General features: G+C 33.7%; 186 protein-coding genes, 2 tRNA genes, 6 pseudogenes, 1 riboswitch and 1 other annotated feature. Of the genes and pseudogenes, 134 read left to right on the plus strand and 60 right to left on the minus strand.

The features are described 5' to 3' along the window. Positions 1 to 80 precede the first annotated feature (80 nt). The 9 genes from JG553_RS10860 to rpmH all read right to left on the minus strand — a co-directional run bounded on the left by JG553_RS10860 (position 81) and on the right by rpmH (position 7,854). The gene (locus JG553_RS10860) at positions 81 to 650 is read right to left on the minus strand and encodes a helix-turn-helix domain-containing protein (protein WP_001054117.1); all 570 of its coding nucleotides are present in this window, start codon (positions 648 to 650) and stop codon (positions 81 to 83) included. Between the two features lie 259 nt (positions 651 to 909). Next, the gene (locus tag JG553_RS10865) at positions 910 to 1,305 is read right to left on the minus strand and encodes a DUF3147 family protein (protein WP_000779136.1); all 396 of its coding nucleotides are present in this window, start codon (positions 1,303 to 1,305) and stop codon (positions 910 to 912) included. A 67-nt stretch (positions 1,306 to 1,372) separates the two neighbouring features. Further along, entirely contained in the window at positions 1,373 to 1,726 is a 354-nt protein-coding gene (locus JG553_RS10870; protein ID WP_000491382.1) for a DUF3147 family protein, read from the minus strand. Positions 1,727 to 2,179: 453 nt separating this feature from the next. Beyond that, complete coding sequence (gene noc, locus JG553_RS10875; protein ID WP_000742837.1) at positions 2,180 to 3,019, minus strand: nucleoid occlusion protein; 840 nt, start codon at positions 3,017 to 3,019, stop codon at positions 2,180 to 2,182. A gap of 42 nt (positions 3,020 to 3,061) precedes the next feature. Further along, a complete protein-coding gene (gene rsmG, locus JG553_RS10880) occupies positions 3,062 to 3,781 on the minus strand; it encodes a 16S rRNA (guanine(527)-N(7))-methyltransferase RsmG (protein ID WP_000215595.1) in 720 nt (239 codons plus the stop codon). Next, positions 3,781 to 5,658 (minus strand): tRNA uridine-5-carboxymethylaminomethyl(34) synthesis enzyme MnmG, encoded by a 1,878-nt coding sequence (mnmG, locus tag JG553_RS10885; RefSeq protein ID WP_000249662.1) that lies wholly within the window; start codon positions 5,656 to 5,658, stop codon positions 3,781 to 3,783. Before mnmG ends, rsmG begins: the two co-directional genes overlap by 1 nt. 66 nt (positions 5,659 to 5,724) lie before the next feature. Then, a complete protein-coding gene (mnmE, locus tag JG553_RS10890) occupies positions 5,725 to 7,104 on the minus strand; it encodes a tRNA uridine-5-carboxymethylaminomethyl(34) synthesis GTPase MnmE (RefSeq protein WP_000362509.1) in 1,380 nt (459 codons plus the stop codon). Between the two features lie 138 nt (positions 7,105 to 7,242). Then, positions 7,243 to 7,596, minus strand: a complete 354-nt coding sequence (rnpA, locus tag JG553_RS10895; protein ID WP_001789343.1) for a ribonuclease P protein component — start codon at positions 7,594 to 7,596, stop codon at positions 7,243 to 7,245. A gap of 120 nt (positions 7,597 to 7,716) precedes the next feature. Beyond that, the gene (gene rpmH / locus JG553_RS10900) at positions 7,717 to 7,854 is read right to left on the minus strand and encodes a 50S ribosomal protein L34 (RefSeq protein ID WP_000240855.1); all 138 of its coding nucleotides are present in this window, start codon (positions 7,852 to 7,854) and stop codon (positions 7,717 to 7,719) included. Between the two features lie 730 nt (positions 7,855 to 8,584). Between rpmH and dnaA the strand changes: the two genes are divergently transcribed. The 6 genes from dnaA to gyrA all read left to right on the plus strand — a co-directional run bounded on the left by dnaA (position 8,585) and on the right by gyrA (position 17,736). After that, positions 8,585 to 9,946, plus strand: a complete 1,362-nt coding sequence (dnaA, locus tag JG553_RS10905) for a chromosomal replication initiator protein DnaA (protein WP_001290433.1) — start codon at positions 8,585 to 8,587, stop codon at positions 9,944 to 9,946. Between the two features lie 277 nt (positions 9,947 to 10,223). Next, a complete protein-coding gene (gene dnaN, locus JG553_RS10910; protein WP_000969811.1) occupies positions 10,224 to 11,357 on the plus strand; it encodes a DNA polymerase III subunit beta in 1,134 nt (377 codons plus the stop codon). Positions 11,358 to 11,737: 380 nt separating this feature from the next. After that, positions 11,738 to 11,983 carry a S4 domain-containing protein YaaA gene (gene yaaA, locus JG553_RS10915; protein WP_001789359.1) on the plus strand — a complete coding sequence of 82 codons (246 nt, stop codon included), beginning with the start codon at positions 11,738 to 11,740 and terminating at the stop codon, positions 11,981 to 11,983. After that, on the plus strand, positions 11,980 to 13,092 hold the full coding sequence (gene recF / locus JG553_RS10920; RefSeq protein WP_000775113.1) for a DNA replication/repair protein RecF: 1,113 nt from the start codon (positions 11,980 to 11,982) through the stop codon (positions 13,090 to 13,092). The genes yaaA and recF overlap by 4 nt, the downstream gene beginning before the upstream one ends. 9 nt (positions 13,093 to 13,101) lie before the next feature. Further along, positions 13,102 to 15,036 carry a DNA topoisomerase (ATP-hydrolyzing) subunit B gene (gene gyrB, locus JG553_RS10925; RefSeq protein ID WP_000255586.1) on the plus strand — a complete coding sequence of 645 codons (1,935 nt, stop codon included), beginning with the start codon at positions 13,102 to 13,104 and terminating at the stop codon, positions 15,034 to 15,036. Between the two features lie 36 nt (positions 15,037 to 15,072). Further along, on the plus strand, positions 15,073 to 17,736 hold the full coding sequence (gyrA, locus tag JG553_RS10930) for a DNA gyrase subunit A (protein ID WP_000819084.1): 2,664 nt from the start codon (positions 15,073 to 15,075) through the stop codon (positions 17,734 to 17,736). An 86-nt stretch (positions 17,737 to 17,822) separates the two neighbouring features. Here gyrA and JG553_RS10935 read toward each other — a convergent pair whose 3' ends face one another. Beyond that, a complete protein-coding gene (locus JG553_RS10935; RefSeq protein WP_000449218.1) occupies positions 17,823 to 18,635 on the minus strand; it encodes an NAD(P)H-hydrate dehydratase in 813 nt (270 codons plus the stop codon). Between the two features lie 325 nt (positions 18,636 to 18,960). Between JG553_RS10935 and hutH the strand changes: the two genes are divergently transcribed. The 19 genes from hutH (at position 18,961) to rlmH (ending at position 42,238) form a co-directional block, all read left to right on the plus strand. After that, positions 18,961 to 20,475 (plus strand): histidine ammonia-lyase, encoded by a 1,515-nt coding sequence (gene hutH / locus JG553_RS10940; RefSeq protein ID WP_000177464.1) that lies wholly within the window; start codon positions 18,961 to 18,963, stop codon positions 20,473 to 20,475. A gap of 79 nt (positions 20,476 to 20,554) precedes the next feature. Continuing rightward, positions 20,555 to 20,764: a binding site (T-box leader), on the plus strand. Between the two features lie 89 nt (positions 20,765 to 20,853). Then, on the plus strand, positions 20,854 to 22,140 hold the full coding sequence (gene serS, locus JG553_RS10945; protein ID WP_000884334.1) for a serine--tRNA ligase: 1,287 nt from the start codon (positions 20,854 to 20,856) through the stop codon (positions 22,138 to 22,140). A gap of 649 nt (positions 22,141 to 22,789) precedes the next feature. Next, positions 22,790 to 23,485: an AzlC family ABC transporter permease gene (locus JG553_RS10950; RefSeq protein ID WP_000207105.1), complete on the plus strand. Its 696-nt coding sequence runs from the start codon at positions 22,790 to 22,792 to the stop codon at positions 23,483 to 23,485. Then, entirely contained in the window at positions 23,482 to 23,811 is a 330-nt protein-coding gene (locus JG553_RS10955) for an AzlD domain-containing protein (protein WP_000628050.1), read from the plus strand. The genes JG553_RS10950 and JG553_RS10955 overlap by 4 nt, the downstream gene beginning before the upstream one ends. Positions 23,812 to 24,015: 204 nt before the next feature. After that, positions 24,016 to 24,114: riboswitch (SAM riboswitch) on the plus strand. A 59-nt stretch (positions 24,115 to 24,173) separates the two neighbouring features. Then, complete coding sequence (metX, locus tag JG553_RS10960; protein WP_000186481.1) at positions 24,174 to 25,142, plus strand: homoserine O-acetyltransferase MetX; 969 nt, start codon at positions 24,174 to 24,176, stop codon at positions 25,140 to 25,142. Positions 25,143 to 25,432: 290 nt separating this feature from the next. Next, a complete protein-coding gene (locus JG553_RS10965; RefSeq protein WP_001791710.1) occupies positions 25,433 to 26,371 on the plus strand; it encodes a YybS family protein in 939 nt (312 codons plus the stop codon). 14 nt (positions 26,372 to 26,385) lie between these two features. After that, positions 26,386 to 28,353 (plus strand): cyclic-di-AMP phosphodiesterase GdpP, encoded by a 1,968-nt coding sequence (gene gdpP, locus JG553_RS10970; RefSeq protein WP_001081634.1) that lies wholly within the window; start codon positions 26,386 to 26,388, stop codon positions 28,351 to 28,353. Further along, positions 28,350 to 28,802 carry a 50S ribosomal protein L9 gene (gene rplI, locus JG553_RS10975; protein WP_000864297.1) on the plus strand — a complete coding sequence of 151 codons (453 nt, stop codon included), beginning with the start codon at positions 28,350 to 28,352 and terminating at the stop codon, positions 28,800 to 28,802. The genes gdpP and rplI overlap by 4 nt, the downstream gene beginning before the upstream one ends. A gap of 31 nt (positions 28,803 to 28,833) precedes the next feature. Continuing rightward, positions 28,834 to 30,234 carry a replicative DNA helicase gene (dnaB, locus tag JG553_RS10980; RefSeq protein ID WP_000375651.1) on the plus strand — a complete coding sequence of 467 codons (1,401 nt, stop codon included), beginning with the start codon at positions 28,834 to 28,836 and terminating at the stop codon, positions 30,232 to 30,234. Between the two features lie 277 nt (positions 30,235 to 30,511). Beyond that, complete coding sequence (locus JG553_RS10985; protein WP_000095327.1) at positions 30,512 to 31,795, plus strand: adenylosuccinate synthase; 1,284 nt, start codon at positions 30,512 to 30,514, stop codon at positions 31,793 to 31,795. A gap of 429 nt (positions 31,796 to 32,224) precedes the next feature. Next, positions 32,225 to 32,299: transfer RNA gene (locus JG553_RS10990), tRNA-Glu, on the plus strand. A gap of 7 nt (positions 32,300 to 32,306) precedes the next feature. After that, positions 32,307 to 32,379 (plus strand) — tRNA-Asp (locus tag JG553_RS10995). A 619-nt stretch (positions 32,380 to 32,998) separates the two neighbouring features. Then, on the plus strand, positions 32,999 to 33,700 hold the full coding sequence (gene yycF / locus JG553_RS11000) for a response regulator YycF (protein ID WP_000101976.1): 702 nt from the start codon (positions 32,999 to 33,001) through the stop codon (positions 33,698 to 33,700). Positions 33,701 to 33,712: 12 nt separating this feature from the next. Beyond that, complete coding sequence (walK, locus tag JG553_RS11005; protein ID WP_000871607.1) at positions 33,713 to 35,539, plus strand: cell wall metabolism sensor histidine kinase WalK; 1,827 nt, start codon at positions 33,713 to 33,715, stop codon at positions 35,537 to 35,539. Then, complete coding sequence (gene yycH / locus JG553_RS11010; protein WP_001060131.1) at positions 35,532 to 36,866, plus strand: two-component system activity regulator YycH; 1,335 nt, start codon at positions 35,532 to 35,534, stop codon at positions 36,864 to 36,866. Before walK ends, yycH begins: the two co-directional genes overlap by 8 nt. Continuing rightward, the gene (locus tag JG553_RS11015) at positions 36,867 to 37,655 is read left to right on the plus strand and encodes a two-component system regulatory protein YycI (RefSeq protein ID WP_001104172.1); all 789 of its coding nucleotides are present in this window, start codon (positions 36,867 to 36,869) and stop codon (positions 37,653 to 37,655) included. It begins immediately after the preceding gene. A gap of 389 nt (positions 37,656 to 38,044) precedes the next feature. Then, positions 38,045 to 38,845 carry an MBL fold metallo-hydrolase gene (locus JG553_RS11020; RefSeq protein ID WP_000088648.1) on the plus strand — a complete coding sequence of 267 codons (801 nt, stop codon included), beginning with the start codon at positions 38,045 to 38,047 and terminating at the stop codon, positions 38,843 to 38,845. A 227-nt stretch (positions 38,846 to 39,072) separates the two neighbouring features. Beyond that, on the plus strand, positions 39,073 to 41,391 hold the full coding sequence (gene adsA / locus JG553_RS11025) for an LPXTG-anchored adenosine synthase AdsA (protein WP_000645780.1): 2,319 nt from the start codon (positions 39,073 to 39,075) through the stop codon (positions 41,389 to 41,391). 367 nt (positions 41,392 to 41,758) lie between these two features. After that, on the plus strand, positions 41,759 to 42,238 hold the full coding sequence (rlmH, locus tag JG553_RS11030; protein WP_000704776.1) for a 23S rRNA (pseudouridine(1915)-N(3))-methyltransferase RlmH: 480 nt from the start codon (positions 41,759 to 41,761) through the stop codon (positions 42,236 to 42,238). A gap of 204 nt (positions 42,239 to 42,442) precedes the next feature. On the opposite strand, the gene JG553_RS11035 is transcribed toward rlmH, so the two are convergent. Next, positions 42,443 to 42,577 carry a hypothetical protein gene (locus JG553_RS11035; RefSeq protein WP_001790628.1) on the minus strand — a complete coding sequence of 45 codons (135 nt, stop codon included), beginning with the start codon at positions 42,575 to 42,577 and terminating at the stop codon, positions 42,443 to 42,445. On the opposite strand from JG553_RS11035, the gene JG553_RS11040 reads away from it, so the two are divergent. Together JG553_RS11040 and JG553_RS11045 are read left to right on the plus strand one after the other, a co-directional pair. Beyond that, positions 42,541 to 42,633 carry a hypothetical protein gene (locus JG553_RS11040; protein WP_001790000.1) on the plus strand — a complete coding sequence of 31 codons (93 nt, stop codon included), beginning with the start codon at positions 42,541 to 42,543 and terminating at the stop codon, positions 42,631 to 42,633. The genes JG553_RS11035 and JG553_RS11040 overlap by 37 nt on opposite strands. Before the next feature lie 146 nt (positions 42,634 to 42,779). Further along, positions 42,780 to 44,525, plus strand: coding sequence for a DUF6119 family protein (locus JG553_RS11045; RefSeq protein ID WP_000700190.1), 1,746 nt, complete (start codon positions 42,780 to 42,782; stop codon positions 44,523 to 44,525). Positions 44,526 to 44,618: 93 nt separating this feature from the next. On the opposite strand, the pseudogene JG553_RS11050 reads toward JG553_RS11045, so the two are convergent. From JG553_RS11050 to cstR, 4 genes and pseudogenes are all read right to left on the minus strand, one after another. After that, positions 44,619 to 45,077, minus strand: a pseudogene (locus JG553_RS11050) (tRNA-dihydrouridine synthase); the annotation flags it as partial. Positions 45,078 to 45,086: 9 nt separating this feature from the next. After that, a complete protein-coding gene (locus JG553_RS11055; protein WP_001791873.1) occupies positions 45,087 to 45,188 on the minus strand; it encodes a hypothetical protein in 102 nt (33 codons plus the stop codon). 97 nt (positions 45,189 to 45,285) lie between these two features. Continuing rightward, complete coding sequence (locus JG553_RS11060) at positions 45,286 to 46,041, minus strand: sulfite exporter TauE/SafE family protein (RefSeq protein WP_000355845.1); 756 nt, start codon at positions 46,039 to 46,041, stop codon at positions 45,286 to 45,288. Next, positions 46,041 to 46,301: a persulfide-sensing transcriptional repressor CstR gene (gene cstR / locus JG553_RS11065; protein WP_001105087.1), complete on the minus strand. Its 261-nt coding sequence runs from the start codon at positions 46,299 to 46,301 to the stop codon at positions 46,041 to 46,043. Before cstR ends, JG553_RS11060 begins: the two co-directional genes overlap by 1 nt. A gap of 136 nt (positions 46,302 to 46,437) precedes the next feature. Between cstR and cstA the strand changes: the two genes are divergently transcribed. From cstA to sqr, 3 genes are read left to right on the plus strand one after another with little or no spacing between them, the layout of a single operon-like run. After that, on the plus strand, positions 46,438 to 47,505 hold the full coding sequence (gene cstA, locus JG553_RS11070) for a persulfide response sulfurtransferase CstA (protein ID WP_000816129.1): 1,068 nt from the start codon (positions 46,438 to 46,440) through the stop codon (positions 47,503 to 47,505). A gap of 30 nt (positions 47,506 to 47,535) precedes the next feature. Continuing rightward, positions 47,536 to 48,870, plus strand: a complete 1,335-nt coding sequence (cstB, locus tag JG553_RS11075; RefSeq protein WP_000465474.1) for a persulfide dioxygenase-sulfurtransferase CstB — start codon at positions 47,536 to 47,538, stop codon at positions 48,868 to 48,870. Between the two features lie 18 nt (positions 48,871 to 48,888). Further along, on the plus strand, positions 48,889 to 50,082 hold the full coding sequence (gene sqr, locus JG553_RS11080; RefSeq protein ID WP_001033018.1) for a type II sulfide:quinone oxidoreductase Sqr: 1,194 nt from the start codon (positions 48,889 to 48,891) through the stop codon (positions 50,080 to 50,082). Positions 50,083 to 50,348: 266 nt separating this feature from the next. Here the strand turns inward: sqr and JG553_RS13410 are convergent. Together JG553_RS13410 and JG553_RS11085 are read right to left on the minus strand one after the other, a co-directional pair. Next, positions 50,349 to 50,563 (minus strand): annotated as a pseudogene (locus tag JG553_RS13410) (universal stress protein); the annotation flags it as partial. Positions 50,564 to 50,748: 185 nt separating this feature from the next. Then, a complete protein-coding gene (locus JG553_RS11085; RefSeq protein ID WP_000662031.1) occupies positions 50,749 to 51,735 on the minus strand; it encodes a tRNA dihydrouridine synthase in 987 nt (328 codons plus the stop codon). A 308-nt stretch (positions 51,736 to 52,043) separates the two neighbouring features. Between JG553_RS11085 and JG553_RS11090 the strand changes: the two genes are divergently transcribed. Beyond that, positions 52,044 to 52,247, plus strand: coding sequence for a DUF6007 family protein (locus JG553_RS11090; protein WP_000398679.1), 204 nt, complete (start codon positions 52,044 to 52,046; stop codon positions 52,245 to 52,247). A 48-nt stretch (positions 52,248 to 52,295) separates the two neighbouring features. After that, positions 52,296 to 52,592, plus strand: a complete 297-nt coding sequence (locus tag JG553_RS11095) for a TfoX/Sxy family protein (RefSeq protein ID WP_000201640.1) — start codon at positions 52,296 to 52,298, stop codon at positions 52,590 to 52,592. A 71-nt stretch (positions 52,593 to 52,663) separates the two neighbouring features. Here the strand turns inward: JG553_RS11095 and JG553_RS11100 are convergent, their stop codons facing one another. Then, positions 52,664 to 53,884 (minus strand): MFS transporter, encoded by a 1,221-nt coding sequence (locus JG553_RS11100; RefSeq protein ID WP_000130764.1) that lies wholly within the window; start codon positions 53,882 to 53,884, stop codon positions 52,664 to 52,666. Then, positions 53,877 to 54,428 carry a flavodoxin family protein gene (locus tag JG553_RS11105; protein WP_000627024.1) on the minus strand — a complete coding sequence of 184 codons (552 nt, stop codon included), beginning with the start codon at positions 54,426 to 54,428 and terminating at the stop codon, positions 53,877 to 53,879. Before JG553_RS11105 ends, JG553_RS11100 begins: the two co-directional genes overlap by 8 nt. 112 nt (positions 54,429 to 54,540) lie before the next feature. Between JG553_RS11105 and JG553_RS11110 the strand changes: the two genes are divergently transcribed. Beyond that, positions 54,541 to 55,401 (plus strand): LysR family transcriptional regulator, encoded by an 861-nt coding sequence (locus tag JG553_RS11110; protein ID WP_001052510.1) that lies wholly within the window; start codon positions 54,541 to 54,543, stop codon positions 55,399 to 55,401. A gap of 354 nt (positions 55,402 to 55,755) precedes the next feature. On the opposite strand, the gene JG553_RS11115 is transcribed toward JG553_RS11110, so the two are convergent. After that, positions 55,756 to 56,289: a DUF4865 family protein gene (locus JG553_RS11115; protein ID WP_000543163.1), complete on the minus strand. Its 534-nt coding sequence runs from the start codon at positions 56,287 to 56,289 to the stop codon at positions 55,756 to 55,758. A 90-nt stretch (positions 56,290 to 56,379) separates the two neighbouring features. Between JG553_RS11115 and JG553_RS11120 the strand changes: the two genes are divergently transcribed. The 12 genes from JG553_RS11120 (at position 56,380) to norC (ending at position 71,839) form a co-directional block, all read left to right on the plus strand. Further along, complete coding sequence (locus tag JG553_RS11120) at positions 56,380 to 57,123, plus strand: LysR family transcriptional regulator (protein ID WP_001793250.1); 744 nt, start codon at positions 56,380 to 56,382, stop codon at positions 57,121 to 57,123. Positions 57,124 to 57,556: 433 nt separating this feature from the next. Then, complete coding sequence (locus JG553_RS11125) at positions 57,557 to 58,159, plus strand: hypothetical protein (RefSeq protein WP_000908952.1); 603 nt, start codon at positions 57,557 to 57,559, stop codon at positions 58,157 to 58,159. Between the two features lie 266 nt (positions 58,160 to 58,425). Continuing rightward, positions 58,426 to 61,578 carry a DEAD/DEAH box helicase gene (locus JG553_RS11130; protein WP_000080559.1) on the plus strand — a complete coding sequence of 1,051 codons (3,153 nt, stop codon included), beginning with the start codon at positions 58,426 to 58,428 and terminating at the stop codon, positions 61,576 to 61,578. 56 nt (positions 61,579 to 61,634) lie between these two features. Further along, positions 61,635 to 62,117 carry a hypothetical protein gene (locus tag JG553_RS11135; protein WP_000410568.1) on the plus strand — a complete coding sequence of 161 codons (483 nt, stop codon included), beginning with the start codon at positions 61,635 to 61,637 and terminating at the stop codon, positions 62,115 to 62,117. A gap of 204 nt (positions 62,118 to 62,321) precedes the next feature. Next, positions 62,322 to 63,308, plus strand: coding sequence for a phosphatidylinositol-specific phospholipase C (locus tag JG553_RS11140; protein WP_000710576.1), 987 nt, complete (start codon positions 62,322 to 62,324; stop codon positions 63,306 to 63,308). A 220-nt stretch (positions 63,309 to 63,528) separates the two neighbouring features. Beyond that, complete coding sequence (locus JG553_RS11145; protein ID WP_000977774.1) at positions 63,529 to 64,299, plus strand: tandem-type lipoprotein; 771 nt, start codon at positions 63,529 to 63,531, stop codon at positions 64,297 to 64,299. Positions 64,300 to 64,350: 51 nt separating this feature from the next. After that, complete coding sequence (locus tag JG553_RS11150) at positions 64,351 to 65,121, plus strand: tandem-type lipoprotein (protein ID WP_000597212.1); 771 nt, start codon at positions 64,351 to 64,353, stop codon at positions 65,119 to 65,121. Positions 65,122 to 65,184: 63 nt separating this feature from the next. Beyond that, positions 65,185 to 65,955, plus strand: a complete 771-nt coding sequence (locus tag JG553_RS11155; protein WP_000977781.1) for a tandem-type lipoprotein — start codon at positions 65,185 to 65,187, stop codon at positions 65,953 to 65,955. 63 nt (positions 65,956 to 66,018) lie between these two features. Continuing rightward, positions 66,019 to 66,789: a tandem-type lipoprotein gene (locus JG553_RS11160; RefSeq protein WP_031857449.1), complete on the plus strand. Its 771-nt coding sequence runs from the start codon at positions 66,019 to 66,021 to the stop codon at positions 66,787 to 66,789. Positions 66,790 to 66,882: 93 nt separating this feature from the next. Further along, positions 66,883 to 69,120, plus strand: a complete 2,238-nt coding sequence (gene aryK / locus JG553_RS11165; protein ID WP_001188495.1) for a transcriptional regulator AryK — start codon at positions 66,883 to 66,885, stop codon at positions 69,118 to 69,120. A 150-nt stretch (positions 69,121 to 69,270) separates the two neighbouring features. Continuing rightward, the gene (locus JG553_RS11170) at positions 69,271 to 70,449 is read left to right on the plus strand and encodes a M20 family metallopeptidase (protein ID WP_001075826.1); all 1,179 of its coding nucleotides are present in this window, start codon (positions 69,271 to 69,273) and stop codon (positions 70,447 to 70,449) included. A gap of 1 nt (position 70,450) precedes the next feature. After that, entirely contained in the window at positions 70,451 to 71,839 is a 1,389-nt protein-coding gene (gene norC / locus JG553_RS11175; RefSeq protein WP_001006444.1) for a multidrug efflux MFS transporter NorC, read from the plus strand. 492 nt (positions 71,840 to 72,331) lie between these two features. Here norC and JG553_RS11180 read toward each other — a convergent pair whose 3' ends face one another. The 3 genes from JG553_RS11180 to JG553_RS11190 all read right to left on the minus strand — a co-directional run bounded on the left by JG553_RS11180 (position 72,332) and on the right by JG553_RS11190 (position 77,140). Then, entirely contained in the window at positions 72,332 to 73,993 is a 1,662-nt protein-coding gene (locus tag JG553_RS11180) for a Na/Pi cotransporter family protein (protein WP_001791835.1), read from the minus strand. Positions 73,994 to 74,318: 325 nt separating this feature from the next. After that, positions 74,319 to 76,094, minus strand: a complete 1,776-nt coding sequence (locus tag JG553_RS11185) for an oleate hydratase (RefSeq protein ID WP_000291842.1) — start codon at positions 76,092 to 76,094, stop codon at positions 74,319 to 74,321. A gap of 173 nt (positions 76,095 to 76,267) precedes the next feature. Beyond that, the gene (locus JG553_RS11190; protein WP_001038103.1) at positions 76,268 to 77,140 is read right to left on the minus strand and encodes a DMT family transporter; all 873 of its coding nucleotides are present in this window, start codon (positions 77,138 to 77,140) and stop codon (positions 76,268 to 76,270) included. Positions 77,141 to 77,252: 112 nt separating this feature from the next. On the opposite strand from JG553_RS11190, the gene JG553_RS11195 reads away from it, so the two are divergent. The 3 genes from JG553_RS11195 (at position 77,253) to JG553_RS11205 (ending at position 81,167) form a co-directional block, all read left to right on the plus strand. Beyond that, positions 77,253 to 78,650: an aminotransferase-like domain-containing protein gene (locus JG553_RS11195; protein ID WP_001151814.1), complete on the plus strand. Its 1,398-nt coding sequence runs from the start codon at positions 77,253 to 77,255 to the stop codon at positions 78,648 to 78,650. A 189-nt stretch (positions 78,651 to 78,839) separates the two neighbouring features. Continuing rightward, complete coding sequence (locus tag JG553_RS11200) at positions 78,840 to 79,313, plus strand: DUF1648 domain-containing protein (protein ID WP_000036327.1); 474 nt, start codon at positions 78,840 to 78,842, stop codon at positions 79,311 to 79,313. A gap of 261 nt (positions 79,314 to 79,574) precedes the next feature. Beyond that, entirely contained in the window at positions 79,575 to 81,167 is a 1,593-nt protein-coding gene (locus JG553_RS11205) for an L-lactate permease (RefSeq protein WP_000173902.1), read from the plus strand. Between the two features lie 328 nt (positions 81,168 to 81,495). Here the strand turns inward: JG553_RS11205 and spa are convergent, their stop codons facing one another. From spa to sirA, 5 genes are all read right to left on the minus strand, one after another. Further along, the gene (gene spa / locus JG553_RS11210; RefSeq protein WP_000728764.1) at positions 81,496 to 83,046 is read right to left on the minus strand and encodes a staphylococcal protein A; all 1,551 of its coding nucleotides are present in this window, start codon (positions 83,044 to 83,046) and stop codon (positions 81,496 to 81,498) included. Between the two features lie 420 nt (positions 83,047 to 83,466). After that, positions 83,467 to 84,219, minus strand: coding sequence for an HTH-type transcriptional regulator SarS (gene sarS / locus JG553_RS11215; protein WP_000876756.1), 753 nt, complete (start codon positions 84,217 to 84,219; stop codon positions 83,467 to 83,469). Between the two features lie 368 nt (positions 84,220 to 84,587). Continuing rightward, a complete protein-coding gene (sirC, locus tag JG553_RS11220; RefSeq protein WP_000136636.1) occupies positions 84,588 to 85,586 on the minus strand; it encodes a staphyloferrin B ABC transporter permease subunit SirC in 999 nt (332 codons plus the stop codon). Further along, positions 85,583 to 86,578, minus strand: coding sequence for a staphyloferrin B ABC transporter permease subunit SirB (gene sirB / locus JG553_RS11225; RefSeq protein WP_000924997.1), 996 nt, complete (start codon positions 86,576 to 86,578; stop codon positions 85,583 to 85,585). The genes sirC and sirB overlap by 4 nt, the downstream gene beginning before the upstream one ends. A gap of 15 nt (positions 86,579 to 86,593) precedes the next feature. Next, positions 86,594 to 87,586, minus strand: coding sequence for a staphyloferrin B ABC transporter substrate-binding protein SirA (sirA, locus tag JG553_RS11230; protein ID WP_001045119.1), 993 nt, complete (start codon positions 87,584 to 87,586; stop codon positions 86,594 to 86,596). A 230-nt stretch (positions 87,587 to 87,816) separates the two neighbouring features. On the opposite strand from sirA, the gene sbnA reads away from it, so the two are divergent. From sbnA to JG553_RS13360, 21 genes are all read left to right on the plus strand, one after another. Continuing rightward, on the plus strand, positions 87,817 to 88,797 hold the full coding sequence (gene sbnA, locus JG553_RS11235; protein ID WP_000570808.1) for a 2,3-diaminopropionate biosynthesis protein SbnA: 981 nt from the start codon (positions 87,817 to 87,819) through the stop codon (positions 88,795 to 88,797). Further along, positions 88,794 to 89,804 carry an N-[(2S)-2-amino-2-carboxyethyl]-L-glutamate dehydrogenase SbnB gene (sbnB, locus tag JG553_RS11240; protein WP_001078456.1) on the plus strand — a complete coding sequence of 337 codons (1,011 nt, stop codon included), beginning with the start codon at positions 88,794 to 88,796 and terminating at the stop codon, positions 89,802 to 89,804. Before sbnA ends, sbnB begins: the two co-directional genes overlap by 4 nt. Before the next feature lie 20 nt (positions 89,805 to 89,824). Continuing rightward, a complete protein-coding gene (gene sbnC / locus JG553_RS11245) occupies positions 89,825 to 91,579 on the plus strand; it encodes a staphyloferrin B biosynthesis protein SbnC (protein WP_001179384.1) in 1,755 nt (584 codons plus the stop codon). After that, positions 91,572 to 92,828, plus strand: coding sequence for a staphyloferrin B export MFS transporter (gene sbnD / locus JG553_RS11250; RefSeq protein ID WP_000610051.1), 1,257 nt, complete (start codon positions 91,572 to 91,574; stop codon positions 92,826 to 92,828). The genes sbnC and sbnD overlap by 8 nt, the downstream gene beginning before the upstream one ends. After that, positions 92,818 to 94,554: an L-2,3-diaminopropanoate--citrate ligase SbnE gene (sbnE, locus tag JG553_RS11255; protein ID WP_001179888.1), complete on the plus strand. Its 1,737-nt coding sequence runs from the start codon at positions 92,818 to 92,820 to the stop codon at positions 94,552 to 94,554. Before sbnD ends, sbnE begins: the two co-directional genes overlap by 11 nt. Beyond that, a complete protein-coding gene (sbnF, locus tag JG553_RS11260; RefSeq protein ID WP_001795559.1) occupies positions 94,463 to 96,313 on the plus strand; it encodes a 3-(L-alanin-3-ylcarbamoyl)-2-[(2-aminoethylcarbamoyl)methyl]-2-hydroxypropanoate synthase SbnF in 1,851 nt (616 codons plus the stop codon). Before sbnE ends, sbnF begins: the two co-directional genes overlap by 92 nt. Next, positions 96,288 to 97,064 (plus strand): staphyloferrin B biosynthesis citrate synthase SbnG, encoded by a 777-nt coding sequence (gene sbnG, locus JG553_RS11265; RefSeq protein ID WP_001186806.1) that lies wholly within the window; start codon positions 96,288 to 96,290, stop codon positions 97,062 to 97,064. Before sbnF ends, sbnG begins: the two co-directional genes overlap by 26 nt. Further along, a complete protein-coding gene (gene sbnH / locus JG553_RS11270; RefSeq protein WP_001223700.1) occupies positions 97,064 to 98,266 on the plus strand; it encodes a staphyloferrin B biosynthesis decarboxylase SbnH in 1,203 nt (400 codons plus the stop codon). The genes sbnG and sbnH overlap by 1 nt, the downstream gene beginning before the upstream one ends. Positions 98,267 to 98,269: 3 nt before the next feature. Further along, positions 98,270 to 99,034: a bifunctional transcriptional regulator/O-phospho-L-serine synthase SbnI gene (gene sbnI / locus JG553_RS11275; protein ID WP_001015549.1), complete on the plus strand. Its 765-nt coding sequence runs from the start codon at positions 98,270 to 98,272 to the stop codon at positions 99,032 to 99,034. A 195-nt stretch (positions 99,035 to 99,229) separates the two neighbouring features. Continuing rightward, complete coding sequence (locus JG553_RS11280) at positions 99,230 to 99,637, plus strand: hypothetical protein (protein WP_000094899.1); 408 nt, start codon at positions 99,230 to 99,232, stop codon at positions 99,635 to 99,637. Positions 99,638 to 99,686: 49 nt separating this feature from the next. Then, positions 99,687 to 100,313, plus strand: coding sequence for an MFS transporter (locus JG553_RS11285; RefSeq protein WP_000414628.1), 627 nt, complete (start codon positions 99,687 to 99,689; stop codon positions 100,311 to 100,313). A 211-nt stretch (positions 100,314 to 100,524) separates the two neighbouring features. After that, complete coding sequence (locus tag JG553_RS11290; protein ID WP_000183771.1) at positions 100,525 to 101,301, plus strand: (S)-acetoin forming diacetyl reductase; 777 nt, start codon at positions 100,525 to 100,527, stop codon at positions 101,299 to 101,301. A gap of 143 nt (positions 101,302 to 101,444) precedes the next feature. Next, positions 101,445 to 101,567, plus strand: a complete 123-nt coding sequence (locus JG553_RS11295) for a hypothetical protein (protein ID WP_001789407.1) — start codon at positions 101,445 to 101,447, stop codon at positions 101,565 to 101,567. A gap of 69 nt (positions 101,568 to 101,636) precedes the next feature. Further along, positions 101,637 to 102,617: an NAD-dependent epimerase/dehydratase family protein gene (locus JG553_RS11300; protein ID WP_001789408.1), complete on the plus strand. Its 981-nt coding sequence runs from the start codon at positions 101,637 to 101,639 to the stop codon at positions 102,615 to 102,617. Beyond that, on the plus strand, positions 102,580 to 103,272 hold the full coding sequence (locus JG553_RS11305; RefSeq protein WP_000736084.1) for a sugar transferase: 693 nt from the start codon (positions 102,580 to 102,582) through the stop codon (positions 103,270 to 103,272). The genes JG553_RS11300 and JG553_RS11305 overlap by 38 nt, the downstream gene beginning before the upstream one ends. Positions 103,273 to 103,481: 209 nt before the next feature. Next, positions 103,482 to 104,648, plus strand: a complete 1,167-nt coding sequence (locus JG553_RS11310) for a glycosyltransferase family 4 protein (RefSeq protein ID WP_000692514.1) — start codon at positions 103,482 to 103,484, stop codon at positions 104,646 to 104,648. Further along, positions 104,629 to 105,867: an O-antigen ligase family protein gene (locus tag JG553_RS11315; RefSeq protein WP_000431234.1), complete on the plus strand. Its 1,239-nt coding sequence runs from the start codon at positions 104,629 to 104,631 to the stop codon at positions 105,865 to 105,867. The genes JG553_RS11310 and JG553_RS11315 overlap by 20 nt, the downstream gene beginning before the upstream one ends. Next, positions 105,857 to 107,287, plus strand: a complete 1,431-nt coding sequence (locus tag JG553_RS11320; RefSeq protein ID WP_000834084.1) for an oligosaccharide flippase family protein — start codon at positions 105,857 to 105,859, stop codon at positions 107,285 to 107,287. The genes JG553_RS11315 and JG553_RS11320 overlap by 11 nt, the downstream gene beginning before the upstream one ends. A 267-nt stretch (positions 107,288 to 107,554) precedes the next feature. Then, positions 107,555 to 108,154: a superoxide dismutase gene (locus tag JG553_RS11325; RefSeq protein ID WP_000874681.1), complete on the plus strand. Its 600-nt coding sequence runs from the start codon at positions 107,555 to 107,557 to the stop codon at positions 108,152 to 108,154. A gap of 367 nt (positions 108,155 to 108,521) precedes the next feature. After that, a complete protein-coding gene (locus JG553_RS11330) occupies positions 108,522 to 109,121 on the plus strand; it encodes a hypothetical protein (RefSeq protein ID WP_001804439.1) in 600 nt (199 codons plus the stop codon). Continuing rightward, positions 109,108 to 109,245 (plus strand): LPXTG cell wall anchor domain-containing protein, encoded by a 138-nt coding sequence (locus JG553_RS13360; RefSeq protein ID WP_223181133.1) that lies wholly within the window; start codon positions 109,108 to 109,110, stop codon positions 109,243 to 109,245. The genes JG553_RS11330 and JG553_RS13360 overlap by 14 nt, the downstream gene beginning before the upstream one ends. A gap of 191 nt (positions 109,246 to 109,436) precedes the next feature. Here JG553_RS13360 and JG553_RS11335 read toward each other — a convergent pair whose 3' ends face one another. Further along, the gene (locus JG553_RS11335) at positions 109,437 to 110,192 is read right to left on the minus strand and encodes a GntR family transcriptional regulator (protein WP_001789411.1); all 756 of its coding nucleotides are present in this window, start codon (positions 110,190 to 110,192) and stop codon (positions 109,437 to 109,439) included. Between the two features lie 235 nt (positions 110,193 to 110,427). Between JG553_RS11335 and deoD the strand changes: the two genes are divergently transcribed. The 4 genes from deoD (at position 110,428) to deoB (ending at position 114,443) form a co-directional block, all read left to right on the plus strand. Beyond that, the gene (deoD, locus tag JG553_RS11340; RefSeq protein WP_000843292.1) at positions 110,428 to 111,135 is read left to right on the plus strand and encodes a purine-nucleoside phosphorylase; all 708 of its coding nucleotides are present in this window, start codon (positions 110,428 to 110,430) and stop codon (positions 111,133 to 111,135) included. Positions 111,136 to 111,141: 6 nt separating this feature from the next. Further along, positions 111,142 to 112,494: a tetracycline efflux MFS transporter Tet(38) gene (tet(38), locus tag JG553_RS11345; RefSeq protein WP_001100300.1), complete on the plus strand. Its 1,353-nt coding sequence runs from the start codon at positions 111,142 to 111,144 to the stop codon at positions 112,492 to 112,494. 80 nt (positions 112,495 to 112,574) lie between these two features. Continuing rightward, positions 112,575 to 113,237 carry a deoxyribose-phosphate aldolase gene (deoC, locus tag JG553_RS11350; protein ID WP_000667269.1) on the plus strand — a complete coding sequence of 221 codons (663 nt, stop codon included), beginning with the start codon at positions 112,575 to 112,577 and terminating at the stop codon, positions 113,235 to 113,237. 27 nt (positions 113,238 to 113,264) lie between these two features. Continuing rightward, positions 113,265 to 114,443, plus strand: a complete 1,179-nt coding sequence (gene deoB / locus JG553_RS11355) for a phosphopentomutase (RefSeq protein ID WP_000197806.1) — start codon at positions 113,265 to 113,267, stop codon at positions 114,441 to 114,443. A gap of 130 nt (positions 114,444 to 114,573) precedes the next feature. Here deoB and phnE (JG553_RS11360) read toward each other — a convergent pair whose 3' ends face one another. The 4 genes from phnE (JG553_RS11360) to JG553_RS11375 form a co-directional block, all read right to left on the minus strand. Next, complete coding sequence (phnE, locus tag JG553_RS11360; RefSeq protein WP_000191092.1) at positions 114,574 to 115,389, minus strand: phosphonate ABC transporter, permease protein PhnE; 816 nt, start codon at positions 115,387 to 115,389, stop codon at positions 114,574 to 114,576. Beyond that, positions 115,386 to 116,186: a phosphonate ABC transporter, permease protein PhnE gene (gene phnE / locus JG553_RS11365; protein ID WP_001127689.1), complete on the minus strand. Its 801-nt coding sequence runs from the start codon at positions 116,184 to 116,186 to the stop codon at positions 115,386 to 115,388. The genes phnE (JG553_RS11360) and phnE (JG553_RS11365) overlap by 4 nt, the downstream gene beginning before the upstream one ends. A gap of 1 nt (position 116,187) precedes the next feature. Further along, complete coding sequence (phnC, locus tag JG553_RS11370) at positions 116,188 to 116,961, minus strand: phosphonate ABC transporter ATP-binding protein (protein WP_000078092.1); 774 nt, start codon at positions 116,959 to 116,961, stop codon at positions 116,188 to 116,190. Between the two features lie 213 nt (positions 116,962 to 117,174). Further along, positions 117,175 to 118,131 (minus strand): phosphate/phosphite/phosphonate ABC transporter substrate-binding protein, encoded by a 957-nt coding sequence (locus JG553_RS11375; protein ID WP_000787670.1) that lies wholly within the window; start codon positions 118,129 to 118,131, stop codon positions 117,175 to 117,177. Between the two features lie 228 nt (positions 118,132 to 118,359). Here JG553_RS11375 and JG553_RS11380 point away from each other — a divergent pair, with 228 nt between their 5' ends. The 23 genes and pseudogenes from JG553_RS11380 to cap8P all read left to right on the plus strand — a co-directional run bounded on the left by JG553_RS11380 (position 118,360) and on the right by cap8P (position 144,127). Next, entirely contained in the window at positions 118,360 to 119,904 is a 1,545-nt protein-coding gene (locus JG553_RS11380) for a hypothetical protein (RefSeq protein WP_000725596.1), read from the plus strand. 50 nt (positions 119,905 to 119,954) lie between these two features. Next, positions 119,955 to 121,490 (plus strand): bifunctional metallophosphatase/5'-nucleotidase, encoded by a 1,536-nt coding sequence (locus tag JG553_RS11385; protein ID WP_000065035.1) that lies wholly within the window; start codon positions 119,955 to 119,957, stop codon positions 121,488 to 121,490. A 74-nt stretch (positions 121,491 to 121,564) separates the two neighbouring features. Next, positions 121,565 to 121,777: pseudogene (locus tag JG553_RS11390) on the plus strand (zinc peptidase); the annotation flags it as partial. A gap of 243 nt (positions 121,778 to 122,020) precedes the next feature. After that, positions 122,021 to 122,910: pseudogene (locus JG553_RS11395) on the plus strand (replication initiation factor domain-containing protein). Between the two features lie 83 nt (positions 122,911 to 122,993). Next, a complete protein-coding gene (locus JG553_RS11400) occupies positions 122,994 to 123,281 on the plus strand; it encodes a hypothetical protein (RefSeq protein WP_000469917.1) in 288 nt (95 codons plus the stop codon). Between the two features lie 443 nt (positions 123,282 to 123,724). After that, positions 123,725 to 124,155: pseudogene (gene tnpA / locus JG553_RS11405) on the plus strand (IS200/IS605 family transposase). 449 nt (positions 124,156 to 124,604) lie between these two features. Further along, on the plus strand, positions 124,605 to 127,214 hold the full coding sequence (adhE, locus tag JG553_RS11410) for a bifunctional acetaldehyde-CoA/alcohol dehydrogenase (protein ID WP_000955777.1): 2,610 nt from the start codon (positions 124,605 to 124,607) through the stop codon (positions 127,212 to 127,214). A 344-nt stretch (positions 127,215 to 127,558) separates the two neighbouring features. Beyond that, positions 127,559 to 128,227 (plus strand): capsular polysaccharide type 5/8 biosynthesis protein CapA, encoded by a 669-nt coding sequence (gene capA, locus JG553_RS11415; RefSeq protein WP_000446299.1) that lies wholly within the window; start codon positions 127,559 to 127,561, stop codon positions 128,225 to 128,227. A gap of 15 nt (positions 128,228 to 128,242) precedes the next feature. Beyond that, positions 128,243 to 128,929, plus strand: a complete 687-nt coding sequence (cap8B, locus tag JG553_RS11420; RefSeq protein WP_000037332.1) for a type 8 capsular polysaccharide synthesis protein Cap8B — start codon at positions 128,243 to 128,245, stop codon at positions 128,927 to 128,929. A 2-nt stretch (positions 128,930 to 128,931) separates the two neighbouring features. Beyond that, entirely contained in the window at positions 128,932 to 129,696 is a 765-nt protein-coding gene (gene cap8C, locus JG553_RS11425) for a type 8 capsular polysaccharide synthesis protein Cap8C (RefSeq protein WP_000565302.1), read from the plus strand. Positions 129,697 to 129,715: 19 nt separating this feature from the next. After that, positions 129,716 to 131,539, plus strand: a complete 1,824-nt coding sequence (gene cap8D / locus JG553_RS11430; protein WP_000940792.1) for a type 8 capsular polysaccharide synthesis protein Cap8D — start codon at positions 129,716 to 129,718, stop codon at positions 131,537 to 131,539. Continuing rightward, the gene (cap8E, locus tag JG553_RS11435; protein ID WP_000459055.1) at positions 131,529 to 132,557 is read left to right on the plus strand and encodes a type 8 capsular polysaccharide synthesis protein Cap8E; all 1,029 of its coding nucleotides are present in this window, start codon (positions 131,529 to 131,531) and stop codon (positions 132,555 to 132,557) included. Before cap8D ends, cap8E begins: the two co-directional genes overlap by 11 nt. 12 nt (positions 132,558 to 132,569) lie before the next feature. Then, positions 132,570 to 133,679: a type 8 capsular polysaccharide synthesis protein Cap8F gene (gene cap8F, locus JG553_RS11440; RefSeq protein ID WP_001028293.1), complete on the plus strand. Its 1,110-nt coding sequence runs from the start codon at positions 132,570 to 132,572 to the stop codon at positions 133,677 to 133,679. A 3-nt stretch (positions 133,680 to 133,682) separates the two neighbouring features. Continuing rightward, on the plus strand, positions 133,683 to 134,807 hold the full coding sequence (gene cap8G, locus JG553_RS11445; protein ID WP_000413171.1) for a type 8 capsular polysaccharide synthesis protein Cap8G: 1,125 nt from the start codon (positions 133,683 to 133,685) through the stop codon (positions 134,805 to 134,807). Positions 134,808 to 134,809: 2 nt separating this feature from the next. Next, positions 134,810 to 135,436 carry a CatB-related O-acetyltransferase gene (locus tag JG553_RS11450; RefSeq protein ID WP_001216898.1) on the plus strand — a complete coding sequence of 209 codons (627 nt, stop codon included), beginning with the start codon at positions 134,810 to 134,812 and terminating at the stop codon, positions 135,434 to 135,436. A 4-nt stretch (positions 135,437 to 135,440) separates the two neighbouring features. Beyond that, positions 135,441 to 136,550: a glycosyltransferase gene (locus tag JG553_RS11455; protein WP_001221639.1), complete on the plus strand. Its 1,110-nt coding sequence runs from the start codon at positions 135,441 to 135,443 to the stop codon at positions 136,548 to 136,550. 13 nt (positions 136,551 to 136,563) lie between these two features. Then, a complete protein-coding gene (locus JG553_RS11460) occupies positions 136,564 to 137,730 on the plus strand; it encodes an O-antigen ligase family protein (protein ID WP_000668180.1) in 1,167 nt (388 codons plus the stop codon). Further along, on the plus strand, positions 137,723 to 138,928 hold the full coding sequence (locus tag JG553_RS11465) for a capsular polysaccharide biosynthesis protein (RefSeq protein WP_001085819.1): 1,206 nt from the start codon (positions 137,723 to 137,725) through the stop codon (positions 138,926 to 138,928). The genes JG553_RS11460 and JG553_RS11465 overlap by 8 nt, the downstream gene beginning before the upstream one ends. Beyond that, positions 138,929 to 140,134, plus strand: coding sequence for a type 8 capsular polysaccharide synthesis protein Cap8L (gene cap8L, locus JG553_RS11470; protein WP_001291022.1), 1,206 nt, complete (start codon positions 138,929 to 138,931; stop codon positions 140,132 to 140,134). Between the two features lie 10 nt (positions 140,135 to 140,144). Then, positions 140,145 to 140,702 (plus strand): type 8 capsular polysaccharide synthesis protein Cap8M, encoded by a 558-nt coding sequence (cap8M, locus tag JG553_RS11475; protein WP_000825098.1) that lies wholly within the window; start codon positions 140,145 to 140,147, stop codon positions 140,700 to 140,702. Beyond that, positions 140,702 to 141,589 carry a capsular polysaccharide type 5/8 biosynthesis epimerase CapN gene (gene capN / locus JG553_RS11480; RefSeq protein ID WP_001230670.1) on the plus strand — a complete coding sequence of 296 codons (888 nt, stop codon included), beginning with the start codon at positions 140,702 to 140,704 and terminating at the stop codon, positions 141,587 to 141,589. The genes cap8M and capN overlap by 1 nt, the downstream gene beginning before the upstream one ends. A gap of 53 nt (positions 141,590 to 141,642) precedes the next feature. Beyond that, positions 141,643 to 142,905, plus strand: a complete 1,263-nt coding sequence (cap8O, locus tag JG553_RS11485; RefSeq protein ID WP_000779497.1) for a type 8 capsular polysaccharide synthesis protein Cap8O — start codon at positions 141,643 to 141,645, stop codon at positions 142,903 to 142,905. A gap of 76 nt (positions 142,906 to 142,981) precedes the next feature. Next, complete coding sequence (gene cap8P, locus JG553_RS11490) at positions 142,982 to 144,127, plus strand: type 8 capsular polysaccharide synthesis protein Cap8P (protein WP_000723453.1); 1,146 nt, start codon at positions 142,982 to 142,984, stop codon at positions 144,125 to 144,127. A 64-nt stretch (positions 144,128 to 144,191) separates the two neighbouring features. Here the strand turns inward: cap8P and isdI are convergent, their stop codons facing one another. Together isdI and JG553_RS11500 are read right to left on the minus strand one after the other, a co-directional pair. Next, the gene (gene isdI / locus JG553_RS11495) at positions 144,192 to 144,518 is read right to left on the minus strand and encodes a staphylobilin-forming heme oxygenase IsdI (RefSeq protein ID WP_000480603.1); all 327 of its coding nucleotides are present in this window, start codon (positions 144,516 to 144,518) and stop codon (positions 144,192 to 144,194) included. A 6-nt stretch (positions 144,519 to 144,524) separates the two neighbouring features. After that, on the minus strand, positions 144,525 to 144,908 hold the full coding sequence (locus tag JG553_RS11500) for a YbaN family protein (RefSeq protein WP_001237004.1): 384 nt from the start codon (positions 144,906 to 144,908) through the stop codon (positions 144,525 to 144,527). Positions 144,909 to 145,334: 426 nt separating this feature from the next. On the opposite strand from JG553_RS11500, the gene JG553_RS11505 reads away from it, so the two are divergent. Together JG553_RS11505 and JG553_RS11510 are read left to right on the plus strand one after the other, a co-directional pair. Then, positions 145,335 to 146,822: an aldehyde dehydrogenase family protein gene (locus tag JG553_RS11505; protein ID WP_000290399.1), complete on the plus strand. Its 1,488-nt coding sequence runs from the start codon at positions 145,335 to 145,337 to the stop codon at positions 146,820 to 146,822. A 645-nt stretch (positions 146,823 to 147,467) separates the two neighbouring features. Then, complete coding sequence (locus JG553_RS11510; RefSeq protein WP_001013484.1) at positions 147,468 to 148,427, plus strand: cation diffusion facilitator family transporter; 960 nt, start codon at positions 147,468 to 147,470, stop codon at positions 148,425 to 148,427. Positions 148,428 to 148,488: 61 nt separating this feature from the next. On the opposite strand, the gene JG553_RS11515 is transcribed toward JG553_RS11510, so the two are convergent. Then, complete coding sequence (locus JG553_RS11515) at positions 148,489 to 148,692, minus strand: hypothetical protein (protein ID WP_000356963.1); 204 nt, start codon at positions 148,690 to 148,692, stop codon at positions 148,489 to 148,491. 178 nt (positions 148,693 to 148,870) lie between these two features. On the opposite strand from JG553_RS11515, the gene JG553_RS11520 reads away from it, so the two are divergent. The 10 genes from JG553_RS11520 to ausB all read left to right on the plus strand — a co-directional run bounded on the left by JG553_RS11520 (position 148,871) and on the right by ausB (position 164,944). After that, positions 148,871 to 149,383 carry a DUF4242 domain-containing protein gene (locus tag JG553_RS11520; RefSeq protein ID WP_000171919.1) on the plus strand — a complete coding sequence of 171 codons (513 nt, stop codon included), beginning with the start codon at positions 148,871 to 148,873 and terminating at the stop codon, positions 149,381 to 149,383. Positions 149,384 to 149,724: 341 nt separating this feature from the next. Next, the gene (locus tag JG553_RS11525; RefSeq protein ID WP_000590848.1) at positions 149,725 to 150,465 is read left to right on the plus strand and encodes an ABC transporter ATP-binding protein; all 741 of its coding nucleotides are present in this window, start codon (positions 149,725 to 149,727) and stop codon (positions 150,463 to 150,465) included. 13 nt (positions 150,466 to 150,478) lie between these two features. Then, positions 150,479 to 151,453: an ABC transporter substrate-binding protein gene (locus JG553_RS11530; protein ID WP_000826685.1), complete on the plus strand. Its 975-nt coding sequence runs from the start codon at positions 150,479 to 150,481 to the stop codon at positions 151,451 to 151,453. After that, entirely contained in the window at positions 151,450 to 152,211 is a 762-nt protein-coding gene (locus JG553_RS11535; RefSeq protein WP_000197958.1) for an ABC transporter permease, read from the plus strand. Before JG553_RS11530 ends, JG553_RS11535 begins: the two co-directional genes overlap by 4 nt. Positions 152,212 to 152,223: 12 nt before the next feature. After that, positions 152,224 to 153,255, plus strand: coding sequence for an acyl-CoA/acyl-ACP dehydrogenase (locus tag JG553_RS11540; RefSeq protein WP_000171648.1), 1,032 nt, complete (start codon positions 152,224 to 152,226; stop codon positions 153,253 to 153,255). A gap of 216 nt (positions 153,256 to 153,471) precedes the next feature. Then, positions 153,472 to 153,831 (plus strand): Na-translocating system protein MpsC family protein, encoded by a 360-nt coding sequence (locus JG553_RS11545; RefSeq protein WP_001092004.1) that lies wholly within the window; start codon positions 153,472 to 153,474, stop codon positions 153,829 to 153,831. 172 nt (positions 153,832 to 154,003) lie between these two features. Next, positions 154,004 to 155,029, plus strand: coding sequence for an NAD-dependent formate dehydrogenase (locus JG553_RS11550; RefSeq protein ID WP_000706137.1), 1,026 nt, complete (start codon positions 154,004 to 154,006; stop codon positions 155,027 to 155,029). A gap of 385 nt (positions 155,030 to 155,414) precedes the next feature. Continuing rightward, positions 155,415 to 156,665: an MDR family MFS transporter gene (locus JG553_RS11555; RefSeq protein ID WP_000826862.1), complete on the plus strand. Its 1,251-nt coding sequence runs from the start codon at positions 155,415 to 155,417 to the stop codon at positions 156,663 to 156,665. A 446-nt stretch (positions 156,666 to 157,111) separates the two neighbouring features. Further along, a complete protein-coding gene (gene ausA / locus JG553_RS11560) occupies positions 157,112 to 164,287 on the plus strand; it encodes an aureusimine non-ribosomal peptide synthetase AusA (protein ID WP_000605282.1) in 7,176 nt (2,391 codons plus the stop codon). A 12-nt stretch (positions 164,288 to 164,299) separates the two neighbouring features. Continuing rightward, positions 164,300 to 164,944: an aureusimine biosynthesis 4'-phosphopantetheinyl transferase AusB gene (gene ausB / locus JG553_RS11565; protein WP_000215724.1), complete on the plus strand. Its 645-nt coding sequence runs from the start codon at positions 164,300 to 164,302 to the stop codon at positions 164,942 to 164,944. 327 nt (positions 164,945 to 165,271) lie between these two features. Here ausB and JG553_RS11570 read toward each other — a convergent pair whose 3' ends face one another. The 8 genes from JG553_RS11570 to JG553_RS11605 all read right to left on the minus strand — a co-directional run bounded on the left by JG553_RS11570 (position 165,272) and on the right by JG553_RS11605 (position 174,456). Beyond that, positions 165,272 to 165,751, minus strand: a complete 480-nt coding sequence (locus JG553_RS11570) for a YagU family protein (RefSeq protein ID WP_001802886.1) — start codon at positions 165,749 to 165,751, stop codon at positions 165,272 to 165,274. 269 nt (positions 165,752 to 166,020) lie between these two features. Beyond that, a complete protein-coding gene (gene argB, locus JG553_RS11575) occupies positions 166,021 to 166,785 on the minus strand; it encodes an acetylglutamate kinase (RefSeq protein WP_000668894.1) in 765 nt (254 codons plus the stop codon). Between the two features lie 15 nt (positions 166,786 to 166,800). Next, on the minus strand, positions 166,801 to 168,042 hold the full coding sequence (argJ, locus tag JG553_RS11580) for a bifunctional glutamate N-acetyltransferase/amino-acid acetyltransferase ArgJ (RefSeq protein ID WP_000682611.1): 1,242 nt from the start codon (positions 168,040 to 168,042) through the stop codon (positions 166,801 to 166,803). An 11-nt stretch (positions 168,043 to 168,053) separates the two neighbouring features. Further along, positions 168,054 to 169,085 carry an N-acetyl-gamma-glutamyl-phosphate reductase gene (gene argC / locus JG553_RS11585; protein WP_000598483.1) on the minus strand — a complete coding sequence of 344 codons (1,032 nt, stop codon included), beginning with the start codon at positions 169,083 to 169,085 and terminating at the stop codon, positions 168,054 to 168,056. Positions 169,086 to 169,123: 38 nt separating this feature from the next. Further along, positions 169,124 to 170,308, minus strand: a complete 1,185-nt coding sequence (gene rocD / locus JG553_RS11590) for an ornithine--oxo-acid transaminase (RefSeq protein WP_001084436.1) — start codon at positions 170,306 to 170,308, stop codon at positions 169,124 to 169,126. A 252-nt stretch (positions 170,309 to 170,560) separates the two neighbouring features. Beyond that, a complete protein-coding gene (brnQ1, locus tag JG553_RS11595) occupies positions 170,561 to 171,916 on the minus strand; it encodes a branched-chain amino acid transport system II carrier protein BrnQ1 (RefSeq protein ID WP_000728173.1) in 1,356 nt (451 codons plus the stop codon). A gap of 275 nt (positions 171,917 to 172,191) precedes the next feature. After that, entirely contained in the window at positions 172,192 to 172,749 is a 558-nt protein-coding gene (locus tag JG553_RS11600; RefSeq protein ID WP_001804441.1) for an isochorismatase family protein, read from the minus strand. A 66-nt stretch (positions 172,750 to 172,815) separates the two neighbouring features. Then, the gene (locus JG553_RS11605; protein ID WP_000813555.1) at positions 172,816 to 174,456 is read right to left on the minus strand and encodes an alpha-keto acid decarboxylase family protein; all 1,641 of its coding nucleotides are present in this window, start codon (positions 174,454 to 174,456) and stop codon (positions 172,816 to 172,818) included. Between the two features lie 193 nt (positions 174,457 to 174,649). Here JG553_RS11605 and JG553_RS11610 point away from each other — a divergent pair, with 193 nt between their 5' ends. Continuing rightward, positions 174,650 to 174,751, plus strand: coding sequence for a hypothetical protein (locus tag JG553_RS11610; protein WP_000979526.1), 102 nt, complete (start codon positions 174,650 to 174,652; stop codon positions 174,749 to 174,751). Here the strand turns inward: JG553_RS11610 and ptsG are convergent. After that, the gene (ptsG, locus tag JG553_RS11615; protein WP_001227724.1) at positions 174,730 to 176,775 is read right to left on the minus strand and encodes a glucose-specific PTS transporter subunit IIBC; all 2,046 of its coding nucleotides are present in this window, start codon (positions 176,773 to 176,775) and stop codon (positions 174,730 to 174,732) included. The two genes, JG553_RS11610 and ptsG, sit on opposite strands and share 22 nt — an antisense overlap. A gap of 585 nt (positions 176,776 to 177,360) precedes the next feature. Between ptsG and mupG the strand changes: the two genes are divergently transcribed. From mupG to rpiRb, 4 genes are read left to right on the plus strand one after another with little or no spacing between them, the layout of a single operon-like run. Then, positions 177,361 to 178,416 (plus strand): 6-phospho-N-acetylmuramidase, encoded by a 1,056-nt coding sequence (gene mupG, locus JG553_RS11620; protein ID WP_000145555.1) that lies wholly within the window; start codon positions 177,361 to 177,363, stop codon positions 178,414 to 178,416. Then, positions 178,416 to 179,312 (plus strand): N-acetylmuramic acid 6-phosphate etherase, encoded by an 897-nt coding sequence (murQ, locus tag JG553_RS11625; protein WP_000432017.1) that lies wholly within the window; start codon positions 178,416 to 178,418, stop codon positions 179,310 to 179,312. Before mupG ends, murQ begins: the two co-directional genes overlap by 1 nt. 11 nt (positions 179,313 to 179,323) lie before the next feature. Then, positions 179,324 to 180,778: a PTS transporter subunit EIIC gene (locus JG553_RS11630; RefSeq protein ID WP_000159750.1), complete on the plus strand. Its 1,455-nt coding sequence runs from the start codon at positions 179,324 to 179,326 to the stop codon at positions 180,776 to 180,778. A gap of 2 nt (positions 180,779 to 180,780) precedes the next feature. Continuing rightward, a complete protein-coding gene (gene rpiRb / locus JG553_RS11635) occupies positions 180,781 to 181,656 on the plus strand; it encodes a pentose phosphate pathway transcriptional regulator RpiRB (protein ID WP_000181832.1) in 876 nt (291 codons plus the stop codon). A 193-nt stretch (positions 181,657 to 181,849) separates the two neighbouring features. Here the strand turns inward: rpiRb and JG553_RS11640 are convergent, their stop codons facing one another. Then, complete coding sequence (locus JG553_RS11640; RefSeq protein WP_001550030.1) at positions 181,850 to 182,131, minus strand: hypothetical protein; 282 nt, start codon at positions 182,129 to 182,131, stop codon at positions 181,850 to 181,852. Positions 182,132 to 182,343: 212 nt separating this feature from the next. Between JG553_RS11640 and JG553_RS11645 the strand changes: the two are divergent. From JG553_RS11645 to JG553_RS11660, 4 genes and pseudogenes are all read left to right on the plus strand, one after another. Next, positions 182,344 to 185,133, plus strand: a pseudogene (locus JG553_RS11645) (type I restriction endonuclease subunit R). Positions 185,134 to 185,337: 204 nt separating this feature from the next. Beyond that, positions 185,338 to 186,180, plus strand: a complete 843-nt coding sequence (locus tag JG553_RS11650; protein WP_000370334.1) for a sce7726 family protein — start codon at positions 185,338 to 185,340, stop codon at positions 186,178 to 186,180. Between the two features lies 1 nt (position 186,181). Beyond that, on the plus strand, positions 186,182 to 187,105 hold the full coding sequence (locus JG553_RS11655) for a sce7725 family protein (protein ID WP_000291761.1): 924 nt from the start codon (positions 186,182 to 186,184) through the stop codon (positions 187,103 to 187,105). After that, complete coding sequence (locus tag JG553_RS11660) at positions 187,092 to 188,204, plus strand: RES family NAD+ phosphorylase (protein ID WP_000686456.1); 1,113 nt, start codon at positions 187,092 to 187,094, stop codon at positions 188,202 to 188,204. The genes JG553_RS11655 and JG553_RS11660 overlap by 14 nt, the downstream gene beginning before the upstream one ends. A 264-nt stretch (positions 188,205 to 188,468) precedes the next feature. Here the strand turns inward: JG553_RS11660 and JG553_RS11665 are convergent, their stop codons facing one another. Beyond that, the gene (locus JG553_RS11665) at positions 188,469 to 190,061 is read right to left on the minus strand and encodes an ABC transporter ATP-binding protein (protein WP_000067349.1); all 1,593 of its coding nucleotides are present in this window, start codon (positions 190,059 to 190,061) and stop codon (positions 188,469 to 188,471) included. Here JG553_RS11665 and JG553_RS11670 point away from each other — a divergent pair. The 4 genes from JG553_RS11670 to ggt are packed head-to-tail and all read left to right on the plus strand — an operon-like array spanning position 190,018 to position 196,501. Continuing rightward, a complete protein-coding gene (locus JG553_RS11670; RefSeq protein WP_001797475.1) occupies positions 190,018 to 191,496 on the plus strand; it encodes an ABC transporter permease in 1,479 nt (492 codons plus the stop codon). The genes JG553_RS11665 and JG553_RS11670 overlap by 44 nt on opposite strands. 5 nt (positions 191,497 to 191,501) lie before the next feature. Continuing rightward, positions 191,502 to 192,665, plus strand: a complete 1,164-nt coding sequence (locus JG553_RS11675; protein WP_000057899.1) for an ABC transporter permease — start codon at positions 191,502 to 191,504, stop codon at positions 192,663 to 192,665. 16 nt (positions 192,666 to 192,681) lie between these two features. Continuing rightward, positions 192,682 to 194,457 carry an ABC transporter substrate-binding protein gene (locus tag JG553_RS11680; RefSeq protein ID WP_000720804.1) on the plus strand — a complete coding sequence of 592 codons (1,776 nt, stop codon included), beginning with the start codon at positions 192,682 to 192,684 and terminating at the stop codon, positions 194,455 to 194,457. Positions 194,458 to 194,494: 37 nt separating this feature from the next. After that, positions 194,495 to 196,501: a gamma-glutamyltransferase gene (ggt, locus tag JG553_RS11685; RefSeq protein WP_000236428.1), complete on the plus strand. Its 2,007-nt coding sequence runs from the start codon at positions 194,495 to 194,497 to the stop codon at positions 196,499 to 196,501. Positions 196,502 to 196,798: 297 nt separating this feature from the next. Here ggt and JG553_RS11690 read toward each other — a convergent pair whose 3' ends face one another. Further along, positions 196,799 to 197,572, minus strand: coding sequence for a tandem-type lipoprotein (locus JG553_RS11690; RefSeq protein WP_000643616.1), 774 nt, complete (start codon positions 197,570 to 197,572; stop codon positions 196,799 to 196,801). Between the two features lie 189 nt (positions 197,573 to 197,761). After that, entirely contained in the window at positions 197,762 to 198,388 is a 627-nt protein-coding gene (locus tag JG553_RS11695; RefSeq protein ID WP_001151451.1) for an FMN-dependent NADH-azoreductase, read from the minus strand. A gap of 208 nt (positions 198,389 to 198,596) precedes the next feature. Here JG553_RS11695 and JG553_RS11700 point away from each other — a divergent pair, with 208 nt between their 5' ends. The 8 genes from JG553_RS11700 (at position 198,597) to JG553_RS11735 (ending at position 207,289) form a co-directional block, all read left to right on the plus strand. Next, on the plus strand, positions 198,597 to 199,175 hold the full coding sequence (locus JG553_RS11700) for a M23 family metallopeptidase (protein ID WP_000166917.1): 579 nt from the start codon (positions 198,597 to 198,599) through the stop codon (positions 199,173 to 199,175). 382 nt (positions 199,176 to 199,557) lie between these two features. Beyond that, positions 199,558 to 200,655 (plus strand): ABC transporter ATP-binding protein, encoded by a 1,098-nt coding sequence (locus tag JG553_RS11705; protein ID WP_000818914.1) that lies wholly within the window; start codon positions 199,558 to 199,560, stop codon positions 200,653 to 200,655. A 12-nt stretch (positions 200,656 to 200,667) separates the two neighbouring features. Then, positions 200,668 to 201,939 carry a maltodextrin ABC transporter substrate-binding protein gene (locus tag JG553_RS11710; protein WP_000034961.1) on the plus strand — a complete coding sequence of 424 codons (1,272 nt, stop codon included), beginning with the start codon at positions 200,668 to 200,670 and terminating at the stop codon, positions 201,937 to 201,939. A gap of 2 nt (positions 201,940 to 201,941) precedes the next feature. Beyond that, entirely contained in the window at positions 201,942 to 203,210 is a 1,269-nt protein-coding gene (locus JG553_RS11715) for a sugar ABC transporter permease (RefSeq protein ID WP_000166888.1), read from the plus strand. 1 nt (position 203,211) lies between these two features. Next, positions 203,212 to 204,051, plus strand: a complete 840-nt coding sequence (locus tag JG553_RS11720) for a sugar ABC transporter permease (RefSeq protein WP_000162661.1) — start codon at positions 203,212 to 203,214, stop codon at positions 204,049 to 204,051. 73 nt (positions 204,052 to 204,124) lie between these two features. Further along, positions 204,125 to 205,201: a Gfo/Idh/MocA family protein gene (locus JG553_RS11725; RefSeq protein ID WP_000153466.1), complete on the plus strand. Its 1,077-nt coding sequence runs from the start codon at positions 204,125 to 204,127 to the stop codon at positions 205,199 to 205,201. Positions 205,202 to 205,225: 24 nt separating this feature from the next. Further along, positions 205,226 to 206,266, plus strand: coding sequence for a Gfo/Idh/MocA family protein (locus tag JG553_RS11730; protein WP_000163809.1), 1,041 nt, complete (start codon positions 205,226 to 205,228; stop codon positions 206,264 to 206,266). Positions 206,267 to 206,320: 54 nt separating this feature from the next. Then, positions 206,321 to 207,289 carry a sugar phosphate isomerase/epimerase family protein gene (locus tag JG553_RS11735; RefSeq protein WP_000690419.1) on the plus strand — a complete coding sequence of 323 codons (969 nt, stop codon included), beginning with the start codon at positions 206,321 to 206,323 and terminating at the stop codon, positions 207,287 to 207,289. A gap of 360 nt (positions 207,290 to 207,649) precedes the next feature. Here the strand turns inward: JG553_RS11735 and JG553_RS11740 are convergent, their stop codons facing one another. Beyond that, entirely contained in the window at positions 207,650 to 208,144 is a 495-nt protein-coding gene (locus JG553_RS11740; protein ID WP_000603755.1) for an isoprenylcysteine carboxyl methyltransferase family protein, read from the minus strand. A gap of 232 nt (positions 208,145 to 208,376) precedes the next feature. Between JG553_RS11740 and uhpT the strand changes: the two genes are divergently transcribed. After that, on the plus strand, positions 208,377 to 209,756 hold the full coding sequence (gene uhpT, locus JG553_RS11745) for a hexose-6-phosphate:phosphate antiporter (RefSeq protein ID WP_001008722.1): 1,380 nt from the start codon (positions 208,377 to 208,379) through the stop codon (positions 209,754 to 209,756). A gap of 358 nt (positions 209,757 to 210,114) precedes the next feature. Here uhpT and JG553_RS11750 read toward each other — a convergent pair whose 3' ends face one another. The 3 genes from JG553_RS11750 to JG553_RS11760 are packed head-to-tail and all read right to left on the minus strand — an operon-like array spanning position 210,115 to position 213,387. Further along, a complete protein-coding gene (locus tag JG553_RS11750; RefSeq protein WP_000477521.1) occupies positions 210,115 to 210,873 on the minus strand; it encodes a response regulator transcription factor in 759 nt (252 codons plus the stop codon). Next, positions 210,866 to 212,422, minus strand: coding sequence for a sensor histidine kinase (locus tag JG553_RS11755; protein WP_000127982.1), 1,557 nt, complete (start codon positions 212,420 to 212,422; stop codon positions 210,866 to 210,868). Before JG553_RS11755 ends, JG553_RS11750 begins: the two co-directional genes overlap by 8 nt. After that, complete coding sequence (locus tag JG553_RS11760) at positions 212,419 to 213,387, minus strand: ABC transporter substrate-binding protein (RefSeq protein ID WP_000837105.1); 969 nt, start codon at positions 213,385 to 213,387, stop codon at positions 212,419 to 212,421. Before JG553_RS11760 ends, JG553_RS11755 begins: the two co-directional genes overlap by 4 nt. Positions 213,388 to 213,974: 587 nt before the next feature. On the opposite strand from JG553_RS11760, the gene pflB reads away from it, so the two are divergent. The 3 genes from pflB to JG553_RS11775 all read left to right on the plus strand — a co-directional run bounded on the left by pflB (position 213,975) and on the right by JG553_RS11775 (position 219,101). After that, positions 213,975 to 216,224: a formate C-acetyltransferase gene (gene pflB, locus JG553_RS11765; RefSeq protein ID WP_000894660.1), complete on the plus strand. Its 2,250-nt coding sequence runs from the start codon at positions 213,975 to 213,977 to the stop codon at positions 216,222 to 216,224. A 22-nt stretch (positions 216,225 to 216,246) separates the two neighbouring features. Next, entirely contained in the window at positions 216,247 to 217,002 is a 756-nt protein-coding gene (pflA, locus tag JG553_RS11770) for a pyruvate formate-lyase-activating protein (RefSeq protein ID WP_000911657.1), read from the plus strand. Positions 217,003 to 217,337: 335 nt separating this feature from the next. After that, complete coding sequence (locus JG553_RS11775; protein WP_000822608.1) at positions 217,338 to 219,101, plus strand: glycerophosphoryl diester phosphodiesterase membrane domain-containing protein; 1,764 nt, start codon at positions 217,338 to 217,340, stop codon at positions 219,099 to 219,101. Positions 219,102 to 219,264: 163 nt separating this feature from the next. Here JG553_RS11775 and JG553_RS11780 read toward each other — a convergent pair whose 3' ends face one another. Beyond that, positions 219,265 to 219,609: a complement inhibitor SCIN family protein gene (locus JG553_RS11780; protein ID WP_000211597.1), complete on the minus strand. Its 345-nt coding sequence runs from the start codon at positions 219,607 to 219,609 to the stop codon at positions 219,265 to 219,267. A 189-nt stretch (positions 219,610 to 219,798) separates the two neighbouring features. On the opposite strand from JG553_RS11780, the gene coa reads away from it, so the two are divergent. Continuing rightward, complete coding sequence (gene coa, locus JG553_RS11785) at positions 219,799 to 221,709, plus strand: staphylocoagulase (protein ID WP_000744074.1); 1,911 nt, start codon at positions 219,799 to 219,801, stop codon at positions 221,707 to 221,709. 181 nt (positions 221,710 to 221,890) lie between these two features. Here coa and JG553_RS11790 read toward each other — a convergent pair whose 3' ends face one another. The 6 genes from JG553_RS11790 to fadX form a co-directional block, all read right to left on the minus strand. After that, a complete protein-coding gene (locus tag JG553_RS11790) occupies positions 221,891 to 221,998 on the minus strand; it encodes a hypothetical protein (RefSeq protein ID WP_001790533.1) in 108 nt (35 codons plus the stop codon). Positions 221,999 to 222,312: 314 nt separating this feature from the next. Then, positions 222,313 to 223,497, minus strand: coding sequence for a thiolase family protein (locus tag JG553_RS11795; RefSeq protein WP_001154617.1), 1,185 nt, complete (start codon positions 223,495 to 223,497; stop codon positions 222,313 to 222,315). 29 nt (positions 223,498 to 223,526) lie between these two features. Continuing rightward, positions 223,527 to 225,788, minus strand: coding sequence for a 3-hydroxyacyl-CoA dehydrogenase/crotonase FadB (gene fadB, locus JG553_RS11800; protein WP_000154514.1), 2,262 nt, complete (start codon positions 225,786 to 225,788; stop codon positions 223,527 to 223,529). A gap of 185 nt (positions 225,789 to 225,973) precedes the next feature. After that, positions 225,974 to 227,185 carry an acyl-CoA dehydrogenase FadE gene (gene fadE, locus JG553_RS11805; RefSeq protein ID WP_000142189.1) on the minus strand — a complete coding sequence of 404 codons (1,212 nt, stop codon included), beginning with the start codon at positions 227,183 to 227,185 and terminating at the stop codon, positions 225,974 to 225,976. Between the two features lie 111 nt (positions 227,186 to 227,296). Next, positions 227,297 to 228,802 carry a long-chain-fatty-acid--CoA ligase FadD gene (gene fadD / locus JG553_RS11810; RefSeq protein WP_001008401.1) on the minus strand — a complete coding sequence of 502 codons (1,506 nt, stop codon included), beginning with the start codon at positions 228,800 to 228,802 and terminating at the stop codon, positions 227,297 to 227,299. A gap of 25 nt (positions 228,803 to 228,827) precedes the next feature. Next, on the minus strand, positions 228,828 to 230,390 hold the full coding sequence (gene fadX, locus JG553_RS11815; protein WP_000810038.1) for a fatty acid degradation protein FadX: 1,563 nt from the start codon (positions 230,388 to 230,390) through the stop codon (positions 228,828 to 228,830). Positions 230,391 to 230,686 lie beyond the last annotated feature (296 nt).

Here is a 230,686-nt window from a genome sequence, read left to right on the forward strand (position 1 = left end):
CAACAAGGTTCTAAATCTTGTTGGTATTTTTTTATGCTATTTTGGATAATATAAATAATATGAGACGATACCACGATGATTTATAAAAACTTATTTGCCAAATACACACTAAGGAAAATTATGAGGCTGAGTATACCAATTACTGATATAATAGAAAGCGCATTTGTCATCGTATTTCTAGCTTTAGTCGTTTGTACTTCACTAAGATCTTTTCCATTCATAAAAGCAACAATTCGATCGTAGTTGTCCATTTTATGCACTTTTTTTAAATCTTCTATTTTCATAGATGCATAAAAACCTATTCCCAAAATGATTGCCACCGTTACACCCCAAGTCCAATTCCAATAAACAACTAAAGGTCCCATTAAAATTGCAGCTAATGTCATGAAAATAAGCATCACATATGTCCATAAGTTAAGACTTCGTTGCGCTTTAATATCAGGTACAAATGGAATGGTCCCTTTTACTAAATCATCTAAAGTTACATTGAACAATTCACACATCATTAATAAGTTATGTATGTCTGGTAAGCTTTTGTCATTTTCCCAATTAGAAATACTCTGCCTAGATACATATAACTTTTCAGCAAGATATTCTTGTGAATAACCATCTCGTTCCCTATACTTTTTAATTTGTTTACTCAGATTCAATTACATACGCCTCCAGTCAATTAGTACAATCATTACAATCAGACTATCAGATAAAGTTAAATCAAGTCACCTTTATGATTGACTAAATGTTTTGACATACGACAACATCGGGGTTCGAAGACTCCCTTAAGACAGACCTGTATGATTACGCGCTTGTAATTTTCTCAATGCCAACTTGAATTTCACTTATTAATGATGCAACTTTTCCATGCTATTCAATGCTTGCAAAGTTAGTCCTAGTTAAGAGATTACGTTCACACTATTTACTATTCGATTTTCCAGCTTTCCAACTATGCTTTTCTAATCTTTTTTGTGCTATAAATTCTACCGCTTCAAAAATACATACTGCACTGATGAACCAGCTTAGGAAACCAACAACAATGCTAATCAACCACATGTGCGTCATATGTAACATCATCCATGTAACTAAAATACAAACTAATACCCCTGTCATACCAAACACTGCGCCACGACTTACATGCACAGCGACTTTATCACCATATTGCATACCTGTAATAAACATAGACACTAAAAATACTGCCGGAAACGTTGCAAATATACCGCCAAATTCTTTCCAAGGTAGTGTTACAGATACAATATAACTTAATAATACTGCAAATCCCCCCACAAAAAATTTCATTAATGTTAATTTCATGATGTTCTGCCTCCAATAATTTATTACTTAATAACTGAATACAACTAATTATCACGCATTTTCCAAACTATAAATGTCTAATACTGAATATTGCGAGGGAAATGACAAACCAACAAACAACTGTGAATATTGCGCCTTTCCGATAACCTTTATGCTTAATGTAGAGAGATGTCAAAAATACAGTTAATATACAAGACAGAATACCGACAATTGCTCCAGTACTAAGATTCATCGACATCTCCACTAATTGCGTACCACGATGATCTAAAGCTAATGCGATAATAGCCGCAAGAAAGACTGCCGGCATAGTAGCTATAATACCTCCTAACTTACCACCTACCTTATCAGCAATAATTGAAGCTAATGCAACAGCGATACCACCAATGACAAAATGAAGAATTGCACTTCCAATTGAAAACATCTTCAACGTACCTTTCTATAATTAATTCAATACAAAACGTATCATTCACACAAAGTGTAAAACTTAAATTTTCTACTGTAAAGGCAACTCAAGCGATGTTCATAAAGCTTTCATGATACTTTCATAAACTAGCAATAAAGGGTTCAAATGAAAGTATATCCAGCTCAAATTAGGGAGTGGGACAGAAATGATATTTTCGCAAAATTTATTTCGTCGTCCCACCCCAGCAAGGTTGACTAGAATTGAAAAAAGCTTGTTACAAGCGCATTTTCGTTCAGTCAACTACTGCCAATATAACTTCGTAGAGCATAGAACATTGATTTATGTACCAGCCTGATCAACATATAAATATAAATTTTTATGTTTCACGTAAAACAAAAAAAAAAGACAAAGCTGTTATGATCTTAGCTTTGTCTTTTATGTGTTAGTCATCATGTATACGACATCCTACTACTAACGTTTATATATTCGAATTTTTATTTCATAATAATCTTCATGATCTTTGTCTTTATGCTCAACATGTAATCCTGTTTGTTGAATCGCTTGGATACTTTTGCCTACCTCATCTCGTGCTTGAGTGACATCTTGTGCAAAGCGAAGGTTTTGTGCTTTGACTTTTTCGGGCCCCGTTTTTTGGCGTACTCTATCTTCAGTCTGTTTCACATTTAGCTTTTGTGCAATGACTTGCTCAATCAACGCTTCTTGTTCGCTATCAGACAATGATAATACCGCTCTCGCATGACGTTCAGTAATTTTACCTTCTCTTAAGCGAAGTAGTACTTTCGGCGCCAACTTCAATAAACGCAACTTATTTGCAATAAAGCTTTGACTTTTACCTAAACTTTTTGCCAATTCACTTTGCGTTGTATCACCAATTTCCAATAATTTCTTATAGGCTTCCGCTTCTTCAACAACAGACAAATTTTCTCTTTGAATATTCTCAATTAATGCAACAACAGCCGTCTCTTCATCATCCATATCACGAATAATAACGTCTGCTTGAGGTAAATTTAGTGATTGTATTGCTCTAAATCGGCGCTCTCCAGCAATAATTTCAAACATATCTTCTTCAATCGGTCTTACAACAATAGGTTGTAGTAAACCATGTTCATGTATTGATTCAGCAAGTTCTTTAATTTTATTTGGTTCAAACACCTGTCTTGGTTGATAACGGTTGGGAACGATACGTTCAATTTGAATGGATTCAACATTACTATTGCGATCTTCTTCAATATGTCCAATGATGTCATCTTTGTTTTTCAAACCAAATAATTTTGAAAAAGGTTTTTTCATTATCCATTCGCTCCTTTTATGTTAGTTGTAAAGGATTATGCATTATTTTTCAAGTAAAGGAGTCTTATTAGGCGTCCCTGGTTTTCTTGGATACTTTTTCGGCGTCTGTCTTTTTTTATCAATAATGAACATCTGGCGCTCTCCAGCATCTTCTGGCAATTCAAAGGTATGTGTTTCTGTAACATTACCACCTAACACACTAATTGCAAATTTTGCTTCTTCTAATTCTTCTTCACCTTTTGAAGATTTTAATGCAACAAACTGTCCACCTTTTTTAACTAGCGGTAAACACAATTCACTTAACACGGATAATCTAGCTACTGCTCTTGCAGTAACAACATCATAAGACTCCCTGTAGACACCCTTACCAAATGTTTCTGCTCTATCGTGTATAAAGCTGACATCCTGTAATTGTAATTCTGACGCTAAATGGTTTAAAAATTGAATACGCTTATTTAATGAATCAACAATCGTCACTTTTAACTGCGGAAACATTATTTTTAACGGAATACTTGGAAAACCAGCTCCAGCGCCTACATCACATATACTTATAGGCTGATTAAAATCAAAATAAAAACTAGGTGCAATGGAATCATAAAAATGTTTCAAATATACATCGTGTTCATCTGTAATACTTGTCAAATTCATCTTTTCATTCCATTCAACAAGTAAACGATAATATGTTTGAAACTGTTGTTTTTGAGTCTCAGTTAATTGAATATTATGTTCTTTTAATTGTTCTGCTAACCATTCTACAGTCATTAGTCACTCACCCTTTGGAGTTTACCTTGTTCTAAGTAAATCAATAATATAGATATGTCTGCTGGATTTACCCCTGATATTCTAGAAGCTTGTGCAATATTTAAAGGTTTTACTTCTGATAATTTTTCTCGCGCTTCAGTCGCCAAACTATCAATCTTACTATAATCTAAGTCTTCTGGAATTTTCTTCTCTTCCATACGCTTAACTTTCTCAACTTGTTGTAGTGATTTATTGATATAACCTTCATATTTTGTTTGTATTTCTACTTGTTCTTCAACATCTGCATTCAATTGATGTTCTTCTTCTAAAAGTTCTAAAATTATATCGTAAGTCATTTCAGGTCTGCGTAATAAATCGATAGCTAAAATACCATCTTTTAAGCGAGAACCACCATGTTGTTCAATAATCGCTTGCGTATGTTCGTTTGGTTTAATACGAATATCTGATAAACGCTTAATTTCCGCATCAATTTGCTGACGTTTTTCATTAAAACGTGCATATCTTTCTTCAGAAATCATACCAAGTTCATATCCCATATCCGTCAATCTCAAATCAGCATTATCATGACGTAGTAACAAACGATATTCTGCACGTGATGTTAGTAAACGATAAGGTTCATTAGTACCTTTAGTTACAAGATCATCGATTAAGACACCAATATATGCATCTGAACGACTTAATATCTTTTCGCCTGTGTTTAACACTTTACCTGCAGCGTTAATACCTGCCATCAATCCTTGTCCTGCTGCTTCTTCATAACCAGATGTACCATTAATTTGACCTGCAGTATATAAGTTTTTAATCATTTTCGTTTCAAGTGTAGGCCATAACTGCGTTGGCACAATCGCATCATATTCAATTGCGTAGCCGGCACGCATCATATCTGCTTTTTCAAGACCTGGTATCGTCTCTAACATTTGACGTTGCACATGTTCAGGAAGACTTGTAGACAATCCTTGCACATATACTTCATTTGTATTACGACCTTCAGGCTCTAAGAAAAGTTGATGTCGCGGCTTATCATTAAATCGAACAAATTTATCTTCAATTGAAGGGCAATAACGTGGCCCGGTTCCTTTAATCATCCCTGAATACATTGCAGATAGATGTAAATTATCATCGATAACTTTGTGTGTTTCAGCATTAGTATACGTTAGCCAACATGGCAATTGATCTAATATATATTCTGTTGTTTCAAAGCTGAATGCACGACCTACATCGTCACCTGGTTGTATTTCAGTCTTCGAATAGTCAATTGTTTTTGAATTTACACGCGGTGGTGTACCTGTTTTAAAACGAACAATATCAAAACCAAGTTCTCTTAAATTGTCTGATAATGTGATTGATGGTAATTGGTGATTTGGTCCACTTGAATACTTCATATTACCTAAAATGATTTCACCACGTAAAAATGTTCCCGTTGTAATAATTACTGCTTTAGATAAATACTCTGTACCAATATTTGTACGTACACCTTTAACTTCATTATCTTCTATAATAAGTTCGTCTACCATACCTTGCATTATATGCAAATTTTCTTCATCTTCAATCACGCGTTTCATTTCTTGTTGATAAAGTACTTTATCTGCTTGCGCTCTTAGTGCTCTTACAGCAGGTCCTTTACCTGTATTTAACATTCTCATTTGAATGTGTGTTTTATCGATTGTTTTTGCCATTTGTCCACCTAAAGCATCAATTTCACGAACAACGATACCTTTAGCTGGTCCACCTACAGATGGGTTACATGGCATAAATGCAATATTATCTAAATTTATTGTTAGCATTAATGTTTTAGCACCACGTCTTGCAGATGCTAAACCTGCTTCTACACCTGCATGTCCCGCACCTATAACGATTACATCATATTCTTGAACCACAATATAAACCTCCTTATTTGATATCTTACTAGCCTTCTTAAGACGGTATTCCGTCTATTTCAATTACTATTTACCTAAGCAGAATTGACTGAATAACTGATCGATGAGTTCATCACTTGCAGTCTCACCAATAATTTCTCCTAATATTTCCCAAGTTCTAGTTAAATCAATTTGTACCATATCCATAGGCACACCAGATTCTGCTGCATCAATCGCATCTTGTATCGTTTGTCTTGCTTGTTTTAATAATGAAATATGTCTTGAATTAGAAACATAAGTCATATCTTGATTTTGTACTTCTCCACCAAAGAACAAATCTCGAATTTGTATTTCTAATTCATCAATACCTTCTTGTTTTAACATTGAAGTTTGAATTAATGGCGTATCACCTATCATATCTTTAACTTCATTAATATCTATGTTTTGCTCTAAATCCATTTTATTAACAATTACGATTACATCTTCATTTTTAACCACTTCATATAATGTGTAATCTTCTTGAGTCAATGCTTCGTTATTGTTTAATACAAATAAAATTAAGTCTGCTTGGCTAAGAGCCTTTCTAGAGCGTTCAACACCAATCTTCTCTACTATATCTTCTGTCTCACGTATACCAGCAGTATCAACTAATCTTAATGGCACGCCACGAACATTGACGTACTCTTCTAAGACATCTCTAGTAGTACCTGCTACCTCAGTTACAATCGCTTTATTATCTTGTATTAAATTATTTAACATCGATGATTTACCTACGTTTGGTTTACCAACAATAACTGTAGATAAACCTTCACGCATAATTTTACCCTGCGCACCGGTATCTAATAAACGATTAATTTCCTGTTTGATTTCTTTAGACTGCTCTAAAAGAAATTCAGTAGTCGCATCTTCAACATCATCGTATTCAGGATAATCAATATTCACTTCCACTTGAGCGAGTATCTCTAATATAGATTGACGTTGTTTTTTGATTAAGTCACTTAGACGACCTTCAATTTGATTCATCGCAACTTTAGAAGCTCTATCTGTCTTCGAGCGAATAAAGTCCATAACTGCTTCAGCTTGAGATAAATCAATACGACCATTTAAAAAGGCACGTTTTGTAAATTCACCTGGCTCAGCCATTCTAGCGCCATATGTCATAGTAAGTTCCAGCACTCTATTAATCGTTAAAATACCACCATGACAATTAATTTCTATAATATCTTCGCGTGTAAATGTTTTTGGCGCTCTTAACACAGACACCATAACTTCTTCAACCACTTCTTTAGACTCTGGATCAATAATATGACCGTAATTAATCGTATGTGATGGAACATCATTTAAAAGATGTTTTCCTTTATATAATTTGTCAGCAATTTCAACGGCTTGCGGTCCAGACAATCGAACAATTCCAATTGCCCCTTCACCCATTGGTGTTGAAATACTCGTAATTGTATCTAAATCCATATTGCTACTCGCCTCCTTCAACGATGTGAATACATTTTAAAGTAAGTTATTATAACCCTAAGGTCAGTCTTACGTTTGTCTGAGGTAAGACTTCGGGATGTGTTGAGTGGTTAATGTTTTCCTTCCCCTACCCTATCCTTACTTAATCTTTTTATTAAAAACTTTGGCAATTTTAAGTACGTGCTCAAGACTATTCTGTATTTGTAAAGTCGTCATATCTTTAGCTGGCTGTCTTGCTATTACAATAATATCTTTGGCCAATATATGCGACTTATGTACTTTGAAATTTTCACGTATTGCTCTTTTAATCTTGTTTCTTAACACTGCATTACCTAGTTTTTTAGAAACACTAATACCTAAGCGAAAATGGTCTATTTCTTTATTATTACAAGTGTATACAACAAATTGTCTGTTGGCTACAGAATGACCTTTTTTATATATTCTCTGAAAATCTGCATTCTTTTTAATTCGGTAAGCTTTTTCCAATAACATCACTCGCTTATTTATCGTTTTTATTTGAAGCTATATTTAAACTTCTATTGAGCTTATAACATAAATTTCTATTTATTCTTAATTTAAACGAAAAAAAAGATCACTGATGAGTCAGTGATCTTATGCAGATAAAACTTTACGGCCTTTACGACGACGGCGCGCTAAAACTTTACGGCCATTTTTTGTGCTCATGCGTTTTCTGAAACCATGAACTTTACTATGTTTACGTTTATTTGGTTGATAAGTACGTTTTACCATGCAAAACACCTCCATCTTTATACAGTTATCTAATATACCAGATTATGCAGACTCTGATCACTTTAATAGATAAGATTTTGCGTTTCTTAGATTAAAATTCTCGTATTAGCTCATTGATTATCTAGTCATAATTCAAGCAACTACTACAATATAACAAAATCCTATTTATAACGCAAGTTCATTTTATACTACTGCTCAATTTTTTTACTTTTATCGATTAAAGATAGAAATACACGATGCGAGCAATCAAATTTCATAACATCACCATGAGTTTGGTCCGAAGCATGAGTGTTTACAATGTTCGAACACCTTATACAGTTCTTATACATACTTTATAAATTATTTCCCAAACTGTTTTGATACACTCACTAACAGATACTCTATAGAAGGAAAAGTTATCCACTTATGCACATTTATAGTTTTCAGAATTGTGGATAATTAGAAATTACACACAAAGTTATACTATTTTTAGCAACATATTCACAGGTATTTGACATATAGAGAACTGAAAAAGTATAATTGTGTGGATAAGTCGTCCAACTCATGATTTTATAAGGATTTATTTATTGATTTTTACATAAAAATACTGTGCATAACTAATAAGCAAGATAAAGTTATCCACCGATTGTTATTAACTTGTGGATAATTATTAACATGGTGTGTTTAGAAGTTATCCACGGCTGTTATTTTTGTGTATAACTTAAAAATTTAAGAAAGATGGAGTAAATTTATGTCGGAAAAAGAAATTTGGGAAAAAGTGCTTGAAATTGCTCAAGAAAAATTATCAGCTGTAAGTTACTCAACTTTCCTAAAAGATACTGAGCTTTACACGATTAAAGATGGTGAAGCTATCGTATTATCGAGTATTCCTTTTAATGCAAATTGGTTAAATCAACAATATGCTGAAATTATCCAAGCAATCTTATTTGATGTTGTAGGCTATGAAGTTAAACCTCACTTTATTACTACTGAAGAATTAGCAAATTATAGTAATAATGAAACTGCTACTCCAAAAGAAACAACAAAACCTTCTACTGAAACAACTGAGGATAATCATGTGCTTGGTAGAGAGCAATTCAATGCCCATAACACATTTGACACTTTTGTAATCGGACCCGGTAACCGCTTTCCACATGCAGCGAGTTTAGCTGTGGCCGAAGCACCAGCCAAAGCGTACAATCCATTATTTATCTATGGAGGTGTTGGTTTAGGAAAAACCCATTTAATGCATGCCATTGGTCATCATGTTTTAGATAATAATCCAGATGCCAAAGTGATTTACACATCAAGTGAAAAATTCACAAATGAATTTATTAAATCAATTCGTGATAACGAAGGTGAAGCTTTCAGAGAAAGATATCGTAATATCGACGTCTTATTAATCGATGATATTCAGTTCATACAAAACAAGGTACAAACACAAGAAGAATTTTTCTATACTTTTAATGAATTGCATCAGAATAACAAGCAAATAGTTATTTCGAGTGATCGACCACCAAAGGAAATTGCACAATTAGAAGACCGATTACGTTCACGCTTTGAATGGGGGCTAATTGTTGATATTACGCCACCAGATTATGAAACTCGAATGGCAATTTTGCAGAAGAAAATTGAAGAAGAAAAATTAGATATTCCACCAGAAGCTTTAAATTATATAGCAAATCAAATTCAATCTAATATTCGTGAATTAGAAGGTGCATTAACACGTTTACTTGCATATTCACAATTATTAGGAAAACCAATTACAACTGAATTAACTGCTGAAGCTTTAAAAGATATCATTCAAGCACCAAAATCTAAAAAGATTACCATCCAAGATATTCAAAAAATTGTAGGCCAGTACTATAATGTTAGAATTGAAGATTTCAGTGCAAAAAAACGTACAAAGTCAATTGCATATCCGCGTCAAATAGCTATGTACTTGTCTAGAGAGCTTACAGATTTCTCATTACCTAAAATTGGTGAAGAATTTGGTGGGCGTGATCATACGACCGTCATTCATGCTCATGAAAAAATATCTAAAGATTTAAAAGAAGATCCTATTTTTAAACAAGAAGTAGAGAATCTTGAAAAAGAAATAAGAAATGTATAAGTAGGAAACTTTGGGAAATGTAATCTGTTATATAACAGCACTAATGATAACAATCATTTTTTACATTTCTATATGCTAATGTGGCAAGATGAGCAAAACTCATTTTGTGGATAATGTTTAAAAGTCATACACACCATACACAAGTTATCAACATGTGTATAACTTCGCCAAATCTATGTTTTTAAGACTTATCCACCAATCCACAGCACCTACTACTATTACTAAGAACTTAAAACCTATATAATTATATATAAACGACTGGAAGGAGTTTTAATTAATGATGGAATTCACTATTAAAAGAGATTATTTTATTACACAATTAAATGACACATTAAAAGCTATTTCACCAAGAACAACATTACCTATATTAACTGGTATCAAAATCGATGCGAAAGAACATGAAGTTATATTAACTGGTTCAGACTCTGAAATTTCAATAGAAATCACTATTCCTAAAACTGTAGATGGCGAAGATATTGTCAATATTTCAGAAACAGGCTCAGTAGTACTTCCTGGACGATTCTTTGTTGATATTATAAAAAAATTACCTGGTAAAGATGTTAAATTATCTACAAATGAACAATTCCAGACATTAATTACATCAGGTCATTCTGAATTTAATTTAAGTGGCTTAGATCCAGATCAATATCCTTTATTACCTCAAGTTTCTAGAGATGACGCAATTCAATTGTCGGTAAAAGTGCTTAAAAACGTGATTGCACAAACAAATTTTGCAGTGTCCACCTCAGAAACACGCCCAGTACTAACTGGTGTGAACTGGCTTATACAAGAAAATGAATTAATATGCACAGCGACTGACTCACACCGCTTGGCTGTAAGAAAGTTGCAGTTAGAAGATGTTTCTGAAAACAAAAATGTCATCATTCCAGGTAAGGCTTTAGCTGAATTAAATAAAATTATGTCTGACAATGAAGAAGACATTGATATCTTCTTTGCTTCAAACCAAGTTTTATTTAAAGTTGGAAATGTGAACTTTATTTCTCGATTATTAGAAGGACATTATCCTGATACAACACGTTTATTCCCTGAAAACTATGAAATTAAATTAAGTATAGACAATGGGGAGTTTTATCATGCGATTGATCGTGCCTCTTTATTAGCGCGTGAAGGTGGTAATAACGTTATTAAATTAAGTACAGGTGATGACGTTGTTGAATTGTCTTCTACATCACCAGAAATTGGTACTGTAAAAGAAGAAGTTGATGCAAACGATGTTGAAGGTGGTAGCCTGAAAATTTCATTCAACTCTAAATATATGATGGATGCTTTAAAAGCAATCGATAATGATGAGGTTGAAGTTGAATTCTTCGGTACAATGAAACCATTTATTCTAAAACCAAAAGGTGACGACTCGGTAACGCAATTAATTTTACCAATCAGAACTTACTAAAAATAAATATAAATAAAGGATGACGTGATTAATTAAAACGTCATCCTTTATTTTTTGGCAAAAATAATTCTAGGTGCGTATGTAAAATAAATTTGGCAGCATTTTAAACAGCAAATAAAAGACGCCAATTAAATTTATGACAAATGTATCCAAAATTTAATAAGTGTGCTTATATGCCCTTTAAATTTAAAATTTTAATAGTCAATAACAAGTTGAATATAAAAGTTAAACGCCGTTAAATAGCGTTAAAAAATTGAAAATGACAGTATTGCCAAAAAATAAGAATTAATTATTTATATGTAAACGGTTTCTACCTCTATTTTAAATGAAATTTGTGACAAAAAAAGGTATAATATATTAATGACATACAAAGAAATGGAGTGATTATTTTGGTTCAAGAAGTTGTAGTAGAAGGAGACATTAATTTAGGTCAATTTCTAAAAACAGAAGGGATTATTGAATCTGGTGGTCAAGCAAAATGGTTCTTGCAAGACGTTGAAGTATTAATTAATGGAGTGCGTGAAACACGTCGCGGTAAAAAGTTAGAACATCAAGATCGTATAGATATCCCAGAATTACCTGAAGATGCTGGTTCTTTCTTAATCATTCATCAAGGTGAACAATGAAGTTAAATACACTCCAATTAGAAAATTATCGTAACTATGATGAGGTTACGTTGAAATGTCATCCTGACGTGAATATCCTCATTGGAGAAAATGCACAAGGAAAGACAAATTTACTTGAATCAATTTATACCTTAGCTTTAGCAAAAAGTCATAGAACGAGTAATGATAAGGAACTCATACGTTTTAATGCTGATTATGCTAAAATAGAAGGTGAGCTTAGTTATAGACACGGCACGATGCCATTAACAATGTTTATAACTAAAAAAGGTAAACAAGTCAAAGTGAATCACTTAGAGCAAAGTCGTCTAACTCAATATATTGGACACCTCAATGTGGTTCTATTTGCGCCAGAAGATTTGAATATTGTAAAAGGCTCTCCTCAAATAAGACGACGCTTTATAGATATGGAGTTGGGCCAAATTTCTGCTGTTTACTTAAATGATTTAGCTCAATACCAACGTATTTTAAAGCAAAAGAATAATTACTTAAAGCAGTTACAATTAGGCCAAAAAAAGGACTTAACAATGTTGGAAGTATTAAATCAGCAGTTTGCTGAATATGCAATGAAAGTAACTGATAAACGTGCACATTTTATTCAAGAGCTAGAGTCGTTAGCTAAACCGATTCATGCTGGTATCACAAATGATAAAGAAGCGTTGTCGCTGAATTATTTACCTAGTCTTAAATTTGATTATGCTCAAAATGAAGCGGCACGACTTGAAGAAATTATGTCTATTCTTAGCGATAATATGCAAAGAGAAAAAGAACGAGGCATTAGCTTATTCGGACCACATCGAGATGATATAAGTTTTGATGTGAATGGCATGGATGCTCAAACATATGGTTCTCAAGGACAGCAACGTACAACGGCTTTGTCCATTAAATTAGCTGAAATTGAGTTAATGAATATCGAAGTTGGGGAATATCCCATCTTATTATTAGACGATGTACTCAGTGAATTAGATGATTCGCGTCAAACGCATTTATTAAGTACGATTCAGCATAAAGTACAAACATTTGTCACTACGACATCTGTAGATGGTATTGATCATGAAATCATGAATAACGCTAAATTGTATCGTATTAATCAAGGTGAAATTATAAAGTAACAGAAAGCGATGGTGACTGCATTGTCAGATGTAAACAACACGGATAATTATGGTGCTGGGCAAATACAAGTATTAGAAGGTTTAGAAGCAGTACGTAAAAGACCAGGTATGTATATAGGATCGACTTCAGAGAGAGGTTTGCACCATTTAGTGTGGGAAATTGTCGATAATAGTATCGATGAAGCATTAGCTGGTTATGCAAATCAAATTGAAGTTGTTATTGAAAAAGATAACTGGATTAAAGTAACGGATAACGGACGTGGTATCCCAGTTGATATTCAAGAAAAAATGGGACGTCCAGCTGTCGAAGTTATTTTAACTGTTTTACATGCTGGTGGTAAATTTGGCGGTGGCGGATACAAAGTATCTGGTGGTTTACATGGTGTTGGTTCATCAGTTGTAAACGCATTGTCACAAGACTTAGAAGTATATGTACACAGAAATGAGACTATATATCATCAAGCATATAAAAAAGGTGTACCTCAATTTGACTTAAAAGAAGTTGGCACAACTGATAAGACAGGTACTGTCATTCGTTTTAAAGCAGATGGAGAAATCTTCACAGAGACAACTGTATACAACTATGAAACATTACAGCAGCGTATTAGAGAGCTTGCTTTCTTAAACAAAGGAATTCAAATCACATTAAGAGATGAACGTGATGAAGAAAACGTTAGAGAAGACTCCTATCACTATGAGGGCGGTATTAAATCGTACGTTGAGTTATTGAACGAAAATAAAGAACCTATTCATGATGAGCCAATTTATATTCATCAATCTAAAGATGATATTGAAGTAGAAATTGCGATTCAATATAACTCAGGATATGCCACAAATCTTTTAACTTACGCAAATAACATTCATACGTATGAAGGTGGTACGCATGAAGACGGATTCAAACGTGCATTAACGCGTGTCTTAAATAGTTATGGTTTAAGTAGCAAGATTATGAAAGAAGAAAAAGATAGACTTTCTGGTGAAGATACACGTGAAGGTATGACAGCAATTATATCTATCAAACATGGTGATCCTCAATTCGAAGGTCAAACGAAGACAAAATTAGGTAATTCTGAAGTGCGTCAAGTTGTAGATAAATTATTCTCAGAGCACTTTGAACGATTTTTATATGAAAATCCACAAGTCGCACGTACAGTGGTTGAAAAAGGTATTATGGCGGCACGTGCACGTGTTGCTGCGAAAAAAGCGCGTGAAGTAACACGTCGTAAATCAGCGTTAGATGTAGCAAGCCTTCCAGGTAAATTAGCCGATTGCTCTAGTAAAAGTCCTGAAGAATGTGAGATTTTCTTAGTCGAAGGGGACTCTGCCGGGGGGTCTACAAAATCTGGTCGTGACTCTAGAACGCAGGCGATTTTACCATTACGAGGTAAGATATTAAATGTTGAAAAAGCACGATTAGATAGAATTTTGAATAACAATGAAATTCGTCAAATGATCACAGCATTTGGTACAGGAATCGGTGGCGACTTTGATCTAGCGAAAGCAAGATATCACAAAATCGTCATTATGACTGATGCCGATGTGGATGGAGCGCATATTAGAACATTGTTATTAACATTCTTCTATCGATTTATGAGACCGTTAATTGAAGCAGGCTATGTGTATATTGCACAGCCACCGTTGTATAAACTGACACAAGGTAAACAAAAGTATTATGTATACAATGATAGGGAACTTGATAAACTTAAATCTGAATTGAATCCAACACCAAAATGGTCTATTGCACGATACAAAGGTCTTGGAGAAATGAATGCAGATCAATTATGGGAAACAACAATGAACCCTGAGCACCGCGCTCTTTTACAAGTAAAACTTGAAGATGCGATTGAAGCGGACCAAACATTTGAAATGTTAATGGGTGACGTTGTAGAAAACCGTAGACAATTTATAGAAGATAATGCAGTTTATGCAAACTTAGACTTCTAAGCGCTGTGAACTGAACTTTTGAAGGAGGAACTCTTGATGGCTGAATTACCTCAATCAAGAATAAATGAACGAAATATTACCAGTGAAATGCGTGAATCATTTTTAGATTATGCGATGAGTGTTATCGTTGCTCGTGCATTGCCAGATGTTCGTGACGGTTTAAAACCAGTACATCGTCGTATACTATATGGATTAAATGAACAAGGTATGACACCGGATAAATCATATAAAAAATCAGCACGTATCGTTGGTGACGTAATGGGTAAATATCACCCTCATGGTGACTCATCTATTTATGAAGCAATGGTACGTATGGCTCAAGATTTCAGTTATCGTTATCCGCTTGTTGATGGCCAAGGTAACTTTGGTTCAATGGATGGAGATGGCGCAGCAGCAATGCGTTATACTGAAGCGCGTATGACTAAAATCACACTTGAACTGTTACGTGATATTAATAAAGATACAATAGATTTTATCGATAACTATGATGGTAATGAAAGAGAGCCGTCAGTCTTACCTGCTCGATTCCCTAACTTATTAGCCAATGGTGCATCAGGTATCGCGGTAGGTATGGCAACGAATATTCCACCACATAACTTAACAGAATTAATCAATGGTGTACTTAGCTTAAGTAAGAACCCTGATATTTCAATTGCTGAGTTAATGGAGGATATTGAAGGTCCTGATTTCCCAACTGCTGGACTTATTTTAGGTAAGAGTGGTATTAGACGTGCATATGAAACAGGTCGTGGTTCAATTCAAATGCGTTCTCGTGCAGTTATTGAAGAACGTGGAGGCGGACGTCAACGTATTGTTGTCACTGAAATTCCTTTCCAAGTGAATAAGGCTCGTATGATTGAAAAAATTGCAGAGCTCGTTCGTGACAAGAAAATTGACGGTATCACTGATTTACGTGATGAAACAAGTTTACGTACTGGTGTGCGTGTCGTTATTGATGTGCGTAAGGATGCAAATGCTAGTGTCATTTTAAATAACTTATACAAACAAACACCTCTTCAAACATCATTTGGTGTGAATATGATTGCACTTGTAAATGGTAGACCGAAGCTTATTAATTTAAAAGAAGCGTTGGTACATTATTTAGAGCATCAAAAGACAGTTGTTAGAAGACGTACGCAATACAACTTACGTAAAGCTAAAGATCGTGCCCACATTTTAGAAGGATTACGTATCGCACTTGACCATATCGATGAAATTATTTCAACGATTCGTGAGTCAGATACAGATAAAGTTGCAATGGAAAGCTTGCAACAACGCTTCAAACTTTCTGAAAAACAAGCTCAAGCTATTTTAGACATGCGTTTAAGACGTCTAACAGGTTTAGAGAGAGACAAAATTGAAGCTGAATATAATGAGTTATTAAATTATATTAGTGAATTAGAAGCAATCTTAGCTGATGAAGAAGTGTTATTACAGTTAGTTAGAGATGAATTGACTGAAATTAGAGATCGTTTCGGTGATGATCGTCGTACAGAAATTCAATTAGGTGGATTTGAAGACTTAGAGGACGAAGACTTAATTCCAGAAGAACAAATAGTAATTACACTAAGCCATAATAACTACATTAAACGTTTGCCGGTATCTACATATCGTGCTCAAAACCGTGGTGGTCGTGGTGTTCAAGGTATGAATACATTGGAAGAAGATTTTGTCAGTCAATTGGTAACTTTAAGTACACATGACCATGTATTGTTCTTTACTAACAAAGGTCGTGTATACAAACTTAAAGGTTACGAAGTGCCTGAGTTATCAAGACAGTCTAAAGGTATTCCTGTAGTGAATGCTATTGAACTTGAAAATGATGAAGTCATTAGTACAATGATTGCTGTTAAAGACCTTGAAAGTGAAGACAACTTCTTAGTGTTTGCAACTAAACGTGGTGTCGTTAAACGTTCAGCATTAAGTAACTTCTCAAGAATAAATAGAAATGGTAAGATTGCGATTTCGTTCAGAGAAGATGATGAGTTAATTGCAGTTCGCTTAACAAGTGGTCAAGAAGATATCTTGATTGGTACATCACATGCATCATTAATTCGATTCCCTGAATCAACATTACGTCCTTTAGGCCGTACAGCAACGGGTGTGAAAGGTATTACACTTCGTGAAGGTGACGAAGTTGTAGGGCTTGATGTAGCTCATGCAAACAGTGTTGATGAAGTATTAGTAGTTACTGAAAATGGTTATGGTAAACGTACGCCAGTTAATGACTATCGCTTATCAAATCGTGGTGGTAAAGGTATTAAAACAGCTACGATTACTGAGCGTAATGGTAATGTTGTATGTATCACTACAGTAACTGGTGAAGAAGATTTAATGATTGTTACTAATGCAGGTGTCATTATTCGACTAGATGTTGCAGATATTTCTCAAAATGGTCGTGCAGCACAAGGTGTTCGCTTAATTCGCTTAGGTGATGATCAATTTGTTTCAACGGTTGCTAAAGTAAAAGAAGATGCAGAAGATGAAACGAATGAAGATGAGCAATCTACTTCAACTGTATCTGAAGATGGTACTGAACAACAACGTGAAGCGGTTGTAAATGATGAAACACCAGGAAATGCAATTCATACTGAAGTGATTGATTCAGAAGAAAATGATGAAGATGGACGTATTGAAGTAAGACAAGATTTCATGGATCGTGTTGAAGAAGATATACAACAATCATCAGATGAAGAATAATAAAAAATAAGACTTCCCTATATGTAGGGGAGTCTTATTTTTATGCTAGAAAGTAATGCTTTACTATATTCAATGATTAGTAATGACTAACTTTCTAATTGTTTCATTGCGTAAGGTATTTCATTGATAAGTCTTGATGGTGGCACCACATACATATCTTTTGCAAGGTTTTCGCCAATAAAACTATGTGTATATGTGGCACTCATAACCGCTTCTTTTAAGTTATCAAATTGACCGACAAAGCTTGTAATCATACCAGCAAGTGTATCGCCCATACCACCAGTCGCCATTGCTGGGCTACCGATTGTCAATTTAAAGTCTTCATCTTTAAAGAAAATTTCAGTACCATGTTTTTTAAGTACAACAGTTGCACCTAAACGATCAACTGCTTCACGATTACGCTCATATGTCTGTTCCTCAATAGGAATACCACTTAATCGTTCCCATTCTTTGAGGTGTGGTGTAAAGATCACACGACATGTAGGTAATTGCGGTTTCAGTTTACTAAAGATTGTAATCGCATCGCCGTCTACGATTAAATTTTGATGCGGTTGTATATTTTGTAGTAGGAATGTAATGGCATTATTTCCTTTGAAATCAACGCCAAGACCTGGACCAATTAGTATACTGTCAGTCATTTCAATCATTTTCGTCAACATTTTCGTATCATTAATATCAATAACCATCGCTTCTGGGCAACGAGAATGTAATGCTGAATGATTTGTTGGATGTGTAGCTACAGTGATTAAACCACTACCGCTAAATACACATGCACGAGCCGCTAACATAATGGCACCACCTAAGTTAGCAGATCCACCAATTAATAAAATTTTGCCATAATCACCTTTATGTGAATCTTCTTTACGCTTAGGAATGTTAATAGAATTTAACGTTTCCATAGTGATATAACCTCCCATGTAAAAGCCTTTTCCGAATTTATTCAATTTTAAAAATATATAGTAACTTTTAACAAAATGTATTATAAATTTCTGAATTCATTATTATTTGTCGTTAAATACAATAGAAAATACTATACCTGTATATGCAATTCGTCAATAGATAAATTATTAAATATGCTTACAACAATCTTAATATCCTTTAACGCACTACAATAGTGCTCTGATAATAGGTTATAAATGTACGTAAAACCATTGTTTCAATAAAAATGAAAACGTATACTTCAAGAAGGATGGGTTACTTAATATAAACAAGGGGGTAACATATATGACTTTATATTTAGATGGTGAAACACTAACAATTGAGGATATTAAATCATTTTTACAACAACAATCAAAGATTGAAATTATTGATGATGCGTTAGAACGTGTCAAAAAAAGTAGAGCGGTAGTTGAACGTATTATTGAAAATGAGGAAACGGTTTACGGTATTACTACAGGTTTTGGGTTATTTAGTGATGTACGTATAGACCCGACGCAATATAATGAATTACAAGTGAATCTGATACGCTCACATGCCTGTGGACTAGGTGAGCCATTTTCAAAAGAAGTAGCATTAGTCATGATGATTTTACGATTGAATACATTATTAAAAGGTCATTCAGGTGCCACTTTAGAATTAGTGAGACAATTACAATTTTTTATAAATGAACGTATTATACCGATAATCCCACAGCAAGGCTCTCTCGGTGCATCAGGAGATTTAGCGCCATTATCACATTTAGCATTAGCATTAATTGGTGAAGGGAAAGTATTGTACAGAGGGGAAGAAAAGGATAGTGACGATGTATTAAGAGAATTAAATAGACAACCTTTGAACCTTCAGGCTAAAGAAGGTTTAGCATTGATTAATGGTACGCAAGCTATGACAGCTCAAGGTGTCATTAGTTATATAGAAGCAGAAGATTTAGGTTACCAATCTGAATGGATTGCTGCATTAACGCATCAGTCTCTTAATGGCATTATAGATGCATATCGACATGATGTGCACGCAGTTCGTAATTTTCAAGAACAGATTAATGTGGCAGCGCGTATGCGTGATTGGTTAGAAGGATCAACATTAACGACGCGACAATCAGAAATACGTGTACAAGATGCATATACGTTGCGTTGTATACCACAAATCCATGGCGCGAGTTTTCAAGTATTCAATTATGTTAAACAGCAATTAGAATTTGAAATGAATGCGGCTAATGATAATCCACTTATATTTGAGGAAGCAAATGAAACGTTTGTTATTTCAGGTGGTAACTTCCATGGACAACCTATTGCTTTTGCATTAGATCATCTTAAATTAGGTGTAAGTGAATTAGCAAACGTATCGGAACGTCGTCTAGAGCGACTAGTAAATCCTCAATTAAATGGTGATTTACCAGCATTTCTTAGTCCAGAGCCAGGATTGCAAAGTGGCGCGATGATTATGCAATATGCTGCTGCAAGTCTCGTTTCTGAAAATAAAACTTTAGCGCATCCAGCGAGTGTTGATTCTATCACTTCATCTGCGAACCAAGAAGATCACGTATCTATGGGAACTACAGCTGCTAGACATGGTTATCAAATTATTGAAAATGCAAGACGTGTGCTGGCAATCGAATGTGTTATTGCATTACAAGCAGCAGAGTTAAAAGGTGTTGAAGGATTATCACCAAAAACACGTCGCAAGTATGATGAGTTTCGAAGTATCGTGCCATCCATTACACATGATCGTCAATTTCATAAAGATATTGAAGCGGTTGCACAGTATTTAAAGCAATCAATTTATCAAACGACTGCATGTCACTAAATCGACATGAGTGATGTTTGAAATCGTTACTTGAAAAAGCAAATATAGTTTGCTATATTAAAAATAACTTAATAAGACATTGTTCGTAGGACAAGTAATATATAGTGTTCGATATCAGAGAGCTTGTGGTTAGTGTGAACAAGAATCAACATATATATGAATCTACCTACTTAATTTAAAAGAACAATCGGTGATAACCGTTATTTTAGTGAAGTGCAATTTAGGTTTAGTGTATCTTTATAACTTAAATTGTTAAATAGGGTGGCAACGCGTAGACCACGTCCCTTGTAGGGATGTGGTCTTTTTTTATTTTCTAAAAAATAAAGACGTACGTCATTCCATAATAAATGATAATTATTTGGGAAAGGATGAAGGTTAATGTTAGACATTAGATTATTCAGAAATGAGCCTGACACAGTTAAGAGCAAAATTGAATTACGTGGAGATGATCCAAAAGTTGTAGATGAAATTTTAGAATTGGATGAGCAACGACGTAAATTAATTAGTGCAACAGAAGAAATGAAAGCACGTCGTAATAAAGTAAGCGAAGAAATCGCATTAAAAAAACGTAATAAAGAAAATGCTGATGATGTGATTGCTGAAATGCGCACATTAGGTGACGATATTAAAGAAAAAGATAGTCAATTAAATGAAATTGATAATAAAATGACAGGTATCCTTTGTCGTATTCCAAATTTAATAAGTGATGATGTACCTCAAGGTGAATCTGATGAAGATAACGTTGAAGTTAAAAAGTGGGGTACACCACGTGAGTTTTCATTTGAACCCAAAGCACATTGGGATATTGTAGAAGAATTGAAAATGGCTGATTTTGATCGTGCAGCAAAAGTTTCAGGTGCGCGTTTTGTATATTTAACAAATGAAGGTGCGCAATTAGAGCGTGCTTTAATGAACTATATGATTACAAAACATACAACACAACATGGTTATACAGAAATGATGGTACCACAGCTTGTGAACGCAGATACAATGTATGGTACAGGTCAATTACCTAAATTTGAAGAAGATTTATTTAAAGTAGAAAAAGAAGGATTATATACAATTCCAACTGCTGAAGTACCATTAACGAATTTCTACCGTAATGAAATTATTCAACCAGGTGTACTTCCTGAAAAATTCACTGGTCAATCTGCATGTTTCCGTAGTGAAGCAGGATCAGCAGGTAGAGATACAAGAGGATTAATTCGTTTACATCAATTCGATAAAGTGGAAATGGTACGTTTTGAACAACCTGAAGATTCATGGAATGCTTTAGAAGAAATGACAACAAACGCAGAAGCAATTCTAGAAGAGTTAGGTTTACCATACCGTCGTGTTATTTTATGTACAGGTGATATTGGATTTAGTGCAAGCAAAACATATGATTTAGAAGTTTGGTTACCAAGCTACAATGATTATAAAGAAATTAGTTCATGCTCAAACTGTACGGATTTCCAAGCGCGTCGTGCTAACATCCGCTTCAAGCGTGACAAAGCAGCTAAACCAGAATTAGCACATACATTAAATGGTAGTGGTTTAGCAGTTGGACGTACATTTGCTGCTATTGTTGAAAATTACCAAAATGAAGATGGAACAGTAACAATTCCAGAAGCATTAGTACCATTTATGGGTGGTAAAACACAAATTTCAAAACCAGTTAAATAAAGGCTTTAGCTACAAGCTTTAAAAAGTATATATCTACGTATACTTAAAGCAAGGGCAAGATACTTTAAATAATATTTTAAAAAGTGGTGACGAAGCTGTCGCCACTTTTTTTGTGCTGTAAAAATATAATAGTGAGCCAATGCACATAACAACAATAAATTAAGTTTGTGGTTTAATGGGGTGAACGCATTTCATTATAGCAACAATACGGGATAATTATGATGAACTAAAACAATCTAAAACGTAACAAGTTTGAGCATCACTAATATAGGAAAGGAAGCGATAAAATACTGATTTCGTTGATATGTAGTATGAGTTATATCGATGGAGTAGGGTAGGGGGAGGGGATGATTATAAGGGAGTGGTACATGAATCAATATCCCAGACTCATCATCAGATATAAAAATTTATAAAATTGATACTTAAAAACAACTACAAATCCATAGAAAATATGGAGGTAGTCTTAAATAAAAAATTGAAAATTCTCAAAAATAAAAAGTTAATATGAAGCTGACTAAAGACTCCGGAATGTCTAACCTCAGACAAACTGATGTCTAATGTTATTGCTTAGGGTATAGAACTGTATTAGACTAGGTATATTATTTTTTCGTAATTATATAAATATAAAGTGGCAAAGGAGGTAATTGAGATGACAACACATTTAAGTTTTAGACAAGGCGTGCAAGAGTGTATCCCAACATTATTGGGTTATGCCGGTGTTGGTATTTCATTTGGTATTGTGGCTTCGTCTCAAAACTTTAGTATTTTAGAAATTGTCTTGTTATGTCTTGTTATATATGCCGGTGCTGCGCAATTTATTATGTGCGCGTTGTTTATAGCAGGTACACCTATATCAGCGATTGTACTAACTGTATTTATCGTAAATTCAAGAATGTTCCTTTTAAGTATGTCGCTTGCACCAAACTTCAAGACATATGGGTTTTGGAACCGTGTTGGATTAGGTTCATTAGTAACTGACGAAACGTTTGGCGTCGCCATTACACCTTATTTAAAAGGAGAAGCTATCAATGATCGTTGGATGCATGGTCTTAACATCACAGCATATTTATTTTGGGCAATTTCATGTGTAGCTGGGGCTTTATTTGGCGAATATATCTCAAATCCGCAAACGCTAGGGTTAGATTTTGCTATCACGGCTATGTTTATCTTTTTGGCCATTGCGCAATTTGAATCAATTACTAAATCGCGATTAAGAATTTACATAGTACTCATTATTGCCGTCATAGTAATGATGTTATCGCTAAGTATGTTTATGCCTTCATATCTAGCAATATTAATTGCAGCCACAATTTCAGCAGCGTTAGGAGTGATGATGGAACAATGATAACTCATATGAACATGTTAATACTTATTTTATTGTGTGGTATCGTAACGCTATTAATTCGAATTATACCTTTTATCATGATTTCAAAAGTGCAATTGCCTGATGTCGTGGTTCGATGGCTATCATTTATCCCAATCACACTATTTACGGCACTTGTCATTGACAGCATTATTCAACAGACGCCTCATGGTGAGGGGTATACATTAAACATCCCTTACATTATCGCGCTCATTCCGACGGTTATTTTATCTATAATCACGCGTAGTTTAACTATTACAATTATTAGTGGGATTGTTATCATGGCAGCATTACGATTTTTCTTTTAAAAATAACTGAAAATCATTGAACAGATATTTAAACTTAGGTAAACTGTTAGTAATCAGAAAATTCTGATATACAAATCGTCTATGTTAAGATTGGGAATCGTGTATACGTAAGCGATTTGGCTAACGCATGACAATGATAACAACATTTTAAATGATAAAAGTAATTCATCACTGAATCTCAACTAACACATAACAATTTCATATTTCTTATTGTGAGAAGTTGAGGGACTTGGCCCTGTGATACTTCAGCAACCGACTTTATAGCACGGTGCTAAAACCAACGAGTTACTCGAATGATAAGTATAAAGACTTCTTACTTTTCAATAGGGTGAGAAGTTTTTTTGTTTAAGGAGGAAAGAACAATGACAAATTACACAGTAGATACTTTAAATTTAGGGGAATTTATTACAGAATCTGGGGAAGTCATAGATAACTTGCGTTTGAGATATGAGCATGTCGGTTATCATGGACAACCATTAGTTGTAGTTTGTCATGCATTAACTGGCAATCATTTAACATATGGAACAGATGATTATCCGGGTTGGTGGCGAGAAATTATTGATGGGGGATATATACCCATTCACGATTATCAATTTTTAACATTTGATGTTATTGGTAGTCCTTTCGGTTCAAGTTCACCTTTAAACGACCCTCATTTTCCTAAAAAATTAACATTAAGAGATATAGTCAGAGCGAATGAACGAGGTATACAAGCCCTTGGTTATGATAAGATTAATATTTTAATAGGGGGAAGTCTTGGAGGTATGCAAGCAATGGAACTACTCTACAATCAACAGTTTGAAGTAGATAAAGCCATTATCCTTGCTGCAACAAGTCGAACATCATCTTATAGTAGAGCTTTCAATGAAATTGCAAGGCAAGCCATTCATCTTGGTGGTAAGGAAGGTCTAAGTATTGCACGCCAATTAGGTTTTTTGACATATCGATCATCAAAAAGTTATGATGAACGTTTTACGCCGGATGAAGTAGTCGCATACCAACAACATCAAGGTAATAAATTTAAAGAACATTTTGATTTGAATTGTTATCTGACACTGCTAGATGTATTGGATAGTCACAACATTGACCGAGGTCGCACAGACGTAACGCATGTTTTTAAAAATTTAGAAACAAAAGTGTTAACGATGGGGTTCATAGATGATTTGCTATATCCGGATGATCAAGTTCGTGCATTAGGTGAACGTTTTAAATATCATCGTCATTTCTTCGTGCCTGATAATGTTGGGCATGATGGATTCCTACTAAACTTTAGTACCTGGGCACCTAACTTATATCATTTCTTAAATTTAAAGCATTTTAAGCGTAAGTAATAATATATATTTTCAAAGAATGAAGCCACTAAATCACAGTTATCATATTCAAAAACATCTAGAGTACATGAGAGTGGAAATGTATTGTAAATCTAAATCAAGCTTGATTGCTATGTAGTGGGATTAAATAATCATGTTGAAAATGAAAGCACACAAAAGCGATTCAAATGAGTATGTTAATTACTTATAAAACATGAAAGTTATTATTCAATTAAATGAAATAGAAGCATACAATCTATAAATTGTTAATTTTCATTAAAGAGGTTAAAATAATAGCTATAGTTAAAAATATGGGAGTGGCTTATGTGTTTTCAAAAATACAACCTAAAGCAACAATAATTGCAACGATTGCGTTGGTATTTGTCGCTTTAGCTTTATATCTAGTGCCTGGTTTAGGACTAATATTTGCATTATTTGCAACCATACCAGGTATCGTTTTATGGAATAAATCAATACAATCTTTCGGGATTAGTGCACTTATTACAGTAATTATAACAACTGTTTTAGGTAATACTTTCGTTTTAAGTGCCATCATATTAGTCTTAATTGCAAGTTTAATTATTGGTCAATTGCTCAAAGAAAGAACGTCTAAAGAAAGAATATTATACGTAACAACAGTAGCGATGAGCTTAATTTCATTAATCGCTTTTATGTTACTACAAACATTCGGAAGGATTCCACCATCAGCGAGCATAGTAAAACCTTTCAAGCAAACATTACATGAAGCGATTACGATGAGCGGTGCCGATGCGAATATGACCCAAATATTAGAAGAAGGGTTTAGACAAGCGACCGTTCAATTACCAGGTTTCATCATTATCATTACATTTTTAATCGTCTTAATTAACTTAATCGTTACATTTCCGATTTTACGAAAATTTAAAATCGCTACACCTGTATTTAAGCCACTTTTCGCGTGGCAAATGAGCGGTATTTTATTATGGATATACATTATTGTTATCATATGTTTATTATTTACAGGTCAACCGAGTGTGTTCCAGAGCATTCTTTTAAACTTCCAACTTGTGTTATCATTAGTAATGTATATTCAAGGTTTAAGTGTTATTCATTTCTTTGGTAAAGCGAAAGGTTTGCCGAATGCAGTAACGATTTTACTATTGGTTATCGGTACAATACTGACACCTACGACACATATTGTAGGACTACTTGGTGTTATCGATTTAAGTTTGAATTTGAAGCGAATCATGAAAAATAATTCTAAAAAGTGAATAGAGGTGGAATAATGAATCGGCAGTCCACTAAGAAAGCTTTACTAATACCATTTGTCATCATGATCATCACAGCAATTGTTTTAATGGGTGTATGGTTTATCTTTAATAGTCTTATAGCACTAATTGCATCTATCGTTCTTGTCGTGATGATTATTGTTAGCATCATTTTATTCAGACAAGCTTTAATGAAAATGGATAGTTATGTAGATGGTTTGAGTGCTCAAATTTCAACAACAAATAATAAAGCAATCAAACATTTACCAATTGGTATCATTGTTTTAGATGAAAATGATCACATCGAATGGGTTAACCAATTTATGACAGATCATATGGAAGCGAATGTCATTTCTGAATCTGTAAATGAAGTATTTCCAAACATTTTAAAGCAATTAGATAGAGTGAAATCCGTTGAAATAGAATATAATCAGTATCATTTCCAAGTACGTTATTCTGAGAATGATCACTGCCTCTATTTCTTTGATATAACTGAACAAGTACAAACAAATGAACTATATGAAAATTCTAAACCAATCATTGCGACATTATTTTTAGATAACTACGATGAGATTACGCAAAATATGAATGATACGCAGCGTTCGGAAATCAACTCAATGGTAACGCGTGTCATTAGTCGATGGGCAACTGAGTATAATATATTTTTCAAAAGATACAGTTCCGATCAATTCGTAGCCTATTTAAATCAAAAAATATTAGCTGACTTAGAAGAATCTAAATTTGATATCTTGAGTCAATTACGTGAAAAAAGTGTTGGTTATCGTGCCCAATTAACATTAAGTATCGGTGTTGGTGAAGGTACTGAAAATTTAATCGACTTAGGTGAATTATCACAATCAGGCCTAGACTTAGCATTAGGACGCGGTGGCGACCAAGTTGCAATTAAAAGTATTAATGGTAATGTGCGTTTCTATGGCGGTAAGACTGACCCGATGGAGAAACGTACTCGTGTAAGAGCACGTGTGATCTCACATGCGTTAAAAGATATCCTTGCAGAGGGTGACAAAGTCATTATCATGGGACATAAACGTCCTGACTTAGATGCAATTGGTGCAGCAATCGGTGTGTCTAGATTTGCAATGATGAATAATTTAGAAGCATACATCGTATTAAATGAGACTGACATTGATCCAACATTACGACGCGTGATGAACGAAATAGATAAAAAGCCAGAGTTAAGAGAGCGATTTATTACATCAGATGATGCTTGGGATATGATGACATCTAAGACAACCGTAGTGATTGTTGATACGCATAAACCGGAACTGGTTTTAGATGAAAATGTCTTAAATAAAGCAAACCGTAAAGTTGTTATCGATCATCATAGACGTGGTGAAAGCTTCATCTCTAATCCATTGTTGATATATATGGAACCATACGCAAGTTCGACAGCTGAATTGGTAACAGAGTTACTGGAATATCAACCAACAGAACAACGTTTAACACGTCTTGAATCAACAGTGATGTATGCAGGTATTATTGTAGATACAAGAAACTTTACATTACGAACAGGATCAAGAACATTCGATGCAGCGAGTTATTTACGTGCACATGGTGCAGATACGATTTTAACGCAACATTTCTTAAAAGATGATGTGGATACTTACATTAATCGATCTGAATTAATTCGAACTGTAAAAGTTGAAGATAATGGCATAGCCATTGCGCATGGTTCAGACGATAAAATTTATCATCCAGTAACAGTTGCACAAGCAGCAGATGAACTGTTAAGTTTAGAAGGTATTGAAGCATCATATGTTGTTGCGAGACGTGAAGATAATCTGATTGGTATATCTGCGCGTTCACTCGGTTCAGTAAATGTCCAGTTAACAATGGAAGCACTTGGTGGCGGTGGACATTTAACCAATGCGGCAACACAACTTAAAGGTGTGACAGTCGAAGAGGCGATAGCACAATTACAACAAGCAATTACAGAACAATTAAGTAGGAGTGAAGATGCATGAAAGTAATTTTTACACAAGATGTTAAAGGTAAAGGTAAAGGTAAAAAAGGTGAAGTTAAAGAAGTACCAGTAGGTTATGCAAATAACTTCTTATTGAAAAAGAATTATGCTGTAGAAGCAACACCAGGTAACCTTAAACAATTAGAGTTACAGAAAAAACGTGCAAAACAAGAACGCCAACAAGAAATTGAAGATGCTAAAGCATTAAAAGAAACGTTATCAAACATTGAAGTTGAAGTATCAGCAAAAACTGGTGAAGGTGGTAAATTGTTTGGGTCAGTAAGTACAAAACAAATTGCCGAAGCACTAAAAGCACAACATGATATTAAAATTGATAAACGTAAAATGGATTTACCAAATGGAATTCATTCCCTAGGATATACGAATGTACCTGTTAAATTAGATAAAGAAGTTGAAGGTACAATTCGCGTACACACAGTTGAACAATAAAGTTGGATTGAAATAAGAGGTGTAACCATTCATGGATAGAATGTATGAGCAAAATCAAATGCCGCATAACAATGAAGCTGAACAGTCTGTCTTAGGTTCAATTATTATAGATCCAGAATTGATTAATACTACTCAGGAAGTTTTGCTTCCTGAGTCGTTTTATAGGGGTGCCCATCAACATATTTTCCGTGCAATGATGCACTTAAATGAAGATAATAAAGAAATTGATGTTGTAACATTGATGGATCAATTATCGACGGAAGGTACGTTGAATGAAGCGGGTGGCCCGCAATATCTTGCAGAGTTATCTACAAATGTACCAACGACGCGAAATGTTCAGTATTATACTGATATCGTTTCTAAGCATGCATTAAAACGTAGATTGATTCAAACTGCAGATAGTATTGCCAATGATGGATATAATGATGAACTTGAACTAGATGCGATTTTAAGTGATGCAGAACGTCGAATTTTAGAGCTATCATCTTCTCGTGAAAGCGATGGCTTTAAAGACATTCGAGACGTCTTAGGACAAGTGTATGAAACAGCTGAAGAGCTTGATCAAAATAGTGGTCAAACACCAGGTATACCTACAGGATATCGAGATTTAGACCAAATGACAGCAGGGTTCAACCGAAATGATTTAATTATCCTTGCAGCGCGTCCATCTGTAGGTAAGACTGCGTTCGCACTTAATATTGCACAAAAAGTTGCAACGCATGAAGATATGTATACAGTTGGTATTTTCTCGCTAGAGATGGGTGCTGATCAGTTAGCCACACGTATGATTTGTAGTTCTGGAAATGTTGACTCAAACCGCTTAAGAACGGGTACTATGACTGAGGAAGATTGGAGTCGTTTTACTATAGCGGTAGGTAAATTATCACGTACGAAGATTTTTATTGATGATACACCGGGTATTCGAATTAATGATTTACGTTCTAAATGTCGTCGATTAAAGCAAGAACATGGCTTAGACATGATTGTGATTGACTACTTACAGTTGATTCAAGGTAGTGGTTCACGTGCGTCCGATAACAGACAACAGGAAGTTTCTGAAATCTCTCGTACATTAAAAGCATTAGCCCGTGAATTAAAATGTCCAGTTATCGCATTAAGTCAGTTATCTCGTGGTGTTGAACAACGACAAGATAAACGTCCAATGATGAGTGATATTCGTGAATCTGGTTCGATTGAGCAAGATGCCGATATCGTTGCATTCTTATACCGTGATGATTACTATAACCGTGGCGGCGATGAAGATGATGACGATGATGGTGGTTTCGAGCCACAAACGAATGATGAAAACGGTGAAATTGAAATTATCATTGCTAAGCAACGTAACGGTCCAACAGGCACAGTTAAGTTACATTTTATGAAACAATATAATAAATTTACCGATATCGATTATGCACATGCAGATATGATGTAAAAAAGTTTTTCCGTACAATAATCATTAAGATGATAAAATTGTACGGTTTTTATTTTGTTCTGAACGGGTTGATATATGTTAAGTTTGTGTATTGAAAGTGATAAATTAGTACTGTCAACGCCTCTGTTAAAGGGTTTTTAGGACGTTGAAAACGATTTGTTAAAATGATTTTTCTTTTAAAAAGGCCGAAAATCAATGTTCGATTTTTATTTGCATTATGGTCTCGATATTGGTAGAATATCAAATGGTTAAATGAGAAAAACTTGGAGGTGCTCACATGTCATCAATCGTAGTAGTTGGGACACAATGGGGAGACGAAGGAAAAGGAAAAATAACGGATTTCTTGGCAGAACAGTCAGATGTTATCGCGCGTTTTTCAGGTGGTAATAATGCAGGCCATACCATTCAATTTGGCGGAGAAACATATAAATTACATTTAGTACCATCTGGTATCTTTTACAAAGACAAATTAGCGGTAATCGGTAACGGAGTCGTTGTTGATCCAGTTGCACTATTGAAAGAATTAGACGGATTAAATGAACGTGGCATTCCTACAAGTAATTTACGTATATCTAATCGTGCGCAAGTGATTTTACCATATCACTTAGCACAAGATGAATATGAAGAACGTTTACGTGGTGACAATAAGATTGGTACAACTAAAAAAGGTATCGGTCCAGCATATGTAGACAAAGTTCAACGTATCGGTATTCGTATGGCAGATTTACTTGAAAAAGAAACATTCGAAAGATTATTAAAATCAAACATTGAATATAAACAAGCATATTTCAAAGGTATGTTTAACGAAACATGTCCATCATTTGATGATATCTTTGAAGAATATTATGCAGCAGGTCAACGTCTAAAAGAATTTGTAACAGACACATCAAAAATCTTAGACGATGCATTTGTAGCAGATGAAAAGGTACTTTTCGAAGGTGCGCAAGGTGTAATGTTAGATATCGACCATGGTACATATCCATTCGTTACATCAAGTAATCCAATTGCAGGTAACGTTACTGTTGGTACAGGTGTAGGTCCTACATTCGTTTCAAAGGTAATTGGTGTATGTAAAGCTTATACATCACGTGTTGGTGATGGTCCATTCCCTACTGAATTATTCGATGAAGATGGACATCATATTAGAGAGGTTGGTCGTGAATACGGTACAACAACAGGACGTCCACGTCGTGTAGGTTGGTTTGATTCAGTTGTATTACGTCACTCTCGTCGTGTAAGTGGTATTACAGATTTATCTATTAACTCAATCGATGTTTTAACAGGCCTAGACACAGTGAAAATCTGTACAGCTTATGAATTAGACGGTAAAGAAATTACTGAGTACCCAGCAAACTTAGATCAATTAAAACGTTGTAAACCAATCTTTGAAGAGTTACCAGGTTGGACAGAAGACGTAACAAATGTGCGTACTTTAGAAGAATTACCTGAAAATGCACGTAAATATTTAGAGCGTATTTCAGAATTATGTAATGTACAAATTTCTATCTTCTCAGTTGGTCCAGATAGAGAACAAACAAACCTATTAAAAGAATTGTGGTAGAACTTTATATAAGTCATACACAATGATTATAAATACATGAGCCTTCTATCTTTATTGGTAGGAGGCTTTTGTTATGCTTGCTTCTGTATCGATTCGATTATTTAGATAAAAAATACTAACGTAAAGGCGATATTTGCTAGTCATAATTTAGAAGATTAGATGATATTTAACGAAAATTAAGATGAAATACTTGAATGTAAGAAGTCTGATGTCGAAAATAGCTATTAAAATAGAGTAGACGTAAGTGTAAATGAAAGCACCTAAAATAGAAAAATTTCAAAAATAGCGTAATTATTATAATAAATAGACTGCCAATAAAATGCAATTTTTCACTTATAACATTCTTCAAAAAATAATAGCAAAATTATGTAAAAAATATCTTGTCATGGCAAGATTGGCTGTGCTATAATCTATCTTGTGCTTAAGAACGGCTCCTTGGTCAAGCGGTTAAGACACCGCCCTTTCACGGCGGTAACACGGGTTCGAGTCCCGTAGGAGTCACCATTTTTTAGGTCTCGTAGTGTAGCGGTTAACACGCCTGCCTGTCACGCAGGAGATCGCGGGTTCGATTCCCGTCGAGACCGTACAAATGCCTATCCAAGAGGATAGGCATTTTTTTGCGTTTAATATTATATTAATAAAAGATATATGGACGAATGATAATCATATTGATTTATCTGTTCGTCCATTTTCTTTAAAATGTATGAACCTCAAGTAACTTAGTGGTTGGATATGAAAGATAAACGTAGACAATAAAATCTTTATTAGACGTACAAACATATGCTACTGTCAACATATTTCTTCGTTGTGATATGCCACCAGTCCTCCATAACATCAATTGTTAAAGTAACGAATAACGAATAATGATATTTATTTTCTGAGCAATGACGTGCAACTAGAAGTTGCCATTATCCTAATTTTATTATTGGAATAGAGACCTCATCATTGTGTTAAATATCATTGTCACAATCCGCCGTGAGAAACTAATAAAAAATAGTAATATATAAGTTTATATTGGAAAATAGAATTAATAGCTTATAAATGGTAAATTATATAATAGGTTACTATACGTTATAAGACGGAAAATGCGCACAATAACAAAAATAGTAAGCGACATCCTGTGATTTTTTACACAAACATAAACGATAAAGAACAAAAAATGATAAAATAATATTAATGATTTAAGAAAAGAGGTTTATGCAAATGGCTAGAAAAGTTGTTGTAGTTGATGATGAAAAACCGATTGCTGATATTTTAGAATTTAACTTAAAAAAAGAAGGATACGATGTGTACTGTGCATACGATGGTAATGATGCAGTCGACTTAATTTATGAAGAAGAACCAGACATCGTATTACTAGATATCATGTTACCTGGTCGTGATGGTATGGAAGTATGTCGTGAAGTGCGCAAAAAATACGAAATGCCAATAATAATGCTTACTGCTAAAGATTCAGAAATTGATAAAGTGCTTGGTTTAGAACTAGGTGCAGATGACTATGTAACGAAACCGTTTAGTACGCGTGAATTAATCGCACGTGTGAAAGCGAACTTACGTCGTCATTACTCACAACCAGCACAAGACACTGGAAATGTAACGAATGAAATCACAATTAAAGATATTGTGATTTATCCAGACGCATATTCTATTAAAAAACGTGGCGAAGATATTGAATTAACACATCGTGAATTTGAATTGTTCCATTATTTATCAAAACATATGGGACAAGTAATGACACGTGAACATTTATTACAAACAGTATGGGGCTATGATTACTTTGGCGATGTACGTACGGTCGATGTAACGATTCGTCGTTTACGTGAAAAGATTGAAGATGATCCGTCACATCCTGAATATATTGTGACGCGTAGAGGCGTTGGATATTTCCTCCAACAACATGAGTAGAGGTCGAAACGAATGAAGTGGCTAAAACAACTACAATCCCTTCATACTAAACTTGTAATTGTTTATGTATTACTGATTATCATTGGTATGCAAATTATCGGGTTATATTTTACAAATAACCTTGAAAAAGAGCTGCTTGATAATTTTAAGAAGAATATTACGCAGTACGCGAAACAATTAGAAATTAGTATTGAAAAAGTATATGACGAAAAGGGCTCCGTAAATGCACAAAAAGATATTCAAAATTTATTAAGTGAGTATGCCAACCGTCAAGAAATTGGAGAAATTCGTTTTATAGATAAAGACCAAATTATTATTGCGACGACGAAGCAGTCTAACCGTAGTCTAATCAATCAAAAAGCGAATGATAGTTCTGTCCAAAAAGCACTATCACTAGGACAATCAAACGATCATTTAATTTTAAAAGATTATGGCGGTGGTAAGGACCGTGTCTGGGTATATAATATCCCAGTTAAAGTCGATAAAAAGGTAATTGGTAATATTTATATCGAATCAAAAATTAATGACGTTTATAACCAATTAAATAATATAAATCAAATATTCATTGTTGGTACAGCTATTTCATTATTAATCACAGTCATCCTAGGATTCTTTATAGCGCGAACGATTACCAAACCAATCACCGATATGCGTAACCAGACGGTCGAAATGTCCAGAGGTAACTATACGCAACGTGTGAAGATTTATGGTAATGATGAAATTGGCGAATTAGCTTTAGCATTTAATAACTTGTCTAAACGTGTACAAGAAGCGCAGGCTAATACTGAAAGTGAGAAACGTAGACTGGACTCAGTTATCACCCATATGAGTGATGGTATTATTGCAACAGACCGCCGTGGACGTATTCGTATCGTCAATGATATGGCACTCAAGATGCTTGGTATGGCGAAAGAAGACATCATCGGATATTACATGTTAAGTGTATTAAGTCTTGAAGATGAATTTAAACTGGAAGAAATTCAAGAGAATAATGATAGTTTCTTATTAGATTTAAATGAAGAAGAAGGTCTAATCGCACGTGTTAACTTTAGTACGATTGTGCAGGAAACAGGATTTGTAACTGGTTATATCGCTGTGTTACATGACGTAACTGAACAACAACAAGTTGAACGTGAGCGTCGTGAATTTGTTGCCAATGTATCACATGAGTTACGTACACCTTTAACTTCTATGAATAGTTACATTGAAGCACTTGAAGAAGGTGCATGGAAAGATGAGGAACTTGCGCCACAATTTTTATCTGTTACCCGTGAAGAAACAGAACGAATGATTCGACTGGTCAATGACTTGCTACAGTTATCTAAAATGGATAATGAGTCTGATCAAATCAACAAAGAAATTATCGACTTTAACATGTTCATTAATAAAATTATTAATCGACATGAAATGTCTGCGAAAGATACAACATTTATTCGAGATATTCCGAAAAAGACGATTTTCACAGAATTTGATCCTGATAAAATGACGCAAGTATTTGATAATGTCATTACAAATGCGATGAAATATTCTAGAGGCGATAAACGTGTCGAGTTCCACGTGAAACAAAATCCACTTTATAATCGAATGACGATTCGTATTAAAGATAATGGCATTGGTATTCCTATCAATAAAGTCGATAAGATATTCGACCGATTCTATCGTGTAGATAAGGCACGTACGCGTAAAATGGGTGGTACTGGATTAGGACTAGCCATTTCGAAAGAGATTGTGGAAGCGCACAATGGTCGTATTTGGGCAAACAGTGTAGAAGGTCAAGGTACATCTATCTTTATCACACTTCCATGTGAAGTCATTGAAGACGGTGATTGGGATGAATAATAAGGAGCATATTAAATCTGTCATTTTAGCACTACTCGTCTTGATGAGTGTCGTATTGACATATATGGTATGGAACTTTTCTCCTGATATTGCAAATGTCGACAATACAGATAGTAAGAAGAGTGAAACGAAACCTTTAACGACACCTATGACAGCCAAAATGGATACAACTATTACGCCATTTCAGATTATTCATTCGAAAAATGATCATCCAGAAGGAACGATTGCGACGGTATCTAATGTGAATAAACTGACGAAACCTTTGAAAAATAAAGAAGTGAAGTCCGTGGAACATGTTCGTCGTGATCATAACTTGATGATTCCTGATTTGAACAGTGATTTTATATTATTCGATTTTACGTATGATTTACCGTTATCAACATATCTTGGTCAAGTACTGAACATGAATGCGAAAGTACCAAATCATTTCAATTTCAATCGTTTGGTCATAGATCATGATGCTGATGATAATATCGTGCTTTATGCTATAAGCAAAGATCGCCACGATTACGTAAAATTAACAACTACAACGAAAAATGATCATTTTTTAGATGCATTAGCAGCAGTGAAAAAAGATATGCAACCATACACAGATATCATCACAAACAAAGATACAATTGATCGTACGACGCATGTTTTTGCACCAAGTAAACCTGAAAAGTTAAAAACATATCGCATGGTATTTAACACGATTAGTGTTGAGAAAATGAATGCTATACTATTTGACGATTCAACCATCGTTCGTAGTTCAAAGAGTGGTGTTACAACCTACAACAATAATACAGGTGTCGCAAACTATAACGATAAAAATGAAAAATATCATTATAAAAACCTGTCCGAAGATGAAGCGAGTTCCAGCAAAATGGAAGAAACGATTCCAGGAACCTTTGATTTTATTAATGGTCATGGTGGTTTCTTAAACGAAGACTTTAGATTGTTTAGTACGAATAATCAGTCAGGCGAGTTAACATATCAACGTTTCCTTAATGGTTATCCAACGTTTAATAAAGAAGGTTCTAATCAAATTCAAGTCACTTGGGGTGAAAAAGGCGTCTTTGACTATCGTCGTTCGTTATTACGCACCGACGTTGTTTTAAATAGTGAGGATAATAAATCGTTGCCGAAATTAGAGTCTGTACGTTCAAGCTTAGCGAACAATAGTGATATTAATTTTGAAAAAGTAACAAACATCGCTATCGGTTACGAAATGCAGGATAATTCAGATCATAATCACATTGAAGTGCAGATTAACAGTGAACTCGTACCGCGTTGGTATGTAGAATATGATGGCGAATGGTATGTTTATAACGATGGGAGGCTTGAATAAATGAACTGGAAACTGACAAAGACACTTTTCATTTTCGTGTTTATTCTTGTCAACATCGTGTTAGTATCGATTTATGTTAATAAAGTCAATCGCTCACACATTAATGAAGTCGAGAGTAACAATGAAGTTAATTTTCAGCAAGAAGAAATTAAAGTACCGACTAGTATATTGAATAAATCAGTTAAAGGTATAAAATTAGAGCAAATTACAGGGCGATCAAAAGACTTTAGTTCTAAAGCTAAAGGCGATTCGGATTTGACCACATCAGATGGTGGAAAATTATTGAATGCGAACATTAGTCAATCGGTAAAGGTCAGTGACAATAACTTAAAAGATTTGAAAGATTATGTTAACAAGCGCGTATTTAAAGGTGCTGAATATCAATTAAGCGAGATTAGTTCAGATTCTGTAAAATATGAACAAACGTATGATGATTTTCCGATTTTAAATAACAGTAAAGCGATGTTAAACTTTAATATAGAAGATAACAAAGCGACTAGTTATAAACAATCAATGATGGATGACATTAAGCCCACAGATGGTGCAGATAAGAAGCATCAAGTGATTGGTGTGAGAAAAGCAATCGAGGCATTATATTATAATCGTTACTTGAAAAAAGGTGATGAAGTCATTAATGCTAGACTCGGTTACTACTCAGTCGTGAATGAAACGAATGTTCAATTGTTACAACCAAACTGGGAAATTAAAGTGAAGCATGACGGTAAGGATAAAACGAATACTTACTATGTCGAAGCGACAAATAATAACCCTAAAATTATTAATCATTAATATGAATCGTAATAAGCTAGCATTGCAAGCTCATCATATGTGAGAAGCGGTGCTAGCTTTTTTGCTGGTACGGTTTATTATGGCTGATGTTTTTGCGTCTCCAACGTGCGCATTTATTCATATTTTAAGTAGAACCGCATTGTAAAATTAGTGTAACTGTTATTTTAAAAACTTTAGTATTTGTCTAATCATTGTTATAATAATTAAGAAATTCATTGCACGTGATTATCAAAATTTAAATATAAGAAACCGGTCGATGAACTAAAGTTACATAATAGGAAAGGTATACAAAACAGCTAATATACTGATAGTTTCTGTAGGGAAAATCGTATATTTGCACTGATGTATATTGCAGTCATATAGAGAGATTGACTGTTTAAAGAGAAAGGATGAGCCGCTTGATACGCATGAGTGTATTAGCAAGTGGTAGTACAGGTAACGCCACTTTTGTAGAAAATGAAAAAGGTAGTCTATTAGTTGATGTTGGTTTGACTGGAAAGAAAATGGAAGAATTGTTTAGTCAAATTGACCGTAATATTCAAGATTTAAATGGTATTTTAGTAACCCATGAACATATTGATCATATTAAAGGATTAGGTGTTTTGGCGCGTAAATATCAATTGCCAATTTATGCGAATGAAAAAACTTGGCAGGCAATTGAAAAGAAAGATAGTCGCATCCCTATGGATCAGAAATTCATTTTTAATCCTTATGAAACAAAATCTATTGCAGGTTTCGATGTTGAATCGTTTAACGTGTCACATGATGCAATAGATCCGCAATTTTATATTTTCCATAATAACTATAAGAAGTTTACGATTTTAACGGATACGGGTTACGTGTCTGATCGTATGAAAGGTATGATACGTGGCAGCGATGCGTTTATTTTTGAGAGTAATCATGACGTCGATATGTTGAGAATGTGTCGTTATCCATGGAAGACGAAACAACGTATTTTAGGCGATATGGGTCATGTATCTAATGAGGATGCGGCTCATGCAATGACAGACGTGATTACAGGTAACACGAAACGTATTTACCTATCGCATTTATCACAAGACAATAACATGAAAGATTTGGCGCGTATGAGTGTTGGCCAAGTATTGAACGAACACGATATTGATACGGAAAAAGAAGTATTGCTATGTGATACGGATAAAGCTATTCCAACGCCAATATATACAATATAAATGAGAGTCATCCGATAAAGTTCCGCATTGCTGTGAGACGACTTTATCGGGTGCTTTTTTATGTTGTTGGTGGGAAATGGCTGTTGTTGAGTTGAATCGGCTTGATTGAAATGTGTAAAATAATTCGATATTAAATGTAATTTATAAATAATTTACATAAAATCAATCATTTTAATATAAGGATTATGATAATATATTGGTGTATGACAGTTAATGGAGGGAACGAAATGAAAGCTTTATTACTTAAAACAAGTGTATGGCTCGTTTTGCTTTTTAGTGTAATGGGATTATGGCAAGTCTCGAACGCGGCTGAGCAGCATACACCAATGAAAGCACATGCAGTAACAACGATAGACAAAGCAACAACAGATAAGCAACAAGTACCGCCAACAAAGGAAGCGGCTCATCATTCTGGCAAAGAAGCGGCAACCAACGTATCAGCATCAGCGCAGGGAACAGCTGATGATACAAACAGCAAAGTAACATCCAACGCACCATCTAACAAACCATCTACAGTAGTTTCAACAAAAGTAAACGAAACACGCGACGTAGATACACAACAAGCCTCAACACAAAAACCAACTCACACAGCAACGTTCAAATTATCAAATGCTAAAACAGCATCACTTTCACCACGAATGTTTGCTGCTAATGCACCACAAACAACAACACATAAAATATTACATACAAATGATATCCATGGCCGACTAGCCGAAGAAAAAGGGCGTGTCATCGGTATGGCTAAATTAAAAACAGTAAAAGAACAAGAAAAGCCTGATTTAATGTTAGACGCAGGAGACGCCTTCCAAGGTTTACCACTTTCAAACCAGTCTAAAGGTGAAGAAATGGCTAAAGCAATGAATGCAGTAGGTTATGATGCTATGGCAGTCGGTAACCATGAATTTGACTTTGGATACGATCAGTTGAAAAAGTTAGAGGGTATGTTAGACTTCCCGATGCTAAGTACTAACGTTTATAAAGATGGAAAACGCGCGTTTAAGCCTTCAACGATTGTAACAAAAAATGGTATTCGTTATGGAATTATTGGTGTAACGACACCAGAAACAAAGACGAAAACAAGACCTGAAGGCATTAAAGGCGTTGAATTTAGAGATCCATTACAAAGTGTGACAGCGGAAATGATGCGTATTTATAAAGACGTAGATACATTTGTTGTTATATCACATTTAGGAATTGATCCTTCAACACAAGAAACATGGCGTGGTGATTACTTAGTGAAACAATTAAGTCAAAATCCACAATTGAAGAAACGTATTACAGTTATTGATGGTCATTCACATACAGTACTTCAAAATGGTCAAATTTATAACAATGATGCATTGGCACAAACAGGTACAGCACTTGCGAATATCGGTAAGATTACATTTAATTATCGCAATGGAGAGGTATCGAATATTAAACCGTCATTGATTAATGTTAAAGACGTTGAAAATGTAACACCGAACAAAGCATTAGCTGAACAAATTAATCAAGCTGATCAAACATTTAGAGCACAAACTGCAGAGGTAATTATTCCAAACAATACCATTGATTTCAAAGGAGAAAGAGATGACGTTAGAACGCGTGAAACAAATTTAGGAAACGCGATTGCAGATGCTATGGAAGCGTATGGCGTTAAGAATTTCTCTAAAAAGACTGACTTTGCCGTGACAAATGGTGGAGGTATTCGTGCCTCTATCGCAAAAGGTAAGGTGACACGCTATGATTTAATCTCAGTATTACCATTTGGAAATACGATTGCGCAAATTGATGTAAAAGGTTCAGACGTCTGGACGGCTTTCGAACATAGTTTAGGCGCACCAACAACACAAAAGGACGGTAAGACAGTGTTAACAGCGAATGGCGGTTTACTACATATCTCTGATTCAATCCGTGTTTACTATGATATAAATAAACCGTCTGGCAAACGAATTAATGCTATTCAAATTTTAAATAAAGAGACAGGTAAGTTTGAAAATATTGATTTAAAACGTGTATATCACGTAACGATGAATGACTTCACAGCATCAGGTGGCGACGGATATAGTATGTTCGGTGGTCCTAGAGAAGAAGGTATTTCATTAGATCAAGTACTAGCAAGTTATTTAAAAACAGCTAACTTAGCTAAGTATGATACGACAGAACCACAACGTATGTTATTAGGTAAACCAGCAGTAAGTGAACAACCAGCTAAAGGACAACAAGGTAGCAAAGGTAGTAAGTCTGGTAAAGATACACAACCAATTGGTGACGACAAAGTGATGGATCCAGCGAAAAAACCAGCTCCAGGTAAAGTTGTATTGTTGCTAGCGCATAGAGGAACTGTTAGTAGCGGTACAGAAGGTTCTGGTCGCACAATAGAAGGAGCTACTGTATCAAGCAAGAGTGGGAAACAATTGGCTAGAATGTCAGTGCCTAAAGGTAGCGCGCATGAGAAACAGTTACCAAAAACTGGAACTAATCAAAGTTCAAGCCCAGAAGCGATGTTTGTATTATTAGCAGGTATAGGTTTAATCGCGACTGTACGACGTAGAAAAGCTAGCTAAAATATATTGAAAATAATACTACTGTATTTCTTAAATAAGAGGTACGGTAGTGTTTTTTTATGAAAAAAAGCGATAACCGTTGATAAATATGGGATATAAAAACGAGGATAAGTAATAAGACATCAAGGTGTTTATCCACAGAAATGGGGATAGTTATCCAGAATTGTGTACAATTTAAAGAGAAATACCCACAATGCCCACAGAGTTATCCACAAATACACAGGTTATACACTAAAAATCGGGCATAAATGTCAGGAAAATATCAAAAACTGCAAAAAATATTGGTATAATAAGAGGGAACAGTGTGAACAAGTTAATAACTTGTGGATAACTGGAAAGTTGATAACAATTTGGAGGACCAAACGACATGAAAATCACCATTTTAGCTGTAGGGAAACTAAAAGAGAAATATTGGAAGCAAGCCATAGCAGAATATGAAAAACGTTTAGGCCCATACACCAAGATAGACATCATAGAAGTTCCAGACGAAAAAGCACCAGAAAATATGAGTGACAAAGAAATTGAGCAAGTAAAAGAAAAAGAAGGCCAACGAATACTAGCCAAAATCAAACCACAATCCACAGTCATTACATTAGAAATACAAGGAAAGATGCTATCTTCCGAAGGATTGGCCCAAAAATTGAACCAACGCATGACCCAAGGGCAAAGCGACTTTGTTTTCGTCATTGGCGGATCAAACGGCCTGCACAAGGACGTCTTACAACGCAGTAACTACGCACTATCATTCAGCAAAATGACATTCCCACATCAAATGATGCGGGTTGTGTTAATTGAACAAGTGTACAGAGCATTTAAGATTATGCGAGGAGAGGCGTATCATAAGTAAAACTAAAAAATTCTGTATGAGGAGATAATAATTTGGAGGGTGTTAAATGGTGGACATTAAATCCACGTTCATTCAATATATAAGATATATCACGATAATTGCGCATATAACTTAAGTAGTAGCTAACAGTTGAAATTAGGCCCTATCAAATTGGTTTATATCTAAAATGATTAATATAGAATGCTTCTTTTTGTCCTTATTAAATTATAAAAGTAACTTTGCAATAGAAACAGTTATTTCATAATCAACAGTCATTGACGTAGCTAAGTAATGATAAATAATCATAAATAAAATTACAGATATTGACAAAAAATAGTAAATATACCAATGAAGTTTCAAAAGAACAATTCCAAGAAATTGAGAATGTAAATAATAAGGTCAAAGAATTTTATTAAGATTTGAAAGAGTATCAATCAAGAAAGATGTAGTTTTTTAATAAACTATTTGGAAAATAATTATCATAATTTAAAAACTGACAATTTGCGAGACTCATAAAATGTAATAATGGAAATAGATGTAAAATATAATTAAGGGGTGTAATATGAAGATTAATATTTATAAATCTATTTATAATTTTCAGGAAACAAATACAAATTTTTTAGAGAATCTAGAATCTTTAAATGATGACAATTATGAACTGCTTAATGATAAAGAACTTGTTAGTGATTCAAATGAATTAAAATTAATTAGTAAAGTTTATATACGTAAAAAAGACAAAAAACTATTAGATTGGCAATTATTAATAAAGAATGTATACCTAGATACTGAAGAAGATGACAATTTATTTTCAGAATCCGGTCATCATTTTGATGCAATATTATTTCTCAAAGAAGATACAACATTACAAAATAATGTATATATTATACCTTTTGGACAAGCATATCATGATATAAATAATTTGATTGATTATGACTTCGGAATTGATTTTGCAGAAAGAGCAATCAAAAATGAAGACATAGTTAATAAAAATGTTAATTTTTTTCAACAAAACAGGCTTAAAGAGATTGTTAATTATAGAAGGAATAGTGTAGATTACGTTAGACCTTCAGAATCTTATATATCAGTCCAAGGACATCCACAGAATCCTCAAATTTTTGGAAAAACAATGACTTGTGGTACAAGTATTTCATTGCGTGTACCGAATAGAAAGCAGCAATTCATAGATAAAATTAGTGTGATAATCAAAGAAATAAACGCTATTATTAATCTTCCTCAAAAAATTAGTGAATTTCCTAGAATAGTAACTTTAAAAGACTTGAATAAAATAGAAGTATTAGATACTTTATTGCTAAAAAAACTATCGAATTCTTCAACTACAGAAAATATATCTATAGATATATCAAGATTTTTAGAACTAAGTAATATGATACTCTTGTTAGATGATATGCTCGACGTCAATATATATATAAATTCTTTTAAAAATAATACATTAGAGACATTTGATGCGACTGATCCTGAAGTTGATTACATCACTGAAATAGGAGATTACTTATTAAAATATGACGTTAATTCTATAAATGATGTCAGAATTGAAGTGATAGATAATTTGGGGCATTCAAATAATATGCTACTAAAAACGATACTACATGCAGAAGTTGAAATGGAAGATGGAAAGAAATATTTATTACAAAATGGGAAATGGGGTTATTTTAATAGAGAATTTTTTGACCTTTTGAATGATCATTTGAATGAGATAGAAATTAGGTATAACACACTAACTCCCACAGGTTTAGTATTTAAAGAAGGAGAAGAAGGATATATAAAAGAAATAGTAGGAAGATTGCCAGAAGAATATTTAATGTTACATAAAAAATTCATAAAACCAATAAATAAGAATTTTATAGTAAAAGGAAATGGAATAGAGTTGGCAGACTTATACAATATTAAAAACAAAGAGCTTTTCACGATTAAAAGAGGAATTAATACATCTTTATCTCTTTATAGTCTAGAACAGAATATAATAGCAATTAACGCCTTAAAATATCCAGAATCATATAATTTTGAAGAATTAATAGAAGCTATTCCTGATAACTCGGAAAATATATTTAATGATATACAACGGAGTACAAATTTTAGTATAGTATGGATTTTACCGATATCATCTATTGATAATATGCCCATAAAAGATATGGTTCATACTAGTAACGTAATAAATAAAAACTTTCAATTAACTAATTTAGGTTCAGTATTACTTAAAAATAAATTAGTAGAGTGGTCTCTCTATTTAAAAGATCAAAGAATTAATCCAATTATTTATATGGAAACGCCAACTGAAGATAGAAATTAAACTTTTATTTTAAATCACCCTAGTTCATACCTAAAAGACTTTCACACAAACAAAGGAGGAAACTTAAATTCCTCCTTTCCCTTATTACTCATACTATAATTCAATTTTAACGTCTTCGTCCATTTGGGCTTCAAATTCATCTAGTAGTGCTCGTACTTCTGCAATTGATTGTGTGTTCATCAATTGATGGCGAAGTTCGCTAGCGCCTCTTATGCCACGCACATAGATTTTAAAGAATCTACGCAAACTCTTGAATTGTCGTATTTCATCTTTCTCATATTTGTTAAACAATGATAGATGCAATCTCAACAAATCTAATAGTTCTTTGCTTGTGTGTTCGCGTGGTTCTTTTTCAAAAGTGAATGGATTGTGGAAAATGCCTCTACCAATCATGATGCCATCAATACCATATTTTTCTGCAAGTTCAAGTCCTGTTTTTCTATCGGGAATATCATCGTTAATTGTTAACAATGTGTTTGGTGCAATTTCGTCACGTAAATTTTTAATAGCTTCGATTAATTCCCAATGTGCATCTACTTTACTCATGCGTTTGATAAAAACTTAAATAATATTAATTCGGTCATCAGTGGCGTTAAATCTTTTATCATTTTTAGTTATAGTTGATAAATTTATATTTATAAGCATATATGGATATTTCATCAAAAATTTTTATTTATATAAATCCGAACTGCATACATATTTGTTTAAATAAGAGGTATTATTTTTCGGGAAATTGCTGTCTGAGTTAAAAGGATTAGTTTTATAAAATGAGTTGAACTATAGCAAAAACGATTAAAATACTGATAATCCATTTTTGTATTATGTTAGGGACTTTTTTACTTAATTTTAACCCTATTGGAGCAAATATAATACTCCCTATTATAAGGAATAAGGCGTCATATAAAGGGATATAACCTTGAATAAGTTTGATGACAAAAGCACCAATTGAAGATATAAAAGCAATTACTATACTATTAGCGACTACAGTATTCATTGGTAATTTGAATAAAACCAATAATATAGGAATAATAATGAAGGCACCACCTGCACCTACTATACCTGAAATAATACCAATGAAAAGGCCAATGATAACTAATAAATATTTATTAAATGAAGACTTTTCGGAACTAGGTTTCACTTTAATAAACATTAATGTTAATGCAAGTAAAGCAATAATGATATATACCGTATTTACAAATGTAGCATCAAATAAATTTGCTAGAAATGCACCTAACATACTCCCTATAATCATGCCGCCACCCATATAAAGAACTAATTGTGGCGAGAACTCTGTTTTTTTTCGAGCTTTTAATGAGCCACTTAATGTACTGAAAAAGACTTGGCTAGAAGTAAGACCTGATGCGATATATGCGCTATATGCAGGGGCTCCGAATAATGGTGGTAATAATAAAATAGCTGGATAAATAATGATAGCACCACCTACGCCTACTAGACCAGATATGAACCCACCGAATACCCCAATGAGTAACATGATAACTATATTAACAATATCCATTACTTACTTTTCACCAATAAGTTTACAGCTTCATTAATTAACTCTTGGGAGCTTTCTTCATCATCCGCAGCTGCTTTTACACATTCTATTAAATTCTCACTAATAATGATACCCATCAAGCGTTGGAGTGAACTCTTTGATGCACTTATTTGTGTAATGACATCTTTACAGTCTTTTCCTTCCTCCATCATTTTAATAATTCCATTTAGTTGCCCTTGTATTCTATTAATACGATTAATCATTTTTTTATCATAATTCATAGTCATACCTCCACTTTTAATTGAATAAAAATATATTAATAGATAAACACAAATGTGTCAAATACCCCTAGAGGTATTTGACAAGTTCCATCCAACTGTTTAAAATACCCCTACAGGTATTTTTAGGGAGGTTATTATGAAACAATACGGAGAAAAGTTTATCGATGAATTTAGTAAAGCAGAATTGGAAAAACTAGCCAAGCAAGGGCAATTAATTGACGTTAGAACAGAAGAGGAGTATGCATTAGGACATATCAATGGTTCCATACTTCATCCTGTTGATGAGATTGAGTCATTCAATAAAGAAAAAAATAAAACCTATTATGTAATCTGTAGAAGTGGTAACAGAAGTGCTAATGCTAGTAAATATTTAGCTAAACAAGGTTATAACGTTATAAATCTTGATGGTGGTTATAAAGCTTATGAAGAAGAAAACGATAGTTATGATACACAAGAAGAATATAAAAGTATAGAAATTAAAGCAGATCGTAAACAATTTAACTATCGTGGTCTTCAATGTCCAGGGCCAATTGTAAAAATTAGTCAAGAAATGAAGAATATTGAAGTAGGTGACCAAATTGAAGTCAAAGTCACAGACCCTGGATTCCCTAGTGACATTAAAAGTTGGGTGAAACAAACAAGGCATACTTTAGTTAAGCTTGATGAAAATAACAATGGAATTAATGCGATTATTCAAAAAGAAAAAGCAAAAGATTTAGATATAAATTATTCTGCTAAAGGTACTACAATTGTATTATTTAGTGGAGAATTAGACAAAGCTGTAGCAGCGTTGATTATTGCAAATGGTGCTAGAGCTGCTGGAAAAGATGTAACTATCTTCTTTACTTTTTGGGGGCTTAATGCATTAAAAAAAGTGCAAACAGTTAATGTTAAAAAGCAAGGTATTGCAAAAATGTTTGATTTAATGTTGCCCAAAAAGAATATACGAATGCCTCTTTCCAAAATGAATATGTTTGGTTTAGGAAATATGATGATGCGCTACGTAATGAAAAAGAAAAATGTTGATTCATTACCAACACTTATCAATCAAGCTATTGAGCAAAATATCAAATTAATCGCTTGTACGATGAGTATGGATGTCATGGGTATTCAGAAAGAAGAACTTAGAGATGAAGTTGAGTACGGTGGTGTAGGCACTTATATTGGTGCTACTGAAAATGCGAATCATAATTTATTTATCTAATTAAATCTATTAATAAAAGGAGTTGTTATCATGTTTTTTAAACAGTTTTACGATAATCATTTATCTCAAGCATCATATTTAGTGGGTTGTCAACGTACAGGAGAGGCAATAATAATAGACCCTGTTCGTGATTTATCGAAATATATAGAAGTTGCAGATTCTGAAGGTTTAACAATTACACAAGCTACAGAAACACATATTCATGCTGATTTTGCTTCAGGAATTCGTGATGTGGCTAAACGCTTAAATGCAAATATATATGTGTCTGGCGAAGGTGAAGATGCATTAGGGTATAAAAATATGCCATCAAAAACACAATTTGTTAAACATGGAGATATCATTCAAGTAGGCAATGTTAAATTAGAAGTTCTGCATACTCCAGGACACACGCCTGAAAGTATTAGCTTTTTACTCACTGATTTAGGTGGTGGTTCAAGTGTTCCGATGGGATTATTTAGTGGTGACTTTATTTTTGTTGGTGATATAGGTAGACCTGATTTATTAGAAAAATCTGTTCAAATAAAGGGTTCTACAGAAATTAGCGCGAAACAAATGTATGAGTCCGTTCAAAATATTAAAAATTTACCAGACTATGTTCAAATCTGGCCGGGTCATGGTGCTGGAAGCCCTTGTGGTAAAGCATTAGGTGCCATACCTATATCTACAATAGGTTATGAGAAAATTAATAACTGGGCATTTAATGAAATTGATGAGACTAAATTTATTGAATCATTAACATCAAATCAACCAGCACCACCGCATCATTTTGCACAAATGAAACAAGTTAATCAGTTTGGTATGAATTTATATCAATCATATGATGTTTATCCTAGTTTAGATAATAAGAGAGTAGCATTTGATCTTCGTAGCAAAGAGGCCTTTCACGGTGGCCACACAAAAGGAACAATCAATATACCATACAACAAAAACTTTATTAATCAAATTGGTTGGTACTTAGATTTTGAAAAAGATATAGATGTAATTGGAGATAAATCTACTGTTGAGAAAGCGAAACACACTTTACAATTAATTGGGTTTGATAAGGTAGCAGGCTATCGTTTGCCAAAATCAGGCATTTCAACCCAGTCCGTTCATAGCGCTGATATGACAGGTAAAGAAGAACATGTATTAGACGTACGTAATGATGAAGAGTGGAATAATGGACACTTAGATCAAGCAGTTAATATTCCGCATGGTAAATTATTAAATGAAAATATTCCTTTTAATAAAGAGGATAAAATATATGTACATTGTCAGTCAGGTGTTAGAAGTTCAATTGCAGTGGGTATATTGGAAAGCAAAGGTTTTGAAAATGTGGTGAATATTAGAGAAGGCTATCAAGATTTTCCAGAATCATTAAAATAATTTAAGGATGTGGAAAAAATGAATAAGCATTATCAAATTGTTATTATTGGTGGCGGTACAGCAGGTGTTACCGTAGCATCAAGACTATTAAGAAAAAATCAAAACTTAAAAGAGAAAATAGCAATTATAGATCCAGCAGACCATCATTACTATCAACCATTATGGACGTTGGTTGGTGCAGGGGTATCTAGTTTGAAAAGTTCTCGTAAAGATATGGAAAGTGTTATACCTGAAGGTGCTAACTGGATAAAACAGGCTGTTTCAAGTTTTCAACCTGAAAATAATAGCGTTATTTTAGGAGATAATACAGTCGTTTATTATGATTTTTTAGTAGTAGCTCCAGGATTACAGATTAATTGGTCTTCAATTAAAGGACTAAAAGAAAATATAGGTAAAAATGGTGTTTGCTCTAACTATTCACCTGACTATGTTAACGAAACTTGGAACCAAATTTCTAATTTTAAACAAGGAAATGCCATTTTTACGCATCCAAACACTCCTATAAAGTGTGGAGGTGCGCCTATGAAAATTATGTATTTAGCTGAAGATTATTTTAGGAAACATAAAATCCGTTCTAACGCTAATGTGATATATGCAACGCCAAAAGATGCTTTATTTGACGTAGGAAAATATAATAAAGAATTAGAAAGGATTGTTGAAGAAAGAAATATAACAGTCAATTATAATTATAACCTTGTTGAAATCGACGGTGACAAAAAAGTGGCTACATTCGAACATATCAAAGCATACGATAGAAAAACAATAAGTTATGATATGTTACATGTAACACCACCTATGGGTCCCTTAGATGTAGTAAAAGAAAGTACACTTTCAGATAGTGAGGGTTGGGTAGATGTTAACCCAACCACATTACAGCATAAAAGCTACTCTAATGTATTTGCACTTGGTGATGCTTCAAATGTACCTACTTCAAAAACAGGCGCAGCTATTCGTAAGCAAGCACCTATCGTCGCTAATAATTTATTGCAAGTGATGAATAATCAAATGTTAACGCATCATTATGATGGTTATACTTCATGCCCTATTGTTACTGGATATAATAGGTTAATACTTGCAGAGTTTGATTATAATAAAAATACTAAAGAAACAATGCCGTTTAATCAGGCCAAAGAACGTAGAAGTATGTATATATTTAAGAAAGATTTATTACCTAAAATGTATTGGTACGGCATGCTAAAAGGATTAATATAATAAAGTACAGAAAACAATAAATTTTTAATGAAAAATCTTTTACTATAAAAGATTAAGTATTTAAATGACGTGTCAGTGTTGTGTTTATATGTCGTGAATTTTTAGCTCTAAATAGTATAAGATTGAAAAAGTTGTTACTGTTTTAAATGATCACGATGAAGTCATTCAATAAGAATGATTATGAAAATAGAAACAGCAGTAAGATATTTTCTAATTGAAAATCATCTCACTGCTGTTTTTTAAAGGTTTATACCTCATCCTCTAAATTATTTAAAAATAATTAATGGTATTTGAGCACGTTTAGCGACTTTATGACTGACATTACCAATTTCCATTTCTTGCCAGATATTCAAACCACGTGTACTCAAAATGATAGCTTGGTATGTACCTCCAATAGTAATTTCAATAACTTTGTCTGTTGAACACTAAGAGCAATTTTAATTTCATAATGTGTTGTAAACATTTTTTTTGATTGGAGTTTTTTTCTGAGTTAAACGATATCCTGATGTATTTTTAATTTTGCACCATTTCCAAAAGGATAAGTGACATAAGTAAAAAGGCATCATCGGGAGTTATCCTATCAGGAAAACCAAGATAATACCTAAGTAGAAAGTGTTCAATCCGTGTTAAATTGGGAAATATCATCCATAAACTTTATTACTCATACTATAATTCAATTTTAACGTCTTCGTCCATTTGGGCTTCAAATTCATCGAGTAGTGCTCGTGCTTCTGCAATTGATTGTGTGTTCATCAATTGATGTCGAAGTTCGCTAGCGCCTCTTATGCCACGCACATAGATTTTAAAGAATCTACGCAAGCTCTTGAATTGTCGTATTTCATCTTTTTCATATTTGTTAAACAATGATAAATGCAATCTCAATAGATCTAATAGTTCCTTGCTTGTGTGTTCGCGTGGTTCTTTTTCAAAAGCGAATGGATTGTGGAAAATGCCTCTACCAATCATGACGCCATCAATGCCATATTTTTCTGCCAGTTCAAGTCCTGTTTTTCTATCGGGAATATCACCGTTAATTGTTAACAATGTATTTGGTGCAATTTCGTCACGTAAATTTTTAATAGCTTCGATTAATTCCCAATGTGCATCTACTTTACTCATTTCTTTACGTGTACGAAGATGAATAGATAAATTGGCAATGTCTTGTTCGAAGACGTGCTTCAACCAATCTTTCCATTCATCGATTTCATAGTAGCCAAGGCGTGTTTTAACACTTACCGGAAGCCCACCTGCTTTAGTCGCTTGAATAATTTCGGCAGCAACGTCAGGTCTTAAGATTAAGCCGGAACCCTTACCCTTTTTAGCAACATTTGCTACAGGACATCCCATATTTAAGTCTATGCCTTTAAAGCCCATTTTAGCTAATTGAATACTCGTTTCACGGAACTGTTCTGGCTTATCTCCCCATATATGAGCGACCATCGGCTGTTCATCTTCACTAAAAGTTAAGCGTCCGCGCACACTATGTATGCCTTCAGGGTGGCAAAAGCTTTCAGTATTTGTAAATTCAGTGAAAAACACATCCGGTCTAGCTGCTTCACTTACAACGTGTCGAAAGACGATATCTGTAACGTCTTCCATTGGCGCCAAAATAAAAAATGGACGTGGTAATTCACTCCAAAAATTTTCTTTCATAATATATTTATACCCTCTTTATAATTAGTATCTCGATTTTTTATGCATGATGATATTACCACAAAAGCCTAACTTATACAAAAGGAATTTCAATAGATGCAACCATTTGAAAGGGAAGTCTAAGAGTAGTCTAAAATAAATGTTGTGGTAAGTTGATCAATACAAAGATCAAGGATTATAGTATTAAATTGTTCATTATTAATGATACACTACTTATGAATATGATTCAGAATTTTCTTTGGCTACTTTTACAGTAAAGCGATTTTTTAGTTATCTTATAACAAAGACAAATTTATAAAGGTGATATTATGGAAGGTTTAAAGCATTCTTTAAAAAGTTTAGGTTGGTGGGATTTATTTTTTGCGATACCTATTTTTCTGCTATTCGCATACCTTCCAAACTATAATTTTATAACTATATTTCTTAACATTGTTATCATTATTTTCTTTTCCATAGGTTTGATTTTAACTACGCATATAATTATAGATAAAATTAAGAGCAACACGAAATGAATCATTAATACGAATGTGATTAAACATAAAACTGAAGGAGCGATTACAATGGCGACTAAGAAAGATGTACATGATTTATTTTTAAATCATGTGAATTCAAACGCGGTTAAGACAAGAAAGATGATGGGAGAATATATTATTTATTATGATGGCGTGGTTATAGGTGGTTTGTATGATAATAGATTATTGGTCAAGGCGACTAAAAGTGCCCAGCAGAAATTGCAAGATAATACATTAGTTTCGCCATATCCAGGTTCTAAAGAAATGATATTAATTCTAGACTTTACCGAAGCAACAAATCTCACTGATTTATTTAAGACCATAAAAAATGATTTGAAAAAGTGAAGTAGTGAAGTGTGGGTGCAGAGAGAACTAAGCCCATCGATAAATGGTCGCTTGTTAAAGAAGAGTGACGGTCACTCTTCTTTATGTGCATATTTTATTTTGTCTGTTTTGTTAACAAGCAGCAGTGTAACAAATATGAGTAAGGATAAAATGAGTATAATATAGAAACCGAATTTATCATTAATTTCATTAATCCATCTTCCTAAAAATGGAGCAATTAAACTTTGCAGTAACAATGAAATTGACGTCCATATCGTAAATGAGCGACCGACATATTTATCTGAAACAGTGTTCATTATAGCTGTATTCATATAAATTCTGATTGATGAAATTGAGTAGCCTAGTATAAATGATCCTATGAATAAGTAAAATGCTGAGTTTATCCAAATAAATAGTGCTGAATTTATGACTAATATGAAATATAACAAAAATATCAATACTTTAGTTGAGATTTTCTTCGAAAGAATAGCTGAAATTAAACCTGCACATAATCCTCCAATGCCATATAACATATCTGAAAAACCAAATTGTACAGACGAAAGTTTTAAAACATTATAAACATATCCTGGTAATGATATGTTAAAGATCATTGTAAACACCATTGGTATGATTGAAATAACTCCAAAAATAAATATCATCATGTTGTCTTTTAAAAATTTCCATCCTAATAAATATTCTTGCAATAAGCTATTTGTTGATTCTTCCTCTGAATGAGTTGGTTTATCTACATGCAATCTAAATAACATAAAAATGCTGATTAGAAACATCATTATAGTCATCGCTATAATTAGAGTGAATCCATTTATTTTATATAATATTCCTGATAATCCACCTGCAATAAACATACCTGTTTGCAAACTAATCTCTAATAGAGAATTTGCATCTGTATATTGATCTGGTTTTAATATCTGTTTAACTAAACTTCTAGATGTTGCCATATACGTAGTCCAACCTATCCCATTAACAATCGCAAATCCAATCACTAAATAGGTCTCAAATCCTATCATTACGAGTGCTATGACAATGAGTAAATATAATATTACCTGAAGAAGATAGGTGATTAAAATAATATTTCGTCTATTATATTTATCGGCTAGTCCACCTATTATAGGAGAAGCTAAGAAACCGGATAATACATTTAAAGCTAACATAATACCTAATAGTTGGGAGTCGTTAGTTTTGTCGATTAAATACCAATTAGCCCCAACTGTACTAATTCCAACTCCGAATGCTGAAATTATTTCTGCTAAAAAGAACAATCTGAAGTTTTTAATTTTCAACAAATCAGTCATAAATATCACCTTTTTTCAATGCAAGATTTATATTTGCGAGCTCTTCTATAAATTGAGAGTCGTTTAAAATATCGAATGGTTTATTGCCTTCGCCGATCAAAAATCTATAGTTAGTAATATTCATAAACTCAAATATTAATTTGAATTGGTTGACTAAAGGTTGTGCTTTGGTATGCGGATTGTCGCCACCTATGATTAAAATCAAATACTTTTTTTGTGACATGATTTCTTTGAAGTTGTCTATTTGCGTATCTCGCAATGACTCGGTCCATCTATCAATGAAGAGTTTTAAAGACGCACTCATGGAGTACCAATAGAGTGGTGTTGAAAAAATAATAATATCTGATTCTAAAACTTTGATTAAAATTTGTTCGTAATCATCATTATGAAAGTTGGCACCTTTGCTATGACGATTATCTGTAACCTTTTCAATGTTGCTTTGATATAAATTCACAAAGTTGACTTTTAAATTCTTCAATAGATTCTCTACTGCGATAGCTGAATTGCCATCTTTTCTACTACTTCCAAATAAACAAGTAATCATAGTCATAACTCCTTTCGATTTACCTTAATAATAATATTTAATATATTATTATTAAATCAGAATTCTTAGAATTCAGGATTCGATAAAAGGGAACCCTAAAGGAGGTACTACTTTGAACTTAAACATTTTAAAATCATTTTTAGTAACTAGTGAAACAAAGAACCTTACTAAAGCATCAGAGTTACTTAACTATTCACAGTCAACTGTATCTACACATATTGAAAAATTAGAAAGGCAATTAGATGTTAAATTATTTTATAGAAAAAAATATGGTATGGAACTAACGGAAGAAGGCTTAGCATACGTTAAATATGCTAAAGTGATTTTAGATAGTAATAGCGAATACGAGAGAGAAATAAAAGGACTTTACAATAAGAAGGTAAATATAAGTATTAACATGCAAGAAAGTCAGTATTTGTATCGCTACTATAATAAGATTAGTGAATGGTTAGCTGAACACCCATATGTAAACTTGAAGTTTAAATCCGCACATTCTAATTTCTATATTAAAGAAGAAATTGCTAATTTCAAATCGGATATTAGCCTTATCACAGACGAAAAGATTATTAATAGTAACTTAACTGCTATTCCTATAACTGAAGAACGTTTAATATTTGTTACTAACAAAGAGATGAAAGATTTCAAATTAAACGATATTCAAAACCATACATTACTTGTTACTGAAAAAGGGTGTAGTTACAGAGAACAGTTAGAAATGATTTTATATAAATATAGCTTTTCAACAAAACAAATGATTGAATTTCTAGGAATTGAGTCATTAAAAAAACACTTGAAAAATTCAGGTGGGATTGCGCTATTGCCGGAATTTATTGTTGCAGATGAATTAGAAAATAAAAGTTTGTTTCAAATAGACGTAGATGTCGATATTCCGAATTTAGAAACAACATTGATAATTAATCCTGAATCGAATAAGCAAGTACTTGAATCTTTTGTAAAAGATGTTTTTTTATAATTATTGGTGAAAACGTGTAGTTATGGTGAAACTCAAAGATAATAATTTAAATGAGATGTTAATGAAAAAGTAATTCAATATAAAAACAGGTGATTTATATCTTTAATAAGGATTATTTCTAGTTGAAATTTCAAATTGCGGGCATTCATTTTCAAAATAGTAAAGAATTTAATAGATGAAAACCTTTGAATCATACTAGTTAGTATGGATTGATTAATATTTTAACCTGCTAAATGAGTAGCTTATGTATTTTAAATAGCTGTCATCTAGCAGGTTCTTTATTATTAATAAGTTCAGATAAATTATTTTAGTCTGTTTTCTAATGTTGATAATAATAACTTTAAATCTGTACTTTCATTGTGAGATATATAGTACATCATAAATTTTTATATTTGGATTGAGACTCTTTGGAAGATTTTCAATAAATGAATATTTCACAAACTTCCACTTATCAGGATTATAAATTATAATTTCTGCAACTGCATTATCGAAGATTCTAAACAATTTTTTGATTTCTATTTCTTTTAGAGATAAAGTAGGGAAAATGTCGATATATTCTTCAAGCGCATAAAGACTATGTTTAACAGAATCGGTTATGTTCATTGAATATATCACACCAATATTTATATTTTGCCATCCAAAAGAAGAAATAACATTATCATAAAATCCATTGAATATAAATTCAGTCATCCCCTCTGAACTTCTCCATAAATATAATGGTGAATAAGTATTTGTAATGCAATTAGTAGTTGTTTGACTTATTAAATAAGCTTTTATAATTAAATTTTTAAATCCATCAGTCTTATAACCATTTAATCGAACTCTATCTCTAATTATTTCCATATTGTAATCACTAGGCAACTTAACATGATATTGCATTGCATGCATTTAGCATACCCCCTTTTATAAAAAGGATAGCAATAATAAGTAAAATCTCATATTATCCAATTGTGATATAGTTATCATAAAAAGTGATAGGTGATTAAATTGAACTTTAATGATTTGGAAATTTTTATAACTGTATGTGAAGAAGCATCTATCAATAAAGCTGCAATTAAACTTAGATATGCACAATCTAATATATCTCAAAGAATTAGCAAGCTTGAAAATGAATTAGGTGTAGTTTTGCTTTTTAGAAATCAAAAAGGTGCTAAGGCAACTAAAGCAGGCGAAGAATTCTTAGCGTATAGCAAAAAAGTATTAAGAGATACAGAGACTATAAAAAATAAAATGAAAAATAATACTATGTCTATTTTATGCTCAGAACTGTTATTTAATTATTTATCTGAGAGCGAAGAAATTATGATGTCGAATAACTCAATTAATTTTATTTCTAGTGGAAATATTAGAAAAGCTATAGAAAAAAATAATTATGATAAGGTTATTTCATTCATAAAAATTAACGACTCAAATTATAGACTTAGTAATGTTGATACTATGAAAGTAACGCTTTACAGTAATGGAAGTAATTATGATAAAGAGGCTTTACTAATAAATAAAGATGAGTTTTGTCCTTTAAGGAAAATAACTTTAGATAATAAGCTTGATTCACAACGGGTAATGGAAATTGATTCATTGGCAGCAATAATAAACTTAGTTAAACAAGGAAAAGGAAAGGCTTTATTACCTATGACTTTTGAGAATAAAAGAGATATAGTACAGGACATTTCTAAGATATTTGAAGTTAACTACTATACTTATAATCATATTATGCATCATTAATTGAAAGTTGATTGAGTTTAAATTACAGGAACGATTTTAAAAGTCTAGTAGTTAGAATGAGCGATGTGACAGAAAAGAAATTATGCCTTTTATTTTGTAAATTCGTTGTTTTAAAGTAAAGGTCCTTGTAGTATAGGAAAAAGTGGATGACTTCTCCGCCTTTACCACCCTTTCAAGCATAATGATAACTGCTAAATATTGATTATAGCACCATTGCAAAACTAATCATTAATTGTCATATTCAACTATTTTGAAAAGTATCAATTTCACATTATCAAATTATTGAGTATCTCAATTTATTGTTATACACAAACAGTATTTTTGTTATCATAGAGTTAATAAATATAATAAATTAAACAAGTAACTTTACAAAAATTAGAATGATTCAATTCAATCATAATTGTTTGAAAATAGAGGTGAGCAGGTGAACGATATGTTAATTAGTCTTGTAATCCCAGTTTTTGCTTTGTTAGTTATTGGTGGTATTATTTGGATGATTATAGAAGGTATAGTACATATTTCAAAAAAGAATAAAGCAATTGATAACTTTTTTAACCAAGTTAATAAAGTAAGTGAGACATATAAATTCGCTACTACTTTTTTATTTCTAATCTTGGCTACGGCTGGTATTTCTCAATTTTATCTATATTATATAGTATCAGCGTTTCTTTTTTGGCTTGTCATACTTACCTTTGGCATTGCAGGTATCATTTTTTTAATGCCATATGGATTATGTTTTCTACCGTTTTATAAGCAAAAAAAGAAAAAACAGACATTTAAAAAATACATGGTTTACACTACGATTGGTTTGTCAATTTGTCTAGGCTTATCTCTAGTTTTGGTTCACACTACGAAAATTTATATGGACGAAGGTGGCGTAAGATACTATTACGGTAGTTTTGTAATGAAACAAGCGGGCGGTTATGCTTATTTAGCTTTAGCGGTACTTTCAACGTTGTTAATTGTTGCGAAAAAAGCTACAAATAAAAATAAAGAAATCGAAACCGTCGACAATACAAATATAACGGAAAGATAATTAAGGGAGTGCTCATTCAGGAGTGCTCTTTTTTGATGTCCAAATTTAGTTGCAAATGAAGGCATAGAAGAAATTTTTATAGTCATTTATTGGATAATGAATTATGGTCATATCGATTAATTTTATTAGTGAGGATTTTACAAACATTTGTTGAATAAATATGGTAATGATAATATATGAATATTTTTGAAAAAACACTAATATGATTAAATTATTTGTTAAAATAGCATTAAGTAAAAAACAAATAGGGAACAAGGTGGGATTTCATGAGTCAATTGCTAAATGATACGTTATCGGCTTGGTTGTTAATTGAATCTTTAAGTCCAGGAGAAGTAAATTTTACAGCGGAAGATATACTCTCAGCTGAACATTTTAAAAATGGTGCAAAGCAAGCACAACTTCAAAGTTTTGATGAATATTTTGAAATATGGAATGCTGAACGCTTTATTATATCAGAAGAAAAATCAGAGACTGGGGAACTTATATTTAAATTTTATAGACATTGCTTCCGCTATAATGAAATTAATTTGAAAATTCAGGATATTTTTGATGATTATTCTGAGATTCATAATCCAAATGGGACACACTGTTATGGTTACACATTTAACACAGATAAACACGGCAAAGTGATAGTTGATTCTATACATATTCCGATGATTATGAGTGCATTAAAAGAAATTGAAAAGAACAAAAATGCCAATATAGAAGAAAAATTTAATGATTCTGTTGAAAAATTTGTTCAAAAAGTAAAAGAAATTTTAGCAGATGAACCAATTAATGAATTTAAATTGAAGAAGATGGACAAAGCTTATGATGAGTACTTTTCTGTATTAAATTCAAAGAAAGATGGATTATTTGGACATTATGTAGCAATAGAATATGTGAAAGATAGTGATTTACCACAGCCGGAATTTAACAGCTTCTTCATAAGTGATATTGAGAAAGCAAGAAAATCTCCCAACCAAACTTTAATTGATTACATTGAAGGTGTAGAAGAAAGTCAGCGCATAGAAGTAGATGAAAATAAAGAAATGTTTGACAAATTTTTACATCCTTCACGTTTGCCTGATGGACGATGGCCATCACAGACTGAGTTTAGATTGTCTTTAATGCAACAACTTGCTGTAAACCAAATTACGAGTGGTAATGAAAGAATAAGTTCAGTTAATGGGCCACCAGGTACAGGTAAGACTACTTTATTAAAAGATATATTTGCTCATCTAGTAGTTGAAAGAGGTAAAGAGTTAGCTAAACTAAATAATCCTAAAGATGCATTTGTCAAAACAAAAATTCATGAAACGGATGATAAATACGTATACTTACTAAAGGAATCTATTGCCAAATATAAGATGGTAGTCGCATCTAGTAATAATGGAGCTGTTGAAAATATATCTAAAGATTTACCGAAAATTGAAGAAATTATAAGAAATCCCGAAAAATGTAAATTCCCTAAATATGAACAGAATTATGCAAATTTAGCACATGAATTAAAAGATTTTGCTGAAATAGCTGAAGATTTGATTGGTGAAAGTGCCTGGGGCTTATTTTCTGGAGTTTTTGGTAAAAGTACTAATATTAACCAAGTATTGAGTCATATGTTAAAACAAGATGCGAATGATATTGGCTTTGCTAAATTACTACAAAATGAGAATAATCGTATGAGTTATAACGAGTTAATGAGTGAATGGCAATCACATCAACGTGCATTTTTAGAAGAGTTGAGGCATGTTGAAATGTTAAAAGAAGAATCTATTAGAGCATATGATGTTTATAAAAATTGTGAGTCTTTCTCTAAGATTGAACAGGTTATTAATAGTGAAAAAACAAGTATTGAAGAACAGGTATATCATTTAGATAATGAAACGTTACGAGACAATAAAGAAATAGAAGATTTGGATAATCGAATTAATTATATTGTTAAGCAAATAGAAACTTTAAATGAGTTAATTAAATCCATCAAAGAAAGCAACAAAGGTTTTATTAACAAACTGAAAGCGATGTTTAATTCAGAAGAAGATGAAAGCTATAAAGATCATAATAAAGAGAAGCAACAATTATTAACACAACAGTTAGAGTTAGAGAAATGTAAAAAAAACAAACATGAAGACCTTGTTAGCAAACTAAAAGAAAAAGAGAAATTAATTAAACAATTAACTAAAGTACAGTTGCAATTAGACGAGTTAAATTCACAGTTACAAGAGTTAGAAGCATATCGTATTGAGTCAAAAATTACAATTCCAGAAAAAGATTTTTGGAGTGACAACAATTATGATGAGCGCCAAGTTACTAATCTGTGGACGAGTGACGAACTTCAATACAGACGTGCCATGCTCTTTTTAAGAGCAATGATATTGCATAAATTATTATTGATTGCTAATAATACAACTATTTATTATGCGATTAATGATTTTAAAGATAGAAGGAAATTAATTGATGCAAATCCAGATAAAGTACACAACGCATGGAATGTGATGCATTTAATATTTCCAGTAGTTAGTACGACGTTTGCAAGCTTTAAATCTATGTATGGGGGCATACCAAAAGATTTCATAGACTACTTATTTATTGATGAAGCAGGACAAGCAATACCTCAAGCAGCTGTGGGAGCATTATATCGTTCAAAAAAAGTTGTAGCTGTAGGTGATCCGATTCAAATAGAACCGGTTGTGACTTTAGAAAGTCATTTAATTGATAACATTCGTAAAAATTATCATGTTCCGGAATATCTAGTTTCTAAAGAAGCTTCTGTGCAGTCTGTTGCAGACAACGCCAATCAATATGGTTTTTGGAAATCTGATGCTACTGATAGTAATCAAAAAACCTGGATAGGCATACCTTTATGGGTGCACAGACGATGTTTAAAACCTATGTTCACGATAGCTAACCAAATCGCTTATAATAATAAAATGGTGTTGCCAAGTAATATTACAAAAGTAGGTAAAACAGGTTGGTATGACGTTAAAGGAAACGCAGTTCAAAAACAATTTGTGAAAGAGCATGGTGAAAAAGTAGTGGGATTATTAGCTGATGATTGGATTGAAGCAATTAAGGAAGGTAAAAATGAACCGAGCTCATTTGTAATATCGCCTTTTTCAGCAGTACAGCAACAGATTAAACGTATGTTAAAGCAACAACTACCGACTAGAATTGATATTGAACGTACAAAAATTAATCAATGGGTCGATAAATCCATTGGTACTGTTCATACTTTTCAAGGTAAAGAGGCTCAGAAGGTGTATTTTGTAATAGGTACTGATAATACCCAAGATGGTGCTGTGAACTGGTCATGCGAAAAACCAAACTTGTTAAACGTTGCAGTGACAAGAGCTAAGAAAGAGTTTTATGTAATTGGCGACATGCAAAGAATACAGATGAAACCATTTTATGAGACGATTTTTAAAGAAAGAAATGTAAAATAACATACAAAAAAGTATATAGAGGAAGTTATACATTTTAAAAGGAGCAAAATTGAATAATGGAGAAATTTAACAACTGGATATTAAATGCAATAAGTGGATCTCAAACAGACAAGAATGAAACAACTGAAGAATTAAAAGGGGCAAAATTTATCATTTTATATGCATATTCAATGCTCGTTTTGCTTGCGTTAGTAATTTCTAACATATTCATTCACATTTTGGAGCCTAAACTATCAATCACCACTCAAATCATCATCGTTTTGATTTTAATTGAAGCACTAATTGGACTGCGTTTCTTGAAAGCGTACGATGTTAAGCGTGGCAAAGATAAAGAAAATAAGAAAAATAGTAAGGATTTCGTTAAACTAAAATCAATTTTAGTAGCAATTTTATTTACATCATTGGCGCTGACAGCAGGTACTGTAGCTGATATATACGGTTTCACTGACTTAGGAAATACTAGAAGTGATTTAATCGTTTGGAGCATAGGTGGTATTATATTTGGCCTCGTATGTTACACAATGGAAGATAAAAGATAACGATAAGGAGCTGGCGATTATAAAGCTAGCTCCTTTTTTAACTTATATATGTAAAGAACTATCCTAAGGGTTTTTAATCATATGTCAATAATTTCTATAATACATTATTAAAACATCAATTAAATAAGTTTTAAAATTTTACACATATTTTTATTTAAAAAAGATGTATAATTAATGTATTAAATATAGAAAGAAGTTGATATTATGAAAAAGTGTATTAAGACTTTGTTTTTAAGTATCATTTTAGTAGTGATGAGTGGTTGGTATCATTCAGCACATGCGTCAGATTCGTTGAGTAAAAGTCCAGAAAATTGGATGAGTAAACTTGATGATGGAAAACATTTAACTGAGATTAATATACCGGGTTCACATGATAGTGGCTCATTCACTTTAAAGGATCCAGTAAAATCAGTTTGGGCAAAGACTCAAGATAAAGATTACCTTACCCAAATGAAGTCGGGAGTCAGGTTTTTTGATATTAGAGGTAGAGCAAGTGCTGATAATATGATTTCAGTTCATCACGGCATGGTTTATTTGCATCATGAATTAGGAAAATTTCTCGATGATGCTAAATATTACTTGAGTGCTTATCCAAACGAAACAATTGTGATGTCTATGAAAAAGGACTACGATAGCGATTCTAAAGTTACGAAGACATTTGAAGAAATTTTTAGAGAATATTATTATAATAACCCGCAATATCAGAATCTTTTTTACACAGGAAGTAATGCGAATCCTACTTTAAAAGAAACGAAAGGTAAAATTGTCCTATTCAATAGAATGGGGGGTACGTACATAAAAAGTGGTTATGGTGCTGACACGTCAGGTATTCAATGGGCAGACAATGCGACATTTGAAACGAAAATTAATAATGGTAGCTTAAATTTAAAAGTACAAGATGAGTATAAAGATTACTATGATAAAAAAGTTGAAGCTGTTAAAAATTTATTGGCTAAAGCTAAAACGGATAGTAACAAAGACAATGTATATGTGAATTTCTTGAGTGTAGCGTCTGGAGGCAGCGCATTTAATAGTACTTATAACTATGCATCACATATAAATCCTGAAATTGCAAAAACGATTAAAGCAAATGGGAAAGCTAGAACGGGTTGGCTGATTGTTGACTATGCAGGATATACGTGGCCTGGATATGATGATATCGTAAGTGAAATTATAGATAGTAATAAATAAGGATTCAATAATGATATTAAGACGAGTATGAAAATAGTTAGATTCTAATTATTTTCACTACTCGTTTTTATTTTGAAAATAAGTAATAATTCAACAATATTATAAATTGAACAGATTGTTTGTGAAATTTTTGATAATATTAAAGTGAAAAAGTGTTATAAATTGATAAATATATGTAATTAACAAAAACAAATCATTTTAAAAAGAAGAGAGTTGTAAGATGATGAAACGATTAAACAAATTAGTGTTAGGCATTATTTTTCTGTTTTTAGTCATTAGTATCACTGCTGGTTGTGGCATAGGTAAAGAAGCGGAAGTTAAGAAAAGCTTTGAAAAAACATTGAGTATGTACCCTATTAAAAATCTAGAGGATTTATACGATAAGGAAGGCTATCGTGATGATCAGTTTGATAAAAATGATAAAGGTACATGGATTATAAATTCTGAAATGGTTATTCAACCTAATAATGAAGATATGGTAGCTAAAGGCATGGTTCTATATATGAATAGAAATACCAAAACAACAAATGGTTACTACTATGTCGATGTGACTAAGGACGAGGATGAAGGAAAACCGCACGACAATGAAAAAAGATATCCGGTTAAAATGGTCGATAATAAAATCATTCCAACAAAAGAAATTAAAGATGAAAAAATAAAAAAAGAAATCGAAAACTTTAAGTTCTTTGTTCAATATGGCGACTTTAAAAATTTGAAAAATTATAAAGACGGAGATATTTCATATAATCCAGAGGTGCCGAGTTATTCGGCTAAATATCAATTAACTAATGATGATTATAATGTAAAACAATTACGCAAAAGATATGATATACCGACGAGTAAAGCTCCAAAGTTATTGTTAAAAGGTTCAGGGAATTTAAAAGGCTCATCAGTTGGATATAAAGATATTGAATTTACGTTTGTAGAGAAAAAAGAAGAAAATATATACTTTAGTGATAGCTTAGATTATAAAAAAAGCGGAGATGTATAATCATGGCTCAATCAGAATATGAAATCAATCCCGGAAAAAGAGAGTGATGAAATGATAAAACGTGTAAATAAATTAGTGCTTGGTATTAGTCTTCTGTTTTTAGTCATTAGTATCACTGCTGGTTGTGGCATGGGTAAAGAAGCGGAAATAAAGAAAAGTTTTGAAAAAACATTGAGTATGTATCCGATTAAAAATCTAGAGGATTTATACGATAAAGAAGGATATCGTGATGATCAATTTGATAAAAATGATAAGGGAACATGGATTGTAAATTCTCAAATGGCAATTCAAAATAAAGGAGAAGCTCTAAAAATAAAAGGCATGCTTTTGAAGATAGATAGAAATACAAGAAGTGCAAAAGGATTTTACTATACTAATGAAATAAAGACGGAGAAATACGAAGTAGCTCAGGATAATCAAAAAAAATATCCAGTTAAAATGATTAATAATAAATTCATTTCTACTGAGGAAGTTAAAGAAGAAAACATAAAAAAAGAAATCGAAAACTTTAAGTTTTTTGCGCAATATAGCAATTTTAAAGATTTAATGAATTATAAAGATGGAGATATATCATATAATCCAGAGGTGCCGAGTTATTCAGCTCAATATCAATTAACTAATGATGATTATAATGTAAAACAATTACGTAAAAGATATGACATACCAACAAATAAAGCGCCGAAGCTGTTGTTGAAAGGTACAGGGAATTTAAAAGGTTCATCAGTTGGATATAAAAAAATTGAATTTACTTTTTTAGAGAATAAAAATGAAAATATTTACTTTACTGATAGTCTACATCTTGAACCGAGCGAGGATAAATAATCATCTTTTAACCAGAATATGAAATCAATCTAGGACAACCTAATAAAAGGAGAGAGTTGTAAGATGATGAAACGATTAAACAAATTAGTGTTAGGCATTATTTTTCTGTTTTTAGTCATTAGTATCACTGCTGGTTGTGGCATAGGTAAAGAAGCGAAAATAAAGAAAAGTTTTGAGAAGACATTGAGTATGTATCCGATTAAAAATCTAGAGGATTTATACGATAAAGAAGGTTATCGTGATGACGAATTTGATAAAAATGATAAAGGTACATGGATTATTGGTTCTGAAATGGCAACTCAAAATAAGGGGGAAGCTCTGAAAGTTAAAGGTATGGTCTTGTATATGAATAGAAATACCAAAACAACAAAAGGATATTATTATGTAAATGCAATAAAGAATGATAAAGACGGAAGACCCCAAGAGAATGAAAAAAGGTACCCAGTTAAAATGGTCGATAATAAAATCATTCCAACAAAAGAAATTAAAGATAAAAACATAAAAAAAGAAATCGAAAACTTTAAGTTCTTTGTTCAATATGGAAACTTTAAAGATTTGTCGAAGTATAAAGACGGAGATATTTCATATAATCCAGAGGTGCCGAGTTATTCGGCTAAATATCAATTAACTAATGATGATTACAATGTAAAGCAATTACGTAAAAGATATGACATACCAACAAATAAAGCACCGAAGTTGTTGTTGAAGGGTACAGGGAATTTAAAAGGTTCATCAGTTGGATATAAAGACATTGAATTTACGTTTGTAGAGAAAAAAGAAGAGAACATTTACTTTAGTGATGGGTTAATTTTTAAACCAAGTGAGGATAAATAATCATGACTCGATCAAAATATGAAATCAATCCAGGAAAGATAATAAGAAGAATAGGATTGTGAAATTATGAAACGATTAAACAAATTGGTATTGTATATTAGTTTTTTGATATTAGTCATTAGTTTCACTGCTGGTTGTGGCATAGGTAAAGAAGCGGAAGTTAAGAAAAGCTTTGAAAAAACATTGAGTATGTATCCGATTAAAAATCTAGAGGATTTATACGATAAAGAAGGTTATCGTGATGACGAATTTGATAAAAATGATAAAGGTACATGGATTATTGGTTCTGAAATGGTTGTTCAACCTAAAGGGGAACGTATGAAATCAAAAGGTATGGTTCTATATATGAATAGAAACACTAAGACTACAACCGGGAAGTATATAGTGAGTGAAACACTTCATGATGAAGATGGTAGACCTAAGAGTAAAGATAAAGAATATCCCGTTAAAATGGTAGACAATAAAATCATTCCAACTAAAGGTATCAAAGACGAAAATATAAAAAAAGAAATCGAGAATTTTAAGTTCTTCGCGCAATATGGCAGCTTTAAAGATTTGTCGAAGTACAAAGACGGCGATATATCATATAATCCAGAGGTACCGAGTTATTCAGCAAAATATCAATTAACTAATGATGACTATAATGTAAAACAATTACGAAAAAGATATAAAATACCAACGAATAAAGCACCAAAGTTATTGTTGAAAGGTTCGGGAGACTTAAAAGGTTCATCAGTTGGATATAAAGACATTGAATTTACTTTTGTGGAGAAAAAAGGTGAAAATACTTTTTTTACTGATAGTCTACATCTTGAACCGAGTGAGGATAAATAATCATCCACACACACGATTCAATATGAAATTCAAATATGTTGCTGTAAAATAATGTAAAATAAACGTATTCATATTACTGAATTGAGGGATAGTATGCAACGTGATTATTTAATTCGAGTAGAAACTGAGAGTATGTCAGATTTCAAAAGGCTCAATAGTTTAATGATTGGTTTTGTTATTAAAGGTGAGGCACACATTTATGATGAAAATAATATGACGCAATGCAACAGTGGCGACATTTTCATCATTAACCACCGCGACTTGTATCGATTTCAACTTCAACAAGATGGCATCATATGTTATATCCAATTCCAAATGAAATATTTAGCAGACAAGTTTGATGATGTGCATTGTCTATATTTTCACTTAACAGATGCGACCACAACAAAGAATATACATCAACTGAGAAATATAATGGCAAGACTGGTTTCAACACATATCCGACATAATGAGTTGTCTAAATTGACTGAGCAACAACTTGTGATTCAGTTGCTTATGCATATGATTCATTATGTCCCGCGTACATATCATTCGAACCAAAGTATCTTAAATGATGATAAAGTGAATCAAGTATGCGACTATATCGAGTTACATTTTCATGAAGATTTAAGCCTTTCAGAATTAAGCGAATACGTTGGGTGGTCAGAGAGCCATCTGTCTAAAAAGTTTACAGAATCGCTAGGTGTAGGATTCCATCATTTCTTAAATACGACGCGAATTGAGCATGCGAAACTCGATTTGACATACACAGATGAAACCATTACTGATATTGCATTGCAAAATGGCTTTTCAAGTGCAGCGAGCTTTGCGAGAACATTTAAACACTTTACGCATCAAACACCTAAACAATATCGAGGTGATCGTCCAGCAATCACTGAAAACCAGCAATCGGCACAACATGATTATCACGACCGTGAATTGATATTACTTTTAAATGACTACATTGAAGAAATGAATCATTTTATTGAAGATATTGAAAAGATGAACTATAAAGAGATTGCCTTTCAACCAACCAATCACCAACTAAATCAATTTAATCATATTATTCAAGTGGGCTATTTGAGGAATTTGCTCAATACACAGTATCAATCACAGTTGCTTACATGTCATCATGATTTTCAAGTCAATGAAGTATTAGCATATGATGTGATTCCATATATCATGAAAAAGCTCAATGCGCCATTCACGTATGATGCAGAAATTTCGAATATATTTTATGATATTGATTTGTGTTTAGACTTTTTATTAGATCATAACTTTAGTTTGACCATGCATTTGGATCAGTATGACTCACGTGATTATATCGATGCATTTAAAATTTTTATCCATCACGTTGCCCTGCATGTCAGTCATAGAAAAGATTTGAAGTTCAACTTGTATGTGACGACATTGCACACGTCTTTGATTGAAATGATTGATTATTTTAAAGCATTATTCCCTAATGGTGGCTTGTACATTCACTTAGATCAAGCTACGGAAAGACATCTACCATTATTGAAACGACTTGAGCCACACATCGACCATTTTGTATTTGATGCCAATTCAAATGACGCTGTTGATTTTAATAAAATGAATGATGATGAATTTAAAACCGCGAGTCAAATGATTATTAATAAAACGAATTACCTTATCGACTTAATGCATCGTCATCGCCTAAAGCGTCCACTCATTTTACTCAATTGGAATACATTGACGGGTGATACATTTATTACAAACGGCGAATATTTTAGAGGTGGTATCATCATTGAGCAATTATTAAAATTAAGTTCTAAAGTAGAGGGTATCGGGTATTGGTTGAATTATGATTTGCACGTCAGTCATTGTAAAAATGAACGGGATTATATGAATTCTATTGAACTATTTCATCAATATAATGGAAAACGTCCGGTCTATTTCACGGCATTGCTATTTAATAAATTAACAAGCAATATTTTGTATTCTGATGATACATGTATTGTCACGGGGACTGATTCAAATTTTCAAATATTGTTATATGATGCAAAGCATTTTAATCCGTACTTAGCGTTGGACAATCAAATGAATATGCGTGCGACGGAAATGATTCATTTGAACATTAATGCCCTGGAAGAAGGTATGTATAAGATTAAACATTTTACCTTAGATAAAGAAAATGGTGCGTTATTTAATCTTTGGCGCAAACATCATACGATACATGGCATGGACAAGGACTCTATAGATTACGTTAATCGAATGAGTTTTCCGAAATTAGAAGTATATGATATAGATATCACGGACACACTGGCATTAAACATTAAAATGATTACGAATGGGATTCACTTAATTGAAGTAAAACGTTACCCAAGTTCATAAAATGATCACAAATCACAAATTTTGATATACATAATTTGTGATTTTTTATATTCAAAGCTAAAATTGCAAAAAATTAATGGTTAACATCTCTGTTGTTGGCAATATAAATAATGATTAATCATTTATGATGTAACTAAGGAGATGAAGGATATGAATCAACAATTAATTGAAACTTTAAAATCTAAAGAAGGCAAAATGATTGAGATCAGACGTTATTTACATCAGCATCCAGAATTATCTTTTCATGAAGATGAAACGGCGAAATACATCGCTGAATTTTACAAAGGTAAAGATGTGGAAGTAGAAACGAATGTCGGACCACGTGGAATTAAAGTAACGATTGATTCAGGGAAACCTGGTAAAACATTAGCAATCCGTGCAGACTTTGACGCATTACCCATTACTGAAGATACAGGATTATCTTTTGCATCACAAAATAAAGGTGTTATGCACGCATGTGGTCACGATGCACATACAGCATACATGCTTGTATTAGCAGAGACGCTTGCTGAAATGAAAGATAGTTTTACAGGAAAAGTCGTTGTGATACATCAACCAGCTGAAGAAGTACCACCAGGTGGTGCTAAAACAATGATTGAAAATGGTGTATTAGACGGTGTTGATCATGTATTAGGTGTACACGTCATGAGCACAATGAAAACAGGTAAAGTGTATTACAGACCTGGTTATGTTCAAACAGGACGCGCATTCTTCAAATTGAAAGTTCAAGGTAAAGGTGGTCATGGTTCATCACCACATATGGCCAATGATGCCATTGTTGCAGGTAGCTACTTCGTCACAGCGTTACAAACAGTTGTATCTAGACGACTAAGTCCATTTGAAACCGGTGTTGTCACAATCGGTTCATTTGACGGTAAAGGTCAATTCAATGTCATTAAAGATGTTGTTGAAATTGAAGGTGATGTACGTGGATTAACAGATGCTACAAAAGCAACAATTGAAAAAGAAATTAAACGTTTATCAAAAGGATTAGAGGATATGTATGGTGTAACTTGCACCTTAGAATATAACGATGATTATCCAGCATTATATAATGATCCAGAGTTTACTGAGTACGTGGCTAAGACGTTGAAAGAAGCAAACCTTGATTTTGGTGTTGAAATGTGTGAACCACAACCACCTTCAGAAGACTTTGCATATTATGCTAAAGAACGCCCAAGTGCCTTTATTTATACAGGTGCAGCGGTGGAAAATGGTGAAATTTACCCACATCATCATCCTAAATTTAACATTTCAGAAAAATCATTACTTATTTCTGCAGAAGCAGTAGGGACAGTTGTTTTAGATTACCTTAAAGGAGATAACTAACATGAATGAAACGTATCGCGGGGGCAACAAGTTAATCTTAGGTATTGTATTAGGTGTTATTACATTTTGGTTGTTTGCACAATCACTTGTAAATGTTGTACCGAATTTACAACAAAGTTTTGGTACAGACATGGGGACAATTAGTATTGCGGTCAGTCTAACTGCACTATTTTCAGGCATGTTTGTTGTTGGAGCAGGTGGTCTGGCAGATAAAATTGGGCGCGTGAAAATGACGAATATCGGTTTATTATTAAGTATTATTGGTTCAGCATTAATTATTATTACGAATTTACCGGCATTATTAATTTTAGGTCGTGTTATACAAGGTGTATCAGCAGCGTGTATTATGCCTTCTACATTGGCCATTATGAAAACTTATTATCAGGGTGCTGAACGTCAGCGTGCCTTAAGTTATTGGTCTATCGGTTCTTGGGGTGGCAGTGGTATCTGTTCACTCTTCGGTGGTGCAGTTGCGACAACTATGGGTTGGAGATGGATTTTCATCTTCTCAATTATCGTTGCCGTACTTTCAATGTTACTCATCAAAGGGACGCCTGAAACGAAATCAGAAATTACCAATACACATAAATTTGACGTTGCAGGGCTAATTGTTCTAGTAGTTATGTTGCTAAGTTTAAACGTTGTCATTACTAAAGGTGCAGCACTTGGTTACACATCATTATGGTTCTTTGGTTTGATTGCAATCGTAATTGTAGCATTCTTTATTTTCTTAAATGTTGAGAAAAAAGTAGATAATCCACTTATTGATTTTAAATTATTTGAAAATAAACCATATACAGGTGCAACGATTTCGAACTTCTTATTAAACGGTTTTGCAGGTACATTAATTGTAGCGAATACATTCGTGCAACAAGGTTTAGGTTATACAGCATTGCAGGCAGGATACTTATCAATTACTTATTTAATCATGGTGTTATTGATGATTCGAGTTGGTGAAAAATTATTACAAAAAATGGGTTCTAAGCGACCAATGTTATTAGGTACATTCATTGTGGTCATTGGTATTGCACTTATTTCATTAGTATTCTTACCAGGCATATTTTATGTTATCAGTTGTGTCGTAGGATATTTATGTTTCGGACTAGGCTTAGGTATTTATGCAACACCTTCTACAGATACAGCTATTTCGAATGCACCGTTAGATAAAGTTGGCGTTGCTTCAGGTATTTATAAAATGGCTTCATCACTTGGTGGCGCATTCGGTGTCGCAATTAGTGGTGCTGTATATGCTGGTGCAGTTGCTGCAACGAGCATTCATACAGGTGCGATGATTGCACTTTGGGTTAACGTATTAATGGGAATCATGGCATTTATCGCAATTTTATTCGCGATTCCTAATGATGATAAACGTGTCAAAGATGCGAAATAATAACGATGACACGCCAAGTGTTTTGATAATGATATAAATGAAAGTAAAGCAAATTAAATGAGGAAATGTATAGAGCAGTGCATATAGATAAATCTATGATTGGATTAACACTAATATAAATATAAATGAAAATGAAAAACCATCCACTTAAATTTTTGATAAGTTAGGTGGATGGTTATTTATTGCGTTGTTCTAAAAATTTGGACATTTATATGGAAAGAACTATATATAATGTGAAGGTTATGGCAATTCGCTTCAATGAAGGCGACGTGTAAAAGTGTATATTAAACGTTTCGGGGTCAGACTCCGAGAACAGTGTCCGTCATGCTTACCGCATACTAATGAAGCATTATTATATCAGTGTTTATAGCCGATTTAAGATAATAAATTTTGCTAAACAAAAAAGCCAACCCATGAATGTTGGATTGGCTTTTTACATGCATCTGAATCTCTAATTTTAAAAAAATATGAATATAAATAAGACAGTAAAAATTAAATTTCAGTTGTTGCAATTTCTTCATCTGTAGGTACATCATCGTTAAGGCCAACAAGTGCTTCAGAAACATTTCGTGAATGATAACCGATACGTTCAAGAACACCAATCATATCGATATATAGTAATCCGCCTTTTGTTGTACATTCACCACGATTAAGGCGTTTAATATGACCTTTGCGTAGTTTATGTTCAATATTAAATGATTCTCTACTACGTTCTACAATTTCATCTTTTTTCGTTTTGTCATAAACATCTAACATGTCGATGGCTTTATCAAATGACTCAGCAACATGGTTGAATAATTTATCCATACCGCGTTGTGCATCTTCTGTAATGCGAATATCTTCATCATGTTGGCGTTTTAATTGAGCGACATACTCTTCTGTTAGCTCTGCTACTTTTAAAATAGAGCGATTGACATCAAACATAACTGCTAAACGCTCAACGTCTGCCTTCGTAATGGCTTTTGTAGAAATTCTAACTAAATAATTTCGAATGCTATCATTGATTGTTTCAACAGCTTGATGCTTTTGTTCAAGCTTTTTGATCAATTTTTTATCGTCTTTTGTAATTTCGCGAATGTCTTCAAACATTGATAAGACAATCTGACCCACATTTTGTAATTCTTTTTGAGTTTCTTGTAATGCAACACCAGGTGCGTGATAAACAAGATCTTTGTTTAAGTGCTGAGGTTTATAGTCATCAGCAATATCTTTACCTGGGACAAGCTTTGTAACAATCCATGCTAAACCTGCTACAAATGGTAATTGAATCAAAGTATTTGTTATGTTGAAGATACCATGTGATACTGCAATCGTCATCGCTGGTTTTAAGTGCCATAAATCTTGTAACAAACTAATCAAATGAATCACAACTGGCAAGAAAATTGTGAAGATAATTACCCCGATTAAGTTAAAGATGACGTGTACAAGCGCCGCACGTTTTGCAGCGATTGAGCCGGCTAAACTAGCTAAGATAGCTGTAATCGTGGTACCAATGTTATCGCCTAGTAACACAGGGATTGCTGCGTTTAAGCTAATTAAATCTTGTTGATAAAATTCTTGTAAAATACCAATCGTCGCACTTGAACTTTGAACTAGTGCTGTTAACCCTGCGCCGACAATGACAGCGAGTATTGGATTTGTAGACATATCAAGCATTAATTGCTTAAATCCATCTAATGATGCTAAAGGTTTAACGGCATCACCCATAAATTCTAGACCGAAGAATAGTGAACCGAAACCGAATAGTATGCGGCCAATGTTATTGATTTTAGAGCGTTTAAAGAAAAAGATTAAGAATGCACCTAATGCTAAAATTGGCATTGCATATTCGCCTAAATCTATACCGATAATAAATGCAGTTACCGTTGTTCCGATATTAGCACCCATTATCACTCCAATGGCTTGTTTCAATGTCATAAATCCAGCTGTTACCAGTCCGATTGTGATAACTGTCGTACCTGAACTACTTTGTATTAAAATAGTTACAACGATACCTGCAATAACACCTAATACTGGATTTGATGTAAATTTGTTTAAAATATCTCGTAGCCTGTCTCCTGCTGATGCTTGAAGCCCGTCTCCCATGATTTTTAAGCCGTAAAGGAAAATACCTAAACCACCTAAAAAGGAGAAAATGACTTCTGTAACCGACATTTCCATTATTTCACCTCAAATAAGCTTTATATTTAGATTATCGCTTATAATTGTAAATTTAATGTTAAGATTAGGTAAAATTATTTAACAATATATGTTATTTGTATATGACTTGTAAAATATCGTCACTTATTATGTAAATTTTCAGTGTGAAATGGCAGGTTTGCAATCACTTGTTTAACAAAATGATGCAATCAATCATGTAATTATGTTTCATCAAAAAAATCATGAGAGTGGAACAACGAAATAATTTTTATGAAAACATCATTTCTGTCCCAGTCTCATGATTTGAAATCACCAAATAAAAATCTATTAATGGTTTTCGTTATAACAATTTGTGTTCTTTTAATAATGACTCAATGTACGTACCTTTTATCTTTTTAAGGAATCCTGCTAATGCGAGTTTTTGCATTTTCGAATCTTTAGTAATCTCACGCAAATCTTGGTGGTCATTCAGTTCGTATATGGCATCCATTAAGACGCGAAGATCAAATGGACTATTGATGACTTCTGGAATACCACGATCTATATTTAGTAATTGATAAACAGCTTCCATGGCAGTACGAACCGAATATTCTGTTGTAAATACAGTGTCTCGCTCTGTTTCTGCAAAGTTACCAATAAATGCTAAGTTCTGAGATTGATGCGGGACGACTAAAGGTCTGTCGCCGATAGCACGCGTCATGAAATAAGATGTGATATATGGCATATAAACAGGAATCGTATTAGATGCATGTTTTGCTAAGTCTTCAATTTTGTCAGTTGATACACCTAAGTGATACAGCCATTCTTGGCATATTTCATTACCACTACATTCTGTAATTGGCTTTTTAATATAATCGCCGTTTACATCTGAATATAAGGCATAAATCCATGTAGATATTTCATTTTCAGGTTGGTCTTTAAACTGTTGCTGACGATTGATTGTAAAACTCATTTGCCATGCAGAATCATTGATTGTAATAATACCGCCTGTAACTGTTTTGCCTGCAAGTGGGTCACGTTTACAAATACTTTCTATTGTATCGATAATCTCTTTATTGTTTGTTGTAGAAGTTGCTGAAACAAACCAACTTTTTTTAGGAATATTTTGGCAAAACTTATCAGGATTACCAAATTCAGGACTTTGTCGCGCTAAATTTTTCCATAGTGTCCAACTACCACCTAATTCGTCAGTTGGTGGCGCTGGTGTATCATTATCACCATAAGTAGAGCTTTCTGTAATACTACCGTTTGTCACAAAGACAAGATCGTTTATAGTCAGTTTAATAGATTCTGCATTACCATTACGGTCAATTAATATTTCTCGGGCAATTTTTTGACTTGTCGTAACATCTATTTTAATATCTTCGACTTTTACATCGTATTCAAATTGAACCCCATGCGATTTTAAATATTCAACCATAGGTAATACTAAAGATTCATATTGATTATATTTAGTGAATTTTAAAGCTGAAAAGTCTGCGAGACCACTAATATGATGAACGAATCGCATTAGATAGCGACGCATTTCCATTGCAGAATGCCACGGTTCAAATGCAAACATCGTTTTCCAGTAAATCCAAAAGTTTGAATTAAAGAAGTCATCGGAAAATACATCTGTTATTTTGACATCATCTAAATCTTCTTCATTCGTTAAGCATAAATCTAAAATTTCTTTAATCGCCGTTTTAGTCAAAGTGAAGTCTCCGTCTGTGACTAAACGTTGACCCTGTTTCTCAATAACACGACAGCGAGAATAGTTAGGGTCTTCTTTGTTTAGCCAATAGAACTCATCTAATACAGACGCGTTATCGATTTCTAATGAAGGGATAGATCTGAATAAGTCCCACAAACATTCAAAGTGGTTCTCCATTTCACGACCACCGCGGACAACATAGCCTTTTAAAGGCATATTTTCACCATCAAGACTACCACCTGCTTTAGGTAACTCTTCTAAAATATGAATCTTCGAACCTTCCATTTGACCATCCCTTATTAAAAAACAAGCTGCAGCAAGTGAAGCTAGACCAGATCCGATTAAGTAAGCGGATTTGTTTTCTACATTTTCAGGTTTTTTAGGGCGCGCAAATGCTTCATAATTTCCATAACTGTAATACATATCCACCAAGTCCTTTCGTATTAGAATACACTCAGACTATACCCCTTTGTGAATTGCAAATATTAGTATTTATATTGGTAAATTTGACGAAATTAGATCATTTTTATATTTTTGATTTTTAAAATTTTATCACTCGAATGTTTTTGGATTCTGAGGTGCGGGACTTGGAATAATTATGTATTTTGAAAGAAGTTACTTAAACTAACGCCTAGTAGAGTGATAATTCCGCCTATAATAGCAAGGGTTGTTGGTAGCTCGTCTAATAACAGATAAGATAATAATAAAGAAACGATAGGTGTTAAATAAAGAGACATTGTTGCATCAGAGACACCAACTGACTTCACAATATAAGCAAGCAAAACGTATGGAATTATAGTAGGGAATATAGCTAAATAAAGTACCGATACTATTGATGTAAAAGTGGCGCCGTGTATATCGTTGATGATTTCAGGAATAAAAATAAGCATAAATGGTGAGCTTGCCATTATTGTATATAGTGTGAAAGCGATGAAGCCGTATTTTTCTATGTATTTTTTCTGGAAAGTAAAATACAAACTTTCACTAAAAGATGCAAGTAAAATAATAAAAACACCTAATACATTAATAGTTGTGTAATCATCTTTACTTATTGAAATAATGGATATTCCTATAAATGCGACGAGTGAACTTAACCAATTCCATTTTGAAAAATGCTCTTTTAAAAATATATAAGCTAAAGCACTAGAAAAAATAGGCGTTGTAGAGACTAGAATTCCAGATATACCTGCACTAATCAAAGTTTCACCAAAATTTAAAGCTGTGTGATATATCACAAATCCACAAAATCCTAAAATAAAAATAACAGGGATATCTCTTAGTTCAGGGGTAGGCAATTTCTTTATAATTACGAACGGCAAGAGAATTATTGTTGCTAAAATTAAACGAAATGCCGACAATGATTCTGCACTAAAATCATTTAACGCAATCTTTATCATTGGAAATGCAGATCCCCACAATATGATAGTAAATAAATATGATAGAAAAGTAGTGTCTCGAAGTTTATTCATTAATATCATCACTCCTTTAATTATGTGTTTCTATATTAAAAAATATGATTTAAAATGAGTACAACCAATTTTGAATGGATTTACCTATCCAATTTTAAAAGGGAGGGAGAAGATGGCTAAATATAAAGATATTGCTAGTGACATAAGAGATAAAATAATCACAGGGGATTGGTTTTATGGAATGAAAATACCTTCACATAGGCAGTTGGCGATACAGTACAACGTAAATAGAGTAACGATTATTAAAAGTATTGAGTTATTAGAAGCTGAAGGATTTATCTATACTAAAGTAGGTAGTGGAACATATGTTAATGACTATTTGAATGAAGCACATATTACAAATAAGTGGTCTGAAATGATGTTATGGTCCTCTCAACAAAGAAGTCAGTATACGGTGCAATTAATTAATAAAATTGAGACAGATGATTCGTATATACATATAAGTAAAGGTGAATTGGGTATATCGTTAATGCCACATATTCAATTGAAAAAAGCCATGTCTAATACAGCCAGTCATATTGAAGACTTATCTTTTGGTTATAATAATGGCTATGGTTATATCAAGTTAAGAGATATTATCGTTGAACGAATGTCAAAGCAAGGTATAAATGTAGGTAGAGAAAATGTAATGATCACTTCAGGCGCTTTACATGCCATTCAACTTTTATCTATTGGGTTTTTAGGTCAAGATGCCATAATAATTTCGAATACACCATCATATATTCACTCTACAAATGTTTTTGAGCAATTGAATTTTAGACATATTGATGTTCCTTATAATCAAATTAATGAAATTGATACCATCATTGATAGATTTATTAATTTTAAAAATAAAGCGATTTATATAGAACCTAGGTTTAATAACCCGACAGGTCGTTCTTTAACGAATGAGCAAAAGAAAAATATAATTACTTATAGCGAAAGACATAATATTCCTATCATTGAAGATGATATCTTTAGAGATATTTTCTTTAGCGATCCAACTCCTTCTATCAAAACTTATGATAAATTGGGAAAAGTTATACATATAAGCAGTTTTTCAAAAACGATTGCACCAGCAATAAGAATAGGTTGGATTGTTGCTTCTGAAAAAATAATAGAGCAATTGGCAGATGTAAGAATGCAAATTGACTATGGATCCAGTATTTTGTCACAAATGGTTGTATATGAGATGTTGAAAAATAAGTCTTATGATAAACACTTAGTAAAGTTAAGGTATGTTTTAAAAGATAAACGAGACTTTATGTTAAACATCCTCAATAATTTATTTAAGGATATAGCACATTGGGAGGTTCCAAGTGGAGGTTATTTTGTATGGTTAGTCTTTAAAATAGATATAGATATTAAATATTTATTTTACGAATTGTTAAGTAAAGAAAAAATATTAATCAATCCGGGTTACATTTATGGCAGTAAAGAAAAGAGTATAAGGCTATCTTTTGCCTTTGAATCAAATGAAAATATTAAGCATGCGCTCTATAAAATTTATACATATGTGAAAAAGGTTTAATTAAAACAATAATTCGAATCATTATGTGGCATGTTAAACAGCTAAATATAAGCTATGCACATTTAACAAGCGGATACTCCTGACGCAATTATAGTATCATTACATATTGTTTAATCGTTTGGGGTAATGTAATTAAAAGGTAAAATAGGCAGAGTGTTATACATAAAATGTAAAGAAAGAGGCGATAGAATGTCTAAAATCAGGTCTTTTACAATATTAAGTCTACTTATTTACTTAGCTATGATGTGCTATACAGTAGTGACCTATCCAAAATTACCAACCAAAGTGCCTATTCATTATAATTTAGCAGGGGATGCTGATAATTTTGCTGATAAATGGGTGCTGCTTTTGATTAATAGCGCATTTATAGTGATTTGGCTTATATTTTTCATTGCAGGTAGATACTATGAACGATTTGCCAAATGGTCACATTATAATCATACACCACGTGAAATTCGAGCGATTAAATTATTTTTAAGTACGTTAAATTTAGAGATTATGAGCTATATGTCTATCTTCACAGTATTAGAAATTTGGCAAATACAACACCATCATCAATTCAATTTACTATGGTTTAATATGATATTTATCATTATCATTGGTTTGACGCTTGTCATATTTTGTTTACTTCCTACAATTCATAAAATGAGAGATTCTCAATAAAAATATAAACTCTCATGATGCAGTTTTGAAGCGAATTCCTGAGATTATTATAAATAATATCTAGTATTTATAATTAAAATGATATATTATTTATTATAGTTAAATATTGTGTATATTTTGTGAACTTTTTGTAAAAATTCGATTGCCTGTCACATATAGGAGTGTTACATTTTAAATATGTGATCATCGCAAAATATAAGTTGAAATAGGTTGTAGATTAATCAGAATGATAAATATTTTATATAAAGAGAGGGAGTCATTATGACACTACTTACTGTAAATCCATTCGATAATGTCGGATTATCAGCCTTAGTTGCAGCAGTACCTATTATTTTATTTTTATTATGCTTAACCGTTTTTAAAATGAAAGGCATTTATGCAGCATTGACAACTTTGGTTGTTACATTGATTGTGGCTTTATTTGTATTTGAATTACCAGCGCGTGTATCAGCAGGTGCGATTACAGAAGGCGTTGTTGCCGGTATTTTCCCAATAGGATATATCGTTTTAATGGCAGTTTGGTTATATAAAGTTTCTATTAAAACAGGACAATTTTCTATTATTCAAGATAGTATTGCAAGTATTTCAGTGGACCAAAGAATCCAACTATTATTAATTGGATTTTGTTTCAACGCATTTTTAGAAGGTGCAGCAGGATTTGGTGTGCCAATTGCGATTTGTGCAGTATTATTAATTCAACTTGGATTTGAACCATTAAAAGCAGCGATGTTATGTTTAATTGCTAATGGTGCGGCGGGTGCCTTTGGTGCAATTGGTTTACCAGTTAGTATTATTGATACGTTTAACTTAAGTGGAGGCGTTACAACATTAGATGTTGCGAGATACTCAGCATTAACACTTCCAATTTTAAACTTTATTATTCCATTTGTTTTAGTATTCATTGTAGATGGTATGAAAGGTATTAAAGAAATTTTACCTGTCATTTTAACAGTGAGTGGTACATATACTGGATTACAATTATTATTAACAATATTCCATGGTCCAGAACTAGCAGACATTATTCCATCACTAGCAACAATGGTGGTGTTAGCATTTGTTTGTCGTAAATTTAAACCGAAAAACATTTTCAGATTGGAAGCGTCTGAACATAAAATTCAAAAACGAACGCCTAAAGAAATTGTCTTTGCTTGGAGTCCGTTCGTAATTTTAACTGCCTTTGTATTAGTATGGAGTGCACCATTCTTCAAAAAATTATTCCAACCTGGAGGTGCACTTGAAAGTTTAGTAATAAAATTGCCAATTCCAAATACTGTGAGTGATTTATCGCCTAAAGGAATTGCGTTGCGTCTCGATTTAATTGGTGCAACTGGGACAGCGATTTTATTAACAGTAATTATTACAATTTTAATTACGAAGTTAAAATGGAAAAGTGCAGGTGCTTTATTGGTCGAAGCAATTAAAGAATTATGGTTACCGATCCTTACAATTTCAGCTATCCTAGCTATTGCTAAAGTTATGACATACGGTGGTTTGACTGTAGCAATTGGACAAGGTATTGCTAAAGCGGGAGCAATTTTCCCATTATTCTCTCCAGTATTAGGTTGGATTGGTGTGTTTATGACTGGTTCAGTTGTAAATAACAATACTTTATTCGCACCTATTCAAGCGACAGTGGCACAACAAATTTCAACAAGCGGTTCATTACTTGTGGCAGCTAACACTGCAGGTGGTGTAGCAGCGAAACTTATTTCACCACAATCAATTGCCATTGCGACTGCAGCTGTTAAAAAAGTTGGTGAAGAATCTGCATTATTAAAAATGACGTTAAAATACAGTATTATATTTGTTGCTTTTATTTGTGTTTGGACGTTTATACTAACGTTAATATTCTAAATATAAATAATGTTGTCACTTGGATTCAAATGACATTTTAAATCTAATTATTCATGAATCGAACTAGTACGAAATGCAATGAGCATCTTGTCTAGTTCGATTTTTTAATGCCTAAAAATGTCATATATGTAATCAGAGTAGAAAGTGTTGAGGCGTTTCAGAAGTTGTTTAGAAAAGTAAGTAAAATAAAAAATGCACTGAGCAACAAAAGATGTTGCTCGTGCATTTAGATGATTCTTATCATTTCAAATAAGAATGTGTTAATCAACGTATATAAGTTAAAATTGGTTTGGATAAAATGATATCTATCGTTGTGTATTGTTTGTTTTTATAGTTCGCGACGACGTCCAGCTAATAACGCTGCACCTAAGGCTAATGATAATCCACCAAATACAGTTGTACCGATGAATGGATTTTCTTCACCAGTTTCTGGTAATGCTTGAGCTTTGTTAGCATCTGCATGGTTTGCTGGTTGCTTCTTATCAACAACAAGTTCTTGACCAGGTTTGATCATGTTTTTATCAGCTAATTTGTTATCTGCAGCAATTTTGTCAGCAGTAGTGCCGTTTGCTTTTGCAATGTCATTTACTGTATCACCAGGTTTAACGACATGTACTCCGTTACCATCTTCTTTACCAGGTTTGTTGCCATCTTCTTTGCCAGGCTTGTTGCCGTCTTCTTTACCAGGTTTTTTGTTGTCTTCTTTACCAGGCTTGTTGCCATCTTCTTTACCAGGTTTTTTGTTGTCTTCTTTACCAGGCTTGTTGCCGTCTTCTTTGCCAGGCTTGTTGTTGTCTTCTTTACCAGGCTTGTTGTTGTCTTCTTTACCAGGCTTGTTGTTGTCTTCTTTGCCAGGCTTGTTATTGTCTTCTTTGCCAGGCTTGTTATTGTCTTCCTCTTTTGGTGCTTGAGCATCGTTTAGCTTTTTAGCTTCTGCTAAAATTTCTTTGCTCACTGAAGGATCGTCTTTAAGGCTTTGGATGAAGCCGTTACGTTGTTCTTCAGTTAAGTTAGGTAAATGTAAAATTTCATAGAAAGCATTTTGTTGTTCTTTGTTGAATTTGTTGTCAGCTTTTGGTGCTTGAGCATCATTTAGCTTTTTAGCTTCTGCTAAAAGGTTAGCGCTTTGGCTTGGGTCATCTTTTAGGCTTTGGATGAAACCATTGCGTTGTTCTTCGTTTAAGTTAGGTAAATGTAAGATTTCATAGAAAGCATTTTGTTGTTCTTTGTTGAATTTGTTATCCGCTTTCGGTGCTTGAGATTCATTTAACTTTTTAGCTTCTGACAATAGGTTAGCACTTTGGCTTGGGTCATCTTTTAAGCTTTGGATGAAACCATTGCGTTGTTCTTCGTTTAAGTTAGGCATATTCAAGATTTCATAGAAAGCATTTTGTTGTTCTTTGTTGAAATTGTTATCAGCTTTCGGTGCTTGAGATTCGTTTAATTTTTTAGCTTCACCTAAAACGTTAGTGCTTTGGCTTGGGTCGTCTTTAAGACTTTGAATGAAGCCGTTACGTTGCGCTTCGTTTAAGTTAGGCATGTTCAAGATTTCATAGAAGGCGCTTTGTTGATCTTTGTTGAAGTTATTTTGTTGCGCATCAGCTTTTGGAGCTTGAGAGTCATTAAGTTTTTGAGCTTCACCTAAAACGTTAGCACTTTGGCTTGGATCATCTTTAAGGCTTTGGATAAAACCATTGCGTTGATCAGCATTTAAGTTAGGCATATTTAAGACTTGATAAAAAGCATTTTGTTGAGCTTCATCGTGTTGCGCAGCATTTGCAGCAGGTGTTACGCCACCAGATATAAGTAATGTACCTAAAGTTACAGATGCAATACCTACACCTAGTTTACGAATTGAATAAATGTTTTTCTTTTTCAAATTAATACCCCCTGTATGTATTTGTAAAGTCATCATAATATAACGAATTATGTATTGCAATACTAAAATCTATATTTATAATTAAATTTAAAGGTAAGTTTTACAACTTATAAAATAAATATTTTGCTGAAAGATTTATTCAGGAAGTAAAAGGCTTAAAACCGCAAAATCACGCTATTTCGATTAATAAAAACAGATAAAATATAGAGATATTTTTTATAATGAAAGCGGTTTAATACATATGAGTTAAAAAATATTTTTAAGAATAAAGTGGGGCTTTGAATGTGCTGAGGTTTAATTTCGGAAATGGTTTTAAGTGATATAGAAAATAGAAAGTTGTTCATTATGTGCTGAGGTTTTATTAAAAAATAGAAAACACAAGTGCACTTTAGAATACAGCACACTTGCGTAATAGAGATATTATTCAAAAACAAGATGTAAATGATCTTTATCTGCTAATAATTGATTCACTTGAGCTAATAATTGTTCAGCATGGTCTTGCTGCGCGTCATCCATATGAATTAAAATTTTTCTTTCATCTTCAGTTGAGCGTTCTTTTATTAGATAGCCTTGCTTTTTTAAATTATTGAGAGCTCTAACAGTTTGAGGGTATTTATGGTGGATTGTTTCAATTAAATCTTTAAGAAGAACGATGTTTTTATTTTGAGAAGTGATAATAGCTAGAATTGTGAATTCTACAAAACTTAATGTTAGATGTTTTTTGATAATATTCTTGAAATACATTGTATACATCATCAAGTTTAGAAATTCTTTACTATCTTTTGGTATCATCTGTGATTCACTTTGATCTGCAAGGTTAAATTGTTTAATGATTTGATCAAACAATGTAACACGTTCTGCAATTTTCTCTCGTTGTTCTTCAGATATTGAAATGTAAGTATTACGCTCATCAATTTTACTTCGAACTTTACTAATATATGAATGTTTCACAAGTACTTTTATATGCTGTACTAAATCCGATTGTTTATAACATAAATCTGAAACAATCTTCTTAAATGGAAGTGTGTTTTCTTGCTGATGAAATAAATAAGTCAGTAATATAAATTCTTTTATAGTCATATCGACTTCAGGCTTGACTTTTTTCTTAAAACGAAACATATATGCTTCAATGATTATAAAATCTCTAATTTTGTCATGGTTATTATATTTCATTGTTTTATCTCCTTGTATATGCACTTTATTTTAATATAACACAATATAATAAGAAAAATAATCCATAATTTACAATTAAAAATAATATGATATTTTTATTAAAATTTGTGTTTTTGAATAAATGACATTATCAAACACTATATTTAAATAAGAAATAGTTATCGATATTTGAAAAATCGAAGAATATTGATTGATATTATAGAATATGAGTCGGTGTTATTTGTATATAAAGTATTAATATGTAATTAAGAAAGTCGACGCTTGTTAACAATAACAACAACTATATGTATAAAAAAACCTCGCAACGGTTAGTTAACTGAATCATTTAGCTAACTTCGTTGTGAGGTCATTTTGTTTTAATAATATCGTTATAACTTTTTCACGGTTAATAATAAGTATATGAAGAATGGGGCACCAAAAGCAGCAATAAATACACCTGCTGGCACTTCTTTAGGCAAGAATAAGGTACGCCCAATTAAGTCTGCAATAACAATTGATATGGCACCAATCATTGCTGACATTAGTAACTTTTTAGCATAACTTCCGCGAACGATTGTTTTCGCGATATGTGGTGCGATTAAACCGACAAACCCAATGTTACCTACTAAACTGATTGCCATAGATACGAGTATAGTAGAAGTGATTAATTGGATTAGTTTCATACGTTGTACATGTAAGCCTAAGCCAATCGCTACAGGGTCATCAAGTATAGATATTTTCATTTTTGGTATAACAAGAAATAACAACGGCACAACAGCTAAAATAACCATACCCAAAATGATTGTATCTTTAAACGTAGCACCGTAAAGACTTCCGACTAGCCATGTATAAGCTTTGGCAGCAGATAATTGCTTCGTTGTAATGAGTAATCCTTGGACAAGCGCAATAAACAACGTTTGCATCGAAATACCGATGATTATGAGTGTTGTCGGGCGTATTTGTCCTTTCGTTTGAAACACTAATAGTATCATCATTGCAACTGCGCCACCTAATACTGCAAATAGTGGAAGTAAATGTATTGTTAAATGGCTGAAAAATGCAATAAAGACAACAGCACTTAAGCTAGCACCACCTGTGATACCGATAATATCAGGTGAGGCAATTGGATTTTTTAATACATTTTGCAACATTAAACCACTCATTCCTAGTGCGGCACCTGCTAAAATCGCAAGTGTAATGCGAGGTAAGCGTAATACTTCTAAAGTGAATTGATCCATACTGTCATTTGGATTTATAAAGTACATCAGTACGCGTTGTAATGGTATAAAGCTTGAACCAATCATCATACTTACCACTGAAACGATGGCTAAAAAGATTAACGCGAAGATGAGATGGTAATTGTCTTTTTTATTAATCTTTTCGGTCATAAGCGTTGACGTCCTTTCTTCATAATATAGATTAAGACAATAGCGCCAATGACAGCGGTAACGACACCGATAGGCAACTCTAGTGGCTTAATTATTATACGAGCAACAATGTCTGAAATGATCATTAGGATTGCTCCAGCTAATGCAGTAAAAGGAATTAAATACTTATAGTTTGGTGGTAATAATCGTTTGCTAATATTCGGTACGATAAGACCCACAAAGACGATTGATCCAGCTACGGCTACCGAAATACCGGCTAACATACTGATGAGCATAATAATCATCCATTTGATTAATTTTATGTTTTGACCGAGGCCGGTTGCAATGTCGTCACTTGTCATCAAGATGTTGATGTGTGCAGCCATGCTAAATGCAATTAAAATAAGTATCAATACAAGCGGAATAATCCATGGGATATCCCAAATATTACGTAATGAAACGGAGCCACTTAACCAAAATAATAGGCCTTGTAAGTCTGTTTCGTTCATAATAAGTATGCCTTGAGTAAAGGCTGTAAATAGCATCGCAATCGCAGCACCTGCCAAAATGACACGGTGAGGTGAGAATAGTGTTTGTCTAAACATACCTAGTGCAACAACTAATACAGTAACAACAATAGCCCCCAAAAATGCAATAACTACAATCATTTTAAAAGATTGAATTTGGATAAATGTAATACTAAAAATGACAAAAAATACTGCGCCTGCATTGACACCGAAAAGCCCTGGTGAGGCTATTGGGTTTCGTGTAAGTGCTTGCATCAACAAACCTGAGACAGCAAGGGCAGCACCAGTCAATAACGCAATGATTGTTCTCGACGCCCGTGCACCAGTGACAACATCATGTAAATCGTTTTCACTATCAAAGTTGAATAACGCCTGTATCACCGTACCTGGTGACACAAGCGTATTTCCAATCATTAAACTTAAGATAGCTACTATTGCAAGACATAAACCAGCAATAACGATTTGGTATTTTGGTTTAAGTAGCATCGTAAAACTCCTTAATTATTTTGATTGTTTTTCAATATTTAACTTTTCATATAAATCGTCAATAAGTTTTAATGAAGATTTATATCCGCCAGCTAAGTTCCAAGTGATTTCATCTAAATCATCAGATACTTGGTTGTTTTTAACTGCGTCTAAATTTTTCCACTCTTTACTTGAAGTCCATTCGCTTTCAGTCTTTTTAACTAATGCAGCATCTTTCGCATTTGGATCTGATTTTACTACAAAAATATGATCAGCGTTCATTAATGGAATGCTTTCTTTAGATGTAAGTTGGATAATATCTTTACCATTATCAACTTGTTTTTGTAAGTCTTTATTACGTTTGAATCCTAAATCATTTAAGATTTCACCAGCATATCCACCAGCATAAATTCTTGTATGATCAGCACGGAAGTTAACAACTGAAGCTTTCAATGGCCATGCATCTTTATACTTTGCTTTTGCATCTTTTTGGAATGCAGCTACTTTATCATCGTACTTTTTAAGTAAATCTTCAGCTTCTTTTTCTTTCCCTAAAGCTTTCCTCATTAACTTAGTTGTATCTTTGAATTTGAAAACTGTATCAGTAGAAACTGTTGGTGCGATTTTAGATAATTGATCGTAAACTTTTTCATTTCTAACTTTTGACGCGACAATTAAGTCCGGTTTTAATTTAGAGATTTCCTCTAAGTTAGGTGCAGGTTCTTGACCTACAATCTTAGTATCTTTTAAATCATTTTTTATGTATTCGAATTTCGGTTTTTGTGTCCATGATTCTACAGCACCTACAGGTTTAACACCTAAAGATACAGCGACGTCAGTGGCACCTTGATATAGCGTAACAACACGCTTTGGTTTCCCTTTAATTTCAGTTGTACCCATTGCATGTTTAATTGAAGTTGTTTCCTTATCTTTGTTATCAGATGATTGTTTATTTGAATTCCCACTACATCCTGCTAAAACAAGTAGGAAAGCAAGCGTAACAACAAGCATTTTAATTACTTTATTCATTGACTAATTAGCCTCCTTCGTGATGTATGACAATGAGAATCATTATCACGATTTAGTATGAATTAAATTTTTTCCTAAGTCAATAAAATATTTATGATTTACATGCAACTTATAATTATTTGACATATAAATGCATAAAAAATATAATCCTAATTACTTGATAGTGAGAATCATTATCAATTAGGTAACACACAATATTATAGAATTTTAAATTTGAGGAGGAAGCGCTTTTGATTGAAAAAAGTCAAGCATGTCACGATTCATTGTTAGATTCTGTAGGGCAAACACCTATGGTTCAACTTCATCAACTATTTCCGAAACATGAAGTGTTTGCAAAGTTAGAGTATATGAATCCTGGAGGCAGCATGAAAGATCGACCTGCCAAGTACATCATTGAACATGGTATTAAACATGGTTTAATCACTGAGAATACACATTTAATTGAAAGTACTTCTGGTAATTTAGGCATTGCGTTGGCAATGATAGCTAAAATCAAGGGATTAAAACTCACGTGTGTTGTTGATCCTAAAATATCACCAACAAATTTGAAAATTATTAAAAGTTATGGTGCCAATGTAGAAATGGTTGAAGAACCTGATGCACATGGGGGTTATTTAATGACTCGTATTGCAAAGGTGCAAGAACTGTTAGCCACTATTGACGATGCATATTGGATTAATCAATATGCGAATGAGTTAAATTGGCAATCCCATTATCATGGTGCAGGCACAGAGATTGTTGAAACAATTAAGCAACCTATAGATTATTTTGTCGCGCCAGTCAGCACGACAGGTAGCATTATGGGTATGAGTAGAAAAATAAAAGAAGTGCATCCAAACGCACAAATTGTTGCTGTTGATGCGAAAGGGTCAGTCATTTTTGGTGACAAACCTATTAATAGAGAATTACCTGGTATCGGTGCTAGTCGTGTACCCGAAATATTGAATAGATCAGAAATTAATCAAGTGATCCATGTAGATGATTATCAATCTGCTTTGGGCTGTCGAAAACTGATTGATTATGAAGGCATATTTGCCGGAGGTTCAACAGGTTCGATTATTGCAGCGATTGAGCAGTTGATAACGTCAATTGAAGAAGGTGCAACAATTGTCACGATTTTACCAGATCGAGGCGATCGTTACTTAGATTTAGTTTATTCAGATACATGGTTAGAAAAAATGAAATCAAGACAAGGAGTTAAATCAGAATGAATAGAGAGATGTTGTATTTAAATAGATCAGATATTGAACAAGCGGGAGGTAATCATTCACAAGTTTATGTGGACGCATTAACAGAAGCATTAACAGCCCATGCGCACAATGATTTTGTACAACCGCTTAAGCCGTATTTAAGACAGGATCCTGAAAATGGACACATCGCAGATCGAATTATTGCAATGCCAAGTCATATCGGTGGTGAACACGCAATTTCAGGTATTAAGTGGATAGGTAGTAAGCACGACAATCCATCGAAACGTAATATGGAGCGTGCAAGTGGCGTCATTATTTTGAATGATCCAGAAACGAATTATCCAATTGCAGTTATGGAAGCAAGTTTAATTAGTAGTATGCGTACTGCAGCAGTTTCAGTGATTGCAGCAAAGCATTTGGCTAAAAAAGGATTTAAAGACTTAACAATCATTGGATGCGGGCTAATCGGAGACAAGCAATTACAAAGTATGTTAGAGCAATTCGATCATATTGAACGCGTGTTTGTTTACGATCAATTCTCTGAAGCATGTGCACGCTTTGTTGATAGATGGCAACAACAGCGTCCGGAAATTAATTTTATTGCGACAGAAAATGCTAAAGAAGCAGTATCAAATGGTGAAGTAGTCATTACATGTACCGTAACGGATCAACCATACATTGAATATGATTGGTTACAAAAGGGTGCATTTATTAGCAACATTTCTATCATGGATGTGCATAAAGAAGTCTTTATTAAAGCTGACAAAGTCGTAGTAGATGACTGGTCACAATGTAATCGAGAAAAGAAAACTATTAACCAATTGGTGTTAGAAGGTAAATTCAGCAAAGAAGCTCTTCATGCTGAACTAGGACAACTTGTGACAGGTGACATACCAGGACGTGAAGACGATGATGAGATCATATTACTTAATCCGATGGGTATGGCTATCGAAGATATTTCAAGTGCTTATTTTATTTATCAACAGGCACAACAACAAAATATTGGGACAACATTGAACCTATATTAAGAATGCGAGGTGTCTGAACATTGCAGAATCATACAGCAGTCAATACAGCACAAGCGATAATATTAAGAGATTTAGTTGATGCATTATTATTTGAAGATATAGCCGGAATTGTATCGAATAGTGAGATTACTAAAGAAAACGGACAAACGCTTTTGATATACGAACGTGAAACACAACAAATAAAGATACCTGTTTATTTTAGTGCTTTAAATATGTTTCGTTACGAAAGTTCACAACCAATTACGATAGAGGGAAGGGTGTCTAAGCAACCTTTAACGGCAGCTGAATTTTGGCAAACAATTGCTAATATGAATTGTGATCTAAGTCATGAATGGGAAGTGGCTCGCGTTGAAGAAGGACTGACTACTGCTGCCACACAGCTTGCTAAACAATTATCAGAATTAGATTTAGCGTCACATCCTTTTGTGATGTCAGAGCAGTTTGCAAGTTTAAAAGATCGTCCATTTCATCCATTAGCTAAAGAAAAAAGAGGATTAAGAGAAGCGGATTATCAAGTGTATCAAGCTGAATTAAATCAATCATTTCCTTTAATGGTTGCAGCAGTTAAAAAGACACATATGATTCATGGCGATACTGCAAATATCGATGAATTAGAAAATTTGACAGTACCTATAAAAGAACAAGCGACAGACATGTTAAATGATCAAGGGTTATCAATAGATGACTATGTACTATTTCCGGTACATCCTTGGCAATATCAGCATATTCTGCCGAACGTCTTTGCGAAAGAGATTAGTGAAAAGTTGGTTGTACTATTACCGTTAAAATTTGGAGATTATCTGTCGTCTTCAAGTATGCGTTCATTAATTGATATTGGCGCACCGTATAACCATGTCAAAGTACCATTTGCAATGCAGTCATTAGGCGCATTAAGGCTAACGCCTACGCGTTACATGAAAAACGGAGAACAAGCAGAACAATTATTACGTCAGCTTATAGAAAAAGATGAAGCACTAGCTAAGTATGTCATGGTTTGTGATGAAACAGCTTGGTGGTCATATATGGGTCAAGATAATGATATTTTCAAAGATCAATTAGGTCATCTAACTGTTCAGCTAAGAAAGTATCCCGAAGTGCTAGCCAAAAATGATACGCAACAGCTAGTGTCAATGGCAGCACTCGCGGCAAATGATCGCACTTTATATCAAATGATTTGTGGAAAAGATAATATTTCTAAAAATGATGTCATGACGTTATTTGAAGATATCGCGCAAGTCTTTTTAAAGGTAACACTATCATTTATGCAATACGGCGCATTACCAGAGTTGCATGGTCAAAATATATTGTTGTCATTTGAAGATGGACGTGTACAAAAATGCGTGTTACGTGATCATGATACTGTCAGAATTTATAAACCATGGCTAACAGCACATCAGCTTTCATTGCCGAAGTATGTCGTCAGAGAAGATACACCTAATACGCTAATTAATGAGGATTTGGAAACATTCTTTGCTTATTTTCAAACATTAGCTGTATCGGTAAATCTATATGCCATTATTGATGCAATTCAAGATTTATTTGGTGTAAGTGAGCATGAACTTATGTCGTTGTTAAAACAAATTTTAAAAAATGAAGTGGCAACTATTTCCTGGGTTACAACTGATCAGCTAGCTGTCAGACACATTTTATTTGATAAACAGACGTGGCCATTCAAACAAATTTTATTACCATTGCTATATCAACGTGATAGTGGTGGAGGTAGTATGCCTTCAGGTTTAACTACCGTACCAAATCCAATGGTGACATATGATTAATCAGTCTATATGGCGCAGTAACTTTCGCATTTTATGGCTCAGTCAGTTTATAGCGATTGCTGGACTGACAGTACTTGTGCCATTATTGCCAATTTATATGGCATCACTACAAAATCTATCAGTCGTAGAAATACAGTTGTGGAGTGGTATAGCGATTGCTGCTCCAGCTGTAACGACGATGATAGCTTCGCCGATATGGGGGAAGCTAGGTGATAAGATCAGCCGAAAATGGATGGTGTTAAGAGCGTTACTTGGTTTGGCGGTATGCTTATTTTTAATGGCATTGTGTACGACACCATTACAGTTTGTACTTGTGAGGTTATTGCAGGGACTATTTGGTGGTGTTGTTGATGCATCAAGTGCGTTTGCGAGTGCAGAGGCGCCAGCTGAAGATCGTGGAAAGGTATTAGGAAGACTGCAAAGTTCAGTCAGCGCAGGGTCTCTTGTGGGGCCATTAATTGGCGGTGTTACAGCTTCGATATTAGGTTTTAGTGCGTTACTGATGAGTATTGCCGTTATTACTTTTATTGTCTGTATTTTCGGTGCATTAAAATTGATTGAAACGACACATATGCCAAAATCACAAACACCAAATATTAATAAAGGTATTCGCCGTTCATTTCAATGTCTATTATGCACACAACAAACATGTCGATTTATTATCGTTGGCGTTTTAGCAAACTTTGCTATGTATGGCATGCTAACTGCATTATCACCACTTGCTTCATCAGTGAATCATACAGCGATAGATGACCGTAGTGTGATTGGATTTTTACAGTCCGCATTTTGGACGGCTTCGATATTAAGCGCGCCTTTATGGGGACGCTTTAATGATAAATCATATGTTAAATCAGTATATATATTTGCCACGATTGCATGTGGTTGTAGTGCGATACTGCAAGGTTTAGCGACGAATATAGAGTTTTTAATGGCTGCAAGAATACTTCAAGGATTAACATATAGTGCATTGATTCAAAGTGTCATGTTTGTTGTCGTGAATGCGTGTCATCAACAACTTAAAGGCACATTTGTTGGAACGACGAACAGTATGTTAGTTGTTGGTCAAATTATTGGCAGTCTTAGTGGCGCTGCCATTACAAGTTATACTACACCAGCTACTACGTTTATCGTTATGGGCGTAGTATTTGCAGTAAGTAGTTTATTTTTAATTTGTTCAACCATCACTAATCAAATCAACGATCACACATTAATGAAATTATGGGAGTTGAAACAAAAAAGTGCAAAATAAAGAATTAATACAACATGCAGCGTATGCGGCTATCGAACGCATTTTAAATGAATATTTTAGAGAAGAAAATTTATATCAAGTACCACCTCAAAATCATCAATGGTCTATACAATTATCAGAGCTCGAAACTTTAACGGGTGAATTTCGCTATTGGTCTGCGATGGGGCATCATATGTATCATCCAGAGGTATGGCTTATCGATGGAAAAAGTAAAAAAATAACAACTTATAAAGAAGCAATTGCGCGTATTTTGCAACATATGGCTCAAAGTGCAGATAATCAAACGGCAGTGCAACAACATATGGCGCAAATTATGTCTGACATCGATAATAGCATTCATCGCACGGCACGTTATTTGCAAAGTAACACAATAGACTACGTAGAGGATCGTTATATCGTTTCAGAACAATCTTTATACTTAGGTCATCCATTTCATCCGACTCCTAAGAGTGCAAGTGGGTTTTCAGAAGCAGATTTAGAGAAATATGCACCCGAATGTCATACATCATTCCAATTGCATTATTTAGCTGTGCATCAAGATGTTCTGCTCACGCGCTATGTAGAAGGTAAAGAAGATCAGGTTGAGAAAGTGTTGTATCAATTAGCAGACATAGATATATCAGAGATACCCAAAGATTTTATTTTATTACCAACACATCCTTATCAAATCAATGTGTTGCGACAGCATCCACAGTATATGCAATATAGTGAACAAGGTTTAATAAAAGACCTTGGCGTTTCCGGTGATTCAGTGTACCCGACGTCTTCGGTTAGAACTGTATTTTCAAAAGCATTAAACATTTATTTAAAATTACCGATACACGTTAAAATCACTAATTTTATACGTACGAATGACCTTGAACAGATTGAACGGACAATTGATGCCGCGCAAGTTATCGCATCAGTCAAAGATGAGGTTGAAACACCCCATTTTAAATTGATGTTTGAAGAAGGATATCGTGCATTGTTACCGAATCCATTAGGGCAAACAGTTGAACCTGAAATGGATTTATTAACAAATAGTGCCATGATTGTTCGTGAAGGGATACCGAATTACCATGCTGATAAAGATATTCATGTATTGGCGTCATTATTTGAAACGATGCCTGATTCACCGATGTCTAAGTTATCACAAGTGATTGAGCAAAGTGGTTTAGCACCAGAAGCATGGCTTGAATGTTATTTGAATCGTACATTATTGCCGATATTAAAGCTGTTTAGTAACACAGGCATTAGTCTAGAAGCACATGTACAAAATACATTAATTGAATTAAAAGATGGCATACCCGACGTATGCTTTGTCAGAGATCTTGAAGGCATTTGTCTATCTAGAACGATTGCTACTGAAAAACAGCTTGTGCCAAATGTTGTGGCAGCATCAAGCCCTGTTGTATATGCACATGATGAAGCATGGCATCGTCTTAAATATTACGTTGTAGTAAATCACTTAGGACATTTAGTATCAACTATTGGTAAAGCGACTAGAAATGAAGTTGTGTTATGGCAACTTGTAGCGCATCGTCTTATGACTTGGAAAAAAGAATACGCGAATAACGCAGTATTTGTTGACTGTGTAGAAGATTTATATCAAACGCCGACCATTGCGGCTAAAGCGAATTTGATGAGTAAATTGAATGATTGTGGTGCAAACCCTATTTATACACATATACCAAATCCAATTTGTCATAACAAGGAGGTATCGTATTGTGAATCAAACAATTCTTAATCGTGTAAAGACTAGAGTGATGCACCAACTGGTATCATCACTTATTTATGAGAATATTGTTGTGTATAAAGCGTCATATCAAGACGGTGTCGGTCATTTTACAATAGAAGGACATGATTCAGAGTATCGTTTTACTGCTGAAAAGACACATAGCTTTGATCGTATACGTATCACATCACCAATTGAGCGTGTCGTAGGAGATGAGGCAGATACAACAACAGACTATACACAATTATTGAGAGAGGTTGTATTTACATTTCCTAAAAATGATGAAAAGCTAGAACAATTTATTGTCGAGTTATTACAGACAGAATTAAAAGATACGCAAAGTATGCAGTATCGAGAATCAAACCCACCAGCAACACCTGAGACATTTAACGACTATGAATTTTATGCGATGGAAGGGCATCAGTATCATCCAAGTTACAAATCACGTTTAGGATTTACGTTGAGTGATAATTTGAAATTTGGTCCTGATTTTGTACCAAACGTTAAACTGCAGTGGTTAGCTATCGACAAAGATAAAGTAGAAACGACGGTATCAAGAAATGTTGTAGTTAACGAAATGTTACGTCAACAAGTTGGCGATAAGACTTATGAACATTTTGTACAGCAAATTGAAGCATCTGGCAAACATGTAAATGATGTTGAGATGATACCTGTACACCCATGGCAGTTTGAACATGTCATCCAAGTTGATTTGGCTGAAGAAAGGCTTAATGGCACAGTACTATGGTTAGGGGAAAGTGATGAGCTATATCACCCTCAACAATCGATTCGTACGATGTCGCCAATAGACACGACAAAATATTATTTAAAGGTACCAATAAGTATAACGAACACTTCAACGAAACGAGTGTTGGCGCCTCATACAATTGAAAATGCAGCGCAAATTACGGATTGGTTAAAGCAGATACAGCAACAAGATATGTATTTAAAAGATGAATTAAAGACAGTTTTTCTAGGGGAAGTCTTAGGACAGTCTTATTTAAATACACAACTTTCGCCTTATAAACAAACTCAAGTTTATGGTGCGTTAGGTGTTATATGGCGTGAAAATATATATCATATGTTAATCGATGAAGAGGATGCGATACCATTTAATGCACTTTATGCAAGTGATAAGGATGGTGTACCATTCATTGAAAATTGGATTAAACAATATGGTTCTGAAGCTTGGACAAAGCAATTTTTAGCTGTAGCGATTCGTCCAATGATTCATATGCTTTATTATCACGGTATTGCCTTTGAATCGCATGCACAAAATATGATGCTCATTCATGAAAATGGTTGGCCTACACGTATTGCCTTAAAAGATTTCCATGATGGTGTTCGTTTTAAGCGTGAGCATTTAAGTGAAGCTGCTTCACACCTGACATTAAAGCCAATGCCAGAAGCACATAAAAAAGTGAATAGTAATTCATTTATTGAAACAGATGACGAACGTTTAGTACGCGACTTTTTACATGATGCATTTTTCTTTATTAATATCGCCGAAATCATCTTATTTATTGAAAAGCAATATGGTATCGATGAGGAGCTGCAATGGCAATGGGTTAAAGGCATCATCGAGGCGTATCAAGAAGCATTTCCAGAGTTGAATAACTATCAACATTTCGATTTGTTTGAACCTACGATTCAAGTTGAAAAGTTAACGACACGTCGATTATTAAGTGACTCCGAGTTAAGAATTCATCATGTTACAAATCCATTAGGTGTAGGAGGTATCAATGATGCAACAACTATCTCTGAAACATAGATTAAACAATGGTGATTCAGTTTATGGCATTTTTAATTCTATACCGGACCCATTGATGATCGAGGTTATCGCAGCAAGCGGGTATGACTTTGTTGTGATTGATACAGAACACGTGGCGATTAATGATGAGACACTAGCGCATTTAATTCGTGCAGCTGAAGCAGCGCATATTATACCAATTGTACGTGTCACTGCAGTGATAGATAGAGATATCATTAAAGTGTTGGATATGGGTGCGAGAGGTATTATTGTGCCACACGTTAAAGATCGTGAGACAGTTGAGCATATTGTGAAATTAAGTCGTTATTACCCGCAAGGATTAAGAAGTTTGAATGGTGGTCGCATGGCAAGATTTGGACGTACACCATTACTTGATGCAATGGAGATGGCTAATGAGCATATTATGGTGATTGCCATGATAGAAGATGTTGAAGGGGTTATGGCCATTGACGATATAGCACAAGTCGAAGGTTTAGACATGATAGTCGAAGGTGCCGCAGATTTATCGCAGTCACTTGGCATACCATGGCAAACGCGTGATGATCAAGTAACATCACATGTTCAACATATTTTTGAAGTTGTGAATGCACATGGTAAACATTTTTGTGCATTACCACGTGAAGATGAAGATATTGCAAAATGGCAGGCACAAGGTGTACAAACATTTATTTTAGGTGATGATCGCGGAAAAATATATCGCCATTTAAGTGCATCTCTAGCGACGTCTAAACAGAAAGGGGATGAAGGCTAATGCGTATAGTTCAACCTGTTATTGAACAATTAAAAGCACAATCTCATCCAGTTTGTCATTATATCTATGATTTAGTCGGACTGGAACATCATTTGCAACATATTACATCGTCATTGCCGAGTAATTGTCAAATGTACTATGCAATGAAAGCAAATAGTGAACGAAAAATCCTAGATACAATTAGTCAGTATGTTGAAGGATTCGAAGTTGCATCTCAAGGTGAAATAGCAAAAGGTCTTGCTTTTAAACCAGCAAATCATATTATTTTTGGTGGCCCTGGTAAGACAGACGAGGAACTAAGATATGCAGTAAGTGAAGGTGTTCAGCGTATTCATGTTGAAAGTATGCATGAATTACAACGGCTAAATGCCATCTTAGAAGATGAAGATAAGACACAACACATTTTATTGCGTGTTAATTTAGCAGGACCATTTCCCAATGCAACGTTGCATATGGCAGGACGCCCAACACAATTTGGTATTTCTGAAGACGAAGTTGATGATGTCATTGAAGCTGCGCTCGCAATGCCAAAGATTCATCTAGATGGATTTCATTTTCATTCTATTTCTAACAATTTAGACTCGAATTTACATGTCGATGTAGTGAAACTTTATTTTAAAAAAGCAAAGGCATGGTCTGAAAAACATCGATTTCCACTCAAACATATCAATCTTGGTGGTGGCATAGGCGTTAACTATGCAGATTTAACTAACCAATTTGAATGGGATAATTTTGTAGAACGTTTTAAAACACTTATCGTTGAGCAAGAAATGGAAGATGTGACATTGAACTTTGAATGTGGGCGCTTTATTGTGGCACATATTGGTTACTATGTGACAGAAGTGCTAGACATTAAGAAAGTACATGGTGCTTGGTATGCCATATTAAGAGGAGGTACGCAACAATTTAGACTGCCGGTATCTTGGCAACATAACCATCCTTTTGACATTTATCGCTATAAGGACAATCCATATTCATTTGAAAAAGTTTCAATTTCGAGACAGGACACAACGTTAGTCGGTCAATTATGTACACCGAAAGATGTCTTTGCTAGAGAAGTACAGATAGACGCAATCAGTACAGGCGACGTTATTGTTTTCAAATATGCAGGTGCATACGGATGGTCTATTTCACATCACGATTTCTTAAGCCATCCACATCCTGAATTTATTTATTTAACACAAACAAAGGAGGATGAATAACTATTGAATCATATTCATGAACATTTAAAATTGGTACCAGTAGATAAGATTGATCTTCACGAAACATTCGAACCTTTAAGATTGGAAAAAACGAAAAGTAGTATTGAAGCAGATGATTTTATACGTCATCCTATTTTAGTGACAGCGATGCAACATGGTAGATATATGGTTATAGATGGTGTGCATCGGTATACAAGTTTGAAAGCGTTAGGATGTAAGAAAGTTCCAGTGCAAGAAATCCATGAAACACAATATTCAATTAGTACATGGCAACATAAAGTTCCATTTGGTGTGTGGTGGGAAACGTTACAACAAGAACATCGCTTGCCATGGACTACTGAGACAAGACAAGAAGCGCCATTTATTACAATGTGTCATGGTGATACAGAACAATATTTGTATACAAAAGATTTAGGCGAAGCACATTTTCAAGTATGGGAAAAGGTTGTCGCAAGTTATAGTGGTTGTTGTTCTGTAGAGAGAATTGCACAAGGTACATATCCTTGTCTTTCTCAACAAGATGTACTCATGAAGTATCAGCCATTGAGTTATAAGGAAATTGAAGCGGTTGTTCATAAAGGGGAAACTGTGCCAGCAGGTGTGACACGCTTTAATATTTCAGGACGATGTCTTAATCTTCAAGTACCACTGGCATTACTTAAACAAGATGATGATGTTGAACAACTGCGCAATTGGAAGCAGTTTTTAGCAGATAAGTTTGCCAATATGAGATGCTATACTGAAAAAGTATACTTGGTGGAGCAATAGTTTTACTGTGATGTTGAGGGAAATATGATGATTTAGCGTATTGATAGCGAAAATATAATAAAACAATATAGTGTGGAGAACTTTTGATATTTTATAAATATTGAAGTTCTCCATTTTTGTATTTTGCATATAAAAATTAAATAAAATAAGGTATATTAAGGTAAAGTATAAATTTTAAATAAATGGGGAATGAGTATGAGCTCAATTATAGGAAAAATAGCAATTTGGATAGGCATCGTAGCTCAAATATATTTTAGTGTCGTTTTTGTTAGGATGATATCTATTAATATTGCTGGAGGATCTGATTACGAAACAATTTTTTTATTAGGATTAATATTGGCTCTTTTCACTGTTTTACCAACCATCTTTACTGCGATTTATATGGAAAGTTACTCTGTAATCGGAGGTGCACTTTTTATTGTTTATGCTATTATTGCACTGTGTTTATATAATTTCCTTTCGTCAATTTTATGGCTGATTGGTGGTATTTTGCTGATTTGGAATAAATACTCAAAAGATGAATCGACAGACGAAAATGAAAAAGTTGATATTGAAAGTACAGAGAATCAATTTGAATCTAAAGATAAAATCACTAAAGAATAAAGAGAATATTTAAGGTAAAGTATAAATTTTAAATAAATGGGGAATAGACATGGAAAAAAATGTAGAAAAATCATTCATAAAGATAGGTTTATATTTTCAAATAGCTTATATAGTACTCATGGCTATAACTTTATGTGGGTTTGTAATTTGCTATGGACTAATTTTCGGCCTTTTCTATTTATTATCAGGTAGCAGAGCTGATTATTTAATAGTAACAATAGTTATATCGGCAATAATTTCTATATTTGTAATTATACTTTCAATCGTACCTGTCATCGTATTGGCATCTGACTTATTTAAAGAAAGGATTTCAAAAGGTGTCATATTAATTGTATTGGCTATTATCGCTTTAGTATTATGCAACTTTGTATCTGCAATACTCTGGTTTGTTTCAGCCATATCTATTTTAGGTAGAAAAAAATTAGTAGCTGCAGCAGATACTACCACTATTCAAAAAAGTAAAGGGAACGCAAATCAAGCATCACATAAAGACACGTGTAAAAAGGAACTTGATAGTCAAGACATGATGGAACATCCTGAGGTTAAAAATCCCACGACTAAAAACCTTGAAGGATTTAACGAAGAAATACATAAAGATGAAGCTACAACTAAAGTTGTCAGTGATAACACGGAACCGCCTATTGAATCAAAAGACCATGTCTCGAAAAAAGATTGATGACAAACTAATCGAGAGACTTAAAAAAATAATATTCAACATAAGAACTTTTAAAACGACATTTAAACGCATTGCCAATCACTAATGGTAGTGCGTTTAACTATACCTTAAATATCTGAATATTTTGTTAAATGGAGCTACCTTTGTTGTACTATTCAAATGAAGAGGAGTAAAATGTAATTAAAGGAAAGAAATTTGAGGAGTGATCTTTATGACAAACAACAAAGTAGCATTAGTAACTGGCGGAGCACAAGGGATTGGTTTTAAAATTGCAGAACGTTTAGTGGAAGATGGTTTCAAAGTAGCAGTTGTTGATTTCAATGAAGAAGGGGCAAAAGCAGCTGCACTTAAATTATCAAGTGATGGTACAAAAGCTATTGCTATCAAAGCAGATGTATCAAACCGTGATGATGTATTTAACGCAGTAAGACAAACTGCCGCGCAATTTGGCGATTTCCATGTCATGGTTAACAATGCCGGCCTTGGACCAACAACACCAATCGATACAATTACTGAAGAACAGTTTAAAACAGTATATGGCGTGAACGTTGCAGGTGTGCTATGGGGTATTCAAGCCGCACATGAACAATTTAAAAAATTCAATCATGGCGGTAAAATTATCAATGCAACATCTCAAGCAGGCGTTGAGGGTAACCCAGGCTTGTCTTTATATTGCAGTACAAAATTCGCAGTGCGAGGTTTAACACAAGTAGCCGCACAAGATTTAGCGTCTGAAGGTATTACTGTGAATGCATTCGCACCTGGTATCGTTCAAACACCAATGATGGAAAGTATCGCAGTGGCAACAGCCGAAGAAGCAGGTAAACCTGAAGCATGGGGTTGGGAACAATTTACAAGTCAGATTGCTTTGGGCAGAGTTTCTCAACCAGAAGATGTTTCAAATGTAGTGAGCTTCTTAGCTGGTAAAGACTCTGATTACATTACTGGACAAACAATTATTGTAGATGGTGGTATGAGATTCCGTTAATAATCATCCACTAATGATAAATAAATCCTTATTGTTAAGTTTAATCACTTAGCAGTAAGGATTTTTTAGTGCACTTAGAAGGGAGTGTATTGGTAGAAAATTAATAAGCGAAGTTCTTAAGTGAGTTATGATGTCACAGTCTAATGCATCAGTTGAAAGCATTATTAGTATTAACACACCCAAGATATTATAAAACATCACAAAAACACCACTATCTAATTTATCTCAATAAAAATTCACAAAGTTATCTCATTTTATTTTTATAAATAAAAAATATCGATAAAAAGCTTACAATACTTTATGTTTTTATGATATATTTTTAATGTATAAATGAGGTGGAAGATTTGGAAAGAGTTTTGATAACTGGTGGGGCTGGTTTTATTGGGTCGCATTTAGTAGATGATTTACAACAAGATTATGATGTTTATGTTCTAGATAACTATAGAACAGGTAAACGAGAAAATATTAAAAGTTTGGCTGACGATCATGTGTTTGAATTAGATATTCGTGAATATGATGCAGTTGAACAAATCATGAAGACATATCAATTTGATTATGTTATTCATTTAGCAGCATTAGTTAGTGTTGCTGAGTCGGTTGAGAAACCTATCTTATCTCAAGAAATAAACGTCGTAGCAACATTAAGATTGTTAGAAATCATTAAAAAATATAATAATCATATAAAACGTTTTATCTTTGCTTCGTCAGCAGCTGTTTATGGTGATCTTCCTGATTTGCCTAAAAGTGATCAATCATTAATCTTACCATTATCACCATATGCAATAGATAAATATTACGGCGAACGGACGACATTAAATTATTGTTCGTTATATAACATACCAACAGCGGTTGTTAAATTTTTTAATGTATTTGGGCCAAGACAGGATCCTAAGTCACAATATTCAGGTGTGATTTCAAAGATGTTCGATTCATTTGAGCATAACAAGCCATTTACATTTTTTGGTGACGGACTGCAAACTAGAGATTTTGTATATGTATATGATGTTGTTCAATCTGTACGCTTAATTATGGAACACAAAGATGCAATTGGACACGGTTATAACATTGGTACAGGCACTTTTACTAATTTATTAGAGGTTTATCGTATTATTGGTGAATTATATGGAAAATCAGTCGAGCATGAATTTAAAGAAGCACGAAAAGGAGATATTAAGCATTCTTATGCAGATATTTCTAACTTAAAGGCATTAGGATTTGTTCCTAAATATACAGTAGAAACAGGTTTAAAGGATTACTTTAATTTTGAGGTAGATAATATTGAAGAAGTTACAGCTAAAGAAGTGGAAATGTCGTGAAAATGACATTGAAGCTGTCCATAATAATAAGGGTTATGCCTATCAAAGAAAATTAGACAAACTAGAAGAAGTGAGAAAAAGCTATTACCCAATTAAACGTGCGATTGACTTAATTTTAAGCATTGTTTTATTATTTTTAACTTTACCGATTATGGTTATATTCGCCATTGCTATCGTCATAGATTCGCCAGGAAACCCTATTTATAGTCAGGTTAGAGTTGGGAAGATGGGTAAATTAATTAAAATATACAAATTACGTTCGATGTGCAAAAACGCAGAGAAAAACGGTGCGCAATGGGCTGATAAAGATGATGATCGTATAACAAATGTCGGGAAGTTTATTCGTAAAACACGCATTGATGAATTACCACAACTAATTAATGTTGTTAAAGGGGAAATGAGTTTTATTGGACCACGCCCGGAACGTCCGGAATTTGTAGAATTATTTAGTTCAGAAGTGATAGGTTTCGAGCAAAGATGTCTTGTTACACCAGGGTTAACAGGACTTGCGCAAATTCAAGGTGGATATGACTTAACACCGCAACAAAAACTGAAATATGACATGAAATATATACATAAAGGTAGTTTAATGATGGAACTATATATATCAATTAGAACATTGATGGTTGTTATTACAGGGGAAGGCTCAAGGTAGTCTTAATTTACTTAATAAGTTCAAATAAAAGTTATATTTTAAAGATTGTGACCAATTGTTACAGTATAACGAGGAATCCCTTGAGACAGTATCAAATGGCATTAAGAAATATGTGCCATCATTGATTTGCATGGCTATAAATACTATTCATCTGATGAGATAGCCATGTTAAGAAATTGAAAGTATAGCATTAAAGGGGTTTGTAACAGTTGAAAATTATATATTGTATTACTAAAGCAGACAATGGTGGTGCACAAACACATCTCATTCAACTCGCCAACCATTTTTGCGTACACAATGATGTTTATGTCATTGTAGGCAATCATGGACCAATGATTGAACAACTAGATGCAAGAGTTAATGTAATTATTATCGAACATTTAGTAGGTCCAATTGACTTTAAACAAGATATTTTAGCTGTCAAAGTGTTAGCACAGTTATTCTCGAAAATTAAACCTGATGTTATCCATTTACATTCTTCCAAAGCTGGAACGGTCGGACGAATTGCGAAGTTCATTTCGAAATCGAAAGACACACGTATAGTTTTTACTGCACATGGATGGGCTTTTACAGAGGGTGTTAAACCAGCTAAAAAATTTCTATATTTAGTTATCGAAAAATTAATGTCACTTATTACAGATAGCATTATTTGTGTTTCAGATTTCGATAAACAGTTAGCGTTAAAATATCGATTTAATCGATTGAAATTAACCACAATACATAATGGTATTGCAGATGTTCCCGCTGTTAAGCAAACGCTAAAAAGCCAATCACATAACAATATTGGCGAAGTAGTTGGAATGTTGCCTAATAAACAAGATTTACAGATTAATGCCCCGACAAAGCATCAATTTGTTATGATTGCAAGATTTGCTTATCCAAAATTGCCACAAAATCTAATCGCGGCAATAGAGATATTGAAATTACATAACAGTAATCATGCGCATTTTACATTTATAGGCGATGGACCTACATTAAATGATTGTCAGCAACAAGTTGTACAAGCTGGGTTAGAAAATGATGTCACATTTTTGGGCAATGTCATTAATGCGAGTCATTTATTATCACAATACGATACGTTTATTTTAATAAGTAAGCATGAAGGTTTGCCAATTAGCATTATAGAAGCTATGGCTACAGGTTTGCCTGTTATAGCCAGTCATGTTGGCGGTATTTCAGAATTAGTAGCTGATAATGGTATATGTATGATGAACAACCAACCCGAAACTATTGCTAAAGTCCTGGAAAAATATTTAATAGACAGTGATTACATCAAAATGAGTAATCAATCTAGAAAACGTTATTTAGAATGTTTTACTGAGGAGAAAATGATTAAAGAAGTGGAAGACGTTTATAATGGAAAATCAACACAATAGTAAATTACTAACATTGTTACTTATCGGTTTAGCGGTTTTTATTCAGCAATCTTCGGTTATTGCCGGTGTGAATGTTTCTATAGCTGACTTTATCACATTACTAATATTAGTTTATTTACTGTTTTTCGCTAACCATTTATTAAAGGCAAATCATTTTTTACAGTTTTTCATTATTTTGTATACATATCGTATGATTATTACGCTTTGTTTGCTATTTTTTGATGATTTGATATTTATTACGGTTAAGGAAGTTCTTGCATCTACAGTTAAATATGCATTTGTAGTCATTTATTTCTATTTAGGGATGATCATCTTTAAGTTAGGTAATAGCAAAAAAGTGATCGTTACCTCTTATATTATAAGCAGTGTGACTATAGGTCTATTTTGTATTATAGCTGGTTTGAACAAGTCCCCTTTACTAATGAAATTGTTATATTTTGATGAAATACGTTCAAAAGGATTAATGAATGACCCTAACTATTTCGCGATGACACAGATTATTACATTGGTACTTGCTTACAAGTATATTCATAATTACATATTCAAGGTCCTTGCATGTGGTATTTTGCTATGGTCTTTAACTACAACGGGGTCTAAGACTGCGTTTATCATATTAATCGTCTTAGCCATTTATTTCTTTATTAAAAAGTTATTTAGTAGAAATGCGGTAAGTGTTGTGAGTATGTCAGTGATTATGCTGATATTACTTTGTTTTACCTTTTATAATATCAACTACTATTTATTCCAATTAAGCGACCTTGATGCCTTACCGTCATTAGATCGAATGGCGTCTATTTTTGAAGAGGGCTTTGCATCATTAAATGATAGTGGGTCTGAGCGAAGTGTTGTATGGATAAATGCCATTTCAGTAATTAAATATACACTAGGTTTTGGTGTCGGATTAGTGGATTATGTACATATTGGCTCGCAAATTAATGGTATTTTACTTGTTGCCCATAATACATATTTGCAGATCTTTGCGGAATGGGGCATTTTATTCGGTGCATTATTTATCATATTTATGCTTTATTTACTGTTTGAATTATTTAGATTTAACATTTCTGGGAAAAATGTAACAGCAATTGTTGTAATGTTGACGATGCTGATTTACTTTTTAACAGTATCATTTAATAACTCAAGATATGTCGCTTTTATTTTAGGAATTATCGTCTTTATTGTTCAATATGAAAAGATGGAAAGGGATCGTAATGAAGAGTGATTCACTAAAAGAAAATATTATTTATCAAGGGCTATACCAATTGATTAGAACGATGACACCACTGATTACAATACCCATTATTTCACGTGCATTTGGTCCCAGTGGTGTGGGTATTGTTTCATTTTCTTTCAATATCGTGCAATACTTTTTGATGATTGCAAGTGTTGGCGTTCAGTTATATTTTAATAGAGTTATCGCGAAGTCCGTTAACGACAAACGGCAATTGTCACAGCAGTTTTGGGATATCTTTGTCAGTAAATTATTTTTAGCGTTAACAGTTTTTGCGATGTATATGGTCGTAATTACTATATTTATTGATGATTACTATCTTATTTTCCTACTACAAGGAATCTATATTATAGGTGCAGCACTCGATATTTCATGGTTTTATGCTGGAACTGAAAAGTTTAAAATTCCTAGCCTCAGTAATATTGTTGCGTCTGGTATTGTATTAAGTGTAGTTGTTATTTTTGTCAAAGATCAATCAGATTTATCATTGTATGTATTTACTATTGCTATTGTGACGGTATTAAACCAATTACCTTTGTTTATCTATTTAAAACGATACATTAGCTTTGTTTCGGTTAATTGGATACACGTCTGGCAATTGTTTCGTTCGTCATTAGCATACTTATTACCAAATGGACAGCTCAACTTATATACTAGTATTTCTTGCGTTGTTCTTGGTTTAGTAGGTACATACCAACAAGTTGGTATCTTTTCTAACGCATTTAATATTTTAACGGTCGCAATCATAATGATTAATACATTTGATCTTGTAATGATTCCGCGTATTACCAAAATGTCTATCCAGCAATCACATAGTTTAACTAAAACGTTAGCTAATAATATGAATATTCAATTGATATTAACAATACCTATGGTCTTTGGTTTAATTGCAATTATGCCATCATTTTATTTATGGTTCTTTGGTGAGGAATTCGCATCAACTGTCCCATTGATGACCATTTTAGCGATACTTGTATTAATCATTCCTTTAAATATGTTGATAAGCAGGCAATATTTATTAATAGTGAATAAAATAAGATTATATAATGCGTCAATTACTATTGGTGCAGTGATAAACCTAGTATTATGTATTATTTTGATATATTTTTATGGAATTTACGGTGCTGCTATTGCGCGTTTAATTACAGAGTTTTTCTTGCTCATTTGGCGATTTATTGATATTACTAAAATCAATGTGAAGTTGAATATTGTAAGTACGATTCAATGTGTCATTGCTGCTGTTATGATGTTTATTGTGCTTGGTGTGGTCAATCATTATTTGCCCCCTACAATGTACGCTACGCTGCTATTAATTGCGATTGGTATAGTAGTTTATCTTTTATTAATGATGACTATGAAAAATCAATACGTATGGCAAATATTGAGGCATCTTCGACATAAAACAATTTAAGTACCGGTAATGCTATACTTTAGAAAATTAAGATTAAGAAGAAAAGGCAATTTCTTATTGAAAAATGGAAGTTGTCTTTTTTAATTCTCTTTAAAAGCGGGAAACAAAAGCAGTTAAATGCCTTTTTGCATTCAATATTAAATATTATATCAATTTCGAATATTTAAATTTTATATAATTGGATATAACAAATAAATAATAATTATTGCAAAACACACCCAAAATTAATTATTATAAAAGTATATTCATAAAAGGAGGAATATACTTATGGCATTTAAATTACCAAATTTACCATATGCATATGATGCATTGGAACCATATATAGATCAAAGAACAATGGAGTTTCATCACGACAAACATCACAATACGTACGTGACGAAATTAAACGCAACAGTTGAAGGAACAGAGTTAGAGCATCAATCACTAGCGGATATGATTGCTAACTTAGACAAGGTACCGGAAGCGATGAGGATGTCAGTCCGTAATAATGGCGGTGGTCATTTTAACCATTCATTATTCTGGGAAATACTATCACCTAATTCTGAAGAAAAAGGTGGCGTAATAGATGACATCAAAGCGCAGTGGGGCACTTTAGATGAATTTAAAAATGAATTTGCAAATAAAGCAACAACATTATTTGGATCAGGTTGGACTTGGTTAGTTGTTAATGATGGCAAATTAGAAATTGTGACAACGCCAAACCAAGATAATCCATTAACAGAAGGCAAAACACCAATCTTACTATTTGATGTTTGGGAGCATGCCTACTATCTGAAATATCAAAATAAACGTCCAGACTATATGACTGCATTTTGGAACATTGTTAACTGGAAAAAAGTTGATGAATTATACCAAGCAGCAAAATAATATAACTTAATATAATTGAGGTGGAGCATCTACAAGGTGTTCCACTTTTTTGTACTTAATATCTTTACTTATTTGTTTTTGTGTAATGGGATAGCACGTAAAAGTGGAAAAATAATAAGATAAATTTCAACTCGAAATACCTTATTATTGTTGACTATAACGATGACCTAAATATTATATACATTAGACAACACTATTAATTAATCAACATATTGACATTAAATAAATTGACAAAATAAGTAATTATTGTGAATCTAAAGTGAAATTTTTATAAAAAAATGTAATGATTCAAAAATTTTGTTGCATTTCTTTTGTAATCGTATGATAATGTAAATGTAATCAAATTGTAATATAAGGGGACAAGACAATGAAAAAATTAGCAACAGTAGGTTCTTTAATTGTAACAAGCACTTTAGTATTCTCAAGTATGCCTTTTCAAAATGCGCATGCCGACACAACTTCAATGAATGTGTCGAATAAACAAAGCCAAAATGTACAAAATCATCGTCCTTATGGCGGAGTAGTACCACAAGGAATGACGCAAGCACAATATACTGAATTAGAGAAAGCTTTACCCCAATTAAGCGCTGGCAGTAATATGCAAGACTATAATATGAAATTGTATGATGCGACGCAAAATATTGCTGATAAATACAATGTGATAATTACAACTAATGTAGGGGTATTTAAACCACATGCTGTTAGAGATATGAATGGCCATGCGTTACCTTTAACAAAAGATGGCAATTTTTATCAAACGAATGTAGATGCAAATGGTGTTAATCATGGTGGTAGTGAAATGGTGCAAAATAAAACAGGTCATATGAGTCAACAAGGCCATATGAATCAGAACACACATGAACCAACAGCCACACATGCAACAAGGTCATATGCAATCATCAAACCATCAAATGATGAGTCCAAAAGCAAATATGCATTCATCAAATCATCAAATGAACCAAAGTAACAAAAAAGTTTTACCAGCTGCTGGTGAAAGTATGACATCAAGTATTCTTACTGCAAGTATTGCCGCACTACTATTAGTATCTGGGTTATTCTTAGCATTTAGACGACGTTCAACAAATAAATAAACATAATACGATTAATAATAGAAAAATCGTGTGATTATCTGAGCGAGCCTAGGACATAAATCAATGTCCTAGGCTCGCTAATGTTATATTGGCAGTAGTTGACTGAATGAAATTGCGCTTGTAACAAGCTTTTCCATTTCTTACCAACTCCCTAAATAGTCATCAAAAAATTTCTTATATTTTAATAATTTTTAATAATCCGATTGTCTTATACGTGTCAGTGTTAATTCAGATATTTCCTGTGGAATATACCACTTATTAATCATAATTGGATAAGGTGTTTGTGCGTACAGTGTTTCAATAATCAGCCAACAATGTGTATCACCATCAAACACGTGACTATGATTTTTGAAGTGGGGCGCTTTGGTAATAGACATTTTTAAATCTGATTGATATGCATTGCTATAAATCGTTTGCTCAACGAATGTCTTCATGTCGTCTTCGTTTTGTGTATTCACTTTAAATGTGTCAATGACATTTAACGGTATAAAGGTAAAGCAAAATGCATCAGCTTGCTTAGAATGATTGTCCTTTTTTTGATAATAGCGTTCCATTGCAATGACGGCAGAAGGATGGTTTGCAAACAAATGATTTGTATATTCACTTTCTAAATCAACACGATAATTAATTGATGACATAGATACGCGAGCTAGCAATATTTGATCAAGTGGATGCTTAAATTGATCCATACTTGAAGCGTGTTGGGCATTTGTTTGTGGAATAACAAAGTGTCCCTTCCCTCTTGTACTCTCTACGATGCCATCTTCGGCTAACAATTTTATAGCTTGGCGCAAAGTCATACGACTGACATCAAAGCGCGCACAAAGTTCCTTTTCAGTAGGTAATGCATGGCCACTCGGATATTTTCCTATTTGAATTTCTTTATATAACGTATTATAAATCGTTAAAAATTTTGGTTGTGTTTGCGTCACGTAGACAACCTCCATAAAGTTACTTAATCACTCTCATCATACAATAATTTTTACTCAAATTGGAAAAATTATAAAAATTAAATATAGATAGGCTTTGAAAATTAGTTTTATACAAGGTTAGTAGCTGTAACTGTAAAATGTTCTTAATATTGTCAAAATGTAATGCTTGAAAGCGCTTTTAAAAAATATTATTATATACATGGTTAGACAAATAGACAAATCACTATACAAATATTGGGAGGAATATTTTATGAAATCAACACCACACATTAAACCAATGAATGACGTCGAAATTGCAGAAACGGTTCTATTGCCAGGAGATCCGTTAAGAGCTAAGTTCATTGCAGAAACTTATTTGGATGATGTGGAACAGTTCAATACAGTGCGAAACATGTTTGGTTTTACCGGAACATATAAAGGTAAAAAAGTTTCTGTCATGGGTTCAGGTATGGGTATGCCATCTATTGGCATTTACTCTTATGAATTAATTCATACATTTGGTTGTAAAAAATTAATTCGCGTTGGCTCTTGTGGCGCGATGCAAGAAAACATTGATTTATATGATGTGATTATTGCACAAGGTGCCTCTACTGATTCAAATTACGTTCAACAATATCAATTACCAGGTCATTTTGCGCCAATTGCTTCTTATCAATTATTAGAAAAAGCAGTTGAAACAGCACGTGACAAAGGTGTACGTCATCATGTAGGTAATGTGTTATCAAGTGATATTTTCTATAACGCGGATACAACAGCGAGTGAACGTTGGATGCGTATGGGTATTTTAGGTGTAGAAATGGAATCAGCTGCATTATACATGAATGCAATTTACGCTGGTGTCGAAGCATTAGGTGTGTTCACAGTGAGCGATCATTTAATTCATGAAACGTCAACAACACCTGAGGAAAGGGAACGTGCATTTACAGATATGATTGAAATTGCACTGTCATTGGTGTAGATGATTATGAATGTTGAATATTCTAAAATAAAGAAAGCAGTACCTATTTTATTATTCTTATTTGTATTCAGTTTGGTTATAGACAACTCATTTAAATTGATTTCTGTAGCCATTGCTGATGACTTAAACATATCTGTAACGACAGTAAGTTGGCAAGCGACATTAGCCGGTTTAGTAATTGGTATTGGCGCTGTAGTATACGCTTCATTATCTGATGCCATTAGTATACGCACACTATTTATTTATGGCGTGATATTAATCATTATCGGATCAATTATTGGTTACATTTTCCAACATCAATTCCCATTACTTTTAGTTGGACGTATTATTCAAACTGCCGGTTTAGCTGCTGCAGAGACATTATATGTGATATATGTTGCAAAGTATCTTTCTAAAGAGGACCAGAAGACTTACCTTGGCTTAAGTACGAGCAGTTATTCCTTGTCATTAGTTATCGGTACATTATCAGGTGGATTTATTTCTACGTATTTACACTGGACAAATATGTTTTTAATTGCATTAATCGTAGTATTTACGTTGCCATTCCTATTTAAATTATTACCAAAAGAAAATAATACGAATAAAGCTCATTTAGATTTTGTTGGCTTAATTCTAGTGGCAACTATTGCTACAACAGTCATGCTGTTTATTACGAACTTTAATTGGTTATATATGATTGGTGCCTTAATTGCGATTATCGTTTTTGCGCTATATATTAAAAATGCGCAACGTCCATTAGTAAATAAATCATTTTTCCAAAATAAACGTTATGCTTCATTTTTATTTATAGTATTTGTAATGTATGCTATCCAATTGGGTTATATTTTTACGTTCCCATTCATAATGGAGCAAATTTATCATCTGCAACTAGACACAACATCACTGTTATTAGTACCGGGTTATATAGTAGCAGTCATTGTTGGTGCACTAAGTGGTAAAATCGGCGAATATCTGAATTCAAAACAAGCGATTATCACAGCAATTATTTTAATAGCACTGAGCTTGATTTTACCTGCATTTGCAGTAGGTAATCACATTTCAATCTTCGTCATTTCTATGATATTCTTTGCAGGTAGCTTTGCTTTAATGTATGCACCTTTACTTAACGAAGCCATTAAAACAATAGATCTTAATATGACAGGTGTGGCTATTGGTTTTTATAATTTAATTATTAATGTGGCGGTATCTGTAGGTATTGCGATTGCTGCGGCTCTAATCGATTTTAAAGCATTAAATTTCCCAGGCAATGATGCATTAAGTTCACATTTCGGTATTATTTTAATTATTTTAGGTTTAATGAGTATTGTCGGATTAGTTTTATTCGTCAGCTTAAATCGTTGGACACAATCTGAAAAATAAATAGATATAAATTCGCGAGATATATTCGTATTTATAGTAAAATTAAATAAAGAGATTATATAACACGAGGAGTAGTAAGTATGAAATTTGAGAAATATATAGATCACACTTTATTGAAGCCTGAGTCAACACGTACGCAAATCGATCAAATCATCGATGAAGCGAAAGCATACAATTTTAAATCTGTATGTGTGAATCCAACACATGTTAAATATGCAGCAGAGCGACTAGCTGATTCAGAGGTGCTCGTTTGTACGGTAATAGGATTCCCATTAGGTGCGTCGACAACTGCAACGAAAGCATTTGAAACAGAAGATGCAATTCAAAATGGTGCAGATGAAATTGACATGGTCATCAACATCGGCGCATTAAAAGATGGACGTTTTGATGATGTACAACAAGACATTGAAGCAGTGGTTAAAGCTGCGAAAGGTCACACAGTAAAAGTGATTATTGAGACGGTATTGTTGGACCATGACGAAATTGTAAAAGCGAGTGAATTAACAAAAGCGGCTGGTGCGGACTTCGTTAAAACTTCAACAGGTTTTGCAGGTGGCGGTGCGACTGCAGAAGACGTTAAATTAATGAAAGATACAGTAGGTGCTGATGTAGAAGTAAAAGCATCAGGTGGCGTACGTAATTTAGAAGATTTCAATAAAATGGTTGAAGCAGGTGCGACACGTATTGGTGCGAGCGCAGGTGTTCAAATTATGCAAGGTTTAGAAGCAGATTCAGATTACTAATATATATAAATTTTGGGAGTGATAGCTATGACAAGACCATTTAATCGTGTACATTTAATCGTAATGGATTCAGTAGGTATTGGTGAAGCGCCAGACGCAGCTGATTTTAAAGATGAAGGTTCACATACTTTAAGACATACCTTAGAAGGTTTCGATCAAACTTTACCAAACCTTGAAAAGTTAGGTCTAGGGAACATCGATAAATTACCAGTAGTAAATGCAGTTGAACAACCAGAAGCATACTATACTAAATTGAGTGAAGCTTCAGTTGGTAAAGATACAATGACTGGTCACTGGGAAATTATGGGATTAAATATTATGCAACCTTTTAAAGTATACCCTAATGGATTCCCTGAAGAGTTAATTCAACAAATTGAAGAAATGACAGGTCGTAAAGTTGTTGCTAACAAACCGGCATCGGGTACGCAAATTATCGATGAGTGGGGCGAGCACCAAATGAAAACTGGTGACTTAATTGTTTATACAAGTGCAGACCCAGTATTGCAAATTGCTGCACATGAAGACATTATCCCATTAGAAGAGTTATATGATATTTGTGAAAAGGTTCGTGAGTTGACAAAAGACCCTAAATATTTAATTGGTCGTATTATCGCACGTCCATATGTTGGTGAACCAGGAAACTTTACACGTACATCTAATCGACATGACTATGCGTTAAAACCTTTTGGTAAAACTGTCTTAGATCATTTGAAAGACGGTGGTTATGATGTTATTGCCATCGGTAAAATTAATGACATTTATGATGGTGAAGGTGTAACAGAAGCGGTTCGTACGAAGAGTAACATGGACGGTATGGATCAATTGATGAAAATTGTTAAGAAAGATTTCACAGGTATTAGCTTCTTAAACTTAGTAGACTTTGATGCATTATACGGTCATCGTCGTGATAAACCAGGTTATGCACAAGCAATTAAAGATTTCGATGATCGCTTGCCAGAACTGTTTAGCAACTTAAAAGAAGACGATTTAGTAATTATTACAGCAGACCATGGTAATGACCCGACAGCGCCAGGTACGGACCATACGAGAGAATATATCCCAGTAATTATGTACAGTCCGAAATTTAAAGGTGGTCATGCACTAGAAAGTGATACTACATTCAGTTCTATCGGTGCAACTATAGCAGATAATTTCAACGTAACATTACCAGAGTTCGGTAAAAGTTATTTAAAGGAATTGAAATAGAATAAATTTAGATATTATAAAAACAGCAGTGAAGTTAACTATAACAATAGTTTTCTTCACTGCTGTTTTTATTATAATAGAGAAACGTAAGACGGTAGGACTTCTTATTTAGGAGTATCCTGATTTAATGTTAAACAATACGTTTTCGGATTGAACCGGAAATTAAATCGACAATTGCGACCATTAGTACTAAACCGATTAATATAATACCTACACGGTCCCAAGAACGTGTTTGAATGGCAAATATGAGTGGTGTCCCGATACCACCAGCCCCAATTAGCCCCAGTATAGAAGCTGAACGTAAGTTTAGTTCAAAGCGATAAAGTATGAGTGATAGAAAGGCAGGCATAATTTGTGGTATGACTGCAAATACGAGTGTTTTAATCTTATTCGCACCACTGGCCTTTAATGATTCTACAGCACTGAAATCTAGACCTTCAATATCTTCAGCTAAAAGTTTCCCAAGCATACCTACGGAATGGATACCTAAAGCTAATACACCTGAAAATGAACCTGGGCCAACAGCTTTGATAAATATAAGTGCCATTACAATTTCTGGGAAGACACGTATAACACTTAAAATAAATTTGCTAACACCTGAAACTGGGCGTAGCTTTACCATATTATTTGCACCTAGAAATGCTAATGGAATACAGATAATTGCGGCGATGAAAGTACCTACAACGGCTATCGCAAAGGTTTCAAGTAAACCACGTAATAAGTCTTCGCCATCTGGTATATAGATATAGCTGATATCAGGATGGAATAATCCGCTGAATATGGATTTTAAGATTTCTAATGATTTACTTTTAAGTTCTAAACTTGGTACACCTGCAAATGCCCAGATGATAATAGCTAAGACGACAATTGCAATAAGCCATCTTTTAATCAATTTTCGTTTGTGTGCTTTTGTGTGAACATTATATTTTGCTATTTCCTGTGTCATGCGAGATGTGCCCTCACTTTCGTACTGATGTAATCAATGACGACGACGATAACTAAAGTAAATAAAATAATCGTTGCTGTTTTTGGATATTGAAATAAACCAAGTGTTTGATCATAAAACAATCCAATACCGCCAGCGCCGACTAATCCAAGCACAGCTGAAGCACGTATATTTACTTCAAATGCATATAATACGTATGACATAAATGACGATATGGCTTGTGGTACAACACCGAAAACAATCCATTTTATTTTATTAGCGCCAACAGCCGTCATTGCTTCCATTGGACCTGGATCTATCGTTTCCAATGATTCATATAATAATTTTCCAATAATACAGATAGTTAAAATAAACAGTGCTAATATCCCTGGAATTTGACCGATTCCAAATACAGCCACAAAGATTGCTGCTAATAACAAATCTGGAATAGTACGAACTATATTTAAAATAAAGCGCGAGGGTATTGAAATCCACTTTTGATGAACGATATTGCTAGCACATAATAACGCAATTGGTATTGAAACGATGCTACCTAATACTGTACTTACGATAGCCATTCGAATGGTATCTAACATTGGCGTTGTAATTTGTTGTAAATACTCGAAATCAGGTGGAATCATTTGTTTGAATAGATCACCTATTTGAGGTATTCCTATCATTAAATCTCCAAAATTAAATCCCGTATAAATGAAGCTCCAAATGATAAGCACAATGATTAACATGAAGGTAAAACTCGTTTTTAAAGAAACCTTTTTCTTTAAAAGGGAGTCATACTTTGTAGGTATTTCTAAAGGCATGTTAGTTCACTCCTAGCTTTTCATCTTCTTTAATTGTACGTCCATATATTTCACTAAATACGTCATCTGTTGCTTCAGATGCAGGACCATCATAGACAACTTCACCATCACGTAAACCAATGATGCGTGTGCCATATTCTTTTGCCAAGTCAACAAAATGTAAATTAATTAAAATTGTGATGCCTAATTCTTGGTTGATTTTTCTTAAATCATCCATAACCTGTTTCGTAGTTAATGGGTCTAATGAAGCAACTGGTTCATCTGCAAGAATAATTTCAGATTCTTGGCATAGCGCACGTGCAATAGATATACGTTGTTGTTGGCCACCTGATAATTCATCAGAGCGTTGATTATATTTATCTAAGATATTGACGCGTTCTAGTGCATCCATTGCCTTAATTTTGTCTTCTTTTGGGAATAAACCTAATACCATTTTCCAAGTAGGGTGATAACCTACACGTCCACTTAGTACATTTCGTAATACACTTGACCGTTTAACTAAATTAAAATGTTGGAAAATCATACCTATATTTCGGCGCATTTCTAATAATGCTTTACCATGGGCTTTAGTGATTGATTTACCTTGGATGAAAATTTCACCTGACGTGATATCATGCAAACGATTTACAGATCTTAATAACGTGGATTTCCCAGCACCAGATAGTCCGACAATAACTGCAAATTCACCTTTTTCAATATTTAAGTTAATATTTTTCAAGCCTACATGACCGTTAGGATAGACTTTACTGACGTTTTTAAATTCGATTTGACTCATGTTTGACACCTTTCTTTAATAAAGAAAAGCCAAGGTAAACTGAAATATCATAGACATTGGGTTTCTGTGTACAAATGGTTTCAAATGTACAGCGACACCTTTCTATATCTGTTTCAGTTTAGCGCCTAGCTTTTCAATATTAATCTAGAATATATCTATTGAACGAAAGCTTTTAATACCAAATTCGCTAATGATTCATTTGTTAAATAATGATTATTTCATATCTTTAACTAATTTTTCGTACTCTCTTACAATGTCGAAATTTGAATCTTTCGTTTCTGTGTATCCTTCATGTGAATAAACTTCGCTAATAATTTTGTGACCTTCTTTTGATTTAGCAATGTCTATAAAAGCTTTTTTCAATTTTTCTTGAAAATCTTTATCCATATCTGGTCTTACAGAAATTGTGTCATTCGGAATAGCTTGTGTTAATTTTAAAATTCGTGTGTCTTTAAATACATTTGGTTGGTCTTTTTTCACAGTATTACGTGCATCGTTAAATACAGCCGCAGCATCTACATCTCCATTTAATAATGAGATAACTGCTTGGTCATGACCTTTAACATTCACAATTTTCATATCTTTAGTTGCATTAATACCTGCTTCGTTTTTTAACATCGCAAGTGGGAATGTATATCCAGCAGTTGATGTTACATCTTGTAAGGCAATTTTCTTACCTTTTAAATCTTTCAAGCTTTTAATTTTTGAGTCTTTTTTAACAAGAATTTCTGATTTATAACTATCTACAAGTTCTTTACTTGCTGAACCATCTTCTTTTACACCGAAACGTTGTGCTTGTAATAATAAATCAGCTGCTTTTTGATCATGTGCTAATGTGTATGCCGTTGGTGGTAAGAAACCAACATCAACTTTTTTAGACTTCATAGCTTCAACAATTGTATTGTAGTTAGTTGATACAGACACTTTAACTGGAATCCCTAATTCTTTAGATAGTAATTTTTCTAATGGTTTTGCTTTAGCTTCTAATGTTCCAGCATTTTGCGAAGGTACAAATTGAACGGTTAATTCTTTAGGTTTGTATCCTCCTGATTTAGAATCCGAATCATTACTAGCGTTCTTTTGATTATCTAAAGAACTTGAGTTTCCACATGCTGCTGCAAAAAAAATGACTGCTAACATTAATACAAATAAACACTTAAAATTTTTCATTTGATAACTGTCCCCTTCACATTCTTAATCGTGTAATATGTATGCAATGAAATTACACTTATAGCGTACCACATTTAAATGTTAAAAAGTATTTTATAAAAATGAATTTTAATAACTTTCTTTAAGAGTTTGATAAGATTTTGTAAATTTTTCGTTAAATTGCTCATATGCAACGAATTTTTATCCTATAATTCAAGAACAAATTTATTTTAAAAGGAGCCTCACAAAATGAAAAAAATATATAAGTCATTAACTGTCTCTGCAATTGTTGCAACGGTATCATTAAGTGCTTTACCGCAATCTTTAGCTATAACGCATGAATCGCAACCTACAAAGCAACAGCGAACGGTATTATTCGATCGTTCTCATGGTCAAACAGCTGGTGCTGCAGATTGGGTTAGTGATGGTGCATTTTCAGATTATGCGGATTCAATACAAAAACAAGGTTATGACGTTAAAGCTATTGATGGTCATTCGAACATAACAGAAGCAAGTTTGAAAAGTTCCAAAATATTTGTAATTCCTGAGGCTAACATTCCTTTCAAAGAATCAGAACAGGCAGCAATTGTTAAATATGTGAAACAAGGTGGCAATGTTGTCTTTATTTCAGATCATTACAATGCTGACCGAAATTTAAATCGTATTGATTCATCGGAGGCAATGAATGGTTATCGACGTGGAGCATATGAAGATATGTCGAAAGGTATGAATGCAGAAGAAAAAAGTTCTACTGCAATGCAAGGTGTGAAAAGTTCAGATTGGTTATCTACAAACTTTGGCGTACGTTTTCGATATAATGCACTAGGTGATTTAAATACGAGCAATATTGTTTCTTCAAAAGAAAGTTTCGGTATTACTGAAGGTGTGAAATCTGTCTCTATGCATGCCGGATCGACATTAGCAATTACTAATCCAGAGAAAGCAAAAGGTATTGTGTATACACCAGAACAATTGCCAGCGAAAAGTAAATGGTCACATGCTGTAGATCAAGGTATTTATAATGGGGGCGGTAAAGCAGAAGGCCCCTATGTAGCAATTTCTAAAGTTGGAAAAGGTAAAGCAGCATTTATCGGTGATTCATCACTTGTGGAAGATAGTTCGCCCAAATATGTAAGAGAAGATAATGGAGAAAAGAAGAAAACATATGATGGTTTTAAAGAACAAGACAACGGTAAGCTATTAAATAATATAACGGCTTGGATGTCTAAAGATAATGATGGGAAATCACTTAAGGCGAGTAGCCTAACATTAGATACAAAGACTAAGTTGCTTGATTTTGAACGACCAGAGCGTTCAACTGAGCCTGAAAAAGAGCCATGGTCACAACCGCCGAGTGGTTATAAATGGTATGATCCAACAACATTTAAAGCAGGTAGTTATGGCAGCGAAAAAGGCGCAGATCCTCAGCCAAACACACCAGATGATCATACACCACCAAATCAGAACGAAAAAGTAACATTTGATATCCCGCAAAATGTTTCTGTAAATGAGCCATTTGAAATGACAATACATTTAAAAGGATTTGAAGCAAATCAAACACTTGAAAATCTTAGAGTTGGTATTTACAAAGAAGGCGGACGTCAAATCGGACAATTTTCAAGTAAAGATAACGATTATAACCCACCAGGTTACAGTACTTTGCCAACAGTTAAAGCAGATGAAAACGGAAATGTCACAATTAAGGTCAATGCTAAAGTACTTGAAAGTATGGAAGGTTCAAAGATTCGTTTAAAACTCGGTGACAAAACCTTGATTACAACAGACTTCAAATAAATATATAATAGAAATAAGAAAGATGTTTGTGATTGAAGGAGTGAGTGAGGATGTCAAACATAGCATTTTATGTCGTGAGTGACGTACATGGTTATATTTTCCCAACAGATTTTACGAGTAGAAATCAATATCAACCTATGGGATTGTTACTAGCGAATCATGTTATAGAACAAGACAGAAGGCAGTATGACCAAAGTTTTAAAATAGATAATGGTGATTTTTTGCAAGGGTCACCATTTTGTAATTACTTAATCGCGCATAGCGGCAGTAGCCAGCCTTTAGTTGATTTTTATAATCGAATGGCATTCGACTTTGGTACGCTTGGTAATCATGAATTTAATTATGGATTACCATACTTAAAAGACACTTTACGCAGACTCAATTATCCAGTTTTGTGCGCTAATATATATGAAAATGATAGTACATTGACTGATAACGGTGTGAAGTATTTTCAGGTTGGAGATCAAACTGTTGGTGTGATAGGTTTAACGACACAATTTATTCCCCATTGGGAACAACCAGAGCATATTCAGTCACTTACGTTTCATAGTGCTTTTGAAATACTTCAACAATACTTACCTGAAATGAAGCGACATGCAGATATCATTGTGGTTTGTTACCATGGTGGATTTGAAAAGGATTTAGAAAGTGGTACGCCGACCGAAGTATTAACGGGTGAAAATGAAGGATATGCCATGTTAGAAGCGTTTTCTAAAGATATAGATATCTTTATTACGGGTCACCAACATCGACAAATTGCTGAAAGGTTTAAGCAAACGGCTGTGATTCAACCTGGTACGAGAGGTACAACTGTAGGCAGAGTAGTCTTGAGTACTGATGAATATGAAAATCTATCCGTTGAATCATGTGAATTACTTCCTGTTATAGATGATTCCACATTTACTATTGATGAAGATGACCAACATTTACGAAAGCAGTTAGAGGACTGGTTAGATTACGAAATTACTACATTGCCATATGATATGACGATTAATCATGCATTTGAGGCACGTGTGGCACCGCATCCTTTTACAAATTTTATGAATTACGCTTTATTAGAAAAAAGTGACGCAGATGTTGCCTGTACAGCTTTGTTTGATTCTGCTAGTGGTTTCAAGCAAGTCGTGACGATGCGAGATGTTATTAACAATTACCCATTTCCAAATACATTTAAAGTTTTAGCTGTAAGTGGTGCCAAACTTAAAGAAGCCATTGAACGATCAGCAGAATATTTTGACGTGAAAAATGATGAAGTTAGTGTGAGCGCAGACTTCCTTGAACCCAAACCACAACACTTTAATTATGATATATATGGTGGCGTAAGTTATACCATTCATGTTGGAAGACCAAAGGGACAACGTGTGAGCAATATGATGATTCAAGGTCACGCAGTTGATTTAAAGCAGACATATACAATTTGTGTAAATAATTATCGTGCAGTAGGCGGTGGTCAGTATGATATGTATATCGACGCGCCAGTTGTAAAAGATATTCAAGTTGAAGGCGCACAATTACTTATTGATTTTTTATCAAATAATAATTTGATGCGCATCCCGCAAGTTGTTGATTTTAAAGTTGAAAAGTGACGGATATATGTAAAACTTACTTGATTTTAATCGGGTAAGTTTTTGTTTTTGTTTAAAGCGAGAAAGTATTATCTTTAGACGACGTGATTGAAATGTCACGTCCTGTCAAAATGAATAGTTTATTAAAGTTGTATTTTGATAGAAATTTACTGACACCACAAAAATTATTGAATTATTTAAAAGTTGATGAAACATTTTTGAATCATCTAGCAGGTATTAATTTAAAACTCTTTAAGGATTATGTTAATGAAAATAGAGAATATAATATAACGAATCTATATAAATAAGGCACCAATATTTAAACCTCGAGCTGAAAAGATCATCATTTCAGTTCGAGGTTTTTTATTTTATCCTCTTTGTATGGGTATTCTTTTACTTGAAATTTGTTTTCCTGTTTTTTTATTGTAAATTTTTATTACATAGTATCCTAAGTTATATCCTGACATTTGTTCTCCAGTATTTTTAGTTTTTTAGTAGGAACATAATGGTATTTTTTTGCTGTTAGTGGAACATATTTTTTAGTGTTTTGAATTTCGTTTCATCCATTTGTAAAACTGGATACTCTAATATCCGGTAATAGCCGGTTAAATCGACATAGGATGTCACTAGCTATTCCAAAATTGTCTTTTGACGCTATAACGATTGTTGGGAATCTTAGCATGTCTAACGCAGAGAGACTTTCACATTTTATGAGTACTAATCCTGAAATTCGGCTTTGGGATATTTTACAAACAAACTTTAAAGCTAAAGCTCTTAAAGAAAAAGTTTATATTGAATATGACAAAATAAAAGCAACTCTTTGGAATAGACGTAGTATGCGCGTTGAATTTAATCCTAATAAGCTTTCGCATGATGAAGTGCTTTGGTTAAAACAAAATATCATCAGTTATTTGGACGATGTTAGTTTTACGAGATTAGATTTGGCTTTTGATTTTGAATTTGATTTAAATGACTATTATGCATTGTCAGATAAGTCGGTAAAGAAAACTATATTTTATGGACGTAATGTAAAACCAGAAACAAAATATTTTGGTGTGCGTAATAGTGATAGGTTTATTCGGATTTATAATAAAAACAAGAACGTAAAGATAATGCAGATGTTGAAATTGATTCAACATTTCTATGGCGTGTGGAAATTGAATTAAAACGAGATATGGTTGATTGTTGGAAAGATTGTTTTGATGATTTGCATATTTTAAAACCGAATTTAAAAATGATTGAAAATATACAAGAACGAGCAATGCTTCATTTATTAACTCACGAAGAAGAGGAATGGGGAAATTTAGAAAGACGTACTAAAAATAAATATAGAGATAAGTTGAAAAATATAGCGTCTATTGATTTGACAGATTTAATGAAAATATCTTTAAGAGGAAATGAAAACCAATTGCAAAAACAAATCGACTTTTGGTTGAATTAATTATTATAACTAAAGAACTATGTTCACTTATGCTCATCTACTTAAAATAAGTATTTTTTTGTTGGTTTTTAAAAGTAGTTGAAATGTTTATAATAATATTGAAAGATATTTCTGTTTTCCTTTTGAATAATAAACTTAAAAGAGAATATAAAATAATGCTTATTAAAATTAGGGGTGGAAATATGAAAAGAGATTTTTTTGAAAAGTGGTCGTTTATTTTAAATTTAATTTTATTTTGTGCTTTTTTGTTTTTAGTGGTTCTGATGTTTTATAAGGATGTCGATTTGATTTATATTTTTTGTACATTATTAATATCATTATTACCTTTGCTAAATATTATAAAAAGATATAAGAAAAAGACGGATAATTAATCCGTCTTTTTTTTATGAAAAGAATAGGCTGGGAAATAAATCAATGTTCTATGATCTACGAAGTTATATTGGCAGTAATTGACTGAACGAAAATGCGCTTGTAATAAGCTTTTTTCAATTCTAGTCAGGGGCCCCAACACAGAGAATTTCGAAAAGAAATTCTACAGGCAATGCGAGTTGGGGCGGGGCCCCAACAAAGAGAAATTGGATTCCCAATTTCTACAGACAATGCAAGTTGGGGTGGGACGGCGAAATAAATTTTGCGAAAATATCATTTCTGTCCCACTCCCCAGAAAAGGTTCTACCATTGTCAAAAAAATGCATCTCTACATGTTAGAGTAAATATTGGTCAGCCAACCAAAATAATCAACACGAGGAGATGCTATTTAATGTCATCTGACACAAACAGTTTAGCACATACGAAATGGAATTGTAAGTAACATATTGTCTTTGCACCTAAATACAGAAGACAAGCGATATATGGAAAAATAAAAAAAGATATAGGGATTATATTACGTCAATTATATGAAAGAAAAGGTGTAGAGATAATTGAAGCAGAGGTATGTAAAGATCATATCCATATGTTAGTAAGTATACCACCCAAACTTGGGGTATCATCATTTGTTGGCTATTTAAAAGGAAAAGTAATTTAATGATATTTGATAGACATGCTAACTTAAAGTATAGATATGGAAATAGAAAGTTTTGGTGTAAAGGATTTTATGTGGATACAGTAGGTAGAAATAAAAAAGTGATTGAAAATTATATTCGTAATCAATTACAAGAGGATATCGTTGCAGATGAAATTTCAATGGAAGAATATTTAGATCCTTTCACTGGAGAGAAAAATAAAAAAAGAAAGAAAAAAGAGTAAACCTTTAGGATTGCTGGAATAGTAGTGCAGTTGGCTGACTTGTCAGTGCCCTTTTAGGGCTGGCCAGTAAGGAAGGCTTATAGCCGCAGAACAAACCACCCGTTCACACGGGTGGTTTTTATTTGTAACATCTGTTGATAGGTATCGACAAGGACCTTTTAATGTTGTGTTTTGTGCGATATAACAAGCTTTTTAGGCTATTAAAGAATATTCAGAATTAAATATATAATTATGAATAAATTATGTCATTGAAAAAATTATGATTATAAAATCATTCTAAAAACACCGAAATAACAATGATTTCATGAAAACATTTATTTTAAAATTTGATATTTGTTCAAATAATATTCGAAATTAAACTTTTTTGTATAGAATTTTCTTTATATCCTGAGAGACATGTACTATAATGTTTGTGAAATAATTCACAAAGTATAAAGGAGTGGTTGTATATGTTAACTATACCTGAAAAAGAAAATCGTGGATCGAAAGAACAAGAAGTGGCAATTATGATTGATGCTCTAGCTGACAAAGGGAAAAAAGCATTAGAAGCATTATCTAAAAAGTCACAAGAAGAAATTGATCATATTGTTCATCAAATGAGCTTAGCAGCTGTTGATCAACATATGGTGCTAGCAAAATTAGCACATGAAGAAACTGGAAGAGGTATATACGAAGATAAAGCGATTAAAAATTTATACGCTTCTGAATATATATGGAATTCAATAAAAGACAATAAGACAGTAGGGATTATTGGTGAAGATAAAGAAAAAGGATTAACGTATGTAGCGGAACCAATTGGTGTTATTTGTGGTGTTACGCCAACAACAAATCCTACGTCGACAACTATTTTTAAAGCGATGATTGCAATTAAGACAGGAAATCCAATCATTTTTGCATTCCATCCAAGTGCACAAGAATCGTCGAAGCGTGCAGCAGAAGTTGTATTAGAAGCGGCAATGAAGGCAGGTGCACCTAAAGATATTATTCAGTGGATTGAAGTGCCTTCTATCGAAGCAACAAAACAATTAATGAATCACAAAGGTATTGCATTAGTTCTAGCAACAGGTGGTTCGGGCATGGTTAAGTCTGCATATTCAACTGGCAAACCGGCATTAGGTGTGGGACCAGGTAACGTGCCGTCTTACATTGAAAAAACAGCACACATTAAACGTGCAGTAAATGATATCATTGGTTCAAAAACATTTGATAATGGTATGATTTGTGCTTCTGAACAAGTTGTAGTCATTGATAAAGAAATTTATAAAGATGTTACTAATGAATTTAAAGCACATCAAGCATACTTTGTTAAAAAAGATGAATTACAACGCTTAGAAAATGCAATTATGAATGAACAAAAAACAGGTATTAAGCCTGATATTGTCGGTAAATCTGCAGTTGAAATAGCTGAATTAGCAGGTATACCTGTCCCCGAAAATACAAAACTTATCATAGCCGAAATTAGCGGTGTAGGTTCAGACTATCCGTTATCTCGTGAAAAATTATCTCCAGTATTAGCCTTAGTAAAAGCCCAATCTACAAAACAAGCATTTCAAATTTGTGAAGACACACTACATTTTGGTGGATTAGGACACACAGCCGTTATCCATACAGAAGATGAAACATTACAAAAAGATTTTGGACTAAGAATGAAAGCTTGTCGTGTACTTGTAAATACACCATCAGCGGTTGGAGGTATTGGTGATATGTATAACGAATTGATTCCGTCTTTAACATTAGGTTGTGGTTCCTACGGTAGAAACTCAATTTCACATAATGTTAGTGCGACAGATTTATTAAACATTAAAACGATTGCTAAACGACGTAATAATACTCAAATTTTCAAGGTGCCTGCTCAAATTTATTTTGAAGAAAATGCAATCATGAGTCTAACAACAATGGACAAGATTGAAAAAGTGATGATTGTCTGTGACCCTGGTATGGTAGAATTCGGTTATACAAAAACAGTTGAGAATGTATTAAGACAAAAAACGGAACAGCCTCAAATAAAAATATTTAGCGAAGTCGAACCGAACCCATCAACTAATACAGTATATAAAGGTCTGGAAATGATGGTTGATTTCCAACCGGATACAATCATTGCACTTGGTGGTGGTTCAGCGATGGATGCTGCAAAAGCAATGTGGATGTTCTTTGAACACCCTGAGACATCATTCTTCGGTGCTAAACAAAAGTTCCTAGACATCGGTAAACGTACTTATAAAATAGGCATGCCTGAAAATGCGACGTTCATTTGTATCCCTACGACATCAGGTACAGGTTCAGAAGTAACACCATTTGCAGTTATCACAGATAGTGAAACAAATGTAAAATATCCGTTGGCTGATTTTGCTTTAACACCTGACGTTGCAATTATTGACCCTCAATTTGTGATGAGTGTGCCAAAAAGCGTTACAGCAGATACAGGAATGGATGTACTAACGCATGCAATGGAATCATATGTATCTGTAATGGCTTCAGACTACACAAGAGGTTTGAGTCTACAAGCGATTAAATTGACGTTCGAATATTTAAAATCATCTGTTGAAAAGGGTGATAAAGTTTCAAGAGAGAAAATGCATAACGCATCAACTTTGGCTGGTATGGCATTTGCAAATGCATTCTTAGGCATTGCACACTCAATTGCGCATAAAATTGGTGGCGAATATGGTATTCCGCATGGTAGAGCGAATGCGATATTACTACCGCATATTATCCGTTATAATGCCAAAGACCCGCAAAAACATGCATTATTCCCTAAATATGAGTTCTTCAGAGCAGATACAGATTATGCAGATATTGCCAAATTCTTAGGATTAAAAGGTAATACGACAGAAGCACTCGTAGAATCATTAGCTAAAGCTGTCTACGAATTAGGTCAATCAGTCGGAATTGAAATGAATTTGAAATCACAAGGTGTGTCTGAAGAAGAATTAAATGAGTCAATTGATAGAATGGCAGAGCTCGCATTTGAAGATCAATGTACAACTGCTAATCCTAAAGAAGCACTAATCAGTGAAATCAAAGATATCATTCAAACATCATATGATTATAAGCAATAATCTATCTGATAATAATCATCTAACTCACCTGAAATTACAAAAGTAAAAAATGCCACATAAACTTTAAGTCGATAATCATTATACGGTTATCGGCTTTTATTTATTGCCAAATCTTCAGAGAGATACAAACTAGACAATCATTTTTTTAAATAAAGAAAATATTAAGATTGATACTCATTTCACAAACTATTACTACTTTAGAGTATAATTATTTTTAATTTCATATAAATAAAAAGGCGAAAATAATGCGGTTTAAAAGTAATTAATTGTTTAAACGATATGTAATATGTAAATACTATATATATAATACCAATTTTAATGAAAATTTTTAAGGGAGGTAAATAATGGAAAGTACATTAGAATTAACAAAAATTAAAGAAGTATTACAAAAAAACTTGAAGATTTTAATTATTTTACCGCTATTATTTTTAATTATTAGCGCTATTGTTACATTTTTCGTCTTATCACCTAAATATCAAGCTAATACTCAAATTTTAGTGAATCAAACTAAGGGTGACAATCCTCAGTTTATGGCGCAAGAGGTTCAAAGTAATATTCAACTTGTAAATACGTATAAAGAAATTGTTAAAAGTCCTAGAATTTTAGATGAGGTGTCAAAGGACTTAAATGATAAGTATTCACCATCTAAATTGTCGAGTATGTTGACAATTACAAACCAAGAAAATACGCAACTTATCAACATCCAAGTTAAAAGTGGTCATAAACAAGATTCGGAAAAAATTGCGAATAGCTTCGCTAAAGTTACAAGTAAACAAATTCCGAAGATTATGAGTGTGGATAACGTATCAATTTTATCTAAAGCAGACGGTACAGCAGTTAAAGTCGCACCAAAAACTGTAGTGAATCTAATCGGTGCATTCTTTTTAGGATTAGTTGTCGCGCTTATATATATCTTCTTCAAAGTAATTTTCGATAAGCGAATTAAAGATGAAGAAGATGTAGAGAAAGAATTAGGATTGCCTGTATTGGGTTCAATTCAAAAATTTAATTAAGGATGGTTGCTACTTATGTCAAAAAAGGAAAATACGACAACAACACTATTTGTATATGAAAAACCAAAATCAACAATTAGTGAAAAGTTTCGAGGTATACGTTCAAACATCATGTTTTCAAAAGCAAATGGTGAAGTAAAGCGCTTATTGGTTACTTCTGAAAAGCCTGGTGCAGGTAAAAGTACAGTTGTATCGAATGTAGCGATTACTTATGCACAAGCAGGCTATAAGACATTAGTTATTGATGGCGATATGCGTAAGCCAACACAAAACTATATTTTTAATGAGCAAAATAATAATGGACTATCAAGCTTAATCATTGGTCGAACGACTATGTCAGAAGCAATTACGTCGACAGAAATTGAAAATTTAGATTTGCTAACAGCTGGCCCTGTACCTCCAAATCCATCTGAGTTAATTGGGTCTGAAAGGTTCAAAGAATTAGTTGATCTGTTTAATAAACGTTACGACATTATTATTGTCGATACACCGCCAGTTAATACTGTGACTGATGCACAACTATATGCGCGTGCTATTAAAGATAGTCTGTTAGTAATTGATAGTGAAAAAAATGATAAAAATGAAGTTAAAAAAGCAAAAGCACTTATGGAAAAAGCAGGCAGTAACATTCTAGGTGTCATTTTGAACAAGACAAAGGTCGATAAATCTTCTAGTTATTATCACTATTATGGAGATGAATAAGTATGATTGATATTCATAACCATATATTGCCTAATATCGATGACGGTCCGACAAATGAAACAGAGATGATGGATCTTTTAAAACAAGCGACAACACAAGGTGTTACAGAAATCATTGTAACATCACATCACTTACATCCTCGATATACCACACCTATAGAAAAAGTGAAATCATGTTTAAACCATATTGAAAGCTTAGAGGAAGTACAAGCACTAAATCTAAAGTTTTATTATGGTCAGGAAATAAGAATTACCGATCAAATCCTTAATGATATTGATCGAAAAGTTATTAACGGTATTAATGATTCACGCTATTTACTAATAGAATTTCCATCAAATGAAGTTCCACACTATACTGATCAATTATTTTTCGAATTACAGAGTAAAGGCTTTGTACCGATTATTGCACATCCAGAGCGGAATAAAGCAATAAGTCAAAACCTTGACATACTATACGATTTAATTAACAAAGGTGCTTTAAGTCAAGTGACAACGGCGTCATTAGCGGGTATTTCCGGTAAAAAAATTAGAAAATTAGCAATTCAAATGATTGAAAACAATCTGACACATTTCATCGGTTCAGATGCGCATAACACAGAAATCAGACCGTTCTTAATGAAAGACTTATTTAATGATAAGAAATTACGTGATTATTATGAAGATATGAACGGATTTATTAGTAATGCGAAGTTAGTTGTTGATGATAAAAAAATTCCTAAACGAATGCCACAACAAGATTATAAACAGAAAAGATGGTTTGGGTTATAAACAGCAAATGAGGGGTTTTATGGCACATTTATCTGTGAAATTGCGGCTTTTAATACTAGCATTAATCGATTCACTGATAGTGACATTTTCAGTATTCGTAAGTTATTACATTTTAGAACCGTATTTCAAAACATATTCTGTCAAATTATTAATATTGGCAGCTATATCACTATTCATATCGCATCATATTTCAGCATTTATTTTTAATATGTATCATCGAGCGTGGGAATATGCCAGTGTGAGTGAATTGATTTTAATTGTTAAAGCTGTGACGACATCTATCGTTATTACGATGGTGGTCGTGACAATTGTTACAGGCAATAGACCGTTTTTTAGATTGTATTTAATTACTTGGATGATGCACTTGATTTTAATAGGTGGCTCAAGGTTATTTTGGCGTATTTATCGGAAATACCTTGGAGGTAAGTCATTTAATAAGAAGCCAACTTTAGTTGTTGGTGCTGGTCAAGCAGGTTCAATGCTGATTAGACAAATGTTGAAAAGTGACGAAATGAAACTTGAACCGGTATTAGCAGTCGATGATGACGAACATAAACGCAATATCACAATTACTGAGGGTGTAAAAGTCCAAGGTAAAATTGCGGATATTCCAGAACTAGTGAGGAAATATAAGATTAAAAAAATCATCATTGCAATTCCAACTATTGGTCAAGAGCGTTTGAAAGAAATTAATAATATTTGCCATATGGATGGCGTTGAGTTATTGAAAATGCCAAATATAGAAGACGTCATGTCTGGTGAGTTAGAAGTGAACCAACTTAAAAAAGTTGAAGTAGAAGATTTACTAGGCAGAGATCCTGTTGAATTAGATATGGATATGATATCAAATGAATTGACGAATAAAACTATTTTAGTTACGGGTGCAGGTGGTTCAATAGGATCAGAAATTTGTAGACAAGTTTGTAATTTCTATCCAGAACGTATTATTCTACTTGGCCATGGTGAAAACAGTATTTATTTAATCAATCGTGAATTGCGAAATCGCTTCGGAAAAAATGTTGATATCGTTCCTATTATAGCGGATGTGCAAAATAGAGCGCGTATGTTTGAAATTATGGAAACGTATAAACCATACGCAGTTTATCATGCAGCAGCACACAAGCACGTGCCGTTAATGGAAGACAACCCTGAAGAAGCAGTACGTAATAATATTTTAGGTACGAAAAATACTGCTGAAGCTGCTAAAAATGCAGAGGTAAAGAAATTCGTTATGATTTCTACGGATAAAGCCGTTAATCCGCCTAATGTCATGGGAGCTTCAAAGCGAATTGCAGAAATGATTATTCAAAGTTTAAATGATGAAACGCATCGAACAAATTTTGTTGCAGTGAGATTTGGTAATGTACTTGGATCGAGAGGATCTGTGATTCCACTTTTCAAAAGTCAAATTGAAGAAGGTGGGCCAGTTACTGTGACACATCCTGAAATGACACGTTACTTTATGACAATTCCTGAAGCTTCTAGACTAGTTTTGCAGGCAGGGGCATTAGCAGAAGGTGGCGAAGTATTTGTGCTAGATATGGGAGAACCAGTGAAAATTGTAGATTTGGCACGTAATTTAATTAAGCTAAGTGGTAAAAAAGAAGACGACATACGCATTACTTATACAGGGATTAGACCCGGCGAAAAAATGTTTGAAGAGCTTATGAATAAAGATGAGGTTCATCCTGAACAAGTATTTGAAAAAATTTATCGTGGCAAAGTACAACATATGAAATGTAATGAAGTTGAAGCGATTATTCAAGACATCGTCAATGACTTTAGTAAAGAAAAAATTATTAACTATGCCAATGGCAAAAAGGGAGATAATTATGTTCGATGACAAAATTTTATTAATTACTGGGGGCACAGGATCATTCGGTAATGCTGTTATGAAACAGTTTTTAGATTCTAATATTAAAGAAATTCGTATTTTTTCACGCGATGAGAAAAAACAAGATGACATTCGAAAAAAATATAATAATTCAAAATTAAAGTTCTACATTGGTGATGTGCGTGATAGTCAAAGTGTAGAAACAGCAATGCGAGATGTTGATTACGTATTCCATGCAGCAGCTTTAAAACAAGTGCCGTCATGTGAATTCTTTCCAGTTGAGGCAGTGAAGACAAATATTATTGGTACAGAAAATGTCTTACAAAGTGCTATTCATCAAAATGTTAAAAAAGTCATATGTTTATCTACAGATAAGGCAGCGTATCCTATTAATGCTAGGGGTATTTCAAAAGCAATGATGGAAAAAGTATTCGTAGCCAAATCAAGAAATATTCGTAGTGAACAAACGCTTATTTGTGGTACAAGATACGGTAATGTGATGGCTTCAAGAGGATCAGTAATACCTTTGTTTATCGACAAAATCAAAGCTGGAGAACCTTTAACGATTACAGATCCTGATATGACAAGATTTTTAATGAGCTTAGAAGATGCGGTAGAACTAGTTGTTCATGCATTTAAGCATGCAGAGACAGGAGATATTATGGTTCAAAAAGCACCAAGCTCAACGGTAGGGGATCTTGCGACCGCATTATTAGAATTGTTTGAAGCTGATAATGCAATTGAAATCATTGGTACGCGACATGGAGAGAAAAAAGCAGAAACATTGTTGACGAGAGAAGAATACGCACAATGTGAAGATATGGGTGATTATTTTAGAGTGCCGGCAGACTCCAGAGATTTAAATTATAGTAATTATGTTGAAACCGGTAACGAAAAGATTACGCAATCTTATGAATATAACTCCGATAATACACATATTTTAACGGTGGAAGAGATAAAAGAAAAACTTTTAACACTAGAATATGTTAGAAACGAATTGAATGATTATAAAGCTTCAATGAGATAGGAGAGATTGACGTTGAATATTGTAATTACAGGAGCAAAAGGTTTTGTAGGAAAAAACTTGAAAGCAGATTTAACTTCAACGACAGATCATCATATTTTCGAAGTACATCGACAAACTAAAGAGGAAGAATTAGAGTCAGCATTGTTGAAAGCAGACTTTGTCGTGCATTTAGCGGGTGTTAATCGACCTGAACATGACAAAGAATTCAGCTTAGGAAACGTGAGTTATTTAGATCATGTACTTGATATATTAACTAGAAATACGAAAAAGCCAGCGATATTATTATCGTCTTCAATACAAGCAACACAAGATAATCCTTATGGTGAGAGTAAGTTGCAAGGGGAACAGCTATTAAGAGAGTATGCCGAAGAGTATGGCAATACGGTTTATATTTATCGCTGGCCAAATTTATTCGGCAAGTGGTGTAAGCCGAATTATAACTCAGTGATAGCAACATTTTGTTACAAAATTGCACGTAACGAAGAGATTCAAGTTAATGATCGGAATGTTGAACTAACGCTAAACTACGTGGATGATATCGTCGCTGAAATAAAGCGTGCTATTGAAGGAACTCCAACGATTGAAAATGGTGTACCTACAGTACCAAACGTATTTAAAGTGACATTGGGAGAAATTGTAGATTTATTATACAAGTTCAAACAGTCACGTCTCGATCGAACATTGCCGAAATTAGATAACTTGTTTGAAAAAGATTTGTATAGTACGTATTTAAGCTATCTACCTAGTACAGACTTTAGTTATCCCTTACTTATGAATGTGGATGATAGGGGTTCTTTTACAGAATTTATAAAAACACCGGATCGTGGTCAAGTTTCTGTAAATATTTCTAAACCAGGTATTACTAAAGGTAATCACTGGCATCATACTAAAAACGAAAAATTTCTAGTCGTATCAGGTAAAGGGGTAATTCGTTTTAGACATGTTAATGATGATGAAATCATTGAATATTATGTTTCTGGCGACAAATTAGAAGTTGTAGACATACCAGTAGGATACACACATAATATTGAAAATTTAGGCGACACAGATATGGTAACTATTATGTGGGTGAATGAAATGTTTGATCCAAATCAGCCAGATACGTATTTCTTGGAGGTATAGCGCATGGAAAAACTGAAATTAATGACAATAGTTGGTACAAGGCCTGAAATCATTCGTTTATCATCAACGATTAAAGCATGTGATCAATATTTTAATCAGATATTAGTACACACTGGTCAAAATTATGATTATACATTGAATCAAATTTTCTTTGATGATTTGGAATTAAGACAACCGGACCACTACTTAGAGGCAGTTGGAAGTAACCTTGGAGAAACGATGGGGAATATTATTGCGAAGACATATGATGTTTTATTACGCGAACAACCAGATGCACTTTTAATTCTTGGTGATACAAATAGTTGTTTAGCAGCAGTATCTGCTAAACGATTAAAGATTCCTGTGTTCCACATGGAAGCGGGTAATAGATGCTTTGATCAGAATGTACCTGAAGAAATCAATCGTAAAATTGTTGACCATGTCAGTGATGTGAATCTACCTTATACGGAACATAGCAGACGTTATTTATTAGATGAAGGCTTCAATAAAGCGAATATCTTTGTGACAGGATCACCGATGACAGAAGTGATAGAAGCGCATCGAGATAAAATTAATCACAGTGACGTTTTAAATAAACTAGGATTAGAACCGCAACAATACATTTTAGTATCTGCGCATAGAGAAGAGAATATCGATAATGAAAAGAATTTTAAATCATTAATGAATGCGATAAATGATATTGCCAAAAAGTATAAAATGCCTGTGATTTATTCAACGCATCCAAGAAGTTGGAAGAAAATTGAAGAAAGTAAATTTGAATTTGATCCATTAGTTAAACAGTTAAAGCCATTTGGTTTCTTTGATTATAATGCATTGCAAAAAGATGCATTTGTTGTGCTATCAGATAGTGGAACATTGTCAGAAGAGTCGTCTATTTTGAAGTTCCCTGGTGTCCTTATTCGAACTTCCACAGAAAGACCGGAAGTACTAGATAAAGGTACGGTTATTGTAGGTGGTATTACCTATAACAATCTAATCCAATCCGTTGAACTAGCAAGAGAGATGCAAAACAATAACGAACCGATGATTGATGCTATTGATTATAAAGACACTAACGTTTCGACAAAGGTAGTTAAAATTATTCAAAGCTATAAAGATATTATCAATCGAAATACTTGGAGGAAATGACGATGAGGATAGCGATTGAAAAGATAATTGGTTTGCTGAAAAACCAGTCCTCTAAAGAATCGAATGTTAAGATTCATCGCTTGGCGTATATTACAAACTCAAAATTTGATGGCAATAACTATATAGATAGATGGTGTAAAATCAGGAATTCTCACATTGGTGAATACAGTTATATTGGATTTGGTAGTGATTTTAATAATGTAGAAGTAGGAAGATATTGTTCGATATCTTCGGATGTAAAAATTGGGTTAGGAAAACATCCTACACACTTTTTTAGCTCATCACCGATTTTTTATTCTAATAATAATCCATTTAACATAAAGCAAAAGTTTATAGACTTTAATGACCAACCAAGCCGTACAACAATTAAAAATGATGTGTGGATTGGTGCAAATGTAATTATTATGGATGGTTTAACAATAAATACTGGTGCAGTCATAGCAGCCGGCTCAGTTGTTACTAAAAATGTAGGAGCATATGAGGTTGTTGGTGGTGTTCCTGCAAAAGTGATTAAGAAGCGATTTGACAATAAAACAATTGAAAAACTTTTGGAAAGCAAGTGGTGGGAGAAAACGCCTGACAAACTAAAAGGATTTTCGGTTGAATATTTAAATAAAAAGGATACTTAATGATATGAGAATTTTAAATATTGTATCGAGTAATATTGTTCAAGACCCAAGGGTACTTAAACAAATAGAAACAATTAAAGGCGTTACGGATGATTATAAAATTGTTGGAATGAATAATTCACAAGCTACTAATAAGCGATTGGAAAATTTAGATTGTAATTATCGTTTGTTAGGTAGCAAGGTAGATCCAAAAAATATTCTTTCTAAATTAATTAAGCGTATAAGATTTGCAACAGGTGTTATCCGAGAAATTAAAGCTTATAAACCTGACGTGATTCATGCAAATGATTTCGACGTATTATTAATGGTCTATTTAAGCAATTATAAAAAAGCTAATATTGTTTATGATGCGCATGAAATATATGCGAAAAATGCCTTTATTAATAAAGTTCCACTTATTTCAAAGTTTGTAGAAAGTATAGAAAAACACATAGTAAAACATCGTGTTAATGCCTTCGTAACAGTAAGTCATGCAGCAAAAGAATATTATCAATCTAAAGGATATAAGAAGGAAGCGAATGTTATTACGAATGCACCTATTTTAAATGATAGCAGAGAATTTAAAGAAATCGAAAACTTTAAAGAAATTGTATATCAAGGTCAAATTGTAATGGACAGAGGATATGAAGAGTTTATTATTGCTTCATCAGCTTTTAAACAAAATGCTCCTTCATTCATAATTCGAGGGTTTGGTCCGCATGAAGAAGTGATAAAAGAACTGATTAGTTATAACCCGGAAAATATTAGGTTGGATAAACCAGTTGAAGTAAAAGAATTGGTTGATAAGTTAGCAGAAAGTAATGTTGGTGTTGTCTTGACGAAACCAGTATCTATTAATTTTGAATATACAGTATCTAATAAAATTTTTGAATGTATACATGCTGGTTTACCAGTAATTTTATCTCCTGTCAAAGAGCATATTTATCTCAATGAAAAATATAAATTTGGCATTGTTCTAAAGGAAGTTACGCCGTTAGAAATTGAAAAGGCGGTTAGAAAATTAAGAGATAATCACGATTTGTTTAATCATTTACGTCAAAATGCAATTAAGGCGTCTAAAATTTTGAATTGGCAAATAGAGAGTGAACGGTTAGTAGAATTATATAAATTTTAAAGAGAGGTAGACTATGAAATTTTTTGTACTTTGTGCAATTATCAGCATGAACATATTTATAGTAATCTCTACATTTACTAAAGAAGTATTAGGGTTCCCTATAGAGCCGGTGTATTACTCAACCATGGTTGGTATAGCATTAATTACTACGGTGTTTGCTATTTATAAGATAATTGTCACCCAAGAAATTCCGCGAGGGTTAATATTATTAATTGCTATATGTTTGCTTTATCTAGCTTTTTATTATTTTTCACCAGATAAGGAAGAGAAACTAGCTAAAAATAATATTCTATTCTTTTTAACATGGGCAGTTCCAGCGGCAATTAGTGGTATTTATATTAAATATATAAACAAGGCTACGGTAGAAAGATTTTTTAAATTAGTATTTTTCATATTTTCTGTTTCATTTATTTTTGTAATTTTAATACCAAAACTTACAGGTGAGATACCTAGCTATATCAATTTTGGACTTATGAACTATCAAAACGCTTCGTACCTTTCAGCATTTACTGCCGGATTAGGCATTTATTTCATTATGAAAGGTTCAGTTAAACATAAGTGGATATATGTTCTATTTACAATAATTGATATCCCTATTGTGTTTATACCAGGAGGGCGTGGAGGTGCTATTTTATTAATTCTTTACGGCTTATTTGCATTTATACTTATTACGTTTAAAAGAGGAATACCTATCGCAGTAAAAAGCATTATGTATATTTTTGCATTAAGCATATCTAGTGTATTGATTTACTTTCTTTTTACAAAAGGTTCGAATACTAGAACATTTTCATATCTACAAGGTGGAACACTTAATTTAGAAGGTACTTCTGGAAGAGGACCGATTTATGAAAAAGGTATTTACTTTATTCAACAAAGTTCGTTATTAGGCTATGGGCCATTTAACTATTATAAACTAATCGGAAATATACCACATAACATCATTATTGAGTTGATTCTATCATTTGGCTTATTAGGGTTTTTTATCATAATGATTTGCATTTTGCTACTAGTTTATAAAATGATTAGGAACTATGATCCAAACACTATAGATTTACTCGTTATGTTTATAGCAATCTATCCAATCACATTATTAATGTTTAGTTCAAATTATTTAGTTGTAAGTGAATTTTGGTTTGTGTTGTTCTATTTTATTACAAAAGGACGGCGTCATCATGGCTAAGAAAGTTTTTATTATGGATAGCGTAAAGACAATAATTGGTACGTTGCTTATAGCTTTAGGATTACAATTTTTAGCTTATCCAATTATTAATCAACGAGTAGGTAATGAAGCGTTCGGTTCTATTTTAACGATTTATACAATAATAACAATCACGAGTGTTGTATTAGGCAATACGCTTAACAATATACGATTGATTAATATGAATCTATACAAATCCAATCATTACTACTGGAAATTTGCATCGATACTTTTAATCTCAATTCTGATTGAGAGTATAGCTTTAATTATTGTATTTCTTTACTTTTTTAATTTGAACATCATCGATATTATCTTTTTAATTCTACTTAATATTTTAATGTGTTTAAGGATTTATCTGAATGTATTTTTTAGGATGACTTTAAAATATAATCAGATTTTGTATATTGCTCTTATTCAATTTTTAGGTTTGCTGATAGGACTATTTCTATATTATTTAACCCAAAACTGGATTGTTTGTTTTATTACCAGTGAATTGTTTGCAACGATATATACATTGGTTAAATTACGGGGATTAACTATAGGCGAGTATCAAAGTGAAGATAATAATGTGGTAAAAGATTATGTGATGCTACTGAGTACAAATAGCCTTAATAATTTGAATCTCTATTTAGATAGATTAATCTTATTACCAATTATAGGTGGAACAGCTGTAACTATATCATTTCTTTCAACATTTATTGGGAAAATGTTAGCTACATTTCTATATCCGATTAATAATGTAGTACTTTCATATATTTCTGTAAATGAAAGTGACAATATAAAGAAGCAATATTTGAAAACTAATCTAATTGCTATAGCTGCCCTATGTTTAGTCATGATTATATGTTATCCAATTACAATAATTATTGTCTCTTTACTGTATAACATTGATTCAAGTTTATATTCGAAGTTTATTATTTTAGGTAATATAGGTGTTTTATTCAATGCAGTGAGTATTATGATCCAAACTTTAAATACAAAACACGCATCAATAACATTACAAGCGAATTATATGACGCTTCACACGATTACATTTATATTCATAACTATTTTAATGACAATTGCGTTTGGTCTAAATGGATTCTTTTGGACAACGCTGTTCAGCAACATTATTAAGTATGTGATTTTAAATATTATAGGTTTAAAGTCTAAATTCATTAATAAAAAGGACGTCGATTAGATGAGTGAAAAAAAGATTTTGATTTTATGTCAGTATTTTTATCCGGAATATGTATCTTCTGCGACGTTACCAACTCAATTGGCGGAAGATTTAATTGCGAATCACATTAATGTCGATGTCATGTGTGGATGGCCATATGAATATAGTAATCATAAACAGGTTTCTAAAACCGAGATGCATCGTGGTATTCGCATTCGACGTCTCAAGTATTCGAGGTTTAATAACAAAAGTAAGGTTGGAAGGATCATCAATTTCTTTAGTTTATTTTCAAAATTCGTGATTAATATACCTAAAATGTTGAAATATGATCAGATTCTTGTTTACTCTAATCCACCAATCTTGCCATTAATACCAGACGTTTTACACAGACTGCTTAAGAAAAAATATTCTTTTGTGGTGTATGATATAGCACCTGATAATGCGATTAAGACAGGTGCAACTCGTCCAGGTAGCATGATTGATAAGCTGATGCGTTACATTAATAGACATGTCTACAAGAATGCTGAAAATGTCATTGTCCTTGGTACGGAAATGAAAAACTACTTACTAAATCATCAAATTTCTAAAAATGCTGACAATATCCATGTGATTCCTAACTGGTATGACATGCGTCAATTACAAGACAATCGTATCTATAATGACACATTTAAAGCTTACCGTGAGCAATACGACAAAATTTTATTGTATAGCGGTAATATGGGGCAGTTACAGGATATGGAGACACTTATCTCATTTTTAAAATTAAATAAGGATCAGTCTCAAACGTTAACAATACTTTGTGGTCATGGTAAGAAATTTGCAGATGTCAAAACGGCAATAGAAGACCATCGTATTGAAAATGTTAAAATGTTTGAGTTTTTAACAGGTACAGACTATGCTGACGTATTAAAAATTGCGGATGTATGTATTGCATCGCTGATTAAAGAAGGCGTCGGTTTAGGCGTGCCGAGCAAGAATTATGGCTATCTTGCAGCTAAGAAAGCGTTGGTACTCATCATGGATAAGCAATCTGATATCGTTCAACATGTTGAACAATATGATGCGGGTATCCAAATTGATAATGGCGATGCACATGCCATTTATAACTTCATCAACACTCACTCGAGTAAGGAATTGCACGAGATGGGTGAGCGCGCACATCAACTGTTTAAAGATAAATATACGAGAGAAATTAATACTATGAAGTATTACAATCTGTTGAAGTGAGGAGATAATTATGAAGCGATTATTCGATGTAGTGAGTTCAATATATGGTTTAGTAGTTTTAAGTCCGATTCTGTTAATTACAGCATTACTAATTAAAATGGAATCACCTGGACCAGCCATTTTCAAACAAAAAAGACCGACGATTAATAATGAATTGTTTAATATTTATAAGTTTAGATCAATGAAAATAGACACACCTAATGTTGCAACTGATTTAATGGATTCAACATCGTATATAACAAAGACAGGGAAGGTCATTCGTAAGACCTCTATTGATGAATTGCCACAATTATTGAATGTTTTAAAAGGAGAAATGTCAATTGTAGGTCCTAGACCAGCGCTTTATAATCAATACGAATTAATCGAAAAACGTACAAAAGCGAACGTGCATACGATTAGACCAGGTGTGACAGGACTAGCTCAAGTGATGGGGAGAGATGATATCACTGATGATCAAAAAGTAGCGTATGATCATTATTACTTAACACATCAATCTATGATGCTTGATATGTATATCATATATAAAACAATTAAAAATATCGTTACTTCAGAAGGTGTGCATCACTAATGAGAAAAAATATTTTAATTACAGGCGTACATGGATATATCGGTAATGCTTTAAAAGATAAGCTTATTGAACAAGGACATCAAGTAGATCAAATTAATGTTAGGAATCAATTATGGAAGTCGACCTCGTTCAAAGATTATGATGTTTTAATTCATACAGCAGCTTTGGTTCACAACAATTCACCTCAAGCAAGGCTATCTGATTATATGCAAGTGAATATGTTGCTGACGAAACAATTGGCACAAAAGGCTAAAGCTGAAGACGTTAAACAATTTATTTTTATGAGTACTATGGCAGTTTATGGAAAAGAAGGTCATGTTGGTAAATCAGATCAAGTTGATACACAAACACCAATGAACCCTACGACCAACTATGGTATTTCCAAAAAGTTCGCTGAACAAGCATTACAAGAATTGATTAGTGATTCGTTTAAAGTAGCAATTGTGAGACCACCAATGATTTATGGTGCACATTGCCCAGGAAATTTCCAACGGTTAATGCAATTGTCAAAGCGATTGCCAATCATTCCCAATATTAACAATCAGCGCAGTGCATTATATATTAAACATCTGACAGCATTTATTGATCAATTAATATCATTAGAAGTGACAGGTGTGTACCATCCTCAAGATAGTTTTTACTTTGATACATCGTCAGTAATGTATGAAATACGTCGCCAATCACATCGTAAAACGGTATTGATCAACATGCCTTCAATGCTAAATAAGTATTTTAATAAGTTGTCGGTCTTTAGAAAATTATTCGGCAATTTAATATACAGCAATACGTTATATGAAAATAATAATGCACTTGAAATTATTCCTGGAAAAATGTCACTTGTTATTGCGGACATCATGGATGAAACGACAACCAAAGATAAGGCATAAGTCATCTATTAAATAAAATCAACATACAAATCGTTTTATTTGGAGGTTATAGTATGAAGTTAACAGTAGTTGGCTTAGGTTATATTGGTTTACCAACATCAATTATGTTTGCAAAACATGGCGTCGATGTGCTTGGTGTTGATATTAATCAGCAAACGATTGATAAGTTACAAAGTGGTCAAATTAGTATTGAAGAACCTGGATTACAAGAGGTTTATGAAGAGGTACTGTCATCGGGAAAATTGAAGGTATCTACAACGCCAGATGCATCTGATGTTTTTATCATTGCCGTTCCGACGCCGAATAATGATGATCAGTACCGGTCATGTGACATTTCGCTAGTTATGCGTGCATTAGATAGTATTTTATCATTTTTAGAAAAAGGAAATACCATTATTGTAGAGTCGACAATTGCGCCTAAAACGATGGATGATTTTGTAAAACCAGTCATTGAAAATTTAGGGTTTACAATAGGTGAAGATATTTATTTAGTGCATTGTCCAGAACGTGTACTGCCAGGAAAAATTTTAGAAGAATTAGTTCATAACAATCGTATCATTGGCGGTGTGACTGAAGCTTGTATTGAAGCGGGTAAACGTGTCTATCGCACATTCGTTCAGGGAGAAATGATTGAAACAGATGCACGTACTGCTGAAATGAGTAAGCTAATGGAAAACACATATAGAGACGTGAACATTGCTTTAGCTAATGAATTAACAAAAATTTGCAATAACTTAAATATTAATGTATTAGATGTGATTGAAATGGCAAACAAACATCCGCGTGTTAACATCCATCAGCCTGGTCCAGGTGTAGGCGGTCATTGTTTAGCTGTTGATCCGTACTTTATTATTGCTAAAGACCCTGAAAATGCAAAGTTAATTCAAACTGGACGTGAAATTAATAATTCAATGCCGGCCTATGTTGTTGATACAACGAAGCAAATCATCAAAGTGTTGAGCGGGAATAAAGTCACAGTATTTGGTTTAACTTATAAAGGTGATGTTGATGATATAAGAGAATCACCAGCATTTGATATTTATGAGCTATTAAATCAAGAACCAGACATAGAAGTATGTGCTTATGATCCACATGTTGAATTAGATTTTGTGGAACATGATATGTCACATGCTGTCAAAGACGCATCGCTAGTATTGATTTTAAGTGACCACTCAGAATTTAAAAATTTATCGGACAGTCATTTTGATAAAATGAAGCATAAAGTGATTTTTGATACAAAAAATGTTGTGAAATCATCATTTGAAGATGTATCGTATTATAATTATGGCAATATATTTAATTTTATCGACAAATAAAATGTGTCAAACTAGGGCATACATGATTAAGGAAAGATAAGCTGTCATGTGTTTGAACTTCAGAGAGGATAATGTTATGAAAAAAATTATGGTTATTTTCGGTACGAGACCCGAAGCAATAAAAATGGCACCATTAGTAAAAGAAATTGATCATAATGGGAACTTTGAAGCGAACATTGTGATTACAGCACAACATAGAGATATGTTAGATAGTGTGTTAAGTATATTTGATATTCAAGCTGATCATGATTTAAATATTATGCAAGATCAACAAACATTAGCAGGCCTTACGGCGAATGCACTTGCTAAACTTGATAGCATCATTAATGAGGAACAACCGGATATGATTTTAGTACATGGTGATACTACAACGACTTTTGTAGGAAGTTTGGCAGCATTTTATCATCAAATTCCGGTCGGACATGTAGAAGCTGGACTTCGAACACATCAGAAATACTCACCATTTCCTGAAGAGTTAAATCGAGTCATGGTAAGTAATATTGCTGAATTGAATTTTGCGCCAACAGTAATTGCAGCTAAAAATTTACTTTTTGAAAACAAAGACAAAGAGCGTATCTTTATTACTGGAAATACAGTTATTGACGCATTGTCAACAACAGTTCAAAATGATTTTGTTTCAACGATTATTAATAAACATAAAGGCAAGAAAGTTGTTTTACTAACAGCGCATCGTCGTGAAAATATTGGGGAACCGATGCATCAGATTTTTAAAGCAGTAAGAGATTTGGCAGATGAATATAAAGATGTTGTCTTCATTTATCCAATGCATCGTAATCTAAAGGTAAGAGCGATTGCCGAAAAATATTTATCTGGGAGAAATCGGATTGAATTAATTGAGCCATTAGATGCGATTGAGTTCCATAATTTTACAAATCAATCGTACCTCGTGCTGACAGATTCTGGTGGTATTCAAGAGGAGGCTCCTACATTTGGAAAACCTGTGTTGGTATTAAGGAATCATACAGAGCGTCCCGAAGGCGTTGAGGCGGGAACATCGAGAGTAATTGGCACAGATTATGACAATATTGTTCGAAATGTGAAACAATTGATTGAGGATGATGAAGCGTATCAACGTATGAGTCAAGCGAATAATCCATATGGTGATGGACAAGCATCACGACGTATTTGTGAAGCAATAGAATATTATTTTGGATTGCGCACAGACAAGCCGGATGAATTCGTACCTTTACGTCACAAATAATAAAAAACCCCTAATCATGAAGTTGGTTTAGACAACCAGCGGTGACTAGGGGTTTTTAATATATTTATTTTTGATAGTGGTAGCCAATATCATATTTGAATACTTTATTTGATAATATTGGACTTTGCTGTCCATCGTCATCACTTTTTAAACGTACATTTTTATGAGCTTCTTTAAATACATCGGAATTCAACCAATTATTAAAGCTATCTTCAGATTCCCAAATAGTTAAGATTTTAACTTCGTCTGTATCCTCGGTATTTAATGTTTTAGTGACAAACATTTGTTGGAAGCCTTCAATAGTTTCAATACCTTGTCTATTGTAAAAACGTTCAATCGTTTCTTCCGCACTGCCTTTTTGTAATTGTAATCTATTTTCTGCCATAAACATGGGCAATCACTCCTCTATTTTATGATTTGATTTGGGTAATGTTTTTACAAATGTAAAGAGTACAGCGGTTTGTATGATAACCATTATGATTAATCCTACACGGACTGCAAGAACATCCACCATATAAATTGAAAAACCTATTACAATGTATAAGCTAATTAAAATTTTAATTTTCTGTTGTAGCGTGTAGCCTCGATGTAAATAAAAGTTTTCTACATATTCTTTATAAATTTTTTGATTAATAAGCCAATTGTAAAAGCGATCTGAACTTCGAGCAAAGCAAAAAACTGCTACGAGTAAAAAAGGGGTCGTTGGCAGTAAAGGTAATACGGCACCTGCAATACCAAGCGCTGTAAATATTAAGCCAATGACGATTAAAATAAGTCGCATTGAAAAAACTCCATTCTAGTACTAATGCGCATGTAATATTGTTTTAGTAATATAACTCATGCTAAATATAATGTGTATGATAAGTGCAATGACTCAGTAAAATGAAACGATGTTGAATTATCCTTGTCACATTAACGCATTTTAAGCGCGACTTTCATAACAACCAAACTATTTAATGAGAATTATTCTCAAGTATTATAGTTATATTATGTGTTTTATTTTTGAAAAGTGCAATATGTTTTCGAAAATAAGATTATTTTTATGTGCAAAAACGACGCAAAAGTTTTAAAAATGAGACTTCTGTGAGCTGATTATTTTATAAAATGTAAACGCTTACTATATAATGTGAATCATATCGTTTAAAAGCATTATTAAATATGATGCTAAGAGATTTATATTATAGCCAATAAACAAAGGAGAGATAATATGGCAGTAAACGTTCGAGATTATATTGCAGAGAATTATGGTTTATTTATCAATGGGGAATTTGTTAAAGGTAGCAGTGACGAAACAATCGAAGTGACTAATCCAGCAACTGGAGAAACACTATCACATATTACAAGAGCAAAAGATAAAGATGTCGATCATGCAGTCAAAGTGGCGCAAGAGGCATTTGAATCATGGTCATTAACTTCTAAATCAGAACGTGCACAAATGTTGCGTGATATTGGTGATAAATTAATGGCACAAAAAGATAAAATTGCAATGATTGAAACATTAAATAATGGTAAACCGATTCGTGAGACAACAGCAATTGATATTCCATTTGCTGCAAGACATTTCCATTATTTCGCAAGTGTTATTGAAACAGAAGAAGGTACAGTGAATGATATCGATAAAGACACAATGAGTATCGTACGACATGAGCCGATTGGCGTCGTAGGTGCTGTTGTTGCTTGGAACTTCCCAATGCTATTAGCTGCATGGAAGATTGCGCCAGCCATTGCTGCAGGTAATACAATTGTGATTCAACCTTCGTCTTCAACACCATTAAGTTTATTGGAAGTTGCTAAAATTTTCCAAGAGGTATTACCTAAAGGTGTTGTCAATATACTAACGGGTAAAGGTTCAGAATCAGGTAATGCAATTTTCAATCATGATGGTGTAGATAAATTATCATTTACGGGCTCAACTGATGTAGGTTATCAAGTTGCCGAAGCTGCAGCAAAACATCTAGTACCCGCTACATTAGAGCTTGGTGGTAAAAGCGCCAATATCATATTAGATGATGCTAATTTAGACCTTGCAGTTGAAGGTATTCAGTTAGGTATTTTATTCAACCAAGGTGAAGTATGTAGTGCAGGTTCTCGATTATTAGTTCATGAAAAAATTTATGATCAATTGGTGCCACGTTTACAAGAGGCATTTTCAAATATTAAAGTTGGAAATCCACAAGATGAAGCTACACAAATGGGTAGTCAAATTGGTAAGGATCAATTAGATAAAATTCAATCATATATTGATGCAGCAAAAGAATCAGATGCACAAATTTTAGCAGGCGGTCATCGCTTAACTGAAAATGGATTAGATAAAGGGTTCTTCTTTGAGCCGACATTAATTGCTGTGCCAGACAATCATCACAAATTAGCACAAGAAGAAATATTTGGACCAGTGTTAACAGTGATTAAAGTGAAGGACGATCAAGAAGCAATTGATATAGCTAATGATTCTGAGTATGGTTTAGCAGGCGGTGTATTTTCTCAAAATATCACACGTGCATTAAATATTGCTAAAGCTGTACGTACAGGACGTATTTGGATTAACACTTACAACCAAGTACCAGAAGGCGCACCATTTGGTGGTTATAAAAAATCAGGTATCGGTCGAGAAACTTATAAAGGTGCGTTAAGTAACTATCAACAAGTTAAAAATATTTATATTGATACAAGCAATGCTTTAAAAGGTTTGTACTAGAATAAATATCGTTTCTGAAGCGTGTTTGTAGGTCAGTCTAGCGGTAAGTCTTAACATTTAACGGCGTTGTTTAGATTTTAAGCAAAACAAAATATATAGGAACACGTATCATGATATTAGGATATAATGACTAAAATAATAGCAGTAGGATGGTTTTTAATTGCAAATCATCTTACTGCTGTTTTTAATTATGCTAATTTGCGATGCGGCTATTATAAGGACAGAGTTGTTTATTAATTATGGTGATTTAGAAATATGAAGTTCAATATGCAAAGTCATCGTTTGTTTTAATATGCGGAACAATCATTAAAGTTATTGCGATTTTTTGAACTTAATGAAACTAAACAATAAATTTGAGATACTTTTTTGTCATTTTTATGTAACTAACACAATAATCTCGTACATTATTAAAATTTTCTATATGATAGGAATAAAGCAAAGCGCGAGTGTGCTGTAAAAGTTTTCCAAGGTGATATTACATAAAGCTATAAAGGGTAAAGATTAATGAGTTGTCATGTAAATGACGATGATGTATAAATCATGGTTAATTACGGAAGCATTAATATTAACCTGAGAAGCTATAAAGAATTATTTTTAAAAGCGACAATATTAAATACGACGCATTTATTTAGGAGTGGCAAACGTATGAATGGGAAAAAGGCGAATACGATAAACAGATACAAATATTTTCATCATGTCAATCATCAAAAAATTCAACAAAGTTCTAAAAAGACGCTGTGGGCATCACTAATCATCACATTGTTATTTACAGTGATTGAATTTGTCGGAGGTTTAGTATCTAATTCATTGGCATTACTGTCAGATTCATTTCATATGCTTAGTGATGTATTAGCACTTGGTTTATCTATGTTGGCCATTTATTTTGCAAGTAAAAAGCCGACTGCACGATACACATTTGGATATTTAAGATTTGAGATATTAGCTGCATTTTTAAATGGTTTAGCATTAATTGTAATTTCAATCTGGATTTTATATGAAGCTATTGTACGTATTATTTATCCGCAACCAATTGAAAGTGGCATTATGTTTATGATTGCTAGTATTGGTTTACTCGTCAATATTATTTTGACTGTTATCCTTGTAAGGTCTTTAAAACAAGAAGACAATATCAATATTCAAAGTGCATTATGGCATTTCATGGGAGACTTATTGAACTCTATTGGTGTCATCGTTGCAGTTGTATTGATTTACTTTACAGGATGGCGCATCATCGACCCAATCATTAGTATTGTAATTTCACTCATCATTTTACGTGGTGGTTATAAAATTACGCGTAATGCGTGGTTAATTTTAATGGAAAGTGTGCCTCAACATTTGGATACTGATCAAATTATGGCAGATATTAAAAACATAGATGGCATATTAGATGTACATGAATTTCATTTGTGGAGTATTACAACAGAGCATTATTCATTAAGTGCCCATGTTGTGTTAGATAAAAAATATGAGGGTGATGATTATCAAGCGATTGATCAAGTATCATCATTGTTGAAAGAAAAATATGGCATTGCACATTCAACGTTGCAAATTGAAAACTTGCAATTGAATCCATTAGATGAGCCATACTTCGACAAATTAACATAAATAAAACATTGTAGCGCCTAAAACATTAATCTATGTCATAGGCGCACGTTTCGTTTTATACTTATGTTGCATCATTTAAATGATTTTCGTCAATTTCTTTGATGCTATCTACATCTAACACGACATCTTTAGGTTTCAAAATATGAATATGTTTTTCATCATTTGTATGTAAAATGCGTTCTATGATGTACCTTTGACCGGCCATTGTTTCTACAGCAATCTTTTTGTTTCTAGCTAAACTTGCTACGACAGATTCTTTATCCATAATGATAGCCCCCTATATATATGTTTATTTACTTATACCCTAACATGATTTTTATACTCTTTGAAAATATATTTTACAGAATTTTATCTAAATATTTAAAAAAATATCTTAATATCCTTGTAATCCGATAAGAATTATAGTAATATTTTTTCAACCATTGTTATAGGAGGTCTTATTAATGACATTATTTTTATTAGAAGCTAACAATCTTGATTTTGCATCAACGAAAGAAGAACTAGAAGCAAAGGCAGCATCACTATCTACGAAGACAATTCCAACATTAATTGAAGTACAAGCTACTGAAAATTTAACTCATGGTTATTTTATTGTGGAAGCAAATGACGAAGCAGAAGCTAAACAATTTTTAACAGAAGCAGATATTAGTATTCAATTAGTCAAAGAAGTACGCTTAGTTGGTAAAGATTTAGATGAAGTTAAAAATGGTGATGCACATGTTGATTACCTTGTAACTTGGAACATTCCGGAAGGCATTACGATGGATCAATATTTAGCACGTAAAAAGAAAAATTCTGTTCATTATGAAGAAGTGCCAGAAGTTGAATTTAAACGCACATATGTATGTGAAGATATGTCTAAATGTATTTGTTTATACAACGCACCTGATGAAGAAGCGGTACGTCGCGCGCGCAAAGCAGTTGATACACCGATTGATGGCATCGAAAAACTTTAATAAGACAACAAGTTGATGAGATATATGTATATAGGTTTGGCATGGATTTCGATTGCAGTTAATTAGAATAGCTCAATGCTATAAATGTAAGTAGTTGATATGAAGAAACTAATGAACTAAATGCAAGTATTGTCTAAAACAATCATTTTATTGAAATTTAGTAGAGCTGAAATTAATATAACGTCGTTAATTGAATAACGCTTATGTTATAAGAGCACTCATACCAAACCATAATCATCTATAGATATAACAATTCACGATATAAGGGCTGTGTTTGGCATAGCCCTTTAGATATACACTTAATTCCTATTAAAATAGTAGGGATTAAAAGGGGGCTTGTCATGATTAAAATTCAACAATTACAACATCACTTTGGATCACATAAAGTAATTCATAACTTTAATTTGGACATTAGCAAGGGAGAAATAGTCACTTTCATAGGGAAAAGTGGTTGCGGAAAGTCTACTTTACTCAATATTATCGGTGGATTTATTCATCCATCGTCTGGTCGTGTCATTATTGATAACGAAATTAAACAACAGCCATCTCCAGATTGTTTAATGCTATTTCAACATCATAATTTGCTGCCATGGAAAACGATTAATGACAACATTAGGATTGGATTACAACAGAAAATTAGTGATGAAGAGATTAACGCACAGCTTAAATTAGTTGATTTAGAAGACAGGGGAAAGCATTTTCCCGAGCAACTGTCCGGGGGTATGAAACAACGTGTGGCACTATGTCGAGCGCATGTGCATAAGCTTAACGTTATATTGATGGATGAGCCATTAGGTGCATTAGATGCATTTACACGTTATAAACTTCAGGATCAACTAGTGCAACTAAAACATAAAACGCAATCAACTATTATTTTAGTGACGCATGACATTGATGAAGCTATTTATCTTTCCGACCGCATTGTTCTGTTAGGTGAAGGGTGCAATATTATTTCTCAATATGAAATTACAGCATCACATCCACGCAGTCGTAATGATAGCCACCTACTTAAGATTCGTAATGAAATTATGGAAACATTTGCATTGAATCATCATCAAGTTGAACCTGAATATTATTTATAAGGAGTGAGTGACGATGAAAAGGTTAAGCATAATCGTCATCATTGGAATCTTTATAATTACAGGATGTGATTGGCAAAGGACGTCTAAAGAACGGTCTAAAAATGCCCAAAATCAGCAAGTGATTAAAATTGGATATTTGCCGATTACACATTCAGCTAATTTGATGATGACTAAAAAATTATTATCACAATACAATCATCCGAAATATAAACTAGAATTAGTTAAATTCAATAATTGGCCAGATTTAATGGACGCATTAAACAGTGGTCGTATTGATGGTGCATCAACTTTAATAGAGCTAGCGATGAAATCAAAACAGAAGGGCTCAAATATAAAGGCTGTGGCATTGGGCCATCATGAAGGCAATGTCATTATGGGACAAAAAGGTATGCACTTAAATGAATTTAATAATAATGGCGATGATTACCATTTTGGTATACCACATCGTTATTCAACACATTATCTTTTACTTGAGGAATTACGTAAACAATTAAAGATTAAACCGGGGCATTTTAGCTATCATGAAATGTCGCCAGCAGAAATGCCAGCCGCATTGAGTGAACACAGAATTACAGGGTATTCTGTAGCCGAACCATTCGGTGCACTGGGTGAAAAGTTAGGCAAAGGTAAGACTTTGAAACATGGTGATGACGTTATACCTGATGCGTATTGCTGTGTGCTAGTACTGAGAGGGGAATTGCTTGATCAACACAAGGATGTAGCGCAAGCATTTGTACAAGATTATAAAAAGTCTGGCTTTAAAATGAATGATCGCAAGCAAAGTGTAGACATTATGACGCATCATTTTAAACAAAGTCGTGACGTTTTAACACAGTCAGCGGCATGGACATCCTATGGTGATTTAACAATTAAGCCATCCGGCTATCAAGAAATTACGACATTGGTAAAACAACATCATTTGTTTAATCCACCTGCATATGATGACTTTGTTGAACCGTCATTGTATAAGGAGGCATCGCGTTCATGACACGTCCCACAAATAACAAATTTATATTACCTATTATCACATTTATTATTTTCTTAGGCATTTGGGAAATGGTCATTATTATTGGGCATTACCAACCTGTATTGTTACCGGGTCCTGCTCTTGTAGGAAAAAGTATATGGTCTTTCATTGTTACTGGAGAAATTTTCCAACATTTAGCAATTAGTTTATGGAGATTTGTAGCGGGCTTTGTTGTCGCATTGTTGGTTGCTATTCCATTGGGCTTCTTGCTTGGAAGGAATCGTTGGCTATACAACGCTATCGAACCGCTATTTCAATTGATTAGGCCGATATCTCCGATAGCATGGGCACCATTTGTTGTTCTATGGTTTGGTATTGGTAGTTTGCCAGCGATTGCGATTATTTTTATCGCTGCTTTTTTCCCAATTGTGTTCAATACTATTAAAGGCGTTAGAGACATTGAACCTCAATATTTAAAAATAGCAGCAAATTTAAATTTAACTGGGTGGTCATTGTATCGCAATATATTATTTCCCGGGGCATTTAAACAAATCATGGCTGGGATACATATGGCGGTAGGAACAAGTTGGATATTTTTAGTTTCTGGTGAAATGATTGGTGCACAATCGGGATTAGGTTTTTTAATCGTTGATGCACGAAATATGTTGAACTTAGAAGATGTTTTAGCAGCAATATTCTTTATCGGATTATTTGGTTTTATTATTGATCGATTCATTAGTTATATTGAGCAGTTTATACTTAGAAGATTTGGTGAATAAGGAGAGATGATGATGACTTTAGAAACGCTTATCAAAGAACAATTAGATCCTCATTTAGTAGAAGTTGATGAAGGGACGTATTATCCGAGAACATTTATTCAGCAATTATTTGTAGATGGTTATTTCGGTGAGGCGGCATTGAGAAAAAATGCTGAAGTAATCGAAGCTGTATCGCAGTCTTGTTTGACAACAGGATTTTGTTTATGGTGCCAATTAGCTTTTTCAACGTATTTAGAAAATGCCACGCAGCCACATTTAAATAATGACTTACAACAGCAATTGTTATCTGGAGAAATATTAGGTGCTACCGGATTGTCTAATCCGATGAAGTCATTTAATGATTTAGAAAAGTTGAACCTTGAACACACTTATGTTGATGGACAATTGGTTGTCAGTGGACGTATGCCAGCTGTAAGTAATATTCAAGAAGACCATTATTTTGGTGCGATTTCGAAACATGAATCATCAGATGAATTTGTCATGTTCATTCTACGTGCCAATCAAGATGGTATCACTCTTGTTGAAAAAACCAATTTTTTAGGAGTCAACGGGTCAGCAACGTATCAAATCACATTGAATCAAGTCGTAGTGCCACAATCACAAATTATCACGCATGATGCGAAGCAGTTTGCGGCAACTATTCGCCCGCAATTTATTGCTTACCAAATTCCAATAGGATTAGGCTCAATTAAAAGTTCTTTAGAGTTAATTGATGCATTTTCAAATGTGCAAAACGGAATAAATCAATATTTAGAGTATGATGTTGAAGCTTTTAAAAAACGTTATCGTCAACTTAGAGAGGAATATTATGCAATATTAGATGACGGTAACTTAACTTCACATTTAAATGAATTAATATCATTGAAGAAGGACATCGGCTATTTATTGTTAGATGTAAATCAAGCTTCTGTTGTCAATGGTGGTTCTAGAGCGTACACACCATATTCGCCACAAGTTCGCAAGTTAAAAGAAGGATTCTTCTTCGCAGCATTGACACCGACATTAAGACATTTAGGTAAACTTGAAGCAGAGTTGAAGGGGTAAGTGTGATAAGCTGATTTTTTGTTTAGATGCGTTTGTTGAAACATTTTTTAAAATAATATAAATCTTAGTTTATAAACATTTTCTGTTAATTTGTTATATCCTTTTAACTAGGAAAATATACATTTCGTAATAATAATAATCGTTATCATTGAAAAAGTGTTAATAAGGTGTATAATGAAAATGTGAACAATTAATGAACTTCTTATTTTAAAGAAGGTGAATACTATAGATACGCATACTAAAGAACAACAATTCTCGAATCTAGTAAGATCTTATCGTAAAGAATACGTGGGTAAAGGACCCAATAGTATTCGAGTGTCGTTTAAAGATAATTGGGCGATTGCACATATGACAGGTGTTTTGAGTAAAGTTGAGAGTTTTTACCTAAACGACAAACGCAATGAATCGATGCTCCATTATACACGCACAGAGAAGATTAAACAGATGTATAAAGAAATAGATGTAAATGAGATGGAAAGTCTTGTAGGCGCTAAGTTTGTAAAATTATTTACAGATATTGATTTGAATGATGATGAAGTCATTTCAATATTTGTTTTCGATAAGTCAATAGAATAAGTGTTGCTGGTGTAAGGTACACGGTGCTGTTTGCTAACTTCGCTTTGAATTTAACAATAATTCAAGGGGGTGGTATGTCAAACGGTGCCGTTTTTTTGTCATATTTTTAAAACAAGCAACATGCAACACGTACTTTAAGGAAGTCAAAATTTATCATTTAGGAGAGATGGATATGAAAATCGTAGCATTATTTCCAGAAGCAGTAGAAGGTCAAGAAAATCAATTACTTAATACTAAAAAAGCATTAGGATTAAAAACATTTTTAGAGGAAAGAGGACATGAGTTCATTATATTAGCAGATAATGGTGAAGACTTAGATAAACATTTACCAGATATGGATGTGATTATTAGTGCGCCATTTTATCCTGCATATATGACTCGTGAACGTATTGAAAAAGCACCGAACTTGAAATTAGCAATTACAGCAGGTGTAGGATCTGACCATGTAGATTTAGCGGCAGCAAGTGAACACAATATTGGTGTCGTTGAAGTTACAGGAAGTAATACAGTTAGTGTGGCAGAACATGCGGTTATGGATTTATTAATACTTCTTAGAAACTATGAAGAAGGTCATCGTCAATCAGTAGAAGGTGAATGGAACTTGTCTCAAGTAGGTAATCATGCGCATGAATTACAACACAAAACAATTGGTATTTTTGGATTTGGTCGAATTGGACAACTTGTTGCTGAAAGATTAGCGCCATTTAATGTAACATTACAACACTATGATCCAATCAATCAACAAGACCATAAATTGTCTAAATTTGTAAGCTTTGATGAACTTGTTTCAACAAGTGATGCGATTACAATTCATGCACCATTAACACCAGAAACTGATAACTTATTTGATAAAGATGTTTTAAGTCGTATGAAAAAACACAGTTATTTAGTGAATACTGCACGTGGTAAAATTGTAAATCGCGATGCGTTAGTTGAAGCGTTAGCATCCGAGCATTTACAAGGATATGCTGGTGATGTTTGGTATCCACAACCTGCACCTGCTGATCATCCATGGAGAACAATGCCTAGAAATGCTATGACGGTTCACTATTCAGGTATGACTTTAGAAGCACAAAAACGTATTGAAGATGGAGTTAAAGATATTTTAGAGCGTTTCTTCAATCATGAACCTTTCCAAGATAAAGATATTATTGTTGCAAGTGGTCGTATTGCTAGTAAAAGTTATACAGCTAAATAGAATAAGGATGCTGGGCTAGCGATTAACGCTTTCAATTTTATATAAATGAATCATATAAGCACTACTGCTGTTGTAAAGATGGCAGTAGTTTTTTTATGATTACATCTAAGTATAGTCACGGCTATGTTAGGACAATGATTTAACATTTACGCACATATGTGTTCACTTACGCAATTATTGATAAATTTCATTCATTTGGAATAATATATAGTCATATAGTGCTAATTTTTTTGAGGCATTATATGCAAGATGCATTGTAAAGTCGATGCATTTGTTTGTTAAATAACTTTGTATAACTAAAAATTCTTTGTTTCAACGTATAATCTAATAATAGATTTTATATAAATGGTAGTGTGTATATATGTGGAAAGGGGTGTAGTTATTAATGAAACGCTTAAGTACGACTTTGAAAGTACGATTGATTAGCAATTTTTTACAGCTAATTATTACGACAGCATTTATACCGTTTATAGCACTATATTTAACAGATATGTTAAGTCAATCAATTGTCGGTATATATCTTGTTGGTTTAGTGGTTCTAAAATTTCCATTGTCCATTATATCTGGTTACCTTATTGAGATATTTCCGAAAAAGTTGCTAGTACTTATTTATCAAGCGACGATGGTGATAATGCTTGTGTTCATGGGCGTATTTGGGTCACATCAATTGTGGCAAATTATTGGTTTTTGTGTTGCATATGCCATATTTACAATCGTTTGGGGATTACAATTTCCAGTTATGGACACATTAATTATGGATGCAATTACCGAAGACGTGGAACATTATATTTACAAGATTAGCTATTGGATGACAAACTTATCGGTAGCTATTGGGGCATTGTTAGGTGGCTTGATGTATGGCTACAGTATGTTACTACTTTTCTTAATAGCAGCTTGTATATTTTTAATTGTACTCTTTATTTTATATATTTGGTTACCTCAAGACCGAAATCAAGTAAAGCAAAGTGATGACAAGAGGCATGCAAGTCGTTATCAAAAATTACAAATAATGAATATATTTCGCAGTTATAAATTAGTTTTGAAAGACCGTAATTATATGTTATTGATTTCGGGGTTCAGTATCATCATGATGGGTGAATTTTCAATCTCCTCATATATTGCTATTAGACTAAAGGATCAGTTTGAAACAATAAGTATAGGTTCATATGATATTACAGGTGCTAAGATGTTAGCAATCTTGCTAATGATTAATACGGTCGTCGTCATTTTACTCACGTATTCAATCTCGAAAGTTGTATTGAAAATAGATTTTAAAAAAGCTTTAATCACTGGTTTGCTGATTTATATTGTTGGCTATAGTGGTCTAACCTATCTTAATCAGTTTGGCTTATTAGTTGTTTTTATGATAATTGCGACTGTAGGTGAAATTATTTATTCGCCTATAGTTTCAGAACAACGCTTTAAAATTATTCCTAAAGCTAAAAGAGGAACATATAGTGCAGTTAATGCATTAGGTATTCATTTTTCAGAAACACTAGCTAGGTTAGGGATTGTGTTGGGTGTTTTCTTAACGTCATTACAAATGGGACTGTATATGTTTATCGTTTTAACAATTGGTGCTAGCATGCTTGTTGCTGGTGTATTTGGGGGACAAAAACAAGTGAATACAAATTGAATTTATTTAAATATTTATTTTATGCATCTTTTTATATGGAAAACCTATTAATTTGGTCGTAATTAAAATAGAGATAAATTTATTAAGAATTTGTTAAAATTTAAGGATAACAATTGTTTTATGCGAGTTGTTTGTTTAATATAAACTTGCTTCATGGATATTTTGTAACAACAATATTGAGTTTGCAATGAGATGTGAACAACAGAAAGTGATTAACGATTTGTAGTGTGCTATTTATCGAAGATGTATGTAATTTACATTGAAAAATATACCAATTGTAACGATGATACAAGATGTATTTTAGGGTAGAATATATCGCTCATATGTTGCGAATGGTGTTTTATATTAATCATTACATAACGAGTTAATTAACATTTCGTCGGTTATCATATCATCATGCAATTTCAGTAAGTAATGAGTATTATGATATGAAAGAAGGACTTTTTATGATTATGGGTAATTTGAGATTTCAACAGGAATATTTTCGTATATACAAAAATAATACAGAATCAACGACACACCGTAATGCGTATTGGGTTAAACTCGCTAAAAATGTTGAAGCTACTAAAATGATGTATGCATTATCGACAATTGTGCAACAACATGCATCTATAAGACATTTTTTTGATGTTACTACCGATGACAATTTAACAATGATACTTCATGAATTTCTGCCTTTTATTGAGATAAAACAAGTTCCATCTTCTTCCGCAAACTATGATTTAGAAGCTTTTTTTAAGCAAGAATTAAGTACTTACCATTTTAATGATTCACCTTTATTCAAAGTTAAATTGTTTCAGTTCGCTGATGCTGCATATATACTATTAGATTTTCATGTGTCCATTTTCGATGATAGTCAAATTGATATTTTTCTTGATGATTTATGCAATGCATATCGTGGCAATACTGTTATTAACAATACTCGACAGCATGCACATATAAATAGAAATGATGATAAAGACAATCAAGATGCATCGCATATAGCATTAGACTCAAACTATTTTCGGTTAGAGAATAACTCTGACATCCATATTGATAGTTATTTTCCAATTAAGCATCCATTTGAACAAGCTTTATATCAAACGTATTTGATTGATGATATGACATCAATAGATATGGCATCGTTGGCTGTTAGTGTGTATTTAGCTAATCATATAATGAGTCAACAACATGATGTCACATTAGGTATACATGTACCATCACATTTACCAAATGATTTACACGGAAATATTGTGCCGTTAACGTTAACAATCGATGCAAAAGATGTATGTCAACGTTTTACAACAGATTTTAATAAATGTGTGTTGCAAAATATGTCGCAATTACAGTGCGCGAAGTCTTCGCTTTCACTAGAGACTATTTTTCATTGTTATCATCATATGATGTCTTGTTGTAATGATGTTATTGAGGATGTACATCAAATACATGATGCACATACATCTTTAGCGGATATTGAAATTTTTCCACATCAACACGGGTTCAAAATTATATATAACAGTGCAGCATATGATTTGCTCTCAATCGAGACGCTGAGTGACTTAGTTCGAAATATTTATTTGCAAATTACTGAAGAAAATGGAAATAAACGAACAACTGTAGATGAACTTAATTTGATGACAGAACGTGATATTCAATTATATGACGATATCAATTTAAGTTTGCCTGAGATAGATGATGCGCAAACAGTTGTTACCTTATTTGAGCAACAAGTTGAAGCAACGCCGAATCATGTCGCTGTGCAATTTGACGGAGTGTTTATAACATATCAAACATTGAATGCACGCGCGAATGATTTAGCACACCGTTTGAGAAACCAGTATGGTGTTGAACCTAATGATCGTGTCGCTGTCATAGCTGAAAAAAGTATTGAGATGATAATAGCGATGATAGGTGTGTTGAAAGCTGGTGGGGCTTACGTGCCAATTGATCCGAACTATCCAAGTGATCGTCAGGAGTACATTTTAAAAGATGTAACGCCTAAAGTTGTAATAACGTACCAAGCTTTATATGAAAATGGTAAACAAAATATTAATCACATTGATTTGAATAAGATAGCGTGGAAAAATATTGATAATCTTTCTAAATGTAACACGTTAGAAGATCATGCTTATGTTATTTACACGTCGGGGACAACTGGTAACCCTAAAGGGACACTAATTCCGCACCGAGGTATTGTTCGCTTGGTCCATCAAAATCATTATGTACCATTAAATGAAGAGACGACGATTTTGTTATCAGGAACTATAGCCTTTGATGCTGCAACATTTGAAATATATGGTGCATTGCTCAATGGTGGAAAGCTGATTGTTGCTAAAAAAGAACAATTATTAAATCCAATAGCGGTAGAACAATTAATCAATGAAAATGACGTTAATACTATGTGGTTAACCTCCTCATTATTTAATCAGATTGCTAGTGAACGAATAGAAGTATTGGTACCGTTAAAGTATTTATTAATTGGTGGAGAAGTATTGAATGCTAAGTGGGTGGATTTGCTTAATCAAAAACCGAAGCATCCTCAAATTATTAATGGTTATGGACCAACTGAAAATACAACATTTACAACGACGTATAATATACCTAACAAAGTTCCAAATCGTATTCCTATTGGTAAACCGATTCTGGGTACTCATGTTTATATCATGCAAGGCGAGCGTCGGTGTGGCGTTGGTATTCCTGGAGAATTATGTACAAGTGGCTTTGGGTTAGCTGCAGGTTATTTAAATCAGCCAGAATTGACAGCAGATAAATTTATCAAAGATTCAAATATAAATCAGCTGATGTATAGAAGTGGTGATATCGTTCGTTTGTTACCCGATGGCAACATAGATTATTTATATCGAAAGGACAAACAAGTTAAGATTCGAGGGTTTAGGATTGAGTTGTCAGAGGTTGAGCATGCGCTCGAGCGTATACAAGGTATTAATAAAGCAGTTGTTATTGTTCAAAATCATGATCAAGATCAGTATATCGTTGCTTATTATGAAGCGATGCATACATTATCACATAATAAGATTAAATCACAATTACGTATGACCTTACCGGAGTACATGATACCAGTTAATTTCATGCATATTGAGCAAATTCCTATTACTATTAATGGGAAATTAGATAAGAAGGCATTGCCTATCATGGACTATGTCGATACGGATGCCTATGTAGCACCGAGTACAGATACCGAACACTTGCTATGCCAAATTTTTGCAGATATTTTACATGTGAATCAAGTAGGTATTCATGATAATTTCTTTGAATTAGGTGGCCATTCATTAAAAGCAACGTTAGTGGTGAATCGGATAGAGGCATCTACTGGGAAACGATTACAAATTGGTGATTTATTACAAAAGCCAACTGTATTTGAACTAGCACAAGCGATTGCTAAGGTTCAAGAACAAAACTATGAAGTGATTCCAGAAACTATAGTTAAAGATGATTATGTGCTGAGCTCTGCACAAAAGCGTATGTATTTATTATGGAAATCAAACCATAAAGATACGGTGTATAACGTACCTTTTTTATGGCGGTTATCATCAGAACTTAATGTAGCTCAATTGCGACAAGCAGTGCAGCGTTTGATAGCGCGACATGAGATTTTACGAACACAATATATTGTTGTAGATGATGAGGTTCGACAACGTATTGTGGCAGATGTTGCAGTTGACTTTGAAGAAGTTAACACGCATTTTACGGATGAACAAGAAATCATGCGCCAATTTGTAGCACCTTTTAATTTGGAAAAGCCAAGTCAAATTAGAGTGAGATACATTAGAAGTCCCTTACATGCATACCTCTTTATAGATACGCATCATATCATTAATGACGGTATGAGTAATATACAATTAATGAATGATCTTAACGCACTTTATCAACATAAATTATTGTTACCACTTAAATTGCAATATAAAGACTATAGTGAGTGGATGTCGCATCGTGATATGACGAAACATAGACAATATTGGTTATCTCAATTCAAAGATGAAGTACCTATTTTAAGCTTACCGACAGACTATGTTAGACCAAATATTAAAACGACAAATGGAGCAATGATGTCATTTACAATGAATCAACAAATGAGACAGCTACTTCAAAAGTATGTAGAAAAGCATCAAATTACTGATTTTATGTTCTTTATGAGTGTGGTCATGACGTTGTTAAGTAGATATGCTCGAAAAGATGATGTTGTTGTCGGTAGTGTGATGAGTGCGCGTATGCATAAAGGCACGGAGCAAATGCTAGGCATGTTTGCTAATACGTTGGTATATAGAGGGCAACCGTCACCTGATAAAATGTGGACACAGTTTTTACAAGAGGTTAAGGAAATGAGTTTGGAGGCATACGAGCATCAAGAATACCCATTCGAATGTTTAGTAAATGACTTAGATCAATCACATGATGCCTCACGGAATCCATTATTTGATGTCATGTTAGTACTACAAAACAATGAAACGAATCATGCTCATTTTGGGCATAGTAAATTAACACACATTCAACCCAAATCAGTGACGGCGAAATTTGATTTATCTTTCATCATTGAAGAAGATCGCGATGACTATACAATCAATATCGAGTATAATACCGATTTATATCACTCAGAAACAGTTCGTCACATGGGTAATCAATGTATGATTATGATTGATTATATTTTGAAGCATCAAGATACACTACAAATTTGTGATATACCAAACGGCACGGAGGAACTTCTAAATTGGGTCAATACGCATGTTAACGATCGAATGCTTAATGTCCCGGGAAATAAATCTATCATAAGTTACTTTAATGAAGTTGTCTCACGACAAGGTAATCATGTTGCGCTAGTCATGAATGATTTGACAATGACGTATGAAACATTACGCAACTATGTGGATGCCATTGCGCACATGCTCCTATCAAATGGTGTGGGCAATGGTCAACGGGTTGCCTTGTTTACAGAACGTAGTTTTGAAATGATTGCGGCGATGTTGGCGACAGTTAAAGTAGGTGCATCTTATATACCTATCGATATTGATTTTCCGAATAAACGACAAGGTGCAATTTTGGAGGATGCTAAAGTAACTGCAGTCATGTCTTACGGCGTTGAAATTGAAACGACATTACCAGTCATTCAATTGGAAAATGCTAAAGGCTTTGTTGAATCAAAGGAAAATGAACAATATGATGATTTACATGGCAATCAACTTGAAAACACAGCGATGTTAGATAATGAGATGTATGCTATTTACACATCTGGTACGACCGGGATGCCTAAAGGGGTTGCCATACGACAACGAAATTTGTTGAATTTAGTGCATGCATGGTCAACTGAATTGCAATTAGGCGACAATGAAGTATTTTTGCAACATGCAAATATTGTTTTTGATGCATCAGTTATGGAGATTTATTGTTGTTTGTTAAATGGTCATACGCTTGTGATTCCAGATAGAGAGGAACGTGTTAATCCAGAACAGTTACAACAACTCATTAATAAGCATCGTGTGACGGTTGCGTCGATTCCGTTACAGATGTGTAGTGTTATGGAAGACTTTTATATTGAAAAGTTGATTACAGGCGGGGCAACTAGTACGGCATCCTTTGTTAAATATATTGAGAAGCATTGTGGCACGTATTTCAATGCCTATGGACCATCTGAGTCAACAGTCATCACATCGTATTGGTCACATCATTGTGGTGATTTGATACCTGAGACGATTCCAATTGGCAAACCCTTATCTAACATCCAAGTGTATATTATGTCAGATGGTTTGTTATGCGGTATTGGTATGCCAGGCGAGTTGTGTATTGCAGGTGATAGTTTAGCGATAGGATATATTAATCGTCCAGAATTAATGGCTGATAAATGGCAAAATAATCCATTTGGTAAAGGAAAGTTGTATCATAGTGGTGATTTAGCACGTTATACATCTGATGGTCAAATTGAATTTTTAGGAAGAATAGATAAACAAGTGAAAGTTAACGGGTACCGTATTGAACTTGATGAAATTGAAAATGCAATATTAGCTATTCGTGGTATATCTGATTGTGTTGTAACAGTAAGTCACTTTGATACGCATGATATATTGAATGCTTATTATGTCGGAGAGCAACAAGTGGAACAGGATTTGAAGCAATATTTAAATGATCAGCTGCCTAAGTATATGATTCCTAAGACTATAACGCATATCGATTGTATGCCATTAACCACGAATGACAAGGTGGATACTACGCGTTTGCCAAATCCATCACCTATACAACAGTCTAATAAAGTGTATAGCGAACCCTCTAATGAAATTGAGCAGACATTTGTTGATGTATTTGGAGAGGTATTGAAACAAAATGATGTCGGTGTTGACGATGATTTCTTTGAACTTGGTGGTAACTCATTAGAGGCGATGTTAGTTGTCTCGCATTTAAAACGATTTGGCCATCATATTTCAATGCAGACATTATACCAATATAAAACCGTGCGACAGATTGTTAATTATATGTACCAAAATCAACAATCATTAGTTGCATTACCGGATAATCTTTCGGAATTACAAAAGATTGTTATGTCTCGTTATAACTTGGGTATTTTAGAGGATAGTCTAAGTCATCGACCTCTAGGAAATACACTATTGACTGGCGCGACAGGTTTTTTAGGTGCTTATCTGATTGAAGTACTACAAGGATACAGTCATCGCATTTATTGTTTCATACGTGCTGATAATGAGGAAATAGCATGGTATAAGTTGATGACGAATTTAAATGATTATTTTTCAGAAGAGACGGTTGAAATAATGTTATCAAACATTGAAGTCATTGTTGGTGATTTCGAGTGTATGGATGATGTTGTTTTACCAGAAAACATGGATACGATTATTCATGCAGGTGCTCGTACAGATCACTTTGGTGATGATGATGAATTTGAAAAAGTAAATGTTCAAGGTACTGTTGATGTCATACGTTTGGCACAACAACATCATGCAAGGTTAATATATGTGTCTACGATAAGTGTGGGAACTTATTTTGATATAGACACAGAAGATGTGACATTTTCAGAAGCGGATGTCTATAAAGGGCAACTACTAACATCACCATATACACGGAGCAAATTTTATAGTGAATTAAAAGTATTAGAAGCTGTAAATAATGGCTTAGATGGTCGGATTGTACGTGTTGGTAATTTGACGAATCCTTACAATGGAAGATGGCATATGAGAAATATAAAGACTAACCGTTTTTCAATGGTAATGAATGATTTGTTACAACTGGATTGTATCGGGGTTAGCATGGCTGAAATGCCTGTAGATTTTTCTTTTGTGGATACGACTGCAAGACAAATTGTCGCATTAGCACAGGTCAACACACCACAAATCATTTACCATGTGCTATCACCTAATAAAATGCCGGTGAAATCTTTGTTAGAATGCGTTAAGCGCAAAGAAATTGAACTCGTCAGCGATGAATCATTTAATGAAATTTTACAGAAACAAGACATGTACGAAACGATTGGATTAACTAGTGTTGACCGTGAACAACAACTAGCAATGATAGATACAACATTAACATTAAAAATAATGAATCACATCAGTGAAAAATGGCCAACGATAACTAACAATTGGCTGTATCATTGGGCACAATATATCAAAACAATATTCAATAAGTAAGTAGGGAAAGTTATGACAGTATTTGTAATGCAATTACAGAGTAACTTGAAAAGTATTGAAGAATTAATATCACAAAGTCGTTGGTCATATAAAAAACCGCGTACAGTCAACTATAGATACAATCAAGATAAACTCATGCACAGATTGGGAGATATTTTAGTGCAATATGGAATTCAACATGACACAGGTTTATTACCACATGAATGGCATTATCACATTTCGCCACGAGGTAAGGCAGATATTGTTCAACACAATCGTGATGGACAGCCCATCTATGTGAGCTTATCATATAGTTATCCTTATATCGTGTGTGTTGTCGATAAAGAACCAGTTGGTATTGATATCGAAAAGATATCACAACGTTTAGACTGGCGTACGTTAGTGACGTGTTTCTCTACAAACGAAGCACATCAAATATGTAGTTTAAATGATTTTTATCAAATATGGACACAAAAAGAAAGTTTTACAAAATTGATTGGTGAAGGTTTAATCAAAGGATTGGACATTTATGATATGACACAATCACACTTTTATCAATCACGTGAAGTGAAGTTCAAACAATTTATTTTTGATCAGTTTATGGTACAGGTATGTTTCTTAGGACAGGCACCCTGGGGTTATAAAAAAGTGTCTGTATTTCAGTTATTGAGTAGTTAATATGACGTCTGACAGTATCATTGCGCAGTGATTTTAAACTATACTGCCTAAATGTTTACTGTTAGATGTTTTTTTATTGGAAAAATGAAAGGTGAATACACGATGGCATCATTCAAAATCATGACGAGATTAAAGTAAGTGATAAGGTAAAAATATACTGAGCAATATTGAAATTACCGAAAATAATAGTTTGTTACGACGCATTTGAGACTTTAATGCTCACGTAAGTTGGCTGGAATCATATCATGTCAGTTAATAAAATAACGTGAGCATCAATCATCATACTCAAACGATGATTTAAAACTCACGTTAATGTTAGTCAGTGTATTAATTTAATTTATAGCGATAGACAAAATGTTGTCGCACTAATTCAATTGTCATCATCCAGACGATATGGCCAAAGAATTCTGACAGATGCTCTTGGAATGGTTGATCCCACACAGCAGGTACAGTATGCATGATTGGCATAATGATAAGGTGGAATAATACCCAAATAGCAATACCAAAAACAGCACCTTGTCCCATTGCTAAGTAAGCGTATTTTTTAACTAATATGCAGTAAATAATTGCAATGACGATAGAAAAACTAAAGTGGACAATAAAGCTTACCCAAGGCAATTCCATATTTGAAAATGTATATGTTTGATGCGTAAACTCACTACTAAATCCTAATTGTTGCAATAACTCTTGAGGTGGGTTCGTTGCATTACGTTCTGGTGTGCGAGGTGGAAACATGACCTCCCAACCTAATTTTACAATTCCAGATAACAAGCCACCGATAATTCCAGCATAAATGAATATACCCATTTGTCGTTTCGTCAACTTAAGGACTCCTCTCTATTTACTATCCTCATTATAGTATTTTGTGAAAATAATCACAATAAAAAGCTTTGCAAAACTTAAAATATTTTGATAAACAAATTTGTAAAAGGTTATTAGTTTTTTACATCTCATATTGTATCGTACTGTATTCAAAATTGTTAACGAGATGAACGGTAAATAAATGTTTTAGCGCAATGGATAATCGAACTGGAATCATCTCGCGTGTCAAAACTTGTTAGGCCTTAATTTCATAGTTATGAATTAAGGATTGTTGTGCCAACAAAATCATTATTGTAAATAGATTCAATGATATTTGGCTTGTTTCCTGATGCAATGATAACTTTAGGACAGCCATTTTCAATCGCATTTTTGGCATCTAGCACTTTGGGAATCATACCTCCATAAATATCACCATGTTCAATATATTGATGAATATCGACTAATGGCAATTGAGGTATAACAACATCATTGATGAGTACACCTGCAATATTACTTAATACATAAATAGGCGCTTTTAATGATGATGCAATAAAATAGGCAAGCGTGTCAGCATTAATATTGTAAAATTCTCCATCATGGTTATTGAAACCAATCGAATTGATGATAGGTACAAATTTAGTACATAAATACTGTAAAGCATCCTTATTTAAAGCGGTCGGAACACCGACATATCCATATTGTTGATCAAAAGATGTAATTTCAAACAGCTGTGCATCCAAACCACATAAGCCTATTGCAGAACATTGGTGCTGGTTAAATTGAGCTACTAATGCAGTGTTAACGTCTGCAATGAGCGTGTGTTTAGTAATGGTCATGGTTGCTTTATCAGTCACTCTTAGGCCATTAACAAAGTGTGGCTCGATTTGCTGGTTTGATAATGCTTCATTAATAAATGGGCCACCGCCATGAACGATAATGGGGTAGATGTTGTTTGATCGTAAATGCTTAATGTTGTTAATAATTGATGGATGCATGTCACTAAGTGTACTGCCACCAATTTTAATGACAATAAATTTCATCTAACCAACACCACCTTATGTTCGATATGATGCGTTGATACGCACATAATCATAGGATAAATCACAACCGTATGCAGTCGCTGCAGCGTTACCTAAACCAAGCTGAACGTCAATTGTGACATTTTCATGAGTTAATGTATTCGACATAGCTTGCTCATCAAATAGTACAGCCATACCTTTATCAACGACAGGTATTTGGTTCAGTTGAACATATGTGCAGTTAGGATCAATTTCACATCCGCTGTAGCCAATAGCTGTAATGATTCGACCAAAATTGGCATCTTCGCCAAAAATAGCTGATTTTACTAGATTTGAACTTACGATAGTTTTACCGATTTTTCTTGCATCTGATATTGATTTAGCGCCTGACACATTGACGCTGATTAACTTTGTTGCGCCTTCGCCATCTCTGGCTATAGCTTTAGCTAAAAATGTACAGACAAAATTGAATGCATCAACAAATGTTTCCCATTGTGGATGGTCTTGACTAAGTATTTGGTGTTCAACTTGGTGATTTGCCATGACTAATACCATGTCATTTGTACTTGTATCGCCATCAACAGTAATCATATTAAATGTATGGTCAGTCGAAGATTTTAATAATTGATGAAGTGTATTCGATTCAATCGATGCATCGGTTGTTATAAAAGCAAGCATGGTAGCCATATTTGGGTGAATCATACCTGAACCTTTGGTGCTACCACCAATTGTAACGGTTTTACCATCGATTTTTAGTGATACAGCGATATGTTTTGTACAGGTATCAGTTGTTAAAATTGCCTCGTTAAACGCACCTGGCGTTGCAAAATTAGCATCCTTAATATGTTCGGTCCCAGTCTTAATTTTATCCATAGGCAAATATTCACCAATGACCCCAGTTGAAGCAACAGCAACATGCTCAGATGGTATTTGAAGTTGTTGAGCAACCCATGTTTGTGTTTGTCGTGCATCATCTATGCCTTGTTGACCGGTACAAGAATTTGCATTAGCTGAATTAACAACAAGTGCTTGTAATTTTCCTTTAGACTTTTGTAAAGTGTCTTCAGTGACAATAAGTGGTGCAGCTTTAAACTGATTTAAAGTATATACGGCAGCTGCACTTGCCAAAGACGATGAGTAAATCCACCCAAAGTCTTTTTTGTTAGCGCGTAAACCGATGTGCATACCACCAGCCGTGAAGCCTTGAGGTGTACTGATATCGCCATGTTTAATAATTGAAAAGTTATATTGTTGTGATGTCGTTTCTTGATGTTTCATTCTAACACCCCTTATGGATAAACTGGTGATTGATTTAGGCCAGTCGTCACTTCAAAATCATATAATATATTTAAATTTTGAATGGCTTGCCCACTTGCGCCTTTGACAAGGTTATCAATCACTGATACTAAAATTGCTGTTTGCGTTGTTTCATCTACATAGATGCCGATATCGCAGTAGTTACTACCGAGTACTTCTTTTGTGGTTGGAAAAGTCCCAATATCTCTAATTCTGACAAATGGCTGATTAGCATAATAAGAGGTCATTAATTTATGTAATGATTCAGTCGTATATTCAGATGATAATTTGACATATATTGTTGATAAAATACCTCGTGTCATTGGTACGAGATGTGGTGTAAATATGACTGATACATCTTGACCCGCAATGATAGATAAATATTGCTCGATTTCCGGTTTGTGTTTATGGTTTCCGATTGCATAAGCGCTTAGATTTTCATTCATTTCTGAAAAATGAACACGTTGTGATAATGAACGACCAGCACCTGACACGCCGGTCTTAGCATCAATAATAATAGATGACAAATCTACTATTTTTTCGCTAATAAGTGGATGTAATGCTAATAATGTTGCTGTAGGGAAACAGCCAGGATTAGAAATGAGCTTCGTTCCATTGTTATCAAACGATTGCCATTCTGAAATGCTGTAAATAGCATGATTCAAATCATCTTGTGCTGCAGCAGTTTCTTTGTAATATGCTTCATATATTTCACGATTCTTAATTCTAAATGCGCCAGATAAATCGATAACATGAATACCTTTTTCTACTAAGGGAGGGATACATGTTTTACTTACGGGTGCTGGTGTCGCAAAGAAAATTACATCACAGTCATTATTATCCACTGTAAGTGCTTCGAAATGTTGCATAATATGTTGTAAATGTGGAAATGTTAATTTCAACGGTTCATCTACTTTTGAATGTGAGTAGATGTGTGCAATCGTTACATGAGGATGTGTTTGTAACAATCGAATTAATTCAATTGCGCCATAACCGCTACCGCCAACGATACCTACTTTAATCATCATGAATCCCTCCTATGTCATATATAAATGATTAATTGTTAATTTTTAAAAACGTCTTGAAAAGCTGCAACAATTTGATGGATTTCCTCTTTATCAATGACTAGAGGTGGAGACAATCGAATGATAGTACGATGCGTGTCTTTGCATAAGATTCCACGTTGAATCAGTTGATCCACAAAAGGTGCAGCATCTGTGTTAAGCTCTATGCCTATAAATAAACCACGACCTCTAATTTCTTTAATACTAGGATGTTTAAGTTGTAGCAACGCTTTTAATAAAAATGAACCTAAGCGTTCTGATCGTTCAACCAGTTGTTCATCTTTAAGTACATCAAGCGCTGCCGTCGATATTGCAATGGCTAAAGGGTTACCACCAAATGTTGAACCATGTGTACCTGGTGTTAGAACACGCATGACATCATTATTTGCAAGTACAGCAGATACAGGGTATAAGCCGCCACCCAATGCCTTACCTAAAATATAAATGTCTGGAACGACTTGCTCCCATTCCATAGCAAACCATTTCCCAGTTCTACCAAGACCAACTTGAATTTCATCTGCAATCAATAATATTTGATGTTTATCACATAGTTGACGCACAGCTTGAATATATCCTTTCGGTGGTATATTAACGCCACCTTCACCTTGAATTGGTTCCAAAATAATTGCTGCTGTATTCGGTGAAATAGCTTGTGTTAATTGTTCAATGTCTCCAAAATCTACTGTTGTAGTGCCTTGAAGTAGGGGGTGAAATCCTGCTTTATATGCGTCGTGGTTAGATAGTGATAATGAGCCAAGTGTACGACCGTGAAAATTGTTATTCATAGCGATGATTTCAACTTGTCCGTCAGTAATGCCTTTAACTTCAGAGCCCCATTTTCTAGCAATTTTAATGGCTGCTTCAACAGCTTCAGTACCAGAGTTAAGGGGGAGTACTTTGTCTTTCTTAGCAAGATGACAAATTTTTTCTTCCCATTTCCCGAGATTGTCACTATAAAGGACACGTGAAATGATAGACAACTTTGAAGCTTGTTCTGTCATCGCTTTAACAATTGTTGGATGACAATGGCCTTGGTTTGCAACTGAAAAACCCGAAATGCAATCTATATATTGTTTGCCATCAGTATCCCAAACTTTGACACCTTTACCTTTAGAAATGACAAGCTTAAGTGGTGCATAATTATTAGAGCTATAATAATCAGTTAATTCAATGATTGAATTCATCGGTCTCCCTCCTTTATATTTATACATTTTAAAGAATTAATATTAATATATTACAGTTGTTCAATATAAGTGTCAAATATAAATTTAATAATATAAAGATAAGGTTGTGTTTGTATTAATGTGATTTGTAAAATGAAAGTACTAATATTTTTTGTGGATAATCATTGATATGTATGTATACGATTGCAGTTTAATGTAGTATGAATAAAAAATGCCACAAGCATATGTTTAACATATGACTGTGGCATAGTATTATGCTTGTGGAATTTTACGATGCTTAATTTTATAAATAATGAAGCCGATAATGAAACCAATCAAACTGAGAACAACCCAGCCCATACCAATGTCTGATAATGGTAAATATTTTTGGCTGAAATTAATCAAAGTTTGTGAGAATGATGTGCTTGAAATGAACTCTGGACTAGCTTTTAATCCATCTACTAATGCAGCAATCATTGTAAAGAAAATGGTACATTGATAAATAAGTTTTGAATGATGGAATTTGCTACTAAATAATGTTAGTACAATCAAGGCAATTGCTAATGGATATAAGAACATTAACACTGGGACTGAGTACATAATAATCTTAGTTAAACCAACATTCGCGAATAAGAACGAAATAAAGCTTACAACTGTTGCAATCGCTAGGTAATTCATTTTAGGGAAAAGGTGTTCGAATGTTTCTGAAAATGCCGTAATCAAACCGATGGCTGTTTTTAAACAAGCAACCATAACGATAAGTGACAACAGGACGATACCGTAGTTACCTAAGTAGTATTGAGTAATTTGCGCTAAGGCAATACCACCATTTTCACTAAGTTTGAAATGACCAATACTTAATGTACCCATGATTGCTAGTAGGGTATAAATGATCCCCATCATAATGATACTGATAGTACCAGACTTAATTGTTTCTTTAGCGATATCAGTTGGATTTTCGATACCTAACTTTTTAATCGTTGCAACAATGATAATACCAAATGCCAATGACGCTAGCGCATCTAAGGTATTGTATCCATCTAAAAAGCCGTTAAATAAGGCATGTGATTGATATTGTTTACTAATAGGTGCATCAGATATGCCACCTAATGGATGGATAAAAGCAAATAATAAAATAATTGCTAATAATACTAAGAATACCGGATTTAAAAATTTACCGATATATTCTAAAATTCTTGATGGCTTTCTCGCAAAAAACCATGCAATCACAAAGAAGACGAAGCTAAAAATAAATAAATATAAAGTGATTTGCTTTGGTGATAAAAATGGCGAAAATGCAATTTCAAATGATGTCGTTGCCAGTCTAGGTAAGGCGAAAAATGGTCCGATAACTAGATATAAGGCAATCGTGAAAATGTAAGCATATGTTTTATTAACACGCGATGCAATTTCAAATAAACCAGATGTCTTTGAAATGCCAATAGCAATGATACCTAGAAATGGTAAGCCAATTGCTGTAATTAAAAATCCTAAGTTAGCGATAAAAACGTTAGAACCAGCAGCTTGACCCAAGTGTATTGGGAAGATAAGATTGCCGGCACCAAAGAATAAACCAAATAACATAGAACCTATAAACATGTTTTCTTTAAATGTTAGTTTCTTCTTCATATATGTATTTGTTCTCCTTTTTAGAACTTATAAAAATCTACTTAATTAAGATAATATCAAAAATTAAACATAAAGTGATACATAATTTTGCAATAAATACTAAATTTTTTGAAAATTCCGGAATAAATACTGTTTTTTATGTAGTAGGGGCGTAAGTTAAGAACGATTTAACAGATATAGAATATGTTAAATATAGAAGGTTAGACAACCCGACGTATTAATACTTTGTGAAATAAAGATCCCCCTCAACATGATCGAAGGGGGGAAGTATATGTTTAGTTCAATATATTTAGAAAGTCGTTTGTAGTTATTGTTTGTCCCATCAATGGGAATACATTATCTATTGGAAATTGATGTAGCGTTTCGTTTTGTGCACTCATCATATCTGTAACAAAAAACTGATTGTAGTTTAATTGATAGGCATCTCGCGCTGTCGTATCTACGCCAATATGCGTTGCGACACCACCAAGAACAATCGTATCAATTCCTCGACGTCGCAATTGTAAGTCCAAATCTGTTCCTACAAATGCACTAAAATGTCGTTTGTCTATGACAAAATCGTCATCTCTCTTGTCTAATAAATGATGGAAACGACTGTAGTCGTCGCCTTCTTTTGGTGGTAATGAGATCATTACATTTGGTTGCAATACATCTTTACCATCATAGAAATTCACGCGAACAAAAGCGATAAAGCCATTGTTTTTTCTAAAAACATCTATTAATTTATTAGCGTTTTGAACGACATTTTCAGCTGTATATGGGGCATAATCCATTTTAAGAATACCTTCTTGCAGGTCGATTAACACTAAAGCGGTTTTATTAAAATTAATCATCTTATATCAGAGTCCTATTCGTTTAATAAAGTATTCGCTTAAACTTATACCCTGTATACGATGAAATTATTTATTTTGTTGTGAAAAAGCTTTAGCGATATCGATGAGTTTCTTCGGTGCGTCTTCGACAGCCATTTTGACTTCGACAAAATGCATCACATCGGGATGACCATTAATTGCATTAAACGTGTCTTGTAAATCTTTTGATGATTCAACGTCATGAATTTCAACATTTTTACCACCAAATACAGCTGGTAAAGCTTTATAATCCCACATGTGAATTTCATTATAAGGTTCATACATGCCGTGAATAAGTCGTTCTACCGTATAGCCGTCATTATTAATCACAAATAATACCGGTTTAATATGCTGTCTAATCATAGTTGAAATAGCTTGAACAGTTAGTTGCAATGAGCCATCACCAATTAATAATAAGTTACGACGATCTTTGTCTGCTAATTGTGAACCTAATGTTGCAGGTAATGTATAGCCGATAGAACCCCATAACGGTTGCCCTATAAAAGTATTGTTTTTGTATAATGCTAAATCATAAGCACCAAAGAATGATGTACCTTGATCAGCAATGATGACATCATTTGGTTTTAAGAAATTTTGCATCATTTTAAAATAAGTTTGTTGTGTTAATGGTTCTGTGCCAACAGTATAATCGGGTGATGTTGGACGATGATACGCAGGGAACGTTGCGTTATTCGTATATGAAATATTGGATAACTGTTTTAACAATGATGGTAGAGATATTTCATCATTTGTAACATCGTCAATTTTGATATTGTGATGATTTAACATAACGACATCATCGATATTGAATTGGTATGAAAAACCTGCTGTTGCTGAATCTGTTAATTTGGCTCCAATATTTAAAATTAAATCGCTGTTGTCCACATAATCTCGTATTTTATCTTCGGCAATTTTCCCATCGTAAATACCCATATAATATGGATTTTCCTCATTAAAAGCACCTTTTCCTAATGAAAGTTGTGCTACTGGTATCTGTGTTTGATTTACAAAATCTTCTAATTCTTGATGGAGGTGAAAACTGTTAATTTCATGTCCAGTAATGATGATAGGCTGCTTCGCTTGATGCAGTTTAGTTGCTAATAACTCTATATATGTTGATGCATCCGTATATTTAGTTGCCGTCACTTCAAATGGTGTCGGTATCTCAATTTCAGAGATTGCGACATCGATTGGTAAATGTAAATGAACTGGGCGTCTTTCGGCGATTGCTGTATTAATTAAACGTGGTATTTCGGTTGTTGCATTTTCAGGTGTGATATAACCTTGTGCAACGGTTATATGTGCAAACATTTTTCGATAGTCGTCAAATGTACCTTCACCAAGTGAGTGATGTACATATTTACCGCCTTGTTCAACAGCACGTGTCGGCGCACCTGTAATCGCAATGACAGGTATGCGTTCAGCATATGAACCTGCGATACCGTTGACGGCACTTAATTCGCCAACACCAAATGTAGTAACTAATGCAGCGAGTCCATTAAGACGGGCATAACCGTCCGCTGCGTAACTTGCGTTTAATTCATTTGTATTTCCTACCCAATCTACATTGGGATTGCTGATAATATCGTCTAGAAAAGCGAGATTAAAATCACCAGGAACACCAAAAATTTTATCGACGCCTGCTCGATGAATAGCGTCAATTAAGTAAGCTCCAATGCGTTGTTTCATAAAAAAAGCCACCTTTTCTCTATATTTACACTTAAAATGATAGCCTCGAATATAGTGTAAGGTCAAGGAAGTTGACTTTGTTGTGAAAACGCTAACAATAGTGAACAATTAATATTTTTTAGGAAATGAGTATGAAGGGGGGCTTTAATTGATGATCTTAAAATTCAAAATTTAAGGGGAGAGCGAACTATCAATGATGCTGCAAAATACAATAGCAAAGAAAAAACAGGCGCGTCACCTTATGAAGGTATACGCACCTGTTTATAGTAAGCATTATTTAGCTTCAAATAATTGATCGCCAAATGAAATGTTGCCATGTTCACCTTGTTTAAAATCAAGGTTTGTAATGTTTCCTTGTGTCACGATAATAGGCGTAATATCACTCTTTGCATGATTGCGGATGTAGTCTAAATCAAAGTTGATTAATAAATCACCTTGTTTAACTTCTTGACCTTCCTCAACATGTAAAGTAAAGCCTTCTCCGTTTAATTTAACAGTGTCTAAACCGATGTGGATTAATAGTTCTAAACCACTATCTGATACAAGACCAATTGCATGTTTTGTTGGGAAAATCATTTGTACTTTACCGTTGAATGGTGCACGAACTTCACCTTGTGAAGGTTTGATAGCGATACCGTCACCCATCATTTTTTCGCTGAACACTTGATCAGGCACTTCTGATAATGGTGTTACTTCACCAGTTAATGGTGCATGCACGATATGGCTCAATTCGCTTGTTGCAGATTTATCTTCTGCAACAACAACAGTTTCGTCTTTATCGTCTTCCATAGTAGTAGGATTTTCTACTACTTGACCATTCATAATCTGTTGCATTTCATGTTTGATTTGGTCAGATTTAGGACCAAAAATTGCTTGCATATTATTGCCGACTTCTAATACACCAGATGCGCCTAAATCTTTCAAACCAGGAACATCAACTTTAGATTTGTCGTTAACTTCAACACGTAGACGTGTGATACAAGCGTCTAAATGTTTAATGTTTGCTTTGCCACCCATAGCTTCTAATACTGCATATGGTAATTCAGTTGCTGAAGCAGTAGCCGCTTGTGATTGTTTATCTTCACGACCTGGTGTTTTGTATTTTAATTTTACAATTAAGAATCGGAATACGAAGTAGTAAATAACTGCGTATACAAGACCTACAGGAATGACTAACCACCATTGTGTCTTATTAGGTAGTATACCGAGTAAGAAGTAGTCGATGAAACCACCTGAGAATGTATAACCTAGATGAAGATCTAATAAGTACAATGTTAAGAATGATAAACCATCAAGTACTGCGTGAATAAAGAATAATAATGGTGCTACAAATAAGAATGAGAATTCTAATGGTTCTGTAATACCAGTTAAGAATGATGTTAAAGCAGCAGAACCCATTAAACCTGCTACTACTTTCTTATTTTCAGGTTTAGCTGTGTGATAAATTGCTAAAGCTGCTGCAGGTAAACCGAACATCATAACAGGGAATTCACCTTGCATGAATTTACCAGCTGTCAAATGTGCGCCTTCACGAATTTGTTCGATAAAGATACGTTGGTCACCGTGAATAATTTCACCAGCTGCATTTTTCCATGAACCAAACTCGAACCAGAACGGTGCGTGGAAAATGTGATGTAGACCGAATGGAATTAATAAACGCTTGATGAAACCAAATAAGAATACGGCAACACCAGTATTTGAATCTAATAATCCTGTACTGAATGCATTTAATCCTGATTGAATCGTTGGCCAAATTAATGCCATTGGGAATGCTAAAATAAATGATGTTGTAGCCATCATAATAGGTACGAAACGCTTACCAGCGAAGAAACCTAAATAAGATGGTAAGTTAATGTTATAGAACTTGTTATAACACCAAGCTGCCAGGGCCCCGATTATAATACCGCCGAACACACCTGTTTGTAATGTTGGGATACCTAAAATGCTAGCGTAACCACTCGCTGGATCACCAATATTCTTAGGTGTAACTTGTAAAAAGTCGCCCATTGTTTTGTTCATGATTATGTAACCGACGAATGCTGCGATAGCTGCTACGCCATCACCGCCAGCTAATCCGATTGCGACACCTAATGCGAAAATCATAGGCAAGTTATCAAAAATGATACCACCAGCACCTGTCATTAATTTAGCGACAGTTTGTACGCCACCATTTTGTATAAACGGCAAGTAGTGTTGTAATGATTCACCTTGCATAGCTGTACCGATAGCTAATAACAGACCAGCTGCTGGTAAAATCGCAACAGGTAACATTAGCGCTTTACCAATACGTTGCAATTGACCGAAAAGTTTCTTCCTCACTTGTCCAACCTCCAAAGTTGTATTTATTATTTAAGATTCAATAAAAAAAGACACGAGCAAATAGACTGTGTTGGTAACCATCACAGCTTAATTTAACTCATGCCTAATCTTACTTAGTAACACGTTGGTGTATGTAATTAATGTAAAAGAAGCAATTGACTAAGTAGTATATAAAACTGATACGTTAGTTTATCTAGCTTACCATCACATCTTATTGAATCTTATTTGTTTGCGACTCCTATTTTAGCATGGTGAAGTATGCGTTTTCAATACAATTATTAAATTCAATTTCAAATCTCTTAATTGTTCACAGATTATTATTAAAACATAATATAAGATAATCCTGAATAAAATGTATAAAAGTTATTGTAATAATCCAGCAGTAGCAGCTATTATCAGCACTTAAAAGAAAGGATAATCTTTGATGGTGTAATAATTAACTTGTGACAGAAATATGTAAGATTATTACAATGAACAGGCTTTAACTGATTAATATTGTAATGTGTTTTCTCTTATAGTAAAATGTAAGCGATTACACAAATCAACTATATTTTCCTAATAATTATATTGTTAAGGAGGGCTACTTTGACAGGCTTTTCAGTGTATTTAGGACAACCTTTAGATGAAGCGTATATTAAGCGAATGATTAAACAAGGTTACCAAATGATTTTTACATCTGTACAAATACCAGAAGAAGATGACGAGACAAAATATCATTATTTCACAAAACTACTCAATTTATTAAAACATGAACAAGTGACTTACCTCATAGATGCTAATCCATCTATTTTAACACCATCTTTTTATGACCATCTTCGACAATATGATGCACAATTTATGATTCGTATCGATCATAGTACATCAATTGAGGCAATCGAAGCGATAATGGCACAGGGTTTAAAGTGCTGTTTGAATGCAAGTATTATTTCCCGGGAATTGTTAACAAGCTTACATCAACAATTGAATGATTTTACATTACTTTCATTTTGTCATAACTATTATCCAAGACCAGATACGGGATTATCTGTTGACTTGGTCAATAAGAAAAATGAACTCATTTATCAATTTAATCCAAAGGCACAAATATATGGTTTTATTGTAGGGAGTGATTTGCGAGGTCCTTTGCATAAAGGCTTGCCAACAATTGAAGCAACGAGACATAGTCATCCTGTCGTTGCAGCTAAATTATTACAAGAAACTGGTGTATCTGAAGTGTTAGTTGGAGACTCATTGATTGAAATGAGGCAGGCAAAACAACTTATAGATTTTTGCAAGCATAGGCATTTCACGTTATGTATTGAAGAAGTGTTTGATACGACAGTGACTTACCTTTTCGATATGTGTCATAAAGTACGCCCGGATAATCCGGAAAATGTCATTCGTTCGGAAACGTCAAGACAAATATGTCCACATTCGATTCAACCACAGTTTACGACGCAACGACGCATTGGTTCAGTAACCGTTGATAATTTGAATAACGGACGTTATCAAGGCGAAATGCAAATTGTGAGACAAACGCTTAGTGCACATGACAATGTGAATGTTGTTGCACAAATTATTAAAGAAGACTTACCACTGTTAAGTTGTATCGAGCCGAATGATACATTTGATTTTCAAAAAACTAGGGAGTGTAAGAAGTGATGGAAAATAGTACGACCGAAGCGCGTAATGAAGCGACGATGCATCTTGATGAAATGACTGTGGAAGAGGCTTTAATTACGATGAATAAAGAAGATCAGCAAGTCCCGTTAGCAGTTCGAAAGGCAATACCACAATTGACAAAAGTAATTAAAAAAACAATTGCACAGTATAAAAAGGGTGGACGATTGATTTATATCGGTGCAGGTACAAGTGGAAGGTTGGGTGTCTTAGATGCAGCGGAGTGTGTACCTACATTCAATACTGACCCTCATGAAATTATAGGTATTATTGCTGGTGGACAACATGCTATGACGATGGCTGTAGAAGGTGCGGAAGATCACAAAAAATTAGCGGAAGAAGATTTGAAAAATATAGATTTAACATCAAAAGATGTCGTTATAGGAATTGCCGCGAGTGGCAAAACGCCATATGTTATAGGCGGTTTAACATTTGCTAACACAATCGGTGCTACAACAGTATCTATTTCATGCAATGAACATGCAGTTATAAGTGAAATTGCGCAGTATCCAGTAGAAGTTAAAGTTGGTCCAGAAGTATTAACTGGTTCAACACGTTTAAAGTCTGGTACAGCACAAAAGTTAATTTTAAATATGATTTCAACCATCACAATGGTTGGTGTCGGAAAAGTTTACGATAACCTCATGATTGATGTTAAAGCAACCAATCAAAAACTGATCGACCGTTCAGTGCGTATTATTCAAGAAATATGTGCTATCACATATGATGAAGCAATGGCGTTATATCAGGTATCTGAGCATGATGTGAAAGTTGCGACAGTTATGGGTATGTGTGGCATTTCTAAGGAAGAAGCAACAAGACGGTTATTAAACAATGGTGACATTGTTAAACGAGCAATCAGAGATAGACAACCTTAGGAGGGATTTAAATGACCAAAGAACAACAACTTGCAGAACGAATTATTGCTGCAGTAGGTGGTATGGATAATATAGATAGTGTCATGAACTGTATGACACGTGTGCGTATTAAAGTATTAGATGAGAATAAAGTAGATGACCAAGAACTAAGGCATATTGATGGTGTCATGGGTGTTATACACGATGAACGCATTCAAGTTGTGGTTGGACCTGGTACAGTCAATAAAGTGGCTAATCATATGGCGGAATTAAGTGGTGTTAAACTAGGTGACCCAATACCACACCATCACAATGATAGTGAAAAAATGGACTATAAATCATATGCAGCTGATAAAGCAAAGGCGAATAAGGAAGCGCATAAAGCAAAACAAAAGAATGGTAAGTTGAATAAAGTATTGAAATCAATTGCCAATATCTTTATACCGTTGATTCCTGCATTTATTGGAGCTGGATTAATTGGTGGTATTGCAGCAGTACTGAGTAACTTAATGGTGGCAGGCTATATTTCAGGTGCTTGGATTACGCAACTTATAACAGTATTTAATGTCATTAAAGACGGTATGTTAGCATACTTAGCTATTTTCACTGGTATTAATGCGGCTAAAGAATTTGGTGCGACACCAGGACTTGGTGGCGTGATTGGTGGTACAACGTTATTAACGGGTATTGCTGGTAAAAATATTTTAATGAATGTCTTCACTGGAGAACCATTGCAACCTGGACAAGGTGGGATTATTGGCGTTATTTTTGCCGTTTGGATTTTAAGTATTGTCGAAAAGAGATTACATAAAATTGTGCCAAATGCGATTGATATTATTGTAACGCCGACTATTGCATTGTTGATTGTAGGACTATTAACTATCTTTATCTTTATGCCATTAGCAGGTTTTGTTTCAGACAGTTTAGTTTCAGTAGTTAACGGAATTATTAGTATTGGTGGCGTATTTAGTGGATTTATCATTGGTGCAAGCTTCCTACCGTTAGTTATGTTAGGGCTTCATCATATTTTTACGCCAATTCATATAGAAATGATTAACCAATCAGGTGCTACTTACTTATTGCCAATTGCAGCGATGGCTGGTGCTGGACAAGTAGGTGCCGCATTAGCACTTTGGGTAAGATGTAAACGCAACACAACATTACGTAATACTTTAAAAGGTGCATTGCCAGTTGGTTTCCTAGGTATCGGAGAACCATTAATCTATGGTGTGACTTTGCCATTAGGTCGACCTTTCTTAACTGCTTGTATTGGTGGTGGTATTGGTGGCGCTGTAATAGGTGGAATTGGACATATTGGTGCCAAAGCAATAGGCCCAAGTGGTGTGTCACTATTACCATTAATCTCAGATAATATGTATTTAGGTTATATTGCAGGATTACTTGCTGCGTATGCTGGTGGATTCGTTTGTACATATTTATTTGGAACGACAAAGGCGATGCGACAGACAGATTTGTTGGGTGATTAATGATGACAAATATTTTATATCGCATTGATAAGCAGTTGAGTGATTTTACGAAGACAGAAAAGATAATCGCTGATTACATTTTAAAGAATCCACATAAAATCATTGATATGACTGTGAATGATTTGGCAGATGTTACGAATGTTAGTACAGCATCAATTGTTAGATTTAGTCGGAAAATGACACATCAAGGTTTTCAAGAGCTAAAGATTGCGATATCTCGATACTTACCCGAAGATATTGCAACCAATCCACATTTAGAATTGATTGAAAATGAATCTGTAGAAACTTTGAAAAATAAAATGATTGCTAGAGCAACGAATACGATGCGATTTGTAGCTACTAATATTATGGATGCGCAAATTGATGCAATTTGTGATGTGTTGAAAAATGCCAGGACAATATTTTTATTTGGATTTGGCGCATCGAGTTTGACTATTGGTGATCTTTTTCAAAAGTTATCTCGTATTGGCTTAAATGTCAGGTTATTACATGAAACGCATTTACTTGTGTCAACATTTGCGACGCATGATGATAGAGATTGCATGATTTTTGTGACGAATCAAGGTAGTCATAGTGAATTGCAGTCAATTGCACAGGTGGCCACACATTACAGTATTCCCATCATAACTATATCTAGTACAGCTAATAATCCAGTGGCTCAAATTGCAGACTATGCATTGATTTATGGCAGAACTGATGAAAATGAAATGCGTATGGCGGCTACAACGTCACTATTTGCACAGTTATTCACGGTAGATATATTGTACTATCGATTTGTAGCATTAAATTATCATGCGATTCTAGATTGTATAACCCAATCGAAAATGGCACTTGATAATTACAGGAAGCATCTTGCGACGATAGATTTTAAACATTAGATATTGTGTGCGTTCTAACATAAAGTTAGTTGCAACGTAAACAATTGAAGTTTTTGATGTGATTCAGTTGCTTGATGAAAAATTGTTGCTACAAGTTTGTAAAACTGGCATAGAGGCTATTTTGAAAATGATAAAGGCGTGACAAATTAAAGCAAAGTTCAGATTTGAGCTTTGCTTTTTTCATAGATGGAAATTAAATGCTGAAGAATAATTTTAATGCTAAATGAACTAATACGAAGGTGCTAAAAGCAATTATTATCAAATTAGTGATATGAATGAAATGTTTAAATCGTTTGCGTTGATTGTATTCGGGACTTTTATAGAGTAGGTAGTAGTACATAAAGAGTATGGCTGCGAACATGCCGAATATTGAAGTGAAGTTACCTACAGTGACTGCCATGTAATGATTTAAAGTTAAATAGTAACTTAGACTAATAATAAAAAATAAAATGATTTGATAGGTAATTAACACCATTCAAGTCCCTCCATTAATCGTAGACAAAAAATTTATCAATGATTTGATTATTTGTATTCAAATTTTAGTATACGACTTACCTCAAAGACAAATATTAAAAGATAAGACAATAAAATTAGAATAAATTTACGTTTGAAGATAAAAAACAAACATTTTTCATTAAAGTTTATGATATATTTAGAGCAATAGAAAGTGTATGGAAGGGGATATGAATGGCATACCAAAGTGAATACGCATTAGAAAATGAAATGATGAATCAACTTGAACAATTGGGTTACGAAAGAGTAACGATACGTGATAATAAGCAATTGCTTGATAATTTTAGAACGATTTTAAATGAGCGTCATGCGGACAAATTAGAAGGCAATCCCTTAACAGATAAAGAATTTCAACGTCTGTTAACGATGATTGATGGAAAAAGTATTTTCGAGAGTGCCCGTATTTTACGTGATAAATTACCACTTAGACGTGATGATGAGTCTGAGATTTATTTGTCGTTTTTAGATACGAAAAGTTGGTGTAAAAATAAGTTTCAAGTGACGAATCAAGTATCTGTCGAGGATACATATAAAGCACGTTATGATGTAACGATATTAATCAACGGACTACCCCTTGTCCAAGTTGAATTGAAACGTCGAGGTATTGATATTAATGAGGCGTTTAACCAAGTAAAACGTTACCGCAAACAAAATTACACAGGCTTATTCCGCTACATACAAATGTTTATCATTAGTAATGGTGTTGAAACGCGATACTTTTCTAATAATGATAGCGAACTATTGAAGAGTCACATGTTTTATTGAAGTGATAAACAGAATAACCGTATCAATACATTGCAATCGTTTGCTGAGTCATTTATGAGACCTTGTCAATTAGCTAAGATGATATCGCGCTATATGATTATTAATGAAACAGATAGAATACTGATGGCAATGCGTCCGTATCAAGTGTATGCGGTAGAAGCACTTATTCAACAAGCGACTGAGACAGGGAATAATGGATATGTATGGCATACAACTGGAAGTGGTAAGACGTTGACTTCTTTTAAAGCGAGTCAGATTTTATCACAGCAAGATGACATTAAGAAAGTTATCTTTTTGGTTGACCGTAAAGACTTGGATAGTCAAACAGAAGAGGAATTTAATAAATTTGCTAAGGGTGCTGTAGACAAAACTTTTAATACCTCGCAACTGGTACGCCAACTAAATGATAAAAGTTTGCCACTTATTGTAACGACGATTCAAAAAATGGCTAAAGCGATTCAAGGGAATGCCCCTTTATTAGAACAGTATAAAACGAATAAAGTTGTATTTATTATTGATGAGTGTCATCGCAGTCAATTTGGTGACATGCATCGTCTAGTTAAACAACATTTCAAAAATGCCCAATACTTTGGATTCACTGGTACGCCACGTTTTCCAGAAAATAGTAGTCAAGATGGTAGAACAACTGCAGATATTTTCGGTAGATGCTTACATACGTATTTAATTAGAGATGCCATTCATGATGGTAATGTACTTGGTTTCTCAGTTGACTATATTAATACTTTTAAAAATAAAGCTTTAAAAGCAGAAGATAACAGCATGGTTGAAGCAATTGATACGGAAGAAGTATGGTTAGCGGATAAACGTGTGGAATTAGTAACACGACATATCATCAATAATCATGATAAATATACACGTAATCGTCAATATTCAAGTATATTTACAGTCCAAAGTATTCACGCGCTTATTAAATATTATGAGACATTTAAGCGACTTAACAAAAAGTTGGAACAACCGTTAACGATAGCTGGTATATTTACGTTTAAACCTAATGAAGATGATCGTGATGGTGAAGTGCCATATCATTCACGTGAAAAATTAGAGATAATGATTAGTGATTATAATAAAAAGTTCGAGACGAATTTTTCAACAGACACAACTAATGAGTATTTTAATCATATTTCAAAAAACGTTAAAAAGGGCGTTAAAGATAGTAAAATTGATATCTTAATCGTTGTTAATATGTTCTTAACTGGTTTTGATAGTAAAGTACTGAACACTTTATATGTTGATAAGAATTTAATGTATCATGATTTAATTCAAGCGTATTCACGTACAAATAGGGTTGAAAAAGAATCAAAGCCATTTGGTAAAATTGTAAACTATCGTGACTTGAAAAAAGAGACAGACGATGCACTGAGAGTATTCTCACAAACAAATGATACGGATACAATTTTAATGCGCAGTTATGAAGAGTATAAAAAAGAATTTATGGACGCTTATCGTGAGCTTAAAATGATTGTGCCGACACCACACATGGTTGATGACATTCAAGATGAAGAAGAGCTAAAGCGCTTTGTTGAAGCTTATCGTTTATTAGCTAAAATAATATTACGTTTAAAAGCATTTGACGAGTTTGAGTTTACAATTGATGAAATTGGAATGGATGAACAAGAGAATGAAGACTATAAAAGTAAATATTTAGCTGTGTACGATCAAGTAAAAAGAGCGACGGCTGAGAAAAATAAAGTATCCATTTTAAATGATATTGATTTCGAAATAGAAATGATGCGTAATGATACGATTAATGTGAATTATATTATGAATATATTGAGACAAATTGATCTTGAAGACAAAGCGGAACAACGTCGTAACCAAGAACAAATTAGACGCATTTTAGATCATGCAGATGATCCGACATTGAGGTTAAAACGAGATCTAATTAGAGAATTCATCGACAATGTTGTACCTTCTTTAAATAAGGATGATGATATCGATCAAGAATATGTTAATTTCGAAAGTATTAAAAAAGAAGCGGAGTTCAAAGGATTTGCTGGAGAGAGATCTATCGATGAACAAGCCCTAAAAACAATTTCAAATGACTACCAGTATAGTGGTGTTGTAAACCCACATCACCTTAAAAAAATGATTGGTGATTTGCCATTGAAAGAAAAGCGTAAAGCAAGAAAAGCCATTGAATCTTTCGTGGCAGAAACAACTGAAAAATACGGTGTGTAATGATTCAGCCCCCTCGCTAGATTAGTGTAGGGGGCATTATTATTTTCTATCTTTTGTTAGTTACCATGTGTTTGGCAACCATCATTTGGTTTCAATACAATTTTATAATCGTATGTGTATAGAAATAATGTCTATAGGCATTTAAAATAGTTTATAATATTAACAGGATAAGCATTAAATGTATGTTGAAGGAGGTGCGTAGCTATGGATAATAGAAATATGATTAATCGTGTTTTTAGTCAAAAGATATTACATCAAATTGCAATCAAAAATAAAAGTGATGTTGTTGATGAGGCATATGATTTTTATATACAGGGACCTAAAAATATCAATGTAATACAGAAGATGAAATCTTTATATAACTATCTTAAAAAGTCTTATCGTAACGAATATTTTTACAAAAACACAATACTTAATAAACTCCTTCTAGGACGACATTCTATTAATACAACTACTGCACTTTCTGAGATGCCCATAGGGAAAAGTATTGCTGATTTTATATTGTTAAACGGCAAAGGCGTTGTCTATGAGATTAAAACAGAATTAGATAAGCTGGATAGATTAGATAATCAAATTAATGATTATTATGAAGTGTTTAATTATGTCGTAGTTATTACAAATGACAAACATCTGAATAAAGTTATGGCTAGATACAAAGATACAACAGTTGGAATTTTAGTGTTAACAACTAGAAATACACTGAGTGAAGTTCAAAAACCTAAAGAAAACAATAGTCTCTTAAACACAAAAGCGATGTACAACTTTTTACGAAAAGAAGAAAGAAAAAGAGTTATTGCACAAAATCATATGGATGTGCCAACTTATAATGATTTCACAGAGTATGATGTGTTATTTGACGTGTTTAAAGAAATACCAATGACGAAACTGCATAACAATATGATTTCTGAGTTGAAAAAAAGAGGAAACATGAAAGAATACAAAGATGAATTTTTAGCAGCGCCGGCTGAAATTAAGTTCTTGTTATATTTCGCAAAAATGACAAAGAAAGATAAAAATAAACTATATCATTTTCTTAAGGAGGATTAATATGTATTATCCTTATTTGCGTGGGAAACAAAATGAACTATTTGCAATTAGAGAATTGTTAGAGAAAGGTTTGATTGGTGATTGTATTCAACCTATAATTGAACCAATTAAATATACAACCACATTTAAAAATACTTTGCAATACTGTGGTGAAAAAGCATTCTCTATAAATTTAGTAGTAAATTCAAAGTTAACTGAAGAAGAGATTAGTAACGAAACTGTTGCACATTTAACTGAAATAATAACAAAAAACAAAAGTGTTATTCAAAAAGCTTACTTGGGTCCTTCTGATGAAGGCAATGATAGGTTGAAACAGCAATTTTCAAGTAATAGTTTAGCTATTTTAACAAGTGTAGATGATTGGGAAATGTTTGGAGATAAAAATAAACTTGAAATGGTTTTTGTACCAGATGATAGACACATTAAACGTAAATTGCGTAATATTCCAAACAAAGGCATCATTATGGATCCTTTTAATAAACTAAGTCGTAATGTTGATTATTTAGATAATGATGACGAGTTTTATAGCGACGATCACCTTTATTATAAGGAAGATGGATACGTAGCATTTTCAGACTATTCTGTTATAGGTGGAGAATATGTAGACGGTGGCTTTTCGCCATTAGCTATTGCGATACATATTGTCTATTTTGATGAGGCTAATGAGCTAAGAGTTAAGCATTTTGTCTCTGATTCTAATAATGATAGATCAAATCCAGGTAAAAAGTTTTTTGAGGCTGTAGATAAATTAGTAACATGGTCAAAAAACTTAGATATTAAAAATAGATCTTATGCGCTTGGACAATTTGAAGAATTAAATGAAAATAATAAGTATCCAGGATTAGGTTTAATTAAAAGGTTATCTATCATGCATCACCTAGAAATTATGAATAGATACTTGGAGTCTCAAAATGAAAATATGTGAAAAATGTTTTAATAATACTGAAATCGTAGAAATCATTGCAAATGATAATAGCAAATTTGACAATTGTGATATTGATAACAATCATCTTGGTGTTAAAATATTTGATACGACTAAGGACATAGATAAATTAGAACTTATTAGAGATTATTTAAGACCAGCATTAGAATTATATGATATTAGTATAAATTTACCAGATACTTTTAGCCCAAAAGAAGGTAAAAAGATTGAAATAGCATTAAAAGACGACTGGAGTATATTTAATGTTGAGGAAGCTCAAATAAGTTGTATTTTAAATGAACTTTTTAAAGATGATGAAAATTTAGATAGACGAGTGTTGGAAGATTTAGTAGGCGCTAAAATCATAAACGATAAAAAATATACAAATAAAAATCTAATTGTAGCAAATAATGACTGGGATGGATTTTGTGAGAGCTTGAAGTATAAAAATAGATTTCATAAAAATATGATCAATTTAGAGAATTTAGCGTTCTTTCTCGATATCACTACTAATTACTATAGTATTGAGGAATTTAGAGAAAGATTTGAACCATTATATAGATCTAGAATAGTTAAGTTCATTACAGAGAAAAGTGAACTAATGTCACCACCAAAGGGATTTGCAACGGCAGGAAGATTGAATTCTAAATGGATAAGCGTATTATACCTTAGTACAAAAGAACAGGTCAGTATAGAAGAAGTTAAACCTAAGCATAATGACATTATTTATATAGGTAAGGTTAAGTTACAAAAAAACGTGACAAAAGAGAAATTGAAAATTGCGAATTTAACTAATTTAACTAGTAATGCAATCAAAGCTGGCGATGATGGATTTAGAAAGTATTTTGTAAATTACCAAACATTAAAAAAGATTCATAAAGGAATAACAAATCCAAGCGATGAACAAGGAATAGATTATTTGCCATTTCAATATTTAGCTGATTATATTCGAAGCCTTAAATATGACGGGATAATGTATGAGAGCATATTACAAGATGGTACTTTTAACTTTGTGTTTTTTGATCAAAGTTTATTTGAATGTGTTAATTATGAAAGAAAAAGAGTAAGTGACGTTAAATATACATTGACTAAGCTAAGTTGACACACTCAAAAATCTGAATATTCTAATAAAATATAAATAATCCCCCACACTTCACATAGTGGCGGGGGATTTATTCTGGCGTTAAAATGCCCAAAGTATGGGGGTGACTCTTAAATCATGGCAAAGCACCTAAAACTTGATATGGTGCCGAGCCCTAACTTAGCACAATATAGTTAGTATGACAAAGTCATCTAACATAACACATCAGAAGTCGCGCAATTTATTTCAGACCATACAGTGATAAAGTTGCACAACGCATGACTTTTATTTAGCAATAACTGCTACTTCTGAAATAAGTTGCTTTGCATAGTCTGACTGCGGATGTTTGATAATATCTTCTGTGTTATTCAGTTCAACGATTTCGCCATTTTTCATAACTGCAACGCGATCACATATTTCATTGATAACACCCATGTCATGTGTGATGAATAAATAAGTGATGCCGAAGTCTAACTGTAATTGTTTTAATAACTCGATGATATCTTTTTGAATTGAAACGTCTAAAGCGGACACTGCCTCGTCGCAAACAATCACTTTAGGTTCAACAGCAAGTGCTCTCGCGATACTTACACGCTGACGTTGCCCACCAGATAATTCGTGTGGATAGCGATATAAGAAAGTTTGATCTAGGCCAACCTTTTCTAACAACGATACGACAGTTTTAATAATGTCATCATTATCTTTGACTTTCCCATGAATGATTAGTGGTCGTTTAATCACATCAATGACTTTAAATCTTGGATTAATAGATGCGAATGGATCTTGAAAAATCATTTGTATCTCTTGTCGTAAAGATTTCAATTCATCATCTTTAAATAAACTTAATGGTAATTCGTTATACCAAATAAAGCCTTCTGACACTTCCTTTAGACCGACGACCGTCTTAGCTAATGTCGATTTCCCTGACCCTGATTCACCGACAATGCCTAATGTTTCGCCTTTTCTAATAGCCAAGTTAATATCATTAACTGCTCGGTATAGGCTGCCACTCGGTGATGTGTAATCCACGCTCACGCGATCGAATTTTAATAAAATATCATTGTTTAACGGTCTTGGCGGACGCGTTTGATGAATATCAGGAATCGCATCTATTAAGCGTTTTGTATAGGTATGTTGTGGCGATTTAAAAATACTTTCAACCGTGCCACTTTCAACGACACTTCCATCTTTCATTACAATCACATCGTCGCAAAATTGATACACAGCGCCTAAATCGTGAGTGATAAAAATAATAGATGTTTCTGTGTACTCATAAAGGGACTTCATTAACTGCAGTAATTGATTTTGTGTACTGGCATCTAATGCCGTTGTTGGTTCATCTGCGATTAAAATTTGTGGCTTTAAAATCAATGCCATTGCTATCATGACACGTTGACGCATACCACCAGAAAGTTCATGTGGATAAGCATCAAATTGTCGAGTTGCATGTTTTATACCTACTTTTTCTAAAATGTCTATTGTCATCGACTTTGCTTCAGATTTAGATACACGTTTATGTTGAAATATTACTTCTGTAATTTGTTTGCCAATCGTTAATCTTGGATTCAACGAAGAGAGTGGATCTTGAAAAATCATTGAAATATCCTTACCTCGAATTTGTTGTAACGCTGAAGTTGATAAATTATTTAACGATTGCCCATTAAAAATAATTTCTCCTGTTAATGTGTGATCTGGATAATCTGGTAGTAGCCCTAAAATAGATTTAGCGGTAATACTTTTTCCTGATCCTGATTCACCAACAATACCTAGGATATGTTTTTTTCGTAATTCGAAAGAGACGTTTTTTACCGCTTGAACTGTAGTTTCATCATAATTGAATTGTACATTCAGACTGTTGACTTCTAATAAATTTGACATGATGTTGTGCCTCCCTATTCACAAATGTGTAAATTTATTCTATACTTTTGTATATCATAGTAATCTACTCAAGATTATTTTACAAGGAGTGATTATCATAATTACTTATTTAGAATCTTTTAAGTCGTTGTATCACAAGGCATTTTACAAGTTTGTATTATCGGTATTAAGCTTGCCAATATTTTTATATGCAGTGATAAAGTTTTTCTTTTCTGCTAAGAGGAAAAATTTTTACGCTAATAATTCTGAAATTTCAGAAATTGAACAGGCGTTACATCAAAAATATAAATATTTATCGCAGCAAAAGTCATCCACACAAATACATAAAGAAGCATTAAAAATATTCAAGGCACAAAGTTCTAATACGAGTTCAAAGAATATTGAACAAGCACATTTTTCAACATACTTTGAAAATGTATTATTTCATAAGTTCATCATGATCAAAGTGATATTGGCCTTGCCGATGTTCATCTTATTGACTTTTTATTTACAGCCATTAGTTAGATATATTTTTGAACGAATTGTCATGGCTGTGATTGTCATCATTGGTGTTATTGTCAGTGTGTTTACCATTCTGTATTTTTCACCGCTTGATGCGGCTTATAGCATACTGGGACAAAATGCAACAAAGGCACAGATACATCAATTCAATGTATTACATCATCTTAACGAACCTTATTTTATTCAATTGTGGGATACCATCAAGGGTGTTTTTACCTTTGACTTAGGTACGACTTACAAAGGGAATGAGGTTGTGACTAAAGCAGTTGGCGAAAGAATTCCAATTACAATAATTGTCGCAGTATTAGCGCTAATGGTGGCATTAATTATTGCAATACCAATTGGTATTATCAGTGCGATGAAGCGAAATAGTTGGCTTGATATCACGTTAATGATAATTGCATTAATTGGTTTATCTATTCCAAGTTTCTGGCAAGGGCTATTATTCATTTTAGCGTTCTCATTGAAATTGGATATTTTGCCACCATCTTATATGCCAGAACATCCAATATCGTTGATTTTACCTGTACTTGTCATTGGAACAAGTATTGCTGCTTCTATCACGCGTATGACAAGGTCTTCTGTACTTGAAGTAATGCGCAGCGATTATGTTTTAACTGCTTATGCAAAAGGATTATCGACGACACAAGTTGTTATTAAACATATTTTGAAAAATGCCATTATTCCAATTGTAACGTTAGTTGGTCTTCTAGTGGCAGAGTTACTAGGCGGTTCAGCAGTGACGGAACAAGTATTTAACATTAATGGTATCGGGCGTTATATCGTCCAAAAACAACTAATACCTGATATTCCAGCAGTCATGGGTGGGGTCGTATATATATCAATTGTAATATCTTTAGCAAACTTAATTATTGATATATTTTATGCTTTAATCGATCCAAAATTACGTAGTGAAATCAACGAAAGGAAGTGAGGCATATGGCACAACTTAATTCAAAGATAGCTTCCTTAAAATTATTCGCAAGTTACGCCATAGCAACTTATATTTTAGTTATATTAACGAGTGCATTAAATCTTTTTAAAGGTTATGTGGCCGATACGTTCTATATTGCTGAAACATTGCTAATCGTTTTAACCATCATTTTAATTATTATTTTAACAACGGAACAAACATGGAAGCATCATGACCTATGGCGACGTATCGTCGAAGTGTTGTTATTGTTGATGACATTAACAGGCAACGTATTTACATTATTAATGTTTGTAAGTATTAGACGTTACCAACGTACATCGCAAATACATAGTTATAACGGGTGGGAATCGTTTATACGAAAAACTACTAGACATCGTATTGCGATTATCGGGTTACTTATTTTAGTCTACATGCTGACATTATCAATTGTGTCACAATTTACATTTGATACGACATTGGCTACTAAAAATCAGTTCAATGCACTGTTACATGGACCGAGTCTAGCCTATCCGTTTGGTACTGATGATTTCGGTAGAGACTTATTTACACGCGTAGTTGTAGGAACGAAGCTGACATTTTCAATTTCAATTATTTCAGTAGTTATTGCAGTTATTTTTGGTGTGTTACTAGGCACTATCGCAGGTTATTTTAATCATATTGATAATTTAATAATGCGAATTTTAGATGTAGTGTTTGCAATTCCATCATTATTGTTAGCGGTGGCAATTATTGCATCATTTGGAGCAAGTATTCCAAATTTAATTATTGCTTTAAGTATCGGTAATATACCATCATTTGCACGGACAATGCGTGCCAGTGTTTTAGAAATTAAACGCATGGAATATGTAGATGCAGCACGTATCACTGGTGAAAACACTTGGAATATCATATGGCGTTATATTTTACCGAATGCGATTGCGCCTATGATTGTACGTTTTTCATTAAATATAGGTGTGGTTGTATTAACAACAAGTAGTTTAAGTTTCCTAGGACTTGGTGTTGCACCTGATGTAGCTGAATGGGGCAACATTTTACGTACCGGTAGTAACTACTTGGAAACGCACAGTAATTTAGCTATTGTACCTGGTGTTTGTATTATGTTCGTCGTTTTAGCATTTAATTTTATAGGTGATGCAGTGCGTGATGCACTAGATCCAAGAATTCATTAAAAAGGTAGGGATAGATGTGAAGAAAATCATTAGTATCGCAATTATAGTTTTAGCGTTGGTATTAAGTGGTTGTGGTGTCCCTACGAAATCAGAAGTGGCTCAAAAGTCATCGAAAGTTGAAGTGAAAGGCGAGCGACCAACAATACATTTCCTAGGACAAGCAAGTTATGAAAATGATATGAATATCGTTAAAGATCAATTGGAAAATGCAGGATTTAACGTGAAGATGAATATCCAACCAGATTATGGTAGCTATCGTACACAACGTCAAGCCGGCAATTATGATATCCAAATTGATGACTGGATGACAGTGTTTGGTGACCCGAACTATGCTATGACGGCATTATTTAGTTCTACAGGATCAAATAGTTTATTGAAAGATAAACATGTAGACCAGTTGTTAAATAAAGCTTCTACTCAAAATGAAGCAGATGTTAAACAAACATATAAGCAAATTGAAGATGAAGTTGTATTTGATAAAGGGTATATGGCGCCTTTATATGGATCAAAAAAGAATTTAGTATATGACAATAAAGTGTTAGATAAAAATAGTGTTGGATTGCCAAATTCACGTGCATTAATATGGCAACAATTTGATTACAACAATAGTAGAGAACGAGATACGCGGCCACTTGTGATGACACAACAAGATGGTGAAATTCCTACATTGGATCCAATACGTTCAATTGCGCCGTCAGTATATTCAATTAATATGAATATGTACACAAGGTTATTATTATTAGATGAAAATGATCATTTAACAACGAAAGGTTCGTTAAGTCATGATTATGCTGTGAATAAGGACAATAAAGCATTTTATTTCTTGTTAAGAGATGATGATTATTTTGCGAAAGTGGTCAATGGACAAGCACGTAATACTGGAGAGCGTGTATCGGCTGAAGATGTTAAGTTTTCTTTAGATAGAGCACGTGATAAAAAGTCTGTGCCTAACAATAATACTTACAATATGCACAAACATATAAATGACATCAAGATATTAAAAGATGAGGACATCGATCAGTTGCGTAAAGAGAAAGACAAGGACGATAAATCAATCTATGATAAGTTGATTAAAGCTTATAACGTCAAATCGTTAACGACAGATGGTCAAAAAGTAAATAATAAAGACGGTATTTATCAAATTGTTAAAATTACGACAGATCAATCGATGCCTCGAGAGGTAAATTACTTAACACACTCTTCGGCAGGCATTTTATCTAAAAAATTTGTTAATCAAGTAAATCAAGAATATCCAAAAGGATATGGGGATAGCAGTACAATTCCTGCAAATTCAGATGGGAAAAATGCGCTGTATGCAAGTGGCGCATACATTATGACACAGAAAAATGCATATCAAGCAACGTTTCAACGTAATCCAGGATTCAACGAAACAGAAAAAGGTAGTTATGGACCAGCTAAAATTAAAAATATTACATTGAAGTTTAATGGTGACCCGAATAATGCATTGTCAGAACTTAGAAATCATTCAATTGATATGTTGGCAGATGTGAATCAAAAACATTTTGATTTAATTAAGTCGGATAAAAATTTAAGCATTATTCGCAAAAATGGACGCAAGTCAGTCTTTTTAATGCTAAATATTAAAAAAGGTATATTTAAGACGCATCCAAACTTGAGACAAGCAGTAGTTAATGCGATAGATCAGGATCAATTTATTAAGTTTTATCGTGGCGATAAATTTAAAATTGCATCACCGATTACACCACTTGTCGATACTGGTAACGAGCAACGTCAAGATTTAGAAAAAGTAGAAAAAGCCATTAATCAATAATGTTTTAAATATTTAACAGAAAGTAGGAGGATATAGTATGGTCATTAACTTAAATGACAAACAGACAAAAACATCTAAAGAAGGGTTAATTTCCGTATCACATCCTCTTGCGGCTAAAATTGGTAAGGATGTATTAGATCAAGGTGGCAACGCCATGGATGCAGTGATTGCAATTCAACTGGCATTGAATGTGGTAGAACCATTTGCATCAGGTATTGGTGGTGGCGGGTATTTGCTATATTATGAGCAAAGTACTGGCAGTATAACTGCGTTTGATGCACGTGAGACAGCACCTGAACATGTAGACAAACAATTTTATCTAGATGATTCAGGCGAATATAAATCATTTTTTGATATGACTACACATGGTAAAACTGTCGCTGTGCCAGCAATTCCAAAGCTGTTTGATTATATTCACAAGCGTTATGCTAAATTGTCATTGGAAGATTTAATTAATCCTGCAATTGAACTAGCCATTGAAGGTCATGCAGCCAATTGGGCTACTGAAAAATATTCGCGCCAGCAACACGCACGATTGACAAAGTATCATGAAACGGCACAAGTATTTACGCATGAAAATCAATATTGGCGTGAAGGTGATTGGATTGTACAACCCGAATTAGGTAAGACATTTCAAATATTAAGAGAACAAGGGTTTAATGCATTTTATAAAGGTGACATTGCGAAACAATTAGTCAATGTTGTCAAAGCATGTGGTGGGACAATCACTTTAGAGGATCTAGCCAAATATGACATTCAGATTAAAGCGCCAATCAGTGCAACATTTAAAGACTATGACATTTATTCAATGGGACCATCTAGTTCTGGCGGTATCACGGTAATTCAAATATTGAAGTTATTAGAACATGTCGATTTACCATCTATGGGTCCAAGATCTGTTGATTACTTGCATCATTTGATACAAGCGATGCATTTAGCATATAGTGATCGTGCGCAATACTTGGCGGATGATAATTTTCATGAGGTGCCTGTACAGTCATTAATTGATGATGATTATTTAAAAGCACGCAGTACGCTCATTGATAGCAATAAAGCAAATATTGATATAGAGCATGGTGTTGTGTCTGATTGCATTAGTCATACAGATGTTGAAGAAAATCATACCGAAACAACTCATTTTTGTGTGATTGATAAGGAAGGTAATATTGCTTCATTTACGACATCAATTGGTATGATTTATGGTTCAGGTATCACGATTCCAGGCTACGGTGTGTTATTGAATACGACAATGGATGGCTTTGATGTAGTAGATGGTGGTATTAACGAAATTGCACCATATAAACGACCACTAAGTAACATGGCTCCAACGATTGTGATGTATCACGGGAAGCCAATATTAACAGTAGGTGCACCTGGTGCCATAAGTATCATTGCTAGTGTTGCGCAAACATTAATCAATGTATTAGTGTTTGGCATGGATATTCAGCAGGCTATAGATGAACCTAGAATTTATAGTAGCCATCCTAATCGCATTGAATGGGAGCCTCAATTTTCACAATCTACAATATTAGCATTGATTGCACATGGACATGCAATGGAACATAAACCAGATGCTTATATTGGAGATGTACATGGACTACAGGTTGACCCAACAACGTATGAAGCTTCGGGTGGAAGTGATGATACTAGAGAAGGCACCGTAATGGGTGGCGAGGTGTTAGTGATTAGAAAACAGCCATTACCATATCGGCAAATGTATGATAGTGACGGCTTTCGTCTATATTTCAATGATGTGCAGTTACCTTTATTGGCAGATCAAGTGCGATGGATGCATGACAAATATTGGGTTGATGAAAGTGTTGTTAGAATCATTTTCCCTGAAGTTAGTGCACATATTGAAGATTTAAGAAGTTATGAAAACGCAGGAGAAAATTATATAGATATTGCCTGGTTAGCACGGAAATATGCTTATCAAGTAACATTGAAGGATGACGGTTTATACTTAACTGATGATACATATACTTCAGTGAAACGGAACACAAATGCATACTATAGATATGATCGAGATAGTATCACAAGATAGTTTATACGCTTGATATGAAGTTTGTAGTGGATATGAGCTTTTGTTGAATGAAAGGATTCGATTTCGAACTTTAGCGTGACGCTTGAGTGTAGTAATGTTGGAAATGCTATACGAAACGCTAGTCACCTTTGTAAAATATACAACGCCTCACAAATTCGTTTTTGATGTACATCACAATAGTTAGCCTAAAATCTAATGTAATGTGGTTTGGTACAGTTGAACGAGTTATGTGAGGTGTTTTTATAATATAGGATTTTAATAGATGATTTGGATGTTTCTATAATTACAGCATAAGTATTAATGTTCACTTATTTTATTATAAGTAAGGCTTTCTTTATAAATGATTTGGTCTTTTCCAGGACTTGAAAAATAAAAATAAAGTTTCTGATCTTGATGATTATTGCCTTTTAAATCACTCATTCCCTTTAATTCCACCTTTGTTGATGCGTTTTTAGGAATATTATATCTACGTTTTAATTGTTTAACGTTTGGATTATCGTTCGACAACTTACCAGATAAATTATAATAATCAGTGGTAGGATCATGTGTGACTTTCAAATCATTGCTATTTAAAATGCTTGTTAAATCACCACTTTGAATCAAAAATTGATTGTTTTCGATTTTTTGTTTCAGCGCGGGATCTTTTACGTCTTTTGTGAAAACGATTTTATTATTAACTACTTTTACTGGATAACTTTTGTATGTCGAGTCAGTAGCATTTTTTCTATCGTTTGTAGTTGTGTCATATTCACCAGTTATTTTATGTGTGTTCTTATCTACCTTTAACAACATACGGTCTTCTTTTAAAAGCTCATCTGATCCAACAACTGAATAAGAGGATTCTATATACCATGTGTCTTGATCATTATTTTCATAATGGGGATTATCGTGACCATCAATTTCATAAAGCGTTTCTAAGTTTTTAATAGGATACGTACTTAGTACTTTTTTAAGACCATCTTTCAAATGAATTTGTTCCCACTTCATTGCCAAAAACATATCGCCACTGACTACAATTGAAATAATAATAATTGCTGCTAAGTTTAACCAGAAAATTTTATGTGCTTTCATACATTCCCACCGTTTCTCAAAATACTTCATTAACACTATAATAATATATTTTGAAAAATATTTACATCAGTATTAAAGTGAATATCAAATTTTAAATTTATGAAAATAATAGATATTTATAAAAAGCGGAAAAGAGATACAATAAAAAACTGCATGACGTTTGAGACGTCACACAGTGTAACTAAAAATTTAAAAAGTTGTTGCTAATTTTTCAGCATTATTAATACTAGTTGCTTTAATTTCTTCAGTCTTATGAGGTTCAGCATTGTGTCCTTCAATAATGATTGTTTCATATGATGGCACACCTAAGAATGTCATAATTGTTCTTAAATAACGGTCACCCATTTCAAAATCAGCAGCAGGTCCTTCAGTATAATATCCACCACGTGATTGAATGTGTAATACTTTTTTGTCAGTTAGTAAACCTTGTGGTCCTTCAGCAGAATATTTAAAAGTTTTACCTGCAATTGAAATAGCATCAATATATGCTTTAACTACAGGTGGGAAAGAAAGGTTCCACATAGGCGTTACAAATACATATTTATCTGCACTTAAAAATTCTTCTAAAATGTCACTCAATCTTGAAACTTTCATTTGTTCATCATCAGTTAACGTTTCGCCATTACTCATTTTTCCCCAACCAGTTAATACATCTTTGTCAATAACTGGAATATAAGTTTCAAATAAATCAATATGTTTCACTTCATCATCAGGATGTTGTTGTTGATATGTTTCGATAAATGCTTTACCAGCCGCCATAGAATTTGATACCAGTTCATTAAAAGGGTGTGCTGTAATATATAATACTTTTGCCATTTGAAAATTCTCCTCTGTTTCTGTTATTTTCTTAAGTATAATTATTATACTCGATATAAAATTTAATATCAATCAAAATATTCAAATTACCATCATTTTCTTCATCTATATTTGGCAGTACTACTAAAGTATGAGTGCATTTAATTATGAAATAGTTGATTTAGAATATATACTTAATACCCAAAATATATGAAGGATGGATGCCACTATGACAAAGCGACCAAAACGTATTTTGGCAACAATTATCATTTTTCTTTCACTATTATTTACGATTATTTATATAGATGACATTCAAAAATGGTTTAACCAATATACCGATAAATTGACACAAAATCATAAAGGACAAGGACACTCAAAATGGGAAGACTTTTTTAGAGGGAGTCGGATTACTGAGACTTTTGGTAAATATCAACATTCACCATTTGATGGTAAGCATTATGGCATTGATTTTGCATTGCCAAAAGGTACACCAATTAAAGCGCCGACGAATGGTAAAGTAACACGTATCTTTAATAATGAATTGGGCGGCAAGGTATTACAGATTGCCGAAGACAATGGAGAATATCACCAGTGGTATCTACACTTAGACAAATATAATGTCAAAGTAGGTGATCGAGTCAAAGCAGGTGATATTATTGCATATTCAGGCAATACAGGTATACAAACGACAGGCGCACATTTACATTTTCAAAGAATGAAGGGTGGCGTAGGTAATGCATATGCAGAAGATCCAAAACCGTTTATCGATCAGTTACCTGATGGGGAACGTAGCCTATATGATTTGTAGTTATAGAAGGGTGCCCGCAGTCTAAAAAATTAAGCAATCATTGTGTGAGTATGATACTTACATAATGGTTGCTTTTTTCAATGAAAATCGTAATGCTAAGTCATACTTGTTTGATTTAGATATTACTTAAAATGTAAGACAAGGTTGTTAGCATTGGCAGTGAAATATCGCACATAAAAAACATTATTGTCACACTAGAAAATAGTTGTGCACTATATCAATTTTCTGTATAAAAGTTTAATTCTGACAGTAATGTAAACGTTTACAATTTATGATTGACATTAATAATGACTGAATATATGATTTATGTAAGTATTTGTGCAAACGTTTTCACAAAGTGTATTGCACAATCAAACTGTAAACAAAGTATGGGAGGCATAACATGGCAGAACTAAAGTTAGAGCATATTAAAAAGACGTATGATAACAACAATACTGTAGTGAAAGATTTTAATCTACATATTACTGACAAAGAATTCATTGTATTTGTTGGACCATCGGGATGTGGTAAATCAACAACATTACGAATGGTTGCTGGACTAGAGTCTATCACATCTGGAGATTTTTATATTGATGGGGAACGCATGAACGATGTTGAACCAAAGAATAGAGATATTGCGATGGTATTTCAAAACTATGCATTATATCCACATATGACTGTTTTTGAAAATATGGCATTTGGGCTAAAGCTACGTAAAGTAAATAAAAAAGAGATTGAACAAAAAGTTAATGAAGCAGCTGAAATATTAGGATTAACTGAGTATCTTGGTCGTAAACCAAAAGCGTTATCTGGCGGACAGCGTCAACGTGTTGCTTTGGGCAGAGCTATTGTTAGGGATGCGAAAGTCTTTTTAATGGATGAACCATTATCGAATCTTGATGCGAAGCTTCGAGTACAAATGCGCACAGAAATATTGAAATTACATAAGCGACTTAATACTACGACAATTTATGTTACACATGATCAAACTGAAGCATTGACGATGGCTAGTCGAATTGTTGTTTTGAAAGATGGCGACATTATGCAAGTCGGCACACCTAGAGAAATATATGATGCCCCTAATTGCATATTTGTGGCGCAATTTATCGGCTCACCAGCAATGAATATGTTGAATGCTACAGTTGAAATGGACGGATTGAAGGTAGGAACACACCATTTTAAATTACATAATAAAAAATTTGAAAAGTTAAAAGCTGCTGGCTACTTAGACAAGGAAATTATTTTAGGTATTCGAGCTGAAGACATTCATGAAGAACCAATATTTATTCAAACTTCTCCAGAGACACAATTTGAATCTGAAGTAGTTGTATCCGAACTGTTAGGTTCAGAAATTATGGTACATAGCACATTCCAAGGAATGGAATTGATTTCTAAATTAGATTCAAGAACTCAAGTGATGGCGAACGACAAGATTACACTAGCATTTGATATGAATAAGTGTCACTTTTTTGATGAAAAAACAGGAAATCGTATCGTCTAAGGGGGAGTATTCATGTCTAAAATTTTAAAATGTATCACGTTAGCCGTGGTAATGTTATTAATCGTAACTGCATGTGGCCCTAATCGTTCGAAAGAAGATATTGATAAAGCATTGAATAAAGATAATTCTAAAGACAAGCCTAACCAACTTACGATGTGGGTGGATGGCGACAAGCAAATGGCGTTTTATAAAAAAATTACGGATCAATATACTAAAAAAACTGGCATCAAAGTAAAGCTTGTAAATATTGGTCAAAATGATCAACTAGAAAATATTTCGCTAGACGCTCCTGCAGGAAAAGGTCCAGATATCTTTTTCTTAGCACATGATAATACTGGAAGTGCCTATCTACAAGGCTTAGCTGCTGAAATCAAATTATCAAAAGATGAGTTGAAAGGTTTCAATAAGCAAGCACTTAAAGCGATGAATTATGACAATAAGCAACTAGCATTGCCAGCTATCGTTGAAACAACCGCACTTTTTTATAATAAAAAATTAGTGAAAAATGCACCGCAAACGTTAGAAGAAGTTGAAGCTAATGCTGCCAAACTAACTGATAGTAAAAAGAAACAATACGGTATGTTATTTGATGCTAAAAATTTCTATTTTAATTATCCGTTTTTATTCGGCAATGATGATTATATTTTCAAGAAAAATGGCAGTGAATATGATATTCATCAGCTAGGACTAAATTCAAAACATGTCGTCAAGAATGCTGAACGATTACAAAAATGGTACGACAAAGGGTATCTTCCTAAGGCAGCAACACATGATGTCATGATTGGTCTTTTTAAAGAAGGAAAAGTAGGACAATTTGTCACTGGACCGTGGAACATTAATGAATATCAAGAAACGTTTGGTAAAGATTTAGGAGTAACAACATTACCTACAGATGGTGGCAAACCTATGAAACCATTTCTAGGTGTACGTGGTTGGTATTTATCTGAATATAGTAAACATAAGTATTGGGCTAAAGATTTAATGCTGTATATCACTAGTAAAGATACATTACAAAAATATACAGATGAAATGAGCGAAATTACTGGACGTGTTGACGTGAAATCATCTAATCCAAATTTAAAAGTGTTTGAAAAGCAAGCACGTCATGCTGAACCGATGCCTAATATTCCTGAAATGCGACAAGTTTGGGAACCGATGGGCAATGCAAGCATATTTATTTCAAATGGTAAGAATCCTAAACAAGCGTTAGATGAGGCGACGAATGATATAACGCAAAATATTAAGATTCTTCATCCATCACAAAATGATAAGAAAGGAGATTAGTTATGACGAAACGTAACCCTAAATTAGCGGCATTATTATCTGTTATACCTGGTTTGGGACAGTTTTATAATAAAAGACCCATTAAAGGGACGATATTTTTTATCTTTTTCATCAGTTTTATTTCTGTTTTTTATAGCTTTTTAAATATTGGTTTTTGGGGATTGTTCACATTAGGGACAGTACCTAAGTTAGACGATTCTCGTGTCTTACTTGCACAAGGTATTATTTCTATCTTACTCGTTGCTTTCGCAATCATGCTATATATCATTAATATTTTAGATGCATATCGTAATGCTGAACGATTTAATCGCAATGAGGAAATAAAGGATCCGAAGGCGCGTATGGTGGCAACATGGGACAAGACGTTCCCATACTTACTAATCTCACCAGGTACATTCTTATTGATATTTGTAGTTGTATTTCCATTAATATTTATGTTTGGAGTAGCATTTACAAATTACAATTTATACAACGCGCCTCCGAGACACACATTAGAATGGGTTGGTTTAGATAACTTTAAAACGTTATTCACAATTGGCGTTTGGCGTAAAACATTTTTCAGTGTTATTACTTGGACATTAGTATGGACGCTTGTTGCAACGACACTTCAAATTGCATTAGGGCTGTTTTTGGCAATTATTGTAAATCACCCTGTCGTCAAAGGTAAGAAATTTATCCGTACTGTGTTAATCCTACCTTGGGCTGTACCATCATTTGTGACAATTTTAATATTTGTAGCGTTATTTAATGATGAATTTGGTGCGATAAATAATGATATTTTGCAACCTTTATTAGGTGTAGCACCAGCATGGTTAAGTGATCCGTTTTGGGCAAAAGTGGCATTAATCGGCATTCAAGTATGGCTTGGATTCCCATTTGTCTTTGCACTGTTCACTGGAGTACTGCAAAGTATTTCATCAGATTGGTACGAAGCAGCAGATATGGATGGTGCGTCTAGTTGGCAAAAGTTTAGAAACATCACATTCCCGCATGTCATTTACGCCACAGCGCCATTGTTAATTATGCAATATGCAGGTAATTTCAATAATTTTAATCTTATTTATCTATTTAATAAAGGCGGTCCACCAGTGTCAGGGCAGAATGCTGGTAGTACAGATATCTTGATATCTTGGGTGTATAATCTGACATTTGAGTTTAACAACTTCAACATGGGTGCAGTTGTGTCATTAATTATTGGATTTATTGTTGCTATTGTCGCATTTATTCAATTCAGACGTACAAGTACGTTTAAAGATGAGGGAGGTTTATAAGATGACAAAGAAGAAAAACATATTAAAAGCAATCGGTATTTACAGTTTTATAGCGATGATGTTTGTCATCATTTTATATCCACTACTGTGGACATTTGGCATTTCCCTTAATCCAGGTACGAACTTGTATGGTGCCAAAATGATACCAGACAATGCAACATTTAAAAATTATGCATTCTTACTATTCGATGACAGTAGTCAATACCTGACTTGGTATAAAAATACGCTTATCGTAGCATCTGCAAATGCACTGTTTAGTGTGATATTTGTCACGTTAACAGCATATGCTTTTTCTAGATATCGCTTTGTTGGTCGTAAATACGGGCTGATTACATTTTTGATTTTACAAATGTTCCCTGTATTAATGGCAATGGTCGCAATCTATATTTTGCTAAATACAATTGGATTATTAGATTCTTTATTTGGACTAACACTGGTATATATTGGTGGATCAATACCGATGAATGCCTTTTTAGTGAAAGGTTACTTCGATACGATTCCAAAAGAACTTGATGAATCTGCCAAAATTGATGGTGCAGGGCATATGCGTATTTTCTTACAAATTATGCTTCCATTAGCTAAGCCGATTTTAGCAGTTGTTGCTTTGTTCAATTTTATGGGGCCATTTATGGACTTTATATTACCTAAAATACTATTAAGAAGTCCTGAAAAATTCACATTAGCAGTTGGATTGTTCAACTTTATTAATGATAAGTATGCAAATAATTTCACAGTGTTTGCAGCAGGGGCAATTATGATTGCAGTACCTATAGCAATCGTATTCTTGTTCTTGCAACGCTATTTAGTATCAGGTTTAACAACAGGTGCGACAAAAGGTTAGTTTGAAATTAGGAGTGGGGCAGAATTGATAAAGAACCACTAATGACGATAAAGATTAAAAGGAGGACGTTATGATGACGATTAAAGTTGGAATCATTGGGTGTGGTGGTATTGCGAATGGCAAGCACATGCCAAGTTTACAAAAAGTTGAAAATGTTGAAATGATCGCATTTTGTGACGTAGACATTTCGAAAGCAGCGAGTGCGGCAGAAGCATACGGAACTGACAATGCAAAGGTTTATGATGATTACAAAGCATTGTTAAAAGATGACACGATTGATGTTATCCATGTTTGTACGCCAAATGACTCGCATTGTGAAATTACTGTAGCAGGGTTGCATGCTGGTAAACATGTGATGTGTGAAAAACCAATGGCTAAAACGACAGCAGAAGCTCAAAAAATGATAGATACAGCTAAATCAACAGGTAAAAAATTAACAATAGGTTATCAAAATCGTTTCCGAGCAGATAGTCAATTTTTACATCAAGCAGCGCAACGTGGCGACTTAGGAGACATTTACTTCGGAAAGGCACATGCCATTCGTCGTCGAGCAGTACCAACATGGGGTGTCTTTCTAGACGAAGAAGCTCAAGGTGGAGGACCATTAATCGATATCGGTACACACGCTTTAGATTTAACGTTATGGATGATGGATAATTATGAACCAGAATCAGTGATGGGTTCAACATTCCATAAATTAAATAAACAGCATCATGCGGCAAACGCTTGGGGTTCATGGAATCCAGATGAATTTACAGTTGAAGATTCTGCGTTTGGATTTATTAAAATGAAGAATGGAGCGACGATCATTTTAGAATCCGCTTGGGCGATTAATTCTTTAGAAGTGGATGAGGCAAAATGTTCATTATCAGGAACTAAAGCAGGTGCTGATATGAAAGATGGTCTACGTATTCATGGTGAAGACATGGGTACACTTTATACCAAACACGTTGAATTGGAAAACAAAGGCGTCGACTTTTATGAAGGTAATGAAGTGGATGAAGCTGAAGAAGAAGCAAAAGCTTGGATTGATGCAGTTGTAAATGATACTGAACCAGTTGTGAAACCGGAACAAGCAATGGTAGTTACAAAAATTCTTGAAGCGATTTATCAGTCTGCAAAATCAGGCAAAGCAATTTACTTTGAATAACATCATACGGTAAGGAGGCACATCATGACAAAATTAAAAGTTGGTGTGATAGGTGTTGGTGGTATTGCACAAGACCGTCATATTCCAGCATTGCTGAAACTCAAAGACACAGTCTCATTAGTTGCAGTACAAGATATTAATACAGTGCAGATGATTGATGTTGCGAAGCGCTTTAATATACCTCATGCAGTTGAGACACCTAGCGAGCTGTTTAAACTTGTTGATGCGGTGGTCATTTGTACACCTAATAAATTCCATGCTGATCTTTCTATAGAAGCATTGAACCATGGTGTCCATGTATTGTGTGAAAAGCCAATGGCGATGACGACGGAAGAGTGTGATCGCATGATTGAAGCGGCTAATAAAAATCACAAATTATTAACTGTCGCATATCATTATCGTCACACAGATGTGGCAATTACTGCTAAAAAAGCAATTGAATCAGGTGTGGTTGGTAAACCTTTAGTAGCACGTGTACAAGCGATGCGTAGGCGTAAAGTGCCTGGCTGGGGTGTTTTTACCAATAAAGCGTTGCAAGGTGGCGGTAGTTTAATCGATTATGGTTGCCACTTGTTAGACTTATCTTTGTGGCTACTAGGTAAAGATATGGTGCCGCATGAAGTGCTAGGAAAAACATATAATCAATTGAGCAAACAACCGAATCAAATTAATGATTGGGGAACATTTGATCATACTAAATTTGATGTCGATGATCATGTTACTAGTTATATGACATTTGCCAATCGAGCAAGCATGCAGTTTGAATGTTCGTGGTCTGCAAATATCAAAGAAGATAAGGTTCACGTTAGTTTATCAGGAGAAGATGGCGGTATCAATTTATTTCCATTTGAAATATATGAGCCCCGCTTTGGAACTATTTTTGAAAGCAAAGCTAATGTTGAGCATAACGAAGACATTGCTGGTGAGAGACAGGCGCGTAACTTTGTCAATGCGTGTTTAGGGATAGAAGAGATTGTGGTGAAACCGGAAGAAGCACGCAATGTAAATGCCCTTATAGAAGCGATTTATCGTAGCGATCTTGATAACAAGAGCATACAACTTTAATGATTATCATATATGATACAAAATTCTCAATATAAAAAGAAGGAGTGCTTTTCAATGAAAATAGGTGTATTTTCAGTATTATTTTACGATAAAAATTTTGAAGATATGTTAGATTATGTCTCAGAATCTGGATTGGATATGATTGAAGTTGGAACAGGTGGTAACCCAGGAGATAAATTTTGTAAGTTAGATGAGTTGTTAGAAAATGAAGACAAGCGCCAAGCATTTATGAAGTCAATCACAGACAGAGGCTTACAAATAAGTGGTTTCAGTTGTCATAACAATCCAATTTCTCCAGATCCGATAGAAGCGAAAGAAGCCGATGAAACGTTACGTAAAACAATCCGTTTAGCAAATCTATTAGACGTGCCAGTTGTTAATACATTTTCTGGCATTGCAGGATCAGATGATACCGCTAAAAAGCCTAATTGGCCTGTTACACCTTGGCCAACAGCCTACTCTGAAATTTATGATTATCAGTGGAATGAAAAGTTGATACCATATTGGCAAGATTTAGCTGAGTTTGCAAAAGAGCAAGATGTAAAAATTGCCATAGAGTTGCATGCAGGATTTTTAGTGCATACACCATATACAATGTTGAAGTTACGTGAGGCTACAAATGAATATATCGGTGCTAACTTAGATCCTAGTCATCTATGGTGGCAAGGTATTGACCCAATTGCTGCGATTCGCATATTAGGCCAAGCAAATGCAATTCATCACTTCCATGCTAAAGATACGTATATTAATCAAGAAAATGTAAATATGTATGGTCTAACTGATATGCAACCATATGGTAACGTTGCGACAAGAGCATGGACATTCCGTACAGTTGGTTATGGACATAGTCCATATGTATGGGCAGATATCATAAGTCAACTTATTATTAATGGATATGATTATGTATTAAGTATTGAACATGAAGATCCTATTATGTCAGTAGAAGAAGGTTTCCAAAAAGCTTGTCAAACTTTGAAATCTGTTAATATTTACGACAAGCCAGCAGACATGTGGTGGGCATAATACGAACTCGAGGTTAGTCTGAAGTTTGTCTGAAGTAAGACTGGTGGCAGTGTTGAATAAATGCATATGTCGCCAAGCCATTGCCAAAAATTTCACACCTTAAATCAAGTCATTGTTTGTAAAGAAGGTGTACTTTATATAAGTATATAGCGATGGTCATACCCATTCACAGTAACAATCCTCACCATTGAAAAGAGTATATAACCTTTTCAATAGTGAGGTATATGATAATAAAAAAAGCCTGTTGTCACAATGGTCATAGACACGACATACTTTAAAGGTTTCTGAATATAATATTTCAGAATGCACTTTAAAGATGGACGTCGATGTAGACTAAAGTGATGACAGGCTTTCATCTTTTTAAATATTCATTAATTTCTCTTCTTGTTTAATACGTACATATAAGAAATACGCATACGGTACTAATAAAATAGTTGTATATGTTGCGTGTGTTAATAATAATACACCGATTAATTCAGGAATGATGTTTAAGAAGTAATTTGGGTGTTTTGTAATTTTATATAATCCAGATTTAATAATAGGATGGTTAGGTAAAATGAATAATTTTAATGTCCAAATACCACCTAAAGTTTTAATAACCATAAATAACATGATATAAGCAAAGATTAATATAACTAAGCCAATACCATTTGCAAAGCTAAATGTATCTTTATTAATAAATGCCTCTACACCAGCCAATACATAAATTAAAACGTGTGTTATTGCTAAAAACTTCGAATTTTTAACGCCATATTCAACTGCACCGTCTGCTTTTAATTGTTTTGAGTGATTAATAGATATCTTTAAGCTGACAAGTCTGATACAGAAAAAGATAAGTAATATAGATAGAATCATGATGTCCTCCGTCATTATGTCATATGTATAAGCGTTGATTTTGACAACATAAAGTATTTTATAGATAAAGCTTGTCAAATACTATTAACTATTTATTAATTTTAGTACATAAATATGTTTCTAAGTATGTGTTTATGTTCAGTATTTTGGATAATTTAATAATTTTAAGGATATTAAGCGCTTACACCGACGTGATATATTTGGCTTAACGAAAATGATTGAGGTGACAGAGATGAACTTTTTTGATATCCATAAGATTCCGAACAAAGGCATTCCATTATCGGTACAACGTAAATTATGGCTTAGAAACTTCATGCAAGCTTTCTTCGTAGTGTTCTTTGTTTATATGGCTATGTATTTAATTCGAAACAACTTTAAGGCGGCACAACCGTTTTTAAAAGAGGAAATTGGATTATCTACATTAGAACTTGGTTATATCGGATTAGCATTTAGTATCACGTACGGTTTAGGAAAAACATTACTTGGATATTTTGTCGATGGACGTAACACAAAACGTATTATCTCGTTCTTACTTATCTTATCTGCGATTACAGTTTTAATTATGGGATTTGTTTTAAGTTACTTTGGTTCTGTAATGGGATTATTAATTGTACTTTGGGGACTTAACGGGGTGTTCCAATCAGTTGGTGGACCTGCAAGTTATTCAACGATTTCAAGATGGGCGCCAAGAACGAAACGTGGCCGATACTTAGGATTCTGGAATACATCACATAATATCGGTGGTGCCATAGCAGGTGGTGTTGCACTTTGGGGTGCTAATGTATTCTTCCATGGAAATGTTATAGGGATGTTCATTTTCCCATCGGTGATTGCATTACTTATTGGTATCGCAACATTATTTATCGGAAAAGATGATCCGGAAGAATTAGGATGGAATCGTGCTGAAGAAATTTGGGAAGAGCCGGTCGATAAAGAAAATATTGATTCTCAAGGTATGACGAAATGGGAGATCTTTAAAAAATATATCCTGGGAAATCCTGTTATATGGATTCTATGTGTTTCAAACGTCTTTGTATACATTGTACGAATCGGTATTGATAACTGGGCACCGTTATATGTGTCAGAGCATTTACACTTTAGTAAAGGCGATGCAGTTAATACGATATTCTACTTTGAAATTGGTGCATTAGTTGCAAGTTTATTATGGGGCTACGTATCAGACTTATTAAAAGGTCGTCGTGCAATTGTAGCTATTGGCTGTATGTTTATGATTACATTTGTTGTCTTATTCTACACAAATGCTACAAGTGTCATGATGGTTAACATTTCATTGTTTGCATTAGGTGCGTTAATCTTTGGTCCGCAATTATTAATTGGTGTATCATTGACTGGTTTTGTTCCTAAAAATGCCATCAGTGTAGCAAACGGAATGACAGGTTCATTCGCGTATCTATTCGGTGACTCAATGGCGAAAGTTGGTTTGGCGGCTATTGCTGATCCAACACGTAACGGTTTAAACATCTTTGGATATACATTAAGTGGATGGACAGATGTTTTCATCGTCTTCTATGTTGCATTATTCCTAGGCATGATTCTATTAGGAATCGTTGCTTTCTATGAAGAAAAGAAAATTAGAAGTTTAAAAATTTAATATAAATCGGATTAAAAGTATCGCCAATCTATTGCAATATAGTTGGCAATCCTGCCCCGACGGCATGTGCGTGAAGAGATGAAAGATACTGCTTCTACCCTTGCAAATATATCATCTCTATGTCTCGGGGCAGATCATAATTCCCTGTTATGAAGTATCCTTATTTGCCCGACTTAGGGTGACTCAATGAATTTACTCCTTACAATAAAGACATATAGCGGTGTCAATATTGTAGGGAGTATTGTTTTATATTTAAACTCTCTAAAAAGCGGACTGAAAGAAAAGTGAAAACTTCTCTATCAGTCCGCTTTTTCATAGAACAAAATGGAGGCGCCATAATCATTAGTTATGTGCTAATCTATTTTGCTTGCTTACAATAATCACTTGGCGACATTTGTAAATATTTTTTAAAATGATAGCTAAACATTTTATACTCTGAAAAGCCTACTTTGTCTGCAATTTCATAGTGTTTGTAATGTCGATCTAACAATTGCAGAGATTGTAAAATACGATAGCGATTTAAATAATCGACAATTGTAATACCAACATGATCTTTAAATGTTCGCATCGCATACGATTCACTAACATCGATATGTTGAATTAAATCTGAAACAGTCACTTTCGTTTGATAAGATTGCTTAATTTGATCCACAATCTGGTTTACATAATAATCATCGTATTCTACTTTTAATAGTGGTTGGAAGGCATCATGACAAGATGCTAAGCTACGGCCGTTCTGTGATTGTTGCTCTAATAAGGTACGGACAAGTCTTCCTAAAATAACTTCTAATTGTGCATGGTCTACTGGTTTTAATAAATAATCAAGAACATGATGTTGAATGCCGGCTTTCATATATTCAAAGTCATCGTAACTCGATAATATGATGACATTACAATCTAGATGCGCAATATCATTGAGTAAATCGACGCCATTTTTACGTGGCATACGAATATCAGTAATTACTAATTCTGGCTGATGTTGTTGAATTAGTGATAATGCTTCAACACCATCTTTAGCAGTGTATATTGTATTGAAATGATAGTCTCCCCAAGGAATGATTTGCTTTAATCCTTCTCGAATAATTCGTTCATCATCACAAATAACTACCTTAAACATCTACATTCCCCCTTGAAAGTGGTATTTTATAACAAATTAACGTACCTTGATTACGCTTTGAAAAAATATGGAGTCGTGCATGTGAACCATATTGAATCATTGCTTTATTGTGTAAATGATTTAATCCCAAATGCTTAGTATCAAATACATCATTATTAAGAGATTGGCGTACATATTGCAGGCGAGATGACGACATCCCGATACCATTGTCGCAAACTAAAACATGTAAATTCTGACGTGCCAATGTCAGGCGTATAGTAATGTCCAATGACTCAGTATCTCTACCATGTTTAATAGCATTTTCTATGAGTGGCTGAAGCATCATTTTACCAATTGTCTGGTGACGCGCTTCTTCAGAACTTTCAATATGGAGCTTAATCATGTCATCAAAACGGATGTTTTGTATTGCAACATACTGTTCAATGTAGTTCAACTCTTCGTTTAATTCCACTGTATGTGAGTTTGTACGTAATGAGTAACGTAACATTTGCGATAATTGTTGGACCACAGTTTGTGCTAATTTCGGAGATAACGTAATTAAATATTGTATTGTTTGCATCGTATTGAATAGGAAATGAGGCTGGAATTGGCGTTCTATTTCCTTTAACTGAATATCACGCAAGCGACGTTCTGTATGCTCGATAGAATGGATCAGTTGCTCATTTGATTCAAATAAATCGTAAATATAATTATTAATTTCTTCTAGTTCACTGTTGTTTTTTAAAGGCGTATATGTACCTAGATGACGATTTTTGGCATAGTAAATTTTTTGAATAATCGTTTCGATATCTTTTGTTTGTCGTTTAGCCATATTATCTGCGCTAATGAAACCAAATATTACTAGTAAAACAAGAACTACGGCCATAACAATTAACAACGTGATACCATCTTCAATGTTTTCATGTATATCTTTATAAATAATGAGACGATGGTCAGCATGGTTTAATTTTACAGATTCATTCATAAATCCGAATTGTTGTGGTCTATACTTTTCACCTATAGTAAAACGGTCATCGTTGGCGTATAAAATATTGTCATATTGATCAACGATAAGTGCGAATTGTCGGTTATCTTTCTTAATTTCACTTAAACGTGGGGTGTTAGCCATATAAATTTTAAGCATATATGTACTATTTTTGAATTTAAGCTGATGCGTTGAAAATAAATACATATTTTTAGTGTTTAAATGTTCATAATTATTGGTTATAAACTGATTTGGTCCAGATAATTCATAATAAAGTGTTGCGGGCTGTTGGTGTATTAATTTTAATAATTCACGTTTTGTAGCGGTCACATCATGATGATTTGTTAAATCGAGCTCTTGAAACGAATTATTATGCTGTGTAATAAATGTCTGAATCTGCTTTTCAGTATGATGTAAAGATGACTGACTTTCATCAACATGTTGATGAATCGTACGATGCTCAATCCAAATATAGATGGCATAGAAGCTTACTAGTCCAATAATAATGACTAAAAATACTGGAAAAATAGTAGACGCAAATAACGATCGTCTTAATTGATGTCTATAAGGTTTGTATGCCGTCATTGAATCATCTCCAAAAATTTATGATGTGGAATATCCGGTAATTTAGATTTCGGTATTAAAGGTATGTTCTTAAGATTTTCGATAGACTGATCGCTTTGTTCACTAACATCCTTTCGAATTGACTTGGCATCGAACTCTGCAACTAATCGTTGTTGTACTGAGCGGCTTGTTAAATATTGCACTAACTTTTTACGCTTAGGATGAGGGTGTGCATTTTTAACTAAAGCAATACCATCAACATTTAACATTGTTCCTTCAATTGGATAAACGATTGATACAGGATAACCTTTGTTTTTCCATGTGCGTGCATCTTGTTCGTAGCTTAGACCTGCGTAATATTTACCTTTTGCAACATCTTCAATGACTTTAGACGTCTTTGACAGTTGCATCGCATGGTTTTGGAATTGATGCACATCACTTACTCGATGATGCATGCTATAAATAGCACGCATATGTTGATAGCCTGTCGTTGTTGTATTTGGATTTGAGTACGCAATTTTACCTTTAAGTATAGGTTGTAATAAATCTTGATAACCTCGAATCTTAATATCTCCTTGTAAATCTGAATTCACTACTATAACTGTTGGCATTAATAGAAAACTAGTAACATATTTATTGTTCGAGCGATAATCCTCTAATTGCTGTGTTACAGATGTATCTTGATAGGGAACAAAATCTTCTGGATGATCAATTGTTTCTGACAACACACCACCCATAAAGACATCACCACGCTCCGAAAAATCTTCGTTATGCAAGTTTGAAAGCAGTACTTGAGTAGATCCGTGTTTAATTTCAATTTTGACATGCTCTTGTTTTTCAAATTCATTTAAAATTGGACGAATCAAGTTTGATTGATACGGAGAATAAACTGTTAATACATTTTTATCGGATTCAGAGTGACGCGTATTAGCGCATGCTGATAAAAAAATGAGAAATAATAGCAAGATATAAATTTTTGATTTCATGATATCCCATCAATTCTATGTATATTTTAATACAATAATTTTAGCAATAAATGACGCATAAGTAATGTTAAATATTTAGAAATGTTTATAGATGACTTGTTAAGACGTTGCAAATGTTGTGATAGCACAAAATTTTTGTTTGTCAAGACGATTTACCGAGGCTGTAAAATCAAACTGTTATATTTTATTTGTAGCTGTTATATAAAAATCGGCAAGATATTGAACGGTTCAAAAGTGAATTTTTACGTCAATAAAAGTATTTAATCCAGTCTCTTCATATATAAAAGTAAATCTTTCTAAGTGTTGATTTAACGCTTATCAACAATCATTTTTTATAAACAAATATATACTCCTAAATTAACTTTTAAAGCAATGAAAATAGTGAACATTATAACTGTTGTGTAACAGAATGCAATTAGCATATTACTGTTACACAAATTAGTACAGTTTCTATGTTTTGACATACATTTGATGAAAATTGTACATAATTTATGTGAAAAAAATCACAACAAACATGCTACAATGACTATGAAAACGTTAACATAGCATTTCAAATTCACAACATTATACAGATGGAGGCGTTTAGTATGTTAGAAACAAATAAAAATCATGCAACAGCTTGGCAAGGATTTAAAAATGGAAGATGGAACAGACACGTAGATGTAAGAGAGTTTATCCAATTAAACTACACTCTTTATGAAGGTAATGATTCATTTTTAGCAGGACCAACAGAAGCAACTTCTAAACTTTGGGAACAAGTAATGCAGTTATCGAAAGAAGAACGTGAACGTGGCGGCATGTGGGATATGGACACGAAAGTAGCTTCAACAATCACATCTCATGATGCTGGTTATTTAGACAAAGATTTAGAAACAATTGTAGGTGTACAAACTGAAAAGCCATTCAAACGTTCAATGCAACCATTCGGTGGTATTCGTATGGCGAAAGCAGCTTGTGAAGCTTACGGTTACGAATTAGACGAAGAAACTGAAAAAATCTTTACAGATTATCGTAAAACACATAACCAAGGTGTATTCGATGCATATTCTAGAGAAATGTTGAACTGCCGTAAAGCAGGTGTAATCACTGGTTTACCTGATGCATACGGACGTGGACGTATTATCGGTGACTATCGTCGTGTAGCTTTATATGGTGTAGATTTCTTAATGGAAGAAAAAATGCACGACTTCAACACGATGTCTACAGAAATGTCAGAAGATGTAATTCGTTTACGTGAAGAATTATCAGAACAATATCGTGCATTAAAAGAATTAAAAGAACTTGGACAAAAATATGGTTTCGATTTAAGCCGTCCAGCAGAAAACTTCAAAGAAGCAGTTCAATGGTTATACTTAGCATACCTTGCTGCAATTAAAGAACAAAACGGTGCAGCAATGAGTTTAGGTCGTACATCAACATTCTTAGATATCTATGCTGAACGTGACCTTAAAGCAGGCGTTATTACTGAAAGCGAAGTTCAAGAAATTATTGACCACTTCATCATGAAATTACGTATTGTTAAATTTGCTCGTACACCTGATTACAATGAATTATTCTCTGGAGACCCAACTTGGGTAACTGAATCTATCGGTGGTGTAGGTATTGACGGACGTCCACTTGTTACGAAAAACTCATTCCGTTTCTTACACTCATTAGATAACTTAGGTCCAGCTCCAGAACCAAACTTAACAGTATTATGGTCAGTACGTTTACCTGACAACTTCAAAACATACTGTGCAAAAATGAGTATTAAAACAAGTTCTATCCAATATGAAAATGATGACATTATGCGTGAAAGCTATGGCGATGACTATGGTATCGCATGTTGTGTATCAGCGATGACAATTGGTAAACAAATGCAATTCTTCGGTGCACGTGCGAACTTAGCTAAAACATTACTTTACGCTATCAATGGTGGTAAAGATGAAAAATCTGGTGCACAAGTTGGTCCAAACTTCGAAGGTATTAACAGCGAAGTATTAGAATATGACGAAGTATTCAAGAAATTTGATCAAATGATGGATTGGCTAGCAGGTGTTTACATTAACTCATTAAATGTTATTCACTACATGCACGATAAATACAGCTATGAACGTATTGAAATGGCATTACATGATACAGAAATTGTACGTACAATGGCAACAGGTATCGCTGGTTTATCAGTAGCAGCTGACTCATTATCTGCAATTAAATATGCACAAGTTAAACCAATTCGTAACGAAGAAGGTCTTGTAGTAGACTTTGAAATCGAAGGCGACTTCCCTAAATACGGTAACAATGACGACCGTGTAGATGATATTGCAGTTGATTTAGTAGAACGCTTCATGACTAAATTACGTAGTCATAAAACATATCGTGATTCAGAACATACAATGAGTGTATTAACAATTACTTCAAACGTTGTATACGGTAAGAAAACTGGTAACACACCAGACGGACGTAAAGCTGGCGAACCATTTGCTCCAGGTGCAAACCCAATGCATGGCCGTGACCAAAAAGGTGCATTATCTTCATTAAGTTCTGTAGCTAAGATCCCTTACGATTGCTGTAAAGATGGTATTTCAAATACATTCAGTATCGTACCAAAATCATTAGGTAAAGAACCAGAAGATCAAAACCGTAACTTAACTAGTATGTTAGATGGTTACGCAATGCAATGTGGTCACCACTTAAATATTAACGTATTTAACCGTGAAACATTAATAGATGCAATGGAACATCCAGAAGAATATCCACAGTTAACAATCCGTGTATCTGGTTACGCTGTTAACTTCATTAAATTAACACGTGAACAACAATTAGATGTAATTTCTCGTACATTCCATGAAAGTATGTAACAAAATTTAAGGTGGGAGCACTATGCTTAAGGGACACTTACATTCTGTCGAAAGTTTAGGTACTGTCGATGGACCGGGATTAAGATATATATTATTTACACAAGGATGCTTACTTAGATGCTTGTATTGCCACAATCCAGATACTTGGAAAATTAGTGAGCCATCAAGAGAAGTCACAGTTGATGAAATGGTGAATGAAATATTACCATACAAACCATACTTTGATGCATCGGGTGGCGGTGTAACAGTCAGTGGTGGCGAACCATTGTTACAAATGCCATTCTTAGAAAAATTATTTGCAGAATTAAAAGAAAATGGTGTGCACACTTGCTTAGACACATCGGCTGGATGTGCTAATGATACAAAAGCATTTCAAAGGCATTTTGAAGAATTACAAAAACATACAGACTTGATATTATTAGATATAAAACATATTGATAATGACAAACATATTAGATTGACAGGAAAGCCTAATACACACATCCTTAACTTCGCGCGCAAACTGTCAGATATGAAACAACCTGTATGGATTCGACATGTCCTTGTGCCTGGTTATTCTGATGATAAAGACGATTTAATTAAACTAGGGGAATTTATTAATTCTCTTGATAACGTCGAAAAGTTTGAAATTCTGCCATATCATCAGTTAGGTGTTCATAAGTGGAAAACATTGGGCATTGCATATGAATTAGAAGATGTCGAAGCGCCCGATGATGAAGCTGTTAAAGCAGCCTACCGTTATGTTAACTTCAAAGGGAAAATTCCCGTTGAATTATAAATACAATTCAGACCGAAAAGAAAGCATATGCAACTTCAAGAGTGAAGGGGCATATGCTTCTTTTTCAATTGAGTATTGAGTATTAGCAAGACGTAGTAAGTATATGAGACAACTTCTACAATGGTTGAAGGAAGACGTTTTTGTAAGTAGCTATGCTGATAAAGAATGTGATGTCTTGTTAAAGGTGGGGTTCCAATATCATCATTTAGCTGATGTTGAATGGGTTATTATTTGCTACTTGCATATGAATATGAGTCTTTTCAAATTTTTATTGACCCTGAGTAATGAAAAATATTAAGATGAAACTTAATATTAAAGCAATGCGGAGCGTGATTATGAAGAGAATTAGTAAAGATATATGGGCAGTATTTAAATTACTGTATCAAAATAAAGGGCGTTTTAGCATTAATGCCTTACTATTGCAGTTAATCATGATTTTTATTAGTAGTACATACTTAATTTTACTATTTAATATGATGTTAAAAGTAGCTGGGCAAAGCCAACTTACGATTAACAATTGGACGGAAATCGTTAGTCATCCCGCCAGTGTGATACTTCTTATTATATTCATATTAAGTGTTGCCTTTCTGATTTATGTAGAGTTTTCATTGTTAGTTTATATGGTTTATGCCGGCTTTGATCGACAGATTATTACATTTAAATCCATTTTTAAAAATGCCTTTGTAAATGTGCGTAAACTCATAGGTGTACCAGTTATTTTCTTTGTCATTTATTTAATGTTAATGATACCCATTGCCAACCTAGGACTAAGTTCAGTATTAACAAAAAATATTTACATACCTAAATTTTTAACGGAAGAACTTATGAAAACGACGAAAGGTATAATCATTTACGGTACCTTTATGATTGCTGTATTTATATTAAATTTTAAATTAATATTTACTCTACCGTTAACGATTTTAAACCGCCAGTCGTTATTTAAAAATATGAGACTAAGTTGGCAAATTACGAAGCGAAATAAGTTTCGGCTTGTTATAGAAATAGTTATATTAGAACTCATCATTGGTGCGATTTTAACATTAATTATTTCAGGAGCAACATATCTTGCTATTTGTGTAGATGAAGAAGGAGATAAGTTTTTAGTCTCATCAATTTTATTTGTTGTATTGAAAAGCGCATTGTTCTTCTATTATTTATTTACGAAATTATCATTAATCAGTGTGTTAGTACTGCACTTAAAACAAGAGAATGTATTAGACCAACCGGGCTTAGAATTTAAATATCCAAAACCGAAACGGAAGTCTAGGTTCTTTATAATTTCAATGGTGCTTGCAGTGACATGTTTTATCGGTTATAACATGTACTTACTTTACAATAATACTATCAATACAAATATCTCCATTATTGGCCATCGTGGTTTCGAAGATAAAGGTGTTGAAAATTCTATTCCGTCATTGAAAGCTGCTGCAAAAGCGAATGTCGAATACGTTGAGTTAGATACAATTATGACGAAAGATAAACAATTTGTTGTTAGTCATGATAACAATTTGAAACGTTTAACAGGTGTTAATAAAAATATTTCTGAATCTAATTTCAAAGATATCGTCGGTTTGAAAATGCGTCAAAATGGACATGAAGCAAAATTTGTATCCTTAGACGAATTTATTGAAACGGCTAAACAATCAAATGTGAAGCTACTAGTAGAGTTAAAGCCACATGGTAAAGAACCAGCAGATTATACACAACGTGTTATTGATATTTTGAAAAAGCATGGTGTTGAACATCAATATCGTGTGATGTCTTTGGATTATGATGTGATGACTAAGTTGAAAAAAGAAGCGCCATATCTCAAGTGTGGTTATATCATTCCGTTGCAGTTTGGTCATTTTAAAGAAACATCATTAGATTTCTTTGTCATCGAAGATTTTTCTTATTCGCCAAGACTTGTTAATCAAGCGCACTTGGAAAATAAAGAAGTCTATACTTGGACTATTAACGGCGAAGAAGATTTAACGAAATACTTACAAACCAATGTTGATGGTATTATCACAGATGACCCAGCATTAGCTGATCAGATTAAAGAAGAAAAGAAAGACGAAACATACTTCGATCGTTCTATAAGAATTTTGTTTGAATAATATAAACAAAGACCTCTAAAGTTATCAAGATGATACCTTCAGAGGTCTTTTTAATGTTGCCATCTATGGGATAGGCAATCGTTTCATTCGTTTATATTCATATGACAAGTATTTGTATGGCAATTTGGCGTCACAAACACTTACATGATTTATTGGTGAATTATTAATTGTTTTGTGAATGCAAAGGGTTAGAAATTGAATTGTAAATACTTTCTAATCTTTGTTTCGCTTTAGTCATTTGATCCAAATTTTTAGTGCGTATAGCGGATTTTGCAATATAGTGCGCAGCTAAAATATCGCGTTTTTGAAACGCATCTAAATTTAGGTACGATAATTTATTTAAGTCAGTGTTTGCTATTAATTCATGTAATTGATCTACAAGCGCTTGATGTTGATACGTATGTGATGTAGTTTCAGATTTGCTTGCTAATTTAATACCAGTCGTATCAAGGAGCGCCGCTTTAATACCAGCAACTAAATATGTTTTGATTTTCATTTGTGTTGTCATGCTTTGTTACTCCTTTGATGTACATTAATCAAAAAAATTATACACTATTGTATATTGCAAAGCTAATTAACTATAACAAAAAGATAGTTAATGCTTTGTTTATTCTAGTTAATATATAGTTAATGTCTTTTAATATTTTGTTTCTTTAATGTAGATTGGGCAATTACATTTTGGAGGAATTAAAAAATTATGAAAAAGCAAATAATTTCGCTAGGCGCATTAGCAGTTGCATCTAGCTTATTTACATGGGATAACAAAGCAGATGCGATAGTAACAAAGGATTATAGTGGGAAATCACAAGTTAATGCTGGGAGTAAAAATGGGACATTAATAGATAGCAGATATTTAAATTCAGCTCTATATTATTTGGAAGACTATATAATTTATGCTATAGGATTAACTAATAAATATGAATATGGAGATAATATTTATAAAGAAGCTAAAGATAGGTTGTTGGAAAAGGTATTAAGGGAAGATCAATATCTTTTGGAGAGAAAGAAATCTCAATATGAAGATTATAAACAATGGTATGCAAATTATAAAAAAGAAAATCCTCGTACAGATTTAAAAATGGCTAATTTTCATAAATATAATTTAGAAGAACTTTCGATGAAAGAATACAATGAACTACAGGATGCATTAAAGAGAGCACTGGATGATTTTCACAGAGAAGTTAAAGATATTAAGGATAAGAATTCAGACTTGAAAACTTTTAATGCAGCAGAAGAAGATAAAGCAACTAAGGAAGTATACGATCTCGTATCTGAAATTGATACATTAGTTGTATCATATTATGGTGATAAGGATTATGGGGAGCACGCGAAAGAGTTACGAGCAAAACTGGACTTAATCCTTGGAGATACAGACAATCCACATAAAATTACAAATGAACGTATTAAAAAAGAAATGATTGATGACTTAAATTCAATTATTGATGATTTCTTTATGGAAACTAAACAAAATAGACCGAAATCTATAACGAAATATAATCCTACAACACATAACTATAAAACAAATAGTGATAATAAACCTAATTTTGATAAATTAGTTGAAGAAACGAAAAAAGCAGTTAAAGAAGCAGATGATTCTTGGAAAAAGAAAACTGTCAAAAAATACGGAGAAACTGAAACAAAATCGCCAGTAGTAAAAGAAGAGAAGAAAGTTGAAGAACCTCAAGCACCTAAAGTTGATAACCAACAAGAGGTTAAAACTACGGCTGGTAAAGCTGAAGAAACAACACAACCAGTTGCACAACCATTAGTTAAAATTCCACAGGGCACAATTACAGGTGAAATTGTAAAAGGTCCGGAATATCCAACGATGGAAAATAAAACGGTACAAGGTGAAATCGTTCAAGGTCCCGATTTTCTAACAATGGAACAAAGCGGCCCATCATTAAGCAATAATTATACAAACCCACCGTTAACGAACCCTATTTTAGAAGGTCTTGAAGGTAGCTCATCTAAACTTGAAATAAAACCACAAGGTACTGAATCAACGTTAAAAGGTACTCAAGGAGAATCAAGTGATATTGAAGTTAAACCTCAAGCAACTGAAACAACAGAAGCTTCTCAATATGGTCCGAGACCGCAATTTAACAAAACACCTAAATATGTTAAATATAGAGATGCTGGTACAGGTATCCGTGAATACAACGATGGAACATTTGGATATGAAGCGAGACCAAGATTCAATAAGCCATCAGAAACAAATGCATATAACGTAACAACACATGCAAATGGTCAAGTATCATACGGAGCTCGTCCGACATACAAGAAGCCAAGCGAAACGAATGCATACAATGTAACAACACATGCAAACGGCCAAGTATCATACGGAGCTCGTCCGACACAAAACAAGCCAAGCAAAACAAACGCATATAACGTAACAACACATGGAAACGGCCAAGTATCATATGGCGCTCGCCCAACACAAAACAAGCCAAGCAAAACAAATGCATACAACGTAACAACACATGCAAACGGTCAAGTGTCATACGGAGCTCGCCCGACATACAAGAAGCCAAGTAAAACAAATGCATACAATGTAACAACACATGCAGATGGTACTGCGACATATGGGCCTAGAGTAACAAAATAAGTTTGTAACTCTATCCAAAGACATACAGTCAATACAAAACATTACGTATCTTTACAACAGTAATCATGCATTCTATGATGCTTCTAACTGAATTAAAGCATCGAACAATCGGAAGCATATTTCTAAATTATTTATTCATTATAGTCTTAAACATAACATGACCTAATATATTACTAACCTATTAAAATAAACCACGCACATCTAAGTGATATACGACAATCACAGCAATAATAATTGCTTTAGAAAGTCGTGCCGAACTGGAACTTACAAGTCTAGTTCGAACACACACTGATGTGAGTGGTTTTCTTTATTTTAAACATGAACAATCAGATAAGTTACTAGCATTAGCAAATATTATTAAATCAAAGGGCTTCGATTCATAAAATTTAAAACAATGATTAAAATTAGACGTGTAAATGTTAAATTCTAAAACGGAAATAACCACCATCCCATTAAACCACTTTTTTTGTTCAATCACTATATTTCACACAGCTTCATTAATAAAACGAAATTGCTTCAACCCGCTTCAACTTCAACTGGCTTCAACTTCAGCCTACTTCATTCAATAACAAAACGAATCCGCTTCATCCAAAATCAACCATTCTAACGCACATATTCAAATATAGCAGCTGCACCCATGCCGACACCAATACACATCGTAACCATGCCGTAACGGCTATCGGGACGTCTACCCATTTCATTAAGTAAACGCGCGGTTAACATTGCGCCTGTAGCACCTAATGGATGACCTAAAGCAATAGCGCCACCATTCACATTCGTACGTGATATATCTAGACCTACTTCTTTAATAGATGCAATCGTTTGAGAAGCAAATGCTTCGTTCAATTCGATCAAATCAATGTCTTCAACAGATAGATTGCTGAGTGACAATACTTCAGGAATCGCATATGCAGGCCCAATACCCATAATTTTCGGGTCAACGCCTACTGCCTTAAAACCAACGAATCGTGCAATAGGTGTCACGCCGAGTTCTTTCACTTTATCTCCAGACATTAAAACTACAAATCCTGCACCATCAGAAAGTGGGGCAGATGTTCCTGCAGTCATAGTGCCGTCAGCTTTAAATACTGTACGTAATTTGGCTAATGCCTCCATCGTGGTGTCAGGGCGTATAAATTCATCTTGGTCAAAGATATTTGTGTGTACTTTTGGTCCTGCGTTTGTATATTCAACTGAGTTTACTTGTATTGGAATAATTTCATCTTTGAACCGACCATCACGTTGTGCGTCATAGGCACGTTGATGACTTCTGACAGCATAAGCATCTTGATCTTCGCGTGATACGTCAAATTGGGATGCTACATTTTCAGCAGTTAAACCCATAGGATATGACGCACCTATATCATCATATTGTAAGGTTGGATTGTTTGTGGGCTCGTTGCCACCCATTGGTACGGCACTCATCAATTCAACGCCACCAGCTACAAGTATATCTCCTTGACCAGCCATAATTTGATTGGCTGCAATCGCGATGGTTTGTAATCCTGATGAGCAGTAGCGATTCACTGTTTGACCCGGTACCGTGTCAGATAATCCCGCACGCAATGCAATCGTTCGTGCAATGTTTTGGCCTTGTAATCCTTCTGGAAAAGCCGTACCAACAATGACATCTTCAATCATATTCTTATTGAATTTTCCGTCAATACGTTTCAATACGCCTTGTAATACTTTGGCTGCGACATCATCAGGTCTTTCGTGGAATAATGCGCCTTGCTTTGCTTTCGCTGCGGCTGAACGCCCATAAGCTACAATGTATGCTTCTTGCATGGTTATCATCCTCTCTTAATGACTATCTTTTAATTACGTAATGGCTTACCAGTTTTTAACATATGTGCAATTCTTTCATATGATTTTTTAGATTTTAGTAAGTCAATAAAGCCAATTTTCTCCAACGATTGAATGTAACGTTGATTGATAAATGTATTTCTTGGTAAATCACCACCCGCTAAAATTGTGGCGATATTTAAGGCAATATGATAATCATGGTCGCTAATAAAATGACCCCGTCTTTGCGCATCTAATTGTCCTTGGATCAATGCTTTGAAGTCTTCACCTAAAGCGATATATTGATGTCTAGGATTCGGAATATAGTTTGTTTCTGCTTCATATTTCGCACGTTTGAGCGCAACTTCGACACGTTGTGCTGTATTGAAAATAATCGTATCTGTATCACGTAAATAACCATAACGACGTGCCTCAAAGGCATTTGTAGAGACTTTCGCAAATGCGATATTCGTCAGTACTTTTGTCATGGAAGCTTGTTTGTCATCAAACTTATGCGATGTGCGTAATATGCGATCAGCCATTTCTGCAAGGCCACCGCCACTCGGTAATAAGCCAACACCTGCTTCAACAAGACCGATATATGTTTCACTTGCAGCGACAACAATAGGTGAGTAAAGTACAAGCTCACAGCCACCGCCTAAGGCACGACCTTGAACAGCTGTGACTACTGGTTTCAAACTATACTTCAAACGATTAAAGCTATAATGTAATTTATCAATTGATTGTGCAACGACATCATCTACAAGACCGTCTTCATGCGCCTTTTTCATTAAGAAAAGGTTAGCACCCACACTGAAATTGTTACCATCTGCATAAATAACCATACTTGTGTAATGGTCATTTTCCAGTAAATCAATCGCATCAACTAACGCATCGTTGAATTCATCGGTAATGACATTATTTTTACTTTGTAATTTCAGTAACAGTTGATCATCATGAGTTACGGAAAGTTTGGCATCACCTTTATCCCAAAGTTCATCTTTTACGAAGTGAGAAATAGGTGTTGCATATTCAATGGTCTCATCTTGTTTATAAAAGCCACCATCTAAATCACTAATCCATTGTGGTAAGTCTCCAAGTTCGTCTTCCATACGTGTTTTAACACGTTCGTATCCCATTGCATCCCATAATTGGAATGGACCAAGTTTCCAGTTGAACCCCCAGACAAGCGCACGGTCTATGTCTCGGAAATCATCGGTAGCTTTAGGTACATTGATAGCAGAGTAATAGAAATTATTACGTAATGTCTCCCATAAAAATAGTCCCGCTTCGTCTTGCGCATTGAATATGGTATCAAGGTTATGCACTAAGTCTTTATTAAATTCATTTAAAATTGGTAATTGTGGTTGCGATACAGGTACATAATCTTGTTTTTCAACATCGTAAACAAGTCGAGCTTTAGTTTCTTTATCCTTTTTGTAAAATCCTTGTTTCGTTTTACGTCCGAGTGCGCCATTGTCAAACAACGTATTTACAATTTTGACATCATGAAAATAAGGTGTTTCTTCAGGTACTTGTTGCATGCCTTTAATTACAGACACTGCAATATCTAAACCGACTAGGTCAGATAGCGCATATGTACCTGTTTTAGGACGACCAATCGCTTGCCCAGTTAAAGCATCCACATCTACAATGCTTATCTTGTGTTGCTCGGCGCGATACATAATATCATTCATTGTTTGCGTGCCGACTCTATTTGCGACAAAGCCAGGCACATCATTGACGACAATGACACCTTTACCTAACACATTTTGCGCGAAATTTTTTACATCTAATATAATAGATTCCTTCGTGTGTGACGTAGGTATTAACTCCACTAATTTCATAATACGTGGTGGGTTAAAGAAATGTAGACCAAAGAATCGTTCTTGATCCTTCTCGTTAAATGCTTGAGCAATCGCATTAATTGGAATACCTGATGTATTTGTAGCGAATAAAGCATCTTCTTTAGCATGTTGTAGAACTTGTTGCCAAACAGCATGCTTAATTTCAATATCTTCTTTGACTGCTTCGATATATAAATCAGCATCATCATTTACCAAGTCATCATCAAAATTACCATATGTTAAATGACTCGCTAGATTTAAGTCGAATAGTAGCGGCCGTTTCTTATCTGTAATTTTATCGTAAGATTTTTTCGCAATGAGATTTGGATCGTTTTTGTCCACTACAATATCTAATAGTTTTACTTTAAGTCCAGCATTCACAAAAAGTGCTGCCAGTTGAGCGCCCATTGTGCCTGCGCCAAGAACGGTTACTTTATTAATTGTCATAGTGATTCCTCCAATTTAGTTGAGGATAAGATAACCATTAAGATAATTGGAATAACGTTGCTATTTTATAAAATTAATTAAGTATCTTTGACAGTCATCTTAGCCTCTTATTTAAGGAAAAAGCTTTATGCTTAAAATAAGTCTTTTTTAGTGAAATTAATGCATCTCATATAATTATTTGCTATTTATACGAAAGCAGAATCTCCAGTCAAAGCGCGTCCAATTACTAAGGCATTAATTTCATGTGTACCTTCGTACGTGTAAATCGCTTCTGCATCAGAGAAGAAACGTGCAATATCATAATCGTCAGCTAGTATGCCATTACCACCTGTAATACCGCGGCCCATAGCTACTGTCTCACGCAAACGTAAGGCATTCATCATCTTCGCCGTTGAAGTTGCAACCTCGTCATATTCACCATGTGCTTGCATATTAGCTAATTGAGCACATGTTGCCATTGCTTGAGCTAAATTACCTTGCATCATTGCTAGCTTTTCTTGTATTAACTGATATTTACTAATTGGTTTGCCGAATTGCTTACGCTCAGTGACATAATCTAATGTGGCACGTAAAGCGCCAGCCATACCACCTGTAGCCATATAAGCAACGCCTGCTCTCGTTGAATAAAGAATTTTGGCAATATCTTTAAAGCTTGTTATGTTTTGTAAGCGATCCGCTTCATCTACTTTGACATTAGTTAATTTAATTAGGGCGTTAGGAACAATGCGAAGTGCGATTTTATTATCAATGACTTCAATATCGACGCCATCTTGTTCTGGTCTGACTACAAAGCAATGGGGTTTGCCAGTTTCTTTATTTACTGCGAATACTGGAATGACATCAGATACATGTGCACCACCAATCCATTTCTTTTCACCATTGATAACCCAAGTATCGCCTTGGCGTTCAGCGACTGTTTCAAGACCTCCCGCAACGTCCGAACCGTGTTCTGGTTCAGTTAAAGCAAAGCATGTACGCAGTTCATGTGACTGTAATTTAGGTACATATTTCGCAATTTGTTCTTTGCTACCTCCGAAATAGAAAGTGTTATGCCCTAAACCTTGGTGAACACCGAGTAGGGTAGCTAAGGAAATATCAAATCGCGCGAGTAGGTAAGACATGAAAAACTGAAATAGTTGACTAGGCATTTTGGCGTTTGGACGATCCTTGTAAAGTAATGGATTGTTAAAATAATTTAATTCTCCCAGATCTTTAAAATAGTCCTCGGGTACAGTAGCGTCTATCCAATGTTGATTAATATTTTCACGGTACTTACTTTCTAGCAATGAATCTACTTGTTGTAAAAATTCGACTTCACCGTCTGTTAAACCTTTAGCAATACTAAGTACATCTTCAGGAAATAATGTTTTTAAGACCGTTTCTTTTTCAAATGTCATATAAATTCCTCCTAAAAATAATATGAATACTAATGTGAAATGCATTTAATTCAAAAACAACACGCTTTATTTGTAAACGCTTACACTAAATGTCAAAAATTTTTATCACCTTTAAAGTGTTTGCGAGACTTTGTCATTCATCATTTGTCGAATCGCAAGTTTATCTGGTTTCTGCGTACTGTTTAACGGCATATGTGTCACTGGTACATACATTCTTGGGACTTTATAACCTGCTAAACGACTTCGCATATGTTGATTTAAAATTTCAGCGTAATGAGGTTCATCTTCGCGAAGTATAATGGCTGCAGCAATTGATTCACCATATTTTGGATGATCATAGCCAACGACCACACACCGGTCTACTAGTGGATGCTCAGCTAAAGCATTTTCGACTTCGGATGGTAAGACATTTTCGCCACCAGTTATGATTAATTCTTTTTTGCGGTCAATAATAAATATATCGCCATCGTTGTCCATCTTCGCTAAGTCACCAGTTAATAAATATCGACCATGAAATGCTTTGGCAGTCTCTGCTGGTTTATTCCAATATCCTGGCGTGACATTTTTAGCCTTAATTGCAAGTTCGCCAATCTCACCAGTAGGTACTTCCTCACCGTTATCATCAAGGATACGTGCATCAACGAACATGACTGCTTTACCAATACTCATTGGCTTACGTTTTGAATTTTCCGGTGTATTAACAAGTACAAGAGGTGCTTCAGTTAAACCATAGCCGTTAATAATGTTTATGCCATATTGTTTAAAAGCTGCTTGGATACTTGGTAATGGTTGTGAACCACCTTGGATGATATAATCCATAGCTCTAAAATTTTCAGGATTAAAATTACTAGCACGTAGCGTACTATAATACATTGTCGGAATCATGATAATAAATGTAGGGTGATATTGTGCAATCATGTCATTCAATTCTTCGCCGTTAAAGTAACGTTGAAGAATAAGTGTGCCACCTGACATTAATACTGGTAATACAGTATCGTTAAACCCTAAAACATGGAACATTGGTGTTGATACAATCGTAATATAGTTTGAATTGAACTTATACGTCAGCTCTAAGTTTGCACCGTTATGAACAAATGATTCATATGAGAACATCACACCTTTAGGTGATCCGGTTGTACCACTTGTATAAATTAATGCTGCAAGATCTTGTGGTTCAACAGGTGTTGCTTGAAAAGGTTGGTGATAATCTGGATTTACGATTTCATCATATTGCGCCACATCAATATCCATATGCAATAAGTTTTGGTCAATATCGGTGAGTGAACTTAAATGTTTTTCAGCATAGAAGAGCAGTTTTAATTGTGCATCTTCCACAATGGCTGCAATTTCTTTTGGGTTAAGCCGCCAATTCAATGGTAAAAAAACCGCACCTGTTTTAAAACAAGCAAACAATAAATCTAATATTGCAATATCATTTGGCGCAAAAATACCGATAACATCGCCTTTTTTAACACCTTGAGATGTTAAATAATGTGCCATATTATCAGCGCGTGCATTGAGTTGTTGGTATGTCCAAGATGTTTGTTTTGCGTGATCAATAACGGCAGGCTTGTCATCATCGAAGTCTGAACGCGTTTTTATCCAATCGAAATTCATTAGTATACCCCCTTTAGCTTCACTTTCATACTTTATGAATTGATTGTTTAAGTTGTCCCCATTTTTCTTTGTAAATGCTGGTATCAATTAATTTTAAATGATCAGCAATAATTGGTTTAAAAGCCATTTGATTCAAAATATCTTTATGCAAATCAAGACCTGGTGCAATTTCAATTAGTTTCAAGCCTTGATTGGTGAGTTCGAATACTGCACGATCAGTAACAAAATAGATTTCTTGCTCGAGTGATTGTGAATATTGTGCATTAAAGTCGATATGGCTCACATCTGATACAAATTTCTGGTTTTGTCCTTCAGTTTCAATGTTTAATCGTTGATTATGGCATGAGACATGACTGCCAGCTACAAAAGTACCTGAAAAGATAATTTTATTTACAGATTGCGTAATGTCTATAAAGCCACCACATCCATTTAGTCGGTCATTGAAGTAAGACACGTTGACATTGCCGTATTGATCAACCTCAGCAAAGCTAAGATAGGCAACTGATACACCATTGTTATAAATAAAATCCCATGCTCGATCATGAGGCATGCGCACATCTGCATTGTAATTCATACCAAAATGTTCACGACTCCCAACGAATCCACCGAAAATGCCAACATCTAAAATCGGTTGCACATCATGTTCAACACATTCTTCATGCAATAAATTAGAGAGTTCATTATTGATGCCATAACCGATGCTAATTGTATCGCCATAAGTTAAAAACTGAGCAGCACGTCGGAGAATCAATTTGCGACTATTAAAAGGTAATGCGGGTTCAGGTATTCCATCAATTCGTTCTTCTCCAGACAAGGCTGGTAAATAATGACTTTGAATTACTTGGCGGTGATTCTTTTCATCTTCTGTGACGTATACATAATCGACAAGATTTCCTGGGATAACAACTTCATTCGGTTTTAGTTGATAGTCGTCAACTAAAGCTTTAACTTGTACAATAACTTTCCCATGATTGGCTTTCGCGTTTAATGCGACATGATAACACTCGCTCAAGTACGCTTCTTGAGTTAAATAAATGTTACCTTGTTGATCTGCGTATGTTCCTCTCAGTAGTGCCACATCAACGCTAGGGAATGTGTAATGTAAGTATGTTTCATCGTTGATGGTTACTAATGAAACTAAATCATCCGTTGTTCGTGTATTTACTTTACCGCCACCGTATCTAGGATCAACAGCTGTGTTTAATCCGATTTTAGTAATAACTCCAGGTAATAATTGATTACTCTGACGATAATGAGTTGCAATGATACCTTGTGGTAAAAAATAAGCTTCAATGTCATTATTTTTCATTGCTTGTGCCGTTTTGGAAGAAGCCGTTAAAATACTCATAATGACACGTTTAATCATGCGACGTTCTATAAAATCATCTAAATCCGGTGCGGCACCTAAACTATGAATATCATTCGCTAATATAAACGTTAAATCATTGGGCGTATGATATGTGTCATGTTGCGCTAACACAGCACGTAGAACTTCGGCGGGTAAGTTGGCTACAGCTAATGCTGGTAAACCAATCACATCACCATCTTTAATGATATGTTGTAAGTCGTGCCATGTGATTTGTTTCAAGCAAGTCACCTCCATCACATTTGATAAAATATAGCGTTTTTACACTTTGTGTAAACCCTTACAAGAAATATAACATAACGACGTTTAAAATCAATTAGAAATATCTTTTTATTCTGATAATAGACACAGTATAGACACATTTTGATGGTCGATAACAATTGTAATATCAAGGGTTTGTAATGAATTGAATATCATTAAAATACTTATATAAAAATATTGTTCGGAATATAAAAAGTTAAATAGGTTTTGATTTTTAAATATGAAATACAAAGTGCCCAATCGAACAAAGTATTTAT

The sequence above is a fragment of the Staphylococcus sp. T93 genome (genome assembly GCF_016743875.1).
Taxonomy (GTDB): domain Bacteria; phylum Bacillota; class Bacilli; order Staphylococcales; family Staphylococcaceae; genus Staphylococcus; species Staphylococcus aureus.

Excerpts from the sequence above, each read along its gene's own strand:
- ggt (WP_000236428.1), top strand. The coding sequence starts at position 194,495 with ATGGTCATTAACTTAAATGACAAACAGACAAAAACATCTAAAGAAGGG.
- JG553_RS11760 (WP_000837105.1), bottom strand. The coding sequence starts at position 213,387 with ATGAAATCAAAAATTTATATCTTGCTATTATTTCTCATTTTTTTATCA.
- JG553_RS11655 (WP_000291761.1), top strand. The coding sequence starts at position 186,182 with ATGTATTATCCTTATTTGCGTGGGAAACAAAATGAACTATTTGCAATT.
- rpiRb (WP_000181832.1), top strand. The coding sequence starts at position 180,781 with ATGACAAATATTTTATATCGCATTGATAAGCAGTTGAGTGATTTTACG.
- noc (WP_000742837.1), bottom strand. The coding sequence starts at position 3,019 with ATGAAAAAACCTTTTTCAAAATTATTTGGTTTGAAAAACAAAGATGAC.
- yycF (WP_000101976.1), top strand. The coding sequence starts at position 32,999 with ATGGCTAGAAAAGTTGTTGTAGTTGATGATGAAAAACCGATTGCTGAT.
- JG553_RS11795 (WP_001154617.1), bottom strand. The coding sequence starts at position 223,497 with ATGCAAGAAGCATACATTGTAGCTTATGGGCGTTCAGCCGCAGCGAAA.
- recF (WP_000775113.1), top strand. The coding sequence starts at position 11,980 with ATGAAGTTAAATACACTCCAATTAGAAAATTATCGTAACTATGATGAG.
- JG553_RS11450 (WP_001216898.1), top strand. The coding sequence starts at position 134,810 with ATGAGGATAGCGATTGAAAAGATAATTGGTTTGCTGAAAAACCAGTCC.
- JG553_RS11330 (WP_001804439.1), top strand. The coding sequence starts at position 108,522 with ATGAAAAAATTAGCAACAGTAGGTTCTTTAATTGTAACAAGCACTTTA.
- fadE (WP_000142189.1), bottom strand. The coding sequence starts at position 227,185 with ATGACATTTGAAAAAGAAACGGTCTTAAAAACATTATTTCCTGAAGAT.
- JG553_RS11285 (WP_000414628.1), top strand. The coding sequence starts at position 99,687 with ATGGAAAAAAATGTAGAAAAATCATTCATAAAGATAGGTTTATATTTT.
- JG553_RS11090 (WP_000398679.1), top strand. The coding sequence starts at position 52,044 with ATGGAAGGTTTAAAGCATTCTTTAAAAAGTTTAGGTTGGTGGGATTTA.
- JG553_RS11125 (WP_000908952.1), top strand. The coding sequence starts at position 57,557 with ATGTTAATTAGTCTTGTAATCCCAGTTTTTGCTTTGTTAGTTATTGGT.
- JG553_RS13360 (WP_223181133.1), top strand. The coding sequence starts at position 109,108 with ATGAACCAAAGTAACAAAAAAGTTTTACCAGCTGCTGGTGAAAGTATG.
- JG553_RS11735 (WP_000690419.1), top strand. The coding sequence starts at position 206,321 with ATGAAAATAGGTGTATTTTCAGTATTATTTTACGATAAAAATTTTGAA.
- JG553_RS10955 (WP_000628050.1), top strand. The coding sequence starts at position 23,482 with ATGATAACTCATATGAACATGTTAATACTTATTTTATTGTGTGGTATC.
- JG553_RS11715 (WP_000166888.1), top strand. The coding sequence starts at position 201,942 with ATGACGAAACGTAACCCTAAATTAGCGGCATTATTATCTGTTATACCT.
- cap8B (WP_000037332.1), top strand. The coding sequence starts at position 128,243 with ATGTCAAAAAAGGAAAATACGACAACAACACTATTTGTATATGAAAAA.
- JG553_RS11185 (WP_000291842.1), bottom strand. The coding sequence starts at position 76,094 with ATGTATTACAGTTATGGAAATTATGAAGCATTTGCGCGCCCTAAAAAA.
- JG553_RS11775 (WP_000822608.1), top strand. The coding sequence starts at position 217,338 with ATGAAGAGAATTAGTAAAGATATATGGGCAGTATTTAAATTACTGTAT.
- JG553_RS11290 (WP_000183771.1), top strand. The coding sequence starts at position 100,525 with ATGACAAACAACAAAGTAGCATTAGTAACTGGCGGAGCACAAGGGATT.
- JG553_RS10865 (WP_000779136.1), bottom strand. The coding sequence starts at position 1,305 with ATGAAATTAACATTAATGAAATTTTTTGTGGGGGGATTTGCAGTATTA.
- fadD (WP_001008401.1), bottom strand. The coding sequence starts at position 228,802 with ATGAATTTCGATTGGATAAAAACGCGTTCAGACTTCGATGATGACAAG.
- capN (WP_001230670.1), top strand. The coding sequence starts at position 140,702 with ATGAGAAAAAATATTTTAATTACAGGCGTACATGGATATATCGGTAAT.
- cap8D (WP_000940792.1), top strand. The coding sequence starts at position 129,716 with ATGGCACATTTATCTGTGAAATTGCGGCTTTTAATACTAGCATTAATC.
- JG553_RS11710 (WP_000034961.1), top strand. The coding sequence starts at position 200,668 with ATGTCTAAAATTTTAAAATGTATCACGTTAGCCGTGGTAATGTTATTA.
- cap8C (WP_000565302.1), top strand. The coding sequence starts at position 128,932 with ATGATTGATATTCATAACCATATATTGCCTAATATCGATGACGGTCCG.
- JG553_RS11170 (WP_001075826.1), top strand. The coding sequence starts at position 69,271 with ATGAATCAACAATTAATTGAAACTTTAAAATCTAAAGAAGGCAAAATG.
- JG553_RS11500 (WP_001237004.1), bottom strand. The coding sequence starts at position 144,908 with ATGCGACTTATTTTAATCGTCATTGGCTTAATATTTACAGCGCTTGGT.
- phnE (WP_000191092.1), bottom strand. The coding sequence starts at position 115,389 with ATGACACAGGAAATAGCAAAATATAATGTTCACACAAAAGCACACAAA.
- JG553_RS11200 (WP_000036327.1), top strand. The coding sequence starts at position 78,840 with ATGTCTAAAATCAGGTCTTTTACAATATTAAGTCTACTTATTTACTTA.
- JG553_RS11205 (WP_000173902.1), top strand. The coding sequence starts at position 79,575 with ATGACACTACTTACTGTAAATCCATTCGATAATGTCGGATTATCAGCC.
- sirC (WP_000136636.1), bottom strand. The coding sequence starts at position 85,586 with ATGACCGAAAAGATTAATAAAAAAGACAATTACCATCTCATCTTCGCG.
- JG553_RS11020 (WP_000088648.1), top strand. The coding sequence starts at position 38,045 with ATGAGCCGCTTGATACGCATGAGTGTATTAGCAAGTGGTAGTACAGGT.
- JG553_RS11725 (WP_000153466.1), top strand. The coding sequence starts at position 204,125 with ATGACGATTAAAGTTGGAATCATTGGGTGTGGTGGTATTGCGAATGGC.
- pflB (WP_000894660.1), top strand. The coding sequence starts at position 213,975 with ATGTTAGAAACAAATAAAAATCATGCAACAGCTTGGCAAGGATTTAAA.
- JG553_RS11730 (WP_000163809.1), top strand. The coding sequence starts at position 205,226 with ATGACAAAATTAAAAGTTGGTGTGATAGGTGTTGGTGGTATTGCACAA.
- cap8G (WP_000413171.1), top strand. The coding sequence starts at position 133,683 with ATGGAAAAACTGAAATTAATGACAATAGTTGGTACAAGGCCTGAAATC.
- JG553_RS11085 (WP_000662031.1), bottom strand. The coding sequence starts at position 51,735 with ATGAAAGAAAATTTTTGGAGTGAATTACCACGTCCATTTTTTATTTTG.
- JG553_RS11740 (WP_000603755.1), bottom strand. The coding sequence starts at position 208,144 with ATGATTCTATCTATATTACTTATCTTTTTCTGTATCAGACTTGTCAGC.
- cstR (WP_001105087.1), bottom strand. The coding sequence starts at position 46,301 with ATGAATTATGATAAAAAAATGATTAATCGTATTAATAGAATACAAGGG.
- serS (WP_000884334.1), top strand. The coding sequence starts at position 20,854 with ATGTTAGACATTAGATTATTCAGAAATGAGCCTGACACAGTTAAGAGC.
- JG553_RS11145 (WP_000977774.1), top strand. The coding sequence starts at position 63,529 with ATGATGAAACGATTAAACAAATTAGTGTTAGGCATTATTTTTCTGTTT.
- sbnH (WP_001223700.1), top strand. The coding sequence starts at position 97,064 with ATGCGTATAGTTCAACCTGTTATTGAACAATTAAAAGCACAATCTCAT.
- JG553_RS11550 (WP_000706137.1), top strand. The coding sequence starts at position 154,004 with ATGAAAATCGTAGCATTATTTCCAGAAGCAGTAGAAGGTCAAGAAAAT.
- adhE (WP_000955777.1), top strand. The coding sequence starts at position 124,605 with ATGTTAACTATACCTGAAAAAGAAAATCGTGGATCGAAAGAACAAGAA.
- cstA (WP_000816129.1), top strand. The coding sequence starts at position 46,438 with ATGAAACAATACGGAGAAAAGTTTATCGATGAATTTAGTAAAGCAGAA.
- JG553_RS11455 (WP_001221639.1), top strand. The coding sequence starts at position 135,441 with ATGAGAATTTTAAATATTGTATCGAGTAATATTGTTCAAGACCCAAGG.
- JG553_RS11190 (WP_001038103.1), bottom strand. The coding sequence starts at position 77,140 with ATGAATAAACTTCGAGACACTACTTTTCTATCATATTTATTTACTATC.
- JG553_RS11525 (WP_000590848.1), top strand. The coding sequence starts at position 149,725 with ATGATTAAAATTCAACAATTACAACATCACTTTGGATCACATAAAGTA.
- JG553_RS11015 (WP_001104172.1), top strand. The coding sequence starts at position 36,867 with ATGAACTGGAAACTGACAAAGACACTTTTCATTTTCGTGTTTATTCTT.
- JG553_RS11115 (WP_000543163.1), bottom strand. The coding sequence starts at position 56,289 with ATGCATGCAATGCAATATCATGTTAAGTTGCCTAGTGATTACAATATG.
- sbnD (WP_000610051.1), top strand. The coding sequence starts at position 91,572 with ATGATTAATCAGTCTATATGGCGCAGTAACTTTCGCATTTTATGGCTC.
- JG553_RS11095 (WP_000201640.1), top strand. The coding sequence starts at position 52,296 with ATGGCGACTAAGAAAGATGTACATGATTTATTTTTAAATCATGTGAAT.
- cap8O (WP_000779497.1), top strand. The coding sequence starts at position 141,643 with ATGAAGTTAACAGTAGTTGGCTTAGGTTATATTGGTTTACCAACATCA.
- JG553_RS11675 (WP_000057899.1), top strand. The coding sequence starts at position 191,502 with ATGGCACAACTTAATTCAAAGATAGCTTCCTTAAAATTATTCGCAAGT.
- JG553_RS11295 (WP_001789407.1), top strand. The coding sequence starts at position 101,445 with ATGCATCAGTTGAAAGCATTATTAGTATTAACACACCCAAGATATTAT.
- sbnB (WP_001078456.1), top strand. The coding sequence starts at position 88,794 with ATGAATAGAGAGATGTTGTATTTAAATAGATCAGATATTGAACAAGCG.
- JG553_RS11135 (WP_000410568.1), top strand. The coding sequence starts at position 61,635 with ATGGAGAAATTTAACAACTGGATATTAAATGCAATAAGTGGATCTCAA.
- JG553_RS11460 (WP_000668180.1), top strand. The coding sequence starts at position 136,564 with ATGAAATTTTTTGTACTTTGTGCAATTATCAGCATGAACATATTTATA.
- capA (WP_000446299.1), top strand. The coding sequence starts at position 127,559 with ATGGAAAGTACATTAGAATTAACAAAAATTAAAGAAGTATTACAAAAA.
- rnpA (WP_001789343.1), bottom strand. The coding sequence starts at position 7,596 with ATGTTATTGGAAAAAGCTTACCGAATTAAAAAGAATGCAGATTTTCAG.
- JG553_RS11335 (WP_001789411.1), bottom strand. The coding sequence starts at position 110,192 with ATGGAGGTTGTCTACGTGACGCAAACACAACCAAAATTTTTAACGATT.
- JG553_RS11660 (WP_000686456.1), top strand. The coding sequence starts at position 187,092 with ATGAAAATATGTGAAAAATGTTTTAATAATACTGAAATCGTAGAAATC.
- JG553_RS11150 (WP_000597212.1), top strand. The coding sequence starts at position 64,351 with ATGATAAAACGTGTAAATAAATTAGTGCTTGGTATTAGTCTTCTGTTT.
- sirA (WP_001045119.1), bottom strand. The coding sequence starts at position 87,586 with ATGAATAAAGTAATTAAAATGCTTGTTGTTACGCTTGCTTTCCTACTT.
- walK (WP_000871607.1), top strand. The coding sequence starts at position 33,713 with ATGAAGTGGCTAAAACAACTACAATCCCTTCATACTAAACTTGTAATT.
- JG553_RS11705 (WP_000818914.1), top strand. The coding sequence starts at position 199,558 with ATGGCAGAACTAAAGTTAGAGCATATTAAAAAGACGTATGATAACAAC.
- cap8L (WP_001291022.1), top strand. The coding sequence starts at position 138,929 with ATGAGTGAAAAAAAGATTTTGATTTTATGTCAGTATTTTTATCCGGAA.
- JG553_RS11505 (WP_000290399.1), top strand. The coding sequence starts at position 145,335 with ATGGCAGTAAACGTTCGAGATTATATTGCAGAGAATTATGGTTTATTT.
- JG553_RS11465 (WP_001085819.1), top strand. The coding sequence starts at position 137,723 with ATGGCTAAGAAAGTTTTTATTATGGATAGCGTAAAGACAATAATTGGT.
- gyrA (WP_000819084.1), top strand. The coding sequence starts at position 15,073 with ATGGCTGAATTACCTCAATCAAGAATAAATGAACGAAATATTACCAGT.
- JG553_RS11600 (WP_001804441.1), bottom strand. The coding sequence starts at position 172,749 with ATGATTAATTTTAATAAAACCGCTTTAGTGTTAATCGACCTGCAAGAA.
- JG553_RS11610 (WP_000979526.1), top strand. The coding sequence starts at position 174,650 with ATGATGCTGCAAAATACAATAGCAAAGAAAAAACAGGCGCGTCACCTT.
- mnmE (WP_000362509.1), bottom strand. The coding sequence starts at position 7,104 with ATGGATTTAGATACAATTACGAGTATTTCAACACCAATGGGTGAAGGG.
- JG553_RS11720 (WP_000162661.1), top strand. The coding sequence starts at position 203,212 with ATGACAAAGAAGAAAAACATATTAAAAGCAATCGGTATTTACAGTTTT.
- JG553_RS11540 (WP_000171648.1), top strand. The coding sequence starts at position 152,224 with ATGACTTTAGAAACGCTTATCAAAGAACAATTAGATCCTCATTTAGTA.
- phnE (WP_001127689.1), bottom strand. The coding sequence starts at position 116,186 with ATGCCTTTAGAAATACCTACAAAGTATGACTCCCTTTTAAAGAAAAAG.
- JG553_RS11555 (WP_000826862.1), top strand. The coding sequence starts at position 155,415 with ATGAAACGCTTAAGTACGACTTTGAAAGTACGATTGATTAGCAATTTT.
- JG553_RS10950 (WP_000207105.1), top strand. The coding sequence starts at position 22,790 with ATGACAACACATTTAAGTTTTAGACAAGGCGTGCAAGAGTGTATCCCA.
- JG553_RS11695 (WP_001151451.1), bottom strand. The coding sequence starts at position 198,388 with ATGGCAAAAGTATTATATATTACAGCACACCCTTTTAATGAACTGGTA.
- sbnG (WP_001186806.1), top strand. The coding sequence starts at position 96,288 with ATGCAACAACTATCTCTGAAACATAGATTAAACAATGGTGATTCAGTT.
- ausB (WP_000215724.1), top strand. The coding sequence starts at position 164,300 with ATGACAGTATTTGTAATGCAATTACAGAGTAACTTGAAAAGTATTGAA.
- argB (WP_000668894.1), bottom strand. The coding sequence starts at position 166,785 with ATGAAATTTATTGTCATTAAAATTGGTGGCAGTACACTTAGTGACATG.
- brnQ1 (WP_000728173.1), bottom strand. The coding sequence starts at position 171,916 with ATGAAGAAGAAACTAACATTTAAAGAAAACATGTTTATAGGTTCTATG.
- ausA (WP_000605282.1), top strand. The coding sequence starts at position 157,112 with ATGATTATGGGTAATTTGAGATTTCAACAGGAATATTTTCGTATATAC.
- JG553_RS11665 (WP_000067349.1), bottom strand. The coding sequence starts at position 190,061 with ATGTCAAATTTATTAGAAGTCAACAGTCTGAATGTACAATTCAATTAT.
- JG553_RS10965 (WP_001791710.1), top strand. The coding sequence starts at position 25,433 with ATGGGAGTGGCTTATGTGTTTTCAAAAATACAACCTAAAGCAACAATA.
- dnaN (WP_000969811.1), top strand. The coding sequence starts at position 10,224 with ATGATGGAATTCACTATTAAAAGAGATTATTTTATTACACAATTAAAT.
- JG553_RS11100 (WP_000130764.1), bottom strand. The coding sequence starts at position 53,884 with ATGACTGATTTGTTGAAAATTAAAAACTTCAGATTGTTCTTTTTAGCA.
- adsA (WP_000645780.1), top strand. The coding sequence starts at position 39,073 with ATGAAAGCTTTATTACTTAAAACAAGTGTATGGCTCGTTTTGCTTTTT.
- JG553_RS11325 (WP_000874681.1), top strand. The coding sequence starts at position 107,555 with ATGGCATTTAAATTACCAAATTTACCATATGCATATGATGCATTGGAA.
- JG553_RS10870 (WP_000491382.1), bottom strand. The coding sequence starts at position 1,726 with ATGTTTTCAATTGGAAGTGCAATTCTTCATTTTGTCATTGGTGGTATC.
- rpmH (WP_000240855.1), bottom strand. The coding sequence starts at position 7,854 with ATGGTAAAACGTACTTATCAACCAAATAAACGTAAACATAGTAAAGTT.
- JG553_RS11280 (WP_000094899.1), top strand. The coding sequence starts at position 99,230 with ATGAGCTCAATTATAGGAAAAATAGCAATTTGGATAGGCATCGTAGCT.
- rplI (WP_000864297.1), top strand. The coding sequence starts at position 28,350 with ATGAAAGTAATTTTTACACAAGATGTTAAAGGTAAAGGTAAAGGTAAA.
- JG553_RS11375 (WP_000787670.1), bottom strand. The coding sequence starts at position 118,131 with ATGAAAAATTTTAAGTGTTTATTTGTATTAATGTTAGCAGTCATTTTT.
- fadB (WP_000154514.1), bottom strand. The coding sequence starts at position 225,788 with ATGACAATTAATAAAGTAACCGTTCTTGGCGCAGGCACAATGGGCGCT.
- JG553_RS11060 (WP_000355845.1), bottom strand. The coding sequence starts at position 46,041 with ATGGATATTGTTAATATAGTTATCATGTTACTCATTGGGGTATTCGGT.
- JG553_RS11195 (WP_001151814.1), top strand. The coding sequence starts at position 77,253 with ATGGCTAAATATAAAGATATTGCTAGTGACATAAGAGATAAAATAATC.
- JG553_RS11510 (WP_001013484.1), top strand. The coding sequence starts at position 147,468 with ATGAATGGGAAAAAGGCGAATACGATAAACAGATACAAATATTTTCAT.
- sarS (WP_000876756.1), bottom strand. The coding sequence starts at position 84,219 with ATGAAATATAATAACCATGACAAAATTAGAGATTTTATAATCATTGAA.
- deoD (WP_000843292.1), top strand. The coding sequence starts at position 110,428 with ATGAAATCAACACCACACATTAAACCAATGAATGACGTCGAAATTGCA.
- sbnF (WP_001795559.1), top strand. The coding sequence starts at position 94,463 with ATGATTGTGGTGCAAACCCTATTTATACACATATACCAAATCCAATTT.
- dnaA (WP_001290433.1), top strand. The coding sequence starts at position 8,585 with ATGTCGGAAAAAGAAATTTGGGAAAAAGTGCTTGAAATTGCTCAAGAA.
- rocD (WP_001084436.1), bottom strand. The coding sequence starts at position 170,308 with ATGAATTCAATCATTGAATTAACTGATTATTATAGCTCTAATAATTAT.
- JG553_RS11400 (WP_000469917.1), top strand. The coding sequence starts at position 122,994 with ATGTTTATAATAATATTGAAAGATATTTCTGTTTTCCTTTTGAATAAT.
- JG553_RS11380 (WP_000725596.1), top strand. The coding sequence starts at position 118,360 with ATGAAAAAAATATATAAGTCATTAACTGTCTCTGCAATTGTTGCAACG.
- argJ (WP_000682611.1), bottom strand. The coding sequence starts at position 168,042 with ATGAAACATCAAGAAACGACATCACAACAATATAACTTTTCAATTATT.
- JG553_RS11155 (WP_000977781.1), top strand. The coding sequence starts at position 65,185 with ATGATGAAACGATTAAACAAATTAGTGTTAGGCATTATTTTTCTGTTT.
- dnaB (WP_000375651.1), top strand. The coding sequence starts at position 28,834 with ATGGATAGAATGTATGAGCAAAATCAAATGCCGCATAACAATGAAGCT.
- gyrB (WP_000255586.1), top strand. The coding sequence starts at position 13,102 with ATGGTGACTGCATTGTCAGATGTAAACAACACGGATAATTATGGTGCT.
- cap8M (WP_000825098.1), top strand. The coding sequence starts at position 140,145 with ATGAAGCGATTATTCGATGTAGTGAGTTCAATATATGGTTTAGTAGTT.
- JG553_RS11320 (WP_000834084.1), top strand. The coding sequence starts at position 105,857 with ATGAAGAGTGATTCACTAAAAGAAAATATTATTTATCAAGGGCTATAC.
- isdI (WP_000480603.1), bottom strand. The coding sequence starts at position 144,518 with ATGTTTATGGCAGAAAATAGATTACAATTACAAAAAGGCAGTGCGGAA.
- JG553_RS11755 (WP_000127982.1), bottom strand. The coding sequence starts at position 212,422 with ATGACGGCATACAAACCTTATAGACATCAATTAAGACGATCGTTATTT.
- deoC (WP_000667269.1), top strand. The coding sequence starts at position 112,575 with ATGAAATTTGAGAAATATATAGATCACACTTTATTGAAGCCTGAGTCA.
- JG553_RS11520 (WP_000171919.1), top strand. The coding sequence starts at position 148,871 with ATGACATTATTTTTATTAGAAGCTAACAATCTTGATTTTGCATCAACG.
- JG553_RS11750 (WP_000477521.1), bottom strand. The coding sequence starts at position 210,873 with ATGTTTAAGGTAGTTATTTGTGATGATGAACGAATTATTCGAGAAGGA.
- JG553_RS11650 (WP_000370334.1), top strand. The coding sequence starts at position 185,338 with ATGGATAATAGAAATATGATTAATCGTGTTTTTAGTCAAAAGATATTA.
- JG553_RS11630 (WP_000159750.1), top strand. The coding sequence starts at position 179,324 with ATGACCAAAGAACAACAACTTGCAGAACGAATTATTGCTGCAGTAGGT.
- JG553_RS11690 (WP_000643616.1), bottom strand. The coding sequence starts at position 197,572 with ATGAAAGCACATAAAATTTTCTGGTTAAACTTAGCAGCAATTATTATT.
- JG553_RS10985 (WP_000095327.1), top strand. The coding sequence starts at position 30,512 with ATGTCATCAATCGTAGTAGTTGGGACACAATGGGGAGACGAAGGAAAA.
- JG553_RS10935 (WP_000449218.1), bottom strand. The coding sequence starts at position 18,635 with ATGGAAACGTTAAATTCTATTAACATTCCTAAGCGTAAAGAAGATTCA.
- aryK (WP_001188495.1), top strand. The coding sequence starts at position 66,883 with ATGCAACGTGATTATTTAATTCGAGTAGAAACTGAGAGTATGTCAGAT.
- cap8E (WP_000459055.1), top strand. The coding sequence starts at position 131,529 with ATGTTCGATGACAAAATTTTATTAATTACTGGGGGCACAGGATCATTC.
- JG553_RS11605 (WP_000813555.1), bottom strand. The coding sequence starts at position 174,456 with ATGAAACAACGCATTGGAGCTTACTTAATTGACGCTATTCATCGAGCA.
- sirB (WP_000924997.1), bottom strand. The coding sequence starts at position 86,578 with ATGCTACTTAAACCAAAATACCAAATCGTTATTGCTGGTTTATGTCTT.
- JG553_RS11700 (WP_000166917.1), top strand. The coding sequence starts at position 198,597 with ATGACAAAGCGACCAAAACGTATTTTGGCAACAATTATCATTTTTCTT.
- norC (WP_001006444.1), top strand. The coding sequence starts at position 70,451 with ATGAATGAAACGTATCGCGGGGGCAACAAGTTAATCTTAGGTATTGTA.
- argC (WP_000598483.1), bottom strand. The coding sequence starts at position 169,085 with ATGATTAAAGTAGGTATCGTTGGCGGTAGCGGTTATGGCGCAATTGAA.
- JG553_RS11140 (WP_000710576.1), top strand. The coding sequence starts at position 62,322 with ATGAAAAAGTGTATTAAGACTTTGTTTTTAAGTATCATTTTAGTAGTG.
- cstB (WP_000465474.1), top strand. The coding sequence starts at position 47,536 with ATGTTTTTTAAACAGTTTTACGATAATCATTTATCTCAAGCATCATAT.
- coa (WP_000744074.1), top strand. The coding sequence starts at position 219,799 with ATGAAAAAGCAAATAATTTCGCTAGGCGCATTAGCAGTTGCATCTAGC.
- JG553_RS11515 (WP_000356963.1), bottom strand. The coding sequence starts at position 148,692 with ATGGATAAAGAATCTGTCGTAGCAAGTTTAGCTAGAAACAAAAAGATT.
- JG553_RS11385 (WP_000065035.1), top strand. The coding sequence starts at position 119,955 with ATGTCAAACATAGCATTTTATGTCGTGAGTGACGTACATGGTTATATT.
- JG553_RS11640 (WP_001550030.1), bottom strand. The coding sequence starts at position 182,131 with ATGGTGTTAATTACCTATCAAATCATTTTATTTTTTATTATTAGTCTA.
- JG553_RS11105 (WP_000627024.1), bottom strand. The coding sequence starts at position 54,428 with ATGATTACTTGTTTATTTGGAAGTAGTAGAAAAGATGGCAATTCAGCT.
- murQ (WP_000432017.1), top strand. The coding sequence starts at position 178,416 with ATGGAAAATAGTACGACCGAAGCGCGTAATGAAGCGACGATGCATCTT.
- JG553_RS11530 (WP_000826685.1), top strand. The coding sequence starts at position 150,479 with ATGAAAAGGTTAAGCATAATCGTCATCATTGGAATCTTTATAATTACA.
- deoB (WP_000197806.1), top strand. The coding sequence starts at position 113,265 with ATGACAAGACCATTTAATCGTGTACATTTAATCGTAATGGATTCAGTA.
- JG553_RS11780 (WP_000211597.1), bottom strand. The coding sequence starts at position 219,609 with ATGACAACACAAATGAAAATCAAAACATATTTAGTTGCTGGTATTAAA.
- JG553_RS11315 (WP_000431234.1), top strand. The coding sequence starts at position 104,629 with ATGGAAAATCAACACAATAGTAAATTACTAACATTGTTACTTATCGGT.
- metX (WP_000186481.1), top strand. The coding sequence starts at position 24,174 with ATGACAAATTACACAGTAGATACTTTAAATTTAGGGGAATTTATTACA.
- phnC (WP_000078092.1), bottom strand. The coding sequence starts at position 116,961 with ATGAGTCAAATCGAATTTAAAAACGTCAGTAAAGTCTATCCTAACGGT.
- JG553_RS11180 (WP_001791835.1), bottom strand. The coding sequence starts at position 73,993 with ATGTCGGTTACAGAAGTCATTTTCTCCTTTTTAGGTGGTTTAGGTATT.
- sqr (WP_001033018.1), top strand. The coding sequence starts at position 48,889 with ATGAATAAGCATTATCAAATTGTTATTATTGGTGGCGGTACAGCAGGT.
- uhpT (WP_001008722.1), top strand. The coding sequence starts at position 208,377 with ATGAACTTTTTTGATATCCATAAGATTCCGAACAAAGGCATTCCATTA.
- JG553_RS11045 (WP_000700190.1), top strand. The coding sequence starts at position 42,780 with ATGAAGATTAATATTTATAAATCTATTTATAATTTTCAGGAAACAAAT.
- JG553_RS11535 (WP_000197958.1), top strand. The coding sequence starts at position 151,450 with ATGACACGTCCCACAAATAACAAATTTATATTACCTATTATCACATTT.
- rlmH (WP_000704776.1), top strand. The coding sequence starts at position 41,759 with ATGAAAATCACCATTTTAGCTGTAGGGAAACTAAAAGAGAAATATTGG.
- yycH (WP_001060131.1), top strand. The coding sequence starts at position 35,532 with ATGAATAATAAGGAGCATATTAAATCTGTCATTTTAGCACTACTCGTC.
- gdpP (WP_001081634.1), top strand. The coding sequence starts at position 26,386 with ATGAATCGGCAGTCCACTAAGAAAGCTTTACTAATACCATTTGTCATC.
- hutH (WP_000177464.1), top strand. The coding sequence starts at position 18,961 with ATGACTTTATATTTAGATGGTGAAACACTAACAATTGAGGATATTAAA.
- cap8P (WP_000723453.1), top strand. The coding sequence starts at position 142,982 with ATGAAAAAAATTATGGTTATTTTCGGTACGAGACCCGAAGCAATAAAA.
- JG553_RS11570 (WP_001802886.1), bottom strand. The coding sequence starts at position 165,751 with ATGGGTATATTCATTTATGCTGGAATTATCGGTGGCTTGTTATCTGGA.
- JG553_RS11130 (WP_000080559.1), top strand. The coding sequence starts at position 58,426 with ATGAGTCAATTGCTAAATGATACGTTATCGGCTTGGTTGTTAATTGAA.
- pflA (WP_000911657.1), top strand. The coding sequence starts at position 216,247 with ATGCTTAAGGGACACTTACATTCTGTCGAAAGTTTAGGTACTGTCGAT.
- rsmG (WP_000215595.1), bottom strand. The coding sequence starts at position 3,781 with ATGACTGTAGAATGGTTAGCAGAACAATTAAAAGAACATAATATTCAA.